At 36.1% G+C, this 230686-nt stretch carries 215 protein-coding genes and 2 tRNA genes (1 of these 217 only partly in view); 125 read left to right on the top strand and 92 right to left on the bottom strand.

Annotated features, from left to right (window positions below):
* Nucleotides 1-394 precede the first annotated feature (394 nt).
* Complete coding sequence (locus tag C8N46_RS21045; RefSeq protein ID WP_108114441.1) at nucleotides 395-538, top strand: helix-turn-helix domain-containing protein; 144 nt, start codon at nucleotides 395-397, stop codon at nucleotides 536-538.
* 40 nt (nucleotides 539-578) lie between these two features.
* Here the strand turns inward: C8N46_RS21045 and C8N46_RS08440 are convergent, their stop codons facing one another.
* From C8N46_RS08440 to C8N46_RS08430, 3 genes are all read right to left on the bottom strand, one after another.
* A complete protein-coding gene (locus C8N46_RS08440; protein WP_108114440.1) occupies nucleotides 579-1409 on the bottom strand; it encodes an SDR family NAD(P)-dependent oxidoreductase in 831 nt (276 codons plus the stop codon).
* A gap of 180 nt (nucleotides 1410-1589) precedes the next feature.
* A complete protein-coding gene (locus C8N46_RS08435; RefSeq protein WP_108114439.1) occupies nucleotides 1590-2147 on the bottom strand; it encodes a hypothetical protein in 558 nt (185 codons plus the stop codon).
* 11 nt (nucleotides 2148-2158) lie between these two features.
* Nucleotides 2159-4546: a TonB-dependent receptor gene (locus tag C8N46_RS08430; RefSeq protein ID WP_108114438.1), complete on the bottom strand. Its 2388-nt coding sequence runs from the start codon at nucleotides 4544-4546 to the stop codon at nucleotides 2159-2161.
* Between the two features lie 374 nt (nucleotides 4547-4920).
* Between C8N46_RS08430 and C8N46_RS08425 the strand changes: the two genes are divergently transcribed.
* Both C8N46_RS08425 and C8N46_RS08420 read left to right on the top strand, forming a co-directional pair.
* Complete coding sequence (locus C8N46_RS08425; RefSeq protein ID WP_158269108.1) at nucleotides 4921-5853, top strand: sensor histidine kinase; 933 nt, start codon at nucleotides 4921-4923, stop codon at nucleotides 5851-5853.
* Nucleotides 5854-5855: 2 nt separating this feature from the next.
* A complete protein-coding gene (locus C8N46_RS08420) occupies nucleotides 5856-6611 on the top strand; it encodes a LytR/AlgR family response regulator transcription factor (protein WP_108114436.1) in 756 nt (251 codons plus the stop codon).
* Between the two features lie 345 nt (nucleotides 6612-6956).
* On the opposite strand, the gene C8N46_RS08415 is transcribed toward C8N46_RS08420, so the two are convergent.
* The 6 genes from C8N46_RS08415 to C8N46_RS08390 all read right to left on the bottom strand — a co-directional run bounded on the left by C8N46_RS08415 (nucleotide 6957) and on the right by C8N46_RS08390 (nucleotide 12182).
* Nucleotides 6957-7032, bottom strand: a tRNA-His gene (locus tag C8N46_RS08415).
* A gap of 108 nt (nucleotides 7033-7140) precedes the next feature.
* Nucleotides 7141-7857: a bacillithiol biosynthesis deacetylase BshB1 gene (gene bshB1 / locus C8N46_RS08410; RefSeq protein WP_108114435.1), complete on the bottom strand. Its 717-nt coding sequence runs from the start codon at nucleotides 7855-7857 to the stop codon at nucleotides 7141-7143.
* 37 nt (nucleotides 7858-7894) lie between these two features.
* Nucleotides 7895-8824: a tetratricopeptide repeat protein gene (locus tag C8N46_RS08405; RefSeq protein ID WP_108114434.1), complete on the bottom strand. Its 930-nt coding sequence runs from the start codon at nucleotides 8822-8824 to the stop codon at nucleotides 7895-7897.
* Between the two features lie 16 nt (nucleotides 8825-8840).
* Complete coding sequence (locus C8N46_RS08400) at nucleotides 8841-9998, bottom strand: trans-sulfuration enzyme family protein (RefSeq protein WP_108114433.1); 1158 nt, start codon at nucleotides 9996-9998, stop codon at nucleotides 8841-8843.
* 47 nt (nucleotides 9999-10045) lie between these two features.
* Complete coding sequence (locus C8N46_RS08395; protein WP_108114432.1) at nucleotides 10046-11455, bottom strand: MATE family efflux transporter; 1410 nt, start codon at nucleotides 11453-11455, stop codon at nucleotides 10046-10048.
* Nucleotides 11456-11696: 241 nt separating this feature from the next.
* On the bottom strand, nucleotides 11697-12182 hold the full coding sequence (locus C8N46_RS08390) for a glutathione peroxidase (protein WP_245896777.1): 486 nt from the start codon (nucleotides 12180-12182) through the stop codon (nucleotides 11697-11699).
* A 408-nt stretch (nucleotides 12183-12590) separates the two neighbouring features.
* On the opposite strand from C8N46_RS08390, the gene C8N46_RS08385 reads away from it, so the two are divergent.
* Nucleotides 12591-13178 carry a CHAP domain-containing protein gene (locus C8N46_RS08385; protein WP_108114431.1) on the top strand — a complete coding sequence of 196 codons (588 nt, stop codon included), beginning with the start codon at nucleotides 12591-12593 and terminating at the stop codon, nucleotides 13176-13178.
* Here C8N46_RS08385 and C8N46_RS20415 read toward each other — a convergent pair whose 3' ends face one another.
* From C8N46_RS20415 to C8N46_RS08370, 4 genes are all read right to left on the bottom strand, one after another.
* Nucleotides 13179-13316 (bottom strand): hypothetical protein, encoded by a 138-nt coding sequence (locus C8N46_RS20415; protein ID WP_158269107.1) that lies wholly within the window; start codon nucleotides 13314-13316, stop codon nucleotides 13179-13181.
* Nucleotides 13317-13413: 97 nt separating this feature from the next.
* Nucleotides 13414-13629, bottom strand: coding sequence for a hypothetical protein (locus C8N46_RS08380; protein WP_108114430.1), 216 nt, complete (start codon nucleotides 13627-13629; stop codon nucleotides 13414-13416).
* A 118-nt stretch (nucleotides 13630-13747) separates the two neighbouring features.
* The gene (locus C8N46_RS08375; RefSeq protein ID WP_108114429.1) at nucleotides 13748-13948 is read right to left on the bottom strand and encodes a hypothetical protein; all 201 of its coding nucleotides are present in this window, start codon (nucleotides 13946-13948) and stop codon (nucleotides 13748-13750) included.
* A 166-nt stretch (nucleotides 13949-14114) separates the two neighbouring features.
* On the bottom strand, nucleotides 14115-14933 hold the full coding sequence (locus C8N46_RS08370) for a hypothetical protein (RefSeq protein WP_108114428.1): 819 nt from the start codon (nucleotides 14931-14933) through the stop codon (nucleotides 14115-14117).
* Between the two features lie 251 nt (nucleotides 14934-15184).
* Here C8N46_RS08370 and C8N46_RS08365 point away from each other — a divergent pair, with 251 nt between their 5' ends.
* From C8N46_RS08365 to C8N46_RS08355, 3 genes are all read left to right on the top strand, one after another.
* On the top strand, nucleotides 15185-17554 hold the full coding sequence (locus C8N46_RS08365) for an outer membrane beta-barrel protein (RefSeq protein WP_108114598.1): 2370 nt from the start codon (nucleotides 15185-15187) through the stop codon (nucleotides 17552-17554).
* Nucleotides 17555-18040: 486 nt separating this feature from the next.
* Complete coding sequence (locus C8N46_RS08360; RefSeq protein WP_108114427.1) at nucleotides 18041-19054, top strand: sensor histidine kinase; 1014 nt, start codon at nucleotides 18041-18043, stop codon at nucleotides 19052-19054.
* An 11-nt stretch (nucleotides 19055-19065) separates the two neighbouring features.
* Nucleotides 19066-19830: a LytR/AlgR family response regulator transcription factor gene (locus tag C8N46_RS08355; protein ID WP_108114426.1), complete on the top strand. Its 765-nt coding sequence runs from the start codon at nucleotides 19066-19068 to the stop codon at nucleotides 19828-19830.
* Nucleotides 19831-20383: 553 nt separating this feature from the next.
* Here the strand turns inward: C8N46_RS08355 and ccsA are convergent.
* Together ccsA and C8N46_RS08340 are read right to left on the bottom strand one after the other, a co-directional pair.
* Nucleotides 20384-23701 (bottom strand): cytochrome c biogenesis protein CcsA, encoded by a 3318-nt coding sequence (ccsA, locus tag C8N46_RS08345; RefSeq protein WP_245896764.1) that lies wholly within the window; start codon nucleotides 23699-23701, stop codon nucleotides 20384-20386.
* Nucleotides 23702-23938: 237 nt separating this feature from the next.
* Entirely contained in the window at nucleotides 23939-24223 is a 285-nt protein-coding gene (locus tag C8N46_RS08340; protein ID WP_108114423.1) for a hypothetical protein, read from the bottom strand.
* 147 nt (nucleotides 24224-24370) lie between these two features.
* On the opposite strand from C8N46_RS08340, the gene C8N46_RS08335 reads away from it, so the two are divergent.
* From C8N46_RS08335 to C8N46_RS08310, 6 genes are all read left to right on the top strand, one after another.
* On the top strand, nucleotides 24371-25135 hold the full coding sequence (locus C8N46_RS08335; protein ID WP_108114422.1) for a Rossmann-like and DUF2520 domain-containing protein: 765 nt from the start codon (nucleotides 24371-24373) through the stop codon (nucleotides 25133-25135).
* Complete coding sequence (locus C8N46_RS08330; protein ID WP_108114421.1) at nucleotides 25116-25646, top strand: KdsC family phosphatase; 531 nt, start codon at nucleotides 25116-25118, stop codon at nucleotides 25644-25646. Before C8N46_RS08335 ends, C8N46_RS08330 begins: the two co-directional genes overlap by 20 nt.
* 10 nt (nucleotides 25647-25656) lie before the next feature.
* The gene (locus tag C8N46_RS08325; protein ID WP_108114420.1) at nucleotides 25657-26271 is read left to right on the top strand and encodes a hypothetical protein; all 615 of its coding nucleotides are present in this window, start codon (nucleotides 25657-25659) and stop codon (nucleotides 26269-26271) included.
* Nucleotides 26264-27205, top strand: a complete 942-nt coding sequence (locus C8N46_RS08320) for a geranylgeranylglycerol-phosphate geranylgeranyltransferase (protein WP_108114419.1) — start codon at nucleotides 26264-26266, stop codon at nucleotides 27203-27205. Before C8N46_RS08325 ends, C8N46_RS08320 begins: the two co-directional genes overlap by 8 nt.
* An 11-nt stretch (nucleotides 27206-27216) precedes the next feature.
* Nucleotides 27217-27810 carry a Maf-like protein gene (locus C8N46_RS08315; protein ID WP_108114418.1) on the top strand — a complete coding sequence of 198 codons (594 nt, stop codon included), beginning with the start codon at nucleotides 27217-27219 and terminating at the stop codon, nucleotides 27808-27810.
* Nucleotides 27811-28299: 489 nt separating this feature from the next.
* Nucleotides 28300-29064, top strand: coding sequence for a DUF6090 family protein (locus C8N46_RS08310; RefSeq protein ID WP_108114417.1), 765 nt, complete (start codon nucleotides 28300-28302; stop codon nucleotides 29062-29064).
* A 4-nt stretch (nucleotides 29065-29068) separates the two neighbouring features.
* Here C8N46_RS08310 and C8N46_RS08305 read toward each other — a convergent pair whose 3' ends face one another.
* The gene (locus C8N46_RS08305; protein WP_146169768.1) at nucleotides 29069-29809 is read right to left on the bottom strand and encodes a hypothetical protein; all 741 of its coding nucleotides are present in this window, start codon (nucleotides 29807-29809) and stop codon (nucleotides 29069-29071) included.
* The gene (locus C8N46_RS08300) at nucleotides 29809-30348 is read right to left on the bottom strand and encodes an RNA polymerase sigma factor (RefSeq protein WP_108114415.1); all 540 of its coding nucleotides are present in this window, start codon (nucleotides 30346-30348) and stop codon (nucleotides 29809-29811) included. Before C8N46_RS08300 ends, C8N46_RS08305 begins: the two co-directional genes overlap by 1 nt.
* A 156-nt stretch (nucleotides 30349-30504) precedes the next feature.
* Between C8N46_RS08300 and C8N46_RS08295 the strand changes: the two genes are divergently transcribed.
* From C8N46_RS08295 to C8N46_RS08265, 8 genes are all read left to right on the top strand, one after another.
* A complete protein-coding gene (locus C8N46_RS08295) occupies nucleotides 30505-31275 on the top strand; it encodes a DUF4412 domain-containing protein (protein WP_108114414.1) in 771 nt (256 codons plus the stop codon).
* Nucleotides 31276-31286: 11 nt separating this feature from the next.
* Nucleotides 31287-31838 carry a hypothetical protein gene (locus C8N46_RS08290; RefSeq protein ID WP_146169767.1) on the top strand — a complete coding sequence of 184 codons (552 nt, stop codon included), beginning with the start codon at nucleotides 31287-31289 and terminating at the stop codon, nucleotides 31836-31838.
* Nucleotides 31839-31856: 18 nt separating this feature from the next.
* Nucleotides 31857-33518, top strand: a complete 1662-nt coding sequence (locus tag C8N46_RS08285) for a T9SS type A sorting domain-containing protein (protein WP_108114412.1) — start codon at nucleotides 31857-31859, stop codon at nucleotides 33516-33518.
* A gap of 5 nt (nucleotides 33519-33523) precedes the next feature.
* A complete protein-coding gene (locus C8N46_RS08280) occupies nucleotides 33524-35872 on the top strand; it encodes a hypothetical protein (protein ID WP_108114411.1) in 2349 nt (782 codons plus the stop codon).
* A gap of 10 nt (nucleotides 35873-35882) precedes the next feature.
* A complete protein-coding gene (locus tag C8N46_RS08275) occupies nucleotides 35883-36845 on the top strand; it encodes a hemagglutinin protein (protein WP_108114410.1) in 963 nt (320 codons plus the stop codon).
* Nucleotides 36846-36865: 20 nt separating this feature from the next.
* Nucleotides 36866-36991 (top strand): hypothetical protein, encoded by a 126-nt coding sequence (locus tag C8N46_RS20945; protein ID WP_262498071.1) that lies wholly within the window; start codon nucleotides 36866-36868, stop codon nucleotides 36989-36991.
* 73 nt (nucleotides 36992-37064) lie between these two features.
* Nucleotides 37065-39854, top strand: coding sequence for a CHAT domain-containing protein (locus tag C8N46_RS08270; RefSeq protein WP_146169766.1), 2790 nt, complete (start codon nucleotides 37065-37067; stop codon nucleotides 39852-39854).
* A 56-nt stretch (nucleotides 39855-39910) separates the two neighbouring features.
* Nucleotides 39911-40840, top strand: a complete 930-nt coding sequence (locus tag C8N46_RS08265; RefSeq protein WP_108114408.1) for a septum formation inhibitor Maf — start codon at nucleotides 39911-39913, stop codon at nucleotides 40838-40840.
* A 283-nt stretch (nucleotides 40841-41123) separates the two neighbouring features.
* Here C8N46_RS08265 and C8N46_RS08260 read toward each other — a convergent pair whose 3' ends face one another.
* Nucleotides 41124-42986 (bottom strand): M1 family metallopeptidase, encoded by a 1863-nt coding sequence (locus C8N46_RS08260; protein WP_108114597.1) that lies wholly within the window; start codon nucleotides 42984-42986, stop codon nucleotides 41124-41126.
* A 166-nt stretch (nucleotides 42987-43152) separates the two neighbouring features.
* Between C8N46_RS08260 and C8N46_RS08255 the strand changes: the two genes are divergently transcribed.
* From C8N46_RS08255 to C8N46_RS08215, 10 genes are all read left to right on the top strand, one after another.
* The gene (locus tag C8N46_RS08255; RefSeq protein ID WP_108114407.1) at nucleotides 43153-43335 is read left to right on the top strand and encodes a hypothetical protein; all 183 of its coding nucleotides are present in this window, start codon (nucleotides 43153-43155) and stop codon (nucleotides 43333-43335) included.
* A gap of 12 nt (nucleotides 43336-43347) precedes the next feature.
* Nucleotides 43348-43608: a hypothetical protein gene (locus C8N46_RS08250; RefSeq protein WP_108114406.1), complete on the top strand. Its 261-nt coding sequence runs from the start codon at nucleotides 43348-43350 to the stop codon at nucleotides 43606-43608.
* A 31-nt stretch (nucleotides 43609-43639) separates the two neighbouring features.
* Nucleotides 43640-43819, top strand: a complete 180-nt coding sequence (locus C8N46_RS20130) for a hypothetical protein (RefSeq protein ID WP_146169765.1) — start codon at nucleotides 43640-43642, stop codon at nucleotides 43817-43819.
* Nucleotides 43820-43997: 178 nt separating this feature from the next.
* A complete protein-coding gene (locus tag C8N46_RS08245) occupies nucleotides 43998-46067 on the top strand; it encodes a S8 family serine peptidase (RefSeq protein ID WP_108114405.1) in 2070 nt (689 codons plus the stop codon).
* Between the two features lie 43 nt (nucleotides 46068-46110).
* Nucleotides 46111-47016 carry a hypothetical protein gene (locus C8N46_RS08240; protein WP_108114404.1) on the top strand — a complete coding sequence of 302 codons (906 nt, stop codon included), beginning with the start codon at nucleotides 46111-46113 and terminating at the stop codon, nucleotides 47014-47016.
* A 156-nt stretch (nucleotides 47017-47172) separates the two neighbouring features.
* Entirely contained in the window at nucleotides 47173-47394 is a 222-nt protein-coding gene (locus C8N46_RS08235; RefSeq protein ID WP_108114403.1) for a hypothetical protein, read from the top strand.
* A gap of 139 nt (nucleotides 47395-47533) precedes the next feature.
* Nucleotides 47534-50065 (top strand): PIG-L family deacetylase, encoded by a 2532-nt coding sequence (locus tag C8N46_RS08230; RefSeq protein ID WP_108114402.1) that lies wholly within the window; start codon nucleotides 47534-47536, stop codon nucleotides 50063-50065.
* Between the two features lie 121 nt (nucleotides 50066-50186).
* Complete coding sequence (locus C8N46_RS08225; protein ID WP_108114401.1) at nucleotides 50187-51998, top strand: sodium:solute symporter family transporter; 1812 nt, start codon at nucleotides 50187-50189, stop codon at nucleotides 51996-51998.
* Nucleotides 51999-52082: 84 nt separating this feature from the next.
* The gene (locus C8N46_RS08220) at nucleotides 52083-54461 is read left to right on the top strand and encodes a leucine-rich repeat domain-containing protein (protein WP_108114400.1); all 2379 of its coding nucleotides are present in this window, start codon (nucleotides 52083-52085) and stop codon (nucleotides 54459-54461) included.
* Between the two features lie 96 nt (nucleotides 54462-54557).
* Nucleotides 54558-55322 carry a hypothetical protein gene (locus C8N46_RS08215; protein ID WP_108114399.1) on the top strand — a complete coding sequence of 255 codons (765 nt, stop codon included), beginning with the start codon at nucleotides 54558-54560 and terminating at the stop codon, nucleotides 55320-55322.
* Between the two features lie 15 nt (nucleotides 55323-55337).
* Here the strand turns inward: C8N46_RS08215 and C8N46_RS08210 are convergent, their stop codons facing one another.
* Nucleotides 55338-56714 carry a vanadium-dependent haloperoxidase gene (locus C8N46_RS08210; RefSeq protein WP_108114398.1) on the bottom strand — a complete coding sequence of 459 codons (1377 nt, stop codon included), beginning with the start codon at nucleotides 56712-56714 and terminating at the stop codon, nucleotides 55338-55340.
* A gap of 148 nt (nucleotides 56715-56862) precedes the next feature.
* Nucleotides 56863-57705 carry a DUF2911 domain-containing protein gene (locus C8N46_RS08205; protein WP_108114397.1) on the bottom strand — a complete coding sequence of 281 codons (843 nt, stop codon included), beginning with the start codon at nucleotides 57703-57705 and terminating at the stop codon, nucleotides 56863-56865.
* Between the two features lie 114 nt (nucleotides 57706-57819).
* On the opposite strand from C8N46_RS08205, the gene C8N46_RS08200 reads away from it, so the two are divergent.
* From C8N46_RS08200 to C8N46_RS08125, 16 genes are all read left to right on the top strand, one after another.
* Nucleotides 57820-58479, top strand: coding sequence for an MIP/aquaporin family protein (locus C8N46_RS08200; protein ID WP_108114396.1), 660 nt, complete (start codon nucleotides 57820-57822; stop codon nucleotides 58477-58479).
* A 149-nt stretch (nucleotides 58480-58628) separates the two neighbouring features.
* Nucleotides 58629-59282, top strand: a complete 654-nt coding sequence (locus tag C8N46_RS08195; RefSeq protein WP_108114395.1) for a TetR family transcriptional regulator C-terminal domain-containing protein — start codon at nucleotides 58629-58631, stop codon at nucleotides 59280-59282.
* Nucleotides 59283-59292: 10 nt separating this feature from the next.
* Complete coding sequence (locus C8N46_RS08190) at nucleotides 59293-60603, top strand: ABC1 kinase family protein (RefSeq protein ID WP_108114394.1); 1311 nt, start codon at nucleotides 59293-59295, stop codon at nucleotides 60601-60603.
* Complete coding sequence (locus C8N46_RS08185; RefSeq protein ID WP_108114393.1) at nucleotides 60603-61217, top strand: flavin reductase family protein; 615 nt, start codon at nucleotides 60603-60605, stop codon at nucleotides 61215-61217. Before C8N46_RS08190 ends, C8N46_RS08185 begins: the two co-directional genes overlap by 1 nt.
* A gap of 8 nt (nucleotides 61218-61225) precedes the next feature.
* Nucleotides 61226-62647, top strand: coding sequence for an SDR family oxidoreductase (locus tag C8N46_RS08180; protein WP_108114392.1), 1422 nt, complete (start codon nucleotides 61226-61228; stop codon nucleotides 62645-62647).
* 9 nt (nucleotides 62648-62656) lie between these two features.
* A complete protein-coding gene (locus tag C8N46_RS08175) occupies nucleotides 62657-64144 on the top strand; it encodes a cryptochrome/deoxyribodipyrimidine photo-lyase family protein (RefSeq protein ID WP_108114391.1) in 1488 nt (495 codons plus the stop codon).
* Entirely contained in the window at nucleotides 64144-64572 is a 429-nt protein-coding gene (locus C8N46_RS08170; RefSeq protein WP_108114390.1) for a hypothetical protein, read from the top strand. Before C8N46_RS08175 ends, C8N46_RS08170 begins: the two co-directional genes overlap by 1 nt.
* Nucleotides 64569-64847, top strand: a complete 279-nt coding sequence (locus tag C8N46_RS08165) for a TIGR03643 family protein (RefSeq protein WP_108114389.1) — start codon at nucleotides 64569-64571, stop codon at nucleotides 64845-64847. The genes C8N46_RS08170 and C8N46_RS08165 overlap by 4 nt, the downstream gene beginning before the upstream one ends.
* A 110-nt stretch (nucleotides 64848-64957) precedes the next feature.
* Entirely contained in the window at nucleotides 64958-65659 is a 702-nt protein-coding gene (gene folE / locus C8N46_RS08160) for a GTP cyclohydrolase I FolE (protein WP_108114388.1), read from the top strand.
* A 3-nt stretch (nucleotides 65660-65662) separates the two neighbouring features.
* Nucleotides 65663-65866 (top strand): hypothetical protein, encoded by a 204-nt coding sequence (locus C8N46_RS08155; protein ID WP_108114387.1) that lies wholly within the window; start codon nucleotides 65663-65665, stop codon nucleotides 65864-65866.
* A 91-nt stretch (nucleotides 65867-65957) separates the two neighbouring features.
* Nucleotides 65958-66644 carry an SDR family NAD(P)-dependent oxidoreductase gene (locus C8N46_RS08150; protein WP_108114386.1) on the top strand — a complete coding sequence of 229 codons (687 nt, stop codon included), beginning with the start codon at nucleotides 65958-65960 and terminating at the stop codon, nucleotides 66642-66644.
* A 3-nt stretch (nucleotides 66645-66647) separates the two neighbouring features.
* On the top strand, nucleotides 66648-67109 hold the full coding sequence (locus C8N46_RS08145) for a TspO/MBR family protein (protein WP_108114385.1): 462 nt from the start codon (nucleotides 66648-66650) through the stop codon (nucleotides 67107-67109).
* A gap of 4 nt (nucleotides 67110-67113) precedes the next feature.
* On the top strand, nucleotides 67114-67617 hold the full coding sequence (locus C8N46_RS08140; RefSeq protein WP_108114596.1) for an SRPBCC family protein: 504 nt from the start codon (nucleotides 67114-67116) through the stop codon (nucleotides 67615-67617).
* A gap of 48 nt (nucleotides 67618-67665) precedes the next feature.
* Nucleotides 67666-68967, top strand: a complete 1302-nt coding sequence (locus tag C8N46_RS08135) for a cryptochrome/photolyase family protein (protein ID WP_108114384.1) — start codon at nucleotides 67666-67668, stop codon at nucleotides 68965-68967.
* Between the two features lie 152 nt (nucleotides 68968-69119).
* Nucleotides 69120-70097 (top strand): fasciclin domain-containing protein, encoded by a 978-nt coding sequence (locus tag C8N46_RS08130; protein ID WP_108114383.1) that lies wholly within the window; start codon nucleotides 69120-69122, stop codon nucleotides 70095-70097.
* Between the two features lie 252 nt (nucleotides 70098-70349).
* The gene (locus tag C8N46_RS08125) at nucleotides 70350-71183 is read left to right on the top strand and encodes an OmpA family protein (protein ID WP_108114382.1); all 834 of its coding nucleotides are present in this window, start codon (nucleotides 70350-70352) and stop codon (nucleotides 71181-71183) included.
* A 63-nt stretch (nucleotides 71184-71246) separates the two neighbouring features.
* Here C8N46_RS08125 and murA read toward each other — a convergent pair whose 3' ends face one another.
* The 3 genes from murA to C8N46_RS08110 all read right to left on the bottom strand — a co-directional run bounded on the left by murA (nucleotide 71247) and on the right by C8N46_RS08110 (nucleotide 73610).
* Entirely contained in the window at nucleotides 71247-72554 is a 1308-nt protein-coding gene (gene murA, locus C8N46_RS08120; RefSeq protein ID WP_108114381.1) for a UDP-N-acetylglucosamine 1-carboxyvinyltransferase, read from the bottom strand.
* Between the two features lie 21 nt (nucleotides 72555-72575).
* Complete coding sequence (locus C8N46_RS08115; protein WP_108114380.1) at nucleotides 72576-73217, bottom strand: DUF4290 domain-containing protein; 642 nt, start codon at nucleotides 73215-73217, stop codon at nucleotides 72576-72578.
* Nucleotides 73218-73319: 102 nt separating this feature from the next.
* Nucleotides 73320-73610 carry a DUF493 family protein gene (locus C8N46_RS08110; RefSeq protein WP_108114379.1) on the bottom strand — a complete coding sequence of 97 codons (291 nt, stop codon included), beginning with the start codon at nucleotides 73608-73610 and terminating at the stop codon, nucleotides 73320-73322.
* Nucleotides 73611-73834: 224 nt separating this feature from the next.
* Between C8N46_RS08110 and C8N46_RS08105 the strand changes: the two genes are divergently transcribed.
* The 5 genes from C8N46_RS08105 (at nucleotide 73835) to C8N46_RS08085 (ending at nucleotide 78384) form a co-directional block, all read left to right on the top strand.
* A complete protein-coding gene (locus tag C8N46_RS08105) occupies nucleotides 73835-74380 on the top strand; it encodes an AAA family ATPase (protein ID WP_108114378.1) in 546 nt (181 codons plus the stop codon).
* Nucleotides 74377-76281, top strand: coding sequence for a RecQ family ATP-dependent DNA helicase (locus C8N46_RS08100; protein WP_108114377.1), 1905 nt, complete (start codon nucleotides 74377-74379; stop codon nucleotides 76279-76281). The genes C8N46_RS08105 and C8N46_RS08100 overlap by 4 nt, the downstream gene beginning before the upstream one ends.
* Nucleotides 76278-77225 (top strand): methionyl-tRNA formyltransferase, encoded by a 948-nt coding sequence (fmt, locus tag C8N46_RS08095; protein WP_108114376.1) that lies wholly within the window; start codon nucleotides 76278-76280, stop codon nucleotides 77223-77225. Before C8N46_RS08100 ends, fmt begins: the two co-directional genes overlap by 4 nt.
* A 179-nt stretch (nucleotides 77226-77404) precedes the next feature.
* A complete protein-coding gene (locus C8N46_RS08090; RefSeq protein ID WP_317046692.1) occupies nucleotides 77405-77680 on the top strand; it encodes an HU family DNA-binding protein in 276 nt (91 codons plus the stop codon).
* A 134-nt stretch (nucleotides 77681-77814) separates the two neighbouring features.
* On the top strand, nucleotides 77815-78384 hold the full coding sequence (locus C8N46_RS08085; protein ID WP_108114374.1) for a YqgE/AlgH family protein: 570 nt from the start codon (nucleotides 77815-77817) through the stop codon (nucleotides 78382-78384).
* Nucleotides 78385-78590: 206 nt separating this feature from the next.
* On the opposite strand, the gene C8N46_RS08080 is transcribed toward C8N46_RS08085, so the two are convergent.
* Both C8N46_RS08080 and C8N46_RS08075 read right to left on the bottom strand, forming a co-directional pair.
* Nucleotides 78591-79427 (bottom strand): aminotransferase class IV, encoded by an 837-nt coding sequence (locus tag C8N46_RS08080; RefSeq protein WP_108114373.1) that lies wholly within the window; start codon nucleotides 79425-79427, stop codon nucleotides 78591-78593.
* Nucleotides 79428-79480: 53 nt separating this feature from the next.
* Nucleotides 79481-79867 (bottom strand): START-like domain-containing protein, encoded by a 387-nt coding sequence (locus tag C8N46_RS08075; RefSeq protein ID WP_108114372.1) that lies wholly within the window; start codon nucleotides 79865-79867, stop codon nucleotides 79481-79483.
* Between the two features lie 133 nt (nucleotides 79868-80000).
* On the opposite strand from C8N46_RS08075, the gene C8N46_RS08070 reads away from it, so the two are divergent.
* Nucleotides 80001-80074 (top strand) — tRNA-Met (locus C8N46_RS08070).
* A 149-nt stretch (nucleotides 80075-80223) separates the two neighbouring features.
* Here C8N46_RS08070 and lanM read toward each other — a convergent pair.
* From lanM to C8N46_RS07975, 19 genes are all read right to left on the bottom strand, one after another.
* Complete coding sequence (lanM, locus tag C8N46_RS08065) at nucleotides 80224-81762, bottom strand: type 2 lanthipeptide synthetase LanM (protein WP_108114371.1); 1539 nt, start codon at nucleotides 81760-81762, stop codon at nucleotides 80224-80226.
* 18 nt (nucleotides 81763-81780) lie between these two features.
* Nucleotides 81781-82965 (bottom strand): glycosyltransferase, encoded by a 1185-nt coding sequence (locus C8N46_RS08060; RefSeq protein WP_108114370.1) that lies wholly within the window; start codon nucleotides 82963-82965, stop codon nucleotides 81781-81783.
* 131 nt (nucleotides 82966-83096) lie between these two features.
* A complete protein-coding gene (locus C8N46_RS08055; protein ID WP_108114369.1) occupies nucleotides 83097-83327 on the bottom strand; it encodes a hypothetical protein in 231 nt (76 codons plus the stop codon).
* A gap of 35 nt (nucleotides 83328-83362) precedes the next feature.
* Nucleotides 83363-83710 carry an NHLP leader peptide family RiPP precursor gene (locus tag C8N46_RS08050; RefSeq protein ID WP_108114368.1) on the bottom strand — a complete coding sequence of 116 codons (348 nt, stop codon included), beginning with the start codon at nucleotides 83708-83710 and terminating at the stop codon, nucleotides 83363-83365.
* Between the two features lie 32 nt (nucleotides 83711-83742).
* Complete coding sequence (locus C8N46_RS08045) at nucleotides 83743-84090, bottom strand: NHLP leader peptide family RiPP precursor (protein ID WP_108114367.1); 348 nt, start codon at nucleotides 84088-84090, stop codon at nucleotides 83743-83745.
* A 95-nt stretch (nucleotides 84091-84185) separates the two neighbouring features.
* A complete protein-coding gene (locus C8N46_RS08040) occupies nucleotides 84186-84530 on the bottom strand; it encodes a class IIb bacteriocin, lactobin A/cerein 7B family (RefSeq protein ID WP_108114366.1) in 345 nt (114 codons plus the stop codon).
* A 65-nt stretch (nucleotides 84531-84595) separates the two neighbouring features.
* Nucleotides 84596-84952 (bottom strand): NHLP leader peptide family RiPP precursor, encoded by a 357-nt coding sequence (locus C8N46_RS08035; RefSeq protein WP_108114365.1) that lies wholly within the window; start codon nucleotides 84950-84952, stop codon nucleotides 84596-84598.
* Nucleotides 84953-85214: 262 nt separating this feature from the next.
* A complete protein-coding gene (locus C8N46_RS08030; RefSeq protein ID WP_108114364.1) occupies nucleotides 85215-87182 on the bottom strand; it encodes an adenylate/guanylate cyclase domain-containing protein in 1968 nt (655 codons plus the stop codon).
* Between the two features lie 15 nt (nucleotides 87183-87197).
* Nucleotides 87198-87527: an NHLP leader peptide family RiPP precursor gene (locus tag C8N46_RS08025; RefSeq protein ID WP_108114363.1), complete on the bottom strand. Its 330-nt coding sequence runs from the start codon at nucleotides 87525-87527 to the stop codon at nucleotides 87198-87200.
* A 124-nt stretch (nucleotides 87528-87651) separates the two neighbouring features.
* Complete coding sequence (locus C8N46_RS08020) at nucleotides 87652-89796, bottom strand: GAF domain-containing protein (protein WP_108114362.1); 2145 nt, start codon at nucleotides 89794-89796, stop codon at nucleotides 87652-87654.
* Nucleotides 89735-90922: a DUF7005 family protein gene (locus C8N46_RS08015; RefSeq protein WP_108114361.1), complete on the bottom strand. Its 1188-nt coding sequence runs from the start codon at nucleotides 90920-90922 to the stop codon at nucleotides 89735-89737. The genes C8N46_RS08020 and C8N46_RS08015 overlap by 62 nt, the downstream gene beginning before the upstream one ends.
* A 9-nt stretch (nucleotides 90923-90931) precedes the next feature.
* A complete protein-coding gene (locus C8N46_RS08010; RefSeq protein ID WP_108114360.1) occupies nucleotides 90932-93844 on the bottom strand; it encodes an NHLP bacteriocin export ABC transporter permease/ATPase subunit in 2913 nt (970 codons plus the stop codon).
* A gap of 6 nt (nucleotides 93845-93850) precedes the next feature.
* Nucleotides 93851-96046 carry an NHLP family bacteriocin export ABC transporter peptidase/permease/ATPase subunit gene (locus C8N46_RS08005; RefSeq protein ID WP_108114595.1) on the bottom strand — a complete coding sequence of 732 codons (2196 nt, stop codon included), beginning with the start codon at nucleotides 96044-96046 and terminating at the stop codon, nucleotides 93851-93853.
* 13 nt (nucleotides 96047-96059) lie between these two features.
* Nucleotides 96060-97328: an NHLP bacteriocin system secretion protein gene (locus C8N46_RS08000; RefSeq protein WP_108114359.1), complete on the bottom strand. Its 1269-nt coding sequence runs from the start codon at nucleotides 97326-97328 to the stop codon at nucleotides 96060-96062.
* Nucleotides 97329-97351: 23 nt separating this feature from the next.
* Entirely contained in the window at nucleotides 97352-98920 is a 1569-nt protein-coding gene (locus C8N46_RS07995) for a TolC family protein (RefSeq protein WP_108114358.1), read from the bottom strand.
* A gap of 11 nt (nucleotides 98921-98931) precedes the next feature.
* The gene (locus tag C8N46_RS07990; RefSeq protein ID WP_108114357.1) at nucleotides 98932-99450 is read right to left on the bottom strand and encodes a cyclic nucleotide-binding domain-containing protein; all 519 of its coding nucleotides are present in this window, start codon (nucleotides 99448-99450) and stop codon (nucleotides 98932-98934) included.
* Between the two features lie 208 nt (nucleotides 99451-99658).
* Nucleotides 99659-100009, bottom strand: a complete 351-nt coding sequence (locus C8N46_RS07985) for a TOMM propeptide domain-containing protein (protein WP_108114356.1) — start codon at nucleotides 100007-100009, stop codon at nucleotides 99659-99661.
* Nucleotides 100010-100114: 105 nt separating this feature from the next.
* Entirely contained in the window at nucleotides 100115-100774 is a 660-nt protein-coding gene (locus C8N46_RS07980) for a helix-turn-helix domain-containing protein (RefSeq protein WP_108114355.1), read from the bottom strand.
* 21 nt (nucleotides 100775-100795) lie between these two features.
* Nucleotides 100796-101476: a hypothetical protein gene (locus C8N46_RS07975; protein ID WP_108114354.1), complete on the bottom strand. Its 681-nt coding sequence runs from the start codon at nucleotides 101474-101476 to the stop codon at nucleotides 100796-100798.
* 142 nt (nucleotides 101477-101618) lie between these two features.
* Here C8N46_RS07975 and C8N46_RS07970 point away from each other — a divergent pair, with 142 nt between their 5' ends.
* Nucleotides 101619-102377, top strand: coding sequence for a response regulator transcription factor (locus C8N46_RS07970; RefSeq protein WP_108114353.1), 759 nt, complete (start codon nucleotides 101619-101621; stop codon nucleotides 102375-102377).
* On the opposite strand, the gene C8N46_RS07965 is transcribed toward C8N46_RS07970, so the two are convergent.
* From C8N46_RS07965 to C8N46_RS07950, 4 genes are all read right to left on the bottom strand, one after another.
* Entirely contained in the window at nucleotides 102374-103129 is a 756-nt protein-coding gene (locus tag C8N46_RS07965; RefSeq protein ID WP_108114352.1) for a HesA/MoeB/ThiF family protein, read from the bottom strand. The two genes, C8N46_RS07970 and C8N46_RS07965, sit on opposite strands and share 4 nt — an antisense overlap.
* A gap of 294 nt (nucleotides 103130-103423) precedes the next feature.
* Nucleotides 103424-104179 carry a class I SAM-dependent methyltransferase gene (locus C8N46_RS07960; RefSeq protein WP_108114351.1) on the bottom strand — a complete coding sequence of 252 codons (756 nt, stop codon included), beginning with the start codon at nucleotides 104177-104179 and terminating at the stop codon, nucleotides 103424-103426.
* Nucleotides 104180-104852: 673 nt separating this feature from the next.
* Nucleotides 104853-107939: an FG-GAP repeat domain-containing protein gene (locus C8N46_RS07955; RefSeq protein ID WP_108114350.1), complete on the bottom strand. Its 3087-nt coding sequence runs from the start codon at nucleotides 107937-107939 to the stop codon at nucleotides 104853-104855.
* Nucleotides 107940-108125: 186 nt separating this feature from the next.
* Nucleotides 108126-109763 (bottom strand): ABC-F family ATP-binding cassette domain-containing protein, encoded by a 1638-nt coding sequence (locus C8N46_RS07950; RefSeq protein WP_108114349.1) that lies wholly within the window; start codon nucleotides 109761-109763, stop codon nucleotides 108126-108128.
* 267 nt (nucleotides 109764-110030) lie between these two features.
* On the opposite strand from C8N46_RS07950, the gene C8N46_RS07945 reads away from it, so the two are divergent.
* Together C8N46_RS07945 and C8N46_RS07940 are read left to right on the top strand one after the other, a co-directional pair.
* On the top strand, nucleotides 110031-110627 hold the full coding sequence (locus tag C8N46_RS07945) for a Crp/Fnr family transcriptional regulator (protein WP_170110075.1): 597 nt from the start codon (nucleotides 110031-110033) through the stop codon (nucleotides 110625-110627).
* A gap of 58 nt (nucleotides 110628-110685) precedes the next feature.
* On the top strand, nucleotides 110686-111456 hold the full coding sequence (locus C8N46_RS07940) for a type 1 glutamine amidotransferase domain-containing protein (RefSeq protein WP_170110074.1): 771 nt from the start codon (nucleotides 110686-110688) through the stop codon (nucleotides 111454-111456).
* A gap of 80 nt (nucleotides 111457-111536) precedes the next feature.
* On the opposite strand, the gene C8N46_RS20765 is transcribed toward C8N46_RS07940, so the two are convergent.
* The 3 genes from C8N46_RS20765 to C8N46_RS07930 form a co-directional block, all read right to left on the bottom strand.
* The gene (locus tag C8N46_RS20765; protein WP_170110073.1) at nucleotides 111537-111701 is read right to left on the bottom strand and encodes a hypothetical protein; all 165 of its coding nucleotides are present in this window, start codon (nucleotides 111699-111701) and stop codon (nucleotides 111537-111539) included.
* 91 nt (nucleotides 111702-111792) lie between these two features.
* Nucleotides 111793-113169 (bottom strand): metallophosphoesterase, encoded by a 1377-nt coding sequence (locus C8N46_RS07935; RefSeq protein WP_108114348.1) that lies wholly within the window; start codon nucleotides 113167-113169, stop codon nucleotides 111793-111795.
* Between the two features lie 97 nt (nucleotides 113170-113266).
* A complete protein-coding gene (locus tag C8N46_RS07930; RefSeq protein WP_108114347.1) occupies nucleotides 113267-114253 on the bottom strand; it encodes a hypothetical protein in 987 nt (328 codons plus the stop codon).
* Between the two features lie 156 nt (nucleotides 114254-114409).
* On the opposite strand from C8N46_RS07930, the gene fumC reads away from it, so the two are divergent.
* From fumC to C8N46_RS07875, 11 genes are all read left to right on the top strand, one after another.
* Complete coding sequence (fumC, locus tag C8N46_RS07925) at nucleotides 114410-115807, top strand: class II fumarate hydratase (RefSeq protein WP_108114346.1); 1398 nt, start codon at nucleotides 114410-114412, stop codon at nucleotides 115805-115807.
* Nucleotides 115808-116021: 214 nt separating this feature from the next.
* Nucleotides 116022-116618 carry a hypothetical protein gene (locus C8N46_RS07920; protein ID WP_108114345.1) on the top strand — a complete coding sequence of 199 codons (597 nt, stop codon included), beginning with the start codon at nucleotides 116022-116024 and terminating at the stop codon, nucleotides 116616-116618.
* A 199-nt stretch (nucleotides 116619-116817) separates the two neighbouring features.
* On the top strand, nucleotides 116818-120510 hold the full coding sequence (gene purL / locus C8N46_RS07915; RefSeq protein ID WP_108114344.1) for a phosphoribosylformylglycinamidine synthase: 3693 nt from the start codon (nucleotides 116818-116820) through the stop codon (nucleotides 120508-120510).
* Between the two features lie 185 nt (nucleotides 120511-120695).
* Entirely contained in the window at nucleotides 120696-122471 is a 1776-nt protein-coding gene (locus C8N46_RS07910; RefSeq protein ID WP_108114343.1) for an AMP-dependent synthetase/ligase, read from the top strand.
* A gap of 126 nt (nucleotides 122472-122597) precedes the next feature.
* Nucleotides 122598-124469, top strand: a complete 1872-nt coding sequence (locus C8N46_RS07905; protein WP_108114342.1) for an eCIS core domain-containing protein — start codon at nucleotides 122598-122600, stop codon at nucleotides 124467-124469.
* A 3-nt stretch (nucleotides 124470-124472) separates the two neighbouring features.
* Nucleotides 124473-125324, top strand: a complete 852-nt coding sequence (locus C8N46_RS07900) for a hypothetical protein (protein ID WP_146169764.1) — start codon at nucleotides 124473-124475, stop codon at nucleotides 125322-125324.
* A 189-nt stretch (nucleotides 125325-125513) separates the two neighbouring features.
* Nucleotides 125514-125978: a MarR family winged helix-turn-helix transcriptional regulator gene (locus tag C8N46_RS07895; protein ID WP_108114340.1), complete on the top strand. Its 465-nt coding sequence runs from the start codon at nucleotides 125514-125516 to the stop codon at nucleotides 125976-125978.
* 78 nt (nucleotides 125979-126056) lie between these two features.
* Nucleotides 126057-128462, top strand: coding sequence for a 3-hydroxyacyl-CoA dehydrogenase/enoyl-CoA hydratase family protein (locus C8N46_RS07890; RefSeq protein WP_108114339.1), 2406 nt, complete (start codon nucleotides 126057-126059; stop codon nucleotides 128460-128462).
* A 102-nt stretch (nucleotides 128463-128564) separates the two neighbouring features.
* Nucleotides 128565-129755: an acetyl-CoA C-acyltransferase gene (locus tag C8N46_RS07885; RefSeq protein ID WP_108114338.1), complete on the top strand. Its 1191-nt coding sequence runs from the start codon at nucleotides 128565-128567 to the stop codon at nucleotides 129753-129755.
* Between the two features lie 52 nt (nucleotides 129756-129807).
* Nucleotides 129808-130158 carry a four helix bundle protein gene (locus tag C8N46_RS07880; protein ID WP_108114337.1) on the top strand — a complete coding sequence of 117 codons (351 nt, stop codon included), beginning with the start codon at nucleotides 129808-129810 and terminating at the stop codon, nucleotides 130156-130158.
* Between the two features lie 49 nt (nucleotides 130159-130207).
* Nucleotides 130208-132022, top strand: coding sequence for an acyl-CoA dehydrogenase family protein (locus C8N46_RS07875; RefSeq protein WP_108114336.1), 1815 nt, complete (start codon nucleotides 130208-130210; stop codon nucleotides 132020-132022).
* A gap of 92 nt (nucleotides 132023-132114) precedes the next feature.
* On the opposite strand, the gene C8N46_RS07870 is transcribed toward C8N46_RS07875, so the two are convergent.
* Nucleotides 132115-133149, bottom strand: a complete 1035-nt coding sequence (locus tag C8N46_RS07870; RefSeq protein WP_108114335.1) for a T9SS type A sorting domain-containing protein — start codon at nucleotides 133147-133149, stop codon at nucleotides 132115-132117.
* 509 nt (nucleotides 133150-133658) lie between these two features.
* On the opposite strand from C8N46_RS07870, the gene C8N46_RS07865 reads away from it, so the two are divergent.
* The 13 genes from C8N46_RS07865 to C8N46_RS07810 all read left to right on the top strand — a co-directional run bounded on the left by C8N46_RS07865 (nucleotide 133659) and on the right by C8N46_RS07810 (nucleotide 145174).
* The gene (locus C8N46_RS07865; protein ID WP_108114334.1) at nucleotides 133659-135341 is read left to right on the top strand and encodes a DUF262 domain-containing protein; all 1683 of its coding nucleotides are present in this window, start codon (nucleotides 133659-133661) and stop codon (nucleotides 135339-135341) included.
* Nucleotides 135342-135544: 203 nt separating this feature from the next.
* Nucleotides 135545-136759: a class I SAM-dependent rRNA methyltransferase gene (locus tag C8N46_RS07860; protein WP_108114333.1), complete on the top strand. Its 1215-nt coding sequence runs from the start codon at nucleotides 135545-135547 to the stop codon at nucleotides 136757-136759.
* A gap of 147 nt (nucleotides 136760-136906) precedes the next feature.
* On the top strand, nucleotides 136907-138346 hold the full coding sequence (locus C8N46_RS07855; RefSeq protein ID WP_146169763.1) for a DUF7477 domain-containing protein: 1440 nt from the start codon (nucleotides 136907-136909) through the stop codon (nucleotides 138344-138346).
* 218 nt (nucleotides 138347-138564) lie between these two features.
* The gene (locus tag C8N46_RS07850) at nucleotides 138565-139038 is read left to right on the top strand and encodes a hypothetical protein (RefSeq protein ID WP_108114331.1); all 474 of its coding nucleotides are present in this window, start codon (nucleotides 138565-138567) and stop codon (nucleotides 139036-139038) included.
* 227 nt (nucleotides 139039-139265) lie between these two features.
* Nucleotides 139266-140252, top strand: coding sequence for an AraC family transcriptional regulator (locus C8N46_RS07845; protein WP_108114330.1), 987 nt, complete (start codon nucleotides 139266-139268; stop codon nucleotides 140250-140252).
* A gap of 105 nt (nucleotides 140253-140357) precedes the next feature.
* A complete protein-coding gene (locus C8N46_RS20410) occupies nucleotides 140358-140525 on the top strand; it encodes a hypothetical protein (RefSeq protein ID WP_158269106.1) in 168 nt (55 codons plus the stop codon).
* 11 nt (nucleotides 140526-140536) lie between these two features.
* A complete protein-coding gene (locus tag C8N46_RS07840) occupies nucleotides 140537-141049 on the top strand; it encodes an anthrone oxygenase family protein (RefSeq protein WP_108114329.1) in 513 nt (170 codons plus the stop codon).
* Nucleotides 141050-141154: 105 nt separating this feature from the next.
* Nucleotides 141155-141997, top strand: a complete 843-nt coding sequence (locus C8N46_RS07835) for an NmrA family NAD(P)-binding protein (protein ID WP_108114328.1) — start codon at nucleotides 141155-141157, stop codon at nucleotides 141995-141997.
* Nucleotides 141998-142220: 223 nt separating this feature from the next.
* Nucleotides 142221-142940: an ion transporter gene (locus tag C8N46_RS07830; protein ID WP_108114327.1), complete on the top strand. Its 720-nt coding sequence runs from the start codon at nucleotides 142221-142223 to the stop codon at nucleotides 142938-142940.
* Nucleotides 142941-143031: 91 nt separating this feature from the next.
* Nucleotides 143032-143436: a helix-turn-helix domain-containing protein gene (locus C8N46_RS07825; RefSeq protein WP_108114326.1), complete on the top strand. Its 405-nt coding sequence runs from the start codon at nucleotides 143032-143034 to the stop codon at nucleotides 143434-143436.
* Nucleotides 143437-143467: 31 nt separating this feature from the next.
* On the top strand, nucleotides 143468-143863 hold the full coding sequence (locus C8N46_RS07820) for a VOC family protein (RefSeq protein ID WP_108114325.1): 396 nt from the start codon (nucleotides 143468-143470) through the stop codon (nucleotides 143861-143863).
* 100 nt (nucleotides 143864-143963) lie between these two features.
* Nucleotides 143964-144425, top strand: coding sequence for a VOC family protein (locus tag C8N46_RS07815; protein ID WP_245896761.1), 462 nt, complete (start codon nucleotides 143964-143966; stop codon nucleotides 144423-144425).
* 23 nt (nucleotides 144426-144448) lie between these two features.
* The gene (locus C8N46_RS07810; protein ID WP_146169761.1) at nucleotides 144449-145174 is read left to right on the top strand and encodes a hypothetical protein; all 726 of its coding nucleotides are present in this window, start codon (nucleotides 144449-144451) and stop codon (nucleotides 145172-145174) included.
* A 4-nt stretch (nucleotides 145175-145178) separates the two neighbouring features.
* Here C8N46_RS07810 and C8N46_RS07805 read toward each other — a convergent pair whose 3' ends face one another.
* Nucleotides 145179-145541, bottom strand: coding sequence for a DoxX family protein (locus C8N46_RS07805; protein WP_108114323.1), 363 nt, complete (start codon nucleotides 145539-145541; stop codon nucleotides 145179-145181).
* A 173-nt stretch (nucleotides 145542-145714) separates the two neighbouring features.
* On the opposite strand from C8N46_RS07805, the gene C8N46_RS07800 reads away from it, so the two are divergent.
* Nucleotides 145715-146194 (top strand): 2-dehydro-3-deoxyphosphooctonate aldolase, encoded by a 480-nt coding sequence (locus C8N46_RS07800; RefSeq protein WP_108114322.1) that lies wholly within the window; start codon nucleotides 145715-145717, stop codon nucleotides 146192-146194.
* Between the two features lie 12 nt (nucleotides 146195-146206).
* Here the strand turns inward: C8N46_RS07800 and C8N46_RS07795 are convergent, their stop codons facing one another.
* The 9 genes from C8N46_RS07795 to C8N46_RS07755 all read right to left on the bottom strand — a co-directional run bounded on the left by C8N46_RS07795 (nucleotide 146207) and on the right by C8N46_RS07755 (nucleotide 155766).
* On the bottom strand, nucleotides 146207-147457 hold the full coding sequence (locus tag C8N46_RS07795) for a S41 family peptidase (RefSeq protein ID WP_108114321.1): 1251 nt from the start codon (nucleotides 147455-147457) through the stop codon (nucleotides 146207-146209).
* On the bottom strand, nucleotides 147450-148586 hold the full coding sequence (locus tag C8N46_RS07790; protein WP_108114591.1) for a serine hydrolase domain-containing protein: 1137 nt from the start codon (nucleotides 148584-148586) through the stop codon (nucleotides 147450-147452). Before C8N46_RS07790 ends, C8N46_RS07795 begins: the two co-directional genes overlap by 8 nt.
* Before the next feature lie 70 nt (nucleotides 148587-148656).
* Entirely contained in the window at nucleotides 148657-149259 is a 603-nt protein-coding gene (locus C8N46_RS07785; RefSeq protein WP_108114320.1) for a hypothetical protein, read from the bottom strand.
* Nucleotides 149260-149357: 98 nt separating this feature from the next.
* A complete protein-coding gene (locus tag C8N46_RS07780; RefSeq protein ID WP_108114319.1) occupies nucleotides 149358-150344 on the bottom strand; it encodes an alpha/beta fold hydrolase in 987 nt (328 codons plus the stop codon).
* 40 nt (nucleotides 150345-150384) lie between these two features.
* Nucleotides 150385-151029 carry a hypothetical protein gene (locus C8N46_RS07775; RefSeq protein WP_108114318.1) on the bottom strand — a complete coding sequence of 215 codons (645 nt, stop codon included), beginning with the start codon at nucleotides 151027-151029 and terminating at the stop codon, nucleotides 150385-150387.
* Nucleotides 151030-151238: 209 nt separating this feature from the next.
* The gene (locus tag C8N46_RS07770) at nucleotides 151239-151856 is read right to left on the bottom strand and encodes a CatB-related O-acetyltransferase (protein WP_108114317.1); all 618 of its coding nucleotides are present in this window, start codon (nucleotides 151854-151856) and stop codon (nucleotides 151239-151241) included.
* A gap of 63 nt (nucleotides 151857-151919) precedes the next feature.
* Nucleotides 151920-152789, bottom strand: coding sequence for an SDR family oxidoreductase (locus C8N46_RS07765; RefSeq protein WP_108114316.1), 870 nt, complete (start codon nucleotides 152787-152789; stop codon nucleotides 151920-151922).
* A gap of 25 nt (nucleotides 152790-152814) precedes the next feature.
* Entirely contained in the window at nucleotides 152815-153894 is a 1080-nt protein-coding gene (locus C8N46_RS07760; RefSeq protein ID WP_158269105.1) for a serine hydrolase domain-containing protein, read from the bottom strand.
* A gap of 96 nt (nucleotides 153895-153990) precedes the next feature.
* On the bottom strand, nucleotides 153991-155766 hold the full coding sequence (locus C8N46_RS07755; RefSeq protein ID WP_108114314.1) for a helix-turn-helix domain-containing protein: 1776 nt from the start codon (nucleotides 155764-155766) through the stop codon (nucleotides 153991-153993).
* A gap of 335 nt (nucleotides 155767-156101) precedes the next feature.
* On the opposite strand from C8N46_RS07755, the gene C8N46_RS20815 reads away from it, so the two are divergent.
* Genes C8N46_RS20815 through C8N46_RS07735 form a run of 4 tightly spaced genes read left to right on the top strand, consistent with a single transcriptional unit; the run spans nucleotide 156102 to nucleotide 160621 of the window.
* A complete protein-coding gene (locus C8N46_RS20815; RefSeq protein WP_211314482.1) occupies nucleotides 156102-157367 on the top strand; it encodes a DUF6265 family protein in 1266 nt (421 codons plus the stop codon).
* 32 nt (nucleotides 157368-157399) lie between these two features.
* Nucleotides 157400-158737: a M28 family metallopeptidase gene (locus tag C8N46_RS07745; protein WP_108114313.1), complete on the top strand. Its 1338-nt coding sequence runs from the start codon at nucleotides 157400-157402 to the stop codon at nucleotides 158735-158737.
* Between the two features lie 3 nt (nucleotides 158738-158740).
* Nucleotides 158741-159313, top strand: a complete 573-nt coding sequence (locus C8N46_RS07740) for a YdeI/OmpD-associated family protein (protein WP_108114312.1) — start codon at nucleotides 158741-158743, stop codon at nucleotides 159311-159313.
* A gap of 12 nt (nucleotides 159314-159325) precedes the next feature.
* Nucleotides 159326-160621, top strand: a complete 1296-nt coding sequence (locus tag C8N46_RS07735) for an APC family permease (RefSeq protein ID WP_108114311.1) — start codon at nucleotides 159326-159328, stop codon at nucleotides 160619-160621.
* On the opposite strand, the gene C8N46_RS07730 is transcribed toward C8N46_RS07735, so the two are convergent.
* The 5 genes from C8N46_RS07730 to C8N46_RS07710 all read right to left on the bottom strand — a co-directional run bounded on the left by C8N46_RS07730 (nucleotide 160622) and on the right by C8N46_RS07710 (nucleotide 165557).
* Complete coding sequence (locus tag C8N46_RS07730; protein ID WP_108114310.1) at nucleotides 160622-161677, bottom strand: hypothetical protein; 1056 nt, start codon at nucleotides 161675-161677, stop codon at nucleotides 160622-160624.
* Between the two features lie 15 nt (nucleotides 161678-161692).
* A complete protein-coding gene (locus C8N46_RS07725; RefSeq protein WP_158269104.1) occupies nucleotides 161693-162652 on the bottom strand; it encodes a CHAT domain-containing protein in 960 nt (319 codons plus the stop codon).
* Nucleotides 162653-162668: 16 nt separating this feature from the next.
* Nucleotides 162669-163571: a DNA/RNA non-specific endonuclease gene (locus C8N46_RS07720; RefSeq protein WP_158269103.1), complete on the bottom strand. Its 903-nt coding sequence runs from the start codon at nucleotides 163569-163571 to the stop codon at nucleotides 162669-162671.
* A 113-nt stretch (nucleotides 163572-163684) separates the two neighbouring features.
* Entirely contained in the window at nucleotides 163685-165286 is a 1602-nt protein-coding gene (locus C8N46_RS07715) for an FAD-binding protein (RefSeq protein ID WP_108114307.1), read from the bottom strand.
* Nucleotides 165287-165290: 4 nt separating this feature from the next.
* The gene (locus C8N46_RS07710) at nucleotides 165291-165557 is read right to left on the bottom strand and encodes a hypothetical protein (RefSeq protein WP_108114306.1); all 267 of its coding nucleotides are present in this window, start codon (nucleotides 165555-165557) and stop codon (nucleotides 165291-165293) included.
* Nucleotides 165558-165819: 262 nt separating this feature from the next.
* Between C8N46_RS07710 and C8N46_RS07705 the strand changes: the two genes are divergently transcribed.
* The 8 genes from C8N46_RS07705 to C8N46_RS07665 all read left to right on the top strand — a co-directional run bounded on the left by C8N46_RS07705 (nucleotide 165820) and on the right by C8N46_RS07665 (nucleotide 183576).
* Nucleotides 165820-169110: an amidohydrolase family protein gene (locus C8N46_RS07705; RefSeq protein ID WP_108114305.1), complete on the top strand. Its 3291-nt coding sequence runs from the start codon at nucleotides 165820-165822 to the stop codon at nucleotides 169108-169110.
* Nucleotides 169111-169500: 390 nt separating this feature from the next.
* Nucleotides 169501-172707: a WD40/YVTN/BNR-like repeat-containing protein gene (locus tag C8N46_RS07695; protein WP_108114303.1), complete on the top strand. Its 3207-nt coding sequence runs from the start codon at nucleotides 169501-169503 to the stop codon at nucleotides 172705-172707.
* Between the two features lie 4 nt (nucleotides 172708-172711).
* Complete coding sequence (locus C8N46_RS07690) at nucleotides 172712-174625, top strand: S9 family peptidase (protein ID WP_108114302.1); 1914 nt, start codon at nucleotides 172712-172714, stop codon at nucleotides 174623-174625.
* Nucleotides 174626-174711: 86 nt separating this feature from the next.
* Nucleotides 174712-175230 (top strand): superoxide dismutase family protein, encoded by a 519-nt coding sequence (locus tag C8N46_RS07685; protein WP_108114301.1) that lies wholly within the window; start codon nucleotides 174712-174714, stop codon nucleotides 175228-175230.
* Nucleotides 175231-175342: 112 nt separating this feature from the next.
* A complete protein-coding gene (locus tag C8N46_RS07680; protein WP_108114300.1) occupies nucleotides 175343-176545 on the top strand; it encodes an LETM1-related biofilm-associated protein in 1203 nt (400 codons plus the stop codon).
* Nucleotides 176546-177130: 585 nt separating this feature from the next.
* On the top strand, nucleotides 177131-181531 hold the full coding sequence (locus tag C8N46_RS07675; RefSeq protein ID WP_108114299.1) for a two-component regulator propeller domain-containing protein: 4401 nt from the start codon (nucleotides 177131-177133) through the stop codon (nucleotides 181529-181531).
* Between the two features lie 576 nt (nucleotides 181532-182107).
* Nucleotides 182108-182842: a hypothetical protein gene (locus tag C8N46_RS07670; protein WP_108114298.1), complete on the top strand. Its 735-nt coding sequence runs from the start codon at nucleotides 182108-182110 to the stop codon at nucleotides 182840-182842.
* A 29-nt stretch (nucleotides 182843-182871) separates the two neighbouring features.
* Nucleotides 182872-183576, top strand: a complete 705-nt coding sequence (locus C8N46_RS07665) for a hypothetical protein (RefSeq protein WP_108114297.1) — start codon at nucleotides 182872-182874, stop codon at nucleotides 183574-183576.
* 259 nt (nucleotides 183577-183835) lie between these two features.
* Here the strand turns inward: C8N46_RS07665 and C8N46_RS20810 are convergent, their stop codons facing one another.
* The 3 genes from C8N46_RS20810 to C8N46_RS07655 form a co-directional block, all read right to left on the bottom strand.
* Complete coding sequence (locus C8N46_RS20810; protein WP_262498072.1) at nucleotides 183836-184339, bottom strand: methylated-DNA--[protein]-cysteine S-methyltransferase; 504 nt, start codon at nucleotides 184337-184339, stop codon at nucleotides 183836-183838.
* A gap of 135 nt (nucleotides 184340-184474) precedes the next feature.
* Nucleotides 184475-184897, bottom strand: a complete 423-nt coding sequence (locus tag C8N46_RS20805) for an Ada metal-binding domain-containing protein (protein ID WP_211314480.1) — start codon at nucleotides 184895-184897, stop codon at nucleotides 184475-184477.
* Between the two features lies 1 nt (nucleotide 184898).
* Nucleotides 184899-185654: an isocitrate lyase/PEP mutase family protein gene (locus C8N46_RS07655; RefSeq protein ID WP_108114296.1), complete on the bottom strand. Its 756-nt coding sequence runs from the start codon at nucleotides 185652-185654 to the stop codon at nucleotides 184899-184901.
* A 235-nt stretch (nucleotides 185655-185889) separates the two neighbouring features.
* Here C8N46_RS07655 and C8N46_RS07650 point away from each other — a divergent pair, with 235 nt between their 5' ends.
* Complete coding sequence (locus C8N46_RS07650) at nucleotides 185890-186570, top strand: porin family protein (protein WP_108114295.1); 681 nt, start codon at nucleotides 185890-185892, stop codon at nucleotides 186568-186570.
* 76 nt (nucleotides 186571-186646) lie between these two features.
* On the opposite strand, the gene C8N46_RS07645 is transcribed toward C8N46_RS07650, so the two are convergent.
* The 5 genes from C8N46_RS07645 to C8N46_RS07625 all read right to left on the bottom strand — a co-directional run bounded on the left by C8N46_RS07645 (nucleotide 186647) and on the right by C8N46_RS07625 (nucleotide 190262).
* Nucleotides 186647-187402, bottom strand: coding sequence for a LytR/AlgR family response regulator transcription factor (locus tag C8N46_RS07645; RefSeq protein WP_108114589.1), 756 nt, complete (start codon nucleotides 187400-187402; stop codon nucleotides 186647-186649).
* A gap of 95 nt (nucleotides 187403-187497) precedes the next feature.
* Nucleotides 187498-187848, bottom strand: coding sequence for a 2TM domain-containing protein (locus C8N46_RS07640; protein WP_108114294.1), 351 nt, complete (start codon nucleotides 187846-187848; stop codon nucleotides 187498-187500).
* A gap of 37 nt (nucleotides 187849-187885) precedes the next feature.
* Entirely contained in the window at nucleotides 187886-188227 is a 342-nt protein-coding gene (locus tag C8N46_RS07635) for a 2TM domain-containing protein (RefSeq protein WP_108114293.1), read from the bottom strand.
* The gene (locus C8N46_RS07630; protein ID WP_170110072.1) at nucleotides 188218-189579 is read right to left on the bottom strand and encodes a 2TM domain-containing protein; all 1362 of its coding nucleotides are present in this window, start codon (nucleotides 189577-189579) and stop codon (nucleotides 188218-188220) included. Before C8N46_RS07630 ends, C8N46_RS07635 begins: the two co-directional genes overlap by 10 nt.
* A 56-nt stretch (nucleotides 189580-189635) precedes the next feature.
* Nucleotides 189636-190262: a hypothetical protein gene (locus tag C8N46_RS07625; RefSeq protein ID WP_108114587.1), complete on the bottom strand. Its 627-nt coding sequence runs from the start codon at nucleotides 190260-190262 to the stop codon at nucleotides 189636-189638.
* Between the two features lie 565 nt (nucleotides 190263-190827).
* Between C8N46_RS07625 and C8N46_RS07620 the strand changes: the two genes are divergently transcribed.
* On the top strand, nucleotides 190828-191106 hold the full coding sequence (locus tag C8N46_RS07620) for a hypothetical protein (RefSeq protein WP_146169760.1): 279 nt from the start codon (nucleotides 190828-190830) through the stop codon (nucleotides 191104-191106).
* Nucleotides 191107-191247: 141 nt separating this feature from the next.
* The gene (locus C8N46_RS07615) at nucleotides 191248-191610 is read left to right on the top strand and encodes a hypothetical protein (RefSeq protein ID WP_146169759.1); all 363 of its coding nucleotides are present in this window, start codon (nucleotides 191248-191250) and stop codon (nucleotides 191608-191610) included.
* A gap of 60 nt (nucleotides 191611-191670) precedes the next feature.
* Here the strand turns inward: C8N46_RS07615 and C8N46_RS07610 are convergent, their stop codons facing one another.
* Nucleotides 191671-192978: a phosphatidylserine decarboxylase gene (locus C8N46_RS07610; protein ID WP_108114290.1), complete on the bottom strand. Its 1308-nt coding sequence runs from the start codon at nucleotides 192976-192978 to the stop codon at nucleotides 191671-191673.
* A 124-nt stretch (nucleotides 192979-193102) separates the two neighbouring features.
* On the opposite strand from C8N46_RS07610, the gene C8N46_RS07605 reads away from it, so the two are divergent.
* From C8N46_RS07605 to C8N46_RS07590, 4 genes are read left to right on the top strand one after another with little or no spacing between them, the layout of a single operon-like run.
* Nucleotides 193103-193618 carry a GNAT family N-acetyltransferase gene (locus C8N46_RS07605; protein ID WP_108114289.1) on the top strand — a complete coding sequence of 172 codons (516 nt, stop codon included), beginning with the start codon at nucleotides 193103-193105 and terminating at the stop codon, nucleotides 193616-193618.
* 50 nt (nucleotides 193619-193668) lie between these two features.
* The gene (locus C8N46_RS07600; RefSeq protein ID WP_108114288.1) at nucleotides 193669-194148 is read left to right on the top strand and encodes a hypothetical protein; all 480 of its coding nucleotides are present in this window, start codon (nucleotides 193669-193671) and stop codon (nucleotides 194146-194148) included.
* A gap of 9 nt (nucleotides 194149-194157) precedes the next feature.
* The gene (locus tag C8N46_RS07595) at nucleotides 194158-194742 is read left to right on the top strand and encodes a hypothetical protein (protein ID WP_108114287.1); all 585 of its coding nucleotides are present in this window, start codon (nucleotides 194158-194160) and stop codon (nucleotides 194740-194742) included.
* A 49-nt stretch (nucleotides 194743-194791) separates the two neighbouring features.
* Nucleotides 194792-195268: a DUF1572 family protein gene (locus C8N46_RS07590; RefSeq protein WP_108114286.1), complete on the top strand. Its 477-nt coding sequence runs from the start codon at nucleotides 194792-194794 to the stop codon at nucleotides 195266-195268.
* 37 nt (nucleotides 195269-195305) lie between these two features.
* On the opposite strand, the gene C8N46_RS07585 is transcribed toward C8N46_RS07590, so the two are convergent.
* Complete coding sequence (locus C8N46_RS07585; protein WP_108114285.1) at nucleotides 195306-196223, bottom strand: AraC family transcriptional regulator; 918 nt, start codon at nucleotides 196221-196223, stop codon at nucleotides 195306-195308.
* Between the two features lie 160 nt (nucleotides 196224-196383).
* On the opposite strand from C8N46_RS07585, the gene C8N46_RS07580 reads away from it, so the two are divergent.
* From C8N46_RS07580 to C8N46_RS07570, 3 genes are all read left to right on the top strand, one after another.
* On the top strand, nucleotides 196384-197883 hold the full coding sequence (locus C8N46_RS07580) for an aldehyde dehydrogenase family protein (protein ID WP_108114284.1): 1500 nt from the start codon (nucleotides 196384-196386) through the stop codon (nucleotides 197881-197883).
* A 188-nt stretch (nucleotides 197884-198071) separates the two neighbouring features.
* Nucleotides 198072-198428, top strand: coding sequence for a DUF779 domain-containing protein (locus C8N46_RS07575; protein WP_108114283.1), 357 nt, complete (start codon nucleotides 198072-198074; stop codon nucleotides 198426-198428).
* A 52-nt stretch (nucleotides 198429-198480) separates the two neighbouring features.
* Nucleotides 198481-198996 (top strand): hypothetical protein, encoded by a 516-nt coding sequence (locus C8N46_RS07570; RefSeq protein WP_108114282.1) that lies wholly within the window; start codon nucleotides 198481-198483, stop codon nucleotides 198994-198996.
* 125 nt (nucleotides 198997-199121) lie between these two features.
* On the opposite strand, the gene C8N46_RS07565 is transcribed toward C8N46_RS07570, so the two are convergent.
* A complete protein-coding gene (locus C8N46_RS07565; RefSeq protein WP_108114281.1) occupies nucleotides 199122-201275 on the bottom strand; it encodes a TonB-dependent receptor in 2154 nt (717 codons plus the stop codon).
* A gap of 169 nt (nucleotides 201276-201444) precedes the next feature.
* Between C8N46_RS07565 and C8N46_RS07560 the strand changes: the two genes are divergently transcribed.
* Genes C8N46_RS07560 through C8N46_RS07545 form a run of 4 tightly spaced genes read left to right on the top strand, consistent with a single transcriptional unit; the run spans nucleotide 201445 to nucleotide 203656 of the window.
* A complete protein-coding gene (locus C8N46_RS07560; protein WP_146169758.1) occupies nucleotides 201445-201696 on the top strand; it encodes a DUF6576 domain-containing protein in 252 nt (83 codons plus the stop codon).
* Nucleotides 201696-202235 (top strand): metal-dependent hydrolase, encoded by a 540-nt coding sequence (locus C8N46_RS07555; protein WP_108114279.1) that lies wholly within the window; start codon nucleotides 201696-201698, stop codon nucleotides 202233-202235. The genes C8N46_RS07560 and C8N46_RS07555 overlap by 1 nt, the downstream gene beginning before the upstream one ends.
* Nucleotides 202232-202900 carry a lysoplasmalogenase gene (locus C8N46_RS07550; RefSeq protein ID WP_108114278.1) on the top strand — a complete coding sequence of 223 codons (669 nt, stop codon included), beginning with the start codon at nucleotides 202232-202234 and terminating at the stop codon, nucleotides 202898-202900. The genes C8N46_RS07555 and C8N46_RS07550 overlap by 4 nt, the downstream gene beginning before the upstream one ends.
* Nucleotides 202901-202954: 54 nt before the next feature.
* The gene (locus tag C8N46_RS07545) at nucleotides 202955-203656 is read left to right on the top strand and encodes a lysoplasmalogenase (RefSeq protein WP_108114277.1); all 702 of its coding nucleotides are present in this window, start codon (nucleotides 202955-202957) and stop codon (nucleotides 203654-203656) included.
* On the opposite strand, the gene C8N46_RS07540 is transcribed toward C8N46_RS07545, so the two are convergent.
* Nucleotides 203648-204940: an NAD(P)/FAD-dependent oxidoreductase gene (locus C8N46_RS07540; RefSeq protein ID WP_108114276.1), complete on the bottom strand. Its 1293-nt coding sequence runs from the start codon at nucleotides 204938-204940 to the stop codon at nucleotides 203648-203650. The genes C8N46_RS07545 and C8N46_RS07540 overlap by 9 nt on opposite strands.
* Before the next feature lie 107 nt (nucleotides 204941-205047).
* Between C8N46_RS07540 and C8N46_RS07535 the strand changes: the two genes are divergently transcribed.
* From C8N46_RS07535 to C8N46_RS07525, 3 genes are read left to right on the top strand one after another with little or no spacing between them, the layout of a single operon-like run.
* Nucleotides 205048-205542: an RNA polymerase sigma factor gene (locus C8N46_RS07535; protein WP_108114586.1), complete on the top strand. Its 495-nt coding sequence runs from the start codon at nucleotides 205048-205050 to the stop codon at nucleotides 205540-205542.
* Between the two features lie 3 nt (nucleotides 205543-205545).
* The gene (locus C8N46_RS07530) at nucleotides 205546-206172 is read left to right on the top strand and encodes a hypothetical protein (RefSeq protein WP_108114275.1); all 627 of its coding nucleotides are present in this window, start codon (nucleotides 205546-205548) and stop codon (nucleotides 206170-206172) included.
* A 31-nt stretch (nucleotides 206173-206203) separates the two neighbouring features.
* The gene (locus C8N46_RS07525) at nucleotides 206204-206458 is read left to right on the top strand and encodes a hypothetical protein (protein ID WP_146169757.1); all 255 of its coding nucleotides are present in this window, start codon (nucleotides 206204-206206) and stop codon (nucleotides 206456-206458) included.
* A gap of 232 nt (nucleotides 206459-206690) precedes the next feature.
* On the opposite strand, the gene C8N46_RS07520 is transcribed toward C8N46_RS07525, so the two are convergent.
* Nucleotides 206691-207494, bottom strand: coding sequence for a lysophospholipid acyltransferase family protein (locus C8N46_RS07520; RefSeq protein ID WP_108114273.1), 804 nt, complete (start codon nucleotides 207492-207494; stop codon nucleotides 206691-206693).
* Nucleotides 207495-207532: 38 nt separating this feature from the next.
* The gene (locus C8N46_RS07515) at nucleotides 207533-208180 is read right to left on the bottom strand and encodes an NUDIX hydrolase (RefSeq protein WP_108114272.1); all 648 of its coding nucleotides are present in this window, start codon (nucleotides 208178-208180) and stop codon (nucleotides 207533-207535) included.
* 2 nt (nucleotides 208181-208182) lie between these two features.
* Between C8N46_RS07515 and C8N46_RS07510 the strand changes: the two genes are divergently transcribed.
* Both C8N46_RS07510 and C8N46_RS07505 read left to right on the top strand, forming a co-directional pair.
* Nucleotides 208183-208893: a peptidylprolyl isomerase gene (locus C8N46_RS07510; RefSeq protein ID WP_108114271.1), complete on the top strand. Its 711-nt coding sequence runs from the start codon at nucleotides 208183-208185 to the stop codon at nucleotides 208891-208893.
* Nucleotides 208894-208997: 104 nt separating this feature from the next.
* On the top strand, nucleotides 208998-210206 hold the full coding sequence (locus C8N46_RS07505) for a porin family protein (protein ID WP_108114270.1): 1209 nt from the start codon (nucleotides 208998-209000) through the stop codon (nucleotides 210204-210206).
* 102 nt (nucleotides 210207-210308) lie between these two features.
* Here C8N46_RS07505 and C8N46_RS07500 read toward each other — a convergent pair whose 3' ends face one another.
* Together C8N46_RS07500 and C8N46_RS07495 are read right to left on the bottom strand one after the other, a co-directional pair.
* Nucleotides 210309-210914 carry a trimeric intracellular cation channel family protein gene (locus tag C8N46_RS07500; protein ID WP_108114269.1) on the bottom strand — a complete coding sequence of 202 codons (606 nt, stop codon included), beginning with the start codon at nucleotides 210912-210914 and terminating at the stop codon, nucleotides 210309-210311.
* Nucleotides 210914-211654 (bottom strand): RDD family protein, encoded by a 741-nt coding sequence (locus tag C8N46_RS07495; protein ID WP_108114268.1) that lies wholly within the window; start codon nucleotides 211652-211654, stop codon nucleotides 210914-210916. The genes C8N46_RS07500 and C8N46_RS07495 overlap by 1 nt, the downstream gene beginning before the upstream one ends.
* 24 nt (nucleotides 211655-211678) lie before the next feature.
* Here C8N46_RS07495 and C8N46_RS07490 point away from each other — a divergent pair, with 24 nt between their 5' ends.
* The 6 genes from C8N46_RS07490 (at nucleotide 211679) to C8N46_RS07465 (ending at nucleotide 218005) form a co-directional block, all read left to right on the top strand.
* Nucleotides 211679-212656, top strand: coding sequence for a stage II sporulation protein M (locus C8N46_RS07490; protein ID WP_108114267.1), 978 nt, complete (start codon nucleotides 211679-211681; stop codon nucleotides 212654-212656).
* Nucleotides 212640-213587: a hypothetical protein gene (locus C8N46_RS07485; protein WP_108114266.1), complete on the top strand. Its 948-nt coding sequence runs from the start codon at nucleotides 212640-212642 to the stop codon at nucleotides 213585-213587. The genes C8N46_RS07490 and C8N46_RS07485 overlap by 17 nt, the downstream gene beginning before the upstream one ends.
* Nucleotides 213588-213592: 5 nt before the next feature.
* Nucleotides 213593-214363, top strand: a complete 771-nt coding sequence (locus C8N46_RS07480) for a DUF4129 domain-containing protein (RefSeq protein WP_146169756.1) — start codon at nucleotides 213593-213595, stop codon at nucleotides 214361-214363.
* Complete coding sequence (locus tag C8N46_RS07475) at nucleotides 214360-215583, top strand: DUF4350 domain-containing protein (RefSeq protein WP_108114264.1); 1224 nt, start codon at nucleotides 214360-214362, stop codon at nucleotides 215581-215583. Before C8N46_RS07480 ends, C8N46_RS07475 begins: the two co-directional genes overlap by 4 nt.
* 30 nt (nucleotides 215584-215613) lie before the next feature.
* Nucleotides 215614-216636, top strand: a complete 1023-nt coding sequence (locus tag C8N46_RS07470) for an AAA family ATPase (protein ID WP_108114263.1) — start codon at nucleotides 215614-215616, stop codon at nucleotides 216634-216636.
* A gap of 100 nt (nucleotides 216637-216736) precedes the next feature.
* A complete protein-coding gene (locus tag C8N46_RS07465) occupies nucleotides 216737-218005 on the top strand; it encodes a DUF58 domain-containing protein (RefSeq protein WP_108114262.1) in 1269 nt (422 codons plus the stop codon).
* Between the two features lie 202 nt (nucleotides 218006-218207).
* Here the strand turns inward: C8N46_RS07465 and C8N46_RS07460 are convergent, their stop codons facing one another.
* Nucleotides 218208-218885, bottom strand: a complete 678-nt coding sequence (locus C8N46_RS07460) for a hypothetical protein (RefSeq protein WP_146169755.1) — start codon at nucleotides 218883-218885, stop codon at nucleotides 218208-218210.
* Nucleotides 218886-219377: 492 nt separating this feature from the next.
* Between C8N46_RS07460 and C8N46_RS20405 the strand changes: the two genes are divergently transcribed.
* Both C8N46_RS20405 and C8N46_RS07455 read left to right on the top strand, forming a co-directional pair.
* Nucleotides 219378-219530, top strand: coding sequence for a hypothetical protein (locus C8N46_RS20405; RefSeq protein WP_158269101.1), 153 nt, complete (start codon nucleotides 219378-219380; stop codon nucleotides 219528-219530).
* A gap of 418 nt (nucleotides 219531-219948) precedes the next feature.
* Nucleotides 219949-220374 carry a DUF2141 domain-containing protein gene (locus tag C8N46_RS07455; RefSeq protein WP_108114260.1) on the top strand — a complete coding sequence of 142 codons (426 nt, stop codon included), beginning with the start codon at nucleotides 219949-219951 and terminating at the stop codon, nucleotides 220372-220374.
* A gap of 159 nt (nucleotides 220375-220533) precedes the next feature.
* Here the strand turns inward: C8N46_RS07455 and C8N46_RS07450 are convergent, their stop codons facing one another.
* Nucleotides 220534-221004: a Dps family protein gene (locus C8N46_RS07450; RefSeq protein ID WP_108114259.1), complete on the bottom strand. Its 471-nt coding sequence runs from the start codon at nucleotides 221002-221004 to the stop codon at nucleotides 220534-220536.
* 117 nt (nucleotides 221005-221121) lie between these two features.
* Between C8N46_RS07450 and C8N46_RS07445 the strand changes: the two genes are divergently transcribed.
* Nucleotides 221122-222060, top strand: coding sequence for a LysR substrate-binding domain-containing protein (locus tag C8N46_RS07445; protein ID WP_108114258.1), 939 nt, complete (start codon nucleotides 221122-221124; stop codon nucleotides 222058-222060).
* A gap of 45 nt (nucleotides 222061-222105) precedes the next feature.
* On the opposite strand, the gene C8N46_RS20860 is transcribed toward C8N46_RS07445, so the two are convergent.
* The 3 genes from C8N46_RS20860 to C8N46_RS07430 all read right to left on the bottom strand — a co-directional run bounded on the left by C8N46_RS20860 (nucleotide 222106) and on the right by C8N46_RS07430 (nucleotide 223855).
* Entirely contained in the window at nucleotides 222106-222303 is a 198-nt protein-coding gene (locus tag C8N46_RS20860; protein ID WP_007092881.1) for a hypothetical protein, read from the bottom strand.
* Nucleotides 222304-222470: 167 nt separating this feature from the next.
* Nucleotides 222471-223271, bottom strand: coding sequence for a TIGR00266 family protein (locus tag C8N46_RS07435; RefSeq protein WP_108114257.1), 801 nt, complete (start codon nucleotides 223269-223271; stop codon nucleotides 222471-222473).
* Between the two features lie 116 nt (nucleotides 223272-223387).
* Nucleotides 223388-223855, bottom strand: coding sequence for a DUF4442 domain-containing protein (locus C8N46_RS07430; protein WP_108114256.1), 468 nt, complete (start codon nucleotides 223853-223855; stop codon nucleotides 223388-223390).
* Nucleotides 223856-224118: 263 nt separating this feature from the next.
* Between C8N46_RS07430 and C8N46_RS07425 the strand changes: the two genes are divergently transcribed.
* The 4 genes from C8N46_RS07425 (at nucleotide 224119) to C8N46_RS07410 (ending at nucleotide 227634) form a co-directional block, all read left to right on the top strand.
* Nucleotides 224119-224583 carry a DUF4870 domain-containing protein gene (locus C8N46_RS07425; RefSeq protein ID WP_108114255.1) on the top strand — a complete coding sequence of 155 codons (465 nt, stop codon included), beginning with the start codon at nucleotides 224119-224121 and terminating at the stop codon, nucleotides 224581-224583.
* A 150-nt stretch (nucleotides 224584-224733) separates the two neighbouring features.
* Nucleotides 224734-225078, top strand: coding sequence for a PadR family transcriptional regulator (locus tag C8N46_RS07420; protein ID WP_108114254.1), 345 nt, complete (start codon nucleotides 224734-224736; stop codon nucleotides 225076-225078).
* The gene (locus C8N46_RS07415; RefSeq protein ID WP_108114253.1) at nucleotides 225071-226762 is read left to right on the top strand and encodes a PspC domain-containing protein; all 1692 of its coding nucleotides are present in this window, start codon (nucleotides 225071-225073) and stop codon (nucleotides 226760-226762) included. The genes C8N46_RS07420 and C8N46_RS07415 overlap by 8 nt, the downstream gene beginning before the upstream one ends.
* Before the next feature lie 149 nt (nucleotides 226763-226911).
* The gene (locus tag C8N46_RS07410; RefSeq protein WP_108114252.1) at nucleotides 226912-227634 is read left to right on the top strand and encodes a head GIN domain-containing protein; all 723 of its coding nucleotides are present in this window, start codon (nucleotides 226912-226914) and stop codon (nucleotides 227632-227634) included.
* A 344-nt stretch (nucleotides 227635-227978) separates the two neighbouring features.
* Here C8N46_RS07410 and trxB read toward each other — a convergent pair whose 3' ends face one another.
* The 4 genes from trxB to C8N46_RS07390 all read right to left on the bottom strand — a co-directional run.
* On the bottom strand, nucleotides 227979-228950 hold the full coding sequence (gene trxB / locus C8N46_RS07405; RefSeq protein ID WP_108114251.1) for a thioredoxin-disulfide reductase: 972 nt from the start codon (nucleotides 228948-228950) through the stop codon (nucleotides 227979-227981).
* Between the two features lie 177 nt (nucleotides 228951-229127).
* Nucleotides 229128-229397: a hypothetical protein gene (locus C8N46_RS07400; RefSeq protein WP_108114250.1), complete on the bottom strand. Its 270-nt coding sequence runs from the start codon at nucleotides 229395-229397 to the stop codon at nucleotides 229128-229130.
* A gap of 11 nt (nucleotides 229398-229408) precedes the next feature.
* Complete coding sequence (locus C8N46_RS07395) at nucleotides 229409-230011, bottom strand: hypothetical protein (RefSeq protein ID WP_146169754.1); 603 nt, start codon at nucleotides 230009-230011, stop codon at nucleotides 229409-229411.
* A gap of 33 nt (nucleotides 230012-230044) precedes the next feature.
* Nucleotides 230045-230686 carry the 3' portion of a hypothetical protein gene (locus tag C8N46_RS07390; RefSeq protein ID WP_108114248.1) on the bottom strand. 165 nt of this gene lie beyond the right edge of the window, so only the last 642 of its 807 coding nucleotides appear in the window; its start codon lies off the right edge, out of view — the gene reads right to left on this strand; it ends in the stop codon at nucleotides 230045-230047.

Raw genomic sequence — 230686 nt, 5'->3', positions numbered from 1 at the left:
TCCTTTTTCATGCTTTAGTGAGTTATGTAAAGATTGTAATAGTTGATGTTGGAGAAACTAATTCTTCATTTTTAAAGCAATTATAAAATTGAATTTCAACTAATAATAGTAAGCACCTCTTTAAAATAGTCATTGGGAAGGAACTTTTCATCTCGTTTTTAAAAATTGGTTTACCAGATTGGTTTACCAAATATAGGTATATTTTTTAAAGCTGCAAATTTTAGGTATTTTAATTCTTTGAAAATTTGATTGTAATTATTTTAATCTACTTGAGATGGCTTTCTACACCAACATGGTACCGCAATTGTTTTGTTACTGGTTTAAAAAACATTCGGGTCATTCTTTTGTTACATTTATCAATACAGCACGGATTTAAAAAGTATCTCAAAATTTATTGACGTTCAATCATAGCATTCAGCATATTGCTTTCAACTGTGGTTTTGAAAGCTTGAGTCACTTTAACAGAACTTTCAAAAAGGTAAAAAGTTGCAATCCAACAGAATTTAGAAAACGTAAAATCATAAGTCTAGGTCTATAAAAAAGTGGAATTTCAATTGCTTAATTTAAGTATTCCAATGCTATGAATTTATGTTTTCGTAAGTTCTTTGATGTTTTGTCATTGCGCCCATCACAATTTTCATCACTTTTATTTTTCCAAACCTTGGAAGCAGTCGCAAGGAATAGGTTAGAAATTTTCCTTGTGCCCCTGGGACGACGGTAGAAGATCTGCCAAGCGCACTTAAAATAGGCACAGCAATCTTTTCTACAGGTGTTGCACCGTCCATTTTCATATTTGCACGATTGCCAAACCCACTTTTTACTGGTCCTGGAGCTACGACTAATACGTCTACATGATGTGACTTTAGTTCAACAGCAATACCTTCTGCAAAAGTTTGAATAAAAGCCTTGGTCGCTGCATAATTGGCAGCATACGGAGTACCTTGAAAAGCAACCAAGGAACTAAACAATACAATACCACCAAATACCTGTTTTTTAAAACGTATGGCTAACTGATGCGTAAGCATAACCACAGCTTCACAATTCAACCTAAGCATGTTAACTTCTTCTTCTATGGAATTGTCTATAAAGTTCCCCGAAGTACCAAAACCTGCAGCAGCTATAAACATTCCTATTTCTTTGTCTTCAATTTGTTCTAAAAGAGAAAGTACTCCTTCCGTTTTAGCAAGGTCAGTTGCAATGACTTCAATTTTGATTTTTTGCTGTCCTCGCCATTGAGCACTAAGCGAATTCAATTTGTCTTCCGAGCGTGCACAGAGAATAAGATCAAATCCTGATGTTGCTAATTCTTTTGCCAATTCCTGTCCGATACCAGAACTAGCGCCTGTAACCAACGCATATCCTCTATATTTTTTTTTGAGTCTAATGCGAAGTTTGTTTGGTAATGCCATTGTTGTTGAATTTTAATTAAGTGTTTTTATGATTTTTGTAAGTACAACTACAGTCAACTGCTTCGGGGCAAGCCCACGAAGCATTGAGTAGAAACTATTGAAACATTTCGACGCAAGCGTCGGAGCATTTTTAATCTCGATTATCGAGTACAAAGTCTAACAGTATAAGATGAGAAAAACTTAGTTTGTTTTATTAGAACTAGGTTCATGTAAAATATCTCGAATAATTTTTAAGTGATGCTCTGTATGTATTTTTAGAAATCTTTTGGCATCATCTCGGTTTAGATAACCAGCACTTGGATGCTTAAAAAAAGTATTCTCAGGTAAATTATCAATCTTTGATGCAAGCTGTTTCGCTAGTATAATTTTTTTATTTATAGACACCAATTCAATCGTTTCAGAAGGTGTTACTATTGTAGGAGCTGTTGCCTTCCCTCTTGGAATTTGATTTGAACTAAATATCATCATTTTGGTAAAGTTGAACCGATTTCGATACTCTTTAGGATTTGATTTTTCCATTTTCTCGTAAATCTTAGTAATGGTCAACAAGAGATGTTCCAAATGCCATCCAACGCTTACTTTGGAAACGTTGGAATTGACACTTTTAAAATCTTGAATATAATTTTCGATTTCTTTCAACTCATTATGTAAAAATTCGGTTCCCATTCCCAACGTTATTTTTTTAGGCGCACAAGAAACAAAGTGCAGTGTAAGAATAAGCATGACTACTTTTTTCATCTTTACAATTTTTAAAACTGGAATCGATATCCCACATCAGGGAAAAATCCAATTTGATTTACTACATCTACATTATTTGTAAGTCTGTTGTAACGTCTTGCAAACACATTGTCTCTATTAGTTACATTTTGGATGTCAACATAAAACTGATGAGATTGCTTGCGTTCAGAGAGGTTGATTTTAAATCCAAGTTTTAAATCCCAACGCAAATAGTTATCATATTGTTCGCTGAAAGCAGTATCGTCTCTTAAAACTTCAAAACCTGCATTTTGTGAGGCTTCTAAGTCAACAGGTGTATAATACCTTCCTCCTGCAATTGATAATCGTGTATCAACAAATATGACATTTTGTTGCCGAGCACCAATTTTAAATTCACGTCCAGCCAAAAAATTAGCTACGTAACCATTATTGAAAGGACTATTTCGCTCAATAACATCACTCCCTTTATATTTACTTTCAAACAAAGAGCCTGTAAATAGTCCGTAATAGCCATCACTAAAAAACTTTTCTACAGTAAGTTCTATTCCTTGGTTGAAACCTGTTCCTTCGTTGACAAGAGAAACTCTATCGTTGTCAAAATCAAAGTCAGCTCCTTCAGTAAGTGTTGAATAGCTTGAGGGGAATGGTTGTACTCCCGCTTTGTCTATATCTTGATAGTACATTTCCAATTTCATACGCCAATCGCTTGCAAATCTCAAATCATATCCCAAAACATAGTGGTGACTTCTTACAAAATCTAAATCACGGTTGGTTTGGACAAATTCACCGTTTATATCTTCAAAAAGAAATAATACCGGCGATGGAATAGATTGATGGTGCAATCCATAACCAAAACTCAACTGATTTTTATTATTTATACGGTATTGAACACCTGCTCTTGGCTCAAATACAAATTGTTTATTTAGATTACTGTACTGACTGTGCGCTCCTATGTTTAACTTTAGTTTTTCTGTTATTCTATACTGAAGTTGTGTATACGGTTGCGCTATGAGGTAATTCTCTTCTGTATCGATAAAAGTAAAAAGGTCTGGATCACCATCATTGTTCGTATCAGGTTGTTCCTCACGGTCTCTTAAAAGGTAATCAACGTTGTATTGTTCTAGCAAGGCTCCTGCTCTTAAAGTTAATCTTGAGCTGAGTTTACTGTTGAATAGTATTGACGCTGAAAAACGGTTTTCGGTATTGTCAGTTTCCGTGTAAAGAATCACACGTTCGTTGGCTTGGTCTTTATTGATGTATCTATTGGATTGAATTGCGTCGTTAGAAAATGAACTGGATAGTATGGTCTCCAAATATGAAGCATCACCAATGGATATTCTGTGTTTTAGTCCGACGACTCCAAAGTTTGATTTTACAAAAAGGTCTTCATCTTCAGCAGCAAATAAATCATCTTCGTCAATATCGTTCCCTAAAAAATCAATATCAGAAGTACCTAATATTCCAAATACAGAGAATTCTCCCCAATCAAGCTTCCCTAAGTTGATATTAAAAGAAAGGTCTGAGTAATTTGGCGTTGCAGCCGTTCCTCCTGCACCGACACCTAATAAGCCAACCAAAGAGTATCTTGCTCCTATTAAAAATGAACCGTTTTGTTTTCCAAGTGGTCCTTCAGCTAATGCTTCAACTCCAGTAAAAGCACCTACCTGCGCTGTAAATTCATAATCATCTTTGTTTCCATCTCTAAAACCTAAGTCAAAAACTCCACCCAAAGCATTTCCATATTCAGAGGGAAAAGCAGAAGTAAAAAAATCTGAATTTTTCAACAAATTTGGATTGATAGCGGAAACCGCACCTCCTGTGGTTCCAACTGTTGTAAAATGATTTGGGTTGGGTATTGGAATGCCTTCCAAGCGATACAGCAATCCTGTAGGAGAGTTTCCTCTTACTACAATATCGTTTCTGCTATCATCAGGTGCACTTACACCTGCAAAATTAGCTGCTAGTCTTCCAACATCGCTTCGTCCACCAGAAAAACGTTGAACTTCATCTACACTAAATTGTCGGGCGGATACCGATGAAAGTGTATTGATTGGAGCATCTTTTCTCTTTGCAATGTTTAACACCACTGCATCCAACTCACCAAGCGACTCTTTCAAGGTTACGTTAATAACAGCATCTTTCCCAGAAGTAACTACGATGTTAGGAACCGTAATGGTTTCGTATCCTAAAAAACTAATTTGAACCGATTGTCTTCCTAGAGGAACATTTTCAATTCTAAAATAACCCTCTACATCGGTAATTGCACCAATTGACAACTCTTGTGATATGAGGATTACATTCGCTCCTAAGATTGGCTGTTCGGATTGTTCATCAACAATTCTTCCTTTAATGATTCCTTGGGCACTTATGTGTTGTAAACCCAACACAGAAAATAGCATTATAAAAATAAGATGTTTCATGTTTTTTGATTTTTCTCAAAAGTGCAAAACAATTCAATCTGGTTAAAAGGGTTTCTTTTTAATCGTTAATTTTTCGCCTCGGTTGTAGCAATAGAAGTTTCAATTGTTTTTGACGTTTAAAATGGTGTAATTTCAATTTAAGAGTCAATTATAACAGTTCAGAAGATTAATTGACAGTTTAGAGTGTAATTCAAATTTATTCACAATCACTTTGTTACCTTTATATCTTAAATTAATTTGCAATGATGTTGCTAAGGAAATTTATTGTACGATTAGGAGTTACTGTGGTCATTTTTATCTGTATAAAACTTACTACTGATACTTCGTTTTCTGAGTTTTTTAGCAGAACTAGTCTTTACTACTTCTTAACGGCTTTGTCTTTTTTTATCATTACTTGGGAATGGAACGATTACTTCATAAAAAAACATACAGATAAAGACAAATTTGCTGCTTTAGATTGGTTTTCAGGCTTGAAAATTTTGGGAAAGACCTTGCTCCTCACAACGCCACTTTTTGCGATTGTTTATTATCTTGGAACCTTTCAATTTGCTGAGTTTTTAGATTGCGAAACTGATAAACCCTGGCTTCAATTCAGAACCGATTTTTTAAGAGCTTCCCTATTGGCGATAACCGTTATTATTTTTAATTTATTCTACTACGCCAGTAAGATTAGAAAGGAAATGGAGAAACGACTTTACAAGCTTGAAAAAGAAATGGCTGTTTCGCAATATCACAATTTAGAAAATCAAATCAGTCCTCACTTTTTATTTAATAGTCTAAATACGTTGACATCTTTGATGTATGAAGACCGAGATTTAGCCTCAGATTTTGTAACACGATTGAGCTCCTGTTATCGCTACATTTTAGACCATAGAAATGAACCACTAATTTCCCTTGAAAAAGAATTGAGTTTTTTGGATAGCTTTATATTTATGATGAGCGTACGACACGGAATGTCGTTACAAATATCATCTGAAGTAGCGCTGAAGGCATCAGAATATACCATACCAACATTGTCTTTGCAAATGGTTGTTGAGAATGCATTAAAGCATAATTATTATTCTGTAGAATCTCCGCTGTTGATTAGAGTTTATGATAAAGAAGGCTATTTGGTAGTTGAGAATACCTTAAAAGAGCGCAAGGAAAAAGTATCAACAGGTGTTGGGTTGGTAAACATTAAAAGTAGGTTTGCATATTACACCAATAAAGAAGTGAAGCAAGAAAAAACAACCTCTTTTTTTAGAGTATCCTTACCTATTCTTAATAAAGATATACAAATGAAAATCGAGCCTTTGAAGGCTATTTAATAATGAAAGTTGTAATAATAGAAGATGAAGCTTTTGCTTCTAAACGTTTAAAAAAAGTCTTAGAAGAACTTGTACCAGATATTGAAGTGCAAGCGCAATTGGCTTCTGTCGAAAGTAGTTTAAATTGGCTGGGTAATAATCCTGTTCCCGACTTAATTTTCTTAGATATTCAACTAAATGATGGCTACGGCTTTGATATTCTCGATAAACTCAAAAAGCATCCACCAGTTATCTTTACCACAGCGTATAATGAGTATGCGATAAAGGGTTTTAAATACAACAGCATCGATTACATACTCAAGCCTATTGATAAAAAAGATCTTGCCATTGCAATGAATAAGTATCGAGATAACTCAAAAAATAAAAGCTTTGATATCATTCCAAAACTGGAAGAATTTAAAACCTTACTTTCCAAAGATTACAAACGAAGATTTATGGTGAAAGTGGGCAATCATTTCAATTCTGTAAAAGTTGAAAACATCGCTTATTTCTTTTCGGATGCTGGTATTATTTTTTTAAAAGACCACAAAGGGAATAAATTTCCATTAGAATATTCCTTAGATCAACTAGAGGAAATCTTGAATCCGCTGGATTTCTTTCGGATTAACCGAAAATACTTGGTGCAGCTAAATGCGGTTGGGGAAATTCATCAGTACTTTAATAGTAGATTATTGCTAAAATTAAATCCTGATGAAGATGATAAGATTATTGTTTCTCGAGAACGATGTTCAGATTTTAAAAAATGGCTGGATTTATAGCAAGTTTCTACAACGACAGCTTTCCTAAAATTGAAAACTTTGATATACATGTGATTGTCATAAGGCTTGAATCTATCATTCAGTGCTAAAGATAACTAACTAATGTTTTGCTATTTAAGTTGAAATCACAGAAAATAATTTCACAAAAAATGACACGTTTTTAGCCGTTTTAAGGATGTCTTTCATTTGAAAAGAATCAATCCAGAAGTCGCCGCAAACAATTAACTAACAATCAATACTTTAAATAAATAACGAAAAAACTGGAGTACCATTTCGAATAACTTTTAAGGAGTACAAAAACATCCAAAAAACAAAAAAAGTCGCTCAAAATGAGCGACTTATAAAGGGTGAAAGACCGGGTTCGAACCGGCGACCTCTGGAACCACAATCCAGCGCTCTAACCAACTGAGCTACAATCACCATTTGTTTTGCGGATGCAAATATACATTATTTCACTTTCCATCCAAAGTATTTTTTTGATTTATTTTTTAAAGCTTTTTAGTTGATTGATGCCTAAATAGTTAACTATCTATATCAAGTCATCCAGCGAGTCTACCGCTACATAACGCTCTACGGTAAACCCTTCTGCATATTCCGTTCCGATCAATCTACCCAAGTCGCGAGCACGGTAGTGAATACTATCAATAAAGTTTTTACTTGTAATGGGCGTTTCTGCTTCGTTGCTGTCTGGATTGTAAAATTGTGAACTGTATGCCATCACTGCTTCGTGCTTTTTTTCAATGAATCCCGTAACGTCTACGACAAAATCAGGTTCAATGTTTTTCCATTGAATATAATGATATACATGCTTCGGACGCCATTTTTCTTGCGGTTTTTCATTCAATTCGGTTTCTATCTTCAGCAAACCACTTAAAAAGCAAGCATCGCTCACCAATGTACTGCCTTTTCCATGATCGATATGGCGATCGTCAATCGCATTGCACAATACAATCTCTGGTTGATATTTACGGATGATTTTGATAATTTCCAGTTGATGCTGCTTGTCATTCACAAAGAAACCATCAGCAAACGCTAGATTTTCTCGTACGGAAACACCTAAAATTTTTGCAGCATTAGCGGCTTCTTTATCTCGTAATTCGGCAGAACCGCGTGTTCCCAATTCACCACGCGTTAAATCGAGAATACCTACTTTCTTTCCTTTGGATATTTCTTTAGCAATCGTAGCGCCACAGCCCAATTCTACATCGTCAGGATGCGCGCCAATAGCTAATATGTCTAATTTCATATGTTACGTTTTTCGTCTAACAAATTTACATTATTTATTAGTTACAGTGCTTTTGAATTAATTTTACAGGATCTTCGATATTGTATTCTTCTTTCCATACATCTTTATACACATATCCAAAGTCAACAGCTTCCTTCCAATAAAAACAAGCATGATTTAGCTTTCCTAATGCAAAATATGAATTTGCCATATTATTATAGGCGTATGCATCAGTATCAAAGTTTTCATCAAAAGAGTTGCCTAGATTGATGCTTAACGCCTTTTTGAAATTAACAATAGCTTCTTCATATCGCTTTAAATAAAATAATGCCAAACCTAGGTTATTTATAGAAACTTTATCATTTGGAACTAAACTAATTGCTTTATTAAAGTCCTTAATCGCTTCTTCATATTTTTTCAAACTTAGTTTTACTTTGCCACGATTTAAATATGCACTTTTCAAATTAGGTGCAGAAGCAACTACTTTATCGTATTGTTCAATAGACTTTGGTAGTTTTCCCCATTTATTATATAGTAATCCAAGATTAAAATTAACTGATATTGATATTGTTTGATCTTGCAGTGCTTTTAAGTAACTCTTCTCAGCCAATTTAAACTCTCCTGTAAGCTCATAGGCAATTCCTATTCCCATATGTGCCAAAGAATTATTTGGATTGAGTGCTAATGATCTTTCAAAACTTGTAAAAGCATTTTTGTATTCTTTTTGGTGTAAGAATAAGCTACCTTTAACTCGATGATATTCTGATTTTGTATTGTCTATAGAAATAGCGCTATTGATATACTCTAATCCTTCTGTGACCAATGCTTTTGAAAGTGCATTGTTTGTCGTATTATTTAAGATAGCATATGCTTTAAAATAATAATTCTCAGCTTGTTGAAAATCTGCTTTGGTTATCTTCTTTTTAGAAATACCACATCCAACGATTAGAAAAAAAATAAAAATTATAGCTACAAATTTCTTTTTCATTACATTCTACTAAAATCTATTTCTTTTTCGCCTTTTTAATCGCCTGATTTAAATCGGCAATGATGTCTTTTTTATCTTCAATTCCTACAGAAAAACGAATCAATCCGTCTGCAATGCCTTGTTTTTTTCGCTCTTCGGGTGTTAGTAGTGCGTGTGAGGTTTGTGTCGGACTCAAAACAGTGCTTTCCACACCTGCCAAACTCATGGACGGTTTGATCAATTTCAATGACTTGAAGAATTTTGAAACATTATACTCGTCTTTCAATTCAAATGACATCATTCCTCCAAAACCAGCCATTTGCGATTTTGCCAATTCGTAATCTTCATGCGATTTTAATCCAGGATAATATACTTTGGAAACGGCTTCATGCTTTTCTAGATAGTTTGCCAGTTTTAGTGCGTTTTTGTTTTGTGCTTTCACGCGAATTCCCATTGTTTTCATGCTTCGTTCGAGCATCCAAACGGTAAAATCACTTAAACTTCCTCCTAAGTTTTTTGCCAATTGAAAGATGTGATTGATGTGTTCTGCGGAAGCGGCAACAGCTCCTGCCAAAATATCACTATGCCCACCAAAATATTTAGTTGCGCTGTGAATTATAATGTCAATTCCCAAGGTTGCAGGCAACTGATTTACGGGACTCGCAAAAGTATTATCAATCATGGTGATGAGTTTGTGTTTCTTAGCAAGTTTCGCAACTTTTCGAATGTCTGTCACTTTCAACAATGGATTGGACGGTGTTTCGATGTAAATGACCTTGGTATTTTTTTGAATCGCTTTCTTAAAATCTTTAATGTCTAAACTTTCCGTAAACGTATATTCGATTCCATATTTGTCAAATTCCTCCAATACTAAATTCATCGTGCCGCCATATAACGCATTTTGCAATACAATATGATCGCCTTTGTGAAGAAACGCTAGTAAACTAGTACTAATCGCCGCCATGCCGCTTCCAAAAATTAATGCGTCTTCTGTATGTTCTAATGCTGCAACCTTTTTACAAAGTGCTTGCTGATTTGGCGTATTAAAATATCGCGGATAGCGTTTTTCATCAATATCTTCAAATGCGTACGAACTGCTGAGATAAATGGGCGAAACCGCACCTTTAAATTGTGTGTCTTTTACTTCTCCCGTATGGGTACAAACCGTATTGAGTCCTAGATTCTTTTTTTTCATTCTGAATTTTTGAGGGTGACTAAATTACGAAACTGCTATTGATAAACCTAAACTTTCATTTCTTTCCACTTTCCTTTACGGAAGATGATGATTCCAATAATCGCAATAAGAATTTCTGTCACTGTAACTGCCCAAAACACGCCTTTTGGACCAAAATCGAATTGTATTGCCATGAGATAGGCAAACGGCAATTGAAATACCCAAAAACAGAAAAAGTTGATAATTGTCGGTGTCTGCGTATCACCTGCACCATTGAACGATTGTATAATGACCATTCCATATCCGTAAAAAACATAGCCTGCCGCAATGATTTGCAAACACAACGCTCCATTTTCAATTACGACTGCATTGTCTGAAAATAATTGAATGATTTCTTTGGCATACACCAAGTATGCAATGGAAACAATTCCCATAAACCATGCATTGTATTTTCCTGTTTTCCAAACAGACGTTTCGGCACGTTCAGGTTGTTGAGCTCCTAAGTTTTGTCCAACCAATGTTGCTGCTGCATTGCTCATTCCCCAACACGGCAATAAGGTAAACATGACTACACGAATGGCGATGGTGTATCCAGCCAATACATCGCTTCCAAATTCGGACATGATACGCATGAGGAAAATCCAGCTTGAGGTTCCAATGATGAATTGTCCTATCCCGCCAAGGGAAATTTTTATCAGGTTGCCCATAATCGCAGCTCTAAATACCAAATCTTTCCACTTGATGTTAATGACGCTTCCGCCATAAAATAAGATTGCCAATTGAAATAAAACAGCACTTCCACGACCGATAGTTGTAGCAATAGCGGCACCTTCTACGCCAAAAGCAGGAATGGGTCCGAAACCAAAAATAAATAGCGGATCTAAGATAATATTGAGCAAATTGGAAATAATCAAAGCTTTCATAGCAACGGATGCATTTCCTGCGCCTCTGAAAATCGCGTTGATTAAAAAGAGCAGCATAATGGTCATATTTCCGCCAAGGAGAATTTGTGTATAACCGTATCCTTCTTCAATCAAATCGACTTCGCCGCCCATCATTCCTAAAATTTCTTTTGGAAACAGGATTCCGATAACACTGATAATACTTGCCACAAGAACGCCTAAAAAGATGGCTTGGACAGCGACTTTGGAAGCACCGTCAGGATCCTTCTCTCCTATTCTACGTGCTACCAACGCTGTGGCTGCCATGCTGACGCCAATAGCAACCGCATAGACTAAGGTTACGACAGATTCTGTAAGTCCGATAGTGGCAACGGCATTGGTGCTGACTCTGGAAACAAACGCGATATCTACGATAGCGAAAATCGATTCCATCAACATTTCAAGAATCATCGGAATGGACAGCATAAAAATTGCCTTGTGAATGCTTCCTGTGGTGAAATCGTTTTGTTTGCCTTGTAAGGCTTCTTTAAAATAGGAATAGAGTTTTTTTATAGATAGTGTATGGTGCTGTGACATGATGTAATTTTTATAAATGAAAATTTGTAGTCACGCGAAGAGTGTGCTACAACTACAAGTCGAATGCAATCGACAGTTTCCGAAAAAAATTACTTACAGTTCCATAAGGATACAAATATCGTCCTTTTTTTGATTTTTGCAAATCTTCCAAAAGCGATTCCATAAAAAAACAGTCAAAAAGTGTGAAATATATCATTCCAACTACTTCGTAACTGTTTCTTTTTAAGAGTTTTAAGTTGAATTATTCTTCAATCCAAGACACTATCATTTCGTCGTTTGGCAATGTCGTTGGCGGAATTACCTTTTCCAATTTGCCTTTTTCGTTGATGAGATATTTTTGAAAATTCCACGCAACTTCTGAATCTTCCAAGCCGTTTTTTGATTTTTGCGTGAGGAATTGATACACTTCATGCATATCCTCACCTTTTACAGAAATTTTGCTCATCATTGGAAACGTAACGCCGTAATTAGCTTTGCAGAATTTGGCAATCTGTTGGTCGCTTCCTGGTTCTTGTCCGCCAAAATTGTTTGCTGGAAAACCGATAATCGTGAAGTTTTTGTCTTTAAATGTTTCGTATACGTCTTGCAATTGCTCGTATTGTGGTGTTAATCCACATTCAGAAGCGGTATTGACAATCATGACTTTTTTACCTTTTACGCTGGCTAAATTAAAATCGTTTCCAGTAATATCTTTTACCGTAAATTGGTGAATGGTTCCTTTTTCCATAGTGCTTTGGGTTTTGGTTTTTGTGGTGTTTTCTGCGGTATCAGCAGTTTTAGTTTCTTTTTCTTTTGGTTTCGATGTACAACTCATCAAACAAACAAGTAGTACTAGCATGAAGATTCTCATTCGTAATTGTTTTTTTGTAAAAATACGAAAGAATTTGCTTGCGTGTAGAATATAAGTGTCGCTTTTAACCAACAACAATTTGATTTGTGTATCTTTATACTATGACAAAAGGATTTGTAATTATTATATCAATTATCATAGGTTTTATTATTTATAAACTTCCTGACATATTCCCAAATACATTCAGGCGAGGCAATTTTAATAATAACGAAGATTCTGATGCTGGCGACTTATTTTATTAATTTATCATAGAATTCTATATTTTACTAGAAATTCACTTATACAATGAGACGAAAAATTGTTATTTTTTTCATCCTTATTACTGTAGTTTTTGGTGTTTTAAAACTTTCTCAACAAATAAATCTCAATCCTTTCCGAACTGTTGGTGAAGAGCTGGATAGTTTTAACAATGTTTCTGTGTATTACAATGGCGCTGTAAACCATGTAGAAAAACGAAATGTTACGAAAGATGGTTACAATGTAGGACTGCAATACCAATGTGTTGAATTTGTAAAACGCTATTATTACGAGTATTTACAACATAAAATGCCGGATAGCTACGGACATGCCAAAGATTTTTTCAATAAAAATGTAAAAGATGGTGAAGTAAATACTCAGCGAAACCTAACTCAATATACCAATCCGAGTACTTCAAAACCTAAAATTAATGATTTAGTAGTGTTTGATGCAACTTGGTATAATTCCTTCGGACATGTTGCCATTGTGATGGAAGTTACTGATGATACTGTAACAATCATTCAGCAAAATGCAGGTCCGTTTTCAAGCTCGCGCGCTACTTATGATTTGCTTCAAGAAAATAATCGTTGGAAAATTGAAGATTCTAAAATTGTAGGTTGGTTGCGGAAAGAATGATTAATTTTCTTCGTCTTCATTTTTTTTCTTTCCAAAAAACATTTCCGCAGGAAAGCCAAGAATTTTTACGTTTTTAGGGAAAAAATATGCATATCCAAATGCCAATACAATAATCGAGATGATAATAAACGCTTTCATATCATTATTAGTTAACCGAAAAAATGCAAAGTTACAAGGTATAGAAAACAAAAAAGCTGTTTCTAAAAAATAAAAACAGCCTTTTCATACTTGTTACTTACGCTTGATACGGAAAAATATCGTCGCAAACTAGCTTGTAAGATGGACATGGTATTGTTGGAACTGTTACATAGTAACAACCCTCTGGCGGAGCCGCTAATAATACTATTGGACATTCAAATGGAAATGGTTCAGCAACAAGCGCACCTCCATTAATAGTTCTTTGTTCTTCTTTGCTTAGCACTTTCCCAATGCTTGAAATTTGTTTTTTCATGATTTAATAATTTAAAGGTTGATAATTTTTGGTATTAAAGTGATTTAGAAAATAATTTGGCAAATTGCTTTTTATAATCTACGATGATTATTTTCTTAAATAGCTTCTTTTGTTCAATTTACAGTGGAGTAATTTGTAAGCATACTAATCTATAACTACATGGTGCAATCTTTATATAGCGACATCCTTCTGGCGGTGGAGCTAATACAGGTTCCTCACATGGAGAATCAATTGGCTCTGGTGTTACTATTCCTCCACTAATAATTCTTTGTTCTTTTTTGCTTAGCACTTTCCCAATGCTTAAAATTTGTTTTTTCATGATTCCTAATTTAAAGGTTCGTAATTTTTGGTCATACAATGTACACTTTACAGAATACTTTTACAATGAATATTCTAAAGTTTATGAAATTAGCGAAAAATTATCTGACAATTATGCCTTTTTTAATTGAAGAAGAATTATAGAAATTCAGTCTTGCCCATGAAAATTACAATTGCACATGAATATGATCGTCGTGACGAACGGCGTGACAACCGTGAAAACGTATTTTTGAACTCGTCAGCTGCATGCGCTTTTGTAAATGTGGCTCGATAAATATTTTGTTGATTTGGGAAGATGCTGCCAATTTTTCTATCAAACTTCTGGTGCGTTCGCTATCAAAAACATAACTTTCTTTGTTGCCTTGCGAAACTACTTTTTCCAAAAAACTGTATTGAAAATATCCGTTTTCAGCGCAAAATGCTGGCATATTTTCTTCTCCTTCTTTGGGCGATTCACACACGCCGTAACCCAACCACGACGGACTTCCATTTTTATATTTTTTAGTGGTTGCATCTGTATAATAAAACGCCAAATCGATTTTACGTCCGTCATTATGACTCCAATGTGGCAATAAAGGAAATTTCGCGCCAAGCGGGAAACAAGCATCCAAATAATACGTGACCGTTTCAGGAAATTCTTGCTGCATCGCTTCGGCTTCTTGTAGTAAAATAGCGTACAGCTCTTTATCTACATAATGCCGATTCATCAAAAAAGTAAATGCACGCAACGGTTTCAAGGCTTCATGCGAAATTGGTAATGCTTTTCGGTTGTACAAACTGGAAGCCAATACAGGCAATATGACAAACGAAAGCACACTGTACACTATTAAAAAACCTCCAACATTGACAAGTTTCTTTTTCCAACCTAACAGCGGATTGTGACGTTTCAATCCTAAAAATAACACATACGCTACGCCGCCAATTTGCGTGAGTATCGTTAAGAAAATAACAAGTATGATATGTAGTATGATAGTTAAATATTTCATCTCGAAAAATTAAAAAAAGCTTCAAACCCAGTAAAAACAATAGATTCAAGCTGTATAATGAACGTTATTGCTGTTTTTCGTTTACGCTTTTCTTTCTTGTTGTTTTCAAATATAACATGAAAAAATTCAACCCTAAAAATTCCACATTCACCTTTTTTTTATCCCAATTCGGCAGATTCTCCTTTTGTATAGATAGATTCTGAAACATATTTGTGCATCAAAAAAAACGAACAGATAAAAAACGAACAGTTATGTTAAAAACTTTAATCTCTTTTATTTTATTGCTTGCAAGCTACAGTTTATGTGCACAAAGTACCATTTCTGGTAAAGTGACCGACACATCCAAACAACCGATGTCATTTTCAAACATAGTGTTATACGACAATGCTACAGAAACGCCGTTGCAAGCTGTGATTGTTGAGGAAAACGGAACCTACACATTTACCAATGTAAAAAATGGAAGTTATGTTGTTGAAGCGTCATTATTTGGCTATAAAACCGAACGCTCTATCATATTGAACATTGATACGACCAAAAAAGTGACCTTTGATTTTGTGTTGCGAGAAGATGTTCCTGAAAATTTAGACGAAGTGGTCATTGTTGCCAAAAAACCTATCATCACACAAAATGCTGAAAAATTAGTCGTGAATTTGGAAAAATCCGAAATGGTGAATTCCAACGTGCGTGATATTGTCAAAAAAATTCCTGGCGTTCTAGTTACGGGAAACAATTTGAGTTATGCAGGACAAAGCAATATCCGAATTCTCATCAACGGAAAACAAACGAATTATATGGACATGCAAACGCTGTTGCGTGAAATGCCTGCCGATAATATTGCCAAAATCGAATTGATACAACAACCTGGTGCGGAATACGATGCAGACGGTTCGGGCGCGTTGATTAATATTATTTTAAAGAAAAATGTAAAATTAGGCACTTACGGAAGTTTGAAAAGTATGGTTGGTTATGTGGACGATTTTACGTTTAGAAAAAGTGCTTCCATTGCAAGTTTTAAAGGAAAAATCAACTGGCAAGCAGGCGCGAGTTATTCGCGTGGTTCTTGGCGAGAAGATTTGCAAATTATTCGTCGTGTGGGTGATGATGTGTACGATCAGTTTTCGCGTTCGCCATTTGACCCAAATACGTTGCGATTGAATGCGGGATTGGATTATTACATCAATGACAAACATACGACCGGAATTAGCGTTAGACGCACCGAAACTTCGTCCAATCGTGTGACGGATAACGTCACAAATATTACCAGTAATGGCACGCTAGACATGCTAGAAACCGACAATCGCTTTGAGCGCGATTGGAAATTGTACGTCATTAATCCGTATTATGAATATGATGATGAAGTGAACAAATTGACGTTGGATTTTAATTATGTAGATTACAAATCGACCAACGAAAACAATTTGTTTCAGACTGGGCAAAGTATGGTTGCTTATGACAATCAACGGTATTTTCAAGATGCAGATTACAATATTTACACCTATCAAGCCGATTACAAACGTACGTTGAATGACAAGATTTCGCTTCACGCGGGATTGAAATATGCAAATGTAGATTCGGATAGCGATTTGCAATCCTTAGTACAAACAAATTCAGGCGAATTTGTCAACAATCCGAACCAAACCAATCGCTTTTTGATTGATGAAGATATTATGGCGGCATACGCAAAAGTAAACGTGAAACTAGATAAATGGTCATTTTCGGGCGGATTGCGTTGGGAACAAAGTGAAACTGTGGGAACGTCGCAAAACGTAAATACTTCTTTAAACAGAACCATTGCGAAATTTTTCCCAAGTTTGAGCATTACCAGAAATATTACGGAAGAAATTGCTGCCAATGTAGCGTATAGTTACCGCATTCAGCGTCCGTCGTACGAAACTTTGAATCCGTTTGTGTATTATTACGATCCGTTTACGTTTGAGCAAGGAAATCCGACATTGCGCCCAGCATTGACGAATAGTTTTCGTTTCAACTTAACCTACGAGAATCAACCCTTTTTCAGCGTAAGCTACAACAAAACAGACGACACCTTATTTCAGTTAATTTCACAAAATGATGCGACTTCTGAAACTTCGCGTTCAGTTATTAACTTATCAAAAAATGAAAACTGGAGCTTTAGCTTGTTTGCGCCACTAAATTTAGTCAAAGGATTGGACGGCTACACGGGTGTGATTGTGAATTACAACCGATTTATGTCAGAAGAATTAACACCAGTTTTGGACAATAAAAAGTGGAATATGACCTGGTTTACAAGTGCTGAATACAAATTGCCGTGGGGAATTCAGTCAGAAGTTTCAGGCTATTATACTTCGGGCGGATTTGAAGGGCAAATAGAGTTTGATTGGATTGCGGGATTGGACATCGCGTTTAGCAAAAAATTCATGAACGACCAATTAAAAGTCAGCGTAGAATTAGAAGAAATTTTAGACCGTAAATTCAACGGAACCATCAATTATGACAATGTAAATGCGAATATTATCAGTGATTTTCCGCGTAGAAATGTATTTTTACAATTGAGTTATAGTTTTGGAAAGAAATACAACAAAGACAAAAACAGAAAAAACGGCGCTGGCGACGAAGTAGACCGAATTAATACGAAGCAGTAGTTTTTTTTGAAATGTTGAATGTTGAATGTTGAATTGCTTCGATTTTAGAAACTTTTCACATCAAACCACAAACCGTCACTTCGAGTGAAATCTCGTAGAGATTTTGTATCGAGAAGTGCTTTGAAATGATAAATGTTGAATTTTGAATGTTGAATTTTGAATTGTCTCGCTTTTAGAAACTTTTCACATCAAACCGCAAACCGTCACTTCGAGTGAAATCTCGTAGAGATTTTGTATCGAGAAGTGCTTTGAAATGCTAAATGTTGAATTTTGAATGTTGGATGTTGAATTGCTTCGATTTTAGAAACTTTTCACATCAAACCGCAAACCGTCACTTCGAATGAATTTGCTGCTCATTGAGCTTGTCGAAATGCAGCAAATTTGTATCGAGAAGTGCTTTGAAAAGCTTATAAACAAAAAACAAACAACAAACAACAAAAAAGAACCTAAAACCTAAAACCCAACACCAAAAACCCAACAAAAAAAATGAACGTCAAACTCAACAAATCCGATTACATATTACTCGCCATTTATTACGGAGTATCTGTGTTGATGACTATTTATGAATACGCGACTCAAAACGAAGATTTGATTGAATATTTGTTAGATATTCCGTCGTTTGTGATTGTGGATATTTCTGTGATTTGTATGTTTTTGTATTGGCTGTTGCCCGATTATGTATTGAATAATAAAAAATACTTTCAGTTTACATTTTGGGCATTGTTAGTGTTGATTTTAGCAGGTTTTTGGGAAGATGTGGTTGGATTTTATAGTGGCGGACGCGATTGGGTACATTTTAAATACGGGTATCAGCAAGTAATTAATTACATTTCAAATACGGCACAAAGTATTGGTTTGCCATTTGGATTGTTACTTGCGAAAAAATACTACGAAAATCAAATTATGTTTAGCAGCATTAAAGAAAAACAAAAGGAAAACGAATTGAAACTCCTGCGTTCGCAAATCAGTCCGCACTTTTTATTCAACAATTTAAACACATTGGATGCGTTGATTGACAGCGATACGGCAAAAGCCAAAGAATATATCAATCGGTTATCGCTGATTTACCGTTATTTGATTCAAACCAAAGACTCGGAAGTTATGGAATTGACCGAAGAACTGAATTTGGCAGAGAATTATATCTTTTTGATTAAAACGCGTTTCGGAAACGATTATGACTTTACCATCACCAAAAATGTTTCTTTAGATAATAAATTTGTGCCTACGGGTGCGATTCAAACGTTGTTAGAAAATGTTGCCAAGCACAATCGCGCGCAACATGGAAAAGTCGTGAAAGCAACCGTGACCATTGACGAAGATTGGTTGACCATTACAAACACGAAAAGTACCATTAAACACCAAAAAGATTCGTTTGGAACGGGATTAAAAAACTTGAAATATCGTTACCAATTACTTTCAGATAAAAAACCTGAAATTATAGATACTTTAGATGATTTTACCGTAAAAATTCCTATTATAAAACTCAGTGAAGAATCGTAAATACAGACCTTATGCGCATATTAATTTTAGAAGATGAAATTCCCGCTTACGAAAAGTTACTGGCTAATTTGGAAAGCTATTTTTCAGAAGCGTTTCTGCACGATTGGGCGCGTTCCAATGAAAAAGCACGAGCCTTTTTAGCACACGAAAATTACGATTTTATTCTTTCCGACATTCAATTGTTGGACGGAATTTCGTTTGATGTTTTTAATACGGTAAAAATTGATTGTCCAATCATTTTTTGTTCAGCGCATGACGAATATTTGTTTGAAGCCTTTCGTACCAACGGAATCGCCTATATTTTAAAACCGTATACGAAAGAAGATATCCGTCAGGCATTGGATAAATTTCAATCTTTTTTTAAAACCGAAAGCTATCAACCCATTCACAACGACACGATTCATTTATTGAAATCGGCGCTAGAGCAAGAAAAAACCAGTTACAAAAAACGCTTTGTTATTAAAAAATCGAACGGAATTCAGTTGCTCAATGTGAGTGATATTAGTTTGATAGAAGCTTCGGGCGATTTCTGCTTGGCGATGGATTATAAAGGCAAAAAACATCCGATTTCTGACACGTTAGGCAATATTCAACAAATGCTCAATCCTTTGAAGTTTTTCCGCATCAATCGGAGTCAAATCGCGCATATCGATTACATCGAAAATATTGAAAGTCATTTTAAAAATCGCTTACTAATTCAACTAACTGGCATCAAAGAAAAAGTTATGACAAGTTCGTCAACAACTTCTGATTTTCGAAAATGGTTGGAACAGTAGAAATTTTGAATGTTGGATTTTGAATGTTGAATGTTGGATGTTGAATTGCTTCGCTTTTAGAAATGTGTAGCCTTCAAACTCCAAACCGTCACTTCAAGTAAAACAGTGTAAAAAAACCATCTCGACTGCGCTCGATGTGACAAAATTTGAAATGCTTTGAAATGCTAAATGTTGGATGTTGAATGTTGAATTGCTTTGCTTTTAGAAACGTTTAATGTTCGAAGTAGTTCTCGATACAGTTTTTCTACGAAAAAACTAAGATTAGTCGTTACGAGCAATAGCGCGGTAATCTGTTTGTTGTATAACAAAACTGCTATATGAAGCAACAGATTGCCACGATTTTTTTTATTTCGCAAGCTCAAAAAAATCTCGCAAGGACGTTTCAAAAATAAACCATTAACACATTTTCAAATTATCAAATTGATACATTGATAATACCGTCACTTCGAGTGAAATCTCGTAGAGATTTTGTATCGAGAAGTGCTTTGAAACTAGAAATGTGAAATATTGAACTAATCCCTAATCACTATTCCCTAATGCCTATAATCCAAAACTACTTCAACGCTTTCTTTTTCTTATAATGCACTTTATAACGCCAATAACTCAACGCTCCATAAGCTAACCATGTAACCGTTGTAATCACCACAAATTTAGGACCTAATACGGCATCTCCTGTGGCATACGAGTGTAATCCGCTAAGCACGAAATTCACACCGAAATAGGTAAATAATATCGAACCGAATGCTGCAATTGCCATCCAGTTGAAGAACCAACGTCCACGCAATCCTGGCACCAAACGCATGTGTAAGACAAACGCATACACCATGATGCTAATTAACGCCCATGTTTCTTTTGGATCCCAGCCCCAATAACGTCCCCAACTTTCGTTTGCCCACATTCCGCCAAGGAAATTTCCAATGGTTAACATGACCAAACCAACCGTAATTGCCATTTCGTTGATGATGGTGATTTCTTTTAGGTTGAGTTCCATGCGTTCTTTGTTTTCTTTATTCGTTAGAATAATCAACAATAAGGAAACAACTCCCAAAATCATCGCGAGTGCAAACGGTCCGTAACTTGCTACAATGACTGCTACGTGAATTAACAACCAATAACTGTCTAATACAGGCTGTAAGTTAGCAATGTCAGGATCGAGCCAGTTCATGTGCGCGCCCCATAATACCATCGCAACGACGAAAGTGGTCGCCGAAATGGTTAAATCAGATTTTCGTCCAAAGAGCAATCCAAACAACATCGTTGCCCAAGCCACATAAATCATTGATTCGTAAGCGTCACTCCACGGTGCGTGACCTGATAGATACCAACGTACGACGAGTCCAGCCGTATGCAAGGCAAATAATCCAACAACCAACCATTTTGAAATATTGATGGCGGAATTGATCCATTTTCGATCTCTGAATATTTGCATGATGATAAAGACAAACATCACAAATCCGACTAATAAATAATACATCATCAAACGCTCAAAAATATTGACCTTGTTGTAGATGATTTCGGTTTCTATTTTCGAGTCTGACGGTAATACGGCACTTCCATATTCTTTTTGACGTTTGCGCAAACTTTCCACCATATTATCCGCTTCTGTGTAATTGCCAGTTCTATGTGCTTCATTTAGCAGAATCACATATACTTTCATGGCGTTTTTCACATACTTTTCGTATTGCGAATATTTTGGATCAAAACCTTCTCCAGGATTGTTCTCATAATCCCTTTCAGAAATCCACTTGTTGTTTTCATGATTTGGGAGTGGAAATATTTTGAATAAATCGCCTTGTATAGCTCTACTTAACAATCCAAGTTTTAAATCGTATTCTTTAATCGCTTTTTGATACTGATTTGGCTTGTTGGTCGCATACGCGTCTTGTGTGTACGGATTGAGCTTGTATTCGTTTTTTGATGTAAAGAAATCGAGCATACTTGCATAAGCATCGCTTTTTTCAATCCCAATAATATTTCGTAAACTATCGTGTTTTCTGGTTTTTATGCTGATAATATTCGCATCGTACCACATTTGCGGATACTGAATCATGGAAAGAACAACTTGCTCTGGTGACAGTTCATCGTTTTCTCCATAACTACTTCTTTTGTTCAATTTACGAAGCAACTCACGTGCGTACGTATGCGCAGGTTTCATACGCCCATTAGCATCTTGAATGACCAAGCGGGCAAATTTATCAGCGTGTTCTTGTGGCACTGCATTTGCGATGATGATTGAATCTACTTGTGCATCCGTGAGTGTCTGTTTTACGACTTCATGATTGTGTCCTTCGCCTGGTGCATGGTTGTGTCCTTCATGTCCTTTTTCAACTTTTTGTATCGTATCAACTTGCGTAGAATCTACTTGCTGAGTCGTTTCTTGTGCAAAACTTCCCAAGCTAAACAGTAATGCAATCGCAGTTAAGAACTTTGCTTTTTTGTTTTTAATTTTTTCCAATTGCTTTTTTAAATCGCCAAAACGTGTATTCTTATCAAATAAAATCACCATCAATGCGAAGTAAAGTAAAAAATAGCCCAAATAGGTAATATTCGTTCCCCAAAAATCATGAGCCACTGATAAAATAGTTCCTTTTTCATCTCTGTCAAATTGTGCTTGAAAGAAACGATATCCGCCATTATCTAGTACATGATTCATATAAATGTCATAATCGAATGACTCTTCTTTATTATTCACAGTCACTCTACTCATAAACGATTTATAATTTGCTTGACTTATTGCTCCTGGATGACGTTCAGCAATAAAATCATTGAGTTTGATGCTAAACGGAAGTTTGAGTTTGTCTGCTCCATACGCCAAATGGAAATCGAGTCCGCCAACGGTAACTTTGATTGGTGCCATTTCATAACCTTTACCGCCCATCACAGTTACTTCTTCGGTTTCTCCATTGGTAGAGACTTCTAAAATTACTGCATTCGCTTGATCAGCTAATTTTTCGGAGGTTTCTACTACGCCAATTTTTCCTTTCACTGCGGGTTCAGGAATTACGAATTGCAATCCCGCTAAGTTGTATAAGGAACGAATTTGAAAACGCTGTAAACTGTCTTTATACACTTTGTTGGTTTGGCGCGTTTGCATAATCATATTTTCGCCTTCAAACGGACTTTTGATGGTGTAATTTCCATATTCGTCGCTCATGATGTTAATGACACCGTCCACAGGATTGTTGAAGGTCATTAAAATATTGTGAACGCTTTGCGGTTTTGAACCTGCTTCTAAAAAGTGATTGTGACGATTTCCGCCACCAGATTCTACAATTTTTAAGTATTCAACACCGTTTTCATCTGGAACAATTCCTTCTTCAGCTCCTTGAATATAGCCTTTGTAATCAATGGTGAATTCTTGTCCGTTAAAGTCTTTTTCCCAAGGAAAGTTTTCTTGAATCCAAGTCGTTGGCGCAATAGCTTCAGGGGAAATGAGATAGTCGCCTTTTAGAATGCGTCTTCTTGGTTGTCCATTAATTTCTCCATCTACAAAGGCTTGAATGTATGTTTTTTCGGAAAGAAACGTATTTTCGGTAGCACCTTCACGAATAGGCATTACGCCTTCATAACTGATATACCGCGTAATAAATGCTCCCAAAATGATAAAAATAAACGATAGGTGAATGAGCAAAGTTGCCCATTTTTCTTTTCGCAATAAGCGATAACGGAAGATGTTTCCAAAGAAATTTACCAAAAACAAGAGATGGATTAATTCAAACCACCATGCGTTGTAAATATATATTTTAGCTGTTGTTGTACTGTATTCACTTTCGACAAAAGTTCCGACTGCCATGGCTACTGCGTATGCAATAAAAAGGAGCGCCATTAATCGTGTAGAGAAGAGAATATTCTTGATGAAATTACCTATCATGTAGCGTGTTCTTTTTGAATCAAAATTTCAGTATGCAAAAGTACGGCATTTTACACAATTTACAGGCTATTTAACAATCTATTTAGGCTTATTTATGAATATTCTAAAAAACTCTTTTTAGACGTTTCCTCTTTTATTTCTTTTCATAAAAAAAGCCAAACTCAATCCGCTTTATGACTGAGTTTGACATTACACCCTAGTATTGATTAACTAAGAAAATGAAAGTGTTATTAAAAACTATAAGGCATTTGATATGATAAATCCGATATTGAATAGTAAGCTTAGTAATAAGGTGTTAAACACCCATTTTTCACGTAATTGTGCTAAAATAGCCGCATTGTAAAACGATGTTATAATGACACATACAAATAATTGCACCAAACTAGGAATGGTGTCCAATCCATTCATTAAAATATACATGGCTGCAATTCCTCCGATACAACTTTGTAAAATAATGGTCAATGGAATATACATGGTGTATTTGTCTTGAAACTCTCTGTAGTATTGTGCATATAGTGTCATGATGTAATTGTTTTGGTGTTTGTATGCTACAAATATCCGTCACCGAAAGCTTTTAAAATATGATATTGGTCATGTTTTGTTTTTTTATGGTATGAATCAATTGATAGAAAAGTTTCAAAAACCACAAAGTGTTGTTATTTTAGCCAAATGATACGAGTGGTCATTTTAGGAGCTGGAAATATTGCGCAACATTTGTATACTGTTTTTACAAAATCAGAAGCAATACAAGTTGTACAAGTGTACAATCGTTCCCAAAAAGCGTTGCAATCTTTTACCAACGTTGCTACAACGACACGTTTAAAAGAGTTGCGCGACGCAGATGTATATATTATCGCTGTGGCGGATGATGCCATTGCGAGTGTTGCTAACAAATTACCGTTTACCAATCGTTTGGTTGTCCATACGTCGGGAAGTGCGAGCATGCATGTTTTACACAAAAAGAATCGTCGTGGTGTGTTCTATCCACTACAAACATTTACTAAAGGGAAAGAAGTTGATTTTTCTCAGATTCCACTCTGTCTGGAAGCACGCGAAAAGACTGATTTCAAAGTATTACAACAACTCGCGGATGCTATTGGAAGTCCGTCGTACAAAATAAGTTCCGAACAGCGTCGTGCCTTGCATGTTTCTGCCGTGTTTGTGAATAATTTTAGCAATCATTTGTACCGAATTGCCCATGAAATTTGCGAAGCGAACAATGTTCCGTTTCAAATTTTACATCCGTTGATTCAAGAAACTGCTCACAAAATAACCACACTCACGCCGTATATGGCACAAACGGGACCAGCAAAACGAGGTGATCAAAAAACGATTGACGACCATTTAGAAAAACTCGATAAAGATATTCACAAAGAAATTTATACATTGCTCACGCAATCAATTGCAAAAACCTATGGAAGAGAAAAGCTATAAAGAATATTTACACCATATTACGACCTTTATTTTTGATGTAGATGGCGTCCTTACTGACGGAACAGTTACGGTTACGACTTCGGGCGAAATGCTGCGCCGTATGAGTATTAAAGACGGTTACGCGCTCAAAGTCGCAGTACAAAAAGGCTATAATGTGTGTATTATTTCTGGTGGAACGAATGAAGGTGTTCGCAAGCGTTTACAAGGTTTGGGCATTACGGATATTTACTTAGGTGCGCATCAAAAAGTAGCACAATTACAAGAATACATCGCCAAGAAAAATATCCAACTCGAAAACGTGTTGTACATGGGCGATGATATTCCAGATATTCCTGTCTTAAAGCAAGTTGGCTTGTCGTGTTGTCCGCAAGATGCCGCCTACGAAGTGTTGGAATTGTGTAAATATATTTCGCATGTCGATGGCGGAAAAGGTGCAGCTCGCGACGTAATTCGTCAAGTGATGAAAGTACAAGGCACGTGGGACGAGAATTTTGACGCGAAGTATGATTAACTAATTATTTTTGAGTTTATACAACAGTAATATTGACTTCTTTATTCAACGAATCTTTTTTGGATTTGGCTTCACCACTATTGTAATTAGCATCATTATTTTATTTACAAAAAAGCAATTTACATCGTATTTAAATTACTTTTTGCAACATGCAGTAACTACGATTAAATTTACTGGAATCATTGGAATTATTTGGTTTCTCATATATGTAATCAGCTATTTTAGCACAACTATTGATGCTTTTGATAATTTTTTCAACACTACTCATAGTAGGCACTTACGGTTTGTTATTTGGGCAATTTTATTGCGATTACCAGTACTTTTTGCATTATCTCAGTTGTTTTGGATAAAAAAAGTACGTACAACTATATTTTACAGAAACAGTATCGCTATTTTAATGCTTTTAATTGCTATTTTTCATGGTATCTTTATTGAAAATTTCATCATATTTATTACATCTTTTCACCGTGATTATCTTCCAAGCGATTATAGTATGACCGATAATCAATTATGGAAATATACCGCGTATTTAATATATAAAAGCAGTATTCTCTTTGTATTTATTGTAATTATAAAGTGGGGAATCTCAGAAATTATGAATCGCTTAAAAAATAAAAATGTCTAAATTTCTACAACTCGTTCGGTTTCCAAACTTGGTCATGATTGCCTTGACGCAATTCCTTTTTTATGTTTATTGGATTGCACCTTTTGACGATTCTTATATTTCCTCAAAGCTGTTTATTTTTGTAGTGTTAGCAACCGTTTTCATTGCCGCAGGTGGAAATATTATCAACGATATTTTTGATGTACAAACCGATCGCATCAACAAACCACACAAACTATTTATCGGCACTCACATTTCTAAAAAGAGCGCGTATTTCTATTATTTTTTGTTCACTTTCGTGGGAATTGGTCTCGGAAGCTATGTTGGTTTTGTGATAGGTAAAAGTTGGATTTCTCTCGTTTTTGTCGGCATTTCCGCGTTACTCTTTTTGTATAGTTCACATGTAAAAGGAATTCCCGTGTTGGGAAATGTTTTAGTTTCCTTACTCGTTTCAAGCAGTTTGCTGATTTTAATTGTTTTTGATACAGAACCTACTATGAGAGGAAAGCATTTGAATCTATTCAACGCTTTTTCTCTAGTTGCCATATATGTATATGCAAGTTTTGCCTTTTTAATGAATTTGACGCGAGAAATAGTGAAAGATATTGAAGATATTAACGGCGATTTCAACGCAAATATTACCACGTTGCCGATTGTTTTGGGAAGAAATCGCGTCAATAAAATTGTGGCGGCGCTAGCAGGAATCACGATACTTTTCACGCTATACTGTATCAGTGAATATCTACAAGGTCAGACAGTAATAACAATATATATACTCTTGACAATTTTACTACCACTACTCTACTTCATCGTGAAAATTTGGCAAGCCGATACCAAACGTGAATACCAAGTATTGTCTTTATTACTAAAACTTATCATGCTGTTTGGAATTCTTTCAACGGTAGTGTATTATTATTTTATAGAATTAGAGACTTTTCAATACATTTTATTTTGATTTAAAAACTTATGCTACACACACTTTCTTCCACATACAACATCATTTTAGCCTCAGGTTCGCCGCGACGACAACAGTTTTTTAAAGATTTAGGATTAAATTTTGAAATTCGACTCAAATCCGTAGAAGAAATTTATCCCGAACATTTACAGCATCACGAAATCTCGGATTATTTAGCGGAATTGAAAGCTTCTGTTTTTGTAAATGAATTGAAAGCAAATGATATTTTAGTAACGTCCGATACCGTAGTTTGGCATGAAGGTGTTTCTTTAGCCAAACCCCAAAATGCCCAAGAAGCGTTTGAAATGATTGCTGCCATGAGCGGAAAAACCCACGATGTCATTACCTCCGTTTGCTTTACGACAGCGACTTCTCAAAAAACCGTTCACGAAGTCACGAAAGTTACGTTTGAACCAATATCCGACGAAGAAATTTGGTATTACGTCAATAACTTCAAACCGTTTGACAAAGCTGGCGCGTACGGCATTCAAGAATGGATTGGCTATACAAAAGTGGCGCGTATTGAAGGTTCGTACACCAATGTTGTAGGATTGCCAACACATTTGGTGTATCAAGTTTTTTCTGAGATTGAGGAGCTATTTTAATTCCTAAAACGTCCGTTCGAGTGGTTTTCGAAATGAAATGAAGAAAATTGTATCGAGAACTACTGTGAAGCTTTTTTAGTTTATGAGTTTATAAGTTTAGGAGTTTACGTTTAAAAAATAATTCAGCATTCATCATTTGAAAATTGTGGTTTCCAAGTACTTCTCGATACAAAATTCTTTCAGAATTTCACTCGAAGTGACGACTTTTTCAATGTATCATTTTGATAATTTGAAAATGTACTAATGGTTTCTACTTAAAATTGAAAATATATTTTAGTCAAGCTAAACTTGATTCAGCTTCCCATAAAGCAACTAAAATTTTCAACAAAAACTACTTGCTTTTATCTTAGAAATCAAAGTGACCTGATTGATAGTTTCAAAATACTTCAAACCAAAAACTCGATTTGACATTGAAATTGCCTTTTTGAAATCCAAGAAATAATAATACCTTTAGTTTTCACAAAAGTGAATCTATCATATCATATAAACATGGCGCGTTTTTTTAGAAAATTCAGACTCAATTCCCTCTCAAAAAGTAAAATAGGAAAATATGTTGTGTATGCTATCGGCGAAATTGTGTTGGTTGTGATTGGAATTTTAATCGCGGTTGGTATCAATAATAGCAGAGAACGAAGCATTTTAGAAGCCAAAGAACAAACCTATTTAAAAGGACTGAAAGAAGAGTTTGAAACCAGTAAACGCAAGCTGATTCAGCTCATGGAAGTGAACGAGCGAAATTATGAAGGTGCCAAAACGATTCTCAATTACACCAACAATCCGAACGAAAACCTTTCTGAAAAAGAATTTTCTGAGTTATTATCGCGGTCATTTTCATTCGATGTGTATTTTAATGCCAACAATTCACTGTTGAATGAAATGATTAATTCGGGAAGTTTAAAAGATATTTCTAATGACAAACTGCGCAAATTATTGACGAATTGGGAAGCTATTTTGAAAGATATTTCAAAGCAAGAAGGCGAACTTGGCGAGCAACGAGCTAGAGTGTTGGATATGTTTAGAACTAATGCCAACAGCATCAAAACTATTTTTCAACTGTCGACCACGAGTCCAGAAACTGAGTTTTTACAAAAAGAGAACTACGTGAGTAATTTGAATCTTTTAGCATCACTTGAGTTTGAAAATAATATTATGATGTTTTACTTGGTGAGTTATTCTACTTCCGAAGCGCATTACAAACCGTTGCTGAAAGAATTGAATTCCATTCTTGATTTAATCAACAACGAAATTCAGTGATTTTTCACAATTTCTGCTTTAAGATTTCACGTTCTTTCGATTTGAATGTCGTTTGAATTTCGTCCATATATTGCAACGCTTTCAACGCTTTTTCGTTTTCTTTAAATTTGATGTGAATCAACGCACCATACCAATAAATTTGTGGTGTAAAGCGGGTTTCTTTGTGTTTGATTTCTCTGAGAATATTCAACGCTTCTGTTTCTTGTTGTAAATTCAACAAACACATCGCCTGATAAAATAATACGTCCGTTTCAGGATTTTCTTGACTTTTGATGATTTCAGAAATCATGTCAAATGCTTCTTGATATTTTCCGTCTTCATACAATCGCATCGCTTTTGGAAGTGCTTCTGCGGGAGTTTCTTGTCCACGCGTTACAGGTGCCAACGCATTTGGATACGGTTCAAAATAGGTTGCATACAAGGTTTCGTTCAAGTTGGCTTGCTGCATGAAATAATTTCCAATCAGTCCGATAACTACTAAAATTACTACCGCGATTGCCAAACGAATGCTTTTTTTGACCGTCTTTTTCGTCGGATTTGACATATTTTCATTCGCTTCCAACTGTTGCAAATGTGACTTTAATTCTGCCTTTTCATTCGCTTTGATAGCTGCATGCACATTTTCAAATTCAGTTACTTTTTGTGCAAACGCAGCATCGCTTTTTAGCAAAGTTTCAAACTGTACTTTTTCGGCTTCGTTGAGTGAATCTTGTATATATTTTTGAATCAATTCTTCTGGTTCCATCAATCTTGTTTTATCAATGCGATTAATTTTTTTAAACATCGTGATTTATGACTTTTCACGGTGTTTTCATCTTTATAATGGGTTTTCTGTACAATTTCTTTGATACTCAAACTGCGGTAATAAAATAGTTTTAGTATCTGCTGACAGCTTTCGCCCAAGCGGGAAAAATATTGACGCAACAATTGTTGTTCTTTCGTCAACGTGCTTTCGCCTAAATTTACTTCTTCATAATCGTCTTCCACAACAACAGCACCTACAAACTGTATGCGCTCTTTTAAACGGTCGTAAATTTTATGTTTTCCAATACTGAATAAATAGGTTTTTAAGGAACTATTGTCAAGCTGTGTTTTTTTCGTGACAAAATTTTGATACATGGCAATCACACTGTCTTGGTACACATCAATCAAATCTTCTCTATCCAAATTAAATCGCAATCCGTAATTTACAAACGCTTCTTTATATGTTACATACACTTCTTCCAATGCTTTTTTATCATCATTCCGAAGTCGCGATTGTACATCTAATTGTTGTTTATCCATTCAGTCTAAAATCAATTCAAAAGGTTAACTAAAAAAATAAAAAAGTTGTAGTCCTTTGTTTTTACTGGGTTTTACACAGCTTTTAAAAAATAATTTTCATGCGATGTTAACCTTTCTTCTTGTAAATATATAAAGAGGAAACGAAACGTAATAATCATGAAAACAATTTTTAAACTCAGTCTTTGTGTAAGCTTTCTCTTGGCCTCGCAAATGACACATGCACAATTGCTTAAACGAATTCAAAATAGGGTTGAAGAAAAGGCAACGCAAAAAGTAGAACAAAAAGCGATGGAAGAAGCGGAAAAAGCCGCTGACAAAATGCTTGATAAAGTATTAAATCCTGCCAAAGCAACCAACAAAGCTACGAGCGATTCATACACTTTCAATCAAATGATAACGCTCGAAATGCAAACCGAAGGCAACGAAAAAGCGCAACTCGATTTTTTGTTCGATAATAAAAATGCGGATGTTATCTGTATGAAATTAGACAATATGGGTGATGATAGTGGCGGAAAAGTCTACGCAGTCATCACGCCAACGTCAAGTACGATGTTTATGGACATGTCAGGCATGAAAATTAAAAAGAAAGTATCTCGTGAAGAACTCGGACAACTTGCCTATTCAGACAACATACCTCAACACAACGATTTGGAAAAAACAGGCAATACCAAAACCATTCTTGGTTATTCCTGTGAAGAGTATGTATATAAAAATGAAGGCGGAACTGTGCATGCGTGGGTTGCCAAAAACTTCCCAATCAAGCAAAAGTTTGTGCCTATTCTCGGAATGAAAAAAGACGGTCCGTTTGAAGGTTTTGTGTTAGAACTCAATTACAAAGCAGCCAATGAGAGTGGTTCTGTAAAAGTCATCAAAATCGATACGAATGCTAGCGTAAAAATCAACGCGAACGAATATACTTCCATGTAAAAAATAATACGATGAAACAATTACTAATTCTAGTGTTTTTATGTGGAACGACGGTGTTTTCACAAAACAAAAAACACTTTATCAAAATTACATTCAACGACGGACCGTTACAAGGAACGCATACTTTTTATCCTGAAAAGGGAAACTATATGAGTCAAGCAAACTTGGAACTTTTTGAAGGCGCTAGCAATGTAAATGCTTCCAAATTGATGACTGCAGATGGTTTTCAAATTCACTACATCAATCGTCACTTTGCAGGCGAAGCAAGTGAGGGAACACACGATACTAAAAAATTCACTTCAGGTTGTGGAAGCCTGAATTTTATTGATGGCAACAACAGTCAGCCGTACAAAAAAATTGACGGCGATTTTACGGGCTGTTCGCCAACAACCATTACAAAAGTTTCGGCATGGAAAGACGGCATCGTCAAAAAGCGCAGAACCGTTTCTGGACATTTTGAAGACACGATACAACTCAAAATCCGCAACGATGATGGATCTGAAAAAACGGTAGAAACCACCGTAAAAGTTGAATTTACGGTTAACGAATCTAGAAGAAAATAATAGTACAAAAACAAACACATGAAAAAAATACTACTCGGAATCCTATTTCTTTTTGCAATACAACTAAATGCGCAATACACGTTTGAGCAAATTGATGTTTGGTCAGGAAGCAATGGAGGTGCTCCAAAATATATCACAGAATTTAATGGCGAATTGTATTTTCAATCCATTGACATCACGCCATCATTTAGAAAATTATACAAAAGTGATGGAACGCTCGCAGGAACACAACTTGTTGCTGGTAATTTGAATGGTGGCGCAGGCTACTCTCCAGAATCATTGTATGTAATGAATGGTGAATTGTACTTTACCGCTTTTGTTTCAGGTATTGGAACGGAATTATACAAAACTGACGGAACAGACGCAGGAACCATGTTACTAAAAGATGTTCGTACAGGATCTTCCAATGGATTGGATAGTAATTTTAATGAAGACAAAGACATCTTTATAGAATATAATGGTGAACTATATTTTAGAGGAAGTACGAGTACTTCTATTGAACTTTGGAAAACCGATGGAACTCCTAGCGGAACGGTTTCTGTAAAAAACTTTGAAGATACCAATATTGGCGCGCCAACATACATTACCAAAGGCAATAAAAGCATTTTGGGAGCTGTGTATAACGGTTTATTATATTTTTATGTAAACAGAAATGGTGTTGGAGAATTGTGGAAAACGGATGGCACCACAGCCAATACCGAAATAGTAAGAAGCGGTTTAAAAAACATTGCCGAAATGACCGTTTTTAATAACGAATTGTACTTTGTTGCAGGAGATGATAGCAGCCCAGAAGGTAGAGAATTGTGGGTTACTGACGGAACTCCTGCCGGAACTGTGCTGAAACACGATATTTTCCCAAACAACTTAAATCCTGCGTTTGGTTTTGGAAGCAATCCGAGTTATTTGACAATCTACAATAATGAACTCTTTTTCAAAGCTAGAAGCTATAGTGGAACTTCTGGACAAATTATAGGTTCTGAACTTTGGAAAACCGATGGAACGCTCTCCAGCTTAGTTAAAGACATTGATACTGACAATCTTGCCAGCGGATTAAATATGCCAAACTTTACCATTTTTAACAACGAACTGTACTTTACAGCTTCCGACAATACGACTTCAGATTTTGAACTTTGGAAAACCGATGGAACAGAAAGTGGCACTGTAAAAGTTGTGACGGCAACAGATACAGGAGTATCTATCGATTTTACAAAAGCAATTTTCTATGCTAACAAACTCTTTTATTTTGACTCGCAACAATTATGGACAACTGACGGAACATCATCTGGTACAGCAGCGTTGACAGGAAACTCAGAACCTATCATCCTTACATCCAGTAGCAGTCCTTTAATTTTTCAAAATAAGCTATGGTTTTCTGGTACATCAACAACCAATGGAAATGAATTGACAAGTCTAACAGATGCTAGTGTTTTAAGTGTGAACAATTTTGATATGCAAAATAGTACAATGTATCCAAATCCTGCTTCAAACACTATTTACTTTACTAATATTCAGGAAGATGGAAACTATCAAATATACAACGCTCTCGGAAGCATTATTAAACATGGTACACTACAAAATCATAATGCATTCATAGATATTTCTACACTTTCCTCAGGATGGTATATCGTGAAAACAACTATCAATTCTACATCAAAAACATTTAGATTACTCAAAAACTAACCATTATGAAAACACGGCATCTACTCCTATTATTATTGTCCATTTTTTATGTTGGAATGCATCATGCACAAACACGCGGTATCAATTACAAAGCGTTAATTTCAAACAACACTGGCGCACCTTTGGCTAATCAGAATGTCACAGTGCAGTTTACGATTTTAGAAGGCAATATGATGACGACAGAAGTCTACAAAGAATCGCATACCACAACTACGGACGACAACGGAATCATCATTGTCAATATTGGAGAAGGAAATATCATTTCTGGAAATTTCACTAGCATTTCTTGGGGATTGGACACACATTTTATCAAAACTGAAATTGACACAGGAAGTGGTTTTGTAGATTTTGGCACTACCGAATTTAAAACCGTTCCGTATGCGTTATATGCGGAAAGTGCAGGCGTTTCGAGTCCGTTTTCTGAATCGGCTCCAAATCGCATCACAGCAGCCAATACCAATGCCAATTTTGTGGTAGGAAGCGTCAGTACGGAAGATCAAAACAGCATCAATTTTGACAGCCGAATGTTTTATGACAAATCGAAAGTTGCTTTTAGAGCGGGTTCGGTTGATGGAACTCAGTGGGACAACGCCAACCGCGGATTGTATTCCTTTGCTGGCGGACGAAACAATACGGCTGATGGAATTTCTACGACCGTTTTTGGCGAAAACAACCAAGCTTCTGGCTATGGTGCCACGGTTTTGGGACGACAAAATACAGCCAACGGCTCCAACTCGTTGGTAGCTGGTTTTGGAAACATTTCGAGCAATCAAATCAATGCACAAACCGTCTTAGGAAAATGGAATGAAGAAGAAACCGATGCGCTACTCATCATTGGAAACGGCGCGGATAACATGACTCGAAAAAATATTTTAAGTGTAAAAGCAGATGGAAATATTATTGCAAGCGATTTAAGTCTTGCTGAAATCACGCAAAGCAATGCATTGGTTACCAAAGCTTACGTAGATGCAAATGTAGGAACGCCAAGTACAGGTTTGGAACAACTAGATGAAGGCAACGGAAATGGTTGGCGATTAATTGGGCAAAATGCTAATAATTTCGGAAACATTGGAAACAACGCTGTAGACCTTTCTACAACAACATTTCCAAATACAACCTATGGAGCTACTGGAAACTCTTCATTTGCTTCGGGAATTGTAACTACTGCATCAGGTTTTGGTGCAACTGCTATGGGAAATGGCAGTTCGGCTTCAGGTGAGAATGCGTTTGCAGCTGGCGGCGCAAGTACAGCTTCTGGAGAAGGCAGTTCAGCATTGGGAAAAAATACCGTTGCTAGTGGTAATTTTAGCTTTGCAGTTGGTGAGGATTCAGAAGCTTCGGGTAATCACTCGTTTGTCTTTGGAAGTCAAACAAGTGCAATAGGTTTGTACAGTTTTGCAGGAGGTCTTTCCTCCTCAACTTCTGACCAATATAGCTTTGCCATGGGAAATAATGCTAGAGCCACAAAAAGTTTTGCCTTTGCTTTTGGACGTTTAAGCGACGCTAATGGACAATATTCAGCATCTTTTGGAGAAAATGTGGAAGTTAATGCCAATTATGGTTTTGTCGCAGGTTCTAGTAATACTGTTGATGGAAACCATAGCGTTGTTTTTGGACAAGCAAATACGGCAAGCAACCCGTATTCCGCTGTATTTGGGTTAGGTAATACCGTAAATGCACAAGGAGCAATGGCAACAGGATTGTATAACACGTATGATCCGAATGCTATTTTTCAAGTTGGTAATGGAACTTCTGGAAGTACAAGTACCGCTTTTAAAGTATTAAATTCTGGTGTTGTGAATATTAATAATTTAGCAGGAACAGGTACACGAAATGTAAAAGTTGATGCTAGTGGTAATTTGATTGCAAATACAACTGCCAATACCGAAATCTTGGTTGTTTCTGCATTCGATTTCGTAAAAGGAAATGAAGAAAATGGAATTGGCTTAACGAGAGATGTATTTTTTGGTTCTTTTATAAATGTACCGGGAGATATTGCAGAAATATATGCACCAATACAATTACCAAAAGGAGCTATCATTGAAAAGGTCGAATATGTGTACTCTGAAAGTGATGGACAAGCAAACAGATTCTTAGAGTTTAGTATTGGATATCATCAAATTAATTCTACAACAAATGCTCATGGAAATTTTACCATTAGTAATACCGCTTTAAATACGAATAGCTTTCCCCCATCAAACAAAATTGCTACGGCAAATAATGTCAATTTTCAAGTATCTCCCAGTACTAATATTTGGAGAGCTTTTTTTGTACGCGTAAAACCTGGCACAGGCGGTTGGACAGGCAACGGATTAATGGCAATACAACAAGTACGAATTCATTACACACACTAAAATCAACATCATGAATTGTATAAAAATAATACTGTTGCTCTGTATTAGTAGCTGTTTTGGACAACAAACTGTAATTTCTTCTGTAGATGCTGGCGGCGCAACTACATCCGTGAATAACGTACGTTTGGTGTATAGTATTGGCGAGAATACTAATCGAGAAGTGTCTAATGGATTCCATATTTCGGAAGGTTTTATCTCGGCTCGATTTAAAATCACTCTCAATCCTGTTGTTTTTTTGCAAGGTCCGCTAGTAAATCCGGAAACAGCTGACTTGATGAACGATGCATTGCGTGTCAACAATTACATTCCAACCACAAGTCCGTATGCAGACAATGCTACCGTAAATGCTTCGGTATTTTCTGTGACTGGAAATAATGCTATTGTTGATTGGGTTTGGGTAGAATTACGAGCAGAAAATGACACTACAAAAATAATCGCTTCACAATCTGCCTTCGTACAACGCGACGGTGATGTTGTAGGTTTGGATGGAATTTCTTCATTGCTATTAAATGCTCCGCCAGGCAATCATTATGTGGTGATAAAACATCGGAATCATTTGGGTGTAATGTCGTCAAATCCGATTGCACTTTCAAGAGACACTACCACGGTTGTCAATTTTACCGATAGTAGTTTTTCAACCTTTGGCGCCAATGCGCAGATACAATTTCCGAGTACGACTACAGCACTTTGGGCTGGAAATGTAAATGGAGATACTGTGATTCAATATTCTGGAACCAATCCTGATGTGCCCAGCATTTTAGCAGAAGTATTAAATGACTCGGGAAATTTCCTCAACTTTCCAACCTACGTCATCAACGGATACAATGTTCACGATGTCAATATGGATGGAAAAACACAATACACAGGCACAGAACCCGATTCACCTTTGATTCTTCAAAATGTATTGGCGCATCCTGGAAACTTCTTGAATTTTAGTACCTATCAAATTCAAGAACAGTTACCAGAGAACTAATAATCACACAATAACTCAGTGTGTCAAAACCTAACAATGTCGGATTTTTACGTTTCGGATTGTTACTTATATGGACGGTTGTGGGTTGTAACAGACTCATTTACCGTTCATATATCAATCATTACCATTCATACATAGAAACTTGAATCTCACAAATAAACTTACTTTATTTATTTATAAATATGTAAATTAGAAGAGATTCCCTAAAATAACCAACACGTGAACCTAATTTTACGTTGTATATTCATCATGTTTTTATGTTCTTCGCAGCACTTTTTGCATGCGCAAGAATCAGCATCGACATTGCTTGATACGACGGAAAAATTATATACCAATGGCGATTATGCCGCTTCGTTCGCTTCCGCAGAAAAAACGCTTGGTATTTTACAAACCAACACATCGCAACTTGACAGTCTACAACGTGCGCAACTCTACTTTTATAAAGGCGCTTCTGAATATTATTTAAAACGTTTTGATCAATCCATCACTTCTTATAACAAAGCTATTTCACTGTGTCCAACATCGGATGCAGGATTGAATTACGAAGCGGAATTATACTATGAACGTGCATTTTCAGAATACGAATTGGGACAATATATAGCTTCACATAAAAGCTCGAAAAAAGCAGCAGTATTGATGGAACAAGTACAACAACCAAATTATGATTATTTGGTTTCCATTTATGCAGACATTGCAGGAACTGCAGCAAGTTTAGGTTTTATTGACGACGCGAAAAACCATCTCTCGAAAGCGGAATCCATCTATCAAATACATCAAAAAACTATTGTAAAAGACCCGAAAGAAGTATCCAAACCTGTGCTTTTTGCGTATAAAGCTGTTGAAATTATCGATCAAAAAACAGTAATTTTCCCAAAAGATATTGAATTCGCTACAGAGAAAATTCAAGCATTGCAAAAACAACAACCGTTCAACGCTCCCGAAAAACGCATGTACGCTGTTGCGCTAAACATGTTGGGCGATATGCATTTGCGCAAAGTTGCTGTTTCACTTTCAGATTGTCAATCGGCTCATAAATATTTAGACAAAGCCTTACAAAACTTAAATAAACAGCAGTATGCATCACACGTATATCAATTTCAATTTAATAAAGTCAAGGCGTTTTCTTTTGAAAAGAAGCATACAGAAGCATTGAAATTGATGAATTCTTTATTGAAAGATTTACCAGAAAACGATGCACGTCGCTCCTATTTTGAAACTAAAAAAGCGGATATTTTATTGGCTTTGGACAACAAAGAACAAGCAATACAATCTCTGGAGAAAGCTATAAAAACAATTCACAAAGGAACAACAGCTCTGAAAAAAGATTTTTCAAACTTTGTTCCGAGTTACGATTTGAATGAAACTGGTTTGTTGGTAGAAATGGCAGATACTATTGTACAACACTATCCAAAAGACCCAACAATACTTTCACTTGCCGCGAAAATGTATAAATTAGGCTTGATTCAGTTTGAAAATTGCTATCGCGAAGAAGTATTCAATCAAAAACTAACACGCTACTACCAAACGGCTGTTGGCGGCATGTTGAAACTTAAAAAATTAGGCTACGGACATCACGGATTTAAGCTGAACGAGTTGTTAAATCGGATGGAAATGATTGAAAATCGTTTGGCGTGGAATCAATTTCGTCAAAGTCGTTCCTTGAATGCTTCTGCTGTTTCCGATGCTATTTTACAACAAGAACAAAAGCTTCGAAAAGCCTTAGTGGCAGCGAAACGAAGAAAAGATACCGCCGCTATTTTTGAATACCACAAACAATTGCAATTACAACTAGTAACACTTAAAGAAACGTTTCCTGAGATTGCTCTGTTTGCTTTTGAAGATTTTGATATTGAAACCATTCAAAAAGCAATGCCAACTTCAAAAGTGATTGTAAAGTATAAAAAAATTGGCGCGCAACTTTTTGCATTTACCATTACGCAAAACGCTGTTGATTTTTATGAATTAGAGGCTTCAGAAGCAATTTTACAAACCGTTGAAAACTATTATGAAACCATCAGCAAACAGCAAGAAAATACAAAAATAGCGCACGATTTATATGTCGCCCTTTTTCCTTTTGATACGAGTGTATTTACTGAAATTACCGTCATTCCAGACGATGTATTGCATTATTTACCGTTTGAGGTACTTATGACCACACAAAACAAGTATCTGATTGAGGAAGCGATGATGAACTACGCCTCACATTTGGTGTTTGTCAATCAAGCTACATTTACGAATCAGACGGTGAAAAACGAGGAAATTGTGGTATTTACGCCAAGTTACAATGATGCGTTGGCGAATTCTGAAGCACTTGCCATGCGCAATACCAACACACGATTGATAGGCGCAGAAAACGAATCAAAATTGTTGGCTTCTATTTTTCCATCGACCCTTTTTGAATCGTTTTTAGCGACCAAAAACAATTTTATCAAACATTCGCGCAAAGCAAAAATCATTCACCTAGCAATGCACGCGAATATTGACAACGAAACTCCTGAATTGAGTCATTTGGTTTTTAATGAAAACGGCACCGATACCAAAATGTACGTGGAAGAATTGTACGGTTTGCATCTCAATGCCGATTTAGCTGTGTTAAGCGCGTGCAACACAGGAAAAGGCAAACTGAATGCTGCTACAGGAATGGTTTCTATGAACAGAGCCTTTACACTTGCAGGTGTTCCGTCAACCTTATCAAGTTTGTGGGAAGTGCCAGATAAAGTCACGCAAACCATCATGATTGACTTTTACAAGTATTTAAAAAATGGCGAAAGTAAAGCCAACGCTTTGCGCAAAGCAAAACTCAACTACTTGAAAAATACAGACGATGCCAACTTTACAAAACCTTTTTATTGGGCAGGATTTGTATTGCACGGTGACGCAGCTCCAATTACGCTTCAAGCAGCAGAGCCTTCAACTAGTTTTGTATGTGTGATTGCCGCTATTTTGACACTTTTTATCATTATCATTGTCAGTTTCCGCATCCGAAAAAATACCCTGAAATTATTTTAACACTTTGTTAAACCATTGGCAACACCATTGTTTTTAAGTATCTTTATGGAAAAACGATGAAATCCATTTCCCGACATCTTATTTTGGCTGGACTTACCATTGTTGGAACTATTATTGCCTGTTCTAACATTAAAAATGAAACTACAACCGTTACGTCCACGTCTACCACACAAACTCCAACACAAAAAGCGCAACCAACCTCGAAAGAATTTAAGGAGTATTGGTATGCTGGCAACGCTGAATTGACTTCTTTTGAACTGGAACAAGCGCGCTATGGCGAAATTCACAAAGGAAAAGCGGTTTTGGTATATGTCACCGAAGATTTTAATCCTGTAAAGCAGGTAAAAGCAGATGAACAACGCGCTAACAATGTTCCGATTTTAAAGCTAAACGCAACGAAAAAGTTTTACACAGGAATTTATCCGTATAGTGTCATGACAAGTACATTTTATCCTGTGGCGAACAATCAGCACGCGATGAAAGTGAGTTTTTCTATGCAAGAATGGTGCGGACACGTGTTTATGCAATTGAACAACCGAGAGCAGTTTCAATTAGATTCGTATTCCTATTTTGAACGTGAATCTGACCAACAATTTACACTAGAGAAAACCTTTTTAGAAGATGAATTGTGGACAAAACTCCGAATAGATCCTTCACAATTACCAACAGGAACGCATCAAATCATTCCGTCTTTTGAATTAATTCGCATGCGACATATTCCTGCTAAGGCGTATTCGGCAAACACAACATTGGAAACAGCGGACGAAACTTCAAGCTATACAATTAGTTATCCAGATTTGAATAGAACACTCGAAATTCAGTTCCGCACGAACTTCCCTCACGACATTTTGGGATGGACAGAAACAACAGGAAATTCATCAGGAAAATTAACGACAAAAGCGAAAAGAATCCATCAGTTAAAAACGGCATATTGGTCTAAAAATAGTGTAAAAGATAGCATTCTTCGCAAAGAATTGGGGCTTTAATCCTACAAAACAGCCGATGATACAACTGCATTCATGTAGTGGGTATATGGTAAAACCGTAACTAAAAGTTATAAAATTTTACGATATTTAAAATAATAATCTGATAAATTATTTACTAGTATATTTAAGTCATAATTCCACGCTTAACCTGCTGGCTTAGATATCATCTCATTAAGAAAAGGATATATTGTGCCCTCAATATATCCTTTTTCTTTTTATGTGTTCTCGACTGCGCTCCAACTGACAATTAGAATTTATTATAATCAACGTTGTTTAATACAAATTAATACGAAACGCCTAACATGTCATCAATGGTATTTACCGTAACTGCATGATAATTTGGACGTGCTTTTTCGTAAATACGTTTGGCTTCGTCCAAACGATTGTTACGCTTGAGCGCTTTGTAAATGGTAGATACATACCAACGGCGACCGACATTCATTAAAAAATCTTCTATTTGCTGATCGACATTATTTCCGTGATAATTATGATTGATGGCTTGTTCAAACCAAACCATTGCGATGTATGAGTTGCTCGCAGAAGAGAAATTACATGCGTTATCTAATTTTTCAAACAATCCGTCATACAATTCTTGTGGAATATTTCGAATAAAATGTATTTGCTGCTGAATGTTCCAATCTTGTTGGCATACTTCTTCGGATTCAATCGTTTTATATTGCCAATCGGACAATACTTTATCCACTTCTTTGAATTTATCCGATTTGATTGTAACCGCATTTCCTGGAATTCCCGCTTTGTAAATCCATTCGTTTACGTTGAAATCTATATTATTTTTTGCTAAAAGCTGTGAGTTTAGATATTCTACAAACTTTTCTGTAGTCATAGTAGAAAACGCATGTTTTTTGAAATATTCCTTTAAAAAACCATCCATTTCATCGCGTCCTACCGTTTTTTCTAACGTTCGTAAAAACAAATAGCCTTTGTCGTAGGCAATGCTGTTCATGCCATCATCAGGATTTTTTCCTTGTAAATCTAGCTTTAAACGTGTCGCTTCTGGATGATTTCGCAAGTTTTTAATTTCATCCGATAAATCTTGTCTACTGATAGATGCGAGCATGTTTGCATATTCTTTTCCGTACAACGCTTCCATAATGCGCATCTCAAAATACACCGTAAAACCTTCATTCAGCCAGAAATCGTTCCAAGTAGCATTTGTCACTAAATTCCCTGACCACGAATGTGCCAATTCGTGCGCTATCAAGCTCGTTAAGCTTCTGTCGCCCGCAATGACTGTTGGCGTTGCAAAGGTCAATCGTGGATTTTCCATGCCTCCAAACGGGAAACTCGGAGGTAACACGACTACATCAAATTGGTCCCATGCATACCGACCGTATAAATTTTCAGCAGCTTCTACCATTTTTTCCATGTCGGCAAATTCATCATGTACTTTGTCAATCATAGATTTTTCAGCATATACGCCTGTTCTTGGACTAATTTCTTTATACACCAAATCGCCAACAGCCAACGCAATTAAATACGGGGAAATCGGTTGATTCATCTCAAAGCTATATTGCCCTGTTTCGTTTTTTTCTTTCGGATTTTTCGCGCTCATAATTGCCATGAGTTCTTTTGGCACTTTGACTTTGGCAGAATAGGTTAAACGCACTTGTGGACTGTCTTGAATAGGAATCCAAGTTCGGGTTAAAATGGCTTGTCCTTGCGTTAATAAAAACGGATGTTCTTTATCGGCAGTTTGCTGCGGATTTAAAAACTGCAAGGCTTCCGTTTTATCGGTAGTTTCGTAACTAATGGAAACTGTTTTCGAATCATTATCAATTGGAATACGTAGCGATTGTCCCAAGATAGCATCGTTTTCGCCAAGCTTAAAAGCGACTTCTTTTCCATCTACAAACACTTGGTGAATGAGTAAATACTTAGCATCAAACACAATTTCGGTAGCATTGAAACTTTCGATGGTATACGTGGCGGTTCCTGAGATAATTTTTTTCTCAAAATCAACATCAATATCTAACAATAAATGTTTCGCAACCGCTTCATTCGGTTTTGCGTACGAATGGGTATCATTGGCGTAAGAGCTCATTTTTTTAGTTTCTTTTTCGGAAGTAGTACAGCTTACAAAACATGCAAGCAGCAACAAAAAAGCAGTTTTTTTAAGAATGTTCATGGATTTTTTGGTACTAAATAGTGGTTTAATCGATTTTTTCAAAGCTACGCAATTTATTCAGAAAACACACAAAACGTGCCAAACCCAATGTTAAGTACGGTGTTTCCGTACCAATTTTAGCAACATTTTTTATACTTTCTCACCGTTAACCAAAAAAATTATAATCATGTTAAAGAACATTTCAAATCTTGAAGGAACAAAAGTATTAACGAAAGCGTCTCAAAAAGTAACTGGTGGAGGACGTGGAATATGTGGCGGAACAGGCGGTATGCCAATCAGCTGGCCACAAGACCGTTGTTTTGGCTATGGTATTCAATGGTACAATGGACAATGTTATGCGTGCTATTAAAATTGTAGCTTAATGAAAAAAAGAACATTTAAAAGTTTACAACTGAATAAAAATTCCATTTCAAACTTGGAGCTGCACACTGCAAAAGGTGGCTATGAATCAAACAACGGTTCTTGCTTTTGGCAAGACTGTCCATCTTCAGAGCCAGAACCGTTTGCGAGCGATTGTTATTGTCCTTATACTGGCAATGGTGGCGGTAATACCAATAATTGTCAAACACAAGTAAATTGTGGTTCTACAGGTTCTTGTTATTGGGAAGATTGTGAAGCATAAATTATAAATTCAAACCATAAAATTAAAACTCATGAAAAAAAGAGAACTTAAAAACTTAAAACTTAACAAAAATTCAATTTCTAGCATGGAAAGAAGTTCGCCAATTGGCGGTTATGATTCTAATAACAGACAATGTTATTCTGAGCAAAACATAACGGCTTGTTATTGGGATCCAAGATGCGAAAGCATTAGCCCAAGAGCATGTTATTAAGAACATATCAATTCAATATGTATGTTAAGCGAACTTCGGTTCGCTTTTTTTATGAAGGTGTTTTTTTTGATGAATTGACTCATTATTTTATGTGTTACCCTTACTTTTTCAAAGGTGAAATATTGAGGAAGTGAGAATTTATATATGTACATTTTATTAATTTTTAAAACCATCGCTTATGCAGAAAAAAATTATTTTGTATTTATTTTTTGTAGTCTACATGTTAAGTGGCAGTTACATACATGCACAGAAAACATATTATGTAAAAACCATTAATGAAGCCGCAGCTCCAGAGTTTGAAAAACAGGGAAATTACATGGAGTACATAGGAACAGATACGGATGAAGAAGATTTATTCTCAAAGTATACCATTGATGAATTCTATCAAGCCTATCCAACTTCAAATAGAACAACCTTGCGAAATGCTTTCATCATGGTAACCACTTCTACAGAAATTGTCGATGATATGTTGACTACCTTTCCAGGAATCTACACTTCCATCGAAGATATTACCGATAAGCTACCTGAACTGAGTTATACACCTCATTATCCAGGTGATTATGTTGTGAATGCAACTAGAACTCAAAATGACACCTTAGTTTTTGATCGAAAAGATTTAGAATATATTGATGCTCCAAAAGCTTGGGGTATTACAGATTCTATAAACAAAGTCATCACAATAGGAATATCAGATGCTAAAGTAGACGATCAAAGTCCAGAATTATCAGGCAAAGTATCCTATATAAATCCTTATGGAGCAACATTTCCTGTAGATTGCAATATTGGAAGTAGAACTCACGGAACAGGAGTGAGTGTTATTGCTGCGGCAAAAGGGGATAATAATTTTATCACTACTGGTGTTTGTTATGACTGTGATCTTATCGCAACTAATTGGAGTTGGCCAAATACATATCCCAATTTACTTCTTTTAGCACAAAACGGTGCAAAAGTTATCAACATGAGTTGGGGACTTTCCACAAATGTACCGCCTTCTCAATATTCAGCTTCAAGCCCATATTGTAGTGACCAACAAGAATGCATCAATGAAATCGTAGAAGATTACGGTGTAGTTTTAGTTGCTGCAGCTGGAAATTTCACTTCATTTGATAGTAATGGCCTCGATTTAAGATATAGCTACCCAGCCTCTTATGACAATGTCATATCTGTATCTGGTGTAAATCATTGGTATACTATCAATAACTATCCAAACGCAAATGATGATCTGATTTTTTTTCCTCCTGATGACTATTACCTGCGATTTATAGAGGATTCGGTAGCAGAACTTGTTTCTGTTGATTATACAGACACTATAAATTACAGTGATCCAACAAATCCGAGAGGAGTCTATTCACAATATTGGGAACCTGATGAAACATACATGCATACGTTAAACGAAATGGTAGACATATGCGCTCCCGGTTATAGCATACCGAGACACAAAAATTTTGAATATGGTTGTGATTTAGATGACGATTTAGGCAAATATGCCTCAGGAACTTCACTAGCAACGCCCATCGTAACAGGAACTATTGCATTAATGTTCAAATTGAATGAATGTTTACTTCCTAATGAAGTAGAAAGTATTCTGAAGCTTACTACAAAAGATATCGAAGTATTACCTGTAAACACCTTTGCGGAAGGCTATATTGGTGCAGGAAAACTTGAAACAGGAAACGCCGTTGAGTTTGTACACGAAATGCAAAAAAGTGATGGAAATGCCGTCATTAAAGACCATGTTTTTTATCGTTACGAGTTTGACTTAGAAAAATTTAATAACGATGTATCTATTGAAAATGTGACCTTTAAAGATGACGTAGTCGTGAATTTTGTAGCAAATAACAGTATCAGTTTAAAAGAAGGGACACATTTAGTGCCTAATTCCAACGGCTCCATTACGCTAAAAGCAGATAATACAATCAATGATGTTTGTGTGCCAAGTAGTAGGCAAGTTTCTCAAAATAACACTCAAGTTTTTGAAAAAGAAGACACTACACAAAAGGACAAACTTACTGTGTATCCAAATCCTACTAAGGGAATAATTACATTATCATTCAATTCTAAAACAGATAACATACATACTGCTCAATTATTTACAATACAAGGAAACCTTGTAATGCAATACGAGAATTATAATTACCAAAAGACTCCTGTTTTGGATATATCTGAATTAACAAGTGGAATATATCTCCTAAAAGTATCAACAAGTAAGAATTCTTTATTTACGCATAAAATTGTCCTTGTAAAATAATTTCTATACAAATAAATTAAAAATAAAATATCTCATAAAAGTCATGAAAAAATTAACTTTTTTACTAACAATTTTAATAGTTAGTACTATACAGTCACAAAATAATACATTTCCCACTACAGGAAATGTAGGTATTGGAACAACTACACCAACTGATGAACTTGAAGTTTTAGGGACAATTAAAGCTGAAAAAGCAATCCTAACTAATAACGGAAATCCAGCGTTTGCTTTACAAATTGGAAGCGAATGGACTACTAATAGACGAAATTTTGATTTTTATGTAAATAATAATCCGTCGACTAACACAAGTGCTCAATTACAATTCTTAATGACAGATGAGAATTCAAAATGGCGATTCGGAATAACAAATAGTTTGTCAACATCTACAATGGTAATGTACGATGAAAATGGAGCTGAATTTTTCAAAATAGATGAAGGCAGTATTACTAATAATAAGGTGTATCTTCAAATGCCTAAATCTGATTCAAGAATAGTAATTGGACAATATGCAACCTACGAACCATCACACAAATTCGTTGTCAAAGATGGTAGTGCCTTAATAGAAGGCGACATTTTCACAGATAGCAATATCGGGATTGGAACTACCGATGTAGGCGGAACTGAAAATTGGAAACTTGCTGTAAACGGAAAAGTTCGCGCCAAAGAAGTGAAAGTTGAAACAGGTTGGTCTGATTTTGTATTTGAAAGTAATTACGCTCTTCCATCTTTAGAAGAGGTAGAACAACATATTAACGAAAAAGGACACTTAAAAGACATTCCTTCAGCTAAAGAAGTCGCAGAAAACGGTATTCTTTTAGGTGAAATGGACTCTAAATTACTCCAAAAAATTGAAGAGTTAACCTTGTATATGATTGAAATGAACAAGGAAATCAAAACACTAAAAGAAGAAAATAAAATTCTCAAACAAAAACTAAACGTTAAAAACTAAAAACATAGTACTAACCATTTTCAGAGCGAACTTCGGTTCGCTTTTTTTATCCCCAAAAAATTCAAGTGTTTCTCCAAAAGGGAATCCGTGTTTTTCCCCTACTATTTTTTTGTAACGATTTCGTTCTTTGAACTCGAAACTTAAAATAGATTTAAAATGAAAAAAAGAACTTTCAAAAACCTTTCATTAGGTAAAAAAACGATTTCTAATTTGGAAAACAATGTCTTTGGAGGCGCGCCAACAACAGACCAATCACAGTATTGTCCTGAGCCAATTCCACTGCCTTGGACTATAACTGTACCACACTCGTTAGATGAAAAAGTTTGTATCACGCGTTCTTGTGACTCTGATTGCTATTCAAGATGCAATGGATGCTAACCATTTTAGAAATGTAACACTACAAGCGAACTTCGGTTCGCTTTTTTTATGCAATTACGAAAGTTAAAGAACGTTAAAAATAGATACGAATTGCTGAACTTTTCTATTTTTGAGAGTTATCCTAACCAAATCATTTGTAATGAAAAAATTAGTACTGTTTATTCTAGTGAATTGTCTGTTTCTATCTACGATTTCAGCACAAAAACCAGATAAACTTTCCTCCAACCAAATCTACGAGAAACTACAAAAACTCAATTTTTTAGGATCTGCTTTATATGTAGCCGCACATCCCGATGATGAAAATACACGACTCATCTCCTATTTGTCCAATGAAGTGAAAGCGCGAACAGCCTATCTATCGTTGACACGTGGTGATGGCGGACAAAACTTAATTGGACCCGAAATTCGTGAGCAATTGGGTGTCATTCGTACACAAGAACTTCTTGCAGCACGTCGTGTAGATGGTGGAGAACAATTATTTACACGCGCCAATGATTTTGGCTATTCCAAACATCCGGATGAAACGTTGGACATTTGGAACAAAGATGAAGTACTCAGCGATGTGGTTTGGGCAATTCGAAAATTTAAACCCGATGTTATCATCAATCGTTTTGATCACAGAACACCTGGAAGAACACACGGACATCACACCACGTCTGCCATGTTGAGTATGGAAGCATTCGATTTGGCTGGCGATGACACAAAATATACGTCGCAACTAAAAACATACGATGCTTGGCAACCAAAACGCTTATTTTTCAACACTTCTTGGTGGTTTTACGGAAGTCAAGAAAAATTTGAAAAAGCCGATAAAAGCAAAATGCTCAATTTTGATATTGGGGTGTATTATCCACTGAAAGGTTTATCGAATAACGAATTGGCGTCTATTGCGAGTAGTCAACACTTATGTCAAGGATTTGGGCGATTGACCACGCGCGGAACACAAGAAGAATACATCGAATTTTTAAAAGGTGACTTTCCAGAAGATAAAAGCAATATCTTTTCAGGAATTGATACGTCTTGGAATCGTGTCAAAGGCGGAAAAGCGATTGGAAATATTTTATATGCCATTGAAAAAGACTTCAACTTTGTAAATCCTGCATCACATTTGCCACAATTGATGAACGCTTACAAATTGATTCAACAGTTGGAAGATGCACATTGGAAAACCATCAAACTGGCAGAAATTGAAGCAATTATTCAGGCTTGCGCCGGATTGTACTTAGAAGCATCTGCAGCAGCGCCAAGCGCTACGCCGAGAAGCGCTATAAATGTCAATATTGAAGCGCTCAACAGGAGTAATGCAAACATCAAATTAATCTCTACAACATCTTCCATTGATAATAAAACAGACAAAAAAGACCTTGCATTGCAACCAAATAACAGAGAAAACTTTACATTAAATATCAACATCGCAACGGACGACTATTCTGCGCCGTATTGGTTGTTTGAAAAAGGCACGTTGGGCATGTACAAAGTTCCAAACCAACAATTGCGTGGATTGCCAGAAACACCGCGACCAGCAACGATAAAATTCAATCTACAAATTGAAGGAACGCCAATCACGATAACAAAACCTGTAGTCTATCGCTATTCAAAACCAGACAAAGGCGAATTGTATCAACCGTTTGAAATATTACCAGAAGTCACTGCTGATTTTGCAGATAAAGTCATCATTTTCTCTGACGATGCTACCAAAGAAATACCTGTAACCGTTAAAGCAGGAAAAGATAATATTGACGGTTATGTTTCTATCAAACATCCGTATAGCTGGAAAGTATATCCTGAAAAGCAAAAACTTACCATTGAACAAAAAGGCGACGAAGTCACACTGATGTTTACAGTGGTGCCACCATCTACGCAAAGTGAAGGTGTATTGACACCAGAAGTGTTTATTGGTGATAAAAAATATACAAAAGCCTTGAGCGAAATTGAATACGACCATATACCGAAACAATCGGTACTATTACCTTCTGAAACGAAAGTTGTCCGCTTGAATATTCAAAAAAGTGGACAATATATTGGGTATATTCAAGGTGCGGGTGATGCCATTCCTGAGAGTTTGCGTCAAATTGGATACGACGTAGAAATCATTGATCCTTCAACAATTAATGCTGAGTTGCTTCAAAAGTACGATGCGGTAGTAGTGGGAATTCGTGCGTATAATACGGTTGACGAGTTAAAATTTAAGCAAAAATACATTCTAGACTATGTAAAAAATGGTGGAAACGTGATTGTACAATACAATACCAATCGCCGTCTTAATGTAGCTCCGAACGAATTGGCTCCGTACAACTTACAACTATCACGCGACCGTGTCACAGACGAAAATGCAACGGTAGAAATCATCGCGAAAGACCATTCTTTAGTAAATTTTCCAAACAAAATAGAAGCCAAAGACTTTGAAGGTTGGGTACAAGAACGCGGATTGTATTTTCCAAACACTTGGGGAAGCGAATTCACGCCGATTCTTTCCATGAACGATACAGGTGAAACTGCCAAAAAAGGAAGTCTGCTCATCGCCAAATACGGCAAAGGAAACTACATTTACACAGGATTGAGCTTTTTCCGCGAATTACCTGCGGGCGTTCCTGGTGCGTACAAATTATTCACCAATATGATTTCGGTGGGCAAAGCGCAAATCGTTAAACAATCAACACTAAAAAACTAAGGTATGAGCGACACTAAAAAATTCGTTTGGAAAAAAATGTACACGGTCATTTTAGTAGCAAACTTGGCGTACATACTTTTATTTTACTTCATCATGAACATGTTCTCTTAATTCGTATCGCATGCAAGCATTAGACTGGATTGTTTTAATTGGAACACTTACCGCCATTGTAGGGTACGGAACTTGGAAAACGCGTGGAAGCAAAAGCTCGGAAGATTATATTCGTGGCGGAAGCTCCACAAAATGGTGGACGATTGGCTTGTCGGTCATGGCAACACAAGCAAGTGCTATTACCTTTTTATCAACAACGGGACAAGCGTTTAGCGACGGAATGGGATTTGTGCAATTTTACTTCGGATTGCCTATTGCTATGGTCATTATTTGTATGGTGTTTATTCCGCTGTATCACAAACTGAAAGTGTACACAGCGTACGAATTTTTAGAAAATCGCTTTGACCTAAAAACCAGAACCTTAACAGCAATTTTATTTCTCATTCAGCGAGGATTGGCAGCGGGAATCACCATTTTTGCGCCTGCAATTATTTTGTCAATTGTGTTGGGATGGAATTTAATCACGTTGAATATTATCATCGGAATTTTAGTAATCATCTACACCGTTTCTGGCGGAACGAAAGCCGTAAGCGTGACGCAAAAGCAACAAATGTTTGTCATTTTTGCGGGAATGTTTGCTGCGTTCTTCATTACCTTAGATTTAATTCCAAAAGATGTTGGCTTTGTAGAAGCTTTAGATATTGCAGGTGCGAGTGGAAAAATGGAAGTCTTGGATTTTTCATTCGATTTGGATAATAGATACACCGTTTGGACGGGAATTCTTGGCGGAACGTTTTTGATGCTCTCCTACTTCGGAACCGATCAAAGTCAAGTACAACGCTATCTTTCAGGGAAATCAGTCAAAGAAATGCGTTGGGGAATGATGTTTAATGGTTTGTTGAAAGTTCCAATGCAGTTTTTCATCTTATTAGTTGGTGTGATGGTGTTTGTGTTTTATCAATTCAATCCCGCACCATTGAACTTTATTGATGCTTCTACGGAGAAAGTGTTGGCTTCTGAATATGCCAATGATTACAAAGCCTTGCAAGAAAAACAAACAGCGCTTTTCGAGAAGAAAAAAGCGGTTAGTGTGCAATTGGCAAAATCATACAACACAGCCGACAAACAACAGTTATTACGCTTAGATAGTATAGAAAAATCCTATCGCGCTGAATCCAAATATTTAATCAAACGTGCGATTGATGCGGAATATGCTACAGAATATGATAAATTGAAAAAAGAGGTCGCTTCTTTAGAAAAAAATCCTGAAAGTGAAATCTACAAAGTAAAACAAGCGGAACTCAAAACATTGTACAAATACGCAGCAAAAGACAGCGAAACCAATGACCGCGATTACATGTTTATTTCATTCATTTTAAAATATTTACCAAGCGGTTTAATTGGCTTATTATTAGCGGTAATTCTGTCCGCTGCCATGTCATCAACGGCCTCTGAAATCAACGCCTTAGCCACGATTACGTCTATCGATTTATACAAACGCAATCGAAAAGGTGTGCCTTCTGTAGATCCAAATGCAGATGATGAACACTATGTAAAAGCAACCAAATGGTTTACACTCGGTTGGGGAATTTTAGCCATCATTATTGCATGTTTTGCAAGTTTGGCTGAAAATTTAATCCAGTTAGTAAACATTATCGGTTCTATATTTTATGGAAATGTGCTGGGAATTTTTCTATTAGCTTTCTTCTTTAAGAAAGTAAAAGGAAATGCCGTATTTATGGCAGCATTAATAACGCAAATCATTGTCATAGGAATTTGGTATATAGAAATTATGCCGTTTTTATGGTTGAATTTAGTGGGTTGTGTTATTGTGATTTTACTAGCAACCATCTTACAAATGACCGCTGAAAATCCTGAGTAGTTATTTTATTTGTAAACTTTGTGATGGTTTACGCAACCTTTTGAAAGTTTTCACATCTAAAAAACACAACCAAAACCCATTTTTATGAAAAAATTACTAAAACTGACCATTGCATTCGTGTGCGTTTTAAGTCTGCAAAATTGTGAAAATGACGATTTAGATACGCGAACAATCCCAAACCTGCAAACCCAAGAAGACATTTTACGAGATGAAGAATTCATCGCGGAAAATTTTGGAAACTTTACCACAGGAGATTTTTCTGGAATTATAGAAGACAACAACGGAACCAAATTAAACAATGTACAAGTCACTATCGGAAACGTCACCGTTTTTACCAATAGAGACGGAATATTTTTAATTAAAAGTGCGGATGTGTATGAAAATTTCGCCTACATCAAAGCTAAAAAAGAAGGCTATCTTGATGCTTCAAGAGTCGTGATTCCAAAAGTTGGCGGCGAAAACAGAGTTTTAATTACCATGTTGAAGAAAAACATTGTCGCAACTGTCAATTCTGGAGAATTCTCAACAGTAGCACTTGATAATGGTGTAAAAGTCAATTTTAGTGGCGGATTTGTGCGCGAAGATGGAACAACATATACAGGACAAGTTGATGTAATGTTAGACTATCTGGGACCAAACAGCGCGGATACATTTAGACGAATGCCTGGAAGCTTATTTGCTCAAGATAGCAATAATGATGCAAGAACTTTGGAGACTTACGGAATGATTTCTGTCAATTTATTTTCACCTTCTGGAGAACCGTTAAACATTAATCAATTTAACCGTGCTACCATTGAAATTCCAATTGATTTTTCCAATACAAACAATGCGCCTGACTTTATTCCATTGTGGTATTTTGACGAAGAAAGAGGGTATTGGAAAGAAGAAGGACAAGCTGTACGATTCTCAAATATGTATGTAGCAGAAGTTTCACACTTTACTTGGTGGAACTGCGATATTCCTTATGATTTAATCAATTTGTGTTTTTCAATAACAGATGCCAATACAAATCTTGCTGTGCCCTATCAAACGATTATAAGGCTAGCTTCAAACGAACAGTTTATATATTACGGTTATGTAACAGCAAACCAAGCTGTTGAATGTGGATGGATTCCAATGAATGAAGAAATTGAAGTTAAAATTTATGAATCTTCAGGAATTTGTTCAGGTCAATTGGTACATAGTCAAACGCTTGGTGGTTTTGCTACAAATACGAATGTAGATATTTCGTTTACTAATGACAATCTCACCTCAACAGACATTACAGGTATGGCTACAGATTGTAACGGAAATCCTATCACCAATGGATATGTGTATATTGATGATTTAAATACGTATTTTATTGCAGATGGAACCATCAGTATTTCGCTAACAAACTGCGATACAATGACTGTAAATATTCAAATATTTGACTTTGATTCCAATCAATGGACTTTTTTAGAAAACGTTGCACTTGATGGAACTACTGTCAATTTAGGAACCGTAAGCACCTGTGAAGATACGGGCGGAACTTTTAATGGAAATATAGTCTTAGCTACGCAAGAAGAAGTTAATGATTTTGGCGGATTTGGCTTTACACAAATTAATGGAAATGTTACCATCGGTAACTTAAATAATTTCACAAACATTACCGATTTGAGTCCATTAGCAACCATCACTTCAATTACAGGATATTTAAGAATTGCTGGAAATGAAAACCTTACCACGCTGCAAGATTTACAAAATATCTCTAATGTAGACGGTTATGAAGTATTGATTAGCAACAATCCGTCCCTAACATCTTTGGCAGGATTTAGTAGCTTAGCAAGCATCAAATCTTTGAAAATTGACAACAATGACGGACTAACATCACTGGCGGGAATTCCTAGTAACTTAACAGTAGAGCAGGGACTACGAATTATGAACAATGCAAATTTGACCTCATTACAAGGAATTGATATTTTACAATTAGGTGCTGAAAATGATTTACGAATTTCCAATAATGACGTGTTAACTTCTTTGTCAGGCGTTGAAAACATTACACAATTACGCTTTTTAACTATTGACGATAACGACGCGCTAAATTCGCTAACGGCTTTTCAAAATTTGACACAAGTACTCGATTTAACCATCAACAATAATGATGCGCTTGTCACACTTGTTGGACTAGAATCACTTTTAGAACTTCGAATTTTAATTGTTGCCAACAATGAAAACTTACAAAACCTAAATGGTCTTGACAATTTAACCACATTTACACCAAGTATTTTCAACGCTGTCAACATTGGAGCGATACAATGGGAGAATTTTTGTACGGGTTACATCAATGGTCCAAATCCAAGCTTGACGGATTACTGTGCCATTGAAACATTTATGAACTCTTACCAATGGGATAATAGTGGAGCTTCGCTTTGCGCCGTGATTGTGGGGAATGCTTACAATCCTACAGTACAAGACTTTATAGACGGTAATTGCAGTCAGTAAAACGATATAAAAACAACAAATCATAAAAATCCTTTCCGTAACGAAAGGATTTTTTTAGTATTTTTCTGAATGATTTTTTGAAAAATAACAAACATCATGACCAACTTTACTGTGATTTTATACATTTCGGATGTATTAAAATATTTTGCCGTTCCTGCGGCTGCGTTTGAATTTTTGAGCGATGAAAAAAAGGCGCGACTCGAACAATGGATACTTAAAAAACTTCCTTCATTTTTATTATATGCTGTCGGATTCTTTTTTGGAATTTCTCTCGTGATGACACTGCTGGCATACGGAAGTATCTTTTTAGTTGCAGGTTTGATTGTGATTGCAATTGTAGGTTCTATGTTTTCAGAAACCATTTCCGATTACCGATTTGCAGTCTTGTTTGCCGCACTCTTTTTTGCCGCAATTCAACAGTGGATTCTCCCAGAATCATGGACAATAGCACTCGCCTATCCGTTAGAATTTATCTGCGATATGTTTCAAAAAGTGCCTGTTATTAATAGTTTTTTACCCGATTACGATGCGGAACAATTTGTAACAAGCTATCAAAATTTCTTTGAAAAATTTGAACTCGATTTTATCGGTTGGCTATACATTGTCAAAATCTACGCGTTTGCTACCAAAGGTTTATTATTGATGATTATTTTATTATTAGATATCTTGGCAATTCTCTTTGTCTGCCTAATTGTTTTCTTGGTATTATTAGTTCCGATAAATGCCGTTGTTAAACTATCTGACTATCTCAAAAAAATCTTTAAAATCAACGAAAAAGCTGTTCCAGTTGGTGCTTTTATCATTTGGTCTTTAGGCGAAACTATTGCGATTATCATTCATACATATCAACTCTTTCAGTAAACTATGTAGCTTTTTTTACTGCGTCAAATCGAAATCATTCACAGCATTTGAAATTTCATATCCCAAACGCAAACCTTCAGAACAATCAATACGTAAATGTACGCCAAGCGGCAAGCGAGAAAAAGCATTTTCTTCCGCCATCGCTGAAAATGTACCATACGTTCTTGGAGCGCCTAAAAATTCGGTTCTTCCTTCATGCGAACGATCGGTGAAATTGGTAGCATCGCCAAAATGATGGATAAAAACGCCCGCTGCTGCAGAAGCAAACGTAGAATGTCCTGATGGATAACTCGGAAACGTCGGATTTGGCCACGAAATGAACGGAAACAAATTGGTTTGAAAGTTTGGATCAATAAAATCTTGAATGTACACACTTGGTCGCATCACCATATATTCATACTTATCTGCCCACGTAGACACGGCAGCATCGTTCAATGAGAAACCTAATTTTAAGAGTAAAATCAACGCTTCTTCATGGTCTACATTGTATTGTCGTATCAATTGATTTGCAATCGAAATTTGTCTTCCCGGCGGACTCATCATTAAGCCTTCTACATCATTTGACCAAAATTCTGCAATCCACAAGCCTTCTGTATCGGTTGTTCTAGCAGCTTCACTTGTTGTATATACTTCTTCCATCGCAGCATAATACGCACTGGTAGCATCTTCACTGTATGTTAACGATGGCGGAATGCTTGAAGTTTCTTCAGAAGAAATCACAAACGTACGCACAGAAGACCAATACGGAAAAAGTCCACGTTCGGCTTCGTCACTATAAGTCCAAAATCCTGCGCCAACTGGCGGCTCGTACGAAGTTGGTTGCGGACTCAAAATTTGTGCTTCCGCTTCTACATCTGTTTGACTAAACGCAATGATTTGTTGGGCAACATAATTTCCCCAATCTTGTGAATTTTGCACTACAGCAGCACTCAATCCCGCACTTAAAGTAGCTTCTTTTTGCTGACGCAACACCGCAATTTGACTATCAACCGTAGGTGAAACATTGTACATAAAATGGTCAATCGCTGTGGCGTAACAAGCATTCAAAGCAATGGCAATATCAATATCTGGTTGACGTTGTGAAAAATCTATCTCTAAATCAGGATAACGATCTTTATTCGAAGTATAACTCACCATATCTTCTACACACACTTCAAACGCTGCTAAGTGAATATAGGCTAATGCACGCGTAGTAGCATTTGGTCGCATGCCTGTTGCATGTCTATCCAATACACACCAAAGCTGATTCCAATCGAGAATGACTTGCCTAATATCGTTGGTGGCAACTGGTGTAGTTGGTTGTATATTTTCGTCCAATTGCTCATTGGAACATGAAACAGTCAGTACTACTATAAAAAGCGACAAACATAGTGCTCGTAAAGAAAAATTCATGTTGTTGGTTGTTTTTAAGAGGTTAAACTTAGGTTTTTTTTGAATATATCACACAAAAAAACACCAAGAATTCTATCAAAAAAACGACACGCATCAAAAAAGCCTTTCTGGTTTTCAGAAAGGCTTTCCATATTTTATAAACTTTAGATTACTTAGACCATTCTTTAATGGAATCTCTGTTCATCTTTACATAATCTTTGTTTCCAGCTTTTTCAGCTAAGGCTAAAGACTCTTTTGCAATTTTGATAGCTTCTGCTTTTTTACCCATTTTTGCGTAAATCAACGACTGCTGTCTTAAATACCAAAATCGTGGATTATCGCTTGTCATTTCAATAGCTTTATCAACCCACATTTTAGCTTTGTCCATATCTTTTCCTTCCTCGAAGAAATATCTTGCTGCCGAAAAATAATCACCTGCTTGTGGTCCAGCCATCGCTTTTTCAATACTTGCCGTTGCTTTCTTATCTGTCGGAACTGCAAAAGGAACTACAACAAATGTTTTTTCCCAAGAAAATTCTAAATCAGCTTTATCATTTGATAAGTTATTAATTCCAATTGTGAAAGATTCAGTCGTATACGGCATTTTGTTTACAGGCGCTACGGCAGTTGCCACAACTTTACTTTCGTCCCAAGCTCTAGGTGCTCCCCAATTAGACGTATCATTGTATAAAATTACTTCCCACGTATCTTTTCCTGGTTTTGTAAAAATAGCATATTTCCCTGCTTTTACAGCTGATTCTCCAATAGTAATATCATCACTAAACTCAATGGTAGTGTTTGCATTAGCTCCTGTTCTCCACAATTGATCGTAAGGAACCAAATCTCCAAAAATTGTTCTTCCACGCATTGCTGGTCGTGAATATTCAATTGTAACTTCTGTCAATCCGACAGTTTGCATTATTTTTGCGCTAGGACTTGGTTGCGGCGTCTCTATTTGCGCTTGAGCACTGATTCCTACTGCTAAGAAACATGCTAAAAGTATTTTTTTCATCTTATATTGTTATTTAGATTTTATGTAGCGAATTTACGCAGAAACATTAGTTGTGAATGTTAACAAATACTTAAAATAAGAAATAGTATTTTTATTCCCTCCAAAACATAATACATGAAAAATTATATTTCAGAATTTATAGGGACATTTTCCATGGTTTTCTGTGGAACAGCTGCCATGGTTGTGAATGATATTACTGGTGAAATTACGCATCCTGGTGTTGCCATTACGTGGGGATTGATTGTGATGGGAATGATTTATGCCTTTGGAGAAATTTCAGGAGCACATTTCAATCCAGCAGTAACGATTGCCTTTTCGTATGCTAAAAAATTTCCTGTAAAGGAAGTTCCAAAATATATTTTATCGCAATGTTTGGGCGCTATTTGTGCAAGCTTGCTCGTTTACATGTTTTGGCCCGAAAGCGAAACCATTGGCGCTACCATTCCGAGTATTGTACCTTGGAAAGCACTGATTTTGGAGTTTCTACTCACCTTTTTCTTAATGGTTACCATCATTAATGTTTCTACAGGAAGTAAAGAAGTTGGTACAATGGCTGGAATCGCTATTGGCGGAATTGTTCTGCTAGAAGCCATGTTTGCAGGTCCTATGACCAAAGCGTCTATGAATCCTGCGCGTTCGTTAGGTCCTGCGTTGGTTTCTGGACAACTAACACATTTATGGTTATACATTGTTGCGCCAATTTTGGGTGCGCTTGTCGCCGTGGTAAGTTGCAGACTAGTAAAATCCAAAAACTGCTGTGATACAAGCTGCTAAAGCTTAAAATACGACGCTTCTACTCTATTTTCCATCGCTTTTTTGTTGTAAAGAGCGAAAATCATTCATGCTTGTTTAAAACTTTTGTTTAATTTTAACTTTAAAAAGTTAAACATTTTGTATCTTTACCTAGTTTTAAAAAATACACCATGGCAAAGAAAAAAAACATAACATCACTCTTTATCATTACCGCATATATGGACTATGTGCTGGAACATGGAGAGCAACCTAAAAACGTTTACGCATTCGCAAAAGACAATAATTTTGACGAAGCAAAATTTTACGAATTTTTCAGTTCTTTCAAAACATTAGAAGAAAACATATTTACCACATTTGGCACCAACACTTTAGAAGTTTTAGCCAATAGTGAGGAATTTAAAACGTTTGATGCGCGCAACAAACTATTGAGTTTTTATTACACATTTTTTGAGCAGGTAACCGCAAACAGAAGTTATGTGGTTTACAGCTTAACGCGTGATAAAAACAACATGCAATCTCTCAAACTATTGAAAGGATTGAAAACTGTTTTTACCGATTTTATTGAAAGTTTAGACTTAAAAACATTAGACTTAAACCAAGAACGTTTAGAAAAATTACAAAACAAAGCTATTACGGAAACGGCTTGGATTCAATTTGTACTAACGATGAAATTTTGGTTGGAAGACACCTCACTAAGTTTTGACAAAACCGATCAATACATTGAAAAGTCTGTCAATGCGAGTTTTGACCTTATTGACAACACGCCTTTGAAAAGTATTATAGACTTTGGAAAGTTCCTCTTTAAAGAAAAAATTAGACCGTAATCAACCCTGAATGAAAACAATTGACAAAATTCCTATTGGTAAAATTCAACGTGCTACAAAGCTTGTCACTACAGGTGCTAAAGTGGGCGTGAATTATTTAAAATATTACGGCGACAAACTCATAAATTCTGAAGAAGAAGCCAAAGAACGCTTAAACGAATCGAATGCTGAAGATATTTATGACGGTTTAAAAAAGCTGAAAGGAAGCGCCTTGAAAGTGGCGCAAATGCTGAGTATGGAGAAAAATATTTTACCGCGTGCGTATGTGGAAAAGTTTTCGCTATCACAATTCTCCGTGCCACCATTATCACCGCCTTTGGTGATTAAAACATTTAAAAAATACTTTGGAAAACATCCAAACGACATATTTGACACGTTCAATGCTACCTCTGTCAATGCCGCTAGTATAGGACAAGTGCATCTCGCCGAAAAAGATGGGAAAAAACTTGCTGTGAAAATTCAATATCCTGGAGTTGCGGAAAGCATCTCCACCGACTTGGCACTTGTAAAACCTATAGCGATTAGAATGTTTAACATTACCGGAAAAGGTTCTGATAAATATTTTAAAGAAGTAGAAGAAAAATTGACGGAAGAAACAGATTATATACTCGAAGTTCAACAGAGTAAAGACGTTTCGGAAGCATGCAAACATCTCCCAAACATTCGTTTTCCAAAGTATTATGAAGAATATTCTTCGGAGCGAATTATCACAATGGATTGGATGCAAGGTGAACATTTATCAGAGTTTACCGCACACAATACCGACCAAGACATTGCGAATTTGCTCGGACAAACGCTTTGGGATTTTTACATGTTCCAAATTCACGAGTATCGAAAAGTACACGCCGATCCGCATCCTGGAAACTTTTTGGTTTCTAAAGACAACGAATTGATTGCGCTCGATTTTGGCTGTATGAAAGCGATTCCAGAAGAATTTTACATTCCGTATTTCGAATTGGCAAACAAAGAAACACTGAACAATCCGGAGTTGTTTACGAAAAAACTGTACGAATTGGAGATTTTACGCGAAGACGATACCAAAGAAGAATTGGTCTTTTTCACGGAAATGTTTCACGAATTACTCGATTTGTTTACGATGCCTTTCAACAATGAAGTGTTTGATTTTTCAGATGAAGAATTTTTCGGAAGAATTGCTGCCATCGGGGAACGTTATGCCAAAAACACCCAATTGCGCAGCATGAACGGCAATAGAGGTTCCAAACATTTTATTTATATGAATAGAACGTTTTTCGGACTTTACAATCTATTGCACGATTTGAAAGCGAAGGACGTAAAAATTAACAATTTTAAAAATCTATAATGGCAACCATCACGCGTGCAGACATTGATGCAATGGAAAAATTGTATCGCATCAACCTGATTAACAGTTGTTCCGGTTACAAATCGGCAAATTTAATTGGTACGGAATCAAAAGACGGTTTTACCAATGTTGCGGTGTTTAGTTCTGTGACGCATTTAGGTTCCAATCCACCATTATTGGGTTTTATAACGCGACCAGCTTTTGTACCGAGAAACACGTACGAAAACATTAAAGAAACGGGCTTTTACACCATCAATCATATACATCAACGCATCACGAAAGATGCGCATCATACGTCAGCAAAATATCCAAAAGAGGTTTCTGAATTTGATCAAACCGAGTTGGAAACAGAATATAAAGACGATTTTAAAGCTCCGTATGTAAAAGGTTGTCACGTGCAAATTGGAATGCGCTATATGAACGAATATCTGATTGAAGAAAATGACACCATTTTGGTTGTTGGAAAGATTGAACACTTACACATTAACGATACTATATTAGAAACAGACGGTTTTATCAATCTAGCGAAAGCTGAAACCGCCACTATTAATGGACTTGACGGATACGCCATACCGCAACAACAAACGCGCTATCCGTATCAACGTCCCAAATAACAAACACTATGCGAATTCTACTTACAGGCGCTACAGGATATATTGGAAAACGACTGATTCCAATTTTATTGGAAACAGACCATTCTTTAGTGTGTTGTGTGAGAGATAAGCAACGTGTTCCAGAAGAAGTATCGTCCCACGAACGCATTGAACTTATTGAAGTCGATTTTTTAAAGGAAGAAACACTACAGCGCATTCCGAAAGATATTGACATCGCCTATTACCTCATTCATTCCATGTCTTCTTCTATGAAATTTGAAGAATTGGAAGAACGTTGCGCCGTACATTTTAAAAAGCGTATTGAAGAAACAAACGTACAACAAGTCATTTATTTAAGTGGAATTGTAAACGACCAACAATTGTCAAAACATTTGCAATCGCGTAAAAATGTAGAAAACACGCTGGCTTCGGAAGTTTATAGTTTAACGACGTTTAGAGCGGGAATTATTGTGGGAAGCGGAAGTGCTTCGTTTGAAATCATTCGTGATTTAACGGAAAAACTACCGATTATGATTGCGCCAAAGTGGATCAACACTAAAACGCAACCGATTGGCATTCGGAATGTATTGGAATATTTGACCAAAGCCATTGCCAATGATAAAGTGTACAATCAATCGTATGACATTTTTGGTCCAGACACATTGACGTATAAAGACATGATGTTGCAATTTGCCGAAGTTCGAAAGTTGAAACGAACCATCATTTCAGTTCCTGTGATGACGCCAAAACTCTCGTCGTATTGGCTGTATTTTATTACCACGACATCATATAAACTCGCCAAAAATTTGGTCGATAGCATGAAAGTAGAAGTTATTGGAAAACCTAGCAATATCAATGAAATTTTAGACATTCATCCAATGACCTACAAACAAGCGGTAAAAAAGGCATTTATCAAAATTGAACAAAACAGTGTGATTTCTAGCTGGAAAGATTCACTCATCAGTGGCATCTTTCGCGAAAAAATATCAAGCTATATCAAAGTACCTGAATACGGTTGTTTTAAAGACATTAAAAAGCGAAAAATTGTTGATGAAGCCTACACGCTTGATAAAATTTGGTCCATCGGCGGCACAAATGGTTGGTACTATGCCACGTTTTTATGGAAAATTCGTGGATATATGGACAAACTTGTCGGCGGCATCGGATTGCGTCGCGGGCGCAGAGATCAAACTACACTCAATGCAGGCGATCCACTCGATTTTTGGAGAGTGCTATATGCTGACAAAGAAGAAAAACGTTTGTTACTTTTTGCAGAAATGCGTTTGCCTGGTGAAGCTTGGTTAGAATTTAAAATAGAAAAAAATCAATTGTTGCAACGTGCCACATTTAGACCAAAAGGAATCTGGGGACGTATCTATTGGTACGCCGTTTTACCGTTTCATGGTTTTATTTTCAATGGAATGATTAACAAATTGGTTAAAAAAAGATAAAAAACATATATGAATATCAAAAACAAAATAGAAATCAACGTCGTTCTATTCAAGCGCGATTTGCGACTTCAAGACAATGAAGCCATTTACAACGCGCTTTCTACAGGACGAAAAACGTTGTTTTTATACGTTTTTGAAGATATGCTCCTGAATGATCCGCACTACAGTGAACGACACTGGAATTTTATTAAAGAATCATTAATTGACTTAAATCATTCTTTGATTGCTTTTAATAGTGAGGTATTAATTGTACAATCAAACATTAATAGAACTTTGCAGATTATTCAGGAAACGTATAAAATTGCCTGTGTCTATTCGCATCAAGAAACAGGTATTAAAGTTACGTACGACCGCGACAAAGTGTTGAAGCGTTTTTTGCTCAACAATATGATTCAGTGGGAAGAAAATGTAAACAACGGCGTATTCCGAGGATTGCGTGACCGCAATAATTGGGTGGAAATGTGGGAAGATTTTATGGATGAACCTTTGCTTCCTTTTCGACCTAAAACGGGACAATTATGCTCCCGAGAAGAAGTAGCGCATTTGGCTTCGTTTTTTCACTTACCTGATTTAGCAACCGATTCGGATTCGCCATTTCAAAAAGGCGGAACGTCTATTGCGTTAAAGTATATGCATACGTTTTTTAATGAGCGTAGTGCCAATTACAATGCACATATTTCCAAACCTTTGCTATCGCGTAGAAGTTGTAGCAGATTGTCTCCGTATTTATCATGGGGAAATTTGTCGGTGCGACAAGTATGGCAAGAAGCCGCTCGTTGTATTGACCAAAATAAGTACAAAAAGCAAATGGAAGCCTTTCGTTCGCGTTTGCGTTGGCAAGCACATTTCATTCAAAAATTTGAAATGGAAGACGAAATGGAGTTTGTAAGTTTAAACAAAGGCTATCGAAAACTTAAAAAGCAAACTTCTGAGCGTTATATTGAAGCATGGAAAAATGGCATGACAGGTTATCCGCTGGTAGATGCATGTATGCGTTGCTTGAAAGAAACTGGTTATTTGAATTTTAGAATGCGTGCTATGGTTGTTTCGTTTTTTACACACAATTTATGGCAACCGTGGCAAAAAGCTACCATCATTTTATCGCGTTACTTTTTAGATTTTGAACCTGGCATTCACTTTCCGCAAATTCAAATGCAAGCGGGTGAAACAGGCATCAATATGCTGCGGATGTACAATCCGACGAAAAACGGAATAGCACATGATCCTGACGGAATTTTTATTAAAAAGTGGGTTCCGGAATTGGCAGAATTGGATACTGCTTTTGTGCATCAACCATCACGCATGACGCCGATGGAACAGCAAATGGCAAATTTCTTCATCGGAAAAAATTATCCAAAACCGATTGTCAATCTTCAAGAAACCCGCAAGCATGCTAGTGATATTCTTTGGAATATGAAAGATGAAAACACGGTGATTGAAGAAAACTTCAGAATCTTACAAAAACACACACTATCAAACCGTAAAAAAAGTTCGTAATGATTATCAATACAACCTATACCGACAAAGAAGCAAAACGATTGATTGACTCACATTTGGGAGCGGTTTTTCCGTTGATGAAGCGCATCAAGCTAAAAGGAATTGGTTCAAAGCGAATGATTATTCACGACGTAAGTCCCAACTTAAAACAATATATGAATACGGTGGATGATTTAAACTACGGTAGCATTGAATTGCGTCCGAAAGGGATTTTGGTTCACATTCACAAAAAACTCAACAGCTTCTCATGGATTATTCCGTATTACAAGCTTCACATCTATACCTCTTCTTTTTTTAGCATTCATGCAGAAGGCAAATTTGTACAATTCGAAAAAAACAAACTCTACAAAGAAAACAAAGCGTTTATCGAGAAAATGATTGTGCAAAAAAACCTAGTACTCAACACTACAGATTATTACGAAGGATGAAACACGATTTAAACCCAAGACAAGTAGACAGAATTATAGAAATGGCATGGGAAGACCGCACTACGTTTGATGCTATTGAGTTTCAATTTGGACTCAAAGAACAAGAAGTCATCGAATTGATACGCAGCGAAATGAAACCATCTAGCTTTAAAATGTGGCGCAAACGTGTACAAGGTAGAAAAACCAAGCACGAAAAGAAGCGAAACTTTGCTGAAGGTCGCTTTAAATGTTCGCGTCAACGCAATATTTCCAACAATAAAATCTCAAAAAGATAGTCAGCACGTCACAATTGTTTAATATTTTGTTAAAAGGACTGAACAAAACTTTTTTCTTAAAAAAATTTTGTTTAATTTTATTCAAAATAAATTAAACATTTTAAGTATATATGAAAACTGCTGACGTTTTAAACCAATTAAATGGTACTGCCATTTCTCTAAATGGATTTGATTATGATGAAATTGGGGATGAACATCTACTTACAGGTATGGAAACTCCTATGCGTTCAGATGCTTTCGAAATGTCTGATGAAGATAAAAAAGAAAAAATTGCATATCACTTCACAGAAATTATGGAAACGTTAGGTTTAGACCTAACAGACGACTCATTACAAGGAACTCCAAAACGAGTTGCTAAAATGTACATAGAAGAAATTTTCTCAGGACTCAATCCTAAAAATAAACCCAAAGTAGCATTGTTTGATAACAAATATCAATACAACCAAATGCTGATTGAAAAAAACATTCAATTTTACTCTAACTGCGAACATCACTTTGTTCCAATTATGGGAAAAGCGCATGTGGCATACATTTCTTCAGGCAAGGTTATTGGGTTATCGAAACTTAACAGAATTGTGCAATATTACGCAAAGCGACCACAGGTTCAAGAACGACTTACGAATCAAATCGCTACCGAGTTGCGTGCTATTTTACAAACTGATGACATTGCTGTAATTATTGATGCGAAGCATTTGTGCGTTTCCTCAAGAGGCGTAAAAGATGACTCATCAACCACAATTACATCTTATTATGGTGGCGTTTTTAACACGTCAGAAAAAATTCTCGAATTACAAAACTTTTTAAACAATTAAATTATGGCACCTATTTTTACAGAAGTAGTAGCATTTGAGCAAACTAAATTCAAATCAAGAAGTGACAAAATTACTGCAACTCGTGAAGCAAAACGTTTAATTTTAGGTTTGAATGAAATTTACAAGCAGAAAAAAGATCCTGCAATCATGGAAATTATGAAACGTTTAACGGCACTTAAAAGAAAATACGAAAAACGTTTAAAATAAACTCACCCAAAGTTTACGGCAATGCTGCTAGCGAATGCTAGTTGCATTGCTCCTTATGGAGTGAAAATATAAATTTATCAACCTATATTACATGAAAACTATTTTAGTAATTGGAGGTAGCAGAGGTATTGGCGCTGCTATTATAGCATCACAATTGGAACATAACCATAAAGTGATAAACATCAGCCGAAATGCTCCTGAAATAACTTCCAATAACTTAACGCATTACAGTTGTGATGTTTTAGAAGATGAACTTCCCGATTTGGAATCCATAGACGCACTTGTGTATTGTCCAGGAAGCATCAACCTAAAACCCATAGCACGATTAAAAATTGAAGATTTTAAACACGATTACGACATCAATGTGATTGGTGCTGTAAAAAGCATTCAAAAATATACTCCTGCTTTAAAGAAAGGGACAAATCCTAACATTTTATTGTTTAGCACAGTAGCTACACATTTAGGAATGCCTTTTCATGCTAGTATTGCCGCAGCAAAATCTGCTGTAGAAGGCTTGGTGAAAACATTGGCTGCGGAATTTGCTCCCACAATTCGCGTCAATGCAATTGCCCCAACTATTACCAATACCGATTTGGCAAGTAAGTTGTTGCGCAACGACAAAATGATTGAAAATATTACAGAACGTCATCCTTTAAAAAAATATTTAGAACCAACAGAAGTAGCGGATATGGCAGACTTTTTAATTTCTGACAAAGCGCGTTCTACTTCCGGACAAATTTTCACAATCGATTGTGGTATTGTAAGTGTCAAATTATAAGCAATGAATTTTTACGTACGACTCATACTCTTTTTACTCATCAATTTTGGCGCTTTAGGATTGGGTGCTTATTTAATGAATAATGGACCACAATCTACTTGGTATGCAGAATTAGACAAAGCTCCATGGACGCCGCCAGGTTGGGTATTTGGCTTTGCGTGGACTACCGTGATGATTTGCTTTTCAATATATATGGCTAAACTTACAGAAGCAAAAAACATCAAAATTATTCTATTATTATTCGTCATCCAATTCGTGTTGAATGTAAGTTGGAATTATGTTTTTTTCAATCAGCACGATATGTTGTTGGGAATGGTCAATTTGATTCTCTTAACAGGAATTATTGCGGTAATGATGTTAAAATTTAAGTCGCAAACACAAATTTATACACTATTTATAGCACCTTATTTTATTTGGTTGATAGTCGCCAATTCTTTGAATGGCTATATTTTATATTCAAACTGACACTATGCAGAAATTTAGCACGAAAGGAATTGTGTACCGATTGCACAACAAACAAAACATTCCCATATCTCTTGAAGAGGCATGGGATTTTTTATCAGATCCAAAAAACCTGAAAACCATTACGCCCGATTATATGTGTTTTGACATTCTCACGGAAGAACTTGGGGAAATGTACGCTGGACAAATTATACAATACATCGTTACGCCTATTTTCAATATCAAAACTCATTGGGTAACGGAAATTACGCATGTACAACATCAGCATTATTTTGTGGATGAGCAGCGTTTTGGTCCGTATTCCATGTGGCATCACAAGCATTTTATCAGAGAAATTCCTGGCGGTGTGGAAATGGAAGATATTATTGACTATAAAATTCCGTTCGGCTTCTTGGGAAGATGGCTGCACCCAATTTTGGTAAAACCAAAACTCAAAGAAATTTTTGAATACCGAACTAAAAAACTAACTGAACTCTTTGGTTCTTATGAAATTAACCAAGCTGATTCTTGAAAAAAGACTTTTGACAAGTTTTATCTGACTGAAAAAATAACAATATACATGAAAGATACCTACATACTTTTTTGGCATCGACGCGATTTACGTATCAAAGACAATATTGGACTTTACAATGCCCTAACTTCAGGTCATAAAGTCATTCCGATGTTTATATTTGATAGTGAAATTTTGGACGATTTGCCTAAAAATGATGCACGTGTGACTTTTATCCACAAAGAATTGGAAAAAATAAACGACACACTCAAAGAAAACAATAGTTCCATCAACGTACAACATGGAAAACCGATAGAAGTCTTTAAAAAAATAATAGATACACTTGATATAAGTGCTGTATACACCAATCACGATTACGAACCGTATGCTACAAAACGAGATAAAAAAATTGCTGAATTGCTAAAGGAGCACGATATCGAATTTAAAACCTTTAAAGATCAGGTAATTTTTGAAAAAGAAGAAGTTCTAAAAAATGATGGCGATCCGTATGTAGTGTACACGCCATATTCCAAAAAATGGCTCGAAAATCTCACCGAAAAAAAGTATCAAAGTGTTGATTGTGAGTCCAATTACAAGAGCTTTGCTGAAAAATCATTCGACTTTCCTTCGCTTGAAGATATTGGTTTTGAAGCATCTGATATTCAACCTGTTCCGTTCAGTTTGGACGATGATTTAATTGACGAATACGAAGACACACGCGATTATCCTGCCAAAGATGGAACTTCCAGGTTGGGACCTCATTTGCGTTTTGGAACGATTAGCGTTCGAAAATGTGTTCAACATGCGTTGGAATCTAAAAATGATACATTTTTAAAAGAATTGATTTGGCGCGAATTTTTTATGCAAATTTTATGGCATCATCCCGAATCGGCCAAAAACAATTTCCGCTCAAAATACGACGGCATCCAATGGCGCAACAACGAAGACGAATTTAAAGCGTGGTGCGAAGGAAAAACCGGCTATCCAATTGTAGATGCAGGCATGCGTCAACTCAATGAAACTGGTTATATGCACAATCGCGTTCGTATGATTACAGGAAGCTTTTTATGCAAACATTTATTGATAGATTGGCGTTGGGGCGAAGCGTATTTTGCGGAAAAACTACTGGATTTTGACCAAGCACAAAATGTTGGAAACTGGCAATGGGTTGCAGGCACAGGTTGCGATGCTTCTCCGTATTTCCGAATTTTTAATCCCACTTCACAAATTAAGAAGTATGACAAGAACCATACATACATTAAAGAATGGGTAAAAGATTTTGGAGAATCCTCGTATCCAGAAGAAATTGTAGAACATAAATTTGCGCGTGAACGCTGTTTGGAAACGTACAAAGAAGGGATTGAAGATTAAAAAAAGTTGTTTTTTGTTTAACTATTATGTCGATTTAACAAACAATTAACATATTTTGTTTAATATAATATTGATTTGATTAAACAAAATTAGTATATTTGTAATGATCGAAAAAGAAAAAATTAATTAATCACAAAAAGCAATAAATTGTTATGAAAAAGAAAACAACTTTCATCCTAATGGCTTTTGTTATGTCGCTGTTCACACTAACCTCGTGTAGTGACGATGACAATACTACAGTCAATTTACCAACAAGTAATACCATTGCAGATTTTGTAGCTGCAAATCCAGATTTCAGTTCTTTAGGCGCTGCATTGGATAGAGCAGGTTTAACTGCAGTTTTAGATGGTTCTGTAGAATACACAGTATTCGCACCAAACAACGCTGCATTTGACGCATTTTTACAAGCAAATGGTTTTGCAAATCTAGAAGCAGTTCCTGTAGATGTATTAACACAAGTATTATTAAATCACGTGGTTTCAGGCACAAACACATCTACAGACTTAGCAACTGGATATATTGAAACATTAGCTGAAGAAGCAACCACTGGAAACAACATTAATATGTATGTAAATACAGCTGATGGTGTATTATTAAATGGTACTACATCAGTAAACTTATCTGCGGCAGATATTGACGTTGATAACGGAGTAATTCACGCAGTAAATTCTGTAATATCATTACCAACTGTTGTAACATTTGCAACAGCCGATTCAACATTTGGTTCATTAGTAGCAGCGTTGACAAGAGAAAACACATTTACATACGTAGCAACGTTAAGCACCACTGGAAGTCCAGCACCTTTTACAGTATTTGCGCCAACAGATCAAGCATTTGCTGATTTAGTAGCAGAATTAGATGGTGTGAATTCTCTAGCTGACATTCCAACAGCAACCCTAGAAGCTACTTTAAACACACACGTTGTGGCAGGTTCAAATGTGCTATCAACATCATTAATGAATGATATGATGGTAAGCACATTGGGAGATAGTTTTACTATCAACACAACAGGCGGAGCAACGTTTACAGATTTAAACGGAAGAACTGGTAATATTATCGTAACAGATGTACAAGCAGTAAATGGAGTTATCCATGCGATTGACAAGGTAATTTTACCAAACTTAAATTAAGATATATCACAAGTTGGCAAAACACTAACAACGATTTTGCGAACTTATACAATTGAACCAATGGTTTAGCCATTGAAGTTCAGGCAGTGAATGGTGTAATTCATGTTGTTAATAAGGTTATTTTACCGAATCTAAATTAGGTGTATTAGATTCAAAGAAAACCATTTTTAAGACTGGTAAGGGCAACTACATGTTAGTTGCCCTTATTTTTTGCATATATTTTTGTACCTTTTTGAGCGGAAAAGGGAACGCATGAAAAAACTACTTGTCATTTGGTTTTGCAGTCTTAGCTTCTGCTTAGCGCAAGAAGTTGAGTTTGATATTTATTTTGATTCTGGACGATTTTCTTTATCCTCTAAACACACCAAAAAACTACATCAAAAACTTTCTGCTTTAGACAGCACCATCACGTATAATTTTATTGTAAGAGGTTATACCGATTTTGTGGATACCGATAACTTTAACTTAGAATTATCCAAAAACAGAGCAACTGCGGTCACTTCATTTCTGAATGAGCATTACAAATCACTCATACATTCTATAGAAAAAGAAGCAAAAGGCGAACTTCCTACCGAAGAAGAAAAGCAAAATGAACGTATTGGTGTGCAAGAGCATCGAAAGGTTTCTATCATCATTTCAAAAAATGATGACAAGCCAAAAGTAGTGAGCCGAAAGCAAAATATATATGTAGTTCCTGTAAAAAAACTTCGCGTGGGTAACTCCTACTCTTTTGGTCGAATTAATTTTAAAATTGGAAGAGTGGCACTTATGAAATCTTCCAAAAAAGAATTGGAGAAATTGGTGAGTTTTTTACGTAAAAACAGGTCTATTCATATTGAAATTCAAGGACATGTGTGTTGTGGCGGCGATGACATTTCGGATGCGTATAATAAAGATACAGGCACGCAAACACTGTCTGTAGACAGAGCGCGCTTCATCTACAAATATTTAATCAGCAGAGGCATTTCTGAAAAGCGATTGACCTACAAAGGATACGCTTTTACTTCACCGTTATATTTCCCAGAAAAAGGCAGACGTGATAGAAGCGCCAACCGACGCGTAGAAGTGAAAATCACGAAAGTGTAACAAAAAACGCCAAACAGAATAAAATTCCGAATGACGTTTTTGTGATTTTTATTGTGTTGGTAGTTACAAACGTACAATCTTCGCTCCTATGGCACGTAAACGTTCGTCTATATTTTCATACCCTCTATCTATTTGTTCAATATTGTGAATAGTGGATGTTCCTTTCGCTGATAACGCTGCAATCAATAATGAAATTCCCGCTCTAATATCTGGAGAAACCATTGTGGTTGCTTTCAGTTGTGACTTAAAATCGTGACCAATAACACTTGCTCTGTGTGGATCACAAAGAATGATTTTTGCGCCCATGTCAATCAATTTATCGACAAAAAATAAACGACTTTCAAACATTTTTTGATGAATCAATACACTTCCGCGTGCTTGCGTTGCTACAACTAATACAATACTTAGCAAATCTGGTGTAAATCCTGGCCATGGCGCGTCGGCAATCGTTAAAATAGAACCGTCAATATAGTTTTGGATTTCGTAACCATCCGCATGGGCTGGCACATAAATATCGTCTCCTTTGCGTTCAATAGTAATTCCTAATTTTCTAAATACATCAGGAATTTGTCCTAAATCGTCCCAACTTACATTTTTTATCGTCAGTTCACTTTTTGTCATGGCAGCCAACCCAATCCAACTCCCAATTTCAATCATATCTGGAAGCATTCTGTGGTCGGTTCCGCCTAGCTTTTCAACACCTTCAATTGTCAATAAATTAGAACCAACTCCGCTAATTTTTGCGCCCATTCGGTTCAGCATTTTACACAATTGCTGTAAATAGGGTTCGCACGCGGCATTATAAATGGTAGTAGTTCCTTCTGCCAATACAGCTGCCATCACAATATTTGCCGTTCCTGTTACCGAAGCTTCGTCTAACAGCATATAAGTTCCGTGTAACTTTTCGGCTTCTACGCCGTAGAAATAATCTTCCCGATTGTATCTAAATTTCGCGCCAAGCTTGATAAAACCTTCAAAATGGGTGTCTAATCGTCTACGACCAATTTTATCGCCGCCTGGTTTCGGAATGTATCCTTTCCCAAAGCGCGCCAATAAAGGACCAACAATCATGATAGAACCACGCAATCCACGACCTTCTTCTTTAAATTGCTCCGATTCAAGATATTTAAGATTGATATCGTCGGCTTGAAACGTGTACGAACCTGGTCCGTTTTTTTGAATATTCACGCCCAAGTTTCCTAAAAGCATGATTAATTTATTCACGTCAACAATATCTGGAATGTTGTTAATTGTCACTTTTTCAGGTGTGAGCAAAACGGCACATAAAATTTGTAATGCTTCATTTTTAGCTCCTTGTGGTTGAATACTTCCTTTTAACTGATGACCACCTTCAATCTTAAAAGTCCCCATAAAATATGATAATGTATAGTGTTAGTAACGTTTTCTGTTGCTACGATTTTTACTAGTTCGTTGTTGATTCTTATTGTTGGAAAATTTCTTCTTATTTTTCATTAGGTTGGAAGCTTCCGATAAATCTTCATCTTTCGCCGCCAAGTTAATTTTTCCATTACTCAACTCCAACAAATGTTTAAAAATTACCTCATCTTCAACCGTATCTTTATTCCAATTGAGATAACATTTTTTCATGTGATTGGCAATGGCATATTCCAACGCTTCTTTCATATCGCCATCTTCCCACTTGTTTGCCACATCAATCATACGCTTGATATTATTTCCATAGAAGCGATATTTTGGAAAGTTTTGAGGATATCCCAACGGTTCAGGACGTTCTTGCAATACTTCTTTGGATGGTTTTGGAAAAGGAGAATCGACGTCCAATTTAAAATCAGACATAATAAATAATTGATCCCACAATTTGTGTTGGAAATCAGGCACATCGCGCAAATGCGGTTGTAAATTTCCCATCACACCAATAATGGCTTTTGCTTGTTTGTTTCGTTCTTCTGCGTCTTCTGTTGCAACGGCAATGTCAATCATTTTTTGAATATGTCGTCCATACTCAGGAATAATCAAACGTTGACGTTCTGTATTGTACTCTAGCTGCTCAATCAAAATAAATAAATTTGTGTAGTATGTTATTGAAGTAAAATAAAGTTCGTGTGAAGATTATTTTGTGCTTGCAAAATAGTAAAAAAAATCTAGATAACTCCGTAGTTACAGAGAAATTATGCCTTTTACCTTGCTAGCTTCCTTATATTTTTCTATCACAGCATCGGCACTTTTCATATTTGCTGTAATGGTAACACTTGTGTAGGTGCCTTTAGACGATTTTTTAGTATCAATAACAGCGCCTAAATTGTCAAAAATTTGATGTACTTCTTGAATGCGTTCTTCTTGCGAAGGAACAATAAATTTGTACATATATAAGGTTGGAAATTGGGTAGTTTCTTCTAATTGTGTTTTCAGTTTTGCATAAAACGCTTCCGAATCGTTTTTAGAACTCATACTGTCTTTTTTTCTTAGTGAATGGCAAAGATACAGCTTCTTTGAAAATTTTTATAGTTTCTCTTGTGGGATTGTTTTTTGTTTTCTGTGGATTCGTTGATTTGTTTATTTGTCATCTGAATTATTTTAGACGAACACCAAACACCCAAAACCTAATACCCAAAAACCCAAACATTTCATACTTCACAACAATTTGCGTAATTTTACATCATAAATTATCCAGATTGAACACAAAAAGAATACTTATTATCGGCGGACCAGGTACGGGAAAATCAACATTGATTACTGCTTTGGAAGAAAAAGGTCATGTCTGTTTTCATGAAATTTCACGCGAAGTCACTGCTGCCGCTCAAAAAAAAGGCATTGAGCAATTGTTTTTGACGCAACCATTATTGTTTAGTGAATTGCTATTAAAAGGAAGAATTCAACAGTTTGAAGATGCCGAAAATCTCAATACAGCGTATGCTTTTTACGATCGTGGAATTCCGGATATTGCTGCGTACATGGACTATTCTGGTGATGAATATCCTGCCATTTTCACAGATGTTTGCAAAGATTATGTATATGATAAAACATTTATTTTAGCGCCTTGGAGAGAAATTTACCAACAAGATAATGAACGTTACGAAAGTTTTAAACAAGCGCAAATCATTCAACAATATTTAAAAACGACCTACGAAAAACACAATTACGATTTAATCGACGTGCCGTTTGGCACCGTGGAAGAACGTGTGGATTTCATTTTACAGACTCTTAATAACGAAGAATGACCAAATCGCTTGCACTTTTAGAAAAATATTGGGGACATACTTCGTTTCGTCCGTTGCAAGAAGATATTATAAACGCGGTTATTCAACAAAAAGATACCTTAGCCTTATTGCCCACTGGTGGTGGAAAATCGGTATGTTTTCAAATTCCAGCTTTACAACTAGACGGTATTTGCATTGTGATTTCTCCCTTAGTTGCGTTGATTCAAGACCAAGTGGCAAATTTGAAAGCAAATGGCATCAAAGCCATTGCCTTAACGGGCGGATTAAAACAAACAGAGATTAGCGATTTACTAGACAATTGCGTGTACGGCGATTATAAGTTTTTGTACCTGTCGCCTGAGCGTTTGCAGCAAGAAATCATTCAAGAACGCGTCAAACAAATGCCTGTCAACCTAATTGCAGTTGATGAAGCGCACTGTATTTCGCAATGGGGAAATGATTTTCGCCCAGCCTATAAAAACATCAACACGCTTCGAGAATTACTTCCTGATGTTCCGTGTATTGCATTGACCGCAACAGCAACTCCGACGGTTGTACACGATATTGTAGAAAGTTTGCATTTAAAAGAGGTACAGCAATTTCAACAATCATTTACACGTGAAAATATTGCATACACGGTGTTAGAAACCGAAAATAAAGTACTGACCATTGAGAAAACCTTGCGCAAATATCCACAGTCGTGTATTGTGTATGCGCGCAATCGGAAAAGTACGGTGCAAATTCACGAAGCGCTCTCACGAAAAGGGTTTACGAGTGTATTTTTTCATGGTGGACTTTCGTCAGAAGCGAAAAAAAAGAATCTACAGCTGTGGCTGAATGGAAAAGTACAAACCATCGTTGCTACGAATGCTTTTGGAATGGGCATTGACAAACCTGATGTTAAAAACGTGATTCATGTGCAATTGCCCGATAGTTTGGAAAATTATTACCAAGAAGCTGGACGCGCAGGACGAAATGGCGAATATGCCAATGCTATCATTTTGACAGATGCGAACGATATTGAAACGCTAAAAAAGCAATTCATTGACAATTTACCAAGTGTCGATTTTTTAAAACTGGTGTTCCGCAAACTGTGTAGTTTCTTTCAAATTGCCTACGGTGAAGGGTATGATACCAAACACGCGCTGGCTTTTTACGAGTTTTGCAAAACCTATCAATTTCCCACACAAAAAACCTACACCGCTTTACAATTGCTAGACAGACATAGCGTGATTCAACTTTCGCAGAATTTTCACAGAAAAACCGCTTTAAAATTCATCGTAGATCATTACAATTTGATGCAGTATTTGGACAACAATCCAAACATCAGTCTGATTACACAAGCCATTTTGCGAACCTACGGAGGCGCATTTGAGCAGAAAATTAACATCAATACACACTATTTAGCGCAAAAATTAGGACTTTCGAAGGAGAAAATTTCAGCAACCATTCAACAGTTGGCAAAAGATGAAATTATTACGTTAGAGGAAATCCAAACCGATGCCGAGATTACTTTTTTAGTCGCACGTGAAGACGATAAAACCATTCATCCGATTGCAAGAGACGTAGAACACCAAAACGAATTAAAAAAGAAGCGTGTTCAGGCAGTCATTCAATACATTAAAAATTCGGATACGTGCAGAAATATTCAGCTTCTCTCCTATTTTGGAGAACAAACTTCGACACCTTGTGGCATTTGTTCTGTCTGTAAAGCTAAAAAAACAGTGAAGCCAGACACATCTTTGCAATTGCTGGTGCGCGATGATATTTTAAAAGTTTTAAAAGAAAAACCTATGACTTCAACCGAAATCTGTGCGATGTTGCCTTACAGAGAAGCGTTGATATTAGAGATAATTCCGTTACTTTTGGAAGCGGAACAAATACAATTAACAGACACACATACGTACACTTATACTATATGAGAGATTTAAGAATCGTTTTTATGGGCACGCCCGATTTTGCTGTAGCAACATTAAAAGCTTTACTAGATGCTAATTACAAGGTTGTTGGCGTCATTACTGCACCGGATAAACCGGCAGGTCGCGGACGCAAGATGCATCAATCGGCAGTGAAAAAATTTGCATTACAACAAAATTTGACCGTTTTACAGCCGACCAATTTAAAACGACCTTCATTTGTAGAGGAATTAAAAGCCTTAAACGCGAATTTACAAATTGTCGTTGCCTTTAGAATGTTACCAAAAGTCGTGTGGCAAATGCCAAAGTATGGCACCTTTAACTTACATGCGTCTTTACTTCCAAATTACAGAGGTGCTGCGCCTATTAATTGGGCAATTATAAATGGTGAAACCAAAACAGGCGTTACGACTTTCTTTATTGATGAAAAGATTGATACGGGCGCGATGATTTTTCAAGAAGAAGTTACAATTGAACCTACTGAAAACGCAGGTTCGTTGCACGACAAATTAATGACCGTAGGAAGCGCGTTGGTGGTGAAAACTGTGCAACAGATAGAAAAGGATAATGTCAGCACGACCATTCAATCAAATTCAGACGATGTACAAACGGCATATAAAATTCATAAAGAAACTTGTAAAATTGATTGGACAGCTACCATAGACCATATATATAATAAGATTCGTGGTTTGAGTCCATATCCTGCAGCTTGGACGACTTTATATAATGGAGAGGAATCGTATAATATCAAAATATATGAAGTTGAGAAGGTGTTAGAATCGCACGAATATCCTATTGGCAGTGTAGTAAGTTCTAAAAAAGAAGTCAAAATTGCTGTGTCTCAAGGATATATTCTGTTGAAAGTAATACAACTGCCTGGAAAGCGCGCTATGGAAATTAGTGCATTGCTAAACGGTTTTCAATTCGAAAAAGAGGCAAAAGTCTTGTAACCCTTATATTTACTGATATAAGAGAAAAACAATAAAAAATGGGCATGTTTATTAACAATCGTATGAAGTTATCAACAAAAACCCGCTTTTCCCGCGCTATTACTTGCATGACAAAGAAATCCGTATAAATTTGTAGTGCTTTTAAAAATAATGTTTAACCAACAATTAATAATTCAACGATTATGAACAAAACAGAATTAATTGACGCAATGGCTGCTGATGCAGGAATTTCTAAAGCTGCTGCTAAAAAGTCATTGGAATCATTTTTATCAAATGTAGAAGGAGCTTTAAAAAAAGGTGATAGAGTTTCTCTAGTAGGTTTCGGATCTTGGTCAGTTTCAGAAAGAGCTGCAAGAGAAGGAAGAAATCCACAAACTGGAAAAACTATCAAAATTGCTGCTAAGAAAGTAGTTAAGTTTAAAGCAGGTTCTGATTTAGGAAAAGCTGTAAACTAATTGTATTTATACATAAATTAGGCAAAAAGCACTCAAATTTGAGTGCTTTTTCGTTTTAAAAAGGTTACTATCAACAGTCATATTTGATTATTCCGTTTTTTTTTAATAGATTTAAGTAACCTAAAAAATAATAAATGATAGCCTTAAATCCCGACAAAGGACATCTTTTAATTGCTGAACCATCCATTATTGGAGACGTATCTTTCAATAGGTCAGTTGTTTTGCTAGCTGATCATACCGATGAAGGATCGATTGGTTTTATCTTAAATAAACCGCTAAATGTCCATCTGTCGGATTTAATTCCGCAATTTTCAAACGCCAAAACATCGTTCAAAGTGTACAATGGCGGTCCTGTAGAACAAGATAATTTATATTTTATCCATAAAATACCACATTTGGTACCTAATAGTATAGAAATTTCGCTGGGGATTTATTGGGGCGGCGATTTTTCTTCTATTATTAAATTGTTGGAAGAAGATAAATTACAGCAAGATGACATCAAGTTCTTTTTAGGGTATTCTGGCTGGCACGCCAATCAATTGAGTGAAGAGTTGAACTCCAATTCATGGATTATTATTGAAAACGAGTTTAAGAAAGAAATCATTTCCAAGTCTTGCAAATCTATTTGGCGCAAAAAAATGATGGAATTGGGCGGCGAGTATCTAATTTGGTCCAATGCACCTGAGAATCCGAGTCATAATTAATTGGGTGTTCACTTCGACAAGCTCAGTGTAAAGGTGTTGGGTTTTTGGTCGCTTTGCTTTTTTTGTTTTTTGTTGATTTGTCTTGCCTCTTGATACTAGACTCTTGTCTCTTTGTTTTTTTTTCGATTTGTTCTTTGTTGTTTCTTAACTATTTTTTCTGAGAACTGAAAACTGTTGACTGAGAGCTGCCAACTGAAAACCGAGAGCTACCCAAGGCGAATGCGCATGTTTAATTTTGCGAGCAAATCTTTTGCCACAGTATTTCCAAATTGCTTTTTTCGATATTTTGTGATGGGAACAATTCCTTGAATGACATTTGTGATAAAAAACTCGTCTGATTTTTGAATTTCAAAAGGCGAGATGCTTTCTTCTTTCAATTCATAATCGGATGTTTTTTCTAAAATTTCCACTAATTGTTTGCGCAAAATTCCCTTTAGGCAACCATCGGTAATCGGTGGTGTTTTGATGGTATTTCCTTTTACCAAGAAAATATTTCCATTTAATGCTTCTATCACATTTTTATCTTCATTCACCAATAAACAATTGTCCAAGTCGTTTTCTTTCGCATAAATACTTCCCAATACGTTTGTGATTTTATTATTGGTTTTAAGTGTAGAAAGCAATCCTTTGTTGATATAGAAATCTTTGTATAAATCAACTTCGTAAGCGTCTTCAGACAGTAGATAAAATGGCGATGCAAGTTCGTTGGCAGTAATTATATATGCCACATCGTTGGACGTTGGTAAGTACAGTCCGCCATCGCCTCTATATACTGTAAAACGCACACGCGCATTTTTTAATTCTTTGGCTTTCAGCAATTTTAAAATTTCTTCTTCTAAAAATTCCATTGTAAAATTCATCGGAATTTCCATTCGCAAAATACGCATCGATTCCATGAGTCTAAAATAATGGTCTTCCCAAAAGAGGATTTTATCAGCCACCACTCTCAAGGTTTCAAACAATGCATCTCCATATTTTATTCCTCTATTTTCAACATTTAAAAGAGTCGTTTCAGCACTGATATTTCCATTAAAATTCACCATAAAAAAAGCCTTGATTTTCTCAAGGCAAATATACTTTTTATAAATGGTTTTTCTTAACGAGAACCCAAAACTTGTTTTAAATCTCCGATTTGATTTTCCCAGAGCATTTTAGCTTCTTCCAGTTCATCTTCATCAGTATGATCAATTACAATTAGCGACACATCTTTCGTAATTTCATCAACCACAATCTTCATTTCAAAATAATACGAAGTATCTTCATCATCTTCCCATTGGAAACGAATACGCTCATTATTTTTCTTACCGAGCAACTTAGCTACTTCTTCGCTATCGTCCCAAATAAACGTAAACAATTCTCCACGAGAATTTACATTATCCGCAAACCATTCAGAAAGTCCTGAAGGTGTTGACAAATATTGAAACAAAAGTTGTGGTGAAGATTGTATGGGGAATTCAATTTCGTATTTAACTTTATCTGACATATTGGTATTCTTGATTATGTTGCTGACAATATATACATTAATTGATAAGTTTAAAAGAAAAGAATAAAAAAAATAATTTTTATGGATTATTTGCACTAAAAAAAATTGTTCCTATATTTGCAGCCGCAAACAAGGCGAGGTAGCTCAGTTGGTTAGAGCGTCGGATTCATAACCCGGAGGTCTCGGGTTCAATTCCCGATCTCGCTACGAAGATAAAATAGACTCTAAGTGACTATTTACACGGTTTTCCTCTTTTGGAAAACCGTTTTTTATTTGTAGAAATCCCAAGGTACTTGACAGTTGAATGACTTAAAAACTGTTGATGCAATTATTGACAGTATTTTTTATGAAGCATTTTATAATGCTATGCTTTGTAAAATCAGTTTTTTTTGATGTGCTAAGTCTTCTGTAGAGAGCTTTTGTAATTTTCTTTCTAAGTTTTCTACACAACTGAATTCAAAGAAGTTTTGTAGTACGCCAAATTCAGTTTTTAAATCGCGTGAGGAAGCATCAATTTCAAAGTATGGAACATCGCCTTGTAACATTTGGTGAATTTCACTTTTGAGAATGAGATGCAATTCAGAGTCTTCTGGTACATTTTTAAACGCTACCGATAAATATTCTTCAATTTTTTTAGCATAGTTTTTTTTATCCGTTAAATTTTTAGGCAATTTCATGTATTCTAAAATTTTCACATATACATTGGTCGGTCGCCAAATAAAACGAAGGGTTTTCGCTTCAAAATGCTTTATGGGTGTTTTTTTATCAAACAGTAGAAAATCGCGATGCGTCATAAAGAGCTGATAACAGGCTTCAAAACCTTGTAGCAATTCTTTCGCATATTTATCTACAAATTGCTTTTCACCTCGATATTCAGGCACGTTATTTTTAATAAAATCCTGTTTGGTCATTTTGGTGACAATTTTCCAATCGTTAGTAAATTCATGAATGCTCATTTTTTTGAAACCTTCCAAATGCGTTTCTTTTGAACACCCAAACCCGCACATGCCGACAGGAAAACCTTTGTCATTTCCTTGATTAGGTAATAACAAACTGCTCAACACGGTGTCTTGCTCGGTTTCTTTGTCAAATGCCTTAAAGAACTTTTTTAAGTTGTCGTATATTTTTGGTTGAATGATGGTTTCGTGATCTATCAAAATAGGCGTCGCATTGTGAACAATCAAGTTTTCATAATGAAAATCAGAAGCATTTAACACATAGGTTACTGCTAATAGAATTCCCGCTCTGTGGTAATATTTAGCGATTTCGTCAGACGATTTTAGCGATTCGTAAGTCACAAATTCTTGCCAATGATAACTGCCTTTGTTGTATGTTTTATACCCAAAATCACCCATATCTAAATATTCACTAATCCACTTTAGAAACGCGTGATATGCCGTTGTAACTTCGCCATTACTAGGCTTGTAGACAATTTTTTGTTGCTTATCAATTTCCACAATTGTGGTTGATTTTCCATGATGAAAATCGCCCAAACCGATATTGATGTTGGAAACGCGTGCAGTTGACTCAGAAAGTATTTTTGCGTTGTACAATGCTTTTTTGTCTACGGCAAATTGTGACAATAATGTAGCTACAAAGGCTTCTAGTTTTGTTTCTTGACGTGTGAGAAGTGTATTGGCATGCGGATAATTTTCTTTAATAATCGTTTCGCGCGTATGCGGAAAATCGGTAACAAATGTTGAAAATTTAGCATGCGTGTGTTGCGCTTTGTATTTATCAAAACAATCATACAAAATTCGCTCATTTTGAACATACATAAAACGATTCAACTCGTGTAATAGCTTGTTTTTCAACACACTATTTTGACTCACAAGCGCCTTCACTGTTGTCAAATCAAAAAAATCTGCATGTGGTGTATGTGGTGTTGTTTGCATGCTATGAACTGTGTTTGCTTATCCCGCAACTGCCATGAGTTGATTGTATAACGTTTCTTTTTCTCGATAGTCGTTGAATATGTTTCGAAACGTATTCAAATTGGTTTGATAGCTGTCATTTTCTAGTAAATCGGTCAACGCTGAGAAAATTTCGTCCACATCCGATTCTAAAGGGTGCAGCTTTTTCCCCAAACCTAAACTTTCAATTCGTTTGGTATTGTAAGGTTGATCGCGCGTAAGCGGAAAACACAACATCGGTGTTTGTGCATAAATGCATTCTTTGATAGAACCTATTCCTCCATGGGTAATCATCAATTTAGAACTATATAAAAGTTTGTTTTGATCGAACCAGCTGACCAAGTTGATATTTTCATCTGCACAAGCTTGCATCAAATCGTTTGTCAATACACCATCGGGAATGGACAGTATAAATTTATACGAAGCATCTTTCTCGCGTAACAACTTGCTACAGGCAATCACTTTTTCCACAATTTTATTAATCACCAAAGGAAATTGCTTGCTATATGAACCCATGGAGAATAGAATAACATTATTCTTTTCCGGAATTTCCTCACTCAAATCATTCCCACCAATAATGGCTTCCGAATATTCTACATTTTGCTGTTGGTACTTGGCGTCAATGTCCATTTCTTTTGGACAGAGAATAAATTCTTTAAAATCTTGATAGGTTTCATCAATCACTGTTTCCATGTCTTTTTCTGGTGTGTGTAGTATGCTTTTAACGAGGGTTTGTATATCGCTACTCGCAGTTTCGTAATGAAAATTGTATAAAAACTTTGGTGTGAATAATTCACCGCGCATTAAAATATTGACGCAGCAGTACTTGATTTCGTTATATTTTTTCTTGAAGAATGGCAACAAGTACGATATGTAGTATGAGAATAATATCATGTCTGGTTGTACGTCTTGCATGATGCTATCTAATTGCCCTTTTGCAATTCCTTGAAGCGTTTTGGTATCAAAAAAACCTAAATCGACCGTATTGACTACATTTTGCTTTTCCAAGTCAAATATTTCCGAAGCCATGTATGTATAAGGTTGTTTCTGAAAAAAAGAATGATTTTCGTTACTTCCACAAAATACCACACGATGTCCTTTGCTTTGAAGCGTTTTGGCAATGCCAAGCATGGGAATATTGTGACTGATATCGTTATCGCAAAATAGTAAAACAGCTTTTTTCATGGTGATGTTGGTATTATTTTTTGAATAGACTTGATGCTTTTACGTTTGCAGAACTCATGATTTATGTTGATTCGCAAGTAATAACAACAAATTCCCAAAACATTTTGGGAATCATTTATAATGTGAAAGGATTATTTTTTTACGTAAAATCCCATAATAAATAAAATAACGCCTACTATACAAAGCACTACTGTAAGCGTAGTGTATTTTTCTTGTTTTCCAAGCATAAAGGCTACAATACCTAAAAAAAGAACACAAATTCCTATCCAATTTAAACTACTCAATTTATCCATTTTGATTATTTTTTTAGTTAAAAAATGAGCTCCCTCAAGCGGAAAACCTAATCTCAAGGGAGCAAACATATATAAATGTATTACGAAGTATCTGATTCACATGTTTAGAAAAGTATTGCTCCTACAGCTACTCCAGCGGCTAACACTGTAAAGTATGCTGCTACAGGTGTTACTCCACCAGCTACTAACTCTAATTGTTCATCAGATAGCTGCAACTCTTCTAAGTTTGGCTCAGCAGGAATGTTGAAGTAAATCGCATTAGCTTCTGAACTTTGATCTCTTACCACTAATCTTTTTCCTTCTGGAAGATTGATTTCGTTTCCTGTAAACTTCTCCAACGTTGCTACAGGATCAGCGATTAAAGCTTGCTTAAAAGCTTCGTCTTCCCAACACTTTGCAATCACGCTTCTCATGATTTGCTGTGCAGCTTCTTGTTTTTTAGTTAATTCCATCGTTTATCTATTTATCTGATTCGAATTATTTCTTAGAAAAGTGTGCTTCCTACAGCAACTCCAGCAGCTAATACTAAGAAGTATGTTGCTACAGGCGTAGCTCCACCAGCTACTAATTCTAATTGCTCATCAGATAATTCTAATTCGTCTAAGTTTGGCTCCGCAGGAATGTTGAAGTAGATTACGTTTGAATCAGCACTCTGATCTCTAACAACGATTCTTTTTCCTTCTGGTAAGTTGATTTCGTTTCCTGTAAATTTCTCTAATGTCGCTACAGGATCAGCGATTAATGCTTTTTTGAATTCTGCATCTTCCCAGCACTTAGCGATTACACTTGTCATGATATTTTGTGCTGCTTCTTGTTTTTTAGTTAATTCCATCGTAAAAAAGTTTTAATTGGTTTGTATTTTATTTAATAGTTTGATACTTGTTGAGTTTCCCTAAATGTGCTCAACGGTTTTTGTGTTGTTTGTGATTACTCAGCTAATGCTCCAGCGATTACTCCTACTAAGAAAATTCCTCCGTAGATTACGATTGGCGCAACTCCACCTGCAACCATTTCTAATTGCTCGTCAGACAATTCTAATTCAGAAACATCAACTTGTCTTGGAATGTTTAAGTAAATTGTGTTAGGATCTGTTTGGTCTTCTACAACGATGTGCTGTGAACCTTTTAAGTTTAATTTTTTACCTGTAACTTGCTCAATAGCAGCTTGAGGATTGCTAATTAATTGTTGCTTGAATTCTGGGTTCTCCCAAGCTTTAGCGATTAATGTGTTCATTAACTCTTGTCCTTCTTGTTGTTGTTTTGTAAATTCCATTTTGCTTGTTTTTAAAAGTTTATATTAAAGATTTGATTATGAATATTAAAAATTGATTGGTTTGTTTAACTTATACGTCCGTCTTTACTTGGATTTGTTGGTGTTGGTAATATGGGTAACATTACGTATGCTGGCCATATAATTCCACCTCCCGCAACTACTTCCAATTGCTCTTCAGACAATTCCATATCTTCCATATTTGGCTCTGCAGGAATATTTACATAAATCTTTTCTTGCGAGGTCTGATCTCTTACTATTAATGTCTTCCCTTCTGGAAGTTGTACACGTTCTCCAGTTGCCTTTTCAATAGCATCTAGTGGATTTGCAATAAGTGCCGCTTTAAACGCATCATCGCTCCATGCTTTGTGAATTATTTTTTCTAATAATTCTTGAGATTTCTGTTGAGAACTTGTAGGTTTCATATGGCTACTTTTATTTCTTATTCTTTGTTTACAGTGTAAAGATATTCGTATCTTTTTCTACAAAAACGACAAAAATTCCGTCAAAACTGTTTCTTACAAATTCATCTTAGGCGTGAATTATTTTATTTATAATTCTTAAGATTTACAGTGAACGTTTGTAAGCTTTTCATTTCTATTTTTTGTTTCTTACTCTTTATTTATAGTGTAAATATATTAGTATGTTTTTCTATAAAAACGACAAAAATTCCGTCAAAACTGTTTCTTAGGTATTTCTCTTGGAAACGAAGTACATTTTTAGTTCTCCTTTGCCTTTCGCCGTTATTTTTCCGCGATATTCAAAGGATAAATCGGCTTCATTTTTCACCAATTCGTAGGTATGGTGACTGATATTGACTTTGCCCACTGCGCCATTGCTTTCCATACGACTTGCAATATTGACCGTATCGCCCCAAACATCGTATTGAAATTTTTTCACACCTACGATTCCTGCCACAATAGGTCCTACATGAATTCCGACGCGCATTTCAAAAGCAGGTTTGTTTCTTGCTTCGTTTTCGCGTTTTCTTTTCTCTACAAATTGTTGCATCTCCAACGACGCCAAAATGATATTTTTTACTGCATTTGCGTCTGGTTTTGGCAAACCGCCAGCAGCCATGTACGCGTCTCCAATAGTTTTGATTTTTTCTATGCGGTGTTTTTCAATGATGGCATCAAATGCTTTGAAACACACATTGATTTCTTCTACCAGTTCTTGTGGTGTTAAATGTGAAGCGGTTTCGGTGAACGATTTGAAATCGGTAAATAATATGGACGCCGTTTCAAAGTCTTGCGCGTCTACATATCCTTTTTCTTTCAATTCGTCCGCAACTTCTATTGGAAGTATGTTGTGCAGTAAATGCTCCGAACGGTCTTTCTCTACTTGCAATCGCGCTTTCGATTTTTTCATATAGCTCAATCTTCCAAAAATGGCAAGCGCAATGATGACCGCAAAACAAACCGCAATGATAAAAATGTTACGCTGTTTTTCCTTTTTGGCAACCTCTTCTTTGTGTTTTAGTTTGAGAATACGCTCCTTTTCAACATTCGCAATACTGTCCAACAACATTTCTTTCTCAAATTCCATATTCAAAATTTTGTCAGAAGTTTGCTTTAAGTTCAAACTGTCGCGCAAAGCGTACATTTGTTCATTATATATAAGCGCTTTCGCGGGATTGTTCGTTAACTTATACGCATCGTACAAACATTTGCAAGCTTCTTCTTGAATGGAAATGACATCAATTTCTTTGGCGATGTTGAATCCTTGCTCACAATTGTTAATTGCTTCTCTTTTGTTGCCGAGTTTTTGCTTTACAAATCCCAACGCAATCAATGCGGAACTTTCGTGCAGACTACTTTTTGCTTGTCTTGAAATTTCCAACGATTTGTTATAATTGCGAAGTGATTCTTGCAAATCGCCTTTTGCTTCATATAGTTTCCCCAAATTGTACAGCACTTCTGCCTGTGTTTGGTTTTGATTGGTTTTGATGGAAAGTGCTAGTGCGGTTTCAAAGTTTTGAAAAGCAGCTTCGTAGTTTTGTTTTTTTTTGTAAATGCTTCCAATACTGCTCAATACTAAAGAAAGTGCTTTTTCATCATTGGTTTTTTGGTAGATGTTTTCTGCAATTTCAAAATGTATTTTGGCATTTTCAAAATCATTGAGTTGCATGTAAATGTTTCCGATATTTTGTGTAGTTCCTGCAACTTGCGCTTCATTTTGCATTTCTTCATGCAATTTCATCGCTCTTTTATAATGATCGAGCGCTTTTGGAAAATTTCCTAAGTAGTAATAAATCGCGCCTTTGTTGTTGGTGGAAGAAGCAATCCCTTTTGTAAAACCCGCTTTTTCAAAATATTCTCTGCTATTTTCGAAATAGGTCAATGCTTTGGCAAATTCGCCTTGATAATAATAAATCGTCGCAATTTGATTGTAGCAATCGGCAATGGATTTGTTGTTTTGTAAATTTTCAAAAATGGCAAGACTTTCTTCTACCGCTTCCATTGCTTTTTGAAAATCACGTTTTTTAACTTGTTGCTTACTGAGTTGAAACAGGCTATCTGCTTTTAGTTGTAATGAGTTAGCTTGTGCAACTTCTTGTCCAAATTGCACGCTTGACATAAAAACGAAAAAGAGAAACATGAACCAAGTACGCTTCTCTTTTCCAAAGGAATATTTTTTTTTAACCAATTTCATTATCCCTATATCTTTTTATCCATCTGTCAATCCGTTTAATGAATCGGCAGAATCTTGAATTACAGCGCCTGGCAAAGAACCGCCACCAGCTACAATTTCAAGTTGCTCTTCTGTTAGCTCCATATCGTCCATTGATTTCTCTGTTGGAATGTTGATATAAATAGAAGAAGCATCCGTTTGATCGCGCACTACAAACTTTTTCCCTGCTGGAATGTTTAAACGCGTTCCTGTTAGTTTCTCAATCGCGTCCAAAGGATTTGAGGTAAGTTCCTGCATAAAAGCAGCATCTTCCCAAGCTTTGAGAACGATTGTCTGAAATAATTTTTGTTCTTTCGTTAGTTCCATAATGTTTCTAAATATTACCTGTTAATACCATTTTAAAGTTATCTTTTTAAGAGCGTATAAAAGTGCCAAAAACACTTATAAAAATGCTTTTTTCGAGAAATCTATCCGCTTTTGGGAGTGTTAGTTACTGTACTACACGTGTGTGCTTTCTACATCTTTTTAAGAATAATTTGGTAGGTCCGTCCGACGGTATAATGTCATTGGCATCAACAAAATAAATGCTTGCCTTTTCATAATTTTTACGTCGGTATTCTTGTAAGCCTTTAGCGTAGTATTGAAGAAATTCTTTTTGTGAATCGCTAAGTGAAATCGTTTTTTTAGCAATGACTGAAAATATTTTCACTGGCGTTAATTTGCCTTTGACCATCATAGTATCGATTTCTCTACAGTGAAAATCATTTTTGACTTCATTATACGTTTCTTCACAGATAAGCATGTCTACTTTATAGGTTTTGGTAGCGCTTTCGAGTCGCGCAGCAAGATTGACAGAATCCCCAATTACCGTATATTCAAAGCGCTTTTCTGAACCGATATTTCCTGAAACTACATTTCCTGTACTAATTCCGATACCAATATTGAGTTGTGGCAACGAGGTGCTTTTTTTGTTTAAATCGGCAAGACTTTCAAACATATCCAACGCACAATTCACGGCATTTTTTGCATCGGTAATATTTGCATACGGCACGCCGAAAACCGTCATAATGGCGTCGCCGATGTATTTGTCGAGAATTCCGTTGTACTTATGAACAGAAGTCAGCATTGCCTCAAAATAATTGTTGAGCAATGCTACAATTTGAATGGCGCCAAATTCTTCCGTAAGTGTTGTAAAATTTCGAATGTCTGAAAATAAAATGCTACACTTTGAAAAATTACCTTGCAAAAGTGACAAGTTATCGTGATGCATCACTTGTTTTACCAAATGTTGCGGAATGTAGCGACTGAGATTTGACTGAATGCGCTTTTCTTGTGAAACATCGTTAAAAACCACAATCGCACCAATGATATTTTCTTTCGCATCTTGCATAGGCAACACACTCAGATTGACCGTGACCGTTTTTTCAGGCGTCACTTTAATTTTTAAATCTTCCTGATAGTTTTTCGTTCCTGTAGCAATCGTTTCTTCACAATGCGAAAATAGTGGCTGCAATCTTTTGACAATTTTTTGGATGGATCTGTTTGTGAGTTTTGTGTTTTTTTTCACACCGAACATGCGGTAAAACGTTTCATTCACTGTGTTGATGTGTAATTGTTGATTTACCGTGACGATTCCTGTATCAAGATTTTGTACCAAAATGTTTAAGTGATTTTTCATTCCTTGAATCTGATCAAAAAGTTTTGCATTTTCAATGGCGATACGTATTTGACTGGCAAATCCTTTGAGAATGTCCAAATCGTCTTCATTAAAATTATTTCCACGTTTATTAATCGCTTGAATCACGCCCAACACTTTATTATTGGCATTAAACACAGGAACGCTCAAAATTGATTTGGTATGATAGTTTGTTTTTTTATCTACTTCCGGATTGAAAAGCGGATGCTCGTACGGATTGTTCACTATAAGTGGTTCTTGGGTTTTGGCAACATGCGCCACGATTCCTTTTTTGGTGCGAACGGTTGTATTTTTGAGTCCTTTCGCGAAAACGGTCCACAATTCGCCCGTAGTTTCATCTACTAAAAACAACGAACTGCGATCGGCTTTGGTGATTTCAGCCGCTTTGTTCATCACCACTTGAATGAGTTTGTTTAGATTTAATTCTGAAGAAACCGCTTTAAAAACTTCCAATAAGGTTGAAAAGTTATTTTTGATGTGCTCACTTGCCAAATACAGCTTGCTATTCTTAACAATCAACGCAATTGCCGACGCAAAACTCTCTAAAATTTTGACATCATTTTCCATGAATGTTCCGTCAATTTTATTCAAACATTGCAAGGCACCAATCGGTTTTCCATCAGTATTGACAACGGGAACACATACGGTAGATTTTGTTTCAAAGTGCCATTGTGCATCATACGAAGCATCAAAAATTGCACTTTGTTGCACGTTATTTTCAACAATTACTTTTTGCTGTTGAAACATCGTTCCAACCACGCCTTTTCCAACAGGAACGCTGATGATGATGTGTTTTACGCCTTGCGCTACCAAACTCTCTAGCGTAGCGTTTTGCTTGTTGTACAAGAAAAAAGTACTTCTTTCGGCTTGTACGGTGTCAGAGATTTGTTGGAGAATAGCGTTGACTTCTGTGATTATTTTTTCGCTTTTCTTTACCATGATACGGGGATATCCTACTAGTATTATATGTTTCTATAAGTTGTTGTTCGCCTTTTACCGAAGCCATCGTTAGCAAATCGACTTCGCAAAGTGTTTGAATTCTGCGCATTCGTTCTTCGTCTGTTGTATTGTTACCGAGTGAATGATCAAATTTTTCAATTGCGGTTGCGGCATTTTTTATAATATGTTGCAATCCTTTCAAAGCAGCTGTCGATAGTTGCACAGGTTCTTGATAATTTTCCAATCGTCCACCTTTTCTGTAAGCTGGATAGTTTTCCAATCCGATGAATTGCAAGAACCAATCTTTGTTATAGTAACCTAACGCTTTTGTAATACCTGCATAATCTGCAATGAGTTCATCGTGCATATTGTTTGCCATGGTTCCGTATTGTTGCAACGTAAAAAGATGCGCACATTCATGTTCTTTCCGAATCGCAACAGATATTTTTTGCCAATCTGTTTCACTTTTTCCAACTACGGTATGCGATACGTTGCTATAATTGCTTATACTCAATACAATCAATTTGTCTTTGTACAGATGAGGATTTGGTAGGATGTTTTTTTTGAATTCCTCATTCCAATTCCCGTACGGATGCTGCGCTTGCCATTGAGTTTGTAATTTTTTAATACGATGCCAATTGTTCAATCCGTTGATGAACAAAGCGCCCATAGATTTGGGCAACTCTTTCGGCTCGTTTTTGTTTCCCAATGCACAGCAAATTGTATAAAAATCGTCTTTGTTTGAAACCGTCATGACAGGCACTTTTCCTATCAATGGTGTTTTATAGAGTTCTAATGCAATACGTTCTGGGTTTCTTAGTTGCAATTTTTTATCGCTCTCCACTACTCTTCCACGTAAAGTTGCATTTTTGTAAACTTCTGAACTGGATATGTTCTTTTCTACTGGAAATTGCAACTGCGGAATGTATTTTTTGAGTGTTGAAATAACCCCTTTTTCCGAAGCTTCCGCAACATACGCTTCCCAAGTTTCTAAATAACTATCAGGCGTTGCTACTTTTGTTTTTGCTGGAATAAACTTGTTTTCACAATACGATAATAGTTGCTCAGTAGCTTCTTTGCTATGAACTATCTTCTCTAAAAACTCATGTTTTTCCTGCTCATTCATTCGTTTTCTTTAGGCGATTTGACGTTTGGCTAAACTGGTAAATACTCCATTTTGCTCCATCAATTCTTCATACGTTCCTGATTCTACAATGGTTCCTTTGTCTAGTACGTAAATACAGTCTGCATTTTTTACCGTACTCAATCGGTGCGCAATCACGATTCGGGTTGCTTGTAATTTATCGAGACTTTCCGAAACAATGTTTTGCGTTCTGTTGTCCAAAGCACTTGTTGCTTCGTCCATAAAGAGCAATCTTGGTTTGTGAACAATGGCACGTGCAATCATTAATCGTTGTCGTTGTCCGCCCGAAAATGTTCCTGCACCTTCGCTAATTACCGTATGCATTTCCATAGGCATTTGCTTGATGTCTTCTTCCATGCCTGCCATTCGTGCGGCTTCCCAAGCATCTTCTAGGGTTAATTCGGAGTTTCCAACAATGTTTTTATAAATACTTCCCGACATCAATGCACCATTTTGCAATACCACACCAATTTGTCGTCGTACCAAGTCTTTATTCATAGAATCGTACGCGTCTCCGTCATAGTAGATTGAGCCAACTTCTGGCGATTCAAAACCTAGCAATAAGCGCATGATGGTTGATTTCCCCGAACCTGAAGTTCCTACGAAAGCCACCATTTGTCCCGGTTTTATTTTGAAAGAAACATCTTTTAGAATGAGTGGTTGTTCTGCGTGATAACGGAAGGATACTGCATTCATTTCAATTTCTCCAATGAGTTCTCCTGGATCGGTACTTTGCTCGGAAGATTCTGGAATTTCCTCTAAAATTGGCTTTACACGTTCGTATAGCGTGATGATGTTTAACGAAGTGATTAACGCCATGCTCATTTTTAAACAATCTGTCAAAAATTGATTGAACGCACTGATAAACGCCATAAAAGCTCCCACAGAAATCATGGTTCCTACGACTGCGGCATTGGTTACGGTGTAATAGATGAACGCAAAGAAAAATATGCTGGTGAAGAGTGGATAGGAACTGTTAAAGACTTCCACAAAGTTTTGATAGCTTCCAGAACTGAATCCTAGTTGTTTGAGTTTGGCAAATTTTTGTGCCCACAAGGTAAAGACTCTTTTTTCGCCACCTGTGATGCGTATTTTGGTGATTCCCGAAAGGAATTCGAATAAAAACCCTTGCAAATCTCCTTGTACATCTGATATTTGGCGATCGTATTTTAGTTTTTTCCAACCAATTACCGTCATAAAAATCACCGCCAATACTGCCAGTCCGACACCAATCCACGCTAAACTTGGTTCGTAGTAAAAGAGTAAAACTAGATTGACAAAAGAAAATGCACCGCTCAATACCGCTGTCATCACCGTATTGGAAAGCACTTGACGTATTCCGTTGATACTTAATGCTCTGTTGGTTAAATCACCCGCAGAATATTTTTTGTAGAACGTTACTGGCAATCGCAAGAGATGATCCATGACTCCTGCTTGCAAATTGATACTCGATTTGGTTTCAACACGCAGTTGCAACACACCTTGAACCAACTGTAATCCTGCAGTTACCAAGCCTAACATGAGCATGATGGCGAATATTTCAAAATGCAAGGATTTGTCCGCCGAAGGAATGACATCATCAAACATGACACCTGATAAGATTGGAATTAGCAATCCGATGATACTTCCCGCAAAGGCAGCCAGTAAGAGATATTTTGCATCTTTTTTGATGCCTTGTGCTGCAAAGTTTCCAATTTTTTTGATGGATGTCATGATTTCGCCAAAACCATAGAAAAACATGTAACAGATAGGTTCTAACTGGTCCGCAATTTCGTGGTTTACTTTTATGGCTTCTCCAGTAGTGACATCTTTTAAAAGATAGCTATAAGAAGAATCTTGAATGAGTGCTACAGGACGCTTGTCTTCTTTGTAAAATGCTAACAAATGGCCGTTTTCTTCTTTCCACCATGTACCGCGTAATATGATTTTTCGAACACGTACTTTTGACGATTGCGCAATGGCGTATAATTGGTTGGTCGTACTGTTTTGGTACGATTCCATGTATTTTGGTGCTTCAAACTTGAAACCAATCTCGTTTCCAATAAGTTGACACGTCGTGAATAAGTCGCTATTTATTTTTTGGTCGTCAAACGATACCACTACTTTTTTATCTTGTTTCCCCACAACAATTGTACGGAGCTGATCAAGTGTTTTGGTAAGATTCTCGGATTCCGAAGTTACTTTCTCTTCAATCCGTTGTTGCTCTTCCGCAATAAGACGCTCGTAGTTTTTGATAAGTTTTTGATAGAGATGGTCTTGTAAATCATTCAGCGAAAGCATGAAGAATATTTCATCCTTGAACGCTTGTCGTGTACTGATGACTTTGATTTCGCAGTCTTTACTTTGCGATTTGAGCCACAAACTGCCCGATACAGCAAAAGGAAAATTAAATTCAGTTTCGGTATTGATTTCCGTATCTACTGCGTATTTGCTTGCTTTTCCTTTGACAACCGTGCACCAAGCCAATCCTTTGGTTGGAAAAGCCATTGCGTCTTGCTTTAACGGAATTGTTTCAGAAGGATTCAACGCTGTGTACAGTCGTGGAGTGTTTACTTGCTGTATTCTGTAGGCAGTTTTTAGAATCCATTTTTCTATCATGCTTTTGAGAAAAATGGTGTCTACATCGAGCAGTTTGTTTTTGTTGATTGAAATGAGCGAAGCGCCTTTGCTTACAATCAGCAGCTTGATGTTTTGTTCGTTTTCTTGAGAAGAAATTAAACTGAACAACAATTCGCCTGCTTTAGCACTGTACAGATAGCGCAATGCACTCGCATATTCTCCATTTTCGTCAATGTCTGCATAAAAAACATCTACTTCTCCAGATGTAATCATCCAAAAACGATCGTGTTCCCTAAGAATTAGCGAATGATTGGCTTCCAATCTTATTTTTTTATTTTCAGACATATCAAATTATTTTGAATCGATTAGTTTCGCATACGTTCCTTGTAAGTTGAGCAACTCCTGATGTGTTCCTCTTTCTACAATTTTTCCAAATTCCATGACAATGATTTCATCACAATCCATAATGGTACTCAATCTGTGCGCTACGATTAAACAGGTACAACCGCGTTTTTTGATGTTGTCCATAACGATTTTTTCCGATTTCGGATCCAAAGCACTTGTGGCTTCATCCATGATTAAGAACGAAGGATTTAACGCTAATGCACGAGCAATTTCTAATCGTTGACGTTGTCCACCACTAAAGTTCGCGCCGCGTTCAGACACTTCACTGTCGTACGCATTGGCTCTTGCCGCAATGACATCGTGAATGGCAGCATCTTTTGCCGATTGAATGATGTGCTTTTCAGGAATATTGGTGTCCCAAAAGGCAATATTTTCTTGAATGGTTCCTTTAAACATCAACACTTCTTGATCAATGACCGCAACCGATTCGGTGATGACATGTCGTGGAATATCTTTTCTCAGTTTTCCATCAAAACGTATTTCGCCTTCCCACGGTTCGTATAATCCAGAAGCGATTCGTGCTACAGTCGATTTTCCACTTCCCGATCCGCCAACCAAGGCTACTCTGCTTCCTGGTTTTAGCGTAAGACTGAAATCGTTGATTAATGCTGGCATGGTCGTATTGTAGCCAAACGTGATGTTTTTCATTTCAAAATGTCCCGTCAGCTTGTTGAGTTGTGTACTTTCTTTGATAGCTGCTTTTTCTTCATCATATTCCTTAAATTCATTCGCAATTTCATAGTTGAGTACATCATCAATACGTCCCATATCGCCTTCTACTTCTTGCAACATGCTTCCCGTAGTAACGAGTTGGTTTACAGGTCCCATAAAATTATTCATCAAGTATAGAAACGCCACCAACATCCCCAGCGTCATTTCTCCGTCCATTACGCGCATTGCGCCTGTTCCTAGTACAATGGTTGTGGTTAGTGACATGAGTAACGGTGGAATAATGTTGAGTCGCGTCGTCAACCAACCCAATTCTTGTTGTGCGTTCATTACTTTTGCCAAATATCCTGTCCACGTCGTAAAAAAGTCGTTTTCTCTTCCAGAAGCTTTTAAGGTTTCTATCATACTTATTCCCGATGTTGTTGTTCCTAATAGCTTTCCACTTTCGTTCATAAATCGTCTGTTTCCATCCTTTCGCGCTCTTGAAACATAGCGTAAGGCAACAATGTTTAAGGTTGCCATTCCGATTCCGATAAGCGTTAAAACGACATCATAGGAAAACATTAGCATTGCGTAAAAGACTACTACAATGACATTTAAAACGGCATTTGCCAAATCGCCACTGAGCAGTTTTGCTACTTTATCGTTGAGCGAGACTCTGTTACCAATTTCTCCGCTGTAGCGCTGCGTAAAGAAAGCTATGGGCAAGTGGAAAACATGCCAGAGAAATTTACTCGAAGAGGCAAGTGCCAATTTCGTTTCTAGTCGTAAGAGATAGTATTGCTGTAAATAGACTAGTACAGAATTGACCACTAAGATTCCGCCCATGACAAGCAATAGCGGCATGACAAATTCTGAGATTTGATTGACTAGATATTTATCGATAAACACTTTGGTAAACGACGGTATGACCAATCCTGGAATGACGAGAAATAGACTCGCTAGAATGATATACGTAATTGCCATTTTTGAATTCGTCACACGTGCCGCTAACGAACTCATCATGCTTTTTTTCTCGTTTCCTTTTTCAAATTCTTCCGTTGGTTTGAACGTTAACACAACTCCTGTAAAAGCATCGTCAAATTCTTCGTGACTTACGTGATATCTTCCTTGTGCAGGATCGCTTAGAAATACTTTGTTTTTGGTAAATCCTTCAATGACTAGAAAGTGATTGAAGTTCCAAAAAATGATGGCAGGCATTTCTACTTCTTTCAGTTTTTCAATGGATTTTGCGTATCCTTTGGCTTCCATACCAAAGGTACGTGCTGCTTTTAGAATGTTGGATGCTTTCAATCCATCTCTCGATACACCGCAGGCAATTCGCAGTTTTTCAAGCGGAACAAATTTTCCGTGATATCCTAAAATGATGCTTAATGCTGCCGCACCACATTCTACTGCCTCCATTTGCAAAACGGTAGGCGTTTTTACTGGCTTTGGCAGTTTTGTCTTTTTTTCTTCTTTTACTTCGAACATGGTGTGTTGGTTTTTAATAGAGATCAAAGAATTTTTTCAACGCAGGTACTACAATTGCTGCTGGCGGTTCACTTTTTACCGTAATTTTCCCCATACAGGAAGTTCCTTCATTGATGGCAATTTCTGGCCCTTTGGCAGATGTCCATTTGAAACCACTGTATGAGTTTTCATCTTTTTCAAATTCAACATATACTTCAAATAAGGCACCTTGCGACAACAATCCTTGCACTAATTGATCATTTTTAACGGTCATCATCATTCCTTTTTGTGTGATTGGAAAGTCCGATACATAGGTTACTTTTCCTTTCATAAAACCGTATTCTTGTGGCTGAACTGTTGAAGGAACCACAAGCGCTTCCATACCTTCCTTGATTTTTTTACCATCTTGTGACGGAATGTATAAGACGCCGCGTAGTTTGTTAGTATCTGCCGTCAGTTGATTTTGATTTTTTAGTTTGAACAACGGACTTCCTTGTCGCACAATCACACCTGCATCTGTGAGCAATTCAACGACTTCGCCAGTGTATGCGCTTTTTATATTTGTTTGGATATCGTATCGTTCTTGCAAATAGCTTAGTTGTCGTTCTGTTTCTGCAATACGCTGTTTGCTCATGTTTATTTTTTGTTGCAAATCAAATCCGAGATTGAGTTTTCGACTCGATGTTTGTACTTGTTGTCCTTTTAAACTTTCTATCGTATTGATAGAAGCTTCAATTTGTTGCTCCGTATTCACTACTTGCGTACGCGTGATGAGTCCTTGCGCCAACAATCCTTTTTCGGTGTCTAATTGATTTCGTAGAAATTCTAAGTTTTTCTTTTCAGACTCAATTTGCATTACGATTGTGGTACGCTGTTGCTGAATGAGTTCGCTTTGCAAACGCGTATCTTGATTTCCAAACGACAGCAATTGTTGCAAATCAAATTTGCGTTCTTCTAATGACGCTTTTACTTCTTCAATTTGTTGAAATAATTCTGGTTGCTCAACCGTTGCGATGACATCGCCTTCGTTGACTACATCGCCAATAGCGACGTTTAAACTAATGAGTTGTCCTTGAGAAGTTGCCACTACTTCATGAATTTCTCCTCCCAATAGGACACCAACGACATTGAGCTTTGTTTTTACATTCCCAAAAAATGCCCAAATAATTCCAGTTGCTAAAATGAGTGTAATCGTTATCAATGCTATCCAGCCTCTTGGGCTAGTGACTTTGATTAACTGATCTAATTTTTCGGGTGTTGAGAGTTTTTCAACTGCTGCTTTTCTAAAAAATCCTGCTGCCATGATTTTATGTTTTTAGTGTTTTTTTAATTGCTTGGAATTGTGTAAAACAATTCTCTATTTATGTTTACTGCCGTGCTGTTGTCCTTTTTTAACAACAGCGTTCCGGTTTCGTATCGAAGGTTGATGATTGCGTTGGCAAATTGTTGCTGCGCTTGTAAATAATCGAGTTGTGCAAAGGTTAAACGTTCTTGAAATAAGATAAGATTCAACAGTGTTGTGAGTCCGTTTTGAAATTTTACTTGCTCATTGTTGAATACTTCTTGATAGAATTCGAGTGATTCCAATGCTTTTTCAAGAATTAACACACTGTTATCTAAGTTGTTCATTGCAATAGACACATTTAGATCTATGTTTCGCTGCAAGTTCTTATTTGCAATTTCTTGATCTTTGAAAGCCACTTCATTTTGAATGAATCTACCTCTTGCCAAGTTGTTGTTGACAGGAAAGGAGAAACGCAATCCCAGTCCAAAACCGACATCTCTTCCTTCATTGCGTGAAAAAGTAGCCAATGCTCTATCCAAACCATTTCCCATATTCATTCCGCCATAACTGACAAAACCCGTTAAATCGAGTTGTGGTTGTTTGTCATTTTGCGCTAAATTGAGTTGTAATTCGATGGCTTCTTGCGTTTTTTTCGCGGCAATGATGTCCAGTCGATTATTTTGTGCAATTTCTTTAAAATCGTCGATATTCAAATTGTTGACATAACCAGATTCAATGATGGAAGGAAATTCATCGGCTGGATTTCCCAGTCGTTTGCTTTCTTCTTCACTGATACCTATAACGCGTCCTAAGTTTAGTTTGGCACTGTACAATGCTTGCTCAGCGACTTTGGTTTGTCGTTCCTGACTTGCCAAATCCGCCTGAATTTGTGCTAAGTCGCCCGCAGGTTTTTTATCGGCTTTTACAAGTTCTTGCGTAATTTCTAATACACGTCGCACTCTAGCTTCATTTTGCTCAAAAACTTCTAAGCTTTTATACGCAGCCACATATTGCCAATACGCCGTACCCAATTGTAATAATTCGAAGGAATTGGCGAATTCGGCGTTGTCATCTACACTTTCTAAATTTAGCTTTGACGCTTCTTCTAGTGCGGTTGCTATTTTTTTTCCTCTTCCACGAAGTAAAGGTTGCGTAAGTGAAAGCGTACTTGTTACAATGTGTTCTTGTGTAAATGCGCCTACATCTTGGTTGAATCGGTTGAGTGGAAAATTGTCATTCATCATGGTATAATCTACCGAAAGGTTCACCGTAAAACTAGAACGAAATTTACGTTGCAATCCCACAGAAGCACCTGTGAACCTAGAGTTTAAATCTCCCGTAAGGAAACTACTGCGCGGATCCGCTTCAAAAGGATTTAAGTTGTTTCTGGTGAGTGACAAACCTGAAGTTAATTGATAGTCAAACGCGCTAGTTTGAATTTTTAATCCTCCTTCTGCGTTTGAAACCGTTAAGATGTTTCTTTTGATTATTGGATTTGTACCAAAGGTAAGTTCAGATAGTGTAACAATATCCGCAGGAATTGTGTTTTGTCCGTACGAGATACATACGGAAAACACTAGCAAACTTAGGAGTACAATTTTGTTATTCATCTTGAGGCGGTTTATACTTCTGAAAATTTTTGTAAAATTTGTCCAAATCGTGAGCCTGCTTGCGAAACTCCATCCAGCACATTTTCGTCTATTAAGTCTGCTTCTTCTGGCGAACCATACCCTAATTGACTGGTTGTTTTTCGTAATCGGTTGGATAGGAATAGCGAAATAGCGTAGTAGAAATTTGCTCTAAATTCTAAGTTGTTTGCCAAACGGCTATTCATTAATTCTCTGGAAATACAAAATACTGTCGTGGCTTTGGAAGCAATTACAGAAACGGATGGCGGTCTTGATTCTAAGAAAGACATTTCTCCAACAATTTCTCCAGCTCCGAGTAAAGCAATGTGTTTGTCACTAGTACCGTCGGTGATGGATAATTGTCCAGAAAGTACAATGTATAAATTGTCTATTGCCTCTCCTTTTTTAATTAATCGGTCCCCAACTTCTAGTTCAGCTTTACTACCATTGTGGATCATCCATTCAATATCTAAATCACTCAAATGACCTAATAGAAAAAGTACGCGTTTCATATTTTTTGTATTAAATATTAGTTAGCACTAAGGTATGTTTTGCAAAGGGTTGAAAACTGCCAATGAGGCAGAGGAAAATGACATAGGATTGTAGTCAACTATTTCGAGGCAAGCGTCGGTGTATGTTCAATCTCGATTATCGAGTAAAAAAATAAAAGGTACATTTTTTACAGAATGTACCTTTTATTTGTGCAGCTTTTTAAAAGCATTAAGACCAACTTCGCACAACGGATTTTATTCCCTGTACGACGTAGTTCCAATCAATAGCAGTCACAGAATCTGAAGCTCCTGAGATGTCTTCTAATTGATTGTCACTAAGTTCGGTATTCCCATAATTATTTGGTTTTGCAGGTATATTTAGATAAATATGGTTTGGATTCGTTTGGTCTTCTACTACGAGTATTTTTCCTTCTGGGATTTTCCCTTCTTTTCCCGTAAATGTATTGAGCGTTTCTAAAGGGTTTTTGATAAGATTCTTTTTGAATACGCTGTCCTCCCAAGCTTTTTTATAAATACTTGTAAGGAAATATTGTGCTTTTTGTTGTTCTGTTAGTGCCATTTTTTTAGAGGGTTTATGTACTTGTAAATGTAATTGTTACCATGCGTACGAAACTGCCAAAAAGACGACAAGAACACCAAAATAAAGAGCTGCAACTATTTTTTTTTAAAGTCTTCTAGCTTTTAGAAGTTCTTTTGGAAACACACCATATTGCTGATTGAACAGTTTTGAAAAATAGTGCGTATCGTAATAGCCTACTGCATACGATATTTGCGAAATGGTATCGTAAATATAATCGTCAATAAATTGCTTGGCTTTGTGCAACCGCAGTATTCTAATGTACTTGTTTGGTGTAAGATGTAGCAAACTTTTTATTTTTCGATGCAATTGGCGTTCACTTACCGCTAATTTATAGGACAAATCGTATAAATTAAGGTCTTTGTGTTTGATATTTTTATAGACTTCGCTTTCCAACTCCATCAACCATTTGGCATCTTGTTTAGAGATTTTGTTTGGGTTGATTTCTTGTTTGCACATCGATTGTACGCGCTCATTACTGTAGTATATTTGGTAAATCAGCGGTAGATTTTCGGTTGTTGTGTCAGTACTTGCGCGTTGTACCACTTTTTCTATTAAACTAGCAATTTGTTGACTGCTCGAAAAAATGATATCGCTCGTATTGTCTTGTGTTGTTACTATCGTACCCTTTGATAGTTTTTGATTGGCTTCAATAATGGAATCCAAAGGTGCTTTGATTTCCTTTACGAATTGCATCAACATTTCTGAAGAACTCCAATCAATGTTATTAACATTTAAATTATTCATGGTTATGGTTCTTTAAAATGATTATGCAGTGTACTTGTATGGTTGTATGGTTGCTATCTTCCTAGTTGGAAGTACATATGGATCTATAACATCGCTGTCTAGTTTGCCCGCTAGATGTAAATTTTTGATGTAAAAATCAATCAATCCATCATAGCTCATGGCAATAGGAATGGTTTCAGAACCTAAATATTCTATAGATTCGCCTATGATATCCGTTTTAATACCTAAGATGTTTAAAATGCGAAGTAATTTGCTATCGCATTCTGCAAAAGCGATGTTATCTTTGTGTTGACAAATTGGAGCAATGGCATGTACCATTAATTTTTTGAGTAAATTAATGTCGCGCACTCCTTTTTTAATCGCAAAACGCCCAATGTGATATATATTATTCACATTTGGATTTTTAATCACTAACAGCGGATTGATTCCAAAAATCTTCTGTAGTGGTAACACGTCTGTGAAGTTCCATTGTAAGACGCGAATGGCTCCTAAGATGTTGCCATGTTCGTCTTTACTTACAAACACCTTTGAATTTTTACAGTAATCTAATTCCTCTTTATAGATATCACTGACATCTTTTTTGTAATTGCTTGGAAGATTACTTTCTAAATGATGTTTGAAGTTTTCCTGTACAACAAACTCAGCCAAGTTGTACATTTGGTTTTCCTGAAGTTTTTCTAAGTAATTGTTCGAGAGTATCATGATTATATATGTTTTACACTCAAAGCTAAATAGCATTACTATCAGTTTTTTTACACAAAAGAGTAGTTATGAATTGGTTACATAAAAACTACCCAAAAGGGTAGGTGAAAAAAAAAGTGGTATCTTTGTTAAAATTGCCGCCATGACAAAAATTGACGACTTTTTTTCTTTCAGGAATACTGTAGGGGGTATTTCTGACGAAGAGAAAAAACAGACATCCAATTACCTTGAACCTATAGAGGCTTTTGCAAGAACCACTTATAAAAGCATCTATATTATTGATTATCAAAAGAAAGGATTTGAGTACGTTTCTGACAATCCTCTGTTTTTATGCGGACATACTTCTCAAGAAGTAAAAGAAATGGGATATGCCTTTTATTTCAAATATGTAATTGAGTCTGACTTAAATTTGCTCCTAAAAATCAATACGATTGGATTTGAATTTTATGAAAAAATTCCTGTAGCAGAGCGAAAAAACTACACGATTTCTTATGATTATCACCTGAAAAATCAAGAAGGAAAGAAGATTTTAATCAACCAAAAGTTGACACCGCTTTTTTTAACGCAGGATGGTAAAATTTGGAAAGCATTGTGTATTATTTCTATTTCTGGAGAAGATGACGCTGGTAATATTAAAATTTATAAAAAAGGAGATAATAAAGTATTTCACTACGATTTAGAAGGTGATTTTTGGAAAGAAACAGAAGTTATCAAACTTACTAGTAGAGAGAAAGAAATTTTACAATATTCTACGCGTGGATTTACGATTAATGAAGTGGCAGAAGCTATTTTTGTGTCGCCTGACACCGTAAAATTTCACCGAAAGAAATTGTTTGAAAAGCTCGATGTAGCGAATATTTCGGAAGCTATTGTGTGTGCTACCAATAATCAACTTATTTAATCGTTCATTAAGGTAGAAAGGTAAAACTCTGGAAATGTTTTAATATGCTTATCTGTCGCAATATTAAACATAATATGCGTACACATGGCAGCTACTGTCCACGAAGCAATGGAAAGTTGTGGTGGCGGCAAAGAGCCTTTTTCTTTTTTGTATTTTTCTATCACTTCATCAATCCAATGATGTGGCGTTCTCCAAAATTTTAAATAGTTGGAAGCATACTCCACCATTTTGACTTCGTTAAATGTTTCTTGTGGTTTCTCAATGGATGTGAGCGACAATCCTTTGGGAGAAATAATCGTCAATAAGCCGCCCCAACCTAAATTGTACGGATGTAAGACAGGAATTCCTTTTTGTTGACATATTTCGTCAAAGAGTAACGGTACTTCCGAAGAAAAATCTAAGGCATTGATAGCAATTTCATGACCGTCAATAAAATCGGCTACATTTTCTGCTGTCAAAAAACAATTATGCACTTCAATCGTAGCGTTTTTATTGATTGACTTTAATCGTCGTTGAATAGCACTTACTTTGTCCTCAGAAATATCATCTTCGGTGTAATTTTGCCTGTTAAGGTTTGAGGTTTCAACTTGATCGCCATCCACAATTGTAATATTTTCAAAACCTAAGCGTAAAGCACACTCGGCAATTACGCTTCCAATTCCTGAACCTCCTAAAAGAATCGGACACTGCTTGATAATTTCTTGTTCTTGATTGCTCAAGTATATTCTATTCCTATCGTATCTACTTTCCATTTTTTAAGGTTTATCACAAAGTTATACCAAAGACGATTACACACTACTACACTTACGGGTAGCTTTTTGTAAGTCGCTCTTTCATTATTAGTAAGGATAAACTGAATGTGATAATTGTGTGTAATTTTAGGTGTATTATTATTTTTTAATCTGTAGACTGTAAAAATAGGCTTTTTGATGAAACTTCATAATATCAACACAGAATTATATTGTTAAATTTTATAAAATCCTTACAAAAAAATGTAGTTTCTATGAAAAGTGGAAAACTATTTTCTGTAGTTTTAAAGAATTTCTCTAGCTTTTAAACCCAATCGGATACAGCTTTGCATGCTCAATTAAGACACTTTTGTTAAACTGCATGAAATTTTCAATAGCAATGATACCATTCTCGTATTCTACATCTGAAATAAGTTGCAATTGCGAGTAATTTCGAAGTTTTGCCTCTTCTTGAATGGATTTCATACTGCGACGATACGTAAACACTCTTTTTTCTATTTCGGCATTAAATCCCGCAGTTTCCAAGGCTCTAAAAAGTTTATCCATTGAATAAAATAGTGAGATATCTTCTTGATATACGTTTGGAAAAAATTGATATACCCACGATTTTTTCATGTCGTAGGGATGAATTGTATGAATACAATACACGCCCTTTTTTCGCAAAACACGAAAAATTTCAGCAAACGCTTTTTCTTTGTCTGCAAAATGATGATACGAATGATTGCAAATGACATAATCAAAATAATTAGCTTCAAAAGGAATCGCTTCGGCAGCCGCCAATTTTATCGTAATAGTATCTTGTTGATTATTCTTTGCAAAAACGTCTAACATCGCTTCCGAAGAATCAATGCCAAACCATTCGATTTGCCCGCGTTCCTCAAAAAATTGTTGCTGTTTCATCAAATAATTTCCAGTACCACAACCTACGTCCAAAACGCGTAGTTTCTTTTTGTGTTGCAACAAATTGTTGATGTGTTCGTCAGGATTGATATTGTGCCGTGTTTTGCTTTCGCTGTAGGAATCTGCAATTTTAGAATAATCGGTGTTTTTCATTATTTTTAGTACGATTTAATATGGCATAATGGTATGTTTAAGATACTAGTAGAATGACGTATGCTTCAACTATCTTCTCTTCTTTTTTTGAATTTAAAAAATTAAATTCTGAATGTACGTTGGTTCTTATTGAATTTGTTATGTAAGAAAAATAATTATTTCCCTACTTTTAAATTTACAAATTAAAACATCAACCTGTGTGAAAAAGTATAGAATTTGTGATTTTTTAAAGATGAGATAACCTTAGCGCAAGTTTAAATCGTGTAAAAATAACGGATTTACAGTAGTACTTCTGCTACAAGCGTATCCTACTTTTAAGACCTACATTTTGGGTTCGATTGTGTGCTTTTTTTAATTAATTCTATATGATTTTGGATACTACCAAAAATATAAAAACGAACCTAAGTTCGTTTTTATATTTTAACGTGAGCTTGATACAACTATTTTATTATGTAGTTGATTACTAATAAATTATACTCAATGTCAAATCGAGCATCATCGTAGATACCGAGCATAGCTCACGAGATTCCTTTGAAATTATCAATTCTTAGCTGTTCTTGACTGCGCTCGAACTGACAATTATTTGTTTATCAGCGAATTATGAATTGAATAGTGATTTCTTAAGTCGAACTCACGTTAATTTAATGAATATGTAGAATCATTTTAGGTTCCACTAGTTATATATAATGATTTCTTCTCCTGATTGTCCATCGAAATTTCCAATAACAGGAAAACTATTTGTTGCTTTTAGATGCCAATTTCCTATTTTGTTATTATTTTGTTTGATATATAAACTTGTAAAGGTATCACCTGAAAGACTCAACAAGGCAATCCCGTAAGGTTTTGACATTAGGATATCAGCTTTTCCATCCCCATTAAAATCGCCTATTTTTTCAACCTTGTTGTCACGTACGTATCGCGTGTTGTAAGTCCATTGACCAAATCGAGTTCCCACAGGTTTTACAACAATACTACGCAAAGTAGTTCTTGATAATGTCAATAGTGCAATTCCGTAGGGTTTTGAGACTAAAATATCAGCTTTTCCATCCCCATTAAAATCGCCAACACCTTCTATTTTGTTGTCGCGAACAGTAGTTGTGTTGTATGTCCACGTCCCAAAACGAGTTCCATTGGGTTTTACCAATATTGATTTAAATGTATTTCCTTGAAGTTTCAGTATTCCGATTCCCCAATTGCTGGTGATTAAAATTTCATCTTTTCCGTCATTATTAAAATCTGCAATAGCTTCAATTTTATTACTAACTGCATAACGCCATCCACCAAACCAAGTGTCATTTGGCTTTACAACAATACTTTGAAAAGTAGATCCTGATAAGGTTAATAGCCCAATTCCGTAAGGCTTTGAGACTAAAATATCAACTTTGCCATCACCGTTAAAATCGCCAACACCTTCTATTTTGTTATCGCGCACCGTAGTTTTATTGTATGTCCAGGTACCAAAACGAGTTCCATTGGGTTTTACCATTATAGATCTAAATGAGTTTCCTTGAAGTTTCAAAATGGCAATTCCCCAATTACTAGTAATTAAAATTTCGTCTTTTCCATCATTGTCAAAATCTGCAATAGCTTCAATTTTATCATTCACGCCATAACGCCATCCACCAAACCAACTATCTTTTGGCTTTACTACAATACTTTTCCATTGATTTCCAATGCGGGATAATACTCCGATTCCCCACGAACTATTAATCAAAATATCATCAATTCCGTCACCATTAAAATCACCTTTACCCTTTATATCATTGAGTTTTGAATCAAAATTCCAGCCACCAAACCACGCTTGATTTGCATGTACTGCATGATTTTTTAAGTTGTTTCCTTCAAGTTTTAGGATACCAAGTCCATTGTCATACTGAACTCTAGCAGTCCAATCGCCAATAATACTCCAAGTATAAGTTCGTTTATTTCCAGAAACATTTGAAGCTAAGCTAGCATTATTCGATTCTTTGGTAAAATATGCTTTCCAACCTATACCGAAATGATTCTTTTTATTTTTACCAATTTCTTCTGTAAAGCCTTCTGGTTTGTCATAAAATACTTTTGCTCGTGAAGCCAAAGCAACTCCATTTAGGAAAAATAAAATACTTTCTGCATTCTGTAGTCCGCTAGAAGAACCGTAATCTTTGTGATTATAAGGTCTTTTAGATGCGTTTCCAGGACTGTTTACTTCACAACCATTGTGTATAAAAAGGTTTCCTCCCGTTCCTGAAAGAATATTGTTTTCATAAATGGTTCTATGCACATACGCATCAGCTTTTCCATTGAGTCCAACTAACGAAGGTGTATACCGATATCCGCTTGAAATAGCTTCTTTTTTCCAAAGCCAAGGCTTCCCTCCTACTAAATTTTCCAATTCATTTACATTATAAGAATCATCGTATATACTTCCCCAAGGATCTGAATGTGATGACATCCCTCTGAGGGTTGCAGGTGTTTTTAAAAATTTTACATAATCTACTAAACTCGCTTCATCATATGTAACAGAACTACTAAAGCTTGATGATGCCTTTTTTAGATAATTATTGAGATTTGAAGCATTGATTAAACCTGTTCCAAATTTTACAGCTCCCGTTCTATGACTGTTTAACGGATTACCACCTACTCTGTAACTATGATTTCTATCAAAATAATTGATAAGGATTTTACGTTCTGTAATTGGATCTTTTATTAAAAATGATTTTGGATTTAAATTTTGATTTGTTTCCAGAGTTCGAGGCTTTCCATTTGCATCTAGTAATCCTTGGTTGCTTGCGTCTACATAATTTTTATTGGTTGAAACGGCAATGTTTCTAGCATTAATTCTTGACACAAATATTTCTGGCCTCGCAATAGGATTTGGTTTCGCTCGATCACTACGACTAATTTCTGGATGTCTTTGAGTTGTTCTAATTTTTAATTTAAGGACTCCTCTAGGTGAATCAAGTCGAATAAAATTATCATCTTGTATCCAGAAAAAATCTTGAAATGACTTCACTTGGTCATTATATTTTGTAGAAGTAAATGTCATGCCAGATAGTGGCCAATTAGTATTGGTTCCAGTTACAGGAAGTGCTTCGATAGATGCTAAACCTACAGGACCTTTTTCATAGATTTTTTCCCAATTCCCGTCCAAATCTGCCAAAACAATATCTGCTCTGTGTGCAACAATTTCAGGAACGATTCTTAAAAAATCTCGTTGATTACTTCCTGTATACGCGGTTCCGTCAATAGTAACGTCCCAGTTTTTTCGTCTCCAAATCCATCGCCTCACAATCATCGCTTCAGGAAATGCACCAACCAATACAACTCCTTGTAAGTTTTTAGACTGTTTAATGTCTTTTAAGAAGGCGCGTATCGCAAGCAGTGTTCTCCCGTCTTGATGTTCTACACCATTATAAATACTGGCTTTTATGAATTTTGTCGTGTATCCTTCTGATTTTAAATCATCTTTATATTGTTCGAGTCTTTTTAATAGTTCTTGTTCCGATAAAGAACTTCCCGTGATGCTTTCCAATATTCTGTCTTCAACCAATACCAACACCAATTTTTCATTGTTGTTGACTCTTTCATAGATATTTTCAAATGGTAAATACGTTAATTGATTAATTTCGTTTATACCATCAGTATTCATATCATATCCATTATACGAGGACATGATAGAAGTTATGGTTTGCGCTTCTAATAAATTGCTTGTCGTAAAAGCTACTATACATAGTATAAAATAGTTCCACTTTTTTGATAAGTTCATTGCTGTTTTCATTTCCCTTTGTTTTAGTTACTATCCCTAGTTTTTTGATAAATTCTAGAAATATTGAAGGCAAAATTAGCTTTGGAACTTTAAATTTAGAATAGTTAAAACACCTTTTGTGCAGGTTTTTTACACCTATATTTAAGGTTTAATCTTACTTTTCTGTTTTGTATTTAGAATGATAAGAAGAATATAATATTAAGCTTTTAAATCAATTTCCTTAATATTTTTGATACGATTGCGCTCTAAAAATGCATCAATGGTTTCAAAGTGTTCAATAACGCGTTGGTCTTTAAATTCGAATACTTTTTGCGATAGTCCTTGAAGAAAATCACGGTCGTGAGAAACCAAAATTAGCGTGCCATCAAACGCTTTGAGCGCATCTTTTAATACGTCTTTGGAACGTAAATCTAAATGATTGGTTGGCTCATCTAAAATGAGCAGATTTACAGGTTCTAGCAACAACTTTACCATTGCCAAACGTGTTTTTTCGCCTCCAGAAAGTACGCTGACTTTTTTATCAATATCATCTCCTTGAAACATAAACTGTCCCAAGATATTTTTGATTTGCGTGCGAATGTCTCCTTTAGCAACTTCATCTACAGTTTGAAAAATTGTCAAATTCGGGTCGAGCAATGATGCCTGATTTTGCGCGAAATACCCAACTTTCACATTGTGTCCAAGCGTACAGGTACCTTCGTGTTCTATTTCTCCTAAAATGGATTTAATCATCGTCGATTTTCCTTCTCCGTTTCTACCAACAAACGATACTTTTTCACCACGTGCAATGGAGAAACTTGCATTTTTAAACACCACATGATTCTCATAACTTTTGGACAAATCTTCCACAATCACAGGATAATCACCGGAACGCGGCGCAGGTGGAAATTTGAGTTTTAAGGCTGAATTGTCAACCTCATCCACTTCAATGATTTCTAACTTTTCCAGCATTCGCACACGAGAAGCGACTTGATTTGTTTTGGAATACGTCCCTTTAAATCGCTCTATAAACGCCTGATTGTCCGCTATAAATTTTTGCTGTTCTTGATAGGCTTTTAGTTGATGTGCGCGACGATCGGCACGCAATTCCAAGTAATGTGAGTAATTGGCTTTGTAGTCGTAAATGCGTCCCATAGTGACTTCAATGGTACGATTGGTAATATTGTCAATAAACGCTCTGTCGTGCGATATCACCATGACTGCATTGGCTTTGTTCACCAAAAAATCTTCTAACCAAATCACCGATTCGATGTCAATATGATTTGTTGGCTCATCAAGCAGAATTAAATCGGGTTTTTGCAATAGAATTTTCGCCAATTCAATTCGCATACGCCAACCGCCACTAAATTCACTCGTCATACGTTGAAAATCGTCTTGCTTAAAACCAAGTCCTTTCAGTGCTTTTTCAACTTCGGCATCGTAATTTATTTCTTCCAACGCATAATAGCGTTCGCCCAATTCAGAAACTTCTTCAATGATTTTCATATACGCTTCACTTTCATAATCAGTTCGCGTTTCCAACTGTTTATTGAGTTCGTCCATACGGTCGCGCATTTCAAAAATATGTTGAAATGCTTTCGAAGCTTCTTCAAAAACGGTACGCTTATCTTCCGTCAACAAATGCTGTGGCAAGTAGGCAATCACGGTGTCTTTAGGCGCATTTACTTTTCCGCGTGTTGCGTTTTGCACACCTGCAATAATCTTCATCATTGTTGATTTTCCAGCGCCATTTTTTCCCATCAACGCGATTTTATCATTTTCGTTAATGACAAAATTCACATCGCTAAACAACGTTGTTCCACTAAATTCTACCGCAATATTGTCAACCGTAATCATGTTCTATTTTTTTGAGATTGCGAAATTAGCAAAAAGCCGTTTGGTTTTTGTTTTTTATCTGTAAAATTTGAATCGGCATACCAAACAACAGTAATGTTATACCAAAAAATAACACATTATTTAAGAAACATAGCTCTTAAAGAATCACTTTTATATACGTATTTTTCTTATATTTATTTTAGTTTTGTATGAATTTACTTTTAATTTTATAAAAAGTTATTTATGTAGAAACCTTAACTAAGCTTTTTCAAACTCTTTTAATTTTTGATGCCAAAAGCAACTTCTATAGTATATCAAATTTATCATGACAAACAGCTTTCATTTACGGAAGCTGAAATTGATTTTATTGAAAAAAAGTATCGCAAAGTTACGTTTAAAAAAGGCGAGATTATTTTACATGCTGGCGAAAAGGTCGATTGTCAATATTTTGTGGCGGACGGTTGTTTGCGAACGTACTTAATCTCTAAATCAGGAAAAGAACACACCATTCAATTTGCCATTAAAGGTTGGTGGATTAGCGATTATATTGGATTTTTCTCAGGAACTGATGCAGCACTCAATATCGAATGTTTGGAAGATGCTACACTCTATAAAGTTTCTAGAAGTGATGTAGAAGACATTTTCAATCAAATTCCCAAAACCGAACGTTTTATTCGCAAAAAGCTAGAGCGCTCGTTTGTCAGCCTTCAAAAACGAATTTTAGCCAATTTATCACAAACCGCCAAAGAGCGTTATCTCAACTTTACCCACGATTATCCAAACGTGGAGCAATCCGTTAAAAATTACCATATTGCATCGTATTTAGGAATTACTACCGAAAGCTTGAGTCGAATCCGAAAGGAAATTAGTTTTACACATTCTTAACATACATCAATTTTTTTCTCGATTTAAAAAAATATATTTGCAGTATAATCATTCCCCTATGAAATACATAATGAGTGTACTCGCTGTCATTATTGTGATTACAGCCTGTACATTAACTGAAAAGAAACCTCAAAAAGAACCACAACAACAAATGAAAAAAGTATTGTTTGTTTTAACGAGCCACAATCAATTAGGAAACACGGGAGAAAAAACGGGTTTTTGGATTGAAGAATTTGCTGCGCCGTATTACACATTAAAAGACAAAGGAGTTGAGATTACCTTAGCTTCTCCCAAAGGAGGACAACCGCCAATTGATCCTAAAAGTGCCGCTGACGATGCACAAACGCCTGCGACAAAACGATTTAATGCCGACAAAGAAACACAGCAATTATTGGCAAACACTGTACAATTAGACAAGGTTAATGCTGCAGATTATGACGCTATTTTTTACCCTGGCGGACACGGTCCGTTGTGGGATTTGTCAGAAGACCCAACTTCCATCAAGCTTATTGAAGCTTTTTACCAAAGTAACAAACCTGTGGCTGCAGTGTGTCATGCACCAGCCGTTTTTAAGAATACAAAAAAGGTAGATGGAACACCTTTGGTACAAGGAAAAAAAGTGACTGGTTTTTCGAATACAGAAGAAGAAGCTGTGCAATTAACAGACGTGGTGCCATTTTTAGTCGAAGAAATGTTGAAAGAAAATGGTGGAACCTACAGCAAAGCTGACAACTGGAATCCGTATGCAGTACAAGACGGTTTGTTGATTACAGGACAAAACCCTGCATCTTCTGAAAAAGTAGCTGAAATGCTTTTGGAAGCATTATAAAAAATATCTCAATCAATATGTTTAAAAAAAGGGAACTTACACTTGCGTAAGTTCCCTTTTTATCTTTGTCCTTTTCGTATTTAGGAATCTTTTTTTGCTTCTTTCCACTCGTCAAAGCGTTCTTTTAAAGCGCCTCCTACCCAATATGGTACGATAAACGTTAATAAAAGAATCATTAACCAAAATCCAATGGTTAAGATAGTAAGGAAAGCTAAGAAGCCTAAATATTGATCAAATTCAAACATATTTTCCGGAATTTTATCGAATTCAGCACAAAGATATTGGTTTAAATTCAATATTCATACTGAATCGGATAGAATTATTAACAATATACAATTACTCTTTGTAAACATTTACAGCATCAGGGTGTTTTAGTTTTGAATGTCGATTGCTTTTTGCGCCCAATGTACTATTTACATACTTAACCAAGGAATCATAGGGTTGTTTTTCCAAAGTATTAAAAATAGTTTGGTTTGGATTGTGGACATAATACGAATCACGAAATGTATAGGAAGATCCATCCAAAAATTTAAAATCTGTGTTTTTTGAATCTGTACTATATTTATATTTTTTCTTCACTGTAGGCGAAGCATAATATGTTTTAAAATCTAACAAATCAAAGGTATTTGTATTGTATGTAAATATCTTAAAAGAAGGATTATTTCCATGATTTACGGCTATTCCGGGAGTTGACACAGAAAATGATGTCATCATACTTTTGCTATCAGATGCGTATAATCTACGTAAACCATCTGTATGCGTATGTCCGTTTAACAAACCTACAATATTGGTTTTATGCGCTGCAATTAAATCTAAAAAACCATTATATAATGTATGCTTATTCCCTGATTTATCAATAAATTCCAAATCATTTTGCCACATTTGTTTTCCATTATATCCATCCTTTCCGATAGGAATATGCATCATAATCAATACGCGATCATTCATTCCTAAACTGGTCAGTTTCGCTTCTAACCAAGTCATTTGTTCTTGTGTTGCTTTTTGTTGCGATACGCCATCTTTAGCAACGTATTGATGCTTCCCTTTTGCACAAAAAATTACAGTATTAAGCGCAATAACCTTTAAGGTGTTTTTTCCATCAACTAAATCTACTGAATAATAACCAAACTGCTTTTTACTATCATCAAGGTTTTTAACTTGTACTGTCGTCGACTTACTATTAATAATTGGCCAAGGATTTCCTGCATCAGCATCTTCTTTTAAAACTGTATTTAACGAATCGTTACTAAACGAATAATAATCACCTTCTAAAGAATCGTTATTTCCAGGCAAGTATAAAATTGGAACATTCACTTTTAATTTTCGTAAATTTTGTAGCATTAGATGTGAATTATTTCTTCGCTCACTATTCTTATAGCCTGGTAAATCGCCCAAATACACCATAAATTTCGGATTTTCAGATTTCGCAACACTTTCAATCTTAAATTTGGTTCGCTTCCAAAGCGTGTCACTAGTAACACTTTTATCTGACATACCCTCTGTTTCAAAACAAGTCTGACGTAATTCTCTATCAATATGCACATCCGACAATGCCAAAAATGTGCTTGTTTTAGTAGTTTTAGGCGTTTTTACAACGTGCGCATCAGCGTGAAACTTAGCACACTCGGGACATTTTGGACATTTGGAAGTATCGTGCTTACAGCTAAAAAGAAGCATTCCTATAAGCAGCATATACACAAAAAGAGTTCTCATAACTTATTGTTTGTTGATTAAGCTTACAAAGTAATAAAAAGACTGCTTTTATTTATACGTACTTTTACCCAATCTGTTAAAAAAACTCCTTTACTTCTTAAAACCGTGTCATTACTGATTCACACACAATAAAATCCTTCGGATCATCTGCACGTGTTTCTAGCGCATGAACTTCTACTGTTCGCAGCGTCACAGGATACGGACCGTCAATCACCAATGCTGTTTTATTACGCGCATTCCAGCGTAAGAAAATCATAGAATGTTCAAACTTTCCATTGCCTCTACGCATAAAAATGTCACCCGGTTTTGGTGTGTATGCAACTTCTGTTTCTTCATTTAAAAATCGATTTCTTCCGTTGTGATAATAATACGTTCGTTTTTTGCTTTTGTAAACAGCGTGCAATTGGCTCGTTGCTGTAATATCTCTAAATACAGTTTTGGGTTTGTTTGTAAAATCTCTCCAGCATTCAGTTTCATGCAAATACCACGAAGCAAATTCACTACACTCATAACTAATCCAACCTCTATATTTTGGATTTTTCCCGTATTGATCATAACTTTCTGCACTCGTTCCACTTTTACCCAAATCTTTCGCCGCCAATACTGCTGCTGGATGATTTCTACTTGTCAAGCCTGCATGACGAAGCATTTGACGCTCTATAAAAGGCGTTAAATACACTTCACTATCGCCCGAACCCAATACGCGATTCACAATCGTATTTGACAACATCGGAATGTCTTTTTCAGCGCCAGCCACAACTTTATGATAATGCACAATTAAAGTCATTCTATAAATGTCTATGCTACTATTTCCACCTGTATTTTTGATATAAATTTTATCCCAAAACGAACGATGGTTCAAACTTCCTAAAATTTGAAGATTATGCGTGGTATCAGGAAAATCAGTAACTTCCAATTGATGACTTGCTGTCCGCATCAATGTTATCGGTAATTCAATTCGCCTGCCTTCATAATTCTCAAAAATCAACTTTCGAGTCATATTATTACTAGCAGGTGTTTTGGTTTCTATTTGTAACGTGATAGATTGAGGCAATCTGATGGATGTCGTTGTTTTCGCTTGCATGTTCTTTTTTTAAGGTTAAAAATTTCATCAATAAATCTATCAAACCTATCCTAAAAATATCGCCATGAAAATCCCCAAATTCGAGCGTGTTTTTCCCCTTTTTAATTCCTTGTCACACAAAAAAATCGTAATTTTGCCCTGCAAAAAACCAATCAGATGGAATACAGAATTGAAAAAGATACGATGGGCGAAGTAAAAGTTCCGGCAGATAAAATCTGGGGAGCACAAACAGAACGCTCAAGAAATAATTTTAAAATCGGCGCACCTGCTAGCATGCCGTTAGAAGTAATATATGGATTCGCTTATTTGAAAAAAGCCGCTGCGTTTACCAACTGCGAATTAGGCGTGTTACCTATTGAAAAAAGAGACTTAATTGCTGCGGTTTGTGATGAAATTTTAGCTGGAAAACACGATGACCAATTTCCGTTAGTTGTATGGCAAACAGGTTCTGGAACGCAATCCAATATGAACGTAAATGAAGTAATTGCCAACAGAGCGCATCAATTGGCTGGAAAGAAAATTGGAGAAGGCGAAAAAACCATTCAACCAAATGATGATGTGAACAAATCACAATCGTCAAACGATACCTTTCCAACAGGAATGCACATTGCCGCGTATAAGAAAATTGTAGAAACGACCATTCCAGGTGTCAAGCAATTACGCAATACCTTAAAGAAAAAATCAGAAGAATTTAAAGATGTGGTAAAAATCGGTAGAACACACTTGATGGACGCGACACCGTTAACGCTCGGACAAGAATTTTCTGGGTATGTATCACAATTAGATCACGGATTAAAAGCCTTACAAAACACTTTACCGCATTTAAGCGAATTGGCGTTGGGTGGAACTGCCGTTGGAACGGGATTAAACACACCGAAAGGCTACGCCAAACGTGTTTCGGAATTCATCGCGCGTTTTACCGAATTGCCTTTTGTCACTGCTGAAAACAAATTTGAAGCACTAGCTGCACATGATGCTATGGTGGAAACACACGGTGCTTTAAAACAACTAGCGGTTTCGTTAAACAAAATTGCGAATGACATTCGTTTAATGGCATCTGGACCACGTTCTGGAATTGGCGAATTAATCATTCCGGCTAACGAACCTGGAAGTTCTATCATGCCTGGAAAAGTAAATCCAACACAATGCGAAGCAATTACAATGGTATGCGCACAAGTCATGGGGAACGATGTTGCCGTAACGGTTGGTGGGACACAAGGACACTACGAACTCAACGTATTCAAACCAATGATGATTTACAATGTATTGCAATCGGCACAATTGATTGGTGACGCCTGTGTTAGTTTTGATGAAAACTGTGCGGCGGGAATTGAACCAAATCACGGAAGAATCAAAGAATTGGTAAACAACTCCTTAATGTTAGTCACTGCATTAAACACTAAAATCGGGTATTACAAAGCGGCTGAAATTGCCAATACAGCACATCAAAACGGAACAACCTTACGTGAAGAAGCTATCAACTTGGGCTACGTAACTCCAGAAGAATACGACGAATGGGTAAAACCTGAAGATATGGTTGGCTCTTTGAAGTAATTCTTTTTATAGAAAACAATTAAAAAGGTTCTTTGAAAAACTTAACATTGTAGTTAATACACTTGATGAGTTTTTTGAATGACCTTTTTTTAGTTGCTGGTTGTTGGTTGCTGGTTTTTTATTATTAAATTGTTATTAATAATCTTTACTTCAAATCAGAAAAATTGTAACTTTCATGCTATAATTACAATTAAAAATCTGAACAAAACACCTAATGATAAAAAGCAAACCTGCGAAACTCCATTGGAATTACTTTCTCTCAATTGAAACTGACTTAATAAAAACTAGCAGGTTTATTGAGTTTTGTGGAGATAATCTAGGGACTTACTCTATCGAACTAGCACGTATTTTGATTTCAGCATCATCAGAAGTTGATGTAATTCTGCGAGAAATATGCAATCTAATACTCAATGATGAAAGTGCAAACAATATAAACGATTACAGAAAAGTTATTCAACAAAACTTACCAGAAATAATTGATGAACCTGTTTTCATACATAGATATGGCTTAGAGTTCATTCCGTGGGAAAATTGGAATAATGATGAAAATCCAGATTGGTGGCGTAGTCATAACAAAATCAAACACCAAAGGAATGAGCATTTTAATATGGCAAATCTTCAAAATGCGCTTAATTCTGTTGGTGCATTACTTATTTGCGTGACATATTATTATCGTATGATTTTCCAAGAAAAAAATCGTGGTAGAAATATAATAATTGATTTAAACAAAACAACCGAATTATTAAAGCCTCTTCCTCAATTGTTCAAATTGAGAAATGATTATTACAGGCATCCTGTATATTTATATTAAATAATAATATCTTACTTTCTTAAAATCTAAAGGTCTAAAAGGTGAAATCAACTCCAAAACACCAAAAGCAAAGCGATACCAAAAAATGTTCAAAACAATGTAAATAACTCCAAAATTATCATCGAAAATAATACTCTAAAATCTAAGTAAAAAAATGTAAATTTGCCTTTTCTAAACAACAACACACAAAAACTACATAATGATTCATTTCTTTGGAAACGTACACAGCAAAGTATTTGCTGTTCAAACAGTAAAAGAATTATCAACAGAAAACGTTGCAAAGCTGAACTGGCTTTTTGGCAACACCGCGAAAATCGAACAAGCATCATTGGATGCTTTTTTTGTTGGTCCTAGAGCTGCCATGATTACACCTTGGAGTACCAACGCAGTCGAAATCACCCAAAACATGGGCATTGAGGGCATCATCCGAATTGAAGAATTTAAAGCAGTTTCGGAAGATTTTACAGAGTTTGACCCTATGATTTCCCAAAAATTCAACGGTTTGCATCAAAATACGTTTACGATTGCTATTGAACCAGAAGCCATTTTGGAAATTGACAATATTGCTGCGTACAACGAACAAGAAGGATTGGCGTTAAGCTCCGAAGAAATTGACTACCTGAACAATCTCGCCAAAAAACTCAACAGGAAACTTACGGATTCTGAAGTATTTGGCTTTTCACAAGTAAACTCAGAACACTGTCGACATAAAATTTTCAATGGAACCTTCGTGATTGACGGCGAAGAAAAACCTACGTCGTTATTCAAACTCATCAAAGAAACTTCGAAACAACATCCAAACGATATTGTTTCAGCATATAAAGACAATGTTGCCTTTATAAAAGGCCCGAAAGTCGCCCAATTTGCGCCAAAATCTGCTGACAAACCTGACTTTTACGAAGTGCAAGAATTTGATTCTGTCATTTCGTTGAAAGCGGAAACGCACAACTTCCCTACTACGGTTGAGCCGTTTAACGGAGCCGCTACAGGTTCTGGAGGAGAAATTCGTGACAGACTTGCGGGCGGACAAGGTTCATTGCCATTGGCAGGAACAGCGGTGTATATGACGGCCTATTCGCGTTTAGAAGAAGAAAAAACTTGGGAAAAAGTAATGCCAGCGCGCGATTGGTTGTACCAAACTCCAATCGATATCTTAATAAAAGCATCAAACGGAGCTTCGGATTTTGGAAATAAATTTGGACAACCGTTAATCTGCGGTTCAGTGTTGACCTTTGAGCATGATGAAGCTTCTGACAATTTAAACGTGACTTCAAGAAAGTTGGGCTATGACAAAGTCATCATGCAAGCGGGCGGAATCGGCTATGGAAAAGCGTCACAAGCGATTAAACATACACCAAAAATAGGTGATAAAGTTGTGATTTTAGGTGGTGAAAACTACCGAATCGGAATGGGCGGCGCGGCAGTTTCGTCTGCAGATACGGGCGAATTCTCTACAGGAATTGAATTGAATGCGGTACAACGTTCCAATCCTGAAATGCAAAAACGCGCAGCAAATGCCATTCGTGGGATGGTGGAAAGCGAGGAAAATTATATTGTTTCTATTCACGATCACGGTGCAGGTGGCCATTTGAATTGTTTGTCGGAATTGGTGGAAGAAACGGGTGGAAAAATTGATTTGGATAAATTGCCTGTGGGCGATCCAACCCTATCTGCAAAAGAAATCATCGGAAACGAATCACAAGAACGTATGGGATTGGTCATTGCAGAAGAACATTTAGAAACACTGAATAAAATAGCACAACGTGAACGTTCGCCAATGTACACCGTTGGAGATGTGACAGGCGATGACCGTTTTACGTTTGAATCTGCCACCAAAGGCGACAAACCAATGGATTTGGCTTTGAGCGATATGTTTGGAAGTTCGCCAAAAACCATCATGACCGATTCTACGGTTTCGCGACAATATGCGCCTCTTCAATATAATACAACCGAATTTGAGAACTATCTCACGCAAGTGTTACAACTAGAAGCCGTTGCCTGTAAAGACTGGTTAACCAACAAAGTAGACCGTTGTGTCGGTGGAAAAGTTGCCAAACAACAATGTGCCGGACCGTTACAATTACCACTAAACAATGTGGGCGTAATGGCGTTGGATTATGCTGGAAAAGAAGGCATTGCAACTTCTGTAGGACATGCACCAATTGCTGGATTGATAAGTCCAACAGCAGGAAGCCGAAACGCTATTGCAGAAGCCTTGAGTAATATTATTTGGGCACCGTTGAAAGATGGTTTGAAAAGCGTATCGCTTTCCGCAAACTGGATGTGGCCATGTAAGAACGAAGGAGAAGATGCGCGTTTATACGAAGCGGTTTCTGCCATTTCAGAATTTGCGATTGACTTGGGAATCAACGTGCCAACAGGAAAAGATTCCTTGTCGATGAAACAAAAATACCCAAATGAAGAAGTCATTTCTCCAGGAACGGTAGTCATTTCTGCGGCAGCCAATTGTAACGATATTACTAAAGTGGTAGAACCTGTATTTCGTAAAAATGCAGGTGATATTTATTATATCAATTTGTCTCAGGACGATTTTAAACTCGGAGGAAGTTCGTTTGCACAAACCTTACATAAAATAGGCAACGAAACACCAACAATTGTAGATGCTGCGCAGTTTAAAAAGACGTTTAATGTGATGCAAGAACTTATCAAGCAAGATAAAATTGTGGCGGGACACGATGTCGCTTCTGGCGGATTGATAACAACACTCCTTGAACTTTGCTTTGCAGACAACAATGTAGGCGCCAACTTGAACTTTGATGCGTTGAACGAAGCAGATTCTATCAAATTATTATTCTCAGAAAATAACGGAATCGTTTTTCAGGCAACTGACAATTCGGTAGAAAATATATTGAACGACGCTGGAATTACCTTTTACAATCTAGGAAAAGTTACCGAAAGTGATCGTGTCAACATTAAAAATCAAGAAGATAAATTTAGCTTGAGTATTTCAGAATATCGTGATATTTGGTATAAAACCTCGTTCCTACTCGACCAAAAACAAACGGCAAATGGTTTGGCAAAAGCGCGCTATGAAAACTATGCCAATCAACCCTTAACATATACTTTCCCGAAACACTTTACAGGAAAACTAGCAGATGTCACTTCGAGCGCAGTCGAGAAGCCAAAAGCAGCTATTATTAGAGAAAAAGGAAGCAACAGCGAGCGCGAAATGGCAAATGCGATGTATTTGGCTGGTTTTGATGTAAAAGATGTACACATGACCGACTTGATTTCGGGACGTGAAACGTTGGAGGATATTCAATTTATTGGTGCCGTTGGTGGATTTTCTAATTCAGATGTATTAGGTTCTGCCAAAGGTTGGGCAGGTGCCTTCTTATACAACGAAAAAGCCAATACAGCGTTGAAAAATTTCTTTAAACGCGAAGACACACTTTCGGTCGGAATTTGCAATGGTTGCCAATTATTTATGGAATTGGAAGTCATCAATCCGGAGCATGAAGTTCACGGAAAAATGACCTACAACGATTCTCAAAAACACGAAAGTGCCTTTACTTCGGTAAAAATTCAGGAGAACAATTCGGTAATGCTTTCGTCCTTGGCGGGAACGACCTTAGGAGTGTGGATTTCGCATGGAGAAGGAAAATTTAAGCTTCCGTACGAAGAAAGTAAGTATCAAATCGTAGCAAAATATGGTTATGAAGGCTATCCTTCCAATCCGAATGGTTCTGACTTTAACACTGCCATGCTATGCGATGCTACAGGAAGACATTTGGTAACGATGCCACACATTGAACGTTCTACATTTCAGTGGAATTGGGCAAACTACCCAGAAGGTCGCAACGATGAAGTTTCGCCATGGTTAGAAGCCTTTGTCAATGCTAGAAAGTGGATTGAAGCGAAGAGTAAATAATTCATTATCAATAAATAACATTCCAAAAGACTTGCCTAACAGCGAGTCTTTTTTGTATACATTCGCAACACAAATCACAAATACTTACAGATTTCTTAAAAAAAACACAGCGATTTTTAACATTCTCTTGAAAATGGTTGACAATTTTCATAATTTGCAACTTCATACATAAACCAAATCAGAGCATGACGAATGTAACCCGATTATTTGATTTTCCATACTATCAACTTGACAATTATCCTTTAGCAAAAGCGCTCACATCCTTTAAAGATGGAAAGTGGACTTCCATTTCAACGCAAGAATATCTCAATCAAGCCAATGCTATCAGTAGAGGTTTGTTGCGTTTAGGAGTAAAACCGAATGATAAAATCGCCGTCATATCCACCAACAATAGAACGGAGTGGAATGTGATGGACATTGGTGTGTTACAAATTGGCGCGCAAAATGTTCCGATTTATCCAACCATCGCCAAAGAAGATTACGAATATATTTTAAATCATTCAGAAGCGATTTATTGCTTTGCGTCGGATGAAGAAATTGTTGAAAAACTTAACGCCATCAAAGGCAATACAAAATTGAAAGGCATATACACTTTTGATGAAGTTGCGGGCGAACACAATTGGACAGAGGTTTTAAAGCTTGGAGAAGACACGAGTAATGACGATGAATTAAAAGCTAGAAAAGATGCTGTAACACCAGAAGACTTAGCAACTTTGATATACACTTCTGGAACTACAGGAAAACCAAAAGGCGTAATGTTAGCACACAGCAATTTGGTATCAAATGTCATAGATAGTCAAAAGCGCGTTCCACTACATATTGGACAAGCAAGAGCTTTGAGTTTCTTGCCTGTATGTCACGTATTTGAACGCATGATTTTATATTTATACCAATACTGTGGCATTGAAATTTTCTTTGCAGAATCTATTGAGAAAATTAGCGATAACCTAAAAGAAGTCAAGCCAAACGTCATGACAGCTGTTCCGCGTTTGTATGAAAAAGTATATGACAAAATTTACGCCAAAGGAGCGGATTTAACAGGCATCAAAAAGAAACTATTCTTTTGGGCAATTGAGCTCGGATTGCAATACGAACCGTACGGTAAAAACGGATGGTGGTATGAATTTAAACTTAAAATTGCTCGTAAACTTATCTTTAGCAAATGGAAAGAAGGTTTGGGCGGAAACTTAGAGTTAATGGTTTCTGGAAGTGCGCCATTACAAGCGCGATTAACGCGTGTATTTGCCGCAGCAGGAATTCCAATCATGGAAGGATATGGATTAACGGAAACGTCACCTGTAATTTCTGTAAATGACCAACGCAATGGCGGATTCCGAGTAGGAACCGTAGGACGCGTGATTGACAATGTAGAAGTCAAAATTGCTGAAGATGGTGAAATCTTAGTAAAAGGACCAAACGTTATGCAAGGCTATTACAAAGATCCTGAGAAAACTGCTAGCGTGATGACTGATGGATATTTCCACACAGGAGATATTGGAGAAGTCAGTGCGGATGGTTTCTTAAAAATTACCGATCGTAAAAAAGATATGTTTAAAACATCGGGAGGAAAATATGTCATTCCTGCATTAATCGAAAACCGTTTCAAACAATCGCGTTTCATAGAACAAATCATGGTGATTGGAGAAGGTGAAAAAATGCCAGCAGCGTTAATTCAGCCAAACTTCGAATTCATCAAAGATTGGATAAAAAAGAAAGGCAAAAACATCGGTTCGTCCGAAAAAGAAATCTGTGCTTCTGAGGAAATCATCGCACGAATTCAAAAAGAAGTAGATGAAGCCAATAGTCATTTCGGGAAGTGGGAACAAATCAAACGCTTCGAACTCATTCCAAAAGTATGGTCTATTGACGGCGGCGAACTCACGCCAACCATGAAAATGAAGCGAAAAGTCATCAAAGAAATCTACAAAGACTATTGTGATAAAATTTATGATAGAGCTTAACTAAATATCGAAAACCGTTCAACTAATTTGAGCGGTTTTTTCTTTTATGATATTTAGATTAGGGTGTTTATCCTCTTTTTTTATGTTTGTAAATATGGTAACTATGTGTTTTTACACAACTAAAGAATGTTTGCACAAAGTCTACAAGGAAATAAACAAACGGGGAAAGCCAACAAAAATGCTTCGCCTACAACTTCATTTATTCCTAAAAAGAATGCTAAAAGCATAAGTGCTCCTACGTTCATTCAACCCAAATTAAAAGTAGGACAACCTAATGATAGTTACGAAAAAGAAGCAGATACAATTGCTACAAAAGTTGTTACTATGTCTAAGCCTCCTGAAAACCTAGAAAGTACTGCCAACACTATTTCTACTATTCACAATACAAAACCTCAACGAAAAATACTAGCAGATAGCATCACTCCTATCATACAAAAATCGAGTAATACATCAGAAAATAATTCGCCTTCAGGAAGTATCAGTCAAAAACTAAACAGCAAAAATGGAAAAGGTGATCACATGGATGCTACAACCAAAAATTACATGGAAAGTAGATTTAGTGCAAGCTTTCAAAATGTGCGCATTCACAAAGACCACGATGCTGTTCAGATGAGTCAAAGTCTAGGTGCGCGGGCATTTACCAATGGAAATAATATTTACTTTAACAAAGGACAATACGCACCAAATTCACAATCAGGAAAACACCTATTAGCACATGAACTTACACATACCATTCAACAAAAAGGAGCAAATTCTATACAACGCACCATCATACAAAAGCAAGATGCAGAAAGTGATGAGCTACAACGATTACGAGAAATATTAGGTTATTTTGACATTCCTGAAAATGAAGTCATTGCTATTTTTGGAAGTCTAAATGCTGCTGAATCCAACATAGCCTTAAATGATAATACGCTCAAGGTACAAGCCGCTTCTGCCTTAGATAACAATGAAATGTTTACCGCCATGCGCTATAATGATGGAGCTATTAAAAAACGATTGGAATGGATGTTTTATGAAGGTACTAGTTGGGAAGATGTACAAACCATGCTCACAGAAAACACACAAGATGTAGCTACCATTCGAAGTAGCACTACCATGCGAGGGTATTTTGCTGGAATTTGCGATAATGATACCATGGTAGAAGCCGTAGAGGCTTTGGGCGGCGATCTAAACTTTCAATTAAACTGGATGGCTTTTGAAGGTGCAAGTACCGAAAATGTGTACCAAAAAATTAGGACCGCACCTGATGGAGAATTAACGACAACTTTAGCTGATACCGACACATTAGCACAATTGGAAAGTGATTTTTCTGAAAGTACCTATAACCGAATTGTGCAAATGCTCAATGGTTTACTCGTTTGGGAAGAAATTGACACAGACGCTACTGAACGTCATTTTGAAGATGATGATGGTGATGGAACTTGGGAAGAAAAAGAATATGCTTGGGATGTAAATTATGACATCGAATACCATCGTGATCGACTAAAAATAATTGTTCGAATTGAATTGGATGGAGAAACCGTTCCTGCAGCCACAAAGTCAAGTTGGCTTGCTGGAATTAGAAGCCGTTGGAATGGACATTTTCACATTCAAGGACCAAGACGTTTAGCCATAGAATTTGATCCTGTATTTACGGATGATGACAATCATATTTCTGTGGAAGTACATTCAGGAAGTGGACGCGCAAATAGGAGCAATTGGTATTTATCGAGTTCTACAAACACTATTGCTCATGAGTTTGGTCATATAATTGGTTTAGAAGATGAATATCGTTTGTCTACAGCAGAATATACGCGATTAATAGGTTCAAGTCCAACGGCTGCTGGAAGCACAGCAACTACACATGCTGCTTCAAGCTCGTTTACAGCTTCTGATTCTGTTATGGGAGTTAACACTCAACGAGTTCATCGAAGACACTTATCTTCATTTGTAAGTTGGTTAAATAGCAATAGATTACCTGGAGAAAGCGTTTATAGACTAATGAATGGACCATAAATCATGAAAAAATATTACTTCAATAAAATATTGCTTTTTCTTTTTTTTATTCTGAACTGTTCTTTTGTGAAACCAAACACAATGCAAATAACACAACCAATATTAAAATTTTCCATAAATGGTGGTGCTCCACCAAATACTGCTGTTTCAATTCATATTTCGAAAAATAGGCAAGTTATAGTATTTGTTGAAAATGGATGGCCAATTCTTGAAAACACCTCAGAAGTTGGCGTGTATAAGTGTATGCTTTCGCGAGAAGAAACTCAGCAACTTTATAAAAATATAGAAAATGTAAACGCTGTAGAAGGTTTCTACGGTGAAAAACTACCTGGAAGTCTTAGATATCACTTGACGCTCTTTGATACAACAAAAAGTAAAAAAATACAATGGGGGCATTTTGCAAAAATCCCAAAGGAACTACAAAACCTGAGCAAGTCACTACAAAAACTCATCAAAAACAGTCTACAATTTAAGCATCAAACAATCACAGCTTCTTTCAATATTACAAAAAACAATGCTACAATTTCATTACATAATTCGGGAAAAGTTCCGATTACACTATTGGTTCCAAAAGAAGAAATTCTAAAAAAACGCATGCTTCTAGTTTCACAAATCAGTCGTGAGGAGTATTTGCTAGATGTTCCACGAATATATGGTTCAGCTTCACCGTTTGATTATCAATTTTTTAAAAAAAAGAGGACCATCAAACCTACTGAAACAATAACTTTCAATAGTAGCATTCAAACAGAAAAGACAGAAAAATATTTTGCAATTATAGAAGCGCAGTGGGAAACAATTGAATTTATAAACAAACGAACTTTTCCGCTGCTACTGGTAGCAGCAACTCAAAACTAGCACTAATTACTCATATATTAATTTTATTCAAAAAAGCACAAGTCAAACTGTAAAATCTGCAATAAAATGTGCTTTAAATATAAAACTCCTACTCCAACTCCTAAAATTTTAGCAAATTCATAAAATAATTTTTTATTTTTATTATGCATGCATAGTATTTTTTCATATATTTGAAGCACAAACAACTATATGAAAGAAAAAACAATAGATCATGTAATGCGAGCTACATGGCAAGCCATCTCCAAAATGTATAATGAGGAGGCAGGAAAATATGGCAGTACCATGGCTACAGGATTCACATTACTTAGCATTGATCAAGAAGAAGGAACACCATCTACCGCGCTCGGCCCGAAAATGGGCATGGAAGCCACGAGTCTGTCACGTACCTTAAAAGGTATGGAGGAAAAAGGACTCATCTACAGAAAAAAGAATCCTAAAGATGGTAGAAGCGTATTAATCTGTTTAACAGAATTTGGCAAAGAAATGCGAGCTGTTTCTAAAACGACGGTTTTGCGTTTTAACGATGCCATTCGCGCGAATATTGAACAAGAAAAATTAAAGCATTTCTACGAAGTTTCAGAAATCATTCTAGAACTCATCAGCAATAAGAAAATATATGCTGAAGAAGACGTAGAAGCTACTGTAGATAAATAATACGAATCAACATATACAGAAATCTACGTACGCATAACAAAGTACATTTTACCTAACAATCTAAAAATTGAAAAAAAGATGAAACGACCAATTACCAAAATAGCAGTCATCGGTTCTGGAATCATGGGTTCTGGAATTGCCTGTCATTTTGCCAATATCGGAGTCGAAGTGTTGCTATTAGACATAGTGCCTTTTGAACTTTCCGAAAAAGAAAAAGCGAAAGGATTAACGCTTGAAGACAACGTAGTTCGCAACAGATTGGTAAACGACAACCTTGCTGCGTCTCTAAAATCGAAACCATCACCGATTTACTCACAAAAATTCGCAAACCGAATTTCTACAGGAAACTTAACCGACGATATCCACAAAATCAAAGATGTCGATTGGATTATTGAAGTAGTTGTGGAACGATTAGACATCAAACAAAAAGTATTTGAGCAAGTTGAAAAACACAGAACGCCGGGAACATTGATAACATCAAACACATCTGGTATTCCTATCAAATTCATGAACGAAGGTCGTAGCGAAGATTTCCAACAACACTTCGCCGTAACACACTTTTTCAATCCGCCACGTTATTTAAAACTATTCGAAGTAGTTCCGGGACCAAACTGTAAACAAGAAGTAACAGACTTCTTAATGATGTATGGTGAAAAATTCTTGGGTAAAACGTCTGTATTGGCAAAAGATACACCTGCATTTATCGGAAACAGAATCGGAATCTTCGGAATTCAAAGTCTATTCCACCAAGTAAAAGAACTTGGATTAACCATAGAAGAAGTAGATAAACTCACAGGTCCTGTAATTGGTCGACCAAAATCTGCTACGTTCCGTACGGTTGATGTTGTCGGATTAGACACACTTGTACACGTAGCCAACGGAATCTACGAAAACTGTCCAGATGATGAAGCACACGACTTATTCAAGTTGCCAGATTTCATCAAAACCATGATGGAAAACAAATGGTTGGGAAGCAAAACAGGACAAGGTTTCTATAAAAAAACAGTAACTCCTGAAGGTAAAAAAGAAATTCTTTCGTTGGACTTAGACACGATGGAATATCGCCCAAATAAAAGAGCCAAGTTTGCAACGCTTGAACTCACAAAAACCATCGACAAACCAATTGACCGTTTTAAAGTATTGGTAGGTGGAAAAGACAAAGCAGGTGAATTTTACCGTAAAAACTTCGCGGCGATGTTTGCGTATGTACAAAACAGAATTCCTGAAATCTCCGACGAACTCTACCGAATTGACGATGCGATGAAAGCTGGTTTTGGTTGGGAAAACGGACCGTTTGAAATTTGGGATGCTGTCGGCATCGAAAAAGGGATTGAACTCATGAAAGCAGAAGGTTTAGAACCAGCTTCTTGGGTAACGGAAATGGTTGCTGCTGGCGAAAAAAGTTTCTACACGGTAAAAGATGGTGCAACGTACTATTACGACATTCCAGCGAAAGCGCAAACCAAAAAACCAGGTCAAGATGCATTCATCATCTTAGATAACATTCGCAAATCAAATGAAGTTTGGAAAAACAGTGAAGCAGTTATTGAAGACTTAGGCGACGGAATCCTTAACTTGGAATTCCAGTCGAAAATGAACACCATTGGCGGCGGCGTATTGCAAGGAATCAACAAAGCGATTGACTTAGCCGAAAAAGACTTCCAAGGATTGGTGATTGGAAATCAAGCAGCTAACTTCTCTGTCGGCGCGAATATCGGAATGATTTTTATGATGGCAGTAGAGCAAGAATATGACGAATTGAACATGGCAATCAAAATGTTCCAAAACACCATGATGCGTGCGCGCTACTCCTCTATTCCTGTCGTAGTCGCTCCTCACGGAATGACACTCGGTGGTGGATGTGAGCTTTCCATGCATGCTGATAAAGTAGTCGCTGCTGCAGAAACGTACATTGGTTTGGTTGAATTTGGTGTCGGAGTAATTCCTGGCGGTGGAGGATCCAAAGAAATGGCATTACGCGCATCGGATACGTTTAGAAAAGGTGATGTAGAATTGAACGTCTTACAAGAATACTTTATGACCATCGGAATGGCAAAAGTAGCCACTTCTGCTTACGAAGCGTTTGATATGGGCATATTGCAACAAGGAAAAGACATTGTAGTAGTCAACAAAGAGCGTCAAATCGCAACGGCAAAAGCACATGCGAAATTGATGGCAGAATCTGGATACACGCAACCACCACGCAGAAAAGACGTAAAAGTCCTTGGAAAACAAGCCTTAGGAATGTTCTTAGTAGGAACGGACGCCATGGAAGCCAGCAGATACATCTCTGAACACGACAAAAAAATCGCAAACAAACTTGCCTACGTAATGGCAGGTGGCGATTTATCAGAACCAACACTCGTAACGGAAGACTATTTACTAGACCTAGAGCGTGAAGCGTTTTTAAGTCTATGTACAGAGCGTAAAACCTTAGAGCGTATTCAGCATATGTTGAAAACGGGGAAGCCATTACGTAACTAAAAGTTACTTTGCTTCTAGCCTTTAGCTTTTAGCTATTGGCTTACAAACATAAAGTAAATTACAAGCTAGAGGCCAAAAGCTAATAGCCAAAAGCAAGAAAACATGAAAACAGCATACATAGTAAAAGGATATAGAACCGCGGTTGGGAAATCTAAAAAAGGAGTTTTCCGATTTAAAAGAGCGGACGAATTAGCTGCCGAAACCATTCAATACATGATACAGCAGCTACCAGAATTTGACGTAAAACGCATCGACGATGTCATCGTTGGTAACGCCATGCCAGAAGGTTCGCAAGGACTCAATATGGCACGATTAATTTCTTTAATGGGATTAAAAGTAGAAGATGTACCAGGTGTAACGGTCAACCGTTTCTGTTCGTCAGGATTAGAAACTATCGGAATGGCAGTCGCGAAAATTCAATCAGGAATGGCCGATTGTATCATTGCTGGAGGAACAGAAAGCATGAGTTCGGTACCAATGACAGGATTTAAAACCGAATTAAACTACGACCTCATCAGCGAAGGACACGAAGATTATTACTGGGGAATGGGAAATACGGCAGAAGCAGTTGCTGAACAATTCAAAGTTTCTCGTGAAGACCAAGATGAATTCGCGTACCATTCACACATGAAAGCTTTGCGCGCACAGGCAGAAAATCGTTTCCAAGATCAAATCGTTCCAATTAATGTTGAGGAAACCTACGTAGATGCAAACGGAAAAAAAGCCACAAAATCATACACGGTAACCAAAGACGAAGGACCACGTAAAGGAACCAGCATTGAAGCGTTGTCTAAATTACGTCCTGTATTTGCACAAAACGGAAGCGTAACCGCAGGAAACTCGTCACAAACCAGTGACGGAGCAGCGTTTGTCATGGTGATGAGTGAAGAAATGGTCAAAGAATTAAATCTAGAGCCTATCGCACGTATGGTAAGTTATGCAGCAGCTGGTGTTCCACCAAGAATTATGGGAATTGGTCCTGTAGCGGCGGTTCCAAAAGCATTAAAACAAGCAGGATTGACACAAGATCAAATCTCGCTTATCGAATTAAACGAAGCCTTTGCATCGCAATCGCTCGCAGTAATTAGAGAATTGAACTTAAATCCAGACATCATCAACGTAAACGGTGGTGCCATTGCGTTAGGACATCCATTAGGCTGTACAGGCGGAAAACTATCCGTTCAATTATTTGATGAAATGCGCAAGCAAAACATGCAAGGCAAATACGGAATGGTTACCATGTGCGTAGGAACCGGACAAGGAGCAGCGGGAATTTTTGAATTTCTCGCGTAACGCTTACGCTCAGAACCAAGATTGTTAGAAACAAGAATCAAGACTTTTAATTGTGCATAATTTTAAAAAGCTGAAAATCTGGATAGACAGTATGGAATTGGTAGGCGAAATTTACAAGCTTACAAGAACATTTCCAGATATTGAAAAATTCGGACTCGCTTCTCAAATGAACCGTTGCGCAGTTTCTATTCCTTCAAATATTGCTGAAGGAACGAGTAAAAGTTCTGATAAACATTTCAACAAATATTTGGAAGATAGTTTAGGTTCAGCTTTTGAATTAGAAACACAATTAATCATTGCTTTTAGAGAAAAGTATTTGACAGAAAAAGAATATAACATATTAGTAGAGACGATAAATCAATTACAAAAAATGATATCAAGATTCAAAGATAGACTCGGTTAACAGTCCTGATTCATGACTCTTGATTCTAAAAATTATATCAAACAACAAAATGAGCACAGAAGCAATAAACAAAGACATCTTACGCGGGGGACAGTTCCTTGTGAAAGAAACAAAATGTGAAGACGTATTTACTCCAGAAGATTTCTCGGAGGAGCAAATCATGATGAAAGAATCGGTAAAAGAATTCGTTGATCGTGAAATTTGGCCACACAAAGAACGTTTTGAAAAGAAAGATTATGCACTTACCGAAGAAGTAATGCGCAAAGCAGGTGAACTTGGATTTTTAGGAATTGCCGTTCCTGAAAAGTATGACGGAATGGGAATGGGATTCGTTTCTACCATGTTGGTATGTGATTATATTTCAGGTGCTACAGGTTCTATCGCTACCGCTTTTGGAGCACATACCGGAATTGGAACCATGCCAATTACACTGTACGGAACCGAAGAACAAAAGCAAAAATACGTGCCTTCGTTAGCTGTAGGAGAAAAATTTGGAGCGTACTGTTTAACGGAACCAGGTGCAGGATCAGATGCCAACTCTGGAAAAACCAAAGCTGTATTATCAGAAGATGGAAAGCACTATTTGATTTCTGGACAAAAAATGTGGATTTCAAATGCTGGTTTTGCAGAAACATTCATCGTATTTGCACGTATTGAAGACGACAAAAACATCACAGGATTTATTGTAGAGTACGACAAAGACAATCCAAACGGAATGACTTTAGGAGAAGAAGAGCACAAACTCGGAATTCACTCCTCTTCTACCCGTCAGGTATTCTTTAACGATACCAAAGTTCCTGTGGAAAACATGCTTTCAGAGCGTGGAAACGGTTTTAAAATTGCGATGAATGCGTTGAACGTAGGACGTATCAAATTAGCAGCGGCTTGTTTAGATGCACAACGTCGTGTCATTACTGAAGCAACAAAATATGCGAATGAGCGTATTCAGTTCAAAACACCAATTGCGAAATTTGGAGCGATTAAGTCGAAATTAGCCGAAATGGCAACCGCTTGTTACGTAGGAGAATCTGCGTGTTACCGTGCGGCTAAAAACATTGAAGACCGCATTGCGATTCGTGAAGCAGAAGGAAACACATTTCAAGAAGCGGAATTAAAAGGTGTAGAAGAATACGCAATTGAGTGTTCTATTTTAAAAGTAAAAATCTCAGAAGACATCCAAAAAGTAACCGACGAAGGAATCCAAATCTTTGGAGGAATGGGATTCTCGGCAGACACACCAATGGAATCTGCTTGGAGAGATGCACGTATTTCTCGTATTTACGAAGGAACCAACGAAATCAACCGTATGTTGGCGGTAGGAATGTTGGTGAAAAAGGCGATGAAAGGGCACGTAAACTTGTTAGAGCCAGCGATGAAAGTAGCGGACGAATTGATGGGAATTCCGTCATTTGATATTCCAGACTACTCTGAACTCTTCTCAGAAGAAAAAGAAATGGTAGCCAAATTAAAGAAAGTATTCCTAATGGTCGCGGGTTCGGCAGTTCAAAAATTCGGACCACAATTAGAAGAACACCAACAATTATTAATGGCTGCGGCGGATATCTTAATTGAAATCTACATGGTAGAATCGGCAATCTTACGTACTGAAAAGAACGCAAAACGTTTCGGAGAAGATTCGCAAGCAATACAAATCGCGATGACACGTTTGAACCTTTTCAATGCGGTTGAGAAAATTACGACCAAAGCCAAAGAAGGCATCGTTTCGTTCGCAGAAGGTGACGAGCAACGTATGATGTTAATGGGATTAAAGCGTTTCACCAAATACGCGAATATGCCAAACGTAGTTGCCTTACGCAACACCATTGCAGAAAAAATGACAGCAGAAAACGAATACTGTTTCTAGGAGTCAAACCACATAAAAGATAATTCTAAACATATAGGTTTTAGAATTTAGTTGTTTGTAAAAGCCATCTTGAAAAAGGTGGCTTTTTTGTGCTATGCTTTAATCAATTTTTTGACTATTCCATTGCCAAGCTTTAAAATATATAAACCTGAATCTAATTCTGTTAAATCAATCTTTTCTTCTTTTGAAATGGTTCCTGTCATTATTAACTCTCCTGTAAGATTAAATATTTTATATTCTTCACTAAATGTTAAACCCGAAATATATAAATGCCCAACTACAGGGTTGGGAAATAACTTGACATTTTTCAAATTACTATCTTCAACACTTAAAATACTTGTGTCCAATTTTAATATTTTATTATCTGGGAATTGAGAGATGTATAAATCATCTCCATGAAAGGCTAATCCAGAAACACCATTAAGTCCATCAGCCACAAGTATTGGAGTTGGATTCGAATCTGTAACGTCGACTTTAAATATTTTATAGAATTCTCCAATAAATAATTCATTTCCTTTAAAAGCTAATACTTGAGGTACATTAAGTCCTGAAACCACTTCTACTGGAACTGGATTAGATTGTGTGATATCTAATTTTGATACCTTGCCATTACTACTACGAGTACAATAATACAGGAAATTTCCATTTATGGCTATCCCATAAGGAGAATCAAGATTTGTTGCAAAATCTACTAAAGTTGGATTTGTATCCGTTACATTAATTTTAGAAATTTTATCTGAACTTGAACTTGAAATAAATACCTCATCACCCGAAGTTGCTAAAAAAGTATGTCCGTTAAGTCCAGTGATTACAAATGAAGCTGATGGATTGGTATCTGTTAAATCAATTTTATACAAATTTGCACCTTGAAAAACAGAAGTGTAAAGATTATTTCCAGAAGACGCTAATCCTATAGGCCCTCCCGAAAGTGAAGCTACATCTACTATTGTTGGATTTGTTTCAGTCAAATTAATTTTAGATATTTTATTTCCATTGGCTTCTGCAATGTATAATTCATCATCTTTGGCAACTAATGAAAATGGATTAATGACTCCAGTTACTACATCAACAACTTGTGCGTTTGCCAAACTGACAAATAGAAAAATAAAAAGTAAAGATTTTTTCATAAATAAATTTAGTTTACCACAAAAATATAAAACTTAATGACTTACCAAATTAGTTTTGATTGTTAGTTTAGAAAAAGAAAATATCCTTTACAAAAACCTTTTGTGAAAACCTCAGCTCCTTTCCCAAAAAACCTCCTCTACTTTTACCCAAAACCTCAGCAGGTTTTGGTCATTTCCTCAGCACCTTTTGGGTAAAACCTCCGCAGGTTTTTGGAAAGACCTTTTTTGGGGTGAAATGTTGGTTGATTTTTTATGTTTTTTACTTATAAAAAAGAAGTTTTTTTAGTGCGTTACGGGAAACCACATTGTAAATATGTGGGTTTTGTTTTACATTTATAAAAAATAATAGGAAGTTGTGATGAAAAAAGCTCCTGTTATCTTCTTAATTTGGTATGTAAACAGGAATTCTTGTTATACGTATGGTTGGCAACAAGCTAAAACTCCACAAACATATTAAGGCTTATAATATAATAATTTTATATTTTTACCCTAATTATAATTACTAAAGAATGAAAGGTATACAAGATACTTCAAACGAAACATATAGAAAGTTAATGGGGAATGGGCTTAAGTATGTTATCCCTAAATTCCAAAGAGATTATAGCTGGGAATCAGAGCACTGGGATGACTTATGGCAAGACATACAACTAGTCCTTGAAAACGAAGAAAACGAACATTATATGGGATACTTGGTTCTTCAGACCACTGACAACAAGAATTACACTGTAATTGATGGTCAACAAAGATTAACTACACTAACAATATTAATCTTAGCCGTATTAAAAAGGTTAAACGACTTTGTTATTCAAGGTACTGAAGTAGAGAATAATGAAATAAGAATAAACACTTACAGAAATAATTATATTGGAAGTTTAAATACAATTACATTAATTTCAGACAATAAGTTGAAACTAAACAGGAATAGTGATGACTATTACAGAAATTATATGGTTCTTTTAAAAGAATTGCCACTAAGAAATACTAATACTTCTGAAAAAAACATGAGGTCTTGTTTTGAATGGTTCTATAAAAAGCTAAAACAATATTCGACTGGTGAAGAAATAGCAAACTTCCTTGAGACTATAGTTGACAAACTCTTTTTTACCGTAATTACAGTAACAGACCAAATAAATGCATTCAAAGTTTTTGAAACACTCAACGCTAGAGGTGTCCAACTTTCTTCTTCTGATTTACTAAAAAATTACCTGTTTTCTGTAATTGATGAGTCCAATCCTCATCACACGGAAATTGAAGAACTGGAAAAGTTATGGAGTAGAATAATAGGGAAATTAGGAAATAAAAAATTTGAAGATTACTTGAGATATTACTGGAACAGTAAAAATAAAACTGTCCGTAAAAATCAGCTTTTTAAAGTTATAAAAAATAACATAAATTCAAAGAAAGACACTTTTGAATTAATAAGGGACTTAGAAGAATCAACTGATATTTATATCGCAATACAGGATCCAGGTAGCGAAATTTGGAGTGATAAACCTGAGATAATAAAATCTTTAAAAGAACTTAAACTATTTCAGATCAAACAAACTAATTCGCTTCTTATGTCCGCTTATAAAAATTTAGACATAAATTCTTTTACCAAATTAGTAAAAACTTGTTCTGTAATTTCCTTTAGATATAATATAATTGGAGGCTTGAATCCAAATGAACAAGAAGATGTCTACAATAAGATAGCTAATTCTATCTCTACAAATAAATCAGTCAGTCTAACTGACTTTCAAACTGTTTATGTATCAGACATCAACTTTGAAAATGATTTTAAAACCAAACAGTTTAAGAGAACTTCAAAAAATCATAAAATAGTCAAATATATTTATTCAAAAATTGAGAAACATATTTTTAATAACGATATTAATTCTGAAAGTGATAATTACACCATAGAGCATATATTACCTGAAAGTGCTGATGAAAATTGGGGAGATTTCAATAACGAGCAAGTGAATCGATCTATATATAGACTTGGGAATTTGGCTTTAATAGAGAATAAATTAAATTTAGAAGCTGGAACTAAAACTTATATTGATAAAAAAGAAATTTTTAAAAAATCAAATTGTCATTCCACAAATTCAATTCCCGAAGAGTATAATGACTGGAATGAAAATAAGGTTTCTGCAAGACAAAGGGAATTAGCAAAACTGGCTAAGTCAATATGGAGAATACAAGAGCTTAATTAAAAATGCCAGTTGCCAACAATGGTAACCGTTGCACAACCCAATAATTCTGAAAAAAACAAGGCATCCTTAGTACTTTTAAGAATATCTATCTTTCGATTCTTCTTATAGAATCTTAATATTTAGAACTCATGAAACTACAATGAAACGTTTTGATACATGGCATTAAAAATTGTATTTTTGTCATCAATTCCAACAAATAAAACTTGATTTCATTCCCAAACATCCCAACACAAAAAATCGCCATCAAACTGAAACCTTCTGCGGAAGTTTTGGTCAAAAAAGGACATCCGTGGGTGTTTGAAAATAGCATTGCAAAGCAAAATAAAGAAGGAAATACGGGGGATTTAGCGGTTATTTTTGACAATCGAAAAAATCAATTCTTAGCGGTTGGCTTTTACGACCCGAATTCTCCCATTCGTATTAAAATCTTACAAGCCAACAAACCTGCAACGATTAATGCGGAATGGTTTGCAACGAAAGTGCAAGAAGCCTACAACAAACGAATTCCGCTGTTACAAACCGACACCAATAGTTATCGCTTGATTTATGGTGAAAATGACAATTTACCTTCACTCGTCGCAGATGTGTATGATAGTGTTCTTGTTGTAAAATTATATGCGTCGTATTGGTTCTACTATTTAAAAGACATCTTGCCTGCATTGATTGAAACGAGTAATGCTTCCACAACGGTCTTACGCTTGAGTCGAAATGTACAAAAAGAAGGCAATACATTCGGTTTTACGGACGGACAACTTTTAGACGGCGAACTCGATAATGAAGTCGTTATCTTTAAAGAACACGGCGTGAAGTTTTCTGCAAACGTGATTCACGGACATAAAACAGGCTACTTTTTAGACCATAGAGCCAATCGGAAAAAAGTAGGCGAACTTTCCAAAAACAAAACCGTTCTAGACGTATTTTCCTATGCGGGCGGATTTTCCGTGCATGCCTTGGTTGGTGGTGCGAAAGAAGTTACGAGTCTGGACATTAGCGCACCTGCGTTGGAAATTGCGAAAAGCAATGCCAAACTCAACACCTATTCTGGCACGCATCACATTATTGTCGGCGATGCGTTTGAGGAATTGAACCATCTGGCGAAAGCCAAACAAAAATTTGACATCGTAGTGATTGATCCGCCGTCGTTTGCCAAAAGCGCTGCAGAAATTGGAAGGGCAATAACAAGCTATAAAAAACTCACGCAACTCGGATTGCAACTCGTCAACAAAAAAGGAATTTTGGTTTTAGCTTCCTGTAGTTCACGCGTTACTGCGGAGATATTTTTTGACTTGGTAGAAGAAATGCTTTTACGGAACAATGCCGCATATTCCATTTTGGAACAGACTTTGCATGACATCGATCATCCAATAGGGTTTAAAGAAGGTGCCTATTTAAAGTGTGTTTACATAAAAATCGAATAATTAACATGCTAAGAGTTACGGATACAACTAGTTTCCTATGATTTTACAAAAAAATAAAATCCACTTTGCACAAGTATCATCTTTACCTTATCTTTAGACTTATTAAGGTTTTTTATTAGATTCCTTTCCCTATAAACAACTGATATTATGATACGTAAGAATATTTTTTTCGCATTTACCCTGTTAGTTTGCACAACGCTATTCAGTCAACAAAAACTGAATATGGACTTGACAAATTCATGCAGTTTTGACGGTTCACCCATTACAGGAGAAATTTACGGTTTCGCTTCCTCCAATGAAGCAATTAGTATTGTAGATGAAATCGTAGGACATATTGGACTTAAAAGAAATTTTCAAATACAGGCGAGTAACGTTCCCAATGCGGCTGCCACGATAAGGCGAAGTCCTAATGGAACTTACGAACGATATATTTTATACAGTCAAAATTTCATCAGTAGAATTATCAACCGTTCCAACTCGTATTGGGCTGCTATTGGCGTGATGGCGCATGAAATTGCACATCACCTCAACGGACATACCTTAAAAGGACCTAGCCGACCACCAACGGAGCTAGAAGCAGATGAGTTTGCTGGTTTTATCTTATATAAAATGGGTGCCACGTTAGAGCAAGCGCAATCGATGTTCAACAACAGTTTGATGTACACGCGTTACGAATCGGCAACGCATCCTGCAACTTCTGCCCGATTGGAAGCCGTAGCAGTCGGATATCAAAAAGCAAAAGAAAAAGACGGAAAAACGACCGTTAGTAAACTTCCTGATTACAAAAAGAACTATCCTAATACAACCACAAAAACCAACTATCCAAATACGACGACGTATCCTAAAACGACGACAACTACCAAACCTAAAACAACCACTTCTACCAGCAACAAGGTATTTTCATTGGTCATGGGAAAAGGAACGGGCTATTATGGACAAACATGGAAAACGAGTTTTGACTTTCCTAGTGACGAAATCAAAAAAGGTTGGGATGATAATAGATATATAACTTCGCTCACCTACGGAGATAATAAGTGGACGCTTGTCATGTCGAAAGGCACCAAATACACTACGCAACGATGGCGAACTCGTTCATACTTCCCGAAAGATGAAATCAAAAAAGGTTGGGATGATGGATATGCCATCACGTCAATTACCTATGGTGACGGAATGTGGGCACTCGTAATGTCGAAAGGAAGCGGATTGTATGCGCAACAATGGCGTACACGCGTTAATTTCCCAAAAGATGAAATTAAAAAAGGTTGGGATGATGGCAGACAGATTACTTCACTTTCCTACGGTGATGGAACGTGGGTATTGGTCTTGTCGAAAGGTTCCAAATCGGAATTGCAAAAATGGCGAACTCGTTCATACTTCCCGAAAGATGAAATCAAAAAAGGTTGGGATGATGGCTATGACATTACCTCACTTACCTATGGCGATGGCGTTTGGGCATTGGTCTTGTCGAAAGGAAGTGGATTATATTCACAAGCCTGGAGAAATCGCACCTATTTTCCATCTGAAGAAATACGCAAAGGTTGGGACGATGGAAAAACCATTATCTCGGTAAATTATGGGGATAATTAGTAAGGTCTAAAATCTTTACACCACTTATAAGCTTACTTAAAACGATTGCTTTTCAGTTCGAGCGCAGTCGAGAACACTAATAAACTATATATTTCTATTGAATCTCGAGAGCTATGCTCGGTATTTACGATAATGCTCGATTTGACATAATGTGTTCATTTTGACATTTTGTGTAAGCTTTTGAAAATTAATTCAGTTTTAAATCGCTAATAAATTCCATGAAAAAACACATCCTCACCACACTCCTACTTTTTACCAACGCACTACTCCTTGCGCAAACCTATGTGTACAATGGAAATTCAAACTTTATAAATGATTTGATGTGTACGGTGGAAGATGGAAAGGTCTACGACGGAAACTCAAACTTCAGACAAGATATTTTATACAATGTCAAGGATGGCAAAGTCTATAAAGGCAATATGAACTTTCTAAAAGATATTGTGGTGACCATTCGTGATGGAAAAATATATCGTGGGAATTCGTTTTTTCAAGGTGATATTGTATTCAACATACAAAACAATACCATTTACAACGGCAATTCTATTTCTTCTTTTGACATCATTGCACGTATTGAAGATGGCAAAGTGTACAAAGGAAATTCACGATTTCGAGGCGATATTGTATTTAATTTTGATGGCGAATTGACCACAGAAGAGTTTGTAGCAGTGTGGCTTACCGTTTTCGAAAACTAAAAACATATCCTATTTAAAACTTAAATGTCTTCCGAAACAAAGTCGAAGCAATCTGCTTCATAGGTAATCATTGTACTATTTGAACAAAAAGATTGCCACAAGTTTTTACAAAACTTCCGCAAAGACGTTTCAAAGTTATTATCAAATACATTATTCTTCAATCTTTCAATCTTTCAATCTTTCAATTAAAAAATCAAAAAATAGTATCTTAGCACAAAGTCTGTAGTGTGAAATACATTTCCATCAATCTTTACAAAAAAATGATTCATCATGCACTTGATGAAGGATTGCCTACAGACGAACTTCAACAATTACCAACGCCTCTAGATGCGATTCCTAATATCAACGCTGTTCCTGCCAATCACTTTTTTGAACTGCACGAATTTTTAGATCAAAAACTAGGTGCGGGATTTTCGGTGCGTGTCGGACAACAAATGAAAATTGACGATTACGGTGTACTTGGCTTGGCGTGGCGCACCTGTTCGTGGGTTGGCGAAATCTTTGACCGAAGCGAACGCTATTTTAAACTCTTGTCGGACACCTATGTGTTTAAAGTGGAAAAAGGCGCGGAAATTTCAAAAGTATATTTGTACCGTGATGCACATCGTCGCGGATTGGAACTCTCCAACGAAGCTACTTTTTCGGCAACCGTGGTCGTACTGCAAGCCATGAGCGAACAGCCGATTTTTCCAGTTTCGGTTGCGTTCAAACACAGTGCACCAAAGCAATTGGATGATTATCACAAAGCGTTTCAGTGTCCAGTTTTATTCAATCAACCGCATAACATCATTGCGTATAAAACCAACGAATTACAACTACGTACTGCCAAAGCCGATAGCAGTATCAATAAATTTCTCGTGGAACGTGTGGAAGAAGAAGTGAGTGGTATCAACATCAATTCCAACAAACTCATCACAGATATTGAACAATTGATTGAAGATGCATTACCCAGCGGTATTCCGAGCGTGGTTTCTATTGCTGAAATCTTAGGAATGAGCGCACGTACACTGACGCGTAGACTTGCGGAACAGGAAATTACTTTTCGCGATGTTATTCAACAAAAACAAGAAGAGCGCGCCAAGTATCTACTGAGCAAATCAGATGCTAGTTTGGCACAAATTGCCTTTGAAACGGGCTTTTCTGAACAAAGTGCTTTCAATCGTGCCTTTAAACGATGGACAGGAAAAACGCCTATTTCCTATCGTAAATCCTAAGATTTTCAACACATTGGCACAAACTGTCAAAACATTGGCGTAAACAGTCAAACATCACTTCTCGACTTTCCCCAATTTTGTCTTGTCAAACAAAAACAAACAATCATGGGACTTTTAAACATCATTATTTATTGTGTACTCTGTAAGATGCTCAACATGTTTTCTATAACAGAGGCAAACGCAGAAACCGTTCATCATTCGACTACGATTCGCATTACAGAAAATACGCTTAACGCAACTCATATTTCTGATAAAAAAGCATGTAACCTTTAAATCACCTCAACATGGATATTTCAATAAAACTCCTCATTATTATGATTGCGGTGCTACTCACAGGACTTTCCGCAGGGTTGTGCTTTACATGGACAAATGCCGTGACGCCAGGTATTGGCAGACTTGACAATGTAAGCTATTTACAAGCATTTCAAGCAATGAATCGTGCCATCATCAATCCGACGTTTATGGTAGTCTTTTTTGGTGCTTTTATAGCGCAACTTGTGAGTGTTATCCTTTGGAAAAATGCGTCTAGTACCATTATACTCCTTTTAATTGCCGCAACACTTCTCTATTTTTTCGGATTGGTCATTGTCACCATTTTTGGGAATGTGCCACTAAATGAACTATTAGACCAAACCAATATAGCAAATGCTTCCGCAGAAGAATTACAGCAATTGCGCAATCAGTTTGAAGTCCGCTGGAACCGCTTCCATTTTATACGAACGATAACGAGTACACTTTCATTTGGCAGCTTATTGATAGCACTTATCCATATAGCCAAATATCAAACAAACAGCTAACAAAACAACATAACAGTTTTTCAATCCTTCAATCTTTTAATCTTTTAATCTTTTAATCTTTTAATAAAAAAATAAACAATTCATTCATCATTAAAATCAAACACTATGAAATCAAATATCTTAGTTATTGGCGGTACTGGAAAAACAGGTCGCCGCGTTGTAAACATCTTAAAAAACGAACAGCAAAACGTCTTTATCGGTTCGCGAAATAACACGCCAACTTTCGATTGGAACAATCCAGCCACGTACAAAAGCGTCTTAAAAAACATGGATCGTGCGTATATCGTGTACACTCCCGATTTGGCAGTGCCAGGTGCTAAAGAAGCCATTCAAACACTGACCGAAATCGCGCTACAGGAAGGATTGGAAAAAGTAGTTTTACTTTCTGGAAAAGGCGAAAAAGAAGCAGAAGCTTGCGAAGAAATCGTTGCAAACTCAGGATTAAACTATACCATTGTCCGCGCTTCATGGTTCAATCAGAATTTTAGCGAAAGTGTCTTTTTAGAGCCTATTTTGGCGGGACACGTTGCCTTGCCGATGGCTGCAGCTGAAATTCCGTTTGTAGATGCCGACGACATTGCCGAAGTTGCCGCAAAAGCGTTGTTGGACGATTCGCTAAACGGGCAAATCATCACCGTAACAGGTCCTGAAAAATTAACTTTTAAAGATGCTATTCAAATCATAGCCAATGCTGCTGATAAAACCATCAATTTTCAAGTAATTTCATTAGACGACTATTTAGAGGGTATGAAAAATGCGGGCGTTCCTGACGATTTTATTTGGCTTTTTGGCTATTTATTTAAAGAAGTATTGGGAAATGCAGACAATCAAACCATTTCGCATGACATTGAAAAAGTGTTGGGTAGAAAAGCCATTAGCTTCTCAGAATTTGCTCAAAAAACGGCTACTACTGGTGTTTGGCATCAATCCATCACACAAAGCATCTAAAATCAAACACGAATCACTTGTAACGTCACTTCTGTATGGAAGTGACTTTTTTTGTATGGTAATCAAAAAGGAAATGTAATGTATAATTTTTCCTACTATCAATACTAATAAGCAGTTAATTATTTAATATATTTAAAGGTCTTTAAAGCAAATACAAGAATGCAATGTACTCTTGAAAAATGCTGAAATTATATTTTCATACCAACTACCTAATCAATATATAATGAAAGAAAAGCTTAGAATATTTATTGAAGATAATACCACAAAGGCAGGGAAAATATTTGACTATTGTATTCAAATATTAATCTTGATTTCTTTAATTGCATACGCCGTAGAAACACTTCCCAACAACAGTGCTTTTACTGAGCAATTATTATTTTTCATAGAAGTTGTTTGCGTCATTATATTTTCCATTGAATATGTGTTGCGAGTATATGTTGCTAAAAAAACATGGCGTTATATTTTTAGCTTTTATGGCATTATTGATTTAATAGCCATTCTTCCCTTCTACTTAAATCTTTCAATTGACTTACGATCGCTGAGAAGCTTTCGAGTATTTCGAATTTTTAGAGCGTTAAAGTTAATTCGCTACAACAAAGCCTTGCGCAGATTTCATCTTGCGGCAAAAATTGTCAAGGAAGAAGTCATATTATTCTTTATTGTGACAGGTATTTTAATTTATCTCACGGCGTCTGGAATCTATTTCTTCGAGCACGACGTACAACCTGAAATATTTAGTTCTATTTTTCACAGTCTTTGGTGGGCAATTGTCACTTTAACCACGTTAGGATATGGAGATGTGATTCCGATTACCGTAGGTGGAAAAATTTTCACATTTTTTGTATTGATTATTGGAATTGGAATTGTAACCGTTCCCGCAGGTTTGGTCGCTACTGCACTGACAAAAGCAAGAGAAATTGAAGAAGAGGAAGATAAAAAATAAACCAATTGTATTGTAGTTGCCGTAACAGAATTGTATAAGTGTGATGTTTAGTTTACATTTATAACATATTCGCCAGTTATAAAATGGACGCATGACATTTTACCAATCGGAAATACAACGTATAAAAACGGCTTGTTTCTCTAATGAAAAGCAACTAGAAACCGTGATTGGTGTTAAAAATTATATTAAAGCAAATTATGAACGTGATTTGAATTTGGACGTTTTATCTCATTTAAAATTTGTTTCCAAATACCATTTACTGCGCTTATTTAAAAAATATTACGGCATGACGCCGAGACAATATTTGATTGATGTTCGGATTGAAAAATCGAAAGAACAGCTACAACAGCAACTTTCCGTAACAGAAACTTGCTTTGCCGTTGGTTTTGAAAGTTTAGGCTCCTTCAGCAGTTTGTTTAAAGCAAAAACGGGGAAATCGCCCAGCGAATATCAAAAAGAGCAACTTTCAAGAAGCAACTCAATTTTAAAATCCTGATTTTTGACTTTTAATTAAAACATCAAACTCCATGAAAGTTACGCTTATTAGTATTCCTGTTTTAAATCAAGAAAAAGCATTGCAATTTTACACTGAAACCTTAGGGTTCATCAAAAAGAAAGACATGCCGTTAGAAGGCGGAAATAGATGGATAACACTTGTTTCCAAAGAAGCACCTGACGGAATTGAAATTTTATTAGAACCTGCTCCCTTACATTTTGAACCGAGTAAAGTATACCAAGAAGCGTTGATGGAAAAAGGAATTCCGTACACACAATTTGACGTAGACGATGTAGATGGCGAATACGAGCGTTTGGTCGCGCTTGGTGTAGAATTTAGCGTAAAACCTACGGTGATGGGAACCTTTAAATTTGCGGTGTTCAATGATACTTGTGGAAATAATATGCAAATTGTAGAAATGCTGTAAATCAAATATTTAAAAGATGAAAAAACTAATTCCAATACTACTAATCGCTGTTTTGTGTTTCAGTTGTTATAACTCCCAAAACGACAAAAACACTAGTGAATTGCAAAACATACTCGCTGAAGTTGATAGTTTAAAAAAGCTGGTTCAAGAGAAAGCAACTACCGAAAATGGGCAAATCACTACATTTTTAACCTTTCAAGAATACAATGCGGAAGAAGCGATGAACTTTTATGTAAATGTGTTTGAAAACTCTAAAATACTAGACATTCGCCGCTACGGAAAAGACAGTCCTGCTAAAGAAGGTGCTATTTTAATGGCGCGTTTTGAATTGAACGGAAGTCAATTTGCCTGTTCGGACAGTTATATAAAACACGCATGGAATTTTTCGCCAGCAGTGTCCAATTGGGTAGATTGTGCTTCGGAAGAAGAGCAAAAACGATTACTCGCTAGGCTATCGGAAGGAGGAAACATTATGATGCCGTTGGATAATTACGGATTCAGCACGCTATTTGCGTATGTTGAGGATAAATTTGGCGTGTATTGGCAGTTGAATTTAGATTAATTAAAAAGAATAACAATATTTTCATGAAATATACTAAGAATGACATATTACAAATGCTACGTTCTCAATATGAATTTTCTATTGCATTTGATCCTGTAGTTATTCGCAACATGAGCATAGAGTATGACAGTTTTATTTTTGATTGGCTAGATGCATGCGATTTGGTAAGTTTCAAGGAATTAGCTAGCATTTTTCACAAAGAATTCAACATTAACAGACCTATTTTTGAATTAGAACATATCCTCCATGAAAAGAGCAATAAAACTGTAGGTGATTTTTGTGAATATATTGCATTTCATGGAAAACGAGAATCTATTGAATCTGTAAAACTTTTGGGAAAATATTGTAGAAGTGCAGCAATTTTTAAAGAACTCAAACGTAAACTAACCGAAAAAGGAGCAAATACTTCAAACTTAAAACCGAGTTCACAAATAAATCCATTTTTTCTTAAATATGGCGGATTATTATTCAATGAAGTCAACTTGATGGCGCCTGGAACATTATCAAAATTTGAATATACATCGCATAAATTATCACGCATTGGACGTAGTATTACCATACTTGGTTTTTTACTTCTTATCGCAGTTGGATTGATATGGAATTTTCACTGGATATTACTTCTTCCAATTATTCTTGGCATAACATCTATTTTTGATGATAAAAAACAACCTGAAAAATTAGATGTTAATGGTTTTAAAACTTTTCGAGAATTAATCTATAGTATGGAACATAGATTAAAAGAAGTTTGATTTTTTACACAAAAACATACGCCCAATAAATCAACAAAGCCTGTATCGGTAATCGAATCAACGCAATGATAATTTGTACCTGTTGTTTTTTGCGCTTTACGATTTGATAATATTTCCAATTCGCAGGAAATACGGCAATCAACAACGCAATAATACCGATAGCAGCATACGAACGCGTTTCTGGAAACAGCAGCGCAACTCCCAATCCAATTTCAATACTTCCTACCAAAACGTTCACTACTTTGGGTTTGGGAACCCATTTTGGCGTGATTTTTAAAAAAATAGTAGGCGTTACAAAATGGAAGATTCCTGCCACAATATATATGGCAGCCATAATGTATAAGGAAGTAAGTGAAGTTTCTGGCATTTGGTAAAGTTAGTGTTTTTATCATGATAATATAAAAAAATTGCAATGCTCAGTCAAAACACAATTTCCCTAAAAAATACATTGTATTCACTCAATGGATACTGTAAAAATTTGTTTTCTCTCAAAAAAATGCTAGCTTCGATACTATTGATTCACCATAAAAACCCTTCATAATGAAAAAATTAGGACTTGTATTGCTCGCATTCACCTTTGTAATTGCTTGTGGAACTAAAAAATCAGCTTCAACGACAAAAACAAGCACAGCAAGCATCAAAAAAGCAAAAAATAAAAATTACCAGCAAACCTTGCGCGACAGTTACACGTTTGTGGTCAAAGAAATTTCTACAGACGATACGTATGGTTATTCGGCTAAAAATGCGGTGGAAGTTGGTGGCGTAAAAGACTCCGAAGGACCAATAAATGAACGTCGTTACTTAAATGCTTTGACAGGTCCGAATGGTGAAGAAATCTCCTATTACCGCGCTGGAAGTTGTTGTCCTGTGCCAAGCGAAAATTCACCTTACGGAGACAGTGCTATTTTGGACAGATACCGTGTTTCGTGGGAAGGTTCGAAAGATACCGTGACCATCTATATTAATATGTATGATTCCAGTCCATTAAAAGCTCCAAAAGGATTTGGCTTGCGAAAGTAGCAGATATACAGTTTATTTTAATTGCTTAATAATCCATTGTAGTATGTTGTCTTTACCTTCGAGATAGTCATTCCAATTGTAATTTAATTGTACGTCTGGTTGAATGCCTTGTGTAATAGTGTTTGATAAATTGAATTTTCGTTTAGAATATGTAATAACTAGTTTTGAGTTTGGCAGTGTAAACTCATCCATATCTTGATAGCCTGTAGGATTAGAGCCTGTTGGTTGCCCTACTACTTTGGCATTTAGTAATTGTTGGAAAAGAGCCGCATTACTAGTTCCTGCAGAAAAAGTTTTATTACTCGTCAAGACAAATACTCCATTTTCCCAATCTACAGAGTCGGCAAGATTAAGTGCATATGCTAAAACGATTCCCACATATAAATCGCCGCCACCATTATTGCGCATGTCTATTATTACATTTTTTATTTGATGCTGAGAAATGTACTTTACTACTGTTTCTCCAAAGTTTTGCATTGCTGTAAAAGGCGGATAACTTTCAAAATTTATATATATAGCTTGCGTATTTTTGATAGGTGTAAACCATAAGTATGGAAATTTAGGATTGTTTGGCTTAGTAATTTCAGGCACACCTATAGTTTGATGTACAAAATTTGAGGTATCCGCTTCTAAAGCATTAAGTGTTATTTTTATTTTTTGATTGTTAGCGTCTATAAATGTAAAGGTTGCTTCCTGTTTTTTGTTGGTTATGTTGAGAGCATATAATACTTCGCTAATATTCATATAGCTCCCTGTTCTTACTACTTGCGAATACTTGTTTTCTACAAATTGTGCGACTTCTGAAACTTTCGTTGAAACCTCTTTGATAGGAACATCATCTATCGCAATTAGTGATGAATTTAATACGCTTTTATGTTCGTTACTTATTTTTACAACATGCCATTTGTTACCAATGTATTCAACTTCAAAAGGATAACGATGTGTTGGCATATTTCGCAAAGAAACCGATGTGTGTCCATCCTGTACGCGTCTTGTTAAGCGCATTAGTTTTAGTACAATTTCAGCATCACTTAGTGAATTGAGATTGTTGTAAATTGAATTCCATTCCTTTAAAAATTCTTCTTTAGTAACCGAATGATATAGGTTTATATGCTTTTCTTCTAAAGATGCTTTGTATATTTCAAGATCTTTCTTCCAATCAATTTTGTTTGGTGTCTGTGCAAATAAGACGTTCAACGTTGAAATTAAAAGAAGTAACGTATACACAATGTGCTTTTTATATGAGTTTATTTGACTATTCATTTTTTATTATTTTAAGAATATTATAAACCAAATTCAGCGTGCTTTTAGATGCTTCTAATTGGTTTAAGGTTCCTGCTATATATGTATCTAATTGCGGACAATACCATAAAAAAGATGCAGTGCTTCCTGTATGTCCAATAAGTTCAAAGTTTGAATATGTATTGTATTTTTCGTTTAAAGATACTTTTCGTAAGCCAAAGCCATATTTCATTCCCTTTGTTTCATGCGTCCATTGCTGCATGGCTAAGTACGTTTCTTTTCTTACTATTTGCCCTTTCCGTAAAGCTTCTAAAAAACGTATTAAGTCTTTTGTTGTTGCTACTAAACCACCGCCGCCCCAATCGGCACTTAAACTTTTAATGGAAGACAGCTCTATGTTTCCAACATAAAACTCAGCCATTGCCAATTTATTATTTAAAGGAGATGATTTTAAGTTAAGGTAAGAACTATTCATTCCTAACGGTTTAAAAATATGCTGTTTAAAAAACTCATCTAAAGACAAACCGCTTATTTTTTCTATAATTAATCCTAAAAGCACATATTCCGTATCACTATAATGATACCCATTACCGGGAACAAACCGCGATTGCATCTTTTCTTTGGTAAATTGAATAATTTCCTCTGCTGACCAAGATTTATTGGTGTTGACAAGCAATTGATTTATGATATTGGGACTTCCGTCAATTGTTGCGTCTGTAAAATAATCTGGTAAGCCAGAAGTATGTTGTAATAATTGTGCAATAGTGATACTTTCTGAATATTCTTTACCTTCAAAAACATGTAGCTTATTGATGAGTTTTTTAGGTAAGTATTGAGCTATGGTGTCTTCAAAATTTAATTTTTTTTCATCTTTTAAGATACCTATTGCGGTAGCTGTTAGCATTTTGGTAATACTTGCGGTATAAAAAGGCGTATTGATAGATACAACATCTCCTGAGTTCATTTTACTTTCTGCCAACTGAATATCAATTTCTTTAGTGGTAGAATATATGTGTAGAAAAGCACTTTTAATTGTTTCTTTTTTTAATTCGGCTTTCAGCAATTTTTCAACGTCTTCTTTTACATTTTTTTGACCAAAACAAGAGAGTGAAATTAGAAGTAATAGACCGAATATTGTATTATTTTTCATTTGTTGCTGTTTTCTTATCATTGAAGTGATTTAAAATTTTTCTTATGGCTGTAAATTTATCTTGTTTCTATTAGAACCAACTAAAACCTAACCCTATGTTGAATGACACAACATCTCTATGTGCATTTCCTGTTAAAAATGCTCTCCCCATTACTAATTTTGATTGTAAATTTAACGCAAAGTTTTTCTTTTTATAAATTTCATATCCTGTACTAGCCATAAAAGCACAGCCAACATTCCAATCATCGTTAACATTATCTTTAATATCATACAGAGCTGGTGAATCAATTGCTAAACCAACTCCTCCGTGAATCCACCAACGATTTTTCACCCAATATTGTACGGAAGGAATAAATGCTCCAAAATGTCGATCATTGTCTTGAAATTCATAAATCATTCCAGGTATTGATGCCGTTATTGCAAACTTATCATTTAGCATATAACCAAATTTTAATTCAGGAAAGCTCAGAGCTCCTTGCGATTTGTCAAACGTTTGAATGCCTTTACTGTCTTCAATGCTTATAATACCACCTCCAACAGCAAATTCGAACATAAAACCTTCACGTTTTGAAGCGATTTCAGTTGTGGAATTATTTTGCGCGAAAGTTATTGTAGACATTACGATAAAGACAACGAATGCCATCAGAATAGATTGTTTTTTGATTGTTTTCATTTGTAACTATTTTTTGTTTTTTGATTTGATATCACAAAGTTGAGATATTTATTGAAGTGAATCGTCTTGAATTATAATTTAGAACTTTACAACTCAAATTACTTTTGCTTTTGCTTTTGCTTGATTTGTGTAGTTTCTTTTAATAAAATATTACCTACTAAGTTTTGCATTTCATTAGATTTATACATAGGAATATGGTGTCCTACATTTTTCAGCCAAAACAATTGCTTTTTAGGCGCTTCAAGCTTTTTAAAAAATGCTTCGGTAAGTTCAGCGTTTGTTGTTAAGTCGTGTTCTCCAATTAAAATGTAGATAGGAATTTTAAAGACTGTTTTATCTTTTAACAAGTTTATAGCATATAGTTCTTTGTATAGAGGCATCCATTGTTTTTCCCATTGTTTAAAGAACTTCATATACTGTTGAAATTCTGTATCTGAAATATGTGTTCCTTTAAAATTGCTTATCCATTTAAATTGAATTACCATATCTTCTACATTTTCATAAGGTATGTGTACTGCTGTAAGTTGCTTAACCGCTTCAATATTGTCGTGTGTATTATAGTAGCTTATAAGTTTGTTATTTGTAAGATGTTGACTTTTTTGATTATCTATTAAAGGACTAATTGCGACAAGTGCATCTATTGCATTTGGATAATGTAATGCTAAATGAAATCCTAAAACAGTTCCCCAAGAATTGGTTACCAATACAATTTTATCCTTATTAAATTCTTTTAGTAGATATTTTAAAATTTCTTCTGCATCTTGCTTCATTTCTGATAAAGTTGGTGGCTTTAAATTGCTATTCTCTGATTTCCCGGCTCCTCGCTGATCCCAATGAACAACTAAAAAATGCGTTTCCAATATATTAGTTATTTGTTGCCTATGAGATGAAGTAGCCGCTCCTGGCCCACCGTGTAGATATAAAAGAAGCGGTTTACTTTTATCCCCTTTGATACTTACAAATTGTTTTACGCCTCCAATTTCCACGTATTGGGTTGTGTGGATACTATTTGAATTACCTTTTGCGGTTTGTCCAAATACACTATAGGATAGCACAATAAAAATAGGTATGAGTAAATGTTTCATAATATTAGATTAAAAAATATGATATTGAACTCATCTTGATTTATAACCGTATTCCTATATAAAGATTAGGCTCAAAAAGGAAATACGATTTCCATTTATTGTCTAGTTTCTTAAATGCTGTTGGCGTGTTAGTGTCAATCATCCAATTTTGACAATGTATTTGAGGTTCAATAAAAATTCGCTTCTTTTTACCAAAAGCAATGTGATAGCCTATGTGATATGAAGTATATAACTTGAATCCGTTTGCTATTTTTTTATTGTTTAAGTCTAAGTAGGTTTTGTATTGCGGTAATACTTCTATTGAAGCAAATAATCCTTTCCAAAGCATTCGCTGATACGATATTCCAATTCCTGTTTCGCGCAGGTAACCAGGATAAAATTCAGTTTCAGAATCTATTTTATCTCTAAGTCCGTCCCACCATTGAATCCCCATAGGTTGAAACAATCGCCAAGTGGCAAATTTTACTCCAATGATGTTTTTAGCATCTAATTCACGTTTTACATGAAATTCAATATGCTGTGTGTTCGTTCTTTCGCCTCCTTTACCAATATTGCCCAAAATAATTGCAGGAAAGCTCACTCTGTATTTAAAATCTGAGTTATTATTTTTGAATGATTCTTTAGTGCTTTGCGCAAAAATATTTAAGGTACAAAGCGCAAAACTGATGATTACTATTTTTCTCATTTTAATGTGTTTGTAATTGTTCGTTTTTTATTTCTGATTAATTGATGAAGCAAAGAAACACTAGAAATTAAAGTGTATCGTTCTGAATTATGATTTCACACCTTTTTGATATATCGTACTAATGCCGTTTTTGTGAAGTAGTTTTTGCATTAGATATTATCATAAAAAAATGGCTTACCTTTTTTTGCTAAGCCATTTTTATACTTTTTTTAGAATATTTCTTCTGGAGACGAAGTGAGTTTATCTATATTTTGGGTAATTTTTTCAATGTCCCAATCCCACCATTTTAGTTTCAGTAGTTTTCTTACAGTGTCTTCAGAGAAACGTTTTTTGATTGGTTTCGCTGGATTTCCTCCAACAATGGTATAGGGTGCTACATTTTTTGTAACTACTGCTTTTGTGGCAATAATGGCGCCATCTCCAATTTGAACACCTGGCATTATAGTAGCTCCATGACCTATCCACACATCGTTTCCAATAACAGTATTTCCCTTGTATGGATAGCTTTTCCCTTCCATAGCATGTTGCCAAGCTCCTCCAAATATAGCAAATGGATAAGCGGTTGTAGCTTCTGTTAAATGGTTTCCTCCATTCATTATAAATGTTGCGTCTGATGCAATCATACAAAACTTACCAATGATGAGTTTATCTCCTATAAAATCAAAATGGTATTTGACATTTTTTTCAAAGTTAGATACCTCTTCAAAGTCATCGTAGTATGTATAATCTCCCACAACAATGTTTGGATTATCAATATAGTTTTTTAAAAAGCAAAGGTTTTGGTAATTCTGAATTGGAAAAACCGTGTTAGAACTAGGAATTTTCATAAAGATTGTATTCGTTTTGATGAATAAAATAGCGCTATAGCTGAGATTTTTATTTATAGTTTATTAAAATTCAAGGAATTTATTAGCTTCTCTAAGATAAAAATCTTTCAAATGCTGATTTCCATACAATGGAGCAATATTATCTTCTGCCATTACGGTTAAAAAAAATTCAATAGGACCGTATGTTTTCACACTTGTAAAGGTTCGTAAACTCCAAATACTCAGTTTCCGAAGCCAATTTGGCAAATGAGTTATTTTTACAGGTTTGTTTAAAGCTGCAAAAGCTAGTTTGCTGATGTCATTAAGGCTTAAAATGTCTGGTCCTCCAATGGTTACTTCTTTATTGACATCATCTAAAGTATTTATAATGACTTTTGCCAAATCTTCACCGTGAATAGGATTTAATTTTTGATTTCCTGAGCCAAACAAATAAATACGACCCGATGTAGCCATTTGCAAAAAATCTTTCATGTCTGAAAAAAAACCATTCGGTCTTATAATAGTATAGTGTAAACCCGAAGATTTTAAAGCATCAACAAACTTTTCTTTAGCCTCAAAAATTTTCAACTTTCGATGGTTATTTCCATTGATGGCTGATATATAAACAAAATGTCTTACGCCTGCTTTTTTTGCTTCTGCAAGCAAGTTCATATTGGCTTTATAATCTACATCCATGTAGGTTAATCCATCTTGTTGCCTTGTAATGCCAACGGTAGATATTACAGTATCAATTCCCTTACAAATATCCCGTAAGGTTTCAGGTTGGGTTACTTCTGCTTGCTTTATTTCTAAATAGTTTTCACTTTCGTATAGTAATTTATTAGGGTTGCGTACAATAGCGATTACCTGATTTTCTTTTTCAATTAATATTTTTAATAAATAACTCCCCAAATAGCCTGTGGCACCTGCTAATAATACATTGGTATGTTTCATTATTGCTAAGTTTAGGAGACCAATTTTAATTAAACTCGTTTGTTAGTAATTGTTGAATTATGGAGTTACGTTGAGAACCTGTTAAATCTTGTTGGTTGCTTAGCAATACAATTGTAGCGTTATGTGCTGGTACAAAGCCAATCATACTCCAAAATCCATTGATATCGCCTCCATGCCAATACATTGTAGTATTACTTTCTTGGGTAGTAAACCATCCTAAGCCAAAGTCAACATATCCATTCGGCACATTTTGCGCAAATATTTCGTTTTTTTCGGCTTCAGTAAACCAACTAGTTTTTACAGCATTTATCCAAGTTTCCATATCTTTTGGTGTACTACTAAAATCACCCGCACCAAACGGAATAGTCATAGGATATGTACTGTTAGGAGTTCCATTTAAATATCCTTGAGCATGTGCGTTGATATCTATTACATCTGTTCCTTTATAAGAGTTGTTCATGCCTAGCGGATTGAATATTTTCTGCTGTACATATTGATGAAATGTCATACCAGATAATTGCTCTACTAATAACGCTGAAATAAGATAGTTGGAGTTACAGTATTCCTTGCTTGTACCAGGCGTAAAATTAAGTCCATTCTCAGTTATTAATTCTGTGATTGCAGTATAAATATCTTCTACATCTAGCACATATCCATCTTCAAAGGCTTGTTCTACCAATAATTGATACTCCGGAATGCCTGATTGGTGCGATAATAAATTTGCAAGGGTAATTTGATTGCCATTGGGGAATGCTGTGTCAAATTCATCTAAAGTCTGATTAAAACTACTTATTAATCCATCTCGCTTTAGTTGTACTAACGCTGCTGCTGTAAACGTTTTGGTTACAGAACCAATACGATAAGCCAGTTCTTCATCTTGAGATAATGTTGTGCTTTCATTTGCAAATCCAAAACCTTGACGGACTAAATCAGTTCCATTTTTAGTGATGATAGCATATCCTTGAAAATCTATTTCATTCAATAAATTTTCAACAGTTGTATAACTGCTTGTTGGCGTATTAGTATCATCATCACTTGAACAAGATGTAAAAAGCCCTAAAATTAATCCAGTAAATACTACTAAGAATTTGTGTAATGTTGTCATAATTGTTCGTTTTTTTAAATTAATTATGATGCAAAGATTCATCCGATTTTTGAAGCAATCGTTCTGAATTATAATTTGAAACGAACTAATAATGAGTTAGCATGAATTGGCTTTCATCCAAGCTCTTGGAGTAATACCCTCAATTTTTTTAAAATACGTATTAAACACACTTTTTGAGTTAAAACCACTATCATAAGCCAATCCAAGAATCGTAAGATGCGAATTCTTAGGATCTAAAGCTATATTTTTGAAGTGTTTTAAGCGATAAGAGTTAACAAAATCGTTAAAATTAAGGTGAAAGGCTTTGTTGACTACATAAGATATTTTATTCGTATTTAATTCTAAAACATCTGCAACAAGCTTTAAACTCAATTGTGGATTTAAAAATGGTTTTTCTTCATCAAAATACGTAAGCAATTCTTCTTTTATGATTGCTATTTGTGCATCATCTAAAATACTTGAAGCTAATTTTTCTTTGTCCTCCTTAGGTGATTTTACATCTGAAAGCGACAAATTGGAACAATGCAATTCTGTAAACGAATGTATTTTATGAAGCGGTTGTAAAAAAGGTTCTTGCCTATAATTTATAACTTGACCTCGCCTTTGTTGAATCATATCATGTAAACGAGAAAACGCCAACTCTGTGTAACTTGAATTACTTAGAATAAATACGTCATAAGGAACCAATAAAGTTTCTTTACTACCATTATTTGCCCATTTTATTATAATTTCTTCTGGAACTTTAGCATCTTTTTCATTAATAAGTCTAAATAGTAGTTCTTTTTCTTCTATCAGTAACGTTCCAGCTATAAACTCTTCAAACTGCTGTTTTTTGTTAAGCCATATCAAGCAAAAACATTTTAAATGATGTGCTAACTCTAATTCAGGGTTAAGCGTTAATGCATAATCAACATTATCTAGTGCTACATCAAATTGACGTTGATAGTAGTAAATATGGGCTAATGTGTAATAATTATTTGCTGAGAGCGGATCTACCTCCAACAATTTGTTTGCATACATTAAAGCTTCGTCAAAAAAACCTAGTGCTATAAATAACTCTGTCATGGCTTCCAAGCCATCAATATGATTCGGATTTATTTTTAACACTTTATGAATGTGTAGATACGCATTTTTAAAATCCCACTCTTCCCAAAAAAACTTACCTACATAAGATAATGGATATTCAGGCAAAGAAGTGTCTATTTCTTTGGCTACTAAAAGATTACTAATTGCCAAATCCATTGCTTCCTCATAAGGCATATAACCCCACATTGCCAATAAGCCATAACATTGTAAATTAGCATAATAGGCTTTCGCATAATTTTTATCTAAAGCAATAGCTTGGTTGTAATAAGATATTGCTTGATTTATGCTTTCAGGTGTCCATTTTAACTGTAATGAGCGTCCTTTTAAAAATAATTGATAAGCATCAATATTACTTGTAGGTTGGGTAATTAATTGTTTTTGAACATCAAAATGTCCAAAATTATTTCGAACCTCATCTGCAATTGCCAAACTAATCTCATCTTCTAAGTCGAAAATATCAATTAATTTTCTATCAAATTTTTTAGACCAATAGTGTATTCCATCGCTAACATCTATTAACTGTGCGGTAATTCTAAGTCGTTCTTGAGATTTTTTTATGCTTCCTTCAAGAATCGTATTTACTCCAAGTTGTTCTCCTATAATTCTTACATCTATATCTTTTCCCTTAAAAGCAAATGAAGATGTTCTTGCAATAACTTTAAGCTCTTTAATTTTTGTCAGAGCATTGATAATTTCTTCTGTAATTCCATCACAAAAAAATTCATTATCAATATCATTACTCATATTGACAAAAGGTAGTACGGCTATAGATTTTGTAGTATTCATTAGCTAAAGATTTTCAAATCTACAAAAACCCAAACGCTTTTTCGCCATAAATTTGAATGGAATTACTCGCCTATAATCAAGTAAACTGTTTAAATTAAAAACGCATGATTTTACGAATACTTTTTAAAGAAAATTCAATATTATTTCTTAAGCAAATCTCAAAAAAAAAGCTATCATCAAAAAACTTACACAAAAACTAGAAAATGCTTTTTAACAATTTGATAAATGAAAGAGAAACAAACATCTTAAACCTATTCTGTTAAAATAGACACGAAAACGCAGCGTTTTTTCAAAAATCCGTACATTTAGAAACACCTAACTAATCTGGTCTAAATATGAAAAAAATACTGCGTTTGCTCGTATTGGTGCTTCCGCTTGCGATGTATTGTCAACCCAATACGGAAGTTTTTCTTTTTAATCTTTCTATAGAAAACAATCAAATACAGCTTACAGACGGAAAAAATATTTCTAATAACGAAGGCTACGACAATCAACCGTCGTTTCAATACGAAAATAAAATCCTCTTCGCTTCTACCCGAAACGGACAAACCGATATTGCCGCCTATCATACCAACAATGGTGAAAAACAATGGTTGAGCAACACACCACAAGGCAGTGAATATTCGCCTATGAAGATTCCTAATACAAAAGAAATATCAGCAGTTCGTCTAGATACAACGGGAAAACAAGCTCTATATATTTATCATGCTAATAATGAAAATGAACCTTACTTACAAGATACTGTAATTGGCTATTATGTTTGGTACAATCAAGATATTTTGGTGTATTTTGAACTTGGGAATCCTAATGAACTCTTAGTCTATAATTACAAAGAAAATCATTCAATTACTTGTGACACTAACATTGGACGCTCACTACACAACATTCCCAACTCAAATTTGGTAAGTTATATTAGTAAAAAAAATGAGGCTTGGGAAATTCGTTCGCTTGACGTAAACACGTACGAAACTAAAAAAATCGCCAACACCGTTCCAAATGTAGAAGACATGTGTTGGTTGAATGATGGTTCTATCTTGATGGCAAAAGGAAAAACCTTGTACAGATTCCATCCCGAAAAGGATAAGGACTGGAAAATTATCAAACTGTTTGACAAAGCACCTTTTGACAACATTACGCGTATTGCGGTGAATCAACCAAATAACAAACTAGCGTTAGTTGCCGAACCCGAAAAAACACTTGCGCCAACCTTAGAAAATATACGTTGGATTGCAGGCAATTGGAAAGGCGAAGCGTTCGGCGGTATTACGGAAGAAAACTGGAGCGAACCTTCGGGCGGCTCTATGATGGCAACGTTTAAACTGATTGTAGATGGAAAAGTGAATTTTTATGAAATTGAAACGATTTCGGAAGTCAACAATAGTCTGCTATTACGCCTGAAACATTTTAACAACGACTTAAAAGGTTGGGAAACCAAAGACGAAACTGTGGATTTCCCGCTGATAAAAGTCACGCCCAACAAAGCCATTTTTGAAGGAATGATTTTTGAATCCGTCGACGCCAACAACATGATTGTGTACGTAACCATCGGACAAAAAGACGGCAGCAACGCCATTGTTCCTTTTTATTACACAAAAAAATAATTTCATCAACATAAACATTTAGCATAAAAAACATGAAAAAAAATATCCTCGCTCTCCTACTCTTTTCCATCACCATTGCAACAGCACAAACCGACCCGCGTTTGTACGACATTATTGATGCGGTTTCGGCGGATCGTATTGAAAATGATATCCGAACGTTGGCGAATTTTGGTACGCGAAATACCTTTAGCGACACGGTTTCAGAAACACGCGGTATTGGCGCTGCCAGACGATGGATTAAGAAAGAATTCGATCAAATTTCTAGCAATTGTGACAACTGCTTGAATGTATTCTACCAAAAAGATTTTGTAACGAAAGAAGGCAATCGTCGTGTGCCAAAAGATGCGTGGGTTGTGAATGTAGTGGCGATTCAAAAAGGCACAAAATATCCAAATCGCTACGTGATTATGAGTGGTGATATTGACTCGCGCGCCAGCGATACGATGGACTTTACCACAGACGCTCCAGGAGCGAATGACAACGCTTCGGGAATGGCAGGAACTATTGAAGCTGCACGAGTATTATCGAAATATCAATTTGAAAACAGTATCATTTATGTGGGATTGTCTGGCGAAGAACAAGGATTGTTTGGCGGGCAAGGCTTGGCAAAATATGCGAAAGAGCAAGGTTGGGATATTATTGGCGTACTCAACAATGACATGATTGGAAATATTGAAGGTGTAGATGGCGTGATTGACAACCGTTCGTTCCGAATTTTCTCTGAACCTGTTCCAGCCAACGAAACTGAGCGCGAACGAAGAGCAAGACGTTTTTACGGTGGTGAAGTAGATGGTATTTCGCGACAATTGGCTCGTTATGTGCACAAGCAAACGCAAACCTACATGCCAGAAATGAACCCAATGATGATTTACCGTTTGGACAGATTTGGTCGTGGCGGACATCACCGACCGTTTAACGATTTGGGCTTTGCAGGAATTCGAATCATGGAAGCGCATGAAAATTACAATCGCCAACACCAAGATATTCGTGAAGAAAACGGCATCAAATACGGTGATGTCATTGAAGGTGTTAATTTTGATTATGCTAAAAAACTAACCGCTGTAAACGCAATTAATTTGGCGAGTTTGGCGTGGTCACCGTTGCCGCCAAAAGATGTGAAAATTGGCGGAATTGTGGAACCAAGTGCCAAATTCAAATGGTCAGCATCAGAAGATGACAACATTATTGGATATAAGATTTACTGGCGTGATACCACAGCGCCACAATGGCAACATTCGCGCTTTGTGGGCAATGTAACTGAATATACACTCAAAGGCATTGTGATAGATAATTATTACTTTGGAATCGCTTCTGTGAGCAAAAACGGTCATGAAAGTTTGATTGTCTTTCCTGCAAAAACGTTCCGATAGTATATGACGAAACACAAAGAACTCTACTTTAAAAACGAAAACGAGTGGCGTGCGTGGCTGGAAAAAAATCACGACACGTCTATAGGTGTGTATTTGATTTTTTACAAAGTAAGTTCTGATGCAGAAAGCATGCGTTGGGAAGAAGCCGTGAAAGTCGCGCTGTGTTTTGGGTGGATTGATAGTACTGTTAAAAAACTAGACGACGAACGCAGGCGACAATATTTTTGTCCACGCAAACCCAAAAGCGTGTGGAGCAAATTGAATAAAACCTACATCGTAGAATTGATTGCAGCAGGGAAAATGCACGAAAGCGGTTCGCAAAAAATGATTGAAGCTATCAAAGACGGTTCGTGGACAGCGCTGGATGATGTAGAAAACTTGATGGTTCCGAAGGATTTACAAATCGCTTTTGATGCCAATCCGACAGCATTTGAAAACTATCAAAATTTTAGTCCTTCTTATCGAAAAAGTTATTTATATTGGCTCAATCAAGCCAAACGCGAGACGACTCGCGAAAAGCGTATTACTGAAATTATTCGATTGTGTAAAGCGAATATCAAGAGTAGAAATGCCTAATGATAATTTCTTATGATTAATTCTAACGAAAGTGATAAAATAGGTCTTAAAGAAGCCATGTCTATTGGAATAGGCGGTATGGTTGGTGGAGGAATTTTTGCGGTTCTCGGACTTGCCGTTGCCTTAGCAAAAGGCGGCACGCCAATTTCCTTTCTTATTGCAGGTGGTATTGCACTGATTACTTCGTATAGTTACGTAAAATTATCCTTGAAATTTCCTGATAAAGGCGGTACTGTAAAGTTTATCAACGAAGGATTTGGTGTTGGTATTTTTAGTGGTGGCATCAACAATTTGTTGTGGGTAAGTTATATCATCATGCTCGCTTTGTATGCATCTGCTTTTGGTTCGTATGCGCCGAATTTACTACAACTTACAGGTGATACAACTATAGATTCTCATATATTTTCTTCAAGCATTATCATTCTGGCAACAGCCATCAATTATTACAGTATTAAAATAGTTGGCAAAATAGAATCGTATGCTGTTATCATCAAGCTTATTATTTTACTGTCGTTTGTAGGTATAGGAATGTTTGGACTGATTGGAAATCCGAATTTGACACAATTATCTCCCGCAAACTGGGAAGCTGCTTTCGATTTACTCACTGCTGGAATGGTTATTTTTGTAGCGTATGAAGGTTTTGAATTGATTGCCAACGCTGCGACTGATATCAAAAATCCTAAAAAAAATATTCCGAAAGCCTATTATTGGTCCATCCTTTTTGTGATTGCCTTGTATTTTGTCATTGCGACGATTACCGTAGGTTCGTTGGAATTTGATCAAATTGCCAAGGCACAAGATTATGTTTTAGCGGAAGCTGCCAAACCAATGTTAGGACAAGTTGGATTTACCATCATTACCATTGCTGCATTGATATCTACTTTTTCTGCCATCAATGCATCGCTTTATGGCGGTAGTAGAGTAAATTATGAAATTGCAGAAGAAGATGAGCTCCCTAGAGAATTTACGCATAAATTATGGAACCAACCTATTGGCTTGTTTATCACAGCAATAGCAACGCTCATTTTGGTCAATACCTTGCCTTTAGAAAGCATTTCTACGGCAGGAAGTGTTGGTTTTTTACTAGTGTTTGCGATTGTGAATTGCACAGGATATAAACTCGCAAAAAAGATTGATGGAAAAAGAAGCATTCCCTTTATTGGTGCATTATTATGTTTTGTTGCGATGATTGCATTATTGATACAGCATTTTACTGAAAAACCACTAGATGTATATATCGCCTTAGGAATTATTGTAGGCTGTTTTCTCTTGGAATATGTGTATAAGAAATCAGAGAATAAACACTAATTACTGCAAATAATGCACAATAAATGTGTTATCTAAATCGCGTTTTTCAATGCCATAACCATTGCCGCGTTTTATGGTGAAATTTAGTCTTCTATTTAACTTATTTAAGGTATTTTTTAATTCCTCAGCGGCAGCTTTGCTTTTATCGCTATAGTAAAAAATGGTGGGCGAATTCGAGAAAAAACTTGGTTTCTTTTCCCAATCTGGATATACTTTGAGATTGTAATTTTGCTTTTTAATGTATTGTGTTAAATTCCTTTTAACAACCGCATTCGGATTGTACGAGTAGAGTCGCACATAATAATTACTATTGGTATTTTTGGTTACATATCGTGACAAATCGGCTTTGGTCACGCTTTTTGTCGTATTTGGCAATGCCTCGTAACCAATTTCAATAGCTTCGCTTTTCCAATCTTTCGTGCTTGGATTGTCAAATTCTTTTACATTTTTGATGTTTACGCCAATTTGTAAAAGCGCATTCACCAATTCACGAACTTCTCCTTTTTCAACATCGGCGCCATACCAAACAGTATTTACACTTGTACGTCCGTCGTCATTAGGAACTTGTTTTAAATTTAGATTGAATTTTGGATCTTTCATCGACTGAATCAAACGTTCAATACGATTGCCATCGGCTTTGCGCTTGTAATACCGCACAATGGTATGATCCATAACATTATTGGTGATTCGGTTGAGTTTGTCTTGTGCCAAATTTACATTGTTGAGTACAACCATTTTATCGGCTTCTGGAATTTCATTTTTGTCCAGCTTTCGCTCGATAGTTGCCAATTCTTTTCGCAAGGTTTTTACCAATTGTGTAATGGAATCCGTTTGCAATGAATCTTGCATTCTTAATCGTTTGTTTTCTATAAGTTCTAGCTCATATTTGGCAATTAACTCTTCGTTCGCACGGTTTCGCTTGTCTTGTGCATAAATAATCAACGAGGCTATGACTGCTATCATTAATATCACAACAATCAATATCACATAATTATAACGTTTGTCTTTTTTACGGACGTCAGCGATGGTTTCTTCTATGGATTTATAGGTTTTCATGTGATTTTTTCTGTGTTAAATGATAATTAATCGCTTAAATTCGTCGTTGAGTTCTCTGCGCTCGGTTGGTGATAATTGTGACAAGGCATTTAGCAATCGTTGGCGTTTCAATTCAAAAACACGAATGAGCGTAATTCTGTTTTTCCGCTTTTGAATCTCTAAAAAAGGATAACTTCCAAACGCACTCGGAATCAATCCAATTAAAGAAGACGTTAAATCGTTATTGCCACTAAAGTACAGAAACAAGAACAGTCCAACACTAATCGCAATCGCACCAAAAATGATTTTATAATGAAAGTTGATACTTTGCTGATAGCCGTTTTTAGCTTCTGCAATTTCAGCTTCCGAAATAATGGTATTGATTAATTCGTCTTCGTCATTTTCTACAGCTTCTTTAGGAATGGGAGTAGCGGCAATTGCTTTTTTATTCACGATTAATTTCGGAATGTATTCATCTCCTTGATCGGTCATTGCAATGCGTGATAAGGCAATTTTAAACGAATCTTTAATCGTTCTGCCATTGAACAACGCATTGTAGAAATTTCGCGAAAAGCTAATTGCAACCTCATCAGGAATTTCGTTTTTCATCCCAATGATATAGGCAATATTTTCATTAAAATCGCCCATGCCCGACAAACTGTGACAGGTATTTAAAAACACACACTGAATATGATCGGTAAAACCCGACAACACATTGGACAGCTTTTCAATAGACACTTCTTCTTTGTAACCATCGACATCTTCCAACAGCAATTGTTCTTCCGTGTTTCCATGTCCAGAAATGTGTAGAATATTCGGTTTAATTTTTAGCAAATGATCAATCAAAAGGTCTTTGGTAACTGCGCCTCGCGACTCAAAATCGAATTTGGTTTTATCGTCACAACTGTCCAACACATCGCGTATGGCGTTTTCTTCCACATCCAAACGCAGTGCATCGCTGTCTATCGGATTGGCTTTGATAAATAATATGTTCACTTTGTTTGAAATGATCTTATAAGGTTAAATTCATACTATTGGCTTGTGCTTCCATCTGCACACTTTCGTTACTCACATTGCGCACGTTGACACGTGATAAAATAATGCGCTCTGGGTCGTTACTCTGAAACATTTCCGCCGCAGCTTCAAACGACAAACCACTCAATTTTTCAATAAAATTCACATTCACTTGATAGGTTTCTGCATCTTTAAAAGCATTGAAATGTGTAGCGCGAACAGCTTCTTCCGAGCGACTCACAGGTTTGATAATGCGTTTTTTCTGCATTTCTCGCTGTTGACTTGTTAAAAATCCTGCTCTGTGTAATTCTCCATCTTTTACATAATACACCACTTTCCAAAACAAATACGGCAAAAGTACCTTTTCACCATTTACTGTTTTTAAAAACTCAGGATCGTCTGCGCTAAAAACTGGACCGCTAAACAGGCAAATTTTCATGTTATGTTTTACCACTTCATGATGCAAAATATAATTTTCAATGCTTTTCCAAACGCCTCTGTTCAACTTGCTTACTTGCGGAACAGCATTGGTAAAATAAAAGGTTGAACGCGCTGCATTTTTAGCAGCTTCTGCGTCAATTCCCCATTGTACGTCTTCGCGTTTTGCTAAGTGTCCTTTGTCAAAATCGTTCTTTTCAGCATTGTACAACGCATTTCCCCACTGACTTTCTGCTGGAATACGCGCATCTTTCAACCAACGCTCACTTCCTTCAAAAATATGTTCTCTTTTGAGTTTATGAAAATGGTTACCATCTACATTTACGGCGGAGTAATACGGAAATTTTCGAAACGGATTTTGCAACACACTGTAATTTACATACGGTAAATAATAGTCAGAAACTACCAAGTTTGCCGTAGTGAACTTCTGTGTTTCACGATTGCCGATGCTTGGTGCTGACACAGCGTGCGTTTCGAAAAAATTGACTGAATACCCCAAAACCAGTTATATTAATGCGTTTCTAAATTATTAAATTTTAAAAGTTTACACAACTCTGTTGGTAAAAGTTTCTGTCCTTACAGTGAAACAATCAAATCTTCGTCGTTGGTGTTGTTTGGCAGATGCAAATTTGTGTCTTCCAAAAAACCGTTGGAAAATACTTGTTGCATCTCTGTAGAAAGCAATCCGTTACGATAGCTTTTCCATTCTGCTACTTTTTCGCCAAACATATCGTTGACCAAATTTGGAAATTTCCAATCGGAATTTTTTCCCCAATGAATTGTGAAAGGAATGTCGTTTTCCTGCAAAACTTCAATCATACGACGCGAATATTCGGTCAGACTCATAATTTTCCGTGATTTTTCCCATAAAACACCGTCAATTTCCAACATACAGGTTATTGGAAACTTCGTAAACCCTAGCGTGGCTTCGGTTTGCTTTACAAATCGCATGGCAAAAATTCCTGGAATCGGACCTTCTTTTTGTGTCATTTCTTCCAACACTTTATATGCTTTGGAAGAATTTGTATGATCAATTCCCACAGAACAGGCAAAGGCTGGACCTTGATATGGTGCGTCCCAAAAGGTTTCATACAACGTTCCCAAGGTTTCCTCATCAACCGCAGGCAAAATGGTTTTTCGCAATTGTTTGATGAACCACGGAATGCTTTTCGGAAATTTCTCTGAGATTTTAATCAACAAATAAATCAAGTCTTTATACAAAGACGTTTTAATCACTGGAAACGGATCAGGATACGGCACTTGATACGGTTTTTTATACATCACTTCCACCACATATTCGTTGTCATTTGTATACGGATTGATAAATACTTTGTAGTGATACGGACGCAATGGTTTTCCGTCTGCATCTACTTCGCCGTCAATTTTGAAGGTAGAATTTTTAAAATCCATGGTATCTGCCAATTGCAATGCCAAATCTTTTGGAATCTTTTTTACATAACGTTTTAATAAAAAGCGATCTTCAGCTTCAATGACAACACCGTGTATAAATCCAAACGCGCCCAATCCGACCAACGCTGCATTGAACAAATGGTCATTTCGAATAACTTTCGCCTTTATTTTCTTGGCAAAATCATCGTTCAAAGCTGGTTGGGTATGTCGCTCCAAATACACAATATCTGTAGGTTTATCACCAATAATCAAATTCAATCCAACAACATAATCTTGAATGGAACCTACATTCAATGCAGCTCCATGAACGCCTGTTGAAATACAACCTGCAATGGTTTGTCCGTTACTGGCACCACTGGTTTTAAGCGATTTTCCATGCGAACTCAATACTTCTGAAATGCGCTTGATGGTATTTCCACATTCAAAAAAGAACAAATTCTCATTGGCATAGGATGAATTTTCATGACTCAACTCTTGCGGAATTGGAATGTGAATGCTCATAAAACTATTAAAATGCATGTTGTCTTTTTGATGTGCAATATGCGACAACGACCACGCCGAACCGTAAGCTCTAAAACCTTCATTTTTATCCGCTGCTTCACGAATCAATCGTTGTATTTCTTTGGCTGCATCGTTGTAGCGGTCGTATTTAGAAAACATATTTGCTGAACCTTCCAATTCGGTAACATGCAAGGTTTTCAACGGAAAAGGTCCGTTGTTGTGCAGCGTATCCCAAGAGCTTTTTGGATGTGATTTTGTAGTAGCCATAAGATTAGTTTGTAGGTTTTAGACACACATATTTTGCTTTCACTTTGCGTTTTCTCCCAAAAGTGACAGCGCTCAACAAAATACCACCAAACGTATTGCGATATTCCATAATGTAAATTCCTTCCGAACAGTCTTTAATTAGTTTGGTAAAGTCTTTATCCGTTACTGAAATTTTAATCGTTGTATCAATTTCACGTACTTTCATATAGCGATAATAATCGGTTGCATCATTAAACGGATCGGGTTCTGGATCGCCATACACATTTTTCAATCGAACTGTATAACACGATGACAATAAACAACATACAATAACCGCAACGCAACATCTAACGAAAGTTTTATATCCTAGCTTCATAATTCCTTAAATTTTGGTAAAGTATAAAAGTAGTAGCTTTCTGATAGAATTTAAAGGGTAAAAACACCCTAAAATCATTCGTTGCCAAGTTTTTAGAACTTCCGCAAAACACCTTAACACTCTTTTAAGAAATATTAACGTGATATTGGCTAATTTAGAAGCGTAAACCTATAACCAAATGTTAAAAACCAATCTTTTTGCCCTTTTAGGACTTTTCTTGATGTGTACAACATTCGCACAAGACAAAAAAACGACAGAAAAATGGGATGTTTCCAATCCTACAGGTGACTTTAATTACAAAGACCATTCGTTCACTACCAATGAAGGAACGTGGATGAATTTAGACGTAAGTCCAGACGGAAAAATGATTGTTTTTGACATGATGGGCGATATTTATACCATTCCTATTTCTGGCGGAACAGCCAAAGCGCTACGCACAGGAATTCCATTTGAAATTCAACCACATTTCAGTCCCGATGGTACAAAAATTCTCTTCACCAGTGATGCTGGTGGCGGTGATAATATTTGGGTGATGAATGCTGATGGTTCAGATGCGAAACAAATTACCAAAGAAAACTTCCGCTTGCTCAACAATTCCACTTGGATGCCTGATGGGAATTCGTTTGTGGCGCGAAAGCACTTTACTTCAACACGTTCCTTAGGTGCAGGAGAAATGTGGCAATACCATATTACAGGCGGTTCAGGCTTGCAATTGACCAAACGTAAAAATGCGCAACAAGATGTCAACGAACCATCTATTTCACCTGATGGAAAGTATTTATATTACAGTGAAGACGTATATCCTGGCGGCTCATTCCAATACAACAAAGACCCAAATAAGCAAATCTATGTCATCAAACGCTACGATTTTGAAACGGGAAAAACAACACAAGTTACAGGCGGACCTGGAGGCGCATCGCGTCCACAAATTTCACGAGATGGTAAAAAACTCGCGTTCATCAAAAGAGTACGAACCAAATCTGTTTTATACTTGCACGATTTAGAAACGGGCGAAGAATTGCCATTGTACGATGCGTTGGACAAAGACCAACAAGAAGCGTGGGCAATATTTGGTGTATATCCGAACTTTAGCTGGATGCCAAATAATACCGAAATTGTATTTTGGGCGGATGGAAAAATTCAGAAAATTGACATTAATTCTCTAAAAGTAACCAACATTCCGTTCACCGTAAATGCAACGCTTCAAATTGCAGATGCGATTTCGTTTAAAACACCTGTGGCACCTGATGAATTTGATGCAAAAGTCATTCGACAAGCAGTCACTTCTCCTGACGGAAAAACGTTGGTATTTAATGCTGTCGGTTATTTATGGACGAAAAAATTACCCAACGGAATACCCAAACGCTTAACTTCAGGAACGGACTTTGAATTTGAACCTAGTTTTTCACCAGACGGGAAAAACATTGTATATGTTACTTGGAATGATTTGAATTTAGGTTCGGTTCGTAAAATTTCAATAAATGGCGGAAATTCTATACAATTGACCTCTGAAAAAGGAAGCTTTAGAACACCTTCTTTCTCGCCAGATGGAACACATATTGTTTACAGAAAAGAAAAAGGCAACAGCGATCAAGGGTTTACCTATGATAAAAATGCGGGTATTTACATCATGAAGTCTAATGGAAGCGATACAAAATTCGTCACTGCACAAGGAGAATATCCATTGTTTTCTGCAGATGGAACACGTATCTTTTTACAAACTGGCGGCACCTATTTTGGAAATCTCACAAAATCATTGCTTAGCGTGAATCTTCACGGAAATGACAAACGCACGCACTTTACCTCAAAATATGCAAACAGAATCGTACCAAGTCCAGACAACAAGTGGATTGCTTTTTCACAATTGCACAAAGCCTACGTTGCTCCAATGATAATTACTGGACAAACCGTAGATTTGGATAATAAAACCAAAGCCTTTCCTGTAACCCAAATCGCAAAAGATGCTGGTGTGAATTTGCATTGGTCGCCAAATAGCAAAAAAGTCATGTGGACGTTGGGCGACGAATATTTTTCGAATGACATCAAAGACAAGTTTACGTTTTTAAACAATTCGCCAGAAAAAACCACCGAAATTACCACAGAAGGCATCAAAATCAATTTGCAATTAGAAACGGACAAACCCAAAGGTCGTATTGCATTCACCAACGCGCGTATCATTACGATGGAAAATGATGAAGTGATTGAAAACGGAACCATCATCATCAAGGAAAACCGTATTGAAGCCATTGGAAAAACAAGTGATATTCGCATTCCAAGAAATGTGAAAGTCTACGACATGTCTGGAAAAACCATCATACCAGGAATGGTGGATGCACACGCACATATTGGTGCATTTCGTTATGGACTCACCACGCAAAAGCACTGGCAATTCTATGCGAATTTAGCTTTTGGCGTTACTACAGCTCATGATCCATCTGCCAATACCGAAACAGTATTTGCCTTATCGGAATTGGTTAAAAACGGAACACTCGTCGGTCCACGCCTCTACTCTACTGGATTCATTCTCTACGGAGCCGATGGCGATTTTAAAGCCGTAGTCAACAATCTAGACGACGCGCGCTCTTCTATCAGAAGAACCAAAGCGTTTGGCGCCTTATCCGTAAAAAGTTACAACCAACCACGACGAGAGCAACGACAACAAATACTACAAGCAGCACGTGAAGAAGGAATTTTTGTAGTTCCAGAAGGTGGTTCAACATTCTACCACAACATGACCATGATTATGGACGGACACACTGGTGTGGAACACAACATTCCGATTGCGCCTGTGTACAAAGACGTTTTGGAATTGTGGGGACATAGCAAAACAGGCTACACGCCTACGCTGATTGTAAATTACGGTGGTGTCAATGGAGAATACTATTGGTATCAAAAAACCAATGTTTGGGAAAACGAAAAACTCTTAAAATATACGCCAAGAAGTATTATTGATGCGCGTTCCAGACATCGTACGATGTTACCCGATGAAGAATACGAAAACGGACATGTTTTGGTGTCAAAAACGGCAAAAGCTTTGGCAGACAAAGGTGTAAAAGTAAACATGGGCGCACACGGACAATTGCAAGGATTGGGCGCGCATTGGGAATTGTGGATGATTGCACAAGGCGGCATGTCGCCAATGGAAGCCTTAAAAACGGCGACTATCAATCCTGCAGCATACATTGGCGCTGATGATGATATTGGCTCTTTAAAAGTTGGGAAATTGGCAGATTTGATCATTTTAGACAAAAATCCGTTAGAAAACATTCAAAACACAGAAAGCATTACACATACAATGATAAATGGGCGTTTATATGACACTGAAACCATGAACGAAATCGGAAACGAACCGAAAGAACGCACCAAATTCTATTGGGAAAATAATAAATACAACGCAGCATTTCCGTGGCACGAAGAATCAAATAGCTTTATGCGTCCTGGCTGTGGCTGTCATTTAGGACATCAGTAGATTTTTGATTGACGATTTTTGATTGACGATTTTGGATGTACGATTTGCGATTGATGATTGACGATTTTTGATATTTTCAAACTGTTCTCATGAGCTACGCTCGGTATCTGCGATAATGCTCGAACTGACATGTTGAATGTTGAATGTTGAATGTTGAATAAAATTAAAACTTTCAATCTTTGAATCTTTAAATTTTTCAATAAAAAAACCAAACGTCACTTCGAGTGTTTTTCCTGCACATTGAGCTTGTCGAAATGAAAGGAAAAATGTATCGAGAAGTACTTTAAAACTCAAGATATAAAATGATAAATTTTAAATCAAACTAACACAAACAACGAATTGACAAAAAACAAATAGACGAACAAAAAAAACAAACCAACCTAAAATAAAATGAAAAAACTAATCCTACTTTTACTCGCGTTTTCCGTATGGAATCTTTCTGCACAGGAATTTTCGATGGAAACCGTAAAAAACATGAAACCGCGTAATATTGGTCCTGGCGGAATGAGCGGACGTGTGACGGCTATTGATGTCGTTACAGAAAACCCTGATGTGATGTATGTCGGTACAGCTTCTGGCGGACTCTGGAAATCTACTTCAGGAGGCATCAAATGGGAGCCTATTTTTGATAAAGAAGTCACAGCTTCTGTCGGTGCTGTTGCTATTCAACAATCCAATCCAAGCGTGATTTGGGTTGGAACTGGTGAAGGAAATCCTCGAAACAGTCTCAACGGCGGTTATGGGATTTACAAATCTCTAGACGGTGGAAAAAACTGGAAACTCATGGGATTGGAAAAAACACGTCACATTCACCGTGTAATTATTGATCCAACAAATCCTGATGTCGTGTATGTAGCTGCAATTGGTTCTCCGTGGGGCGAACATCCAGAACGCGGCGTTTACAAAACTACTGACGGTGGCGAAACTTGGACTAAAATTCTATTCGCAAATAACAAAACTGGGGCGGCAGATTTGGTGATGGATCCAACAAATCCGAACAAACTGATTGCTGCGATGTGGGAACACAAACGCGATCCGTGGTTTTTCAAATCTGGTGGTGAAGGTTCTGGATTACACATCACACATGATGGCGGAAAAACGTGGAAAAAACTAACGGATAAAGAAGGATTGCCAAAAGGCGAATTGGGACGTATCGGAGTTGCCATCGCGCCAAGCAGTCCAAACATCATTTATGCGTTGATAGAAGCAAAAAAGAATGCGCTCTACAAAAGTACCGATGGCGGATTCAAATGGACAAAAGTCAATGACAAATCAGGCATTGGAAATCGTCCGTTTTATTACTCAGAAATCTATGTTGATCCACAAAACGAGAACAGACTCTATACCATTTTTACGTATGTGAATGTTTCGGAAGATGGTGGAAAAAGTTTTCGCCAATTAATGCCAGCGTATGGCGTAAGCAATGGTGTGCATCCCGATCATCACGCATGGTGGATTCATCCAAACAACGGAAAATTTATGATTGATGGAAACGATGGTGGAATGAACATTACCAAAGACCGTGGGGAAACCTGGCGTTTTATTGGGAATTTGCCTGTAGCGCAATTCTATCACATCAATGTAGATAACGAATATCCGTACAATGTATATGGCGGAATGCAAGATAACGGTTCGTGGCGCGGACCTGCGTATGTGTGGCGCGATCAAGGAATTCGCAATTCGTATTGGCAAGAAATTTCGTTTGGTGACGGATTTGACGTCGTGCCAGATAAAGACGATTCTCGTTACGGCTGGTCGATGAGTCAGCAAGGTTTTGTGTCGCGATACGATTGGAAAACTGGAAACAATTACACCGTACGACCAACGCATCCTGATCCTGATGTAAAATTACGTTTCAATTGGAATGCAGCGATTAATATTGATCCTTTTGATAATAATACCCTCTATTTTGGAAGCCAGTTTGTCCATAAAAGCACGGACAAAGGTTTAACATGGGAAGTAATTTCTCCTGATTTATCTACGAATGATCCTGAAAAATTAAAACAAGCTGAAAGTGGCGGATTAACAATGGACGCTACTGGCGCTGAAAATCACTGTACTGTTTTAGTAATAGAACCTTCTCCGCTAGAACGAAATATGTTATGGGCTGCAACTGATGACGGACGCGTTCATATCACACGAAATGGTGGACAAGAATGGACAGAAGTCACTAAAAATATCAAAGGATTGCCACAAGGAAGCTGGATTGTACAAGTGAAAGCTTCCAACAAAAAACAAGGAGAAGCGCTATTAGTTGCCAATGATTACCGACGTTTCAATTACGAACCGTACGCCTACAGAACAACCAATTACGGAAAAACTTGGGAGCGTATTGTAGATGCTTCCGATGTAAAAAGTTATACCCTTTCTATTGTGGAAGATCCTGAAAATAGAAATTTACTCTTTTTAGGAACCGATGACGGATTGTACATTTCCTTAGATGCTGGAAACAAATGGCAAAAATGGACGGCTGGCTATCCTACGGTTTCTACCAAAGACTTGGTAATTCAGCCACGTGAACACGATTTAGTAATTGGAACTTTTGGAAGAGCTGCATGGGTATTGGATGATATTCGTCCGTTGCGTGCCATTGCGAAAGATAAAAATATTCTTTCTAAAAATATTGCACTGTTTGAACCACCAACAGCGTATCAAGCAGCCTACCAACAACCTACAGGAAGTCGTTTTGGAGCAGATGCTATGTATCAAGGAAAAAACAAAGGTGCAGGCGCGATGATTTCGTATTATTTCAACAAAAAAGAAATGCCGAAATCAGCTACGAAAGACGAGAAAAAAGATGAAGAAACTGAAAAAATAGCCGATGAGAAGAAAGTTAAGTGGGATTCAATTACTTTAGAAATTTATGATAATGGAAAGTTGATTCGCACCATGAAAGACAAAGCTCCAAAAGAAAACGGAATTCACCGCTTGTATTGGGGAATGGACGAAAAAGGTGTGGACAGACCATCGAGAACGATTCGCAAACGCAGACGCGAACCAAGTGGTTTGGACGTAAAACCAGGAACGTATCAATTAAAAATGACGTATGGCGACCAGACTTCGGAAGCTTCTATCAAAGTGGCAAGCGATCCACGTTTGAATGTTTCTCAGAAAAATATTGACGAAACCTATGCGGCTGGAAAGAAACTTCAAGAGATGACGCAAACGGCTGCCGATGCGGTAAAGCAATTGGTAGAAAGTAAAAATGCCGCAACCACGTATCAAAGCACACTTAGTAAGTTAGACAAAGAAACGCATAAAGAAGCGATTACAGCATCTAAAAATATCATCAAACGCATTGATGAAGTTATTGCCTTGTACTTAGGAAAAGAGGACAAACGACAAGGAATTACACGAAATCCTGAAATCAATGTGATGCAACGTATTGGTACGGCGGGTTGGTATACAAGTTCGCGTCAAAACGGAATAACGGATACTGAACGTCAATTAATGAAGCAAGCAGAAGATGCGCTCAAAGATGCATTAGACAAAACCAATGCCTTTTTTACAGACGAATGGAATGCCTATCGCACAAAAATGGAAAAAATAGATATCAAACCATTTAAAGAAACTAAAACCATCCAACTTAAAAATTAACAACATGAAAAAACTCAGCATCCTTTGTATGTTGTGTGTGTTCTTTATTTCCTGTAAAGACGATGCAAAGTCTACAAAGAAAGATACCGCTCAATCGGTAAAGCAATATACCATTGAGCAGTTTATGGACAACGAAAGTGTGAGCGGCGGCAGTTTTTCGCCTGACAAATCAAAATTACTGGTAACGAGCAATCGTTCGGGAATTTTTAATATGTACACCATTCCGACAAGTGGTGGCGAATACACGCCAATTACGCAATCGGACAGCGCTTCTGTATACGGCGTTTCATTTTTTCCAGAAGACGAACGCATTTTGTACCGAATGGACAATAACGGCGATGAAATTTTTCACCTCTTTGTAAAAAATACGGATGGAAGCTCCAAAGAATTAACGACTACTGCTGACGCAAGAGCTTCATTTGCAGGTTGGGCAAAAGACAAAAAAAGCTTCTTTTACCAATCAAACGAGCGAGACAAACGTTTTATGGATTTGTATGAAATGGACATCGCGACGTTTACACCAAAACTCATGTACACCAACGAAGAAGGTTATAGCATTGAAAGCATTTCCGATGACAAATCGCATTTAGCACTCGGAAAAAGCTTGAATACGAACGATAGCGATTTGTTTTTGTATAATGTTGCGACCAAAAAAATGACAAAAGTGAACGAGCAGCAAAGTGCCAATAGTGCGCAAGAATTTTCAAGCGATACTTCTGCCCTTTTTTATACTACAGATGCTGATGCTGAATTTGCTTATTTGATGAAATACAACATTGCTGATGGAACGCGCGAAAAAGTTTTGGAAAAATCGTGGGACATTATGGGAAGTTATATCACTGAAGAAGGAACCTATCGTGTGACGTATATCAATGAAGATGCTAAAAACGCTATTGAAATTACCAAAACGGCTTCTGGAGAAAACTTGGCTTTGCCTGATTTTGGCAACAAAAGCATTACCAGTGTTGGTTTTTCACGAGATGAAAGCATGATGCGCATGTATGTTGGCGGTTCTAACATGCCATCAAATTTGTATGTGTACGATTTGAAAAGTAAAAAACTCACACAATTAACCAATACTTTGAATGACGAAGTCAATCCAGATGATTTGGTATCTGCAAAAGTAATTCGTTACAAATCGTTTGATGACACGGAAATTCCAGCTATTTACTATTTGCCGAAACAAGCATCGGCAACCAATAAAGTGCCTGCAATGGTTTGGGTACATGGTGGACCGGGCGGACAATCGCGTCAGTCGTTTAGCTCGTTGGTGCAATACTTAACCAATCATGGCTATGCAATTTTAGCTGTGAACAATCGCGGAAGCAGTGGTTATGGAAAAACGTTTTATCAAATGGACGATTTGAATCACGGTGAAGGCGATTTGCAAGATTGTGTAGAAGGAAAAAATTGGCTTACACAACAGCCAGAAATCGACGCGGATAAAATTGGAATCATTGGCGGTTCGTACGGTGGTTATATGACGATGGCTGCCTTGACCTACACGCCAGAAGAATTTAAGGTTGGTGTCAATATTTTTGGTGTTACCAACTGGATTCGAACATTAAGAAGCATTCCACCATGGTGGGAATCGTTTAAAGAATCTTTATACAAAGAATTAGGAAACCCAAATACGAAGGATTCCGTTCGCTTAAAGCGAATTTCACCACTATTTCACACTGATAAAGTAACAAAGCCATTAATGGTATTACAAGGAGCGAAAGATCCGAGAGTGCTTCAAGTTGAATCGGATGAAATTGTTGCAGGCGTTAAGAAAAATGGTGTTCCTGTGGAATATGTACTGTTTGAAGACGAAGGTCACGGATTCGTTAAAAAGGAAAATCAGATAGAAGCGTACAGCAAAATTCTCTTGTTTTTGGACGAATACCTTAAAAAGAAAGAAAAATTTAAAGATTAAGAAACTTATTTCGTTTGTTTTTGTTTGAATATCTGCTTACCTTGTTAAACAAATTTTTAATAACACTAATACAAAACCAAAAAATAATGAGAAAAGGAATTTTTATGATGCTTGCAGGATTGTTACTAATTACTGTAAGTTGTTCATCAAATGATAAAGAATTAACCATCAATTTAGAATCCAAAAGCGGAAGTGATGTCTCAGGAACCGTTACGTTTACTGAGGTTGAAGGAAAAGTAAAAATGGTTGCTGTGATGCAAGGTTTAGAACCTGGACCGCACGCCATTCACATTCACGAAAAAGCAGATTGCTCGTCAGCCGATGGAACATCTGCAGGTGGACATTGGAATCCGACAGCACAACCACACGGAAAGTGGAATGCACCTGAAGGATATCACAAAGGTGATATTGGAAACTTTGAAGCGGATGATGAAGGAAAAGCAGAAATGGAGTTTTCAACCGACCAATGGTGTGTTGGTTGTGATGATGATACGAAAAATATTGTTGGAAAATCCATCATTGTACACGCTGGTGTAGACGATGGAAAATCGCAACCTTCTGGAAATGCGGGTGCACGCATTAGTTGTGGCGGTATTATCAAATAATACCAATTCAATCCTAAAATGGTAAAAAAATATAAAAAATAGTATATTGATAAAGCTACTTTGAAAAAAGTAGCTTTATTTTGTATACACCTTTTTGTAATCTAACAAAACCATGAACCCATCTGCCAAAGGCTGGATTAAAAAATTACTATCCGAATTACCATCGCAAGAATCTGTGTTTCCATATTCGTTGGACGATTTGTACAACGAGTTGAAAATCTGTGGTTTTATTTACGGAACCAATTTGAAAGCCATCTTTAACAGTGTGGAAGCAAACGATTTAACACACGAAGAATTGTGTAAAGTCAACATGTTGCTAGCGTTCGATTTTGTTCATAAAAGCTATACTTCTGAGCGTAACTTTGTAGATTCGGTGACGGACTTTTACAATATTGTAGACGATTTTAAAAGTTCGTTTTTTCAGGAGTTATTTTTAGGGAAAAAGAAATCGTACGATCTGCTGGAAAGCATGATTAATAAGCGCATCGCTATTGACGATAATGTCATTACCAAAAACTTTAATTACCTTATTACCAACACCTTATTATTTGTTGATGTGTTGGCGTATGAAAAGTATTTGCAAACTGGAAAAGTCACCGATGTGTATTTACGCGATTTGGAAGCTACGATTGAAACCATCATTTTTATTGCTTTAGATGTTAAGAAAGAGAAAACCAAATACGATCAAAGTTTGATAAAGCTTTTTGAGTCTTCTTTCCGTTACGAACATCGAGAGCGTTTGCATTACGATGATGTTATTAAAAATGTGTCCAATCCGCTGACCAAATATTATATTATTGATTTGGTATGCATGACATTTTGGACCGATACAGTAATTGACGAAGACGAACAAGCATTTTTACATCAATTAGCCGTTGATTTGGAAATGCCTGATGAATTGTTGCAAAAGGCTATGGACGATATTCGTATGTTTTATGAGCAACACAAAGATGAAATCGCTTTGCTAAAGTCGCGCAACATGATTCAGAGTTTTTATGAAAACTCTAGCAGCATGGTAAAAAAGCTCATCAATCGTAATAAAAAGCGTTTGGCAACCGAATTGTACGAAAGCAAAGAATTGATGATTCTATTGACGCAATCCACCACACGCTCACTCTCGGATGAAGAGCAAAAACGTGTCAAAGAGCAATTGTTAGACATTTTTAAAAGCATTCCAAGTTTGGCAATTTTCATGTTACCTGGCGGAATGTTATTATTGCCCATCGTTATCAAATACATTCCTAATATTTTACCTTCAGGTTTTGACGACAATCGTTTGGAAGAAACGGAAGAGGACGATGCTGAGAAAAAATAATATGAACATGAGTGTTTTTTTACAAAATTATTTCTCCTCAAGAAAACAAATCGTACACCATTGAAATTTAGTTTTCTTTCTTATTCTTTGCTAAAACTTCCTATGAAGTTTATTCTTCGTCATATTGTGTAATTAGAATTTAAATAAGAGATTTCATAGGACTATTATTAGCTTTTATATAACTAAAATATTTCCTCCACAATAGGCTGTTTGTTCATTGCAGCAACCCGTAATGTGAATTTTTTTCTATGCAATGAGAGCGCATTAACATTACAAAACTATAATTATTTTATGGCAAAACCGCAGAGGGTTGGTATTTAGACTTTTATCTTTGTATGACAAATTTCCATCAATTGAACCTAGATACAACTGGTTTGATACAAATACATTTTGTAATTTATTACGTTACTAATTATTAGTATTTTACTTTATAGTAATTTATCATTTTACAGCAAAATGTATTATAAAAAAAGTGTTCGAAACAGTTGTAGTAGCAATTTTTAATATTGGCAATGCATACAAGTTGTAAGCCAGAGAGTTTAACTAATGAGGATAAAACAGAAATATTAGTTGTTAATCCTACAAATGAAGAAACTCATGAAGGAACAGGATTTAGTTACCCAGACAAAGAGCCAAATTCAGACAATCGCGGATAACGCAAAAAAACGTATACCAACATTATTAATAATATTAGGTGCTGCAATAATATTCACAGCATCTTTGGCATATACCTACTTTCCTGCAAAACCTGATACTGTTAAGAATGTTGAAAAGGTTTTTAAGCAACATGAGGAATCAACAGTCGTAGCAGTAAGCGAAGTAAACACGAGGGAAGTTAATTTTATCAAAAAGTCATTTGATACACTACCCTATCCAAAACCAACAACCCATCTTAAAAAGATCACTACCGAAGATGGATTATCCAATAATACTATTTATGCTATTTTACAGGATCAACACGATTTTATTTGGATTGGAACCAAGGATGGACTGAACAGGTATGATGGTTACGAAATAAAAAACTACCGAAATATAATTGGCGATAGCAGCAGTTTAAGCCATAATGAAATTTGGGATTTAGCTGAAGACCATAATGGTAACCTATGGATTGCCACTTATGGTGGCGGCATCAATAAATACAATCCTAAAAGTGATACTTTTAAACGTTATATTAGGACAAAACAAGACTCTCTAACCGTTGGTAAGAATCATGTTATGTCCATCTTTGTTGATTCTAAAAATAGGGTTTGGGCTGGGGATTGGTATAGCTTAAGTCTTTATAATCCATCAAAAGATAAATTTGAAACCATCCTATTCAATCCAGACCGAATATGGGAATACTCAACATATTGCATACAAGAAGACAAGAATAATAATATATGGATAGGAACTGATGGAAATGGAATTATATGTTACGACCCGATTAAGAAAAAAATTAGTAAGCATTACAGCCCAAACCATATAAATCCCACAAGTAAAATATCTGCTCCGGTTACCGCTTTTACAATAGATAAAAATAATGATCTATGGGTACGTGGAAATAGGTTTGGCATTACCTATATCAATACTAAGACAGATAAAATGTCTTTTTATGACGAGTATTACAAAAGCAATGAACCTTTATCTTATAATACTTTTTTGCATCAAAGTAAATCAGGCAGACTATTATATGGTAGAAAGGGTATTGGTGTACAATGGTTTAACCCACACCTAATAGAGCAGCATATAGACAAGGCAACAGATTTATTAAAAACACAAAAACTCATCCGTGCTGAAAAATATCAAAATTACACACCAAAAACAATCTTAGAAGATAAAGCAGGGTCATTGTGGATAGGAACTATGAAAAAAGGTGTTATTTATATTGCAGCTAACAGCAAAGCATTTCATTATACTAAAAATATTACTTCATCTTCAGAGTCGGCAAATGCTCATTCCATAAAAAAAGTTATTGAAGATAATCTTGGATTTCTATGGTTTATTGGTGATTCCTCTGGATTGGCAAGAATGGATACCAAAACAGGACAAACCTTAGGTGTTGATAAACTACTCCCTCAATTTAATACTCTAAGTACTGATATTAACTTTGAAGATATCGCAACAGATAATCGTGGAAATATCTGGGTTACTACTTTAGATTATGGATTCATTCGTATAGATCAACAAACATTGGAGTCTTCTTCTTACTATGTCATCAATAATCCTGGAACCCCTGCATTTTTAACTAAAAAAAGCAATCCTAACAATAGATTAGCTGAACTCAATAACATTATAATTACAAAAGATGGAACCCTATGTATTTCTTCTATACAAGGTGGTGGCTTGATATTCTTTCATCCTGAAAATGATATTTTTTATACCTATGCTAACATAGACGGCCCACAGGGCCCGAGATACCTTCCTGGATATTACATCAATTGTCTTTATGAGGGTCATGATGAGAAATTGTATGTTGGTTTCGCAAACGAAGGATTATATACCTTGGATAAACAAAGTGAAAAATTCGTAAAGGTTAATTATTTGAAAAGTGAAACTAACAATAAGCCAGAAAATGTATTGTCTATTTATCAGAACAATGCAGATGTGCTTTGGATAGGCACAGACAATGGTCTTTTTCAAAAAGATTTAAAAACCAAACAGGTTACTCATTACACAAAAAAAGATGGATTAAATAATAACTACATAAGTAATATTATTGGAGATGACAGCAATAATTTATGGATAACCACGAATAATGGCCTACATAAATTCAATCCAAAAACTAAACTTTTTAAAAGTTATGATTTTAATGATGGTCTGAAGCAAACAGAATACAACCGAGGAGCTTCTTTTAAAAGTGAAAAAACAGGATTAATCTATTTAGGAGGAACTGAGGGATATAACTTTTTTAATCCTGAAGAAATTACTGAGAATCCAGTTATCCCAAATATTGTTATCACAAATTTTTCTAAAAAAGATAGCATCAACAAATTTGTTACGGTCCCGACTATTAATAGTGCAAAATCAATTATTTTACCCTATCAAAATAGTGATTTCACTGTTGAATTTGCAGCTTTGGATTACACCAATCCATCATCCAATCAATATGCCTATTATTTAGAAGGGTACAATAACGATTGGGTGCATATAGAAAATAAAAGAGATATTACTTTTACCAATCTTTATGAAGGAGCCTATACACTAAGATTAAAAGGTTCTAACAATGATGGTGTTTGGAACGAGATGAAAGTTCCGTTAACACTAACAATTTTACCTCCTTGGTGGAGAACTTGGTGGGCATATCTTTTATATTTTAGTTGTGCAACAGTTTTGGTGTACTTTATATATCGTTATCGTAATGACAAATTAGAGTCTGAAAAACTTAAGGAACTGGATAGTCTAAAATCAAAACTTTTTGCCAATATCTCCCATGAGTTACGAACGCCCTTAACTTTAATCTCTGGACCTGTAAATCTTGGGCTCGATAAGTATAAGGACGATATCCCAGAAGAACTCAAAAAAATCTTAAAAACCGCTCAGAAAAACACAAAATCTCTCAATATACTCATCGATGATATTTTAGATTTATCAAAGCTGGATGCCCGTAAAATAGAACTCAAAAACAAAACCAGTAATGTTTGTGAGCTTTTTAAAAATTTAAGTGATGATTTTAAGTATTTGGCTGAACAAAAATCTATACGTTTCATCACTGACTTTTCTCAGATTAAAGATTGTAAGGTTTATATTGATGAAAGTAAGCTTCAAAAAATAATCAATAATATATTATCCAATGCCTTTAAATACACGAACGCTAATGGAACCATAGATTTTAAGGCTTCCTTGACTGCGAATCAACTTCAAATAATTATAAAAGATAGTGGTATAGGAATATCAGAAAAGGATATGCCCTTTATCTTTAATCGCTATTATCAAAGTCAGGACGCCTCTAAACCTCTTGAAGGAGGTACTGGTATAGGATTAGCTTTAGTAAAAGAGTTAGTTGGTGTAATGCACGGGACTATTACATTAAAAAGTAAAATTAATAAAGGCACTGAAGTTATGGTATTCATACCTGCTAACTCCAGTATTGAAGCAACTGAAATAAGTACACAAGAAACAAATATTCATATACAACCTGACTTAAAAGAAGATGAGGAAGTTTCTGAAATGTTGCCCACCATTAAGAGTCAAGAACATACTATTCTTGTGGTAGAAGATACTCCGGATATGCTGTATTACATAAAATCTATTCTCGCAGATTTTCAGGTGGTAACTGCAAAAAATGGTGCTGAAGCCTTGACTTTATTAAAAAGCATAACAGTGGATCTCATCATTTCTGATCTTATGATGCCTGTTATGGACGGATATAGTTTTCTTAAAACCATTAAAGCAGATAAAAAAAACTTTGATATTCCCTTTATCATATTGACAGCACTAACGGCTAATGATAAAAAACTAAAAGCGCTGACCATGGGTGCTGATGACTATCTGACGAAGCCTTTTGAACCTTCTGAGTTGATTGTTAGAGCAGAGAACCTTATTCAGCGTTATAAAATAAGGCAAGATTTTAGAGAAGAGCAATTGAGAAAATCCTCAGTCTCTCAAATCGTAAATTCAAACTTAAAAGAAGGTCACCAACATCTTGAATCTCTGGAGAATAATGAAAAAATAATTACCTCAGCTGACATAAAATTAATTGAGACTATCGCAGAAGTTATCGAAAATAATTTGGAGAATCCTGATTTTAAGCTCTCTGATTTAAGTGAAAAAGTACACTATGGACCGCGCCAAATACGAAGAAAAATAAAAAGTATTACTGGATTAACACCTAAACAATTTCAACAAGAGATTGTACTAAAAGTGGCATTAAAATTATTAGAAAACAAATCGTTTGAAAACGTTACAGCAGTAGCGCTATCTGTAGGGATAAATAATGTTACACGTTTTAATATGTTATTTGAAAAGCGATTTGGCAGAAAACCGTCGAGTTACTTGACGAAGTTTTAAGAATAGTTATTTGTTCTATGTAAAATTTTATATCTGTAAAACACAAAAGAGATAGTTACTAACTATCTCTTTTGTGTTTTAATCGATAATCGAGATTTATAATGCTCCGACACTTACGTCAAAATATTTGAATAGTTCTACTGAATGCTCCGTAGACTTACCACGAAGTAGTTGACTTCTTTTTAATTCAAAAAACATATTCATCGCACATTATTTTAAAAGTAAGCACGCTGTTATACGCGTATTGTGAGATTTGTATTTAGGTTCTAGCTTTGGAACATGAAGAAAAATTGTAGAACATAATTAGTATGTGCGTAAAATTCTTGTTTTTTTTTATCATCATGAAAATAACTCAGGATGAAAACGTATTAATTTACGTTCAAGTACGCTGAATTCTGTCCTATTTTTAAAGTTCATGACCTATTTTGAAAGTTTGTCTGTTTTTAAAAGTCGTTGTCTTTTTTCGTAATTAATTACCCCGAAAACTCCTATACTTTTATCCCGTTAGCTAACACAAACATTTTTAACAGCCAGATATGGCTAGTTATTAATACTTAACCATTTAATATTTTTATTATGAAAAAAATCCTAATTTTGGCAACATTAGCCCTCGTCATTAGTAGTTGTTCTAAAGATGAAAATAATGACTTTGAAGAAACCGTTAATCAAGAATTTACAGGTAAAGACATGTTCTACCTCGATGGTAAACTACAATCTGTAAGTTTTGAAGATGCAGACCCCAACACTTATGAACTAGTAATTCAGGGAGACCAAAGAATAGACGCTTTTTCCAGTGTAGAAGAGCTTGCTAAATCAAACTTTGATAAGAAAATCCATGATCAATTTTTGACTGTTACTTCTAGTACTCCACCAAGTACTGTAAATAAGTATAAGACTATAGAAGAACTGGAGTCAAGTTTTGTTGATAAAGCTCCTGTTATTTCAAAAAGTGCTACTGATCCACATGGTATTTTTGATCATCCCTTAGGAATTCAAAATCATTCAAATGAGTTAGTTTTTCATTATGTTCGTGCTGACATATCTTGGATGAATATTCCATTAAGAACTTCATCTAATGCGTACCTAGATATTTATGCGGTGTACCAATCAACTGGTTTAAAGAATTTTTACAACCAAGCTACAAGCTATCTTTTCCGAAGAAGTTTTACAATAAAAAATCATTCTAATAATACCAAATATTTATACTTAAGAAGAGCATCTGATAACACTTGGTTCTTCCAACAATTTACTCCTGGTTTAGAAGTGTCTAATCTAGTCAATTTTGATGTATCACAAATTTATGTGTTTTAAAAAAATAACTAATATAAAATTAAAGAATTATGAAATTTTTAAAAATTATAACAATAGGTCTACTATTAATGACATTGAATTCATTTGCTGCAAATCCAATGTCTTGTAGTGACAGAACAGAATTAAGTGAAAGAACAGATTTAATAGACAAGATGAAAGAAGATAAAGATGTATTTTCTTTAATATTTAAATCTCAAGTTTATGCATTATTAGCAACTATGGTTAATGATGCCGAAATAGCTTTGGAAGATAGAGAGCAAGTTGCCGCTTCTAAAAGAGAATTAGTTGAAGATATTTATAAAAATAAAATGAATGTCGAAAATAAATTCCCAGAATTTTCTAAGTTGAACAAGGAAGAAAAAAGTAAGGTTATGCAGAAAATAACAAAAGCAATAAGTAATAAACTTAAAACAACCATGGGATGTTTTACATTGGGAATTGCTGGAGAAATAGCAGCCTGTGGTGTTCCTGCACTTACTGGCTGGGCATTGACGAAATGGAACTGGTGTATGGCGACAACATTAGTTGGTGATGTAGTTGTAAGTGCTTCAAATCCAGAAGCTGCCGTTATTGCTGTAGAAGATGGTGCTTTTGAAGCAGTCATGGAATCAGAATTGTCTTTTTGTGGTAAAATTGCTACAGGACTTAATGTTGGTTGGGCAGGCGTAGCCAATTGTTTGTACACTGCTTCTATAGGAGTCATTACAGGTTGTATTGCTACTTTAGCTTGGTAGATTGGTCATCATTAATCCAAAAAAGGCTATTTGAAAAAGATTTTCAAATAGCCTTTTTCTTTTCTAGAACATTGGTGGATATAATGATCATTTTTTACGACATATTAAGAAACAAAAAATATAACTCCTGAAAGCCTAAAAATTATACGATGTTAAGGATTAATACACACTAAAGACTCTTTGCATTCCTAATATTTTACCTTTGTTTTGAAGAAAATCACTTGGAAAAAGCGGAAGAGGAGGCTGAAGAAAAATAATTTTAAGTTGTACTTTTATTCGTTCGTTCATGGTTGATAAGCCATTTTTTGCGTTCAATGCCGCCGCCATATCCAGTCATTTGTCCATTTTTTCCAATCACTCTGTGACACGGAATGATAATCGCAATTCGGTTGTATCCGTTTGCCGAAGCAACTGCTCGTACCGCTTTCAGATTTCCGATATTTTCTGCTTGTTGTTGATAGGAAGTTGTAACTCCGTAAGGAATTTGCCGCAAACAACTCCAAACTTGCTGCTGAAAGTCCGTTCCTGGCGTTTCTAGCTGGACTTCAAACTTTTTTCTAGTGCCTTCAAAATACGCTTCAATTTCTTTTTTTGCTTGCGTAATGTGTGCATTCTCCCCAAAAATAATCACAGCTTGCAATCGCTTTTGCAAGTCTTTAAACTCCGTTTCCAACATACGTCTGTCTACAAATTCCAGCAAACACACACCATGTTCCGTTGCACAAATAAACATTGGTCCTAACGGAGTTGTGAGTCGGTTGATGAGAATGACATTCTTGTCTTTGCTGTGTTTGGGCGAGTTTCCAATAAGTTTTTTAAACGTATAGCCAAAACCACTGAGCGATTCATAACTACTGTCAAAAGCGGTATGTGTGGTATTTTTTCCTTTTTTTAGTTCTTAAAAGGCATTGTTAATTCGGTACATCCGTTGATACGCTTGAAAGGTCATTCCGTAATTTTTTTTGAACCATCTGCGTACCAATTCTGGGCGTATGTGTTGCTGTTTGAGTTGAAAATCAGTTATTTTTTCTTTGGGATTATTTTTTACCAAAGCGATTGCTTTTTCAACCTGTTCAGGAGCTTTGTTGGCGTTTTCTGTGGGTTTGCATATTTTACACGGTCGATATCCATTATCCAACGCTTCTTTGAATGAGGTGTAGAATTCCACATTTTTTAGTTTGGGTTTTCGGGCGCGACACGTAGCTATACAAAACACAGAAGTCGTTTTCACTCCGACATAAAAAATACCGACAAAATCTTGTTTTCTATCCAACAATGCTTGGTAATACGTTGCGATTTGCTGCTGATTTGTAATGCGCATCTTAAAAGATAGATTTGAATGAATTTTGATTGCGTACCGTTTGTGTCATTTCTTCAAAAGTATGATACATCGTATCGAAAAGAAAATTTCCCATACTAATTCGTTTCACGCCCAAACTAGCGAGCGTTTCAAAATTGGGTAAATTTGGCATACACATTACGTTGATAGGCAAGTGTGTAGCCGCAACCATAGCTTTGATATCACTTTCAGTTTCGATACACGGCAAAAATATTCCGTCAGCTCCTGCTTTTTCGTACAATGCTATTCGCTTTTTGGTAGCTTCTAAAGTGTTTTCAACGTCTAAAAGAAAGGTGTCAATACGCACATTGATAAACATTTTGATGTTTTTGTTGGTTAACTGTGCTTTGACTTCCTGTAACGTTTCTGCAAAATCGTTTTCATTCAGCAATACTCTTTCCTCAGTCACCAAACTATCTTCCATATTGATTCCCACAACTCCGAGTTTCGCCATTTTTTTGATGTGATTTGCAATTTCTGCTGGTTTTCGGCTGTAGCCAGATTCCAAATCGACCGAAACAGGCAACTTCGTATTCGCCGTGATTCGTTTTACGATGTATTCCAATTCTGAAAACGTCAATTCTTCTCCGTCGTTGTATCCCAACGTAGCGGCAATTGCCGAACTTGAAGTCCCAATTGCTTGAAAATTTAGTTTTTCTGCGATTTTGGCGCTTGGCACATCCCAAACATTCGCCAATACCAATGGTTTTTCTTGATAGTGTAATTTTGTAAACTCCATTTGTTTCTTTTTGCACAAAGTAAAGACGCATAAATCTTGACTGCAACCGAAAACTGAACAGGTATTTTTTAGAAAAAATCTTCCCAATATATTCTTAATGAATCATCCTTTTTTAAGATAACTTTATCAGTCTATTAAAGCAATTTGCACCCTATATTTTATAAATTACGATTGCATATTCTTTTCATTTTCAGACGATGTAAATATTTTTGAGAATCAACAAAAAAATCAATTTATGAAACATTTTAATGTAGCACTTGTACTCGTGTTTATTTTATCTTTTACCCTAGTAAACGCGCAAAACGATGCCAAAACAGATGAAAACAAGAAAACAGTTTATGATTACAACACAGACGCAACTTCCAAATTTAGCCTTATCACTTTTGGTGGTGTTGGATACGCAATCATGGACAACGAAAACCAACCTGATTATAATTTAGATGCTAGCACGGCAGATATTTTACTGCATTATACCATTGGGAATCGCTGGGGAATTGCTACGGGACTTGGTTTTAACAGACTTTCTGGGAACGGTTTTGACAGCGCAGGAAACAATTTTTATCATACACGTGGAACACTAAAAATTCCAGTATTACTAAGTGGTAATTACAATTTGTCAGAACGTGTACGTTTGATAGGTAATATCGGTTTGTATGCACAAACCATTATAAAAGACGATTTTGAATTTGCGGGCGGTGTTTCTGTAGGCGATGTTTATGAAGGTTGGGGATTTGGTTTGCAATCAGGAATTGGACTTTCGTACAATATTGATAGTAAAATCAGTTTGGGAATCATGATTAATACGCAAGGTGATTTTAATAGAGGCTTTAAAACAGAAGCAACGACCAATCCTCCTGTAACACAAAAAATTAAAAGTATCAACACGGTGGGATTGTTATTTAATTGGAATCTTTGATTGTTGGGTGTTGGGTTTTAGGTTTTGGGTTTTGGGTTTTGGGTGTTGGTTTTTTTAAACTTTTAAACTTCATACCTCAACTCAACCAATTTTTAAAATCTTTGACACGCTCGCGACTTACAATGATGTCTTGCTCACGGTAGTTGTGCAGTTTTATTTGTAAGCGTGAGTTGGTGTAACTGATGATGTCTTTGATGGCGTTGATATTGACGTAGAATTTTCGACTAACGCGATAGAAAATATCTGGAGACAATTCATCTTTTAAATTTTCCAATGACGTTTCTAGTAGATAGTTTCTGCCTTCTACTGTGTGTGCGTACGTTCCTTTGTTTTCACTGTAGAAACACTCAATTTCATCTATAGGAATCATTTTTAAATGCTGTCCGACTTTCACCGTAAAACGCTTTTTGTACGTTCGCTCAATCGGATTGACTAACAGTTTTTTAATGTCCTCAAAGTTAAGTTGTATGTTTTGTGCTTTCGGCACGCGCGCTTTGTATTTTTCTACCGCAACCACAAGTTCGTCTTCGTCAATTGGTTTGAGTAAATAGTCAATACTGTTCAATTTAAACGCTTGCAAGGCATATTCGTCGTACGCTGTTGTAAAAATGATCGCTGATGTAATGTCAATAACTTCAAAAATTTCAAAGGACAATCCGTCAGAGAGTTGAATATCTAAGAATATCAAATCAGGATGTTCGTTATTTTGAAACCATTCCACAGCTTCTGATACAGAATGCAACATGACTTCCACATGTATTTCTTCGCGCTCCAACATTCGATAGAGTCGTCGTGCAGATGGTTTTTCGTCTTCGATGATGATTACTTTCATTTTTTTGGTTTTGGGTGTTGGGTGTTGGGTGTTGGGTGTTGGGTTATGCTGAGCCTGTCGAAGCATTGTTGATTTGAAAACTGTCAACTAGCAATCTACTCCCAATTGCGGCGCTTGTCTGACATGTATTCTTTAATCTTGCGTTCTTCCCACTTTTTTCCTAATAACATATCAGGTCCAAAGATGCCTGCTGCGTGAAACGCCAATCCGATTCCCCAGAAAAAAGCTGTTGAAAAGTGACCGAATTTCCAAAACGTTTCGCCTTCGTCAATATTTATCGCAATTAAAATTAGTATAAACGTGTTAATGATGACATACGAAGCTAAGTGTCCGTAGAAACCTTTGAGTTTTTCTACTTTTTTTCGTGCGCGCAAATAGGCTTCTTCCTTTTTGTAATCGCGGGTATACGTATCTGATTCTTCTATATTTGATGGTAATCGTTCCATGATTTTTCTTTTTTGTATTTGTCTAAATTTTTAAAGATTAGTACCAATCTTGACGCTTTTCTTCCTCCATATATTCTTTGATTTTTTGCTCTTCCCATTTTTTGCCTAGCACGCCATTTTCCACAAAAACATTGAACGCATGAAACGCCAATCCAATGCCCCAAGCCAACCACACAATGAACGTTCCGATGTCAAAAAAAGCTTCTTGAAAAGTTTCTCCATTATCCATGTTTCGCATTATTTTTTTAATGCTGATAAATAAATTCACACAGATGTACACCAATAAGTGAATGTAAAATCCTTTGATAGCATCTACCTTTTTTTGTGCGCGTACATACCTTTCGGTTTGCGCTCTATTTTTGTTGTCTTTTAGTTCCATCGCTGACGTTCTTCTTGTTCCATAAATTCTCTAATCTTGCGTTGTTCCCAGTTGCGTCCAAATTTTCCTTCTTCAAAAAACACACTCATTGCGTGAAACGCCAATCCGATTCCCCAGCCAAACATTGGAAACCAAAACCATTGAAATTCCCAGCTTGTTTTCCAGTTAACGAATGCTAAAAACGGAATTACCAAACAGTACGACAATAGATTATAATAAAACTCTTTGAGCTTTTCTACATGCTTTCTAGCTTCAATATACTTATCGTCGAGTCCACTTTCTCTTTGTGGTATGACTTCATTTCTCATAATTTCTCTTTGTTTTGTTAGCATCGGAATTGCTACTTGAAAATCCGATGTTGTTTTGTTGATATATACTTGGCGATGTGTGAGTAAATCGTATCGTTGTCGGATATTATTTAACCCTACGCCACTACTCTTTTTTACAATTTGTTTTTCTTGAAGATTGTTTTCAATGACTAAATTTCCACCATCTTCATATATTTTGATGTGTAACGGATTTGACGGCGTTACCATATTGTGTTTTACAGCATTTTCTAAAAGCAATTGCAATGATAAAGGCACGACTTTGCTTTCCGGATTGCTTGCCTTTTCGGGTGCTTCAAAAATGATGCTGTCTTCAAAGCGCATTTTGAGCAAACTCATATAGGTTTTGGCAAATTGCAATTCTTCATCAACGGTAACAAGCTCTTTGTTTTTCTGTTCTAGCACATAGCGATACACTTTGGAAAGTCCGGAAGTAAATTTCTGCGCCTGACGCGGATTTTCATCAATTAAAGAACTTAGCACGTTTAAACTGTTGAACAAAAAATGCGGATCGAGTTGATTTTTTAAGGCATCAAACTGTGCCGAAGCGGTTCCTGCAATGATTTTTTGTTCGGTAACCTTCTTTTTTTGCAATTCTTTATAGAAAAACAGCGCGTGAAAAAACACCGAGAAAAAGATGGTTATTAAGAGAATCTCAAAATAATCTGCGAGATTTTCTCCTTGAATAAATTCTTCATACGTTTTTCCATTAATGAGTATTTCATGTACCATTCGCACTAAAAAAACCGTAAAAATGGTCAACAAAATAGAACCTATAATTCCAATCAACAGTCGATAACGTTGTGCTTTTTTATTCCAAACAATGCCTTTATCCAAATAGTCAAAATAATAGGAATTCACCACACTTATCGGAATGGAATACAAGCATATCACTCCCAATCGAATGAGCAATTCTTGATTGAATTGCACCGTATTTCCACTCGCATACACTGAAATAATTTGCACTCCGCATATAATAAATCCGATGATAATTCCGATAAAAATAACTTTACTAAATGCTTTCATAGTGCTTTGTTTGGTTACCGTTTTCCAAATATACTAAGGATTTTTAAACGACTGTTTTAGTTTTTGCATTCTTCCACCAGTTGTGTAGCGCGCTCTTTTCCCCAATTGGGACTAAAATCGTCTTTTTTTGTTGCTGTTTCAAACAAGGTTTTGGCTCTTTCCAATTCTTTGCAAAACGGAGCTGTGTCTTTTCCGAAGTAACGCGCACTTCCTATTTCCCACTCGGTTTTGGTAAGAACCACTCTCGGATTATTTTTGTCGAGAGCATATGCTTTTGCGTAGATTTCACTCACTTTGGGCGCATACTGCATTCCGTAGGTTGCTCCGTCGTACGCTACCCAAACCGTGTACAACATGGCTTGCAAAATCATGATTTCTGGGTTGTTTGGTGAAATACTAGTAGCATGATCGATTTGTGCTTGTGCTTTTTCTAGCTGTTGCGCGAGTTTGCTTTTGTCTTTAATAGCAAATCCGAGCATTACATTAATTCGCGCTGCATGATACGATGGCAACCATTCCGTTGGCGTAGCCGCAGAAATACGTTCAAATACATTGGCGGCTTCTACCGTTTTCTTTTCTTTTAATAGAGAAAATGCTTTCTCCATTCCTTTCTCATACTTGCTTTGGGCGATTGCCAAACTTCCGATGAGCATACAACTTACTAGTAAAACTATTTTTTTCATGGTGTTGTTCATTTTTTTGATGATTGATTTTTTTAAAATTGAATTCTCAAATGATTGAAAAAACATACTCGATAATGATAAATACAATACTGATCATTTTTTGATTGATTTTTTACACTGAACTACGTCGTAGTGTTATTGATAGTTCAAATATCTCATAAACTGTAGCCATAGAAAAAAAGAAACTACTGAATTGTGATTTTTGAGGGATGAATTGTTTTTTTGGATAGGTTTTGGGTACTAAAAGCTTTGTTGACCATATAAAATAAAGCCAAAAGCAAAGCGTCCCAACACCCAAAACCTAATACCTATATTTAGGTATTTGATAGCATTGTGGTTTGTGTACTTTTAAAATAACATAACCAATCATACCTTTATCATGGAGTTTTCAGTCGTTTTAGCTTATTTTTTAGTCATCACAACATGGCTACTTTTGAGCTATCATTTTTTAGTGATACTTCTTTTTAGCTTTAAGGACAAAGCTTTCATGAAGTACAAAAGTATTCAAAGAGTACAACAGTTTTTGTTGATCCTACTGTTCATTGGAATGATGGTTTATCAAAACATGGCAATGCATATAAAAACACTATCCGTAATTCCGTGGATTTGGGGATTTTTGGCTGGACATGTATACATCACACAAAAAAAACGTTGGCTGCATGAATTGTTAGGTTTTGGTTTGTTGATTGCCATCACGATTATTTTATTTTTTAAGCAAACAGAAATCATTCAATTCATCACACAACAAGACATTACGAATATTATTACCGAAATTCATCTTGTGTATGTTGTTGCTGGATTTGTGTTGGGAATGCTTCTTTGGGCAAGAACATCTTCATCGTAATAGTATAACAGCATTTATTTTTAAAAACTGTATTTTAGCTGTTTTCCTAAAAAGCTGCGCATAATGTTTAAAAATTTTAAAGAGTTACCCATTGAAATCATATTTGTGACATTATACAATTTGATGCAAACTGGAATAGTCATGTATATTTTCATATTGGCGTTTCCAGTTGGTTGGTATTTTGGGAGCTTTATTGTGTTGGTGCTTACGCTGAATTATTTTTTATTACTGAAAAGAAAAATAGCGTGGAAACTGTTACTCATCTGGTATATCATATTAACTATTACATTTAGTATTCATAGTGAGGCAATTCGTTTGTGGTTTGACATGAACTACGGAATAGATTTCACATTAAGTTTGACAATTAGCGAAACTTTTAAAATTGGCGTTGATGTAATCACATTAATTCCGCTTGTAGTCCATTTTTCTGCGCGAAAATATTTTAAAAAGAAAACGGCTATTGATGAAATTGACGATATCGCAAAAAATCCAGATATTCAATAATAAAAAAAACACCACAACATATACGTTGCGGCGTTTTCCATGGTAAATAATTCTGATAAATTACTGTACGTAAATTGCTGTTTGTCCAAATTGAAAGTGAATTGGCACATGCCCTGGATCGGCTTTGAACATGTATAAATCTTCTACTGGTTTTTCAAAAACCATGATGATATCCGAGCCTCCAAATCTGAATTTTCCGAATTCTTGTCCTTTGACAACCGTATCGCCTACAGCAATGAGTCTTTCTGCTGGAACGCCTGCTGGTGGATTGTCTTTCGTGTACATCATCACACCAGAAACTTGCGCCATCCCGATAGGTAAAATAGCTACTTTCCCAACTTTGTCGCCGCCATCTACAATAATCAATCCGCGTGCTTGCGTGAATTCGTAACTATCTTCAGCGCCGTCTGGTGCGTCCCATTGTCCGTCAATCATTTCTACATTCAAATACACTTTTCCTTGAATGTCTTTAATTTCTAATACTTCTCCACTCACTGGCGTATGAAAACGGTGATAATCGTACGGTCCTAAAAAGTAATGCACAAACGTTCCACCGTAAAAATCGCTCGCATATTCGCTATTTGCTAACAATTCGTCAATCGTTCCAATAGCGTGTGTATGTTTTAAACGATCTTTCGTTGGTTGTCCATCCTTTCCTAATACATTTCCTTCGGAATCAATTTTATAATCTTGTTTAAAAGTACAATCTGCTGGAGCGACTACCGTTGTATTGTCGTTTGGTGCCGCAATTGGACGTAACGGCGTGATTCCTGTTTTAGCATCTGCATCATTAAATTCTCTGTAGAAAAACTGATTAAACGTTGTCCAAGAAGATGAATTTTTAGCGTACAGCGGATAATTATACATCGCATTATGCTTAAACGAATACAAGCTTTCTTTCGTTAGCGAATCTGTCGTATCTAAGAAACTTCCCCAAGCTGTAGCAAATTTTACCAACCAATCTGCAAACTCTGGAAAACTCTGCATTGACAAATTGGAATCTGGTACTTTTTGGTCGACCAACCAATAGAATTGACAGAGCAAATCGTACACTTTTTGGTTGTAACCGTTGGAAGTATCCGTACTTTTCCAAGCATTTGGATAATTTGGATCATCGCTTTCGTCGGGCACCAAGCGCACATACATGTCTAAATAATCATAATAATGTTCAATCGTAATTGGCCATGCATTGCCGTTAAACACATCGTTATACGCGTTGTATAAATCTGAATTTAAACTTGTTTCTGCCGAAATTCGCGCTGCCAATAACGAAGCTTCCAAAGCAATTTTCATTGGCGGATTGGCATCCAACAATGTTTTTAAATCTTGCACAACGGCATCGTGTGTGTGAACTGAGGTATTTTTCATTGTAATAAGGTTTAGTTTTATAATACTCAAATATAGAGTCTTACCCTTTTTGATATAAGCGTAGAAGTATCGTGATTTTAAAAGCAGGTAGATTTGCGTATTTTTGAAATTATATTAATTACGCATGATTCATATACGCAACGCTACTTTGCAAGATATTGAACGTATTTCTGCCATTGGCACGACTACGTTTTTAGAAACATACTTACCCAATACGCCCAAAGATGCGGTGGAATCTTTTATTGAAAAAGCGTTTGCTTTGAAAACGCTACGTGCAGAATTTGACGACGAAAGCATTCACTATTTTTTAATTTTTCTCGGAGAAACACTGGCTGGTTATGCGAAAATTGTGCTGAATACCACAAATGAAGCAATACACAAAACCCAACTCACAAAGCTTGATCGTTTTTATGTGTTGAAAGCGTTTCACGGAAAACAACTTGGCGCAGCACTTTTTAATCATATCGTGACCTTTTCAAAAGAAAAAGAACAACACGGAATGTGGTTGTACGTACTCATCACAAATGAACGTGCCTTGCGTTTTTATCAAAAAAATGACTTTCAAATTGTCGGCGAATATGATTTTAAGATTTCTGAAACACGTTACAATCCAAATTATGTGATGTTTTTGGCGTTTTAGTATTATGTTTCATTCGACTATTTTACTACTTTTAATCTACAAAATAAAATATGAAAATTTTCCCTGTAAAAAAACAATATTTTAGACTTCACGATACACAGGCTGAAACACTAGAACGTTTGAAACGCAGAACTGAAAAATCTGAAAGCCTAACTTCTAACTTTACTGATAAATCGTTTAGAGGAATTATTGAAAGAAATACATTTAAACTGATTTCTTCCAAAATTGGCAAAGGTGCGTTTTGTGTGATGAAAGGTACCGTTGAAACGCATACAGGATATGTAACGGTAGAAATTCACAAAGTCGTCAGAATACCGCTAAGTATTATGTTTTTATTTCCGCCTATCGGGCTTACAATTGCTATTCTAATAGATATGGAGAAGTTTCATCCTATTTTGATTATTGTTGGTATTGTACAAATGTTTATCATTTGGTTTATTTTTACACGAGTTGTTTTCAAGTTTTTATCCAACCAAAGTTTACAGCGATTACGTGATGTGTTGGATGTGGAATGGACAGACAAAAACTAGCGAATAAGCATGAAGAAAGGTATATTTTTTCTATTCATCACCATCTTCTTTTTTTCTTGTAAAGAATCTCCTGTAACACAATTTGTCTTGTTTGATGAAGAATTCACTTTTACCTACGAAGATGCGTTGAATTCCTCGCCAAGTAAATCACATTATTATATCACCAATGAAATGCTGTCGCCAACTGTTCCTAAAGATTGGACAAGTCCTGTAGATTTTAGAAACGGAACGGTTCACATTCGTATCGAAGTGTTGGAAAAACCAGCAGGAAACGCTCCTACCAAATGGACGCTTTGTTATATTCCCAACAGAGGAAAAAACAATATGTACGGCTGTACGTCTACAGATTTATTTACGAGAGAAGGAATTTACGAGAAAACAGTTGCTATGAACGAGTTTTGGGAGAATGAATCCATCATTTGGTCAGAAGGAATCAAACAAATGGATTTGGTAATAAAAGATGACAGCGGCGGACAAGGACATGCACACAAACGTTCCGATTACGAAAAGTTCTTTCCCACGAAAGTGCGAATTACCATGACGCAAGTAGCCAAAGGTGAAACCTATACGCCACAGTTGACAAGGACTCAGTAATCAATTTTAGACGTATATTGTATGTTTAAAGCGAATTAAAATCTAGCAGATGCAACAAAATTTAGCCAAAAACCTAGCCAACCGATTACGCGAAGTCTACACCGAAGGAAAATGGGTAACGGGAACCAACATAAAAGAGGAAATTCAGCATGTTTCTTGGCAAGATGCGATACAACGTATTCACAACTTAAATTCCATTGCAGCCTTAACGTTTCACTTGCACTATTATATTGCTGGAGTTTTGCAAGTTTTGGAAGGCGGAACGTTGGATATTCGTGACAAATATAGCTTTGATGCGCCGCCAATTACTTCACAGGAAGATTGGGAAAATCGTATTCAAAAGTTTACAAAAGACACTGAAAAGTTTATTTCTTTAGTAGAAAACATGTCTGATAGTCAATTGTTTGAAAATTTTGTGCTTGAAAAATACGGAACGTTTTACCGAAATATAGACGTTCAAATTGAACATGCGTATTACCATTTGGGGCAAATTGTTTTGATCAAAAAGATGATAGGTATTTTGTAGAGGTGTTGGGTGTTGGGTGTTGGGTGTTGGGTTTTGGTTATTTGGCTAGTACAGACTTTACAAATTGCGTTGGAGTAATCATTTCGTGTTTTTTGAATTGACGGTTGAAGTAACTCGTATTATTGAATCCCGATTTGTACGCAACTTCAGAAATTCGAAGGTTTTTAGACTCTTTGATGAGTTTTTTCGCAAACTTAATTCGCTCCGAATTGATATAATCTATCGGAGAAATGCCTAGCGTGTTTTTAAACTGCTTGTGAAAGTGCGAAGTACTCATATACGCCTGCTTTGCCAACCCTTCCACGTTGATGTCTTTATCGGTTAAATGTGTTTTGATATATTTGATAACTGAGCCAATTCGCGTGTCGTTAAAAATATCGGTATCATTGATAATGAGCGACTTCGCTTTTGTTTGCAACAACCGTACAATCAATTCTTGAATCATCAAATCGAGCAGCACATCTTTGGAAGTCGTGTCATTGGTAAATGTATGCGTAAGTCGTTGCACCAAATGATTCACATCAGCATTATTAATTAAATGAGAGGCTTTTTGATCCAAATTCCACGTATTGTTTTCGTTTTCAATTTGTACCAATTGATTAAATTTCCCGACAACTTCTTCAATTTTAGAAGCGTCAATTCCCAATGCCAAACATTGCGTAGGCGCATTTTCGGTTGCTAATGGAAAATCAATCACCATTTCCTTATTCGTCGGCATCACAACCGATTCACCAGGGTAAAAATCAAACGCTTCAAAACCGTCCAAATGCATCACTTTCTTTCCTGTCAACATGCTAGCAATAATTGGAAAATCGAACGTCAACGAGACTTTTTCCGCGAAAGCGTAGGTTTCATAAATATTCAACTCCGCATATTCTGCACTATACGTCGTTCTATTTTCAACCAACGTAGTGAGTTTTCGGTGCTTTTTATGTTGACTTAACAATGGTTTCATACTCAATAATACAAAAATTTACAGCTTAATTTCCATTATAATAGATATGTGCAAGAATTTAAGATATATGTTCAATATAATGAGAATATGACAAACTAACTTTATAAAAATTAATAAATCGTAAAAAAATTAACCCTTTTAAAATTAAATCTACAATAATATGAGTTATTCAAAACCAACATTTAAAGAGAAATATCACAACTTTATCAATGGTGAATTTGTTGCGCCTATTGGTGGACAATATTTTGACAATACATCACCGATTGACAATAGTTTGATAGCAAAATATCCGCGTTCGCAAAAAGAAGATGTCGAACTTGCCTTAGATGCTGCCAATGCCGCCAAAGAAGCTTGGGGAAATACTTCTGCCACCGAAAGAGCAACCTTGCTTAATAAGGTTGCAGATATTATTGAAGCAAATTTAGAAGAATTTGCACTCGTAGAAACCTGCGATAACGGAAAACCTATCCGTGAAACCTTAAATGCTGATATTCCGTTATGTGTGGATCACTGGCGTTATTTTGCGTCGTGTATTCGTGCCGAAGAAGGAAGTGCTACCGAATTGGATCAGAACACACTTTCCATGAATATCAAAGAGCCGTTAGGTGTGGTGGGACAAATTATTCCGTGGAACTTTCCATTGTTAATGTTATCGTGGAAATTGCCGCCAGCACTAGCCACAGGAAATTGTGTTGTGTTGAAGCCAGCAGAACAAACACCTTCCACAGCAACCTTATTGATGGAAAAAATTGCCGATGTATTTCCTCCTGGTGTGATTAATATTGTGCATGGATTCGGTCCGGAAGCTGGAAAACCGTTAGCTTCAAGTTCGCGTGTGGATAAAGTTGCCTTTACAGGAGAAACGACTACAGGACAGTTGATTATGCAATACGCTTCCAAAAACCTAAATCCTGTGACGATGGAACTCGGTGGAAAATCACCAAACATCTTCTTTAACAGTGTGATGGATGCTGATGATGCCTTTCTAGACAAAGCGATTGAAGGTGCGGTGTTATTTGCGTTCAATCAAGGAGAAGTGTGTACCTGTCCATCGCGAATTTTAGTGCAAGAAGACATTTACGATGCGTTTATGGAAAAAGTAATCGAGCGTACGAATGCAATTATTCAAGACAATCCGTACGATACAAATACAATGGTGGGCGCGCAAGCATCGAACGACCAATACGAGAAGATTCAATCATACTTAAAAATTGGTGTGGAAGAAGGTGCCAAAGTCCTAACAGGCGGCGAAGCCAACAAACTTGATGGCGATTTAGCAAACGGATTCTACATTAAACCGACATTATTAGAAGGACATAATAAAATGCGCGTGTTTCAAGAAGAAATTTTTGGTCCAGTTGCTTGTGTGACAAAATTTAAGGACGAAGCAGAAGCCTTGGAAATCGCGAATGATACCTTGTATGGTTTAGGAGCTGGTGTTTGGACGCGTGATGCGCATCAATTGTATCAAATTCCAAGAGCCATTAAAGCCGGACGTGTTTGGGTGAATTGTTATCACGCCTATCCTGCACATGCACCGTTTGGTGGGTATAAAAAATCAGGATTTGGTAGAGAAAATCACGTGATGATGTTAGACCATTATCGTCAAACAAAAAACATGTTGATTTCGTACGATAAAAACAAATTAGGATTCTTTTAGAATCATAAGTTTTGTCATTCCTGCGAAGGCAGGAATCCATTTAACTTCAAAGTGGATTCCCGTCTTCACGGGAATGACACATTGTTTGATTTCAAAGTTAGCGCGAGTTTTAGACTCGCGCTATCCTTTGTATCTTTATAGAAAAATCTAAGTACTCAACTCTAAAACCTAAATACCAACTTCTAATCATGAAAAGAATCGCAATCACAGAAAAAGCCGCTAAAATTGTCAATCAACTCAAAAAACAACATGGAAACCTCATCTTTCATCAAAGTGGCGGTTGTTGTGATGGCTCGTCTCCGATGATTATTCCTGAAGAAGATATGTATTTGGACGAAAGTGATATACATTTAGGCGAATTGGAAGGCGTAAATTTCTACATGAATCAAGACCAATTTGAGTACTGGAAACATACACATTTAACCGTAGACATCACCGAAGGTCGTGGTGCCAGTTTTTCCTTAGAAATTCCATTAGGACTGCGATTTATAATTCACTCACGATTATTGACAGAAGAAGAAAATGCTGTTTTGAATCCGAAATAACGATTTACGATTGACGATTGACGATTGACGATTTTTAAATTATTGAATATCTTTGGATTATTTACCTAATGTATTTAGTATCTCAAATTTGTTTCCAGTCAAAAAATATTACCTCAAACTTTCTAAAAATCAAGAAGAAACATTACATCTTCTAGAGAAAAATACCAAGATATCTCATAGTTTTCGTCTAAGTAAAACGCATAAACCTTTCTTAGGAATTATTGACGGATATGCTTTTAAATTAGTTTGTCCACATTCACATTTTGCAATACTTTGTTGCATGCGTGGACAAATTCATGAAGATGAAATTCATGTTTTATTCAAACTCAAACGTGTTCCCAAAATCATCATGGTGATTTTTTTGTTAATCTTCAGTCTATCATTCATTAGCCATCTTTTTAGAAAAACAACGGATGTTTTTAGTTCTCAAACATTAGGAGGATTGATGCTAGTTTTGATGTTAGCTTTTATTGTCCCAAAAATGCTTTTTATCATGTCATCAAGAAAGTGTCTAAAAATTCTAACAAAAACGTTAAAGCTTGAAGAGGAAAAAGAAATGCAGTTTTGAATCCGAAATAACGATTTACGATTTACGATTTACGATTGCTGATTTTTGATTATAAGTAAATAATCGAGCAATAGCGAAATTTAAAACTTCAAAATTCATAATTCTGCATTCTACATTCTGAATTCCTACAACGTATCCAACTGATTACTCTTCCCATCATCACTAATCGTCCAAAAGAAACCGATAAAGAAAAACTGATCTTGTGCTGGACGTAGCGTTCTTCTTTGAAATATGCCGTTCATGTCTGGCTGATTCGCGTATTCGTAGCCAAACACGTTTCGTACACCTGCGGCATTCGACAACGAGAAATACAAGATTTTTTGCTGTGAAATTAAATATGCCCAATTCACACTTACACTATGAAAATCTTTGGTACGTTCGTTTAAAAATCCTCCGACGTTTGGATTTGTATATGGTCGTCCAGAAGCATAGTTATAGCTAAATCCTACTTGACTTTTTAACGAATCTACCCAATATTTGGTGACAACCGAAAAGTTGTGCTTTGTAGCAAAATTTGGCATGGCTTCCGTGGGAAAGTTTTCAAATTTTCGCGACGTGTCTAAGTAGGAATACGAAACCCAATAATCCACATTTTTGATACTTTTGTTATCACGCCAAAAAATGTCTAGTCCTGTGGCGTGACCGAAACCGTCATTTCCAAAATCACTTCCAAATTGTGGAATATCGCCCGAAAACGTCACCAAATCGTTGTATTTTTTGTGATACGCTTCCGCGCGAAACGTTTTGCCTTCATGCACATATTGATAGTTGACAATATAATGCGTGGCATTTTCTGGAATGAAATTGCTATTGAATTTTAAATAGGTATTGTTCGGATTTTGGTAAAATTGTCCAAACGCAAACGATACTTGGTCTTTTTCAGAGGTTTTGTACGCTACGGACAATCGTGGTGAAATGGTCGTTTTGTCCAGTAACGAAGCGTGATCAAAACGTACACCGACTTTGGCTGCGAAGTTTTTAGAGAAGAAAATGTCCGATTCCGCGAAAGCGCCAAACAGGTTATTGTTAAAACCATAGTTTACTGACGAAATTGTCTCGTTTTTAAATTCTTCATCGAAATCAGTGGTGAAATATTCTGCGCCAAAATTGAGTTTGAAACGATTGCTAAATTTCTTTTTCAACTTCGCTTTTACATGAATAGAATTTTCCAAACTGTTGATGCGGTCATTAATGATGCGAAGTTTCGTTCGGTCGCGCGTGTAACTTATTCCTGTGGCAATTCCCCAATCGTCGCTCAGCGTTCCTTTGTATGATGCGTTCATGTATAAATTGTTATTATTCAACTTAAAGCGAACCAATTCGTCAAAATTGATACTTTCTTGATCCAATTCAAAATCGGTAATATCAAATGCCGTGTAAAATTTCAACGTTCCATTCTTAAAATGATGACGAAATACACTTTCGCCTTGTCCGCCTTGAAATGGTTTTATCCAATCGTTTCGGTCTGGAAATAATGCTAAATACGGCGCCAAATTGATATACGACGTACTGAAACTTACAGAACCTTTTTTCCACTTTTCGGTATGTCCCACGCCGCCACCAACCGTCATGATGGAAATATCTGTTTTTTCTTGGTCAGGTTCGTTGATGGTGTTCAATTCCAACACGCCCGACAACGCTTGTCCGTATTCAGCAGAATATCCGCCTGTAGAAAAGGTAATTCCTTTAAACAGAAATGGCGAATAGCGACCGCGCGCAGGAATGTTGTTGGTGGTATTGCTATACGGCGTAAACACGCGAATTCCATCGATAAAGATTTGTGTTTCTTCGGCACGACCACCACGTACAAATAAACGTCCGTCTTCCGCAACCGTACTCGTTCCTGGTAAGGTTTGCAATGCGCCAACAAAATCGCCCAGCGCACTTGCCGTTGTAACAATGTCTAACGGTTTTAGCGCGGTGACTTTGGCATTTTCTCCCGCTTCAAACGAACCAGCACTTAATACAACAGCATCTAATGCATCTACATTTTCACGTAGTTGAATGGTGATATTTTGCATTTTAGATACATCTAATGACACTTCTTTCGTTTCAAACGACACAAACGAAATGACCAACACTTGCACTCCTTTTTCTTCCGTAGTAAAGTTAAATTCGCCTTTTTCATTAGTTGAAGCGCCATCGTAGGTTCCTTTTAAATAGACATTCGCGCCGAAAATTGGTTCGTTTTTAGCATCGGTGATAATTCCAGAAATGATAGTTTGCGCTATGCTAAAACTGCAACAAAAAAAGATACAAAGTGTGATTATTTTTTTCATGGGATGAATGATTTTATTGATTGATGATGAAGCAAATCTCTAGTAATTTGAACAACCTCTAAAAACCAAACGACTCAATTGTCGTAATTTTAGGATGAATTGTATTTTGGGAGAATTATTGTAAATTTGGTTGTTAAAAAATTGCTACTCGTACAAGCTTATGGACATCATGCTTTATATTTCGATTGCTGTTATTGGTATTTTTATTTACATCAAATTTTTTAAATCAAATACAGAAAGTGCTGGAATTTCAAGGCGTTCTACACAAAAATATCAAACGATTGACGACGAATTCAATGCCAAACGTAAAGCCAAGCAAGAACGCGTTGACCGTATTTTGGAAAAGATTAATGAGAAAGGTGTTGATAGTTTGACCGCAAAAGAAAAAGCGTTGTTAGATGAATATTCAAACGCAAATTAATGGCGTCCGTTTTCAGTCACGCGTTGGTAGCGTATACCATTAAAAAAGTGGCGAATGTTTCGCTAAATCCTATAAAATTATCCTTGCTTGCTATTTTTTGCGCGGTGATTCCTGATGCTGATGTGATCATGTTTCAGTTTGGATATTCGTATGAGCATCCGTTAGGGCATCGCGGATTTACACATAGCATTCTCTTTGCCTTTTTGTTGGCTTTTTTAGTTCGAATCATTTTTTATAGAAAGGTAAAATTCTTCTCCAAACTGGGAATGACGCTTTGCATTGTTTTCTTTTTGGCAACAATCTCACACGGATTGCTTGATGCGCTGACGAATGGCGGAAAAGGCGTTGGTTTTTTTATTCCGTTTGACGATACGCGCTATTTTTTTCCGTGGCGACCAATTTTGGTATCTCCCATAGGTGCTGCCCGATTCTTTAGTGAGTGGGGATTGCGCGTATTGCAAAGTGAAGCGTTGTTTATCGGAATTCCGTGCGGAATTGTATTAGTTTTGAGAATATTTCTAAAAAAGAAAACTACATGAAAACAATCGTATTTACCATCATTTTCATCATTATAGTGACGCTTGAACTTATTTTTGGAAGTTTTGAAAGTTATACTACGTGGCATTATTTTACAAAGCCTGCCATTGTCATTTCGCTAATGTTGTTTTTTATATTAAATGCAGATCATCTTCATTTAACTATCAAAATAACCACGATTTTAGCACTACTTTTTTCTTTGTTTGGTGATTGTTTACTGATGTTTGTGAGTAATGACGAAGGTTTTTTTATGGCAGGTTTGGTTTCCTTTTTGATTGCGCATATAATGTATATTCTTGTATTTCTGCGCGATTGCAATGGTAAAAAAGCTGCTGCACTTCCGCTAATTGTGTTACTTTTAGTATATGCAACAGGATTATTTTGGTATATCAAAGATGGTTTGGGCGATTTATTAATTCCCGTGTTGGTGTATATGACGGTCATTCTTACCATGGCAATAACGGCGTACCTAAGAAAAGGAATGGTGTTACCGCAAGGGTTTACGTTTGTCTTTATTGGAGCGGTTTTCTTTATGTTATCAGACAGTCTTTTGGCAATCAACAAGTTTTATGAAGCACTTCCCTATTCTAACCTTAGTATTATGGCTACGTATGCTGCCGCACAATTTCTAATTGTATCGGGAATCATCAAAAGTTATCAAAAATAAAAACGTACTATTTTTTTTGTTAATTTGTGGTGCTTTTTAAAAAAAGCGCAGTATATGAAGTTTTTTAAAGTTTTCATTATCATATTCTTACTAAATCTTTCTTTAGATATTTATTTTAATAATGCTAAAGAATTGTACGAATATAGAATTGTTACCAAACCGCTGATTACTATTTTATTGGCTATTTTTTTCTATATAAATAGTCAAGCCATGTTATTTCATCAACGCCTGATTATTCTCGGTGCGCTGGCAGCTTTGTGTATTGGAGATATTCTTTTATTGGAAGAAACTTCGTTTTATTCGTTTATTTTGGGACTTGTGTTATTTTTAATTTCAATGTTATTGTATTCGCTATATTTTTACAAGCAAGTACGCTACGATATTGATCGTTTAATTCCCTATTTGGCAGTTTCGTTATTGCTTTCGCTCTCGTTAATTTATTTGATATATGATAAGCTCGACAACTTACTAATACCTGTGATTATTTATATGATTACTGTTTTAAATTTTTTAAAGATTGGCTATTTACGCTATAAAAATGTAAACACGAAAAGTTATCGCCTAGTTTTTTGGGGAATTGCTTGCTTTACCATTGCACAAATCGTAATCGGGTTGAATCAATTTCATAACGCATTACCGTATAAAGATGTGTACATCATGCTTTTTTATGGAACATCACAATTACTGATTATTTTAGGAATTTTAACCGTAAAATTTCATACAACAGAAAACGCAGAAGGTACGCTTTTAGGATGACGATATATGCTTTCGTTTTTTGTACGGACGAATGATTAAGCGTGCTTCTCTATCAAAACGGATGTAATTATATACCCAATTGATAAAAACGACCAATCTATTTCGGAATCCTATTAAAAAGAATAAGTGGACAAACATCCACACAAACCACGCAAAAACACCTTGAAACTTGAATTTTGGCAAATCGACTACAGCTTTGTTTCTTCCTACAGTCGCCATAGAACCTTTGTCAAAATAGCTAAACGGTTTCATCTCTTTGCCTTCTATTTTACGAATCAAGTTCTTTCCTAAATGCTTTCCTTGCTGAATGGCGGGTTGAGCCATCATTGGGTGTCCGTTAGGATATTCGTCACTTTGCATCGCGGCAATATCGCCCAACGCATAAATATCATCAAAGCCTTTTACTTGATTGAATTCATTTACCAAAATTCGATTGCCTCTTGTAATAAGTTCCTCACTATCAACACCTGGAATTGTAGCGCCTTTTACACCTGCCGACCAAATTACGGTAGCCGTTTTAAAATTAACAGCTCCGTTGGTTTGCACCCAATCGCCATCATAAGTTGTAACGCGTAAATTTTTCCAAACATCTACGCCCAATTTTTGCAAATAATCTTCTGCTTTTTCGGAAGCGACTTCGCTCATTGCAGGCAGAATACGGTCAGAGCTTTGTATCAAGTTAATTTTCATCTGACGAATGTCTAAATCGGGATAATCTTTCGGCAAAATCCCTTTTTTAATTTCTGCCAAAGCGCCCGCCAATTCTACACCTGTTGGGCCAGCACCTACGATTACGAAATTCATCAATGCGTTTCTTTCTGCCAAATCGGAGGTTAAAATGGCTTGTTCAAAATTTTCAAGAATCAAACTGCGAAGATTCAACGATTGCGGAATCGTTTTCATCACCATACTATACTTTTCAATTTCGCTATTGCCAAAAAAATTCGTTTTAGAACCTGTTGCAATCACCAAATGGTCGTAACTTAAATCACCAATATCCGTACAAACACTTTTATTTTCGGTATCAATAGCTTCTACGTTTGCCATACGGAAGTAAAAGTTGGGATAATCTTTAATAATTTTTCGGATTGGGTATGCAATAGAGTCTGGTTCCAATCCGCCAGTAGAAACTTGGTATAGTAAAGGTTGAAATGTGTGGTAATTATGCTTGTCAATTAAAACGGCTTGCACTTCTTTTTTTCCTAATTTTTTTGCCAGCGAAATTCCCGCAAATCCGCCACCAATAATCACTACTCTAGGATAGCTTGTTCGTGGTATGTTCATAAAAAATCCTTTACGAGGTAAAAATACGGCTTTCTAAATTTTTTTTTGAAAATTTATGTAACATATTTGTGATAGGAAACACATATAGGCAAATTAACCATCAAAAATTGAACAAAAACCTCGAACATAACTTTGTTACCGAATTAGAACGCCATCAGAATATCGTTCATAAAGTATGTCGTATATATACCTCAAACAGAGATCAGCACAACGATTTGTTTCAGGAAATTACCATACAATTATGGAAAGCATATCCAAAGTTTAGAGGCGATTCTAAGTTTAGTACTTGGATGTATCGTGTGGCATTAAACACTGCCATTACCTTATACAGAAAGTCAAAACGCAGTGTAAAAACACAAGATTATGAAAGTGTTGTTTTTAAAATAACATCTGAGGATTATGATGATACGGAAGAAGAACAATTAAAAATAATGTACAAAGCAATCAAGCAATTATCAGATATTGAAAAAGCGTTGATTTTCCTATACCTAGAAGATAAAAATTATAAAGAAATAGCCTCGACAATTGGAATTACAGAAGTAAATGCTCGTGTGAAGATGAACCGAATTAAGACCAAATTGAAAAAGATTTTAAATCCATAAATTATGGAAGAATTAGATTTATTAAAAAAAGATTGGAAAAAGCAAGAGGCATATCAGCCGAAGCTATCCTACAATGATATTGATAAAATGATGGTGAAGAAATCCTCATCACTTGTAAAGTGGGTTTTTTACGTCAGTTTATTAGAACTTGGCTTTGGAATTGCCATTGTGCTCCTAGCCTTATTAATACAACCCGATTTGCTAAATGATTCAAGCATGCCTTCTTGGCTCAATTGGTTCTTTTATGCTTCTTCTGCGGTTGTATTTTATTTTATTTACAAGTTTTTCATCAATTACAAAAAAATATCTACGACAAGCTCTGTAAAAGATTTGATGAAAAATATTATGACCACACGAAGAACTGTGAAACATTATGTCATGTATAGCTTGAGTGTTATTGCACTTACGGTGTGTATTGCCATTCCAACTGGATATATTGAAGGCGCTGGTGGTATGGATATGTTTAAAGCTGAAGCCACGCTTTCACAATATTTGTTGCTCGCTGTAGGAACTATTGTAGCAGCTTGCTTGGTTGTAGCGTTGTTTTACGGAATTTACTATTTGATATACGGTTTACTAACCAAAAAACTCAAAAAGAATTACAGAGAGTTGAAACAATTGAAATCATAAAACCATTTACCAAACTAAAAATTAAATCATCATGAAACATATTTTTTTACTTATAGCGGCACTTATGTTTACAGTTTCCATAAGCGCTCACGAGCAAACCAACAGTTTTCAAAAAGAATTTGGGACTTCGTTAGTAGCTCCAACTACAGCATATACTTCTATATATACAATGAATAATGGCGGATTGATGCAGTTTATTTATAACGTTTTCCATAAAGTTGGTCAGGTTTTTTATACCACAGTCAACGAGCCAAAAGAGACGACATCTACAGCGAATAATCCCTAGTTTATCTATAAAAAAAGGACTCATGCATATTAGATGAGTCCTTTTTTATTTCGAAGTGATTTAAACTTTTTGTTTTGTAGCGAAAATTTAAGATTTTTTGGTCTGATGAAGTCTTTTTTGAGTGGCATAGCCATGGCTAAGGCACGAAAAAAAGTCAAAATTAGGGCAAAATAAGATTAATTTACAGCCAGAAGAAAAAGTTTAAATCACTTCATCTGTTAAGTAGTACGAATTAATATTCCCATTTACGCTTTTCATTGAGTTTTTCCATAGCTTCCAGTTCTTCTTGCGGAATCACTTTTAAAAACGATGGATGTTGCTCAATAGCATATTCTATTTTTTCAATAATTTCATCAACACTTTCGTTGTCGTAATCAATTTCCAAAGGCTCTTTAATCTCCATTGATTGTAAGATTCCTTTCTTTTTAATACGCAATCCTTTTCTATCAAACGAGCGTCTAAAACCGTCGATTACAATTGGTACTACAATAGGTTTGTAACGTTTTATAATATGTGCTGTTCCTTTTCGGATAGGTTTCCAAGGTCGCGTCGTTCCTTGTGGAAAGGTAATTACCCAACCATCATTCAACGCGATTCCGATATTGGAAATATCGCTCATTTTTACTTGTCTGTTAACATCTTCACCATTGGCACGCCATGTACGCTCAATACTTACCGAACCTGCATAGGCTAAAACTTTGGGTAAAAACCCTGATTTCATGGTTTCTTTGGCTGCTACATAGTATAAATTCAGCTTCGGATTCCACAAATAACCTACATTCTTAATATTATCATCACGTCCTTTTAGACTGGCATTAAACACGTGAAACATTGCCACAACATCAGCAAAATACGTTTGGTGATTGGAAACAAACAGTACATTTTTATCAGGCAAAGAGCGCAAAATATCTGAACCCTCAATTTTTAGCTCATTAAATCCGCGATAGCGTTTATGTGTCATAACGCCCGCAATTCTAATCAACCATTTTTTCAAAAAGAGTATATGTCCGAAAGGATTTCTTTTGAATAATCCCATGTATGTTCAATTTTTTACGAATTACAAATCTACAAAAACTAATTTGAAATGGCTTTAGAAATGATGTCTTTAACTTCGCTTAACATCATCGCCGTTGCGCCCCAAACCACATGATTATTGAGATAAAACGCAGGAACTTGCACTTTTTTCATGTAAGAAGTTGTCAGCTCTTGTTGAATAACAGCACGTTCCGATAGAAAATCCGCCAAAGCGACCTCAATGATGTCGGCTACTTCGGAAGCTTGTGGAATGAATGTAGGTGTTTCATGAAGAATTCCAATAAAAGGATGCACCACAAAATTGCTTGGCGGAATATAGGTGCTTGTAATTTTTCGAACAATTTCTATGCGTTGTCCCTCTACGCCTACTTCTTCTTCCGTTTCACGCAATGCTGTAGCTTCATGATTAATATCATCAGGTTCCGTTTTTCCACCAGGAAATCCAACTTGATTGGAATGCACACCATGATAGGTTTTACGAAGAATTAAGACAAAATTGGTTTCTCTAGCTGCGTTTGGATAAAACAAAGCCATCACCGCAGAAGTACGTGCATTTTTCATGCGAATTTCTAAACGTTCAAGCTCCTTTTCGCGCATAGCAGGTGCCATTTTCAATTGCGAAGAAATGCCTGGAAGCGGGATTTTTGTTATTTTTGGAAGGATTTTTTTAAAATTATCAAAATTCATCTATGAAAAAGATTTGTCTTGTATTGATTGTTACATTCCTTGTATTTGGTTGCGAAGATACTAAAACTTCTACACCCAAATTGAACACTTCTGAAAAAACAGACACGATAAAGACGGTAACAAAAACACCAGAAAAAAAGAAGAAGAAAAAAGAAAAAGAAGTCAAAATTACCAACGACAATGTACTCGATTATATGCTTGAATACGGCAAAAACAATCCTGAGCGAAAAGTACGTATCAAAACTGATTTTGGCAATATAGACTTAGAATTATACGAAGAAACACCGTATCACAGAGCTAATTTTATCATGCTTGCCAAACGCAATTATTTTGAAGGCACACAGTTTCATCGTGTGGTGAAAGATTTTGTGATTCAAGGTGGAAACTCTGATGGTTGGAGCATTGCTAAAAAACGCCAGAAGATTGGAAAATATTTGCTTCCGCCAGATACCAAAAAAGGATTCAAACATGACAGAGGCGTTATTTCAATGCCTAGTGGCGATATTGATCGCGCTTACAAATATGCGTCGCCATACGAGTTTTTTATCGTTCAAAAAAAAGGTGGAACGCATCACCTTAATGGTGAATACACAGCGTTTGGAAAAGTGATTTCAGGAATGGATGTGGTGGATGAAATTGCCAACCAGCCAACAGATAAAGGCGAATGGCCTAAGAAAAACATCATGATTCGTGGTGTAGAAGTACTGGATTGAACCATCTGGATACGCTTGTAAATTTTTTGATACGCTTACAAAGTTTTCTATTGTTTTGTGTGATATTTTGATAGCTTTGCGCAAAATTAATTTTAAACATATTTATGAAAAACTACACAAGTGTATTGCTTCTCTTCTTTTTGATGACTTCCGCTAGTCTTCTTGCTCAAATTAACTTTGAAAAAGGCTATTTTATTACCGAAAATGGTCAAAAAACCGAATGTTATATTAAAAACGAAGATTGGATTAACACTCCTTCAAAATTTGAATACAAGCTTACCCAAAACGGTGAAACTAAAATTTTACGAATACCCAACTTAAAAACGGTTGTCATTGAAAACGCGTTCAAGTTTGAAAAACATACCGTTCCTTTTGACAATTCGGATAGAGATGTTTCAAATTTAAAATTTGACAGAACTCCCGATTATGAAGACACTACATTACTATTAAATGTCTTATTGGAAGGAAAAGTAGATTTATACGCCTACAGAGATCAAGACAAAAAAGCATTCTATTTTAAGAAAGAAAACGGAACGCTTGAACCGCTGATTTACAATGTATATACTAACGAAAATCGTGATATTTTATACAACAAACGCTACCAACAACAATTGTTGACCGAATTTCCATGCACAGGAATTACAGAAAGAAAAGTGATTCGTGTAGATTATAAAAAAGGAGATTTACTATCATTTTTTAAAGATTACAGCGAATGTAAAGGAGAAACTGCAGTACAATTTAGCAAGCCCAAAAAAGGAACATTTCACATCAAAGTCTTTGCGGGAGCCTACAACACAAGTGCTACTACAGATTTAGGAATATCTGCTTTCTTTGCTAAAGGTGTAGATACGGAAGCTACTTGGTCGCCAACTTTTGGAGCTGAATTTGAATATATCTTTCCTTTCAATAAAAATAAATGGTCCGCATTTATAGCGGCTAATTACAGTTCATATGAAGGTGAAGGTGAGTTTTTGGATTTATCTGTGAGAAGAAATTTCAAGCTTGAATACAGCGCGATTCAAATTCCGATTGGAGCTCGTCATTATATGTTTTTAAATGATACTTCCAAGTTGTTTTTAAGCGGTGCTGTGGTGTTTGATATTTTATTAGATGCTAAAGGAAGTGGAAACGTGACCATTGAAAAAGATGATTTTGGTGCCAATGCAGGACTTGCGTTAGGATTGGGATATTCGTACGATAAATATTCTATAGAAGCTAGATATCTTCCAGGAAGAAACCTGTTAGATAATGGTTCGTTATCGAGATCGGAATTGAAACAATTTTCCATCACTATAGGCTATACTATTTTCTAAAAAAACATAGAAAATATAAAACTCAAAAACTGTTTGAAACTAATTGGATGAGATGCTGAATCAAGTTCAGCATGACGTTTTAAAAGATTTCAAACAGTTTTTTTATGCTTGATAAATGGTGGGTAATTGTATTTTGAATTTTACCACAACCAAGCGAATTGAAATCACCATTGCTGCCGTAAAAATGTAGATTAAATCTTCTTCAAGTCCTAAATATTTCAGTGCAAAAAAGGTAGCGCCGCCTACCAAACAGGCTGTAGCATAAATTTCTTTTCGAAAGATGACGGGAATTTCATTACATAAAATATCACGAATCACACCACCAAAACTCGCGCTCATTGTTCCCAATGCAATACAAATGATAGGATGTAAATCGGCAGAAATTCCTTTTTCCACACCAATAATGGTAAAAACGCCCAATCCGATTGTATCAAACAAGAATAATGATTTTCGGAGTCGGTTCAGTTTTTTTCGAAAGATAACCGCAAACACAACCGCCAATCCAATCGCGTGCACATAATTCAAATCGTTCATCCAGCCAACGGGAGTTCTTCCGATAAGCACATCGCGTAAGGTTCCGCCGCCGACAGCTGTAACAAAAGCGATGATAAAAATTCCAAACGGATCCATACGTTTTTGCATCGCTACCAAAACGCCCGAAATCGCAAAAGCGAAAGTTCCTATAATATCAATTGCGTAAAAAAGCATTACATGTTTTGAGTGTAAAAGTTATAATCTTTTATCACAACGTCGATAAAAGGAATGGTCGCTTTGTCCGATTTGGTTTCCATTACTTGTTCAACCTTTGTGCGTAATTTGTTCAATGTTTCAAAATCTTTAGACTTTTTGGCAATGAGATACGTTTCTTTGATGATTCGCATATCGTTATCAGAAAGATTAATCACTGAAGGATATTGCGGTTTGTAATCTTCTTTTAGGTCTTCCAAAATGGTATGTGAGATGGAAATTTTATTTTTTCGTGAAATTACAGCAGTTCCAGCACTCATATCGCCCAAACGTTGTCCTTTATCGCTCATTATCACACTAATTAATGCAACAAAACCGAATAGGATATTTAAATCGATCATTCTAAAAATCCAGCGAATAAAATAATCGAGAAACGACGCTTGAAAGCCATCAATTTTCACCACTTTTATTTTCATGATTTTTTTTCCAACCGTTTGTCCTTCCCACAAAGACTCTAACACTAAGGTATAAATTAACGCAGGAAAAGCCAACATGGTGTAAATGGCAACTTCTGACCAATAGTCCAACTCCATAACCCATCTTTCATCACCAAACATTAAATTAAAACACCAAATAATTCCTAAAACATAGGCAATTTTAATCACCCAATCAATCACACATGCCAAGACACGTTCGCCCACAGACGACAATGTAAAATCGATATTTACATTTTGCGTAGTATTAATTTGTATCTCTGACATATTATGTATTATTTTAGCGTATCTATGAGAGAAGTTGCATTTATCAAGCAAAATAAAGAAAAATGGTTGAACTTTGAAAAAACCATTTACAATAATCAGTTTAAAAATCCTGATGAACTTTCATCCTTGTACATTCAGTTAATGAATGATTTGTCGTATGCACAAACCTATTATCCTAAGAGTAAAACCATTAGCTATTTAAATCAGCTAGCGGCAGCAGCTTTTCAACGTATTTATAGAACCAAACGCACCAAAACAAATCGCATCGTCGAATTTTGGAAAACGGAAGTTCCGTTGATTGTGTACGAATATCGTCGCTATATTATGTATGCTTTTATCATTTTTGGCGTGTTTATTACTATCGGAGCTGTTTCTGCTGCGTACGATGATTTATTTGTTCGTTTTATTTTGGGAGATGGCTACGTCAATGAAACTTTAGAAAACATTCAAAGCGGCGATCCTGTAGCTATTTACAAAAATGGCAGCAATTGGGGAAGCTTTATCGGTATTACCTTCAACAACCTACGTGTAGGCATGCTTTGCTTTATTTTAGGCGTGTTTGGCGGCATAGGAACAGGATATATTCTTTTAGTCAATGGCACTATGTTGGGTGCTTTTCAATACTTTTTCTATCAGCAAGGCGTTTTGTGGGAAAGTGTGCGCGGTATTTGGATTCACGGTGCGATGGAAATTTTTGCAATTTTCATAGAAGGTGCCGCAGGATTCATCTTAGGAGCTAGCATTTTGTTCCCTAAAACCTATTCGCGAATGGCTTCCTTTAAAATTGGCCTAAAAACAGGAATCAAAATCCTAATTAGTACATTTCCTTTTACTTTTGCCGCTGGTGTTTTAGAAGGCTATGTGACGCGATATTCCAATATAATGCCCAACTGGCTTTCCGTAGGAATCATTTTAATTACCTTAGGAATCATCTCTTATTACTATTTAATATATCCACATATTGTACATAAAAAACTAAAAACACATGTTGCAACTATATAAATCGAGAGACTTCGCACTGTTTTTTAAAGACACGTTTGCGTTTATAAAAATGCACGGAAAGCATTTTTTCAAAAATTACCTTTTAGTAAATGGGCTTTTTTTGCTAGTGCTCATTGTCATGAGTTTTATTCTGTATATGGAAGTTGCAGAATTACAAGCGTTGGGCTTGTTAGATGAACGTAATCAAAGAGAGTTTATTAGATATCTTGGTGACAATTCCAATATTTATGTTCCATACGGAATTTTATACATTTTGATCAGTGCGTTTGTTGGAATCTTAAATTACGCGTACATTCCACTGTATTTTAAACTGTACGAGAAACACAAAGGTGCTAATTTTACCAACAAAGAAATTTCAAAAGAACTATTTGCCAACTTCGGCAGACTCATCAAGTTTTTACTAGTGACGATTTTAATTTCCATTCCGCTCATGATTGCAGCCGCTATTGTGATGGGAATTATGGCAATAACGTTCATCGGAATTCCTTTCATCGTCTTTGTCGTAGGGTTGATTTCGCTATTTTACCATTCTGCTCTAATGGAATACATGAAATACGATGACAAAAGTGTATTTGATTGCTATGGATATAGTTTGCAACTATGTTTTCAACAATTTTTTCCTAGCATCGGAGCTGTTGGAATATTCATCTTAATGATTATTATTTTTCAATATGTATATTCTTTTCTTCAAGGAATAGTATTGTACTTTTTAGGAGTTCCTTTTATAGAAAATCCTATGTTTTTGAGCGACTTAGATAAAACTTCATTGGTATTTATCATTGCGTTTGCATTGCAAACTGGTATGTATCTGTTTAATTTTTTAACTTCGGCTACACTGCAAATTCATCAAGCAGTTGTGTATTACAGTTTAAAAGAAGACCGCGAAAACATTCACACACAAGATACTATTGACGATATCGGGAGAAACTAATATTCATGCCGCAACTTTTTAGAAACATATTTTTTATTTTTTCCCTTTCGGGAATGTGCTCGCTGTCATTACATGCAGCACATATTGCTGTGGCAGAAACTACATTCATAGAGCAGCAAACACCTGTACAAAAAGATGATTCGTACGTTGAGCCTAAAAAATATGATGCCGATTTTAAAGAACGGTACGCTAGTGAAGAATTCGAATACAACCAAGAACAAAAAGAAGCGGGTTGGTTATCAAATTTTGGAGATTGGCTCGAAGCTACGGTGCAAGATTGGTTTGACTTTGGCACACGAAAAGAAGCTTCTGAATTCATACAAAACGCGCTCAACATTTTCTATGTCATCATCATCATTTTAGTAGTGTTTTTTATTGTAAAAACGATGATGAACGGCGAAGGTCGCTGGGTTTTCGGAAAACGCTCCGACCGACGCATTATTCGTCACGAAGATATTGACACGAATATTCACAGCGCCGATTTCAACAAACTGATTCAAGAAGCTACTGCAAATGGTGACTACCGATTGGCAATCAGATATCAATACCTCAACATGTTAAAGCAATTAAGTGCTGCTGAAATCATTGCATTTGACCCAGAAAAAACAAATCTCGATTATACGTACGAAATCAAAGAGGAAGCACTACGCGAACAGTTTCAATACACTTCATACGTGTACAACTATGTTTGGTATGGTGAATTTGATATCAACCAAGCACAATACGAAAAAGCCCAAGAATCGTTTACTGTTGTCCTTAAAAAAGCTGCCGCATGAGTAAACGATTGAAAATATATCTGGGTATTTTAATTGCCATCATCATGATAGCTGGATTTATGGGCGTTTCCAAACCAACACCTATCGATTGGCGAGAAACTTTTGATGAGCGACAAACCAAACCGTACGACTTGCAAGTGTTTCACAAAGAGTTGGAACATGTACTCCCAAAAGGAAAAGTTACCAACGTTTACAGAACTCCTTATGAGTTTATCTACAACAATTACGATTTTGAAAAATACGAGTATAAAATCAACGGAACCTATGTGAAGATTGCCGATGCGTTTTTTACGGACTTTAGTTCTGTGAATGAATTATTCGATTTTGCTACCGAAGGAAACACCATATTTGTATCTGCGAGAGACATGCCAGAGTATTTGCTAGATAGCTTGGGCGTGTATATTAACTATGAATTTCGTTCGGAAAGTAAAGCAACCTTATCATTTGCCAACAATCGTTTACGCGATAAAGACATCACCGTTGAAAAAGGCATCAAAAACCACCATTTCTTATACATTGATTCCTTAACCACCACGGTATTAGGCTATCAACAATTTGAGAATGATTCAACACAAACCAAATACACTAACTTTATCAAAGTTCCGGTAGGTAATGGTGCATTTTTACTGCACACGCAACCGTTGGCGTTTACCAATTACATACTTTTAAAAGACAATCAGCATCAATATTCGGAAGGTGTGTTGGCATATATTCCAAACAAAGACGTATTTTTTGATTCTGCTTATAAAGTCACCGCTGCTGATGGTACCAACGAAGACTCAAGATTGCGCTTTATAAAATCGCAACCGCCATTGCAATGGGCGTGGTACTTAGCGTTGATTTTCTTGGTAATTTTTATTCTGTTTAATGCCAAACGAAAACAACGCATTGTAAAAATTGTAAAACCACTGGAAAATACGACGGTAGACTTTACCAAAACCATTGGAAATCTATTCTATGAAACGAAAGATCATCAAAATGTGGTACACAAAAAAATAACCTATTTCTTAGAATATTTGCGCACCGAATATTTTTTGGACACACAAGTGCTTGACGAAAAGTTTAGCAAACGCTTGCATCAAAAATCTGGGAAATCGTTAGAAGAAACCGAACGACTCGTCAAACTCATCAACATATTGCAAAAGAAGCTCTTTTTTGATGAAGATGACGTATTAAGAATCACCGTTGCCATTGAAAAATTCCGCAACAAAAACAATTAAATTAGTAACTTACACACGTAAATAACATATATGGACTTTACAGGAGAAACGAACGAACACGAAGCACAATCAGAGAATACGCCGTTGTCATTTACCAACCGAATTGATTTGACCGAACTACAAGATGGCATTCAAAAAATACGAGAAGAACTCTCAAAAGTCATTGTAGGACAAAAAGGAATGATTGACATGCTCATCACCGCACTACTTGCCAAAGGACATGTGTTGATTGAAGGTGTGCCAGGTGTTGCCAAAACAATTACAGCAAAACTATTGGCAAAGTCACTCACCGTAGATTTTGGACGTATTCAGTTTACGCCAGATTTGATGCCAAGTGACATTTTAGGAACGTCTATTTTCGACATGAAAAAATCTGAATTCGAATTCAGAAAAGGGCCTGTATTTACCAATATGTTACTCATTGACGAAATCAACCGTGCGCCAGCAAAAACCCAAGCCGCTTTGTTTGAAGTGATGGAAGAGCGACAAATTACTATGGACGGCACCAAATACAATTTAGACGCGCCATTTATGGTGTTGGCAACGCAAAACCCCATTGAGCAAGAAGGAACCTATCGTTTGCCAGAAGCACAATTGGACCGTTTTCTATTTAAAATCAACGTGGAATATCCAAACCTAGAAGAAGAAATAGAAATCATTGCCCGCGAACACGATTTGAAAGACGAGAAAAAAGTAGATAAAATCAGTGCATTTCTTAGTCAAACACAAATCACCAAATACCAAGCCTTGGTCAATGATGTGGTGGTAGAACCGCATTTATTGAAATACATTGCCGAAATCATCATCAACACGCGCAACAATCAATTCCTATACATGGGCGCTTCTCCGAGAGCTTCTATTGCCATTTTAAAAGCATCTAAAGCGTATGCCGCTATCAACGGACGCGATTTTGTTACACCAGAAGACATCAAAAGTGTAGCCGTACCTGTGTTGCAACATCGTATCATTGTAACGCCAGAACGCGAAATGGAAGGAATGACATCCAAGCAAATCATCAATCAAATCATACAAACTATTGAGATTCCTCGATAGGTTATAACCTGAAATTAGGCAGCAAGTGCAAGTCATCAAAGATTTTTTTAAATCCTTATACATCAGAGATCGTTTCTTTTACATATCTCTCGGAATTATCATGTGCTTTATCATCAGCTTTATTTTTCCGAAGCTTTTCTATGTTTCGAAACTGTTGCTGCTTGTTTTTTGTACGTTTACCTTATTGGATATTTTTATTTTGTATCTCGCTAAAACGGGAATTTCAGCCACACGTCAATTGCCCGATAAATTCTCCAACGGTGACGAAAATGATATCTTTTTACGAATGGAAAATTATTATACGTTTCCGATATCCGTACGAATTATTGACGAAATTCCAGAGCAATTTCAAGTGCGCGATTTTTCTATAGAAAAAAAGATAAAAGCATCCAGCGTAATTGATTTAAAATACAAATTACGACCAACCGAACGCGGCGAATATATTTTTGGAAAACTCAATGTATATGTGCAATCCGTATTGGGATTGGTTGCGCGTCGTTTCTACTTTGACAACGAAGCAATGGTGCCCACCTATCCTGCGTTTTTGCAATTAAAAAAGTACGATTTGCTCGCCATTGGAAATAATTTGACGATGTATGGCATTAAGAAAATTCGCCGTATCGGACATACGATGGAATTTGAGCAAATTAAAGAATATGTGATTGGCGACGATTTGCGAACGATTAACTGGAAAGCGACGGCAAAACAGCGACATTTGATGGTGAATCAGTATCAAGATGAAAAATCGCAACCTGTGTATTCGGTGATTGACAAAGGTCGTATGATGAAAATGCCGTTCAACGAATTGAGTCTGCTCGATTATGCCATCAACGCCACGCTAGTGATGAGCAACGTGGTCTTAAAAAAGCAAGACAAAGCAGGCATGTTTACCTTTTCTAAAAAAGTTGAAAACACGGTGATTGCCGAAAAACGCAGTTCGCAAATGAACCTTATTTTGGAATCGTTGTATAATGTTAGCACAGACTTTTACGAATCTGATTACGGACGTTTGTACGGACATATCAAGCAAACACTGAAACACCGAAGTTTGCTGTTGTTGTACACCAACTTTGAAACTATGGACGGACTCAACCGTCAATTGCCGTACTTAAAAGGAATTTCCAAAAGTCACTTGTTAGTCGTAGTTTTCTTTAAAAACACCGAACTCGACGAACTCATCCACAGCGAAGCAACCACCATTCAAGAAGCGTACGACAAAGTCATCGCAGAAAAGTTCTCTTTCGAAAAGCGCTTAATCGTCAACGAATTGAAAAAATACGGAATTCATTCCATTTTAACGACTCCTGAGAATTTGACGATTAATGCCATTAACAAGTATTTGGAGATGAAAGCGCGTGGGTTGGTGTAAAAAATTAATAATATTTAAGAGTCCTTTGGTTTAAGTATGAGTATATATTCTTTAATTTTGTTTATTAATCATTTTTCTTAATTCCTCTACCGTAGGTAGTTTTCCGTTTATTTTTTTATGAAGCATTGAATGGCAATTTGGACAAACAGGAATTAAATGGTGTATATGAATAAAGTCAGTTCCTATTTCCCCATAAATATCTTTAAAATTCATACTCCACTTCAAAGTACTGTTCCATTGAATAATTAACCATAAACACTTGAAATTTAGCTAAAAGTGTTTGGTATTCTTTTGCTGATAATTGTATGGTTCCGTTGGTTGCTGTTTTGAAAACAGACTCGTTATCAAAGAGTGCTGCTATTTTTGACGCATTGGGTAAGTTACTGTTTGCAAAAGATGAAAAAGACTTTTCAGAGGCTTTCTTTACCAAGCTAGCTGAACCATCTGTATTTTCATGAATCTCATATTGTAATTTAATAGCTCCTTTAGCAAAAGGCTCGCATCCACAATCAGACCAACCACAGGAACAGCATTGACATTTGGGTTTGCTGCCTGAAGGACATTCTACAGAACATCCACCTTCACAACTGCATTTTCCACCGCCTTCACTAATATAATATTTTATAAAAGTTGCTTTCTCTTCGTTGCTAAATGCTTTGAAATTTGATTTTGTGACATTATGAAGATTTTTACCGTTTGCCAAATCCACTTCAAATACATGTGCATGTGACACATCATTTGTGTGATGTTGTAAATGTTCATGTGCTTTTCCTACTGTATGCTGTTCTGAAGTACTATCATTCTCATCACTGCAACTATATAGTAATACTAAGGACATAAAAACGATTAATAGCAAGCTTTTACTACTCTTTTTATTCATAAGCTTAAAATCTTTCCGTAAAAGTAGTAAAATAATTACAATATACAATGTGGTTTCCCGTAAACGGACCATACAAGGCTTTACTTTCTATTTATATCTTTTCAGCTATATCTTGATAAGTTTTATAAAACATCAAATAGTTTCAACCAATTCCTCTTTATCTTTCAATCAAAACTTCAAGAGCTTATCAAACTTTAATACCTATTAAAATAAAGTTTAATACGTATTAAAGTTACTTTTAATAGGTATTAAAAATATTTTTACAGCTAAAGAACAAAGTCAATGTACTTGAGAAAATCTTTAAAATAAGCTGAATCATTAGAGAAATCATCAAGTTCTTTCAGAAGAATGCAACACATTGCGAAGCAAGATTAGACATTTGTTAATTGTTGTGTATTATTTAAAAACAAAAAAGTGTATGGTTTTACCGTAAGTTATTAGTTACAAAATAATTTATATTACTAGTATTATTAACCAAAATACTTATATATCATGTTAAAAAACATTGCAAATCTTTCAGGAAGTAAAGTCATTGAAAAATCTAAACAAAAAAACATTGCAGGTGGGTATTATCCTCCATATTGTACAAGAGACAGCGACTGTCCAGGCGGAAGATGTATTGGCGGCTGGAGATGTGCTTACTAAATTCACATTCTAGCTAATGTAAAAAAGCTGTATAAGAAGTTTTATAGGATATGTATGCTTCTTATGCAGTTTTTTTGTGTTATAGGTTTAGGAGTAAAAATTAAAACAAATCGACAAAAAACAACCAAAAGCGGAGCGCCCCAAAACCTAACACCTAACACCTAACACCTAAAACCCAACCCCCAACAACAACTCATCCCCAAAAAACAACAATCCAGTATTTTATTTTGTGTAACGAAACGCATTCTTCGCACTTTTGAACTGTCGTTAGGATAATTAGGCTAAAAGTCATGAATCAAGAATCAAGAGCCATGAATCAAGAATCAAGAGCCATGAATCTAGACCAAGACCTAAAACCTAACAACTAGCAACTAGCAACTAGCAACTAGCAAAAACAAATCAATAAACAATTACTATTATGAAAAATGTACTTTTAATCGCCGTTTTTATCGCAGGACTTTTTACAAGCAATGCACAAACTACTTCTGAAGAAGGTGTTACTATTACCGTGACTATTGACAAAGTGAAAAGCAATAAAGGGAAAGTATTGTTTGCTTTGCATACGGAAGAAACCTTTATGAAAACAAAACCTATACAATCCGCCGCTAGCGAAATTGAAGGGAATAAAGTCAAAGTAACCTTTAAAAATGTACCGAAAGGAACGTATGCTATTACCTGTGTACATGACGAAAATGACAACGGGCAAATGGACTTCGAAGATAGTGGAATGCCAAAAGAAGATTACGGAATTTCAAACAATCCGATGAGTTATGGACCTCCACAATTTGACCCAGCTAAGTTTGAAGTGAAAGATACAGATGTTACTTTAAAGATTGTATTGTAATAGCTTACTAAACTTTAATAATCAACCGTAAAAGAGAAAAGCGACACCAAATTGGCGTCGCTTTTTCGTTAAAACTAACCTAATACATATATTATTATGAAGTTTTTGCCATACAGCGAGCTACCTCAAAAACTCTAAAACTTACAAACCAATAACTTCTTATCCTAACCAAGCGCGCATCATCCAAATGGTTTTTTCTTGCTGAGAGATGAAATCGCTCATCATCGCAACGGTTCCTTCGTCGCTTGCATCTGCGGCTTTTTCTAATAAACTTCGTTCCAATTGCAACAATTCTGAAATGGAAGCTACAATCAATTCTACCGCTTTTTCATCTTTTGAAATGTGTTTTCCTACGGGAACTTTTGCATTGGCGATATAATCTTCAAAAGTGTGCAACGGTTCTCCGCCAAGTGTTAAAATACGCTCTGCTACTTCATCTACTTTTACTTGAGCGTCGTTATACAATTCTTCAAATTTTGCGTGCAATTCAAAAAAACCTTTTCCTTTGATATTCCAGTGAATTCCGCGTAAATTTTGGTAGTACACTTGAAAATTTGCCAATAAAACGTTCAAGTCTTTTGCCAATTTTTCTGTTTTTTGGATGTCTAATCCTAATATAGTTAATGTCATTTTGTGTGTATTTTGATGTTGTTAATTTTTGATAAAACAAAATTATCGAACATTTTAAGGGAATAATGATAAGTTTTATTGATAGTTTTTATATTTTTATCACTCAAAACTATACTAATGACAATTACACAATTACAATATGTGCTGGCTGTTGCCGAACACCAAAATTTCACCTTAGCTGCTCAAAAATCGTTTGTAACACAACCCACATTAAGCATGCAAATTCAAAAATTGGAAGATGAATTAGAGATTCAGATTTTTGATAGAAGTAAAAAACCCATCCAACTCACCGAAATTGGGAAGAAAATCGTTGAACAAGCCCGAAATATCGTCAATGAATCGGGCAGAATGCAAGATATCGTTGATCAGCAAAAAGGATTTATTGGTGGCGAATTTAAGTTGGGCATCATTCCGACCATCATGCCAACGTTATTGCCAATGTTCTTAAAAACGTTTATTAAAAAGTATCCCAAAGTCAATTTAAAAATAGAAGAACTCACGACAGAAACCATCATTAAAAGATTGAATGAAGGTCATTTAGACGCCGCTATTGCTGCAACTCCATTAGGCTACGAGCAAATTAAAGAACGTGTGTTGTATTACGAACCGTTTGTTGGATATATTACGGAAAATCATCGCTTGTATCACAAAAAAGAACTGGAAACGAGCGACTTAGATATTGATGATATTTTATTATTGGAAGACGGACATTGCTTTAGAGACGGCGTAATCAACTTGTGTAAAACGCCAAGAGCCATTACTGACGACCATTTTCAATTGGAAAGTGGAAGCTTTGAAACCTTGATAAAACTATCTAACGAAGATTTGGGCATGACGCTTCTTCCCTACTTACATACCTTAGATATTAAAGAATCGGAGCGTAAATATTTACGTCATTTTGCAGAGCCAAGACCTGCCAGAGAAGTGAGTTTGCTATTCCACAAAAGCGAATTGAAAATGCAGATTATAGAAGCTTTACGAGGTGTAATCATGGGAATTGTTCGTGGTGCAATTGCATTTCACAATGTCGAGATTATCAGTCCCGTACAATCATAACAAGAAGATACATACTAAAAAAGCCGCGACGTATCGCGGCTTTTCTTATGGTTTTAAATAGATTAAACATTGGTCTAATTGTGGATTTGCTGTGACGAGAGAATTGATCCAAATTTTCAATTCTTCTATCTCGTGAGGGAGCAATCGTTGCAAAGCTTTTTGTAATTCTTTACAAAACAATGATGGATCGAAACTTACTTTTTTAAGTATAGTTTTGGTGTAATCGAACATCGCTCTTGCCATATTTAACGAGGATTAAGGTTAAAATTTTTAAGAGTAGTTTTTGTGTATAGGCATTCAGTTTTAGTTTCTTAAAAATAGTAAAAAAATTAATGTGTAACCTTCTACATAGAAACTTTAACAGAATTTGAATGAAGTTTTAAGTTTTTTTTAAGTCGAAAACACGCTCATTAGAAGCGATTATCACCATCCAATAAATCGCCAATACTCCCTAAAATACTGCCTTCTCCCTTACTATTTCCCCTGTTTGGTAAGGCTGAAATAACTCTTCCTGCCAAACGACTAAATGGCAACGATTGAATGTACACAATTCCAGGACCTGTTAAGGTCGCAAAAAACATTCCTTCACCGCCAAACAAAGTGTTTTTGATACCGCCAACAAATTCGATATCGTAATCCACTTCTTGGGTAAATCCTACAATACAACCTGTATCAACGCGTAAAGTTTCGCCAGGTGCTAGTTGTCGTTGCGCCATCGTACCTCCAGCATGTACAAATGCCATTCCGTCGCCTTCTAACTTTTGCATGATGAATCCTTCACCACCAAAAAATCCACGTCCTAGTTTTTTAGAGAATTCAATCCCAACGGTAACACCTTTTGCGGCACATAAAAAGGCATCTTTTTGACAAATAAATTTGCCGCGATACTCAGTTAAATCAATTGGAATAATTTTTCCAGGATACGGCGATGCGAAACTTACTTTTCGCTTTCCAAAGGCTTTTTCATTGAGAAAAGACGTCATAAACAAACTTTCGCCAGTTAGAATTCGTTTTCCTGCCGAAAATAATTTCCCTAAAATTCCTTTTTCCTGATTGCCGCCGTCGCCAAAAATAGTATTCATTTTAATGCCTTCGTCCATCATCATAAAACTGCCTGCTTCCGCAATCACAGCTTCATCTGGATCGAGTTCAATTTCTACATATTGCATTTCTTCCCCATAAATATGGTAGTCAATTTCGTGTGCTGTCATAGTTTGTTCGTTTTTTTATATTGATTTTGTCGTGTTTACACTGAGCCTGTCGGTTTACACAGAGCTTGTCGAAGTGTGTTTGTTGAATTAGATGTGAAAAGATAATATTTGTTACACTACTTTTTCTTTCGCAATTTGATTCCCCATTCGTATTCGAAATGAGAAACGCTTTCTCCAGAAGCATCAAAACCTTCGGCAAATAATGTCAAACTTTGTCCTTCACCAGTTTTGATAGCTGCGTCTATAGCTGCTTTTACTTTTTCTCCATCTTTACATACAAAACGAATGCGTCCTGTTGCTTTTTTGGTAAACGTTCCTTTTTGAGAACGCACCAACATTGAGATTTTTTCTTCTGTATTTTCAATTCCTTGAATTACAAGTACACCTGTTGCCAATTCAGAAGCCATTCCTTGCGTTGCCCAATACAGCGATTTAAAAGGATTCTTGTTGAACCAATTATGCTTCACCGTAACTGTTGCTGTGTCTTTGGTAATTTCTTTCAATCGCACACCCGAAAAGTATGCCGATGGAAGCCTAGTAAGCGTGTACATATTAATTTTTGATGGAGTCAGTTTTTTTGCCATTTGTCGTTTTTCAGGTTACATTCTGATTGCCAAAATACAAAAAATTCAGGATTTTATTGAAAAGTTGAAATTTAGATTCTTTTTTCTACTGAAAAGCTAACAAATCACAAGCTTATATTTAATACTCTAATTTTCAATTAATTAACTTCAAAATAAAAGTGTTTTAAGCTTTTTTAAAATGTTAATATTTTGTTAATTTTAAGTACTATGTTTTGCATAATACCTTTTTTTAGACATATATTTGCATAAGAAAATAATATGCAATGGAATCAACACTGACGAATCACGATAAAAATGTAGCGACGGTTTTACACGTTTCGGCATTTAGCAAATACTTTTTCCCGCTTGGAAATTTTATACTTCCTATCATTTTTTGGACGATGTATAAAAAGGATTCGGAGTTTATAGATCATCATGGGAAAGAAGTGATTAATTTTCAGTTGAGCTTGCTCTGTTATAAAATTGCTGCCGTTGTGTTAAGTATTCCTTTTTTTATTGCCTTTGGCATTCACAATGTGAATACATGGGATTTGTTTTGGTTTCATGATATTGACATCAACGTGGAAAACGGCATTCGAATTTTTGGAATGTCTTTGGTAGGAATTATCACAGGACTCGGCGCATTGTTATTTTTTGCCGTAAATATTACATATACCATTGTGGCTGCAATGAAGGCAAACGAAGGTGAACGCTATAAATATCCTTTTACCTTTCGATTTATTAAATAAAATTGAGTCTGGAATCAGGAGTCAGGAGTCAGGAATCAGGAGTCAAGACAAACAACAAAAAACGAAAAACAAACAACCATCATCATCAATCAATCAATCAATCATCATCAATCAAAAAACGAACAGAAACATTAAAAGACACATGAAAACATGAAGATAGAAAACACAAAAGCACAAATGCGTAAAGGCGTGTTGGAGTATTGCATCTTATCTATTTTAAAAGATCAAGATGCATATGTAGCCGAAATACTAGATACGTTAAAAGACGCAAAAATGCTTGTCGTAGAGGGAACAATTTATCCACTATTGACAAGATTGAAAAATGCAGGTTTATTGAGTTACCGCTGGGAAGAATCAACTTCTGGACCACCTAGAAAATACTACGGACTCACAGAGACTGGAAAGTTATTTTTGAAAGAACTGAATACCACTTGGAACAATTTACAAAACGCAGTATCACTTGTAACACGACAAAAAAGCACTAGCAATGAATAAAACGATAAATATAAACTTAGCAAATATGTTTTTTCATATTGATGAAGATGCATATAAAGCCTTACAGCGTTATTTGAACGCCATAAAACGCTCCTTTACAGACTCGCAAGGACGAGATGAAATTTTAGCCGATATTGAAGCCCGAGTTGCCGAATTGTTTTCAGAACGTATGAAATCGGAACGACAAGTGGTAGGCATGAAAGAAGTAGAAGAAGTTATTGATATTATGGGACAGCCTGAAGATTATCTCGTGGACGACGAAATTTTTGAGGACGAGCCAAAAGCTAAAACCCAATATCAAGCAAAGACTGGAACAGAAAACTACCGAAAATTATACAGAGATTATGATAATAAGTTTATTGCCGGAGTGTGTGCTGGATTGGCACAGTATTTTGGCGTAGATGCTTTATGGATTCGATTGCTGGCAATCATCATCGTTTTTGCGGGAGTTGGATCGCCAATTTTAGTATACTTTATTTTATGGGTAATTATTCCGAAAGCCACAACAACTAGTGAAAAGTTAGCCATGGCGGGAAAGCCTGCGAACATCAGCAATATTGAACAAAAAATCAAAGAAGGATTGGATGATGTTCATGAAACTATAAAGGATGTAAATTTTGAACAAGTAGGTCAAAAAGCCAAAAAAGGCGCATCTTCCTTCTTTGATTCTATAGGACACATTATTCAAGCATTTATCAAAGTTTTTGGGAAGTTTTTTGGTGTCATTTTCATCATCGTAGCAGCTTCTATTTTGATAAGCATCTTAATGTCCACACTAGGATTTAGCTTCTTTAATTTTCAAGTATTTGATGGAGGAGAATTCTTCTATTATGAAGATTTGGGACTCTTGAATGAAATTTCACCTTGGATTTTAGGATTGTTAGCCTTAGTTGCTGTTGGAATTCCTGCAATTGTATTATTTATTTTGGGAATGAAAATTTTAGTGAAAAATTCCAAACCTATTGGAACCTCAGCAAAAACAATATTAATTGTATTGTGGATTGGCGCCTGTATCGGAATTGCCTATATCGCTTCAAGCGCAGCAAGGCATCAAACTATTGAAGCAACAGTTTCAGCTAAAAAGGAATTGCCAATTGTAAAAAATGATACAATTACTGTAAAAATGGTGAGAAATGAATATTATGACGAAAGCTTGTACAGTTACGATTCCGATTATTCTGTAAAGTACGATGAAAACGGCGATATCATTTTGTTTTCGAGCTCTGTAAAGTTAATTGTACGACCAACAGAAAAAGAAAATGCTAGAGTTCGCATTGACAAAAGTGCTAGAGGTATTTCCTTCCAAAAGGCAAAACAACGCGCACAAGGAATTGAGTATAACTATGTTTTTGAAGATAATACCTTAAAACTAGACGGTTATTTTCTTTTTGACGAAGACGATAAACACAACAATCAGCAAGTAGAAGTTGTGTTATTCTTACCAGAAGGCGCTATTATTTATCCTGATAAGAATACAAGATCATTCCACAGAAATAGTAGAAGTTCTGGAGATATTTTACCAAATAATTCAGATACAGAAGAACATTACCATCAAGTAGTAGACGACGAATTGGAATGCTTAGACTGTCCATCATCAAAGAATGAAAAACGTAGAAAACGTAGTCAAAAAACATCAGATACTGATAAAAAGGAAACTGAAGTTATGAAGGATTCTGTAAATTAATTTTATGTTTTGGGTATTAGGTGTTAGGTTTTAGATACATCGAACATCGAACAACGAACAACGAATAACACTTCGACAAGCTCAGTATTAAAGAATAATAAAAATAATCATCAATCAAATAAAACGAACAAACAAAAACACTAACTATTATGGTCACAATTGCACGATTTATCGCTATTGCTATTTTAAGTCTATTTATGACTTCATGCATCTTTAATTTCGACTCAGGAATTAAAGGAAATCGAAATGTAGTTTCTGAAGAAAGAGACGCTGAAGAGAATTTTACGGTTATCAAAGCTTCCGAAGGCTTAGACGTTTATATCACACAATCGGAAACGGCTTCTATTGAAGTGGAAGCCGATGAAAATGTGATAGGATTAATCGCCACAGATATCAATAACGGCGTTTTAAAGATTCACACCGAGAAAAACATCGGGCGTTGCAAGTCGAAAAAAGTATTTGTAAGCTTGCCTGTTATTGAGAAAATTATCGCTACAAGCGGCTCAGATATATTTAGTACGTCAACTATTATTGCCGAAACGCTGGAAGTGAAAAGCAACAGCGGCGCAGATGTAAAATTAGAAGTCGAAGCCGAAAATATCATTTGCGCAACTTCGAGCGGTGCAGATATTAAAATCGCAGGAACCGCTGATTCACTTGAAGCAACAGCAAGCAGCGGAAGCGACATCAACGCGGGAGATTTGACTGTGAAAAATTGCAATGCTTCTGCAAGCAGTGGCGGCGATGTTACGGTATATGTCACTGAGAAATTAGTGGCGAGCAGTTCTAGCGGCGGTGATGTGAATTATTATGGAAATCCACCTTCGGTTGCTCAAAACAAATCGTCTGCCGGCGGCGTGAATCGGAAGTAGGCTTTTTTAATGTAGCAATTATTCAATGTAACAATATAGCAGTTTTCTGATTTGAAAATGCTTTGAAACGTCTTTGCAAACGCAGTGACACAATCTGTTACTTTGTAAAAGAAAAGCTTCTATAATACACAAACTGTAGTCGTTAACCAACCAATTGAAATTCAACTATTCAACCATTACCACATCAATCAAAAAGCGAAAACAACCAAACCATTCACCAAAAAACCGCATAAAAACGAATGTTTTATGCGGTTTTATATTTTATGAGAATTGAATTTTCAATTTGAAAAACGAAGATGAATACATCGTCAAATTTTCAAATCAAATCATTATCAAATGAAAGTTTACGCTTCAATCATATCTTCTACAGATGCTAAATAACGTTCCGCATCAAGTGCTGCCATACATCCTGTTCCTGCAGCTGTGATTGCCTGACGGTATTCTTTATCTTGAACATCACCCGCAGCAAATACACCTGGAATGTTTGTTTTGGTCGATTTTGCACCTGTGATTAAATATCCAGTTTCATCCATGTCTAAAACTCCTTTAAACATGTCAGTATTGGGTTTGTGCCCAATTGCAATGAAAACGCCTGTTACTTCTAGTTCGCGTTTTTCTTGTGTTTGATTGTTTACAATTCGAACTCCTTCAACAACCATTCCGCCTAATACTTCGTCCAATTCTGTGTTGTATAATACCTCTAAGTTTTTAGTACCATTTACACGGTGTTGCATTGCTTTACTCGCACGCATTTCGTCTTTACGAACCAACATGGTTACTTTTCTACATAGTTTTGCCAAGTAGGTTGCTTCTTCTGCAGCAGTATCACCACCACCCACAACAATTACATCTTGACCTTTATAGAAAAATCCGTCGCACGTAGCACAGGCAGAAACACCTCCTCCAATTAAGCGTTGCTCACTTTCCAGTCCTAAATATTTTGCAGAAGCACCTGTAGAAATAATCACTGTTTTTGCCAACACTTCTTGCTCCTCTGCTCCATCACTTACATATACTTTGTGAATTCCTCCAATTTCTTTGGATAAATCCACTTTCGTAGCAATTCCAAAACGCACGTCCGTTCCAAAGCGTGTTGCTTGATTTTTTAAATCTTCCATCATGGCTGTTCCGTCTGTTCCATTAGGATATCCTGGAAAGTTATCTACTTCTGTTGTCGTAGTTAATTGTCCTCCAGGCTCCATTCCTGTATACATTACAGGGTTCATATCGGCTCTAGCGGCATAAATTGCTGCTGTATAGCCTGCAGGTCCACTTCCGATAATTAAACAATCTAAAGCTGTATTTGTATCTGACATATTCTTTTGTATCTAAAAATTAATGCATTTGTCACAAAAGTAGTTTTTTATATGTATTCCTTACATAAAATTTATCAACAAAAACTATACTGGTGTTTGATATCTTTATGGTGAACTTACTAAAAAAACAGTCTTTTTTTCAGCATTCAAATTTTCATTTTAAAATACAACAAGTAATCACACAATTTTATTTGCCATACTTACCAAAAACTTCACGCCGTTGTCAATATTGGCAATAGCATCTGCTTTTGCTGTATTGGAAGCCGCGGCATCATTAATTTCTTTTAAAACTTTAATCGCATTGGCGTTGGTAATTTGACTTTCTTTGATGAATTGATCAATTTCTGTGATGTTCATACGTGTCAAACTTGCAATGGTAGTTTGAAATTCTGCATCGGTTTGTGCAGCAGCTTGATTTGCCAAGTTATCCCAATCTATATCACTCATAGTGTTTCTATTTAGTTGTTTCCTCTAATTGTTGATTCTACGTTCAGAAGCTTGTTAAAGCCGTTTCCTGTTTTGATTAATAAACTGTCTAAATGACTTTGAATTTTGCCGACGTTTAAATTCGTATGCGTCAAATTCTGTATTTCTGCCAACGTATTTGCTTCCGATTGTTTGAGCTTTACCGCAGAACTTATCAAGTTTTGTAAAGTTGAACTCGCTTGTTGATAGTTTGCATAACTGTTGTTTAAAGTCGTAATCATTTCGTTTCGTTGCACATCGAGCAACCCTTGAAGCGAATCGCGTTTTCTATTAATTACAGGCATGATGCTTTTTAAAATATTTGGCAATTCGGCATTGACATCTATACCAGCTGGAATTTTCGATTGAAAGTTTTTTACAAATCTAGGAATGTATTGATTGTTGATAAAATCGTTCACCTTGTCTTTTCGTTCATCAAAAAGCTTATTTACCAACGCAATATTCAGTTGATGCATGGAATTGGCTTCTGCAATTACTTCTTGTGATAAGGTCGCTGTTGATGCGGGAATAGACGCGCAAGCATACAAACTCAGTGTTACCAAAAGGACACTGCTACTTCTTATTAAAAATTTCATCTGCTAGTTTTATAAATGGTTTGTTTTGAATTCTTATTGAAAAATGGCCTTTATTCTGTTGATGATTCCCTGTAAAATACTAAAAATTGCATCCGAAGAAAATCCGCCAATCAACGCTAGAACTGCGTTGTTAAATACGCTCAAATCTTTTCCTGAGTTGTACGATGAAACGATTTCGGAAAGAATCAATCCTGAGATAATTCCCAATATAATTAATGCTACATAGTAAATAGATTGTTCTGGCATTAGCGTAGCATTTCTAACTCCGTCACTAATATCGCGCAATAAATAAAACATAACGCCCAATCCAGAAATAGCACATAAAAACAGCATGTTTAATAGTAACGATTTTCCGCTATTGCTCAACACGCCTTTAGCTAACGAAGTGGTATTAACTTCTGACGAAAGCGATGTGCCAATAAAAATTAGTAAAAAAATCACGGCTAAAATGATTAAGTTTCGAATCATAGGCAACCGCTGAAATATATTTTTTTTATCGTCCCCTTTTGAAACCAAATCCAAATAGGCAATAGATTTTGGTGTTGCTGGCTCTATATTTTTAACCAGAATATTGTGCGCGTTGATCAAATCGCTGATATTATTACTCTCAATCAACGAATTGATGTCTGTGTCAATCGTTTTTCCATTTTTCATAGCAAACAGCAACATATTTTC

This window comes from Kordia periserrulae (assembly GCF_003054265.1).
Taxonomy (GTDB): domain Bacteria; phylum Bacteroidota; class Bacteroidia; order Flavobacteriales; family Flavobacteriaceae; genus Kordia; species Kordia periserrulae.
This window is presented reverse-complemented; position numbering and strand designations above follow the sequence as displayed.

Bases quoted from the DNA above. Each gene is read 5' to 3' on its own strand.
- C8N46_RS07605 (WP_108114289.1), top strand. From the start codon at position 193,103: ATGATTCATATACGCAACGCTACTTTGCAAGATATTGAACGTATTTCT.
- C8N46_RS07650 (WP_108114295.1), top strand. From the start codon at position 185,890: ATGAAACATTTTAATGTAGCACTTGTACTCGTGTTTATTTTATCTTTT.
- C8N46_RS08200 (WP_108114396.1), top strand. From the start codon at position 57,820: ATGAAAAATTATATTTCAGAATTTATAGGGACATTTTCCATGGTTTTC.
- C8N46_RS08130 (WP_108114383.1), top strand. From the start codon at position 69,120: ATGAAAAAGAAAACAACTTTCATCCTAATGGCTTTTGTTATGTCGCTG.
- C8N46_RS07590 (WP_108114286.1), top strand. From the start codon at position 194,792: ATGCAACAAAATTTAGCCAAAAACCTAGCCAACCGATTACGCGAAGTC.
- C8N46_RS08330 (WP_108114421.1), top strand. From the start codon at position 25,116: ATGGAAGAGAAAAGCTATAAAGAATATTTACACCATATTACGACCTTT.
- C8N46_RS08235 (WP_108114403.1), top strand. From the start codon at position 47,173: ATGAAAAAAAGAACTTTCAAAAACCTTTCATTAGGTAAAAAAACGATT.
- C8N46_RS07470 (WP_108114263.1), top strand. From the start codon at position 215,614: ATGGACTTTACAGGAGAAACGAACGAACACGAAGCACAATCAGAGAAT.
- C8N46_RS07965 (WP_108114352.1), bottom strand. From the start codon at position 103,129: ATGGAAAGTAGATACGATAGGAATAGAATATACTTGAGCAATCAAGAA.
- C8N46_RS07530 (WP_108114275.1), top strand. From the start codon at position 205,546: ATGGAAGAATTAGATTTATTAAAAAAAGATTGGAAAAAGCAAGAGGCA.
- C8N46_RS07460 (WP_146169755.1), bottom strand. From the start codon at position 218,885: ATGAATAAAAAGAGTAGTAAAAGCTTGCTATTAATCGTTTTTATGTCC.
- C8N46_RS07685 (WP_108114301.1), top strand. From the start codon at position 174,712: ATGAGAAAAGGAATTTTTATGATGCTTGCAGGATTGTTACTAATTACT.
- C8N46_RS07705 (WP_108114305.1), top strand. From the start codon at position 165,820: ATGTTAAAAACCAATCTTTTTGCCCTTTTAGGACTTTTCTTGATGTGT.
- C8N46_RS08300 (WP_108114415.1), bottom strand. From the start codon at position 30,348: ATGGATAAACAACAATTAGATGTACAATCGCGACTTCGGAATGATGAT.
- C8N46_RS07715 (WP_108114307.1), bottom strand. From the start codon at position 165,286: ATGGCTACTACAAAATCACATCCAAAAAGCTCTTGGGATACGCTGCAC.
- C8N46_RS07875 (WP_108114336.1), top strand. From the start codon at position 130,208: ATGAGCACAGAAGCAATAAACAAAGACATCTTACGCGGGGGACAGTTC.
- C8N46_RS20860 (WP_007092881.1), bottom strand. From the start codon at position 222,303: ATGGCAAGAGCGATGTTCGATTACACCAAAACTATACTTAAAAAAGTA.
- C8N46_RS07675 (WP_108114299.1), top strand. From the start codon at position 177,131: ATGAAGAAACTCATGAAGGAACAGGATTTAGTTACCCAGACAAAGAGC.
- C8N46_RS07955 (WP_108114350.1), bottom strand. From the start codon at position 107,939: ATGAAAACAGCAATGAACTTATCAAAAAAGTGGAACTATTTTATACTA.
- C8N46_RS08225 (WP_108114401.1), top strand. From the start codon at position 50,187: ATGCAAGCATTAGACTGGATTGTTTTAATTGGAACACTTACCGCCATT.
- C8N46_RS20815 (WP_211314482.1), top strand. From the start codon at position 156,102: ATGAAAAAAATACTGCGTTTGCTCGTATTGGTGCTTCCGCTTGCGATG.
- C8N46_RS08375 (WP_108114429.1), bottom strand. From the start codon at position 13,948: ATGAAAAAACAAATTTTAAGCATTGGGAAAGTGCTAAGCAAAAAAGAA.
- C8N46_RS07870 (WP_108114335.1), bottom strand. From the start codon at position 133,149: ATGAAAAAATCTTTACTTTTTATTTTTCTATTTGTCAGTTTGGCAAAC.
- C8N46_RS08255 (WP_108114407.1), top strand. From the start codon at position 43,153: ATGTTAAAGAACATTTCAAATCTTGAAGGAACAAAAGTATTAACGAAA.
- C8N46_RS07575 (WP_108114283.1), top strand. From the start codon at position 198,072: ATGAAAAGAATCGCAATCACAGAAAAAGCCGCTAAAATTGTCAATCAA.
- C8N46_RS07435 (WP_108114257.1), bottom strand. From the start codon at position 223,271: ATGACAGCACACGAAATTGACTACCATATTTATGGGGAAGAAATGCAA.
- C8N46_RS08040 (WP_108114366.1), bottom strand. From the start codon at position 84,530: ATGGAATTTACAAAACAACAACAAGAAGGACAAGAGTTAATGAACACA.
- C8N46_RS20415 (WP_158269107.1), bottom strand. From the start codon at position 13,316: ATGAAAGCGTTTATTATCATCTCGATTATTGTATTGGCATTTGGATAT.
- C8N46_RS07900 (WP_146169764.1), top strand. From the start codon at position 124,473: ATGAAAAAATATTACTTCAATAAAATATTGCTTTTTCTTTTTTTTATT.
- C8N46_RS07400 (WP_108114250.1), bottom strand. From the start codon at position 229,397: ATGAGTGATATAGATTGGGATAACTTGGCAAATCAAGCTGCTGCACAA.
- C8N46_RS08075 (WP_108114372.1), bottom strand. From the start codon at position 79,867: ATGTCAGATAAAGTTAAATACGAAATTGAATTCCCCATACAATCTTCA.
- C8N46_RS08015 (WP_108114361.1), bottom strand. From the start codon at position 90,922: ATGAATGAGCAGGAAAAACATGAGTTTTTAGAGAAGATAGTTCATAGC.
- C8N46_RS07865 (WP_108114334.1), top strand. From the start codon at position 133,659: ATGAAAGGTATACAAGATACTTCAAACGAAACATATAGAAAGTTAATG.
- C8N46_RS07920 (WP_108114345.1), top strand. From the start codon at position 116,022: ATGATAAAAAGCAAACCTGCGAAACTCCATTGGAATTACTTTCTCTCA.
- C8N46_RS08310 (WP_108114417.1), top strand. From the start codon at position 28,300: ATGGCGCGTTTTTTTAGAAAATTCAGACTCAATTCCCTCTCAAAAAGT.
- C8N46_RS07760 (WP_158269105.1), bottom strand. From the start codon at position 153,894: ATGACAACATTACACAAATTCTTAGTAGTATTTACTGGATTAATTTTA.
- C8N46_RS20410 (WP_158269106.1), top strand. From the start codon at position 140,358: ATGGGACTTTTAAACATCATTATTTATTGTGTACTCTGTAAGATGCTC.
- C8N46_RS07960 (WP_108114351.1), bottom strand. From the start codon at position 104,179: ATGAAAAACACCGATTATTCTAAAATTGCAGATTCCTACAGCGAAAGC.
- C8N46_RS08340 (WP_108114423.1), bottom strand. From the start codon at position 24,223: ATGACACTATATGCACAATACTACAGAGAGTTTCAAGACAAATACACC.
- C8N46_RS07985 (WP_108114356.1), bottom strand. From the start codon at position 100,009: ATGGCACTAACAGAACAACAAAAAGCACAATATTTCCTTACAAGTATT.
- C8N46_RS08045 (WP_108114367.1), bottom strand. From the start codon at position 84,090: ATGGAATTAACTAAAAAACAAGAAGCAGCACAAAATATCATGACAAGT.
- C8N46_RS08240 (WP_108114404.1), top strand. From the start codon at position 46,111: ATGAAAAAATTAACTTTTTTACTAACAATTTTAATAGTTAGTACTATA.
- folE (WP_108114388.1), top strand. From the start codon at position 64,958: ATGAAAACTGCTGACGTTTTAAACCAATTAAATGGTACTGCCATTTCT.
- C8N46_RS08285 (WP_108114412.1), top strand. From the start codon at position 31,857: ATGAAAAAAATACTACTCGGAATCCTATTTCTTTTTGCAATACAACTA.
- C8N46_RS08195 (WP_108114395.1), top strand. From the start codon at position 58,629: ATGGCAAAGAAAAAAAACATAACATCACTCTTTATCATTACCGCATAT.
- C8N46_RS07560 (WP_146169758.1), top strand. From the start codon at position 201,445: ATGCTTTATATTTCGATTGCTGTTATTGGTATTTTTATTTACATCAAA.
- C8N46_RS07505 (WP_108114270.1), top strand. From the start codon at position 208,998: ATGAAAAACTACACAAGTGTATTGCTTCTCTTCTTTTTGATGACTTCC.
- C8N46_RS08230 (WP_108114402.1), top strand. From the start codon at position 47,534: ATGAAAAAATTAGTACTGTTTATTCTAGTGAATTGTCTGTTTCTATCT.
- C8N46_RS07550 (WP_108114278.1), top strand. From the start codon at position 202,232: ATGAAAACAATCGTATTTACCATCATTTTCATCATTATAGTGACGCTT.
- C8N46_RS07785 (WP_108114320.1), bottom strand. From the start codon at position 149,259: ATGAAAACAATCAAAAAACAATCTATTCTGATGGCATTCGTTGTCTTT.
- murA (WP_108114381.1), bottom strand. From the start codon at position 72,554: ATGGGGACTTTTAAGATTGAAGGTGGTCATCAGTTAAAAGGAAGTATT.
- C8N46_RS08000 (WP_108114359.1), bottom strand. From the start codon at position 97,328: ATGGCAGCAGGATTTTTTAGAAAAGCAGCAGTTGAAAAACTCTCAACA.
- purL (WP_108114344.1), top strand. From the start codon at position 116,818: ATGATTCATTTCTTTGGAAACGTACACAGCAAAGTATTTGCTGTTCAA.
- C8N46_RS07665 (WP_108114297.1), top strand. From the start codon at position 182,872: ATGAAATTTTTAAAAATTATAACAATAGGTCTACTATTAATGACATTG.
- C8N46_RS20130 (WP_146169765.1), top strand. From the start codon at position 43,640: ATGAAAAAAAGAGAACTTAAAAACTTAAAACTTAACAAAAATTCAATT.
- C8N46_RS07645 (WP_108114589.1), bottom strand. From the start codon at position 187,402: ATGAAAGTAATCATCATCGAAGACGAAAAACCATCTGCACGACGACTC.
- C8N46_RS08355 (WP_108114426.1), top strand. From the start codon at position 19,066: ATGCGCATATTAATTTTAGAAGATGAAATTCCCGCTTACGAAAAGTTA.
- fumC (WP_108114346.1), top strand. From the start codon at position 114,410: ATGGAATACAGAATTGAAAAAGATACGATGGGCGAAGTAAAAGTTCCG.
- C8N46_RS08215 (WP_108114399.1), top strand. From the start codon at position 54,558: ATGACCAACTTTACTGTGATTTTATACATTTCGGATGTATTAAAATAT.
- C8N46_RS07620 (WP_146169760.1), top strand. From the start codon at position 190,828: ATGGCAATGCATATAAAAACACTATCCGTAATTCCGTGGATTTGGGGA.
- C8N46_RS07830 (WP_108114327.1), top strand. From the start codon at position 142,221: ATGAAAGAAAAGCTTAGAATATTTATTGAAGATAATACCACAAAGGCA.
- C8N46_RS07745 (WP_108114313.1), top strand. From the start codon at position 157,400: ATGAAAAAAAATATCCTCGCTCTCCTACTCTTTTCCATCACCATTGCA.
- C8N46_RS08360 (WP_108114427.1), top strand. From the start codon at position 18,041: ATGAACGTCAAACTCAACAAATCCGATTACATATTACTCGCCATTTAT.
- C8N46_RS07410 (WP_108114252.1), top strand. From the start codon at position 226,912: ATGGTCACAATTGCACGATTTATCGCTATTGCTATTTTAAGTCTATTT.
- C8N46_RS07975 (WP_108114354.1), bottom strand. From the start codon at position 101,476: ATGATACTCTCGAACAATTACTTAGAAAAACTTCAGGAAAACCAAATG.
- C8N46_RS08435 (WP_108114439.1), bottom strand. From the start codon at position 2,147: ATGAAAAAAGTAGTCATGCTTATTCTTACACTGCACTTTGTTTCTTGT.
- C8N46_RS07895 (WP_108114340.1), top strand. From the start codon at position 125,514: ATGAAAGAAAAAACAATAGATCATGTAATGCGAGCTACATGGCAAGCC.
- C8N46_RS07585 (WP_108114285.1), bottom strand. From the start codon at position 196,223: ATGAAACCATTGTTAAGTCAACATAAAAAGCACCGAAAACTCACTACG.
- C8N46_RS08155 (WP_108114387.1), top strand. From the start codon at position 65,663: ATGGCACCTATTTTTACAGAAGTAGTAGCATTTGAGCAAACTAAATTC.
- C8N46_RS08110 (WP_108114379.1), bottom strand. From the start codon at position 73,610: ATGAGTTCTAAAAACGATTCGGAAGCGTTTTATGCAAAACTGAAAACA.
- C8N46_RS07610 (WP_108114290.1), bottom strand. From the start codon at position 192,978: ATGAAAAATACCTCAGTTCACACACACGATGCCGTTGTGCAAGATTTA.
- C8N46_RS07840 (WP_108114329.1), top strand. From the start codon at position 140,537: ATGGATATTTCAATAAAACTCCTCATTATTATGATTGCGGTGCTACTC.
- C8N46_RS08380 (WP_108114430.1), bottom strand. From the start codon at position 13,629: ATGAAAAAACAAATTTCAAGCATTGGGAAAGTGCTAAGCAAAGAAGAA.
- C8N46_RS07855 (WP_146169763.1), top strand. From the start codon at position 136,907: ATGATACGTAAGAATATTTTTTTCGCATTTACCCTGTTAGTTTGCACA.
- C8N46_RS08180 (WP_108114392.1), top strand. From the start codon at position 61,226: ATGCGAATTCTACTTACAGGCGCTACAGGATATATTGGAAAACGACTG.
- C8N46_RS07520 (WP_108114273.1), bottom strand. From the start codon at position 207,494: ATGGGATTATTCAAAAGAAATCCTTTCGGACATATACTCTTTTTGAAA.
- C8N46_RS08320 (WP_108114419.1), top strand. From the start codon at position 26,264: ATGTCTAAATTTCTACAACTCGTTCGGTTTCCAAACTTGGTCATGATT.
- C8N46_RS20405 (WP_158269101.1), top strand. From the start codon at position 219,378: ATGTTAAAAAACATTGCAAATCTTTCAGGAAGTAAAGTCATTGAAAAA.
- C8N46_RS07890 (WP_108114339.1), top strand. From the start codon at position 126,057: ATGAAACGACCAATTACCAAAATAGCAGTCATCGGTTCTGGAATCATG.
- C8N46_RS07995 (WP_108114358.1), bottom strand. From the start codon at position 98,920: ATGAATAACAAAATTGTACTCCTAAGTTTGCTAGTGTTTTCCGTATGT.
- C8N46_RS08190 (WP_108114394.1), top strand. From the start codon at position 59,293: ATGAAAACAATTGACAAAATTCCTATTGGTAAAATTCAACGTGCTACA.
- C8N46_RS08335 (WP_108114422.1), top strand. From the start codon at position 24,371: ATGATACGAGTGGTCATTTTAGGAGCTGGAAATATTGCGCAACATTTG.
- C8N46_RS07630 (WP_170110072.1), bottom strand. From the start codon at position 189,579: ATGAAAGCATTTAGTAAAGTTATTTTTATCGGAATTATCATCGGATTT.
- C8N46_RS07730 (WP_108114310.1), bottom strand. From the start codon at position 161,677: ATGAAAACCTATAAATCCATAGAAGAAACCATCGCTGACGTCCGTAAA.
- C8N46_RS08080 (WP_108114373.1), bottom strand. From the start codon at position 79,427: ATGGTGAATTTTAATGGAAATATCAGTGCTGAAACGACTCTTTTAAAT.
- C8N46_RS08275 (WP_108114410.1), top strand. From the start codon at position 35,883: ATGAATTGTATAAAAATAATACTGTTGCTCTGTATTAGTAGCTGTTTT.
- C8N46_RS07850 (WP_108114331.1), top strand. From the start codon at position 138,565: ATGAAAAAACACATCCTCACCACACTCCTACTTTTTACCAACGCACTA.
- C8N46_RS08260 (WP_108114597.1), bottom strand. From the start codon at position 42,986: ATGAACATTCTTAAAAAAACTGCTTTTTTGTTGCTGCTTGCATGTTTT.
- C8N46_RS07790 (WP_108114591.1), bottom strand. From the start codon at position 148,586: ATGAAAAATAATACAATATTCGGTCTATTACTTCTAATTTCACTCTCT.
- C8N46_RS08175 (WP_108114391.1), top strand. From the start codon at position 62,657: ATGAATATCAAAAACAAAATAGAAATCAACGTCGTTCTATTCAAGCGC.
- C8N46_RS08220 (WP_108114400.1), top strand. From the start codon at position 52,083: ATGAAAAAATTACTAAAACTGACCATTGCATTCGTGTGCGTTTTAAGT.
- C8N46_RS07420 (WP_108114254.1), top strand. From the start codon at position 224,734: ATGAAGATAGAAAACACAAAAGCACAAATGCGTAAAGGCGTGTTGGAG.
- C8N46_RS08305 (WP_146169768.1), bottom strand. From the start codon at position 29,809: ATGGAACCAGAAGAATTGATTCAAAAATATATACAAGATTCACTCAAC.
- C8N46_RS07945 (WP_170110075.1), top strand. From the start codon at position 110,031: ATGCCAAAAGCAACTTCTATAGTATATCAAATTTATCATGACAAACAG.
- C8N46_RS07510 (WP_108114271.1), top strand. From the start codon at position 208,183: ATGAAAAAGATTTGTCTTGTATTGATTGTTACATTCCTTGTATTTGGT.
- C8N46_RS07950 (WP_108114349.1), bottom strand. From the start codon at position 109,763: ATGATTACGGTTGACAATATTGCGGTAGAATTTAGTGGAACAACGTTG.
- C8N46_RS07580 (WP_108114284.1), top strand. From the start codon at position 196,384: ATGAGTTATTCAAAACCAACATTTAAAGAGAAATATCACAACTTTATC.
- C8N46_RS08290 (WP_146169767.1), top strand. From the start codon at position 31,287: ATGAAACAATTACTAATTCTAGTGTTTTTATGTGGAACGACGGTGTTT.
- C8N46_RS08370 (WP_108114428.1), bottom strand. From the start codon at position 14,933: ATGAAATATTTAACTATCATACTACATATCATACTTGTTATTTTCTTA.
- C8N46_RS08025 (WP_108114363.1), bottom strand. From the start codon at position 87,527: ATGGAACTAACGAAAGAACAAAAATTATTTCAGACAATCGTTCTCAAA.
- C8N46_RS08145 (WP_108114385.1), top strand. From the start codon at position 66,648: ATGAATTTTTACGTACGACTCATACTCTTTTTACTCATCAATTTTGGC.
- C8N46_RS07780 (WP_108114319.1), bottom strand. From the start codon at position 150,344: ATGAAACATTTACTCATACCTATTTTTATTGTGCTATCCTATAGTGTA.
- C8N46_RS20805 (WP_211314480.1), bottom strand. From the start codon at position 184,897: ATGCGCATTACAAATCAGCAGCAAATCGCAACGTATTACCAAGCATTG.
- C8N46_RS07445 (WP_108114258.1), top strand. From the start codon at position 221,122: ATGACAATTACACAATTACAATATGTGCTGGCTGTTGCCGAACACCAA.
- C8N46_RS08185 (WP_108114393.1), top strand. From the start codon at position 60,603: ATGGCAACCATCACGCGTGCAGACATTGATGCAATGGAAAAATTGTAT.
- C8N46_RS07595 (WP_108114287.1), top strand. From the start codon at position 194,158: ATGAAGAAAGGTATATTTTTTCTATTCATCACCATCTTCTTTTTTTCT.
- C8N46_RS07465 (WP_108114262.1), top strand. From the start codon at position 216,737: ATGTGCTTTATCATCAGCTTTATTTTTCCGAAGCTTTTCTATGTTTCG.
- C8N46_RS08400 (WP_108114433.1), bottom strand. From the start codon at position 9,998: ATGAAAAAAAAGAATCTAGGACTCAATACGGTTTGTACCCATACGGGA.
- C8N46_RS07775 (WP_108114318.1), bottom strand. From the start codon at position 151,029: ATGAGAAAAATAGTAATCATCAGTTTTGCGCTTTGTACCTTAAATATT.
- C8N46_RS07825 (WP_108114326.1), top strand. From the start codon at position 143,032: ATGACATTTTACCAATCGGAAATACAACGTATAAAAACGGCTTGTTTC.
- C8N46_RS08390 (WP_245896777.1), bottom strand. From the start codon at position 12,182: ATGGAAAAAGGAACCATTCACCAATTTACGGTAAAAGATATTACTGGA.
- C8N46_RS08365 (WP_108114598.1), top strand. From the start codon at position 15,185: ATGTTAAAAACTTTAATCTCTTTTATTTTATTGCTTGCAAGCTACAGT.
- C8N46_RS08395 (WP_108114432.1), bottom strand. From the start codon at position 11,455: ATGTCACAGCACCATACACTATCTATAAAAAAACTCTATTCCTATTTT.
- C8N46_RS07740 (WP_108114312.1), top strand. From the start codon at position 158,741: ATGACGAAACACAAAGAACTCTACTTTAAAAACGAAAACGAGTGGCGT.
- C8N46_RS08150 (WP_108114386.1), top strand. From the start codon at position 65,958: ATGAAAACTATTTTAGTAATTGGAGGTAGCAGAGGTATTGGCGCTGCT.
- C8N46_RS08135 (WP_108114384.1), top strand. From the start codon at position 67,666: ATGAAAGATACCTACATACTTTTTTGGCATCGACGCGATTTACGTATC.
- C8N46_RS07930 (WP_108114347.1), bottom strand. From the start codon at position 114,253: ATGCAAGCGAAAACAACGACATCCATCAGATTGCCTCAATCTATCACG.
- C8N46_RS07415 (WP_108114253.1), top strand. From the start codon at position 225,071: ATGAATAAAACGATAAATATAAACTTAGCAAATATGTTTTTTCATATT.
- C8N46_RS08280 (WP_108114411.1), top strand. From the start codon at position 33,524: ATGAAAACACGGCATCTACTCCTATTATTATTGTCCATTTTTTATGTT.
- C8N46_RS08420 (WP_108114436.1), top strand. From the start codon at position 5,856: ATGAAAGTTGTAATAATAGAAGATGAAGCTTTTGCTTCTAAACGTTTA.
- C8N46_RS07430 (WP_108114256.1), bottom strand. From the start codon at position 223,855: ATGGCAAAAAAACTGACTCCATCAAAAATTAATATGTACACGCTTACT.
- C8N46_RS07980 (WP_108114355.1), bottom strand. From the start codon at position 100,774: ATGAATAATTTAAATGTTAATAACATTGATTGGAGTTCTTCAGAAATG.
- C8N46_RS08430 (WP_108114438.1), bottom strand. From the start codon at position 4,546: ATGAAACATCTTATTTTTATAATGCTATTTTCTGTGTTGGGTTTACAA.
- C8N46_RS07485 (WP_108114266.1), top strand. From the start codon at position 212,640: ATGTTGCAACTATATAAATCGAGAGACTTCGCACTGTTTTTTAAAGAC.
- C8N46_RS07990 (WP_108114357.1), bottom strand. From the start codon at position 99,450: ATGAAACGCGTACTTTTTCTATTAGGTCATTTGAGTGATTTAGATATT.
- C8N46_RS08085 (WP_108114374.1), top strand. From the start codon at position 77,815: ATGATAGCCTTAAATCCCGACAAAGGACATCTTTTAATTGCTGAACCA.
- C8N46_RS07910 (WP_108114343.1), top strand. From the start codon at position 120,696: ATGACGAATGTAACCCGATTATTTGATTTTCCATACTATCAACTTGAC.
- C8N46_RS07565 (WP_108114281.1), bottom strand. From the start codon at position 201,275: ATGAAAAAAATAATCACACTTTGTATCTTTTTTTGTTGCAGTTTTAGC.
- C8N46_RS08315 (WP_108114418.1), top strand. From the start codon at position 27,217: ATGCTACACACACTTTCTTCCACATACAACATCATTTTAGCCTCAGGT.
- C8N46_RS07455 (WP_108114260.1), top strand. From the start codon at position 219,949: ATGAAAAATGTACTTTTAATCGCCGTTTTTATCGCAGGACTTTTTACA.
- C8N46_RS07450 (WP_108114259.1), bottom strand. From the start codon at position 221,004: ATGACATTAACTATATTAGGATTAGACATCCAAAAAACAGAAAAATTG.
- C8N46_RS07935 (WP_108114348.1), bottom strand. From the start codon at position 113,169: ATGAGAACTCTTTTTGTGTATATGCTGCTTATAGGAATGCTTCTTTTT.
- C8N46_RS08165 (WP_108114389.1), top strand. From the start codon at position 64,569: ATGAAACACGATTTAAACCCAAGACAAGTAGACAGAATTATAGAAATG.
- C8N46_RS07395 (WP_146169754.1), bottom strand. From the start codon at position 230,011: ATGAAATTTTTAATAAGAAGTAGCAGTGTCCTTTTGGTAACACTGAGT.
- C8N46_RS08005 (WP_108114595.1), bottom strand. From the start codon at position 96,046: ATGTTCGAAGTAAAAGAAGAAAAAAAGACAAAACTGCCAAAGCCAGTA.
- C8N46_RS07600 (WP_108114288.1), top strand. From the start codon at position 193,669: ATGAAAATTTTCCCTGTAAAAAAACAATATTTTAGACTTCACGATACA.
- C8N46_RS07770 (WP_108114317.1), bottom strand. From the start codon at position 151,856: ATGAAAATTCCTAGTTCTAACACGGTTTTTCCAATTCAGAATTACCAA.
- C8N46_RS07755 (WP_108114314.1), bottom strand. From the start codon at position 155,766: ATGAATACTACAAAATCTATAGCCGTACTACCTTTTGTCAATATGAGT.
- C8N46_RS08250 (WP_108114406.1), top strand. From the start codon at position 43,348: ATGAAAAAAAGAACATTTAAAAGTTTACAACTGAATAAAAATTCCATT.
- C8N46_RS08050 (WP_108114368.1), bottom strand. From the start codon at position 83,710: ATGGAATTAACTAAAAAACAAGAAGCTGCACAGCAAATCATGAGAAGC.
- C8N46_RS08405 (WP_108114434.1), bottom strand. From the start codon at position 8,824: ATGAAAAAGAAATTTGTAGCTATAATTTTTATTTTTTTTCTAATCGTT.
- C8N46_RS07695 (WP_108114303.1), top strand. From the start codon at position 169,501: ATGAAAAAACTAATCCTACTTTTACTCGCGTTTTCCGTATGGAATCTT.
- bshB1 (WP_108114435.1), bottom strand. From the start codon at position 7,857: ATGAAATTAGACATATTAGCTATTGGCGCGCATCCTGACGATGTAGAA.
- ccsA (WP_245896764.1), bottom strand. From the start codon at position 23,701: ATGATAGGTAATTTCATCAAGAATATTCTCTTCTCTACACGATTAATG.
- C8N46_RS08140 (WP_108114596.1), top strand. From the start codon at position 67,114: ATGCAGAAATTTAGCACGAAAGGAATTGTGTACCGATTGCACAACAAA.
- C8N46_RS07475 (WP_108114264.1), top strand. From the start codon at position 214,360: ATGAGTAAACGATTGAAAATATATCTGGGTATTTTAATTGCCATCATC.
- C8N46_RS08030 (WP_108114364.1), bottom strand. From the start codon at position 87,182: ATGAAATTGGTTAAAAAAAAATATTCCTTTGGAAAAGAGAAGCGTACT.
- C8N46_RS07625 (WP_108114587.1), bottom strand. From the start codon at position 190,262: ATGAAAAAAATAGTTTTACTAGTAAGTTGTATGCTCATCGGAAGTTTG.
- C8N46_RS08210 (WP_108114398.1), bottom strand. From the start codon at position 56,714: ATGAATTTTTCTTTACGAGCACTATGTTTGTCGCTTTTTATAGTAGTA.
- fmt (WP_108114376.1), top strand. From the start codon at position 76,278: ATGAGAGATTTAAGAATCGTTTTTATGGGCACGCCCGATTTTGCTGTA.
- C8N46_RS07820 (WP_108114325.1), top strand. From the start codon at position 143,468: ATGAAAGTTACGCTTATTAGTATTCCTGTTTTAAATCAAGAAAAAGCA.
- C8N46_RS08020 (WP_108114362.1), bottom strand. From the start codon at position 89,796: ATGGTAAAGAAAAGCGAAAAAATAATCACAGAAGTCAACGCTATTCTC.
- C8N46_RS07905 (WP_108114342.1), top strand. From the start codon at position 122,598: ATGTTTGCACAAAGTCTACAAGGAAATAAACAAACGGGGAAAGCCAAC.
- C8N46_RS07885 (WP_108114338.1), top strand. From the start codon at position 128,565: ATGAAAACAGCATACATAGTAAAAGGATATAGAACCGCGGTTGGGAAA.
- C8N46_RS07680 (WP_108114300.1), top strand. From the start codon at position 175,343: ATGAACCCATCTGCCAAAGGCTGGATTAAAAAATTACTATCCGAATTA.
- C8N46_RS07640 (WP_108114294.1), bottom strand. From the start codon at position 187,848: ATGGAACGATTACCATCAAATATAGAAGAATCAGATACGTATACCCGC.
- C8N46_RS07765 (WP_108114316.1), bottom strand. From the start codon at position 152,789: ATGAAACATACCAATGTATTATTAGCAGGTGCCACAGGCTATTTGGGG.
- C8N46_RS07835 (WP_108114328.1), top strand. From the start codon at position 141,155: ATGAAATCAAATATCTTAGTTATTGGCGGTACTGGAAAAACAGGTCGC.
- C8N46_RS08125 (WP_108114382.1), top strand. From the start codon at position 70,350: ATGAAAAAACTACTTGTCATTTGGTTTTGCAGTCTTAGCTTCTGCTTA.
- C8N46_RS08265 (WP_108114408.1), top strand. From the start codon at position 39,911: ATGAAATCCATTTCCCGACATCTTATTTTGGCTGGACTTACCATTGTT.
- C8N46_RS07940 (WP_170110074.1), top strand. From the start codon at position 110,686: ATGAAATACATAATGAGTGTACTCGCTGTCATTATTGTGATTACAGCC.
- C8N46_RS07525 (WP_146169757.1), top strand. From the start codon at position 206,204: ATGAAACATATTTTTTTACTTATAGCGGCACTTATGTTTACAGTTTCC.
- C8N46_RS07555 (WP_108114279.1), top strand. From the start codon at position 201,696: ATGGCGTCCGTTTTCAGTCACGCGTTGGTAGCGTATACCATTAAAAAA.
- C8N46_RS08010 (WP_108114360.1), bottom strand. From the start codon at position 93,844: ATGTCTGAAAATAAAAAAATAAGATTGGAAGCCAATCATTCGCTAATT.
- C8N46_RS07690 (WP_108114302.1), top strand. From the start codon at position 172,712: ATGAAAAAACTCAGCATCCTTTGTATGTTGTGTGTGTTCTTTATTTCC.
- C8N46_RS08100 (WP_108114377.1), top strand. From the start codon at position 74,377: ATGACCAAATCGCTTGCACTTTTAGAAAAATATTGGGGACATACTTCG.
- C8N46_RS07545 (WP_108114277.1), top strand. From the start codon at position 202,955: ATGAAGTTTTTTAAAGTTTTCATTATCATATTCTTACTAAATCTTTCT.
- C8N46_RS07655 (WP_108114296.1), bottom strand. From the start codon at position 185,654: ATGGAGTTTACAAAATTACACTATCAAGAAAAACCATTGGTATTGGCG.
- C8N46_RS07540 (WP_108114276.1), bottom strand. From the start codon at position 204,940: ATGAACATACCACGAACAAGCTATCCTAGAGTAGTGATTATTGGTGGC.
- C8N46_RS07495 (WP_108114268.1), bottom strand. From the start codon at position 211,654: ATGTCAGAGATACAAATTAATACTACGCAAAATGTAAATATCGATTTT.
- C8N46_RS07800 (WP_108114322.1), top strand. From the start codon at position 145,715: ATGAAAAAATTAGGACTTGTATTGCTCGCATTCACCTTTGTAATTGCT.
- C8N46_RS08245 (WP_108114405.1), top strand. From the start codon at position 43,998: ATGCAGAAAAAAATTATTTTGTATTTATTTTTTGTAGTCTACATGTTA.
- C8N46_RS07480 (WP_146169756.1), top strand. From the start codon at position 213,593: ATGCCGCAACTTTTTAGAAACATATTTTTTATTTTTTCCCTTTCGGGA.
- C8N46_RS07490 (WP_108114267.1), top strand. From the start codon at position 211,679: ATGAGAGAAGTTGCATTTATCAAGCAAAATAAAGAAAAATGGTTGAAC.
- C8N46_RS07500 (WP_108114269.1), bottom strand. From the start codon at position 210,914: ATGCTTTTTTACGCAATTGATATTATAGGAACTTTCGCTTTTGCGATT.
- C8N46_RS20765 (WP_170110073.1), bottom strand. From the start codon at position 111,701: ATGTTTGAATTTGATCAATATTTAGGCTTCTTAGCTTTCCTTACTATC.
- C8N46_RS07615 (WP_146169759.1), top strand. From the start codon at position 191,248: ATGTATATTTTCATATTGGCGTTTCCAGTTGGTTGGTATTTTGGGAGC.
- C8N46_RS07635 (WP_108114293.1), bottom strand. From the start codon at position 188,227: ATGGAACTAAAAGACAACAAAAATAGAGCGCAAACCGAAAGGTATGTA.
- C8N46_RS07970 (WP_108114353.1), top strand. From the start codon at position 101,619: ATGACAAAAATTGACGACTTTTTTTCTTTCAGGAATACTGTAGGGGGT.
- C8N46_RS07795 (WP_108114321.1), bottom strand. From the start codon at position 147,457: ATGAATAGTCAAATAAACTCATATAAAAAGCACATTGTGTATACGTTA.
- C8N46_RS07515 (WP_108114272.1), bottom strand. From the start codon at position 208,180: ATGAATTTTGATAATTTTAAAAAAATCCTTCCAAAAATAACAAAAATC.
- C8N46_RS07670 (WP_108114298.1), top strand. From the start codon at position 182,108: ATGAAAAAAATCCTAATTTTGGCAACATTAGCCCTCGTCATTAGTAGT.
- C8N46_RS07425 (WP_108114255.1), top strand. From the start codon at position 224,119: ATGGAATCAACACTGACGAATCACGATAAAAATGTAGCGACGGTTTTA.
- C8N46_RS08035 (WP_108114365.1), bottom strand. From the start codon at position 84,952: ATGAAACCTACAAGTTCTCAACAGAAATCTCAAGAATTATTAGAAAAA.
- C8N46_RS08205 (WP_108114397.1), bottom strand. From the start codon at position 57,705: ATGAAAAAAATACTTTTAGCATGTTTCTTAGCAGTAGGAATCAGTGCT.
- C8N46_RS07805 (WP_108114323.1), bottom strand. From the start codon at position 145,541: ATGCCAGAAACTTCACTTACTTCCTTATACATTATGGCTGCCATATAT.
- lanM (WP_108114371.1), bottom strand. From the start codon at position 81,762: ATGCAAACAACACCACATACACCACATGCAGATTTTTTTGATTTGACA.
- C8N46_RS08055 (WP_108114369.1), bottom strand. From the start codon at position 83,327: ATGTTTGCTCCCTTGAGATTAGGTTTTCCGCTTGAGGGAGCTCATTTT.
- C8N46_RS08295 (WP_108114414.1), top strand. From the start codon at position 30,505: ATGAAAACAATTTTTAAACTCAGTCTTTGTGTAAGCTTTCTCTTGGCC.
- C8N46_RS08440 (WP_108114440.1), bottom strand. From the start codon at position 1,409: ATGGCATTACCAAACAAACTTCGCATTAGACTCAAAAAAAAATATAGA.
- C8N46_RS07735 (WP_108114311.1), top strand. From the start codon at position 159,326: ATGATTAATTCTAACGAAAGTGATAAAATAGGTCTTAAAGAAGCCATG.
- C8N46_RS07810 (WP_146169761.1), top strand. From the start codon at position 144,449: ATGAAATATACTAAGAATGACATATTACAAATGCTACGTTCTCAATAT.
- trxB (WP_108114251.1), bottom strand. From the start codon at position 228,950: ATGTCAGATACAAATACAGCTTTAGATTGTTTAATTATCGGAAGTGGA.
- C8N46_RS08385 (WP_108114431.1), top strand. From the start codon at position 12,591: ATGAGACGAAAAATTGTTATTTTTTTCATCCTTATTACTGTAGTTTTT.
- C8N46_RS08060 (WP_108114370.1), bottom strand. From the start codon at position 82,965: ATGAAAAAAGCTGTTTTACTATTTTGCGATAACGATATCAGTCACAAT.
- C8N46_RS08170 (WP_108114390.1), top strand. From the start codon at position 64,144: ATGATTATCAATACAACCTATACCGACAAAGAAGCAAAACGATTGATT.